The sequence below is a fragment of the Streptococcus mitis genome, assembly GCF_946188695.1.
GTDB classification, from domain to species: Bacteria; Bacillota; Bacilli; order Lactobacillales; family Streptococcaceae; genus Streptococcus; species Streptococcus mitis_DF.
Window position 1 is genome coordinate 115,343 of the sequence record NZ_CAMHWI010000001.1, and the last position, 192,722, is coordinate 308,064.

188 protein-coding genes, 6 pseudogenes, 3 riboswitches and 1 other annotated feature (1 of these 198 cut by a window edge) are annotated in these 192,722 nt (G+C 39.3%); of the genes and pseudogenes, 27 read left to right on the forward strand and 167 right to left on the reverse strand.

What is annotated here, in order from left to right; genetic code table 11:
• The 3 genes from N8L33_RS00490 to N8L33_RS00500 all read right to left on the reverse strand — a co-directional run.
• Nucleotides 1-863 carry the 5' portion of a tetratricopeptide repeat protein gene (locus tag N8L33_RS00490; RefSeq protein WP_180948743.1) on the reverse strand. 367 nt of this gene lie to the left of the window's left edge, so 863 of the gene's 1,230 nt are visible here — the first part of the coding sequence; its start codon is at nt 861-863; its stop codon lies beyond the left edge, outside the window.
• The gene (locus N8L33_RS00495; protein WP_261058007.1) at nt 853-2,019 is read right to left on the reverse strand and encodes an AI-2E family transporter; all 1,167 of its coding nucleotides are present in this window, start codon (nt 2,017-2,019) and stop codon (nt 853-855) included. The genes N8L33_RS00490 and N8L33_RS00495 overlap by 11 nt, the downstream gene beginning before the upstream one ends.
• A 117-nt stretch (nt 2,020-2,136) precedes the next feature.
• Nucleotides 2,137-4,119, reverse strand: a complete 1,983-nt coding sequence (locus N8L33_RS00500; protein WP_153192435.1) for a peptide ABC transporter substrate-binding protein — start codon at nt 4,117-4,119, stop codon at nt 2,137-2,139.
• 177 nt (nt 4,120-4,296) lie between these two features.
• Between N8L33_RS00500 and N8L33_RS00505 the strand changes: the two genes are divergently transcribed.
• Nucleotides 4,297-5,310: a lactonase family protein gene (locus N8L33_RS00505; protein WP_261058008.1), complete on the forward strand. Its 1,014-nt coding sequence runs from the start codon at nt 4,297-4,299 to the stop codon at nt 5,308-5,310.
• Between the two features lie 45 nt (nt 5,311-5,355).
• Here the strand turns inward: N8L33_RS00505 and N8L33_RS00510 are convergent, their stop codons facing one another.
• The 12 genes from N8L33_RS00510 to guaA all read right to left on the reverse strand — a co-directional run bounded on the left by N8L33_RS00510 (nt 5,356) and on the right by guaA (nt 16,302).
• Nucleotides 5,356-5,775: a F0F1 ATP synthase subunit epsilon gene (locus tag N8L33_RS00510; protein ID WP_261058009.1), complete on the reverse strand. Its 420-nt coding sequence runs from the start codon at nt 5,773-5,775 to the stop codon at nt 5,356-5,358.
• Between the two features lie 10 nt (nt 5,776-5,785).
• Nucleotides 5,786-7,192 (reverse strand): F0F1 ATP synthase subunit beta, encoded by a 1,407-nt coding sequence (gene atpD, locus N8L33_RS00515; protein WP_261058010.1) that lies wholly within the window; start codon nt 7,190-7,192, stop codon nt 5,786-5,788.
• Nucleotides 7,193-7,277: 85 nt separating this feature from the next.
• Nucleotides 7,278-8,156 (reverse strand): F0F1 ATP synthase subunit gamma, encoded by an 879-nt coding sequence (locus tag N8L33_RS00520; protein WP_261058011.1) that lies wholly within the window; start codon nt 8,154-8,156, stop codon nt 7,278-7,280.
• 15 nt (nt 8,157-8,171) lie between these two features.
• Nucleotides 8,172-9,677: a F0F1 ATP synthase subunit alpha gene (gene atpA / locus N8L33_RS00525; RefSeq protein WP_000996629.1), complete on the reverse strand. Its 1,506-nt coding sequence runs from the start codon at nt 9,675-9,677 to the stop codon at nt 8,172-8,174.
• Nucleotides 9,678-9,691: 14 nt separating this feature from the next.
• Nucleotides 9,692-10,228, reverse strand: coding sequence for a F0F1 ATP synthase subunit delta (locus N8L33_RS00530; RefSeq protein ID WP_261058012.1), 537 nt, complete (start codon nt 10,226-10,228; stop codon nt 9,692-9,694).
• Nucleotides 10,228-10,722 carry a F0F1 ATP synthase subunit B gene (atpF, locus tag N8L33_RS00535; RefSeq protein WP_000558549.1) on the reverse strand — a complete coding sequence of 165 codons (495 nt, stop codon included), beginning with the start codon at nt 10,720-10,722 and terminating at the stop codon, nt 10,228-10,230. The genes N8L33_RS00530 and atpF overlap by 1 nt, the downstream gene beginning before the upstream one ends.
• A 13-nt stretch (nt 10,723-10,735) precedes the next feature.
• A complete protein-coding gene (atpB, locus tag N8L33_RS00540) occupies nt 10,736-11,449 on the reverse strand; it encodes a F0F1 ATP synthase subunit A (RefSeq protein WP_000392863.1) in 714 nt (237 codons plus the stop codon).
• 32 nt (nt 11,450-11,481) lie between these two features.
• Nucleotides 11,482-11,682 carry a F0F1 ATP synthase subunit C gene (locus tag N8L33_RS00545; protein ID WP_001054559.1) on the reverse strand — a complete coding sequence of 67 codons (201 nt, stop codon included), beginning with the start codon at nt 11,680-11,682 and terminating at the stop codon, nt 11,482-11,484.
• Nucleotides 11,683-11,996: 314 nt separating this feature from the next.
• Nucleotides 11,997-13,283 carry a peptidase U32 family protein gene (locus tag N8L33_RS00550; RefSeq protein WP_000169065.1) on the reverse strand — a complete coding sequence of 429 codons (1,287 nt, stop codon included), beginning with the start codon at nt 13,281-13,283 and terminating at the stop codon, nt 11,997-11,999.
• Nucleotides 13,284-13,613: 330 nt separating this feature from the next.
• A complete protein-coding gene (locus N8L33_RS00555) occupies nt 13,614-13,853 on the reverse strand; it encodes a hypothetical protein (protein ID WP_261058013.1) in 240 nt (79 codons plus the stop codon).
• A 228-nt stretch (nt 13,854-14,081) separates the two neighbouring features.
• Nucleotides 14,082-14,549, reverse strand: coding sequence for a GNAT family N-acetyltransferase (locus tag N8L33_RS00560; protein ID WP_261058014.1), 468 nt, complete (start codon nt 14,547-14,549; stop codon nt 14,082-14,084).
• Between the two features lie 190 nt (nt 14,550-14,739).
• Nucleotides 14,740-16,302 carry a glutamine-hydrolyzing GMP synthase gene (guaA, locus tag N8L33_RS00565; protein WP_000065714.1) on the reverse strand — a complete coding sequence of 521 codons (1,563 nt, stop codon included), beginning with the start codon at nt 16,300-16,302 and terminating at the stop codon, nt 14,740-14,742.
• 141 nt (nt 16,303-16,443) lie between these two features.
• On the opposite strand from guaA, the gene N8L33_RS00570 reads away from it, so the two are divergent.
• The gene (locus N8L33_RS00570; RefSeq protein ID WP_000936191.1) at nt 16,444-17,142 is read left to right on the forward strand and encodes a GntR family transcriptional regulator; all 699 of its coding nucleotides are present in this window, start codon (nt 16,444-16,446) and stop codon (nt 17,140-17,142) included.
• 147 nt (nt 17,143-17,289) lie between these two features.
• On the opposite strand, the gene N8L33_RS00575 is transcribed toward N8L33_RS00570, so the two are convergent.
• The 7 genes and pseudogenes from N8L33_RS00575 to parE all read right to left on the reverse strand — a co-directional run bounded on the left by N8L33_RS00575 (nt 17,290) and on the right by parE (nt 28,131).
• Nucleotides 17,290-18,186 (reverse strand): DMT family transporter, encoded by an 897-nt coding sequence (locus N8L33_RS00575; RefSeq protein WP_000071659.1) that lies wholly within the window; start codon nt 18,184-18,186, stop codon nt 17,290-17,292.
• 8 nt (nt 18,187-18,194) lie between these two features.
• Nucleotides 18,195-19,130 (reverse strand): serine hydrolase domain-containing protein, encoded by a 936-nt coding sequence (locus N8L33_RS00580; RefSeq protein ID WP_261023833.1) that lies wholly within the window; start codon nt 19,128-19,130, stop codon nt 18,195-18,197.
• The gene (locus N8L33_RS00585; RefSeq protein ID WP_261058015.1) at nt 19,127-19,852 is read right to left on the reverse strand and encodes a CppA family protein; all 726 of its coding nucleotides are present in this window, start codon (nt 19,850-19,852) and stop codon (nt 19,127-19,129) included. Before N8L33_RS00585 ends, N8L33_RS00580 begins: the two co-directional genes overlap by 4 nt.
• Nucleotides 19,853-20,139: 287 nt before the next feature.
• Entirely contained in the window at nt 20,140-22,191 is a 2,052-nt protein-coding gene (locus tag N8L33_RS00590; protein WP_261023834.1) for a thiol-activated cytolysin family protein, read from the reverse strand.
• Between the two features lie 329 nt (nt 22,192-22,520).
• Nucleotides 22,521-25,001 (reverse strand): DNA topoisomerase IV subunit A, encoded by a 2,481-nt coding sequence (gene parC / locus N8L33_RS00595; RefSeq protein WP_261058016.1) that lies wholly within the window; start codon nt 24,999-25,001, stop codon nt 22,521-22,523.
• Nucleotides 25,002-25,341: 340 nt separating this feature from the next.
• Nucleotides 25,342-26,160, reverse strand: a pseudogene (locus N8L33_RS00600) (aminoglycoside 6-adenylyltransferase).
• A 27-nt stretch (nt 26,161-26,187) separates the two neighbouring features.
• On the reverse strand, nt 26,188-28,131 hold the full coding sequence (gene parE / locus N8L33_RS00605) for a DNA topoisomerase IV subunit B (protein WP_261058017.1): 1,944 nt from the start codon (nt 28,129-28,131) through the stop codon (nt 26,188-26,190).
• A gap of 135 nt (nt 28,132-28,266) precedes the next feature.
• Here parE and plsY point away from each other — a divergent pair, with 135 nt between their 5' ends.
• Nucleotides 28,267-28,908, forward strand: a complete 642-nt coding sequence (gene plsY, locus N8L33_RS00610) for a glycerol-3-phosphate 1-O-acyltransferase PlsY (RefSeq protein WP_261058018.1) — start codon at nt 28,267-28,269, stop codon at nt 28,906-28,908.
• Between the two features lie 38 nt (nt 28,909-28,946).
• On the opposite strand, the gene N8L33_RS00615 is transcribed toward plsY, so the two are convergent.
• From N8L33_RS00615 to N8L33_RS00655, 9 genes are all read right to left on the reverse strand, one after another.
• Nucleotides 28,947-29,903: an ABC transporter permease gene (locus tag N8L33_RS00615; RefSeq protein WP_261058019.1), complete on the reverse strand. Its 957-nt coding sequence runs from the start codon at nt 29,901-29,903 to the stop codon at nt 28,947-28,949.
• A gap of 2 nt (nt 29,904-29,905) precedes the next feature.
• Complete coding sequence (locus tag N8L33_RS00620; RefSeq protein ID WP_023942990.1) at nt 29,906-30,964, reverse strand: ABC transporter permease; 1,059 nt, start codon at nt 30,962-30,964, stop codon at nt 29,906-29,908.
• The gene (locus tag N8L33_RS00625) at nt 30,957-32,492 is read right to left on the reverse strand and encodes an ABC transporter ATP-binding protein (protein WP_261058020.1); all 1,536 of its coding nucleotides are present in this window, start codon (nt 32,490-32,492) and stop codon (nt 30,957-30,959) included. Before N8L33_RS00625 ends, N8L33_RS00620 begins: the two co-directional genes overlap by 8 nt.
• A 143-nt stretch (nt 32,493-32,635) precedes the next feature.
• A complete protein-coding gene (locus tag N8L33_RS00630) occupies nt 32,636-33,688 on the reverse strand; it encodes a BMP family lipoprotein (protein ID WP_033680108.1) in 1,053 nt (350 codons plus the stop codon).
• A 90-nt stretch (nt 33,689-33,778) separates the two neighbouring features.
• A complete protein-coding gene (locus N8L33_RS00635; RefSeq protein WP_000246089.1) occupies nt 33,779-34,168 on the reverse strand; it encodes a cytidine deaminase in 390 nt (129 codons plus the stop codon).
• A complete protein-coding gene (gene deoC, locus N8L33_RS00640; protein ID WP_261058021.1) occupies nt 34,155-34,817 on the reverse strand; it encodes a deoxyribose-phosphate aldolase in 663 nt (220 codons plus the stop codon). The genes N8L33_RS00635 and deoC overlap by 14 nt, the downstream gene beginning before the upstream one ends.
• Nucleotides 34,818-34,836: 19 nt before the next feature.
• A complete protein-coding gene (locus N8L33_RS00645) occupies nt 34,837-36,114 on the reverse strand; it encodes a pyrimidine-nucleoside phosphorylase (protein ID WP_261058022.1) in 1,278 nt (425 codons plus the stop codon).
• Nucleotides 36,111-36,701 carry a class I SAM-dependent methyltransferase gene (locus N8L33_RS00650; protein WP_314725973.1) on the reverse strand — a complete coding sequence of 197 codons (591 nt, stop codon included), beginning with the start codon at nt 36,699-36,701 and terminating at the stop codon, nt 36,111-36,113. The genes N8L33_RS00645 and N8L33_RS00650 overlap by 4 nt, the downstream gene beginning before the upstream one ends.
• 205 nt (nt 36,702-36,906) lie before the next feature.
• Complete coding sequence (locus tag N8L33_RS00655; RefSeq protein ID WP_023943001.1) at nt 36,907-37,311, reverse strand: hypothetical protein; 405 nt, start codon at nt 37,309-37,311, stop codon at nt 36,907-36,909.
• 200 nt (nt 37,312-37,511) lie between these two features.
• Here N8L33_RS00655 and coaA point away from each other — a divergent pair, with 200 nt between their 5' ends.
• From coaA to N8L33_RS00670, 3 genes are all read left to right on the forward strand, one after another.
• The gene (gene coaA, locus N8L33_RS00660) at nt 37,512-38,432 is read left to right on the forward strand and encodes a type I pantothenate kinase (protein WP_031227709.1); all 921 of its coding nucleotides are present in this window, start codon (nt 37,512-37,514) and stop codon (nt 38,430-38,432) included.
• 67 nt (nt 38,433-38,499) lie between these two features.
• Nucleotides 38,500-38,736 (forward strand): 30S ribosomal protein S20, encoded by a 237-nt coding sequence (gene rpsT, locus N8L33_RS00665; protein ID WP_001274000.1) that lies wholly within the window; start codon nt 38,500-38,502, stop codon nt 38,734-38,736.
• A 52-nt stretch (nt 38,737-38,788) separates the two neighbouring features.
• Nucleotides 38,789-39,301 carry a DNA topology modulation protein gene (locus N8L33_RS00670; RefSeq protein WP_261058023.1) on the forward strand — a complete coding sequence of 171 codons (513 nt, stop codon included), beginning with the start codon at nt 38,789-38,791 and terminating at the stop codon, nt 39,299-39,301.
• 91 nt (nt 39,302-39,392) lie between these two features.
• On the opposite strand, the gene deoD is transcribed toward N8L33_RS00670, so the two are convergent.
• From deoD to rpiA, 9 genes and pseudogenes are all read right to left on the reverse strand, one after another.
• Nucleotides 39,393-40,103 carry a purine-nucleoside phosphorylase gene (deoD, locus tag N8L33_RS00675; protein WP_000022091.1) on the reverse strand — a complete coding sequence of 237 codons (711 nt, stop codon included), beginning with the start codon at nt 40,101-40,103 and terminating at the stop codon, nt 39,393-39,395.
• A 547-nt stretch (nt 40,104-40,650) separates the two neighbouring features.
• On the reverse strand, nt 40,651-41,934 hold the full coding sequence (locus N8L33_RS00680; RefSeq protein ID WP_261058024.1) for a chloride channel protein: 1,284 nt from the start codon (nt 41,932-41,934) through the stop codon (nt 40,651-40,653).
• Nucleotides 41,928-42,173, reverse strand: a pseudogene (locus tag N8L33_RS00685) (phosphorylase family protein); the annotation flags it as partial. The gene N8L33_RS00680 and the pseudogene N8L33_RS00685, both read right to left, overlap by 7 nt.
• The gene (locus N8L33_RS00690) at nt 42,174-42,419 is read right to left on the reverse strand and encodes a hypothetical protein (protein ID WP_258318540.1); all 246 of its coding nucleotides are present in this window, start codon (nt 42,417-42,419) and stop codon (nt 42,174-42,176) included. It lies immediately after the preceding pseudogene.
• 81 nt (nt 42,420-42,500) lie between these two features.
• Nucleotides 42,501-45,233: a galactose-binding domain-containing protein gene (locus N8L33_RS10145; RefSeq protein WP_314725974.1), complete on the reverse strand. Its 2,733-nt coding sequence runs from the start codon at nt 45,231-45,233 to the stop codon at nt 42,501-42,503.
• Nucleotides 45,234-45,421: 188 nt separating this feature from the next.
• A complete protein-coding gene (locus tag N8L33_RS00705) occupies nt 45,422-46,231 on the reverse strand; it encodes a purine-nucleoside phosphorylase (protein ID WP_261058025.1) in 810 nt (269 codons plus the stop codon).
• A pseudogene (locus tag N8L33_RS00710) lies at nt 46,228-46,795 on the reverse strand (DUF1697 domain-containing protein). Before N8L33_RS00710 ends, N8L33_RS00705 begins: the two are co-directional and overlap by 4 nt.
• Nucleotide 46,796: 1 nt before the next feature.
• Complete coding sequence (locus N8L33_RS00715) at nt 46,797-48,008, reverse strand: phosphopentomutase (RefSeq protein WP_261058027.1); 1,212 nt, start codon at nt 48,006-48,008, stop codon at nt 46,797-46,799.
• Nucleotides 48,009-48,031: 23 nt separating this feature from the next.
• A complete protein-coding gene (rpiA, locus tag N8L33_RS00720; protein WP_261058028.1) occupies nt 48,032-48,715 on the reverse strand; it encodes a ribose-5-phosphate isomerase RpiA in 684 nt (227 codons plus the stop codon).
• A gap of 225 nt (nt 48,716-48,940) precedes the next feature.
• Between rpiA and N8L33_RS00725 the strand changes: the two genes are divergently transcribed.
• A complete protein-coding gene (locus N8L33_RS00725; RefSeq protein WP_001068559.1) occupies nt 48,941-49,126 on the forward strand; it encodes a hypothetical protein in 186 nt (61 codons plus the stop codon).
• 114 nt (nt 49,127-49,240) lie between these two features.
• Here the strand turns inward: N8L33_RS00725 and trxB are convergent, their stop codons facing one another.
• From trxB to N8L33_RS00760, 7 genes are all read right to left on the reverse strand, one after another.
• The gene (gene trxB / locus N8L33_RS00730; RefSeq protein ID WP_000272322.1) at nt 49,241-50,152 is read right to left on the reverse strand and encodes a thioredoxin-disulfide reductase; all 912 of its coding nucleotides are present in this window, start codon (nt 50,150-50,152) and stop codon (nt 49,241-49,243) included.
• Nucleotides 50,153-50,217: 65 nt separating this feature from the next.
• The gene (locus N8L33_RS00735) at nt 50,218-50,442 is read right to left on the reverse strand and encodes a DUF4059 family protein (RefSeq protein ID WP_000926599.1); all 225 of its coding nucleotides are present in this window, start codon (nt 50,440-50,442) and stop codon (nt 50,218-50,220) included.
• Nucleotides 50,443-50,519: 77 nt separating this feature from the next.
• Nucleotides 50,520-51,263, reverse strand: coding sequence for an amino acid ABC transporter ATP-binding protein (locus N8L33_RS00740; RefSeq protein WP_000590965.1), 744 nt, complete (start codon nt 51,261-51,263; stop codon nt 50,520-50,522).
• A complete protein-coding gene (locus N8L33_RS00745) occupies nt 51,263-52,063 on the reverse strand; it encodes an amino acid ABC transporter permease (protein ID WP_001103449.1) in 801 nt (266 codons plus the stop codon). Before N8L33_RS00745 ends, N8L33_RS00740 begins: the two co-directional genes overlap by 1 nt.
• A gap of 157 nt (nt 52,064-52,220) precedes the next feature.
• Nucleotides 52,221-52,577: an arsenate reductase family protein gene (locus tag N8L33_RS00750; RefSeq protein ID WP_000889092.1), complete on the reverse strand. Its 357-nt coding sequence runs from the start codon at nt 52,575-52,577 to the stop codon at nt 52,221-52,223.
• Nucleotides 52,578-52,582: 5 nt separating this feature from the next.
• The gene (locus N8L33_RS00755) at nt 52,583-53,101 is read right to left on the reverse strand and encodes a methylated-DNA--[protein]-cysteine S-methyltransferase (RefSeq protein ID WP_261058029.1); all 519 of its coding nucleotides are present in this window, start codon (nt 53,099-53,101) and stop codon (nt 52,583-52,585) included.
• Nucleotides 53,101-53,595: a GNAT family N-acetyltransferase gene (locus N8L33_RS00760; RefSeq protein ID WP_261058030.1), complete on the reverse strand. Its 495-nt coding sequence runs from the start codon at nt 53,593-53,595 to the stop codon at nt 53,101-53,103. The genes N8L33_RS00755 and N8L33_RS00760 overlap by 1 nt, the downstream gene beginning before the upstream one ends.
• 134 nt (nt 53,596-53,729) lie before the next feature.
• On the opposite strand from N8L33_RS00760, the gene N8L33_RS00765 reads away from it, so the two are divergent.
• Nucleotides 53,730-54,176 (forward strand): DUF1836 domain-containing protein, encoded by a 447-nt coding sequence (locus N8L33_RS00765; protein WP_261058031.1) that lies wholly within the window; start codon nt 53,730-53,732, stop codon nt 54,174-54,176.
• Complete coding sequence (gene trhA, locus N8L33_RS00770; RefSeq protein WP_033677463.1) at nt 54,173-54,820, forward strand: PAQR family membrane homeostasis protein TrhA; 648 nt, start codon at nt 54,173-54,175, stop codon at nt 54,818-54,820. The genes N8L33_RS00765 and trhA overlap by 4 nt, the downstream gene beginning before the upstream one ends.
• 431 nt (nt 54,821-55,251) lie before the next feature.
• On the opposite strand, the gene N8L33_RS00775 is transcribed toward trhA, so the two are convergent.
• The 7 genes from N8L33_RS00775 to N8L33_RS00805 all read right to left on the reverse strand — a co-directional run bounded on the left by N8L33_RS00775 (nt 55,252) and on the right by N8L33_RS00805 (nt 62,795).
• Nucleotides 55,252-56,178, reverse strand: coding sequence for an aldo/keto reductase (locus N8L33_RS00775; RefSeq protein WP_261058032.1), 927 nt, complete (start codon nt 56,176-56,178; stop codon nt 55,252-55,254).
• 74 nt (nt 56,179-56,252) lie between these two features.
• Nucleotides 56,253-57,068, reverse strand: coding sequence for a hypothetical protein (locus N8L33_RS00780; protein ID WP_261058033.1), 816 nt, complete (start codon nt 57,066-57,068; stop codon nt 56,253-56,255).
• A gap of 3 nt (nt 57,069-57,071) precedes the next feature.
• Nucleotides 57,072-57,392 carry a PadR family transcriptional regulator gene (locus N8L33_RS00785; RefSeq protein WP_000665422.1) on the reverse strand — a complete coding sequence of 107 codons (321 nt, stop codon included), beginning with the start codon at nt 57,390-57,392 and terminating at the stop codon, nt 57,072-57,074.
• 133 nt (nt 57,393-57,525) lie between these two features.
• Complete coding sequence (gene metG, locus N8L33_RS00790; protein ID WP_261058034.1) at nt 57,526-59,523, reverse strand: methionine--tRNA ligase; 1,998 nt, start codon at nt 59,521-59,523, stop codon at nt 57,526-57,528.
• A 123-nt stretch (nt 59,524-59,646) separates the two neighbouring features.
• Nucleotides 59,647-60,906, reverse strand: coding sequence for an ABC transporter permease (locus N8L33_RS00795; protein WP_261058035.1), 1,260 nt, complete (start codon nt 60,904-60,906; stop codon nt 59,647-59,649).
• 1 nt (nt 60,907) lies between these two features.
• A complete protein-coding gene (locus tag N8L33_RS00800) occupies nt 60,908-61,609 on the reverse strand; it encodes an ABC transporter ATP-binding protein (protein ID WP_261058036.1) in 702 nt (233 codons plus the stop codon).
• The gene (locus N8L33_RS00805; protein ID WP_261058102.1) at nt 61,593-62,795 is read right to left on the reverse strand and encodes an efflux RND transporter periplasmic adaptor subunit; all 1,203 of its coding nucleotides are present in this window, start codon (nt 62,793-62,795) and stop codon (nt 61,593-61,595) included. The genes N8L33_RS00800 and N8L33_RS00805 overlap by 17 nt, the downstream gene beginning before the upstream one ends.
• 290 nt (nt 62,796-63,085) lie before the next feature.
• Here N8L33_RS00805 and gor point away from each other — a divergent pair, with 290 nt between their 5' ends.
• On the forward strand, nt 63,086-64,432 hold the full coding sequence (gene gor, locus N8L33_RS00810; RefSeq protein ID WP_261058037.1) for a glutathione-disulfide reductase: 1,347 nt from the start codon (nt 63,086-63,088) through the stop codon (nt 64,430-64,432).
• 165 nt (nt 64,433-64,597) lie between these two features.
• Here the strand turns inward: gor and N8L33_RS00815 are convergent, their stop codons facing one another.
• From N8L33_RS00815 to N8L33_RS00830, 4 genes are all read right to left on the reverse strand, one after another.
• Complete coding sequence (locus N8L33_RS00815; protein ID WP_000721122.1) at nt 64,598-65,098, reverse strand: hypothetical protein; 501 nt, start codon at nt 65,096-65,098, stop codon at nt 64,598-64,600.
• A complete protein-coding gene (locus N8L33_RS00820) occupies nt 65,095-65,718 on the reverse strand; it encodes an ATP-binding cassette domain-containing protein (protein WP_000151033.1) in 624 nt (207 codons plus the stop codon). Before N8L33_RS00820 ends, N8L33_RS00815 begins: the two co-directional genes overlap by 4 nt.
• Nucleotides 65,715-67,697, reverse strand: coding sequence for an ABC transporter permease (locus N8L33_RS00825; protein WP_000768907.1), 1,983 nt, complete (start codon nt 67,695-67,697; stop codon nt 65,715-65,717). Before N8L33_RS00825 ends, N8L33_RS00820 begins: the two co-directional genes overlap by 4 nt.
• Nucleotides 67,698-67,763: 66 nt before the next feature.
• Nucleotides 67,764-68,102 carry a hypothetical protein gene (locus tag N8L33_RS00830; protein ID WP_261058038.1) on the reverse strand — a complete coding sequence of 113 codons (339 nt, stop codon included), beginning with the start codon at nt 68,100-68,102 and terminating at the stop codon, nt 67,764-67,766.
• Nucleotides 68,103-68,528: 426 nt separating this feature from the next.
• Here N8L33_RS00830 and N8L33_RS00835 point away from each other — a divergent pair, with 426 nt between their 5' ends.
• Nucleotides 68,529-69,065, forward strand: a complete 537-nt coding sequence (locus N8L33_RS00835; protein WP_060805621.1) for a biotin transporter BioY — start codon at nt 68,529-68,531, stop codon at nt 69,063-69,065.
• Between the two features lie 158 nt (nt 69,066-69,223).
• On the opposite strand, the gene N8L33_RS00840 is transcribed toward N8L33_RS00835, so the two are convergent.
• The gene (locus tag N8L33_RS00840; RefSeq protein WP_000807422.1) at nt 69,224-69,439 is read right to left on the reverse strand and encodes a YdbC family protein; all 216 of its coding nucleotides are present in this window, start codon (nt 69,437-69,439) and stop codon (nt 69,224-69,226) included.
• 98 nt (nt 69,440-69,537) lie between these two features.
• Here N8L33_RS00840 and N8L33_RS00845 point away from each other — a divergent pair, with 98 nt between their 5' ends.
• Entirely contained in the window at nt 69,538-69,858 is a 321-nt protein-coding gene (locus tag N8L33_RS00845; protein ID WP_143952271.1) for a hypothetical protein, read from the forward strand.
• A gap of 30 nt (nt 69,859-69,888) precedes the next feature.
• On the opposite strand, the gene N8L33_RS00850 is transcribed toward N8L33_RS00845, so the two are convergent.
• From N8L33_RS00850 to rpsP, 7 genes are all read right to left on the reverse strand, one after another.
• Nucleotides 69,889-70,227 carry an ATP cone domain-containing protein gene (locus N8L33_RS00850; protein WP_001196038.1) on the reverse strand — a complete coding sequence of 113 codons (339 nt, stop codon included), beginning with the start codon at nt 70,225-70,227 and terminating at the stop codon, nt 69,889-69,891.
• An 11-nt stretch (nt 70,228-70,238) separates the two neighbouring features.
• The gene (gene trmD, locus N8L33_RS00855; RefSeq protein WP_173251647.1) at nt 70,239-70,958 is read right to left on the reverse strand and encodes a tRNA (guanosine(37)-N1)-methyltransferase TrmD; all 720 of its coding nucleotides are present in this window, start codon (nt 70,956-70,958) and stop codon (nt 70,239-70,241) included.
• Nucleotides 70,948-71,466 (reverse strand): ribosome maturation factor RimM, encoded by a 519-nt coding sequence (rimM, locus tag N8L33_RS00860; RefSeq protein WP_001105892.1) that lies wholly within the window; start codon nt 71,464-71,466, stop codon nt 70,948-70,950. Before rimM ends, trmD begins: the two co-directional genes overlap by 11 nt.
• Nucleotides 71,467-71,496: 30 nt before the next feature.
• Complete coding sequence (locus N8L33_RS00865; protein ID WP_261058103.1) at nt 71,497-72,285, reverse strand: alpha/beta fold hydrolase; 789 nt, start codon at nt 72,283-72,285, stop codon at nt 71,497-71,499.
• A gap of 97 nt (nt 72,286-72,382) precedes the next feature.
• Entirely contained in the window at nt 72,383-72,715 is a 333-nt protein-coding gene (locus N8L33_RS00870; protein WP_024057004.1) for a MazG nucleotide pyrophosphohydrolase domain-containing protein, read from the reverse strand.
• A 43-nt stretch (nt 72,716-72,758) separates the two neighbouring features.
• Nucleotides 72,759-72,998: an RNA-binding protein KphA gene (kphA, locus tag N8L33_RS00875; protein ID WP_000379617.1), complete on the reverse strand. Its 240-nt coding sequence runs from the start codon at nt 72,996-72,998 to the stop codon at nt 72,759-72,761.
• A gap of 19 nt (nt 72,999-73,017) precedes the next feature.
• Nucleotides 73,018-73,290 carry a 30S ribosomal protein S16 gene (rpsP, locus tag N8L33_RS00880; protein ID WP_000268760.1) on the reverse strand — a complete coding sequence of 91 codons (273 nt, stop codon included), beginning with the start codon at nt 73,288-73,290 and terminating at the stop codon, nt 73,018-73,020.
• A 176-nt stretch (nt 73,291-73,466) separates the two neighbouring features.
• On the opposite strand from rpsP, the gene N8L33_RS00885 reads away from it, so the two are divergent.
• Nucleotides 73,467-73,673, forward strand: a complete 207-nt coding sequence (locus tag N8L33_RS00885) for a hypothetical protein (protein WP_261058039.1) — start codon at nt 73,467-73,469, stop codon at nt 73,671-73,673.
• A gap of 482 nt (nt 73,674-74,155) precedes the next feature.
• Here N8L33_RS00885 and N8L33_RS00890 read toward each other — a convergent pair whose 3' ends face one another.
• On the reverse strand, nt 74,156-74,767 hold the full coding sequence (locus N8L33_RS00890) for an RloB family protein (protein ID WP_261058040.1): 612 nt from the start codon (nt 74,765-74,767) through the stop codon (nt 74,156-74,158).
• Nucleotides 74,764-76,032 (reverse strand): AAA family ATPase, encoded by a 1,269-nt coding sequence (locus N8L33_RS00895; protein WP_261058041.1) that lies wholly within the window; start codon nt 76,030-76,032, stop codon nt 74,764-74,766. Before N8L33_RS00895 ends, N8L33_RS00890 begins: the two co-directional genes overlap by 4 nt.
• Nucleotides 76,033-76,409: 377 nt before the next feature.
• Between N8L33_RS00895 and N8L33_RS00900 the strand changes: the two genes are divergently transcribed.
• The 3 genes and pseudogenes from N8L33_RS00900 (at nt 76,410) to N8L33_RS00910 (ending at nt 78,828) form a co-directional block, all read left to right on the forward strand.
• A complete protein-coding gene (locus tag N8L33_RS00900; protein ID WP_261058042.1) occupies nt 76,410-76,709 on the forward strand; it encodes a hypothetical protein in 300 nt (99 codons plus the stop codon).
• Between the two features lie 316 nt (nt 76,710-77,025).
• A complete protein-coding gene (locus N8L33_RS00905) occupies nt 77,026-77,388 on the forward strand; it encodes a hypothetical protein (RefSeq protein WP_261058043.1) in 363 nt (120 codons plus the stop codon).
• A gap of 183 nt (nt 77,389-77,571) precedes the next feature.
• Nucleotides 77,572-78,828 (forward strand): annotated as a pseudogene (locus N8L33_RS00910) (ISL3 family transposase).
• Nucleotides 78,829-79,023: 195 nt separating this feature from the next.
• Here the strand turns inward: N8L33_RS00910 and N8L33_RS00915 are convergent.
• Both N8L33_RS00915 and N8L33_RS00920 read right to left on the reverse strand, forming a co-directional pair.
• The gene (locus tag N8L33_RS00915; protein ID WP_261058044.1) at nt 79,024-79,995 is read right to left on the reverse strand and encodes a hypothetical protein; all 972 of its coding nucleotides are present in this window, start codon (nt 79,993-79,995) and stop codon (nt 79,024-79,026) included.
• Nucleotides 79,996-80,080: 85 nt separating this feature from the next.
• Nucleotides 80,081-80,350, reverse strand: a pseudogene (locus N8L33_RS00920) (helix-turn-helix domain-containing protein); the annotation flags it as partial.
• Nucleotides 80,351-81,213: 863 nt separating this feature from the next.
• Here N8L33_RS00920 and N8L33_RS00925 point away from each other — a divergent pair.
• From N8L33_RS00925 to N8L33_RS00935, 3 genes are all read left to right on the forward strand, one after another.
• Nucleotides 81,214-81,510 (forward strand): cytoplasmic protein, encoded by a 297-nt coding sequence (locus N8L33_RS00925; RefSeq protein ID WP_261058045.1) that lies wholly within the window; start codon nt 81,214-81,216, stop codon nt 81,508-81,510.
• Nucleotides 81,511-81,592: 82 nt separating this feature from the next.
• Entirely contained in the window at nt 81,593-82,126 is a 534-nt protein-coding gene (locus tag N8L33_RS00930) for a hypothetical protein (RefSeq protein WP_261058046.1), read from the forward strand.
• A gap of 108 nt (nt 82,127-82,234) precedes the next feature.
• Nucleotides 82,235-83,038 (forward strand): peptidylprolyl isomerase, encoded by an 804-nt coding sequence (locus N8L33_RS00935; RefSeq protein ID WP_261058047.1) that lies wholly within the window; start codon nt 82,235-82,237, stop codon nt 83,036-83,038.
• A 55-nt stretch (nt 83,039-83,093) separates the two neighbouring features.
• Here N8L33_RS00935 and N8L33_RS00940 read toward each other — a convergent pair whose 3' ends face one another.
• The 7 genes from N8L33_RS00940 to N8L33_RS00970 form a co-directional block, all read right to left on the reverse strand.
• Nucleotides 83,094-84,635 carry an ABC-F family ATP-binding cassette domain-containing protein gene (locus N8L33_RS00940; RefSeq protein ID WP_261058048.1) on the reverse strand — a complete coding sequence of 514 codons (1,542 nt, stop codon included), beginning with the start codon at nt 84,633-84,635 and terminating at the stop codon, nt 83,094-83,096.
• A gap of 1 nt (nt 84,636) precedes the next feature.
• Nucleotides 84,637-85,119, reverse strand: a complete 483-nt coding sequence (locus N8L33_RS00945; RefSeq protein ID WP_261058049.1) for a VanZ family protein — start codon at nt 85,117-85,119, stop codon at nt 84,637-84,639.
• Nucleotides 85,119-86,204: a dual-specificity RNA methyltransferase RlmN gene (gene rlmN / locus N8L33_RS00950; protein WP_000804762.1), complete on the reverse strand. Its 1,086-nt coding sequence runs from the start codon at nt 86,202-86,204 to the stop codon at nt 85,119-85,121. The genes N8L33_RS00945 and rlmN overlap by 1 nt, the downstream gene beginning before the upstream one ends.
• A gap of 20 nt (nt 86,205-86,224) precedes the next feature.
• Entirely contained in the window at nt 86,225-86,755 is a 531-nt protein-coding gene (locus N8L33_RS00955; RefSeq protein WP_261058050.1) for a YutD family protein, read from the reverse strand.
• A gap of 156 nt (nt 86,756-86,911) precedes the next feature.
• Nucleotides 86,912-87,517, reverse strand: coding sequence for a superoxide dismutase SodA (gene sodA / locus N8L33_RS00960; RefSeq protein WP_112443483.1), 606 nt, complete (start codon nt 87,515-87,517; stop codon nt 86,912-86,914).
• A 414-nt stretch (nt 87,518-87,931) separates the two neighbouring features.
• Entirely contained in the window at nt 87,932-88,969 is a 1,038-nt protein-coding gene (gene holA, locus N8L33_RS00965; RefSeq protein WP_060805633.1) for a DNA polymerase III subunit delta, read from the reverse strand.
• Nucleotides 88,970-89,002: 33 nt separating this feature from the next.
• Nucleotides 89,003-89,938: a dihydroorotate oxidase gene (locus tag N8L33_RS00970; protein WP_060805634.1), complete on the reverse strand. Its 936-nt coding sequence runs from the start codon at nt 89,936-89,938 to the stop codon at nt 89,003-89,005.
• Nucleotides 89,939-90,167: 229 nt separating this feature from the next.
• On the opposite strand from N8L33_RS00970, the gene gdhA reads away from it, so the two are divergent.
• Nucleotides 90,168-91,514: an NADP-specific glutamate dehydrogenase gene (gene gdhA, locus N8L33_RS00975; protein ID WP_070842577.1), complete on the forward strand. Its 1,347-nt coding sequence runs from the start codon at nt 90,168-90,170 to the stop codon at nt 91,512-91,514.
• A gap of 94 nt (nt 91,515-91,608) precedes the next feature.
• Here gdhA and N8L33_RS00980 read toward each other — a convergent pair whose 3' ends face one another.
• The 29 genes from N8L33_RS00980 to N8L33_RS01120 all read right to left on the reverse strand — a co-directional run bounded on the left by N8L33_RS00980 (nt 91,609) and on the right by N8L33_RS01120 (nt 120,649).
• The gene (locus tag N8L33_RS00980) at nt 91,609-92,253 is read right to left on the reverse strand and encodes a TetR/AcrR family transcriptional regulator (protein WP_261058051.1); all 645 of its coding nucleotides are present in this window, start codon (nt 92,251-92,253) and stop codon (nt 91,609-91,611) included.
• A gap of 16 nt (nt 92,254-92,269) precedes the next feature.
• Nucleotides 92,270-93,274 (reverse strand): NADP-dependent oxidoreductase, encoded by a 1,005-nt coding sequence (locus tag N8L33_RS00985; RefSeq protein ID WP_261058052.1) that lies wholly within the window; start codon nt 93,272-93,274, stop codon nt 92,270-92,272.
• 279 nt (nt 93,275-93,553) lie between these two features.
• Nucleotides 93,554-93,922: a 50S ribosomal protein L7/L12 gene (gene rplL / locus N8L33_RS00990; protein ID WP_001196965.1), complete on the reverse strand. Its 369-nt coding sequence runs from the start codon at nt 93,920-93,922 to the stop codon at nt 93,554-93,556.
• 72 nt (nt 93,923-93,994) lie between these two features.
• A complete protein-coding gene (gene rplJ / locus N8L33_RS00995) occupies nt 93,995-94,495 on the reverse strand; it encodes a 50S ribosomal protein L10 (RefSeq protein WP_001287277.1) in 501 nt (166 codons plus the stop codon).
• Between the two features lie 38 nt (nt 94,496-94,533).
• Nucleotides 94,534-94,669 (reverse strand) — a sequence feature (ribosomal protein L10 leader region).
• A 75-nt stretch (nt 94,670-94,744) separates the two neighbouring features.
• Nucleotides 94,745-96,004 carry a TRZ/ATZ family protein gene (locus N8L33_RS01000; RefSeq protein ID WP_261058053.1) on the reverse strand — a complete coding sequence of 420 codons (1,260 nt, stop codon included), beginning with the start codon at nt 96,002-96,004 and terminating at the stop codon, nt 94,745-94,747.
• A gap of 250 nt (nt 96,005-96,254) precedes the next feature.
• Nucleotides 96,255-98,003 carry an ABC transporter ATP-binding protein gene (locus tag N8L33_RS01005; RefSeq protein WP_261058054.1) on the reverse strand — a complete coding sequence of 583 codons (1,749 nt, stop codon included), beginning with the start codon at nt 98,001-98,003 and terminating at the stop codon, nt 96,255-96,257.
• Between the two features lies 1 nt (nt 98,004).
• Nucleotides 98,005-99,729, reverse strand: a complete 1,725-nt coding sequence (locus N8L33_RS01010; protein WP_261058055.1) for an ABC transporter ATP-binding protein — start codon at nt 99,727-99,729, stop codon at nt 98,005-98,007.
• Between the two features lie 60 nt (nt 99,730-99,789).
• Nucleotides 99,790-100,728 (reverse strand): peptide-methionine (R)-S-oxide reductase MsrB, encoded by a 939-nt coding sequence (gene msrB / locus N8L33_RS01015; protein ID WP_261058056.1) that lies wholly within the window; start codon nt 100,726-100,728, stop codon nt 99,790-99,792.
• Nucleotides 100,729-100,826: 98 nt separating this feature from the next.
• The gene (thrB, locus tag N8L33_RS01020; RefSeq protein WP_261058057.1) at nt 100,827-101,696 is read right to left on the reverse strand and encodes a homoserine kinase; all 870 of its coding nucleotides are present in this window, start codon (nt 101,694-101,696) and stop codon (nt 100,827-100,829) included.
• Between the two features lies 1 nt (nt 101,697).
• Nucleotides 101,698-102,984 (reverse strand): homoserine dehydrogenase, encoded by a 1,287-nt coding sequence (locus N8L33_RS01025; RefSeq protein ID WP_261029838.1) that lies wholly within the window; start codon nt 102,982-102,984, stop codon nt 101,698-101,700.
• 151 nt (nt 102,985-103,135) lie between these two features.
• A complete protein-coding gene (gene mecA / locus N8L33_RS01030; RefSeq protein WP_261053894.1) occupies nt 103,136-103,873 on the reverse strand; it encodes an adaptor protein MecA in 738 nt (245 codons plus the stop codon).
• A 200-nt stretch (nt 103,874-104,073) separates the two neighbouring features.
• On the reverse strand, nt 104,074-105,108 hold the full coding sequence (tarQ, locus tag N8L33_RS01035) for a teichoic acid biosynthesis protein TarQ (protein WP_261058058.1): 1,035 nt from the start codon (nt 105,106-105,108) through the stop codon (nt 104,074-104,076).
• A complete protein-coding gene (locus tag N8L33_RS01040) occupies nt 105,101-106,570 on the reverse strand; it encodes an O-antigen polysaccharide polymerase Wzy family protein (RefSeq protein ID WP_060805606.1) in 1,470 nt (489 codons plus the stop codon). The genes tarQ and N8L33_RS01040 overlap by 8 nt, the downstream gene beginning before the upstream one ends.
• A 16-nt stretch (nt 106,571-106,586) precedes the next feature.
• Nucleotides 106,587-107,573: a glycosyltransferase family 2 protein gene (locus tag N8L33_RS01045; RefSeq protein ID WP_261058059.1), complete on the reverse strand. Its 987-nt coding sequence runs from the start codon at nt 107,571-107,573 to the stop codon at nt 106,587-106,589.
• A 1-nt stretch (nt 107,574) separates the two neighbouring features.
• Nucleotides 107,575-108,678 (reverse strand): glycosyltransferase, encoded by a 1,104-nt coding sequence (locus tag N8L33_RS01050; protein WP_261058060.1) that lies wholly within the window; start codon nt 108,676-108,678, stop codon nt 107,575-107,577.
• Nucleotides 108,668-109,513: a LicD family protein gene (locus N8L33_RS01055; protein ID WP_261058061.1), complete on the reverse strand. Its 846-nt coding sequence runs from the start codon at nt 109,511-109,513 to the stop codon at nt 108,668-108,670. The genes N8L33_RS01050 and N8L33_RS01055 overlap by 11 nt, the downstream gene beginning before the upstream one ends.
• 125 nt (nt 109,514-109,638) lie before the next feature.
• Nucleotides 109,639-110,934 (reverse strand): LCP family protein, encoded by a 1,296-nt coding sequence (locus tag N8L33_RS01060; RefSeq protein ID WP_261058062.1) that lies wholly within the window; start codon nt 110,932-110,934, stop codon nt 109,639-109,641.
• Nucleotides 110,931-111,779, reverse strand: a complete 849-nt coding sequence (gene pheA, locus N8L33_RS01065; RefSeq protein WP_261058063.1) for a prephenate dehydratase — start codon at nt 111,777-111,779, stop codon at nt 110,931-110,933. The genes N8L33_RS01060 and pheA overlap by 4 nt, the downstream gene beginning before the upstream one ends.
• The gene (locus tag N8L33_RS01070; protein ID WP_173262682.1) at nt 111,776-112,252 is read right to left on the reverse strand and encodes a shikimate kinase; all 477 of its coding nucleotides are present in this window, start codon (nt 112,250-112,252) and stop codon (nt 111,776-111,778) included. The genes pheA and N8L33_RS01070 overlap by 4 nt, the downstream gene beginning before the upstream one ends.
• Nucleotides 112,245-113,528, reverse strand: a complete 1,284-nt coding sequence (aroA, locus tag N8L33_RS01075; protein ID WP_261058064.1) for a 3-phosphoshikimate 1-carboxyvinyltransferase — start codon at nt 113,526-113,528, stop codon at nt 112,245-112,247. Before aroA ends, N8L33_RS01070 begins: the two co-directional genes overlap by 8 nt.
• Nucleotides 113,529-113,619: 91 nt before the next feature.
• Entirely contained in the window at nt 113,620-113,958 is a 339-nt protein-coding gene (locus N8L33_RS01080; protein ID WP_000065968.1) for a YlbF/YmcA family competence regulator, read from the reverse strand.
• A 53-nt stretch (nt 113,959-114,011) separates the two neighbouring features.
• Nucleotides 114,012-114,212, reverse strand: coding sequence for a hypothetical protein (locus N8L33_RS01085; protein WP_261058065.1), 201 nt, complete (start codon nt 114,210-114,212; stop codon nt 114,012-114,014).
• Nucleotides 114,213-114,432: 220 nt separating this feature from the next.
• On the reverse strand, nt 114,433-114,582 hold the full coding sequence (locus tag N8L33_RS01090) for a hypothetical protein (RefSeq protein WP_261058066.1): 150 nt from the start codon (nt 114,580-114,582) through the stop codon (nt 114,433-114,435).
• A 10-nt stretch (nt 114,583-114,592) separates the two neighbouring features.
• On the reverse strand, nt 114,593-115,696 hold the full coding sequence (locus N8L33_RS01095; protein WP_261058067.1) for a prephenate dehydrogenase: 1,104 nt from the start codon (nt 115,694-115,696) through the stop codon (nt 114,593-114,595).
• A gap of 9 nt (nt 115,697-115,705) precedes the next feature.
• On the reverse strand, nt 115,706-116,872 hold the full coding sequence (gene aroC, locus N8L33_RS01100; protein ID WP_261058068.1) for a chorismate synthase: 1,167 nt from the start codon (nt 116,870-116,872) through the stop codon (nt 115,706-115,708).
• 9 nt (nt 116,873-116,881) lie between these two features.
• Nucleotides 116,882-117,949, reverse strand: a complete 1,068-nt coding sequence (aroB, locus tag N8L33_RS01105; RefSeq protein ID WP_247952838.1) for a 3-dehydroquinate synthase — start codon at nt 117,947-117,949, stop codon at nt 116,882-116,884.
• 18 nt (nt 117,950-117,967) lie between these two features.
• Nucleotides 117,968-118,822 carry a shikimate dehydrogenase gene (locus N8L33_RS01110; RefSeq protein ID WP_261058069.1) on the reverse strand — a complete coding sequence of 285 codons (855 nt, stop codon included), beginning with the start codon at nt 118,820-118,822 and terminating at the stop codon, nt 117,968-117,970.
• Nucleotides 118,812-119,489, reverse strand: a complete 678-nt coding sequence (aroD, locus tag N8L33_RS01115) for a type I 3-dehydroquinate dehydratase (RefSeq protein WP_000767770.1) — start codon at nt 119,487-119,489, stop codon at nt 118,812-118,814. The genes N8L33_RS01110 and aroD overlap by 11 nt, the downstream gene beginning before the upstream one ends.
• Nucleotides 119,486-120,649 (reverse strand): class I SAM-dependent rRNA methyltransferase, encoded by a 1,164-nt coding sequence (locus N8L33_RS01120; protein WP_261058070.1) that lies wholly within the window; start codon nt 120,647-120,649, stop codon nt 119,486-119,488. Before N8L33_RS01120 ends, aroD begins: the two co-directional genes overlap by 4 nt.
• 149 nt (nt 120,650-120,798) lie before the next feature.
• Here N8L33_RS01120 and N8L33_RS01125 point away from each other — a divergent pair, with 149 nt between their 5' ends.
• Nucleotides 120,799-122,916 carry an LTA synthase family protein gene (locus tag N8L33_RS01125; RefSeq protein ID WP_261058104.1) on the forward strand — a complete coding sequence of 706 codons (2,118 nt, stop codon included), beginning with the start codon at nt 120,799-120,801 and terminating at the stop codon, nt 122,914-122,916.
• Between the two features lie 234 nt (nt 122,917-123,150).
• On the opposite strand, the gene N8L33_RS10150 is transcribed toward N8L33_RS01125, so the two are convergent.
• From N8L33_RS10150 to N8L33_RS01215, 19 genes and pseudogenes are all read right to left on the reverse strand, one after another.
• The gene (locus tag N8L33_RS10150; protein WP_314725975.1) at nt 123,151-123,369 is read right to left on the reverse strand and encodes a hypothetical protein; all 219 of its coding nucleotides are present in this window, start codon (nt 123,367-123,369) and stop codon (nt 123,151-123,153) included.
• 124 nt (nt 123,370-123,493) lie between these two features.
• Nucleotides 123,494-123,607: pseudogene (locus N8L33_RS01130) on the reverse strand (IS200/IS605 family transposase); the annotation flags it as partial.
• A gap of 186 nt (nt 123,608-123,793) precedes the next feature.
• Nucleotides 123,794-125,137 (reverse strand): DEAD/DEAH box helicase, encoded by a 1,344-nt coding sequence (locus N8L33_RS01135; protein WP_261058071.1) that lies wholly within the window; start codon nt 125,135-125,137, stop codon nt 123,794-123,796.
• A gap of 140 nt (nt 125,138-125,277) precedes the next feature.
• Complete coding sequence (locus N8L33_RS01140) at nt 125,278-126,093, reverse strand: endonuclease/exonuclease/phosphatase family protein (RefSeq protein WP_261058072.1); 816 nt, start codon at nt 126,091-126,093, stop codon at nt 125,278-125,280.
• Nucleotides 126,094-126,142: 49 nt separating this feature from the next.
• Complete coding sequence (locus N8L33_RS01145; RefSeq protein WP_261058073.1) at nt 126,143-128,323, reverse strand: PTS transporter subunit IIBC; 2,181 nt, start codon at nt 128,321-128,323, stop codon at nt 126,143-126,145.
• A 183-nt stretch (nt 128,324-128,506) separates the two neighbouring features.
• On the reverse strand, nt 128,507-129,433 hold the full coding sequence (gene ftsX, locus N8L33_RS01150; protein WP_000625550.1) for a permease-like cell division protein FtsX: 927 nt from the start codon (nt 129,431-129,433) through the stop codon (nt 128,507-128,509).
• The gene (ftsE, locus tag N8L33_RS01155; protein WP_000022265.1) at nt 129,426-130,118 is read right to left on the reverse strand and encodes a cell division ATP-binding protein FtsE; all 693 of its coding nucleotides are present in this window, start codon (nt 130,116-130,118) and stop codon (nt 129,426-129,428) included. The genes ftsX and ftsE overlap by 8 nt, the downstream gene beginning before the upstream one ends.
• 17 nt (nt 130,119-130,135) lie before the next feature.
• Nucleotides 130,136-131,231, reverse strand: a protein-coding gene (gene prfB, locus N8L33_RS01160) for a peptide chain release factor 2 (RefSeq protein ID WP_100069222.1) whose coding sequence is annotated in 2 segments (ribosomal slippage) — nt 130,136-131,158 and nt 131,160-131,231 — 1,095 coding nt in all. Because the reading frame shifts where the segments join, the coding sequence is not laid out codon by codon here.
• Between the two features lie 106 nt (nt 131,232-131,337).
• Complete coding sequence (locus tag N8L33_RS01165; protein WP_000268666.1) at nt 131,338-131,994, reverse strand: CBS domain-containing protein; 657 nt, start codon at nt 131,992-131,994, stop codon at nt 131,338-131,340.
• A 468-nt stretch (nt 131,995-132,462) separates the two neighbouring features.
• Complete coding sequence (locus N8L33_RS01170) at nt 132,463-133,173, reverse strand: ABC transporter ATP-binding protein (protein WP_000062200.1); 711 nt, start codon at nt 133,171-133,173, stop codon at nt 132,463-132,465.
• Nucleotides 133,173-133,937: an ABC transporter ATP-binding protein gene (locus N8L33_RS01175; protein WP_001185997.1), complete on the reverse strand. Its 765-nt coding sequence runs from the start codon at nt 133,935-133,937 to the stop codon at nt 133,173-133,175. Before N8L33_RS01175 ends, N8L33_RS01170 begins: the two co-directional genes overlap by 1 nt.
• Nucleotides 133,937-134,893, reverse strand: coding sequence for a branched-chain amino acid ABC transporter permease (locus tag N8L33_RS01180; RefSeq protein ID WP_261045910.1), 957 nt, complete (start codon nt 134,891-134,893; stop codon nt 133,937-133,939). The genes N8L33_RS01175 and N8L33_RS01180 overlap by 1 nt, the downstream gene beginning before the upstream one ends.
• 3 nt (nt 134,894-134,896) lie before the next feature.
• Nucleotides 134,897-135,766, reverse strand: coding sequence for a branched-chain amino acid ABC transporter permease (locus N8L33_RS01185; RefSeq protein WP_000941421.1), 870 nt, complete (start codon nt 135,764-135,766; stop codon nt 134,897-134,899).
• A gap of 115 nt (nt 135,767-135,881) precedes the next feature.
• On the reverse strand, nt 135,882-137,042 hold the full coding sequence (locus tag N8L33_RS01190) for an ABC transporter substrate-binding protein (protein WP_261058074.1): 1,161 nt from the start codon (nt 137,040-137,042) through the stop codon (nt 135,882-135,884).
• A 66-nt stretch (nt 137,043-137,108) separates the two neighbouring features.
• Nucleotides 137,109-137,396 carry a YlbG family protein gene (locus tag N8L33_RS01195; protein WP_049492230.1) on the reverse strand — a complete coding sequence of 96 codons (288 nt, stop codon included), beginning with the start codon at nt 137,394-137,396 and terminating at the stop codon, nt 137,109-137,111.
• 78 nt (nt 137,397-137,474) lie between these two features.
• On the reverse strand, nt 137,475-138,065 hold the full coding sequence (clpP, locus tag N8L33_RS01200) for an ATP-dependent Clp protease proteolytic subunit ClpP (protein ID WP_261058075.1): 591 nt from the start codon (nt 138,063-138,065) through the stop codon (nt 137,475-137,477).
• Between the two features lie 171 nt (nt 138,066-138,236).
• A complete protein-coding gene (upp, locus tag N8L33_RS01205; protein ID WP_064276977.1) occupies nt 138,237-138,866 on the reverse strand; it encodes a uracil phosphoribosyltransferase in 630 nt (209 codons plus the stop codon).
• Nucleotides 138,867-138,954: 88 nt separating this feature from the next.
• Nucleotides 138,955-139,422 (reverse strand): deoxycytidylate deaminase, encoded by a 468-nt coding sequence (locus tag N8L33_RS01210; RefSeq protein ID WP_261058076.1) that lies wholly within the window; start codon nt 139,420-139,422, stop codon nt 138,955-138,957.
• Nucleotides 139,423-139,440: 18 nt separating this feature from the next.
• A complete protein-coding gene (locus N8L33_RS01215) occupies nt 139,441-139,998 on the reverse strand; it encodes a TetR/AcrR family transcriptional regulator (RefSeq protein WP_261058077.1) in 558 nt (185 codons plus the stop codon).
• A 123-nt stretch (nt 139,999-140,121) separates the two neighbouring features.
• Here N8L33_RS01215 and N8L33_RS01220 point away from each other — a divergent pair, with 123 nt between their 5' ends.
• From N8L33_RS01220 to N8L33_RS01230, 3 genes are read left to right on the forward strand one after another with little or no spacing between them, the layout of a single operon-like run.
• Nucleotides 140,122-140,967 (forward strand): DegV family protein, encoded by an 846-nt coding sequence (locus tag N8L33_RS01220; RefSeq protein ID WP_261058078.1) that lies wholly within the window; start codon nt 140,122-140,124, stop codon nt 140,965-140,967.
• A 58-nt stretch (nt 140,968-141,025) separates the two neighbouring features.
• Nucleotides 141,026-142,198 (forward strand): aminoacetone oxidase, encoded by a 1,173-nt coding sequence (gene aao, locus N8L33_RS01225; protein WP_261058079.1) that lies wholly within the window; start codon nt 141,026-141,028, stop codon nt 142,196-142,198.
• 48 nt (nt 142,199-142,246) lie between these two features.
• Nucleotides 142,247-142,768 carry a DUF1697 domain-containing protein gene (locus N8L33_RS01230; RefSeq protein ID WP_261058080.1) on the forward strand — a complete coding sequence of 174 codons (522 nt, stop codon included), beginning with the start codon at nt 142,247-142,249 and terminating at the stop codon, nt 142,766-142,768.
• A gap of 40 nt (nt 142,769-142,808) precedes the next feature.
• On the opposite strand, the gene N8L33_RS01235 is transcribed toward N8L33_RS01230, so the two are convergent.
• Nucleotides 142,809-143,549, reverse strand: a complete 741-nt coding sequence (locus tag N8L33_RS01235; protein WP_261058081.1) for a MerR family transcriptional regulator — start codon at nt 143,547-143,549, stop codon at nt 142,809-142,811.
• A gap of 350 nt (nt 143,550-143,899) precedes the next feature.
• On the opposite strand from N8L33_RS01235, the gene N8L33_RS01240 reads away from it, so the two are divergent.
• Nucleotides 143,900-145,240 carry a sodium-dependent transporter gene (locus N8L33_RS01240; protein WP_023947248.1) on the forward strand — a complete coding sequence of 447 codons (1,341 nt, stop codon included), beginning with the start codon at nt 143,900-143,902 and terminating at the stop codon, nt 145,238-145,240.
• Nucleotides 145,241-145,279: 39 nt separating this feature from the next.
• On the opposite strand, the gene manA is transcribed toward N8L33_RS01240, so the two are convergent.
• The 3 genes from manA to N8L33_RS01255 all read right to left on the reverse strand — a co-directional run bounded on the left by manA (nt 145,280) and on the right by N8L33_RS01255 (nt 148,176).
• A complete protein-coding gene (manA, locus tag N8L33_RS01245) occupies nt 145,280-146,224 on the reverse strand; it encodes a mannose-6-phosphate isomerase, class I (RefSeq protein ID WP_020903485.1) in 945 nt (314 codons plus the stop codon).
• 120 nt (nt 146,225-146,344) lie between these two features.
• Nucleotides 146,345-147,784: a 6-phospho-beta-glucosidase gene (locus tag N8L33_RS01250; RefSeq protein WP_261058082.1), complete on the reverse strand. Its 1,440-nt coding sequence runs from the start codon at nt 147,782-147,784 to the stop codon at nt 146,345-146,347.
• Between the two features lie 131 nt (nt 147,785-147,915).
• Nucleotides 147,916-148,176 carry a SemiSWEET family transporter gene (locus N8L33_RS01255; RefSeq protein WP_001291473.1) on the reverse strand — a complete coding sequence of 87 codons (261 nt, stop codon included), beginning with the start codon at nt 148,174-148,176 and terminating at the stop codon, nt 147,916-147,918.
• Between the two features lie 326 nt (nt 148,177-148,502).
• Here N8L33_RS01255 and N8L33_RS01260 point away from each other — a divergent pair, with 326 nt between their 5' ends.
• Nucleotides 148,503-148,847 (forward strand): lipopolysaccharide assembly protein LapA domain-containing protein, encoded by a 345-nt coding sequence (locus tag N8L33_RS01260; RefSeq protein ID WP_000913393.1) that lies wholly within the window; start codon nt 148,503-148,505, stop codon nt 148,845-148,847.
• A 165-nt stretch (nt 148,848-149,012) separates the two neighbouring features.
• Here the strand turns inward: N8L33_RS01260 and N8L33_RS01265 are convergent, their stop codons facing one another.
• The 5 genes from N8L33_RS01265 to N8L33_RS01285 all read right to left on the reverse strand — a co-directional run bounded on the left by N8L33_RS01265 (nt 149,013) and on the right by N8L33_RS01285 (nt 154,547).
• A complete protein-coding gene (locus tag N8L33_RS01265; protein ID WP_001052638.1) occupies nt 149,013-149,360 on the reverse strand; it encodes a VOC family protein in 348 nt (115 codons plus the stop codon).
• A 58-nt stretch (nt 149,361-149,418) separates the two neighbouring features.
• A complete protein-coding gene (gene spxB, locus N8L33_RS01270) occupies nt 149,419-151,194 on the reverse strand; it encodes a pyruvate oxidase (protein ID WP_000191819.1) in 1,776 nt (591 codons plus the stop codon).
• 322 nt (nt 151,195-151,516) lie between these two features.
• Nucleotides 151,517-153,760, reverse strand: coding sequence for a heavy metal translocating P-type ATPase (locus N8L33_RS01275; RefSeq protein WP_261058083.1), 2,244 nt, complete (start codon nt 153,758-153,760; stop codon nt 151,517-151,519).
• 9 nt (nt 153,761-153,769) lie between these two features.
• Nucleotides 153,770-154,141: a cupredoxin domain-containing protein gene (locus tag N8L33_RS01280; protein WP_261058084.1), complete on the reverse strand. Its 372-nt coding sequence runs from the start codon at nt 154,139-154,141 to the stop codon at nt 153,770-153,772.
• 10 nt (nt 154,142-154,151) lie between these two features.
• On the reverse strand, nt 154,152-154,547 hold the full coding sequence (locus N8L33_RS01285; protein ID WP_261058085.1) for a CopY/TcrY family copper transport repressor: 396 nt from the start codon (nt 154,545-154,547) through the stop codon (nt 154,152-154,154).
• Nucleotides 154,548-154,730: 183 nt separating this feature from the next.
• Nucleotides 154,731-154,828: riboswitch (TPP riboswitch) on the forward strand.
• Between the two features lie 83 nt (nt 154,829-154,911).
• Between N8L33_RS01285 and thiD the strand changes: the two genes are divergently transcribed.
• Nucleotides 154,912-155,703 (forward strand): bifunctional hydroxymethylpyrimidine kinase/phosphomethylpyrimidine kinase, encoded by a 792-nt coding sequence (gene thiD / locus N8L33_RS01290; RefSeq protein WP_261058086.1) that lies wholly within the window; start codon nt 154,912-154,914, stop codon nt 155,701-155,703.
• A gap of 44 nt (nt 155,704-155,747) precedes the next feature.
• Here the strand turns inward: thiD and thiE are convergent, their stop codons facing one another.
• The 33 genes from thiE to N8L33_RS01455 form a co-directional block, all read right to left on the reverse strand.
• Nucleotides 155,748-156,380, reverse strand: coding sequence for a thiamine phosphate synthase (gene thiE, locus N8L33_RS01295; RefSeq protein ID WP_261058087.1), 633 nt, complete (start codon nt 156,378-156,380; stop codon nt 155,748-155,750).
• The gene (gene thiM, locus N8L33_RS01300; RefSeq protein ID WP_261058088.1) at nt 156,373-157,176 is read right to left on the reverse strand and encodes a hydroxyethylthiazole kinase; all 804 of its coding nucleotides are present in this window, start codon (nt 157,174-157,176) and stop codon (nt 156,373-156,375) included. The genes thiE and thiM overlap by 8 nt, the downstream gene beginning before the upstream one ends.
• Nucleotides 157,176-157,700 carry an energy coupling factor transporter S component ThiW gene (gene thiW / locus N8L33_RS01305; protein WP_261058089.1) on the reverse strand — a complete coding sequence of 175 codons (525 nt, stop codon included), beginning with the start codon at nt 157,698-157,700 and terminating at the stop codon, nt 157,176-157,178. Before thiW ends, thiM begins: the two co-directional genes overlap by 1 nt.
• A 4-nt stretch (nt 157,701-157,704) precedes the next feature.
• Nucleotides 157,705-158,397, reverse strand: a complete 693-nt coding sequence (tenA, locus tag N8L33_RS01310) for a thiaminase II (RefSeq protein WP_261058090.1) — start codon at nt 158,395-158,397, stop codon at nt 157,705-157,707.
• 10 nt (nt 158,398-158,407) lie between these two features.
• The gene (locus N8L33_RS01315; RefSeq protein WP_261058091.1) at nt 158,408-159,058 is read right to left on the reverse strand and encodes an energy-coupling factor transporter transmembrane component T; all 651 of its coding nucleotides are present in this window, start codon (nt 159,056-159,058) and stop codon (nt 158,408-158,410) included.
• Nucleotide 159,059: 1 nt separating this feature from the next.
• Nucleotides 159,060-160,445: an ATP-binding cassette domain-containing protein gene (locus N8L33_RS01320; RefSeq protein ID WP_261058092.1), complete on the reverse strand. Its 1,386-nt coding sequence runs from the start codon at nt 160,443-160,445 to the stop codon at nt 159,060-159,062.
• Entirely contained in the window at nt 160,446-161,006 is a 561-nt protein-coding gene (locus tag N8L33_RS01325) for an ECF transporter S component (protein ID WP_261058093.1), read from the reverse strand.
• Between the two features lie 148 nt (nt 161,007-161,154).
• A riboswitch (TPP riboswitch) is annotated at nt 161,155-161,243 on the reverse strand.
• 123 nt (nt 161,244-161,366) lie between these two features.
• On the reverse strand, nt 161,367-162,035 hold the full coding sequence (locus tag N8L33_RS01330; RefSeq protein ID WP_261058094.1) for a TenA family protein: 669 nt from the start codon (nt 162,033-162,035) through the stop codon (nt 161,367-161,369).
• A gap of 216 nt (nt 162,036-162,251) precedes the next feature.
• Nucleotides 162,252-162,340, reverse strand: a riboswitch (TPP riboswitch).
• 147 nt (nt 162,341-162,487) lie between these two features.
• Nucleotides 162,488-163,624 carry an L-lactate oxidase gene (gene lctO, locus N8L33_RS01335; protein WP_000120723.1) on the reverse strand — a complete coding sequence of 379 codons (1,137 nt, stop codon included), beginning with the start codon at nt 163,622-163,624 and terminating at the stop codon, nt 162,488-162,490.
• Between the two features lie 232 nt (nt 163,625-163,856).
• Complete coding sequence (gene pyrE, locus N8L33_RS01340) at nt 163,857-164,489, reverse strand: orotate phosphoribosyltransferase (protein ID WP_261058095.1); 633 nt, start codon at nt 164,487-164,489, stop codon at nt 163,857-163,859.
• A gap of 32 nt (nt 164,490-164,521) precedes the next feature.
• Nucleotides 164,522-165,223, reverse strand: coding sequence for an orotidine-5'-phosphate decarboxylase (gene pyrF / locus N8L33_RS01345; protein ID WP_261058096.1), 702 nt, complete (start codon nt 165,221-165,223; stop codon nt 164,522-164,524).
• Between the two features lie 528 nt (nt 165,224-165,751).
• Nucleotides 165,752-167,074 carry an ISLre2 family transposase gene (locus N8L33_RS01350; protein ID WP_075230630.1) on the reverse strand — a complete coding sequence of 441 codons (1,323 nt, stop codon included), beginning with the start codon at nt 167,072-167,074 and terminating at the stop codon, nt 165,752-165,754.
• 452 nt (nt 167,075-167,526) lie between these two features.
• Nucleotides 167,527-167,751, reverse strand: a complete 225-nt coding sequence (locus N8L33_RS01355; RefSeq protein ID WP_261044056.1) for a hypothetical protein — start codon at nt 167,749-167,751, stop codon at nt 167,527-167,529.
• A 52-nt stretch (nt 167,752-167,803) separates the two neighbouring features.
• A complete protein-coding gene (locus tag N8L33_RS01360) occupies nt 167,804-168,610 on the reverse strand; it encodes a ParA family protein (protein WP_261044054.1) in 807 nt (268 codons plus the stop codon).
• Nucleotides 168,611-168,699: 89 nt separating this feature from the next.
• Nucleotides 168,700-170,376, reverse strand: a complete 1,677-nt coding sequence (locus N8L33_RS01365) for a relaxase/mobilization nuclease domain-containing protein (protein ID WP_261044046.1) — start codon at nt 170,374-170,376, stop codon at nt 168,700-168,702.
• Nucleotides 170,367-170,735, reverse strand: a complete 369-nt coding sequence (locus N8L33_RS01370; RefSeq protein ID WP_261044045.1) for a plasmid mobilization protein — start codon at nt 170,733-170,735, stop codon at nt 170,367-170,369. The genes N8L33_RS01365 and N8L33_RS01370 overlap by 10 nt, the downstream gene beginning before the upstream one ends.
• 220 nt (nt 170,736-170,955) lie before the next feature.
• Nucleotides 170,956-171,264 carry a hypothetical protein gene (locus N8L33_RS01375; protein WP_261044034.1) on the reverse strand — a complete coding sequence of 103 codons (309 nt, stop codon included), beginning with the start codon at nt 171,262-171,264 and terminating at the stop codon, nt 170,956-170,958.
• A gap of 48 nt (nt 171,265-171,312) precedes the next feature.
• On the reverse strand, nt 171,313-175,914 hold the full coding sequence (locus tag N8L33_RS01380; RefSeq protein ID WP_261058097.1) for a PBECR4 domain-containing protein: 4,602 nt from the start codon (nt 175,912-175,914) through the stop codon (nt 171,313-171,315).
• An 11-nt stretch (nt 175,915-175,925) separates the two neighbouring features.
• The gene (locus N8L33_RS01385; protein ID WP_261044025.1) at nt 175,926-177,275 is read right to left on the reverse strand and encodes a hypothetical protein; all 1,350 of its coding nucleotides are present in this window, start codon (nt 177,273-177,275) and stop codon (nt 175,926-175,928) included.
• A gap of 28 nt (nt 177,276-177,303) precedes the next feature.
• Nucleotides 177,304-177,549 carry a hypothetical protein gene (locus N8L33_RS01390; RefSeq protein WP_033680414.1) on the reverse strand — a complete coding sequence of 82 codons (246 nt, stop codon included), beginning with the start codon at nt 177,547-177,549 and terminating at the stop codon, nt 177,304-177,306.
• 17 nt (nt 177,550-177,566) lie between these two features.
• Nucleotides 177,567-179,402, reverse strand: coding sequence for a VirD4-like conjugal transfer protein, CD1115 family (locus tag N8L33_RS01395; protein WP_261058098.1), 1,836 nt, complete (start codon nt 179,400-179,402; stop codon nt 177,567-177,569).
• On the reverse strand, nt 179,399-179,947 hold the full coding sequence (locus N8L33_RS01400; protein WP_050256937.1) for a DUF3801 domain-containing protein: 549 nt from the start codon (nt 179,945-179,947) through the stop codon (nt 179,399-179,401). The genes N8L33_RS01395 and N8L33_RS01400 overlap by 4 nt, the downstream gene beginning before the upstream one ends.
• Nucleotide 179,948: 1 nt before the next feature.
• Nucleotides 179,949-180,830 carry a hypothetical protein gene (locus tag N8L33_RS01405; protein WP_261044014.1) on the reverse strand — a complete coding sequence of 294 codons (882 nt, stop codon included), beginning with the start codon at nt 180,828-180,830 and terminating at the stop codon, nt 179,949-179,951.
• Nucleotides 180,823-181,062, reverse strand: coding sequence for a hypothetical protein (locus N8L33_RS01410; RefSeq protein WP_261044012.1), 240 nt, complete (start codon nt 181,060-181,062; stop codon nt 180,823-180,825). The genes N8L33_RS01405 and N8L33_RS01410 overlap by 8 nt, the downstream gene beginning before the upstream one ends.
• 10 nt (nt 181,063-181,072) lie before the next feature.
• Entirely contained in the window at nt 181,073-181,753 is a 681-nt protein-coding gene (locus N8L33_RS01415) for a hypothetical protein (RefSeq protein ID WP_261044010.1), read from the reverse strand.
• A gap of 12 nt (nt 181,754-181,765) precedes the next feature.
• Nucleotides 181,766-184,639, reverse strand: a complete 2,874-nt coding sequence (locus N8L33_RS01420) for a phage tail tip lysozyme (RefSeq protein WP_261044007.1) — start codon at nt 184,637-184,639, stop codon at nt 181,766-181,768.
• Between the two features lie 10 nt (nt 184,640-184,649).
• Nucleotides 184,650-187,013 (reverse strand): VirB4-like conjugal transfer ATPase, CD1110 family, encoded by a 2,364-nt coding sequence (locus tag N8L33_RS01425; protein ID WP_261058099.1) that lies wholly within the window; start codon nt 187,011-187,013, stop codon nt 184,650-184,652.
• Complete coding sequence (locus tag N8L33_RS01430) at nt 186,955-187,329, reverse strand: anion permease (RefSeq protein ID WP_050292208.1); 375 nt, start codon at nt 187,327-187,329, stop codon at nt 186,955-186,957. The genes N8L33_RS01425 and N8L33_RS01430 overlap by 59 nt, the downstream gene beginning before the upstream one ends.
• A gap of 56 nt (nt 187,330-187,385) precedes the next feature.
• Nucleotides 187,386-188,135, reverse strand: a complete 750-nt coding sequence (locus N8L33_RS01435; protein ID WP_261043989.1) for a conjugal transfer protein TrbL — start codon at nt 188,133-188,135, stop codon at nt 187,386-187,388.
• Between the two features lie 9 nt (nt 188,136-188,144).
• A complete protein-coding gene (locus tag N8L33_RS01440; protein ID WP_000402890.1) occupies nt 188,145-188,372 on the reverse strand; it encodes a hypothetical protein in 228 nt (75 codons plus the stop codon).
• Between the two features lie 82 nt (nt 188,373-188,454).
• Nucleotides 188,455-188,874 carry a hypothetical protein gene (locus N8L33_RS01445; RefSeq protein ID WP_261043987.1) on the reverse strand — a complete coding sequence of 140 codons (420 nt, stop codon included), beginning with the start codon at nt 188,872-188,874 and terminating at the stop codon, nt 188,455-188,457.
• Between the two features lie 87 nt (nt 188,875-188,961).
• Nucleotides 188,962-191,526 carry a G5 domain-containing protein gene (locus N8L33_RS01450; RefSeq protein ID WP_261043985.1) on the reverse strand — a complete coding sequence of 855 codons (2,565 nt, stop codon included), beginning with the start codon at nt 191,524-191,526 and terminating at the stop codon, nt 188,962-188,964.
• An 11-nt stretch (nt 191,527-191,537) separates the two neighbouring features.
• A partial coding sequence (locus N8L33_RS01455) for an SspB-related isopeptide-forming adhesin (protein WP_261058100.1) occupies nt 191,538-192,722 on the reverse strand: 1,185 nt, incomplete at its 5' end.

A 192,722-nucleotide genomic window follows, 5' to 3' on the forward strand; every position in this document is an offset into this window, starting at 1 on the left:
TCTGCTCCACTAGCATCATGCAATTCATAGGAAAATTGTGAAGCTACTAACAAGAGTCTTGTTTCAAACGGATTTTTCTCCAACCCTTGCTTAGCGATACGCAGGGCTTCTTGAACTTGATGTTCCTTATGTAAGGCCTGACTGTAACCATACTCATATCCTTCAAAATCAGGTGAAATGGTATCAAGTTGCTTAAAGTAGAGGACAGCTTTTTGGTATTCTTCTTGATCAAAGTAAAGACTGGCCAACTCAAAAGCTGTTAGGTCATCGTATTCTAACTCCAGAGCTTTTTCTAAAAACCCTGTAGCTGTTTCAAATTTCCCTAACTGGGCATAGGCAAAGCCAATCCGTTGATAGGTGGAAATGCCCGTTTGCTCATAAATCGAGCGATTATCTAACTGGGCATAGCCTTGAATGGCCTCTTGGTAATTTTCCAACTCACTATCTAATTCTGCCAAGCCCAATATCAAGAGAGGATCCTCTGAGTAAGTCAATGCTTCTAACAATTTCTCACGTGCCACATCTGTCAAACCTTCCATCTGGTAAAGGTCCGCTTTAAGTGCCAAAGCCGACACATACCAGTCACTGTCAGCTTGGATTTCCTCAAGATAAGCAAAGGCTTCTTCAATTTGACCATCCTCGCTAGCAATTGTTGCTAGATTTAGATTAACCTCTGGGAAATCCTCTACAATTTTCAGGTAAATTTCCTTGGCCTGAGGATAAAAACCAATTCCTTCAAGATAAGTCGCTAATTCATAAAGAAGCTCACTTGGATCATTCTCTAAAGCTTTGACGAAATAATGTTCTGCCTTAACTAAATCTTGCTCTTCCAAAGCCTGTAACATCTGTTGACTATTGTTCACTCTTGGCTTCCTCTCCCTCTAGTTCATATAGGCCACTGACTACCTTATACCATTCAAAAATCGCTGAAATGACAACTTTAGCAGAGGCATAAACCGGAATACCGAGCAAGACTCCCCATATGCCAAACATGGATCCTGAAGTTAACAAGACAAAGAGAACATTAATGGGATGGATGTTTAATTGACTTCCCAAAATCAATGGAGAGACAAAACGGCCTTCAATAGTTTGTTCTACGATAAAGACAATCACTACTTTCAAAAGCATGACTGGACCAGCAATCAAGCCCAATACTAAGGCAGGAAGCATGGCTAGGAAACTACCAAGATAAGGAACCAGATTTAAGATACCAGCAGTAACACCAAGCGTAACCGCATAGCGTAGAGCAATGATCTTGAAGAAGATGATAAACATTACTGCTACAATAATAGCCACTGTCACTTGCCCTCGAACATAGTTGGACAACTGCTGATTCACATCTGATAAAACTTGTCCAACAGGTTCTTTCAATTTCGTTGGCATGAATTGGGTCAAATAGTGACGCAGGCCTTTCCCATCACGTAAGAGATAAAAGAGCATGAAAGGAACGATAATCAAGGCAACAATCACTTGAGATGCACCGCTAATAAAGGCGCTTACCCAGTTGACCGCCTGAGAAGAAACCTTACTTGCCCAAACTGTAGCCTGACTAGAGAAGTTTGTCAAAACTTGCTCTAACTGAGGCCTGAAATCATCTGGCAAACGCTTGGTGACCAAATCATCAATAACCCGATCAGCATCTTCAAGGTAGATTGGTACATTTCTTGCAAATGTTAAGACCTGACGTTGCAGATTTGGAATCGCTACTGCCAAGCCCCAAATGATAAAGAGAGCGATGATGACAAAGACAATAGTGATAGCTATAACACGATTAATTTTGTGTTTCTCCATCCAATCAACAATGGGATTCAGTAAATAATATAGCAAACCAGATAGAATGACTGGTAACATCACAACTGCCAAAAAGTCCAAAACAGGTGAAAATAGAAAACTAATCTTACTTAAAATAAAAAGATTCAGTCCCAACAATAAGGTTACCAAAAATACCGTAATTGCCTTGTTATCCAAAAACCACTTGAAAAACCAAGACAGGCTAAAATGTTTCTCTTTTTGTTCCATAAATAATTCCTTTCTGTCGTCCTTTCATTATACCATTTTTAGACCAAAATAACTCTTTTTTAAAGTGCTTACATAGAGACAGCGACATAAAAAATCCCCTCAAAAGAGGAGATTTGATTAGTCTTGAATATGACGGTCTAAGTTCTTCTGATAATCTGCGTTTGATTTGGCTTTTTCATCAGCAAATTTCTTGCGGAACTCATCCATTTCTTTAGTAGTGACAATCTTATCTTGGATTTTCAGATACTTGTAGCTATTTTCACTAGTCTTGTCACCTACCCAGCCACCGGCACCACTGCCAGGAACCATTTTCGTCACTAGCATTTGAGCACCATCAGAGTATACTGGAATAACAAGTGCACTATCTGACAACCAAGCTTGGGCCTTAGCATATTTGGAATAACGTTTTTGAAGGTCTGTTTTCTCACTATTTGCATCATCAATCAGTTCTTTGTATTTATCCAATCCAACTGTTTTAATAACTGGATTGTCTGTTCCTGGTGCCACACCAAGAGCACTTAGGAGACTTGGACCTGAAGTTGGATCAAATACATCTAGATAAGTCGATGGATCTGCAAAGTCTGGAGTCCAACCACTGACTGCATTAATATCCCAGTCAGTATTTGCATTGGAAGTAGCTAGAGTAGTCATACTTCCCAATTCGTCATCAGAAACTTGTTGAATATCAACAACTACATTGTCAGAGCCTAAGGCTTCCTCAATGGATTGTTTATAAGACTGAACCTGACGAATAAAATCTGGATTTGATGAAGAAATTGGCAAATCTAAATGAATTGGGAACTGTACTCCATCAGCTTGAAGAGTTTTCTTAGCAGCTTCAAACTTAGTTTTAGCCTTGTCTACATTATGAAGTGAATCTTGGGCATCATCAAGACTGACATCTTTCCAGACATTATCCAATTTATCCAATTCTGTCTTAGTAACTTGACCAAATGTTTGATCTCCTACTTGTACAAATGTTGGAGGAGTGAAACTTGTCCGTAACTTACGAGGTCCTACTTCATCACCAAATACTTGAGAGATCCCTGCTTTACGATCTACCGCAAAAGCCAAGGCTTGACGGAAATCTTTGTTTAACAAGGCTTTCTTAGTAGAAGTTTTTTCTGTATCACTTGTTTTAGCAGTGTGATTGTAATTTACACGGTCGATATTGGTTGAGATATAAAAAACTCCTCCACGCTGTTGACCATACACAATATTATCCTTGTATTTTTCTTTTAGACGTTCATAGTTAGCAGAGTTTTTAAAGAGTGGTGCAGCTGGATAGTGTCCCTCATCAAAACCGCGTCCTAGAGAGTCTGCATCTTGACCATCAAAGAAGGATAACTTGATATCATCAATAAAGACATTTTGTTTATCCCAGTAGTTTTGATTTTTGGTCATTTCGATAGAAGACTTAGATGTAAGACCTTTGAGGAGATAAGGCCCATTGTATAGAATGCTCGTTACATTAGTTGGTTTACCAAAGTCATCTCCTTTAGAAGCTAAAAAGTCTTCATTTACTGGTGCAAGAACTCCCATTGTTGTTTTTGAATTCCAGAAAGATTCTGGATGGTTCAAAGTATAAACAACAGTATAATCGTCAGTTGCTTTTACCCCAACACTAGAAAAATCTGTTGTTTTCCCATTTACATAGTCATCCAATCCTTTGATAGAATCCTGTACGAGATAAAGAGCCTGTGATTTCTTATCTGCTGCGTGTTTCAGACCAGTCACAAAGTCTTGAGCCTTGACTTCACCATACTCTTCCCCCTCATTGGTATACCATTTGATACCCTGACGGATTTTATAGGTATAGGTCAAACCATCTTTGGAAACAGTCCAATCTTCTGCAACTGATGGAACAAGATTCCCATATTGGTCATTTTCAAGCAAACCGTCAATAACGTTACCTGTGACCTGTTTAGTGCTGACATTTCCAGAAACTGTATAATCCAAAGTAACAGGATCTGATGAAAATACATAAGCATAAGTAACTGGTTTAGTTGCTTCCTTATTCCCAGTACCAGATGAACACGCTGCTAGAACAGCTGCCGAGAGTATAGCAACTCCTGCTGCTAAGAAAACTCGTTTTTTCATAGTCAAACTCCTTTGATAATTTGTATAGGATTATTATATCACTTTTGTTAAGTAAATCAATGAAAACATTCTTAATATTATCATGAAAAGAATTAGGCAAAGCACTTGCAAAGCTTGATTTTTTCATACTACCATTTTTGTGATATAATAGTCTTATCTTTATATAGAGGTAAAGTTATGAAAGAAACTGTTTATTTTGGAACTTATACACGTCGTACTTCCCAAGGGATTTACAAAGCAGACTTTGATACAGAAACTGGTCAACTTGCAAATCTAGAACTTTTTGCTCCTGAACCAAGTCCAACCTATCTTGCTTTTGACCAGCACCAACATTTATACACCGTTGGTAGTCAAGACAATAAGGGGGGGATTGCAGCCTATCAAACTGATGGAACTTTATTAAATCATGTCGTTGAAGAAGGAGCTCCCCACTGTTATGTTGCTGTGGATGAAAAGCGTGATTTAGTCTATGCAGCCAACTACCATAAAGGACAGGTCCTTGTTTATAAACGTCAGGAAGACGGTAGTCTTCTACTTAGTGATGTGGATCAACACAGTGGCCAAGGTCCACATGAAAATCAAGCATCTCCTCATGTTCACTTTACAGACTTAACACCTGACCACTATCTAGTGACCTGTGATTTGGGTACTGACCAAGTCATCACCTATGACCTTGATCAAGAAGGAAAATTATCTAAGCTCTATACCTATCATAGCCAGCCAGGAGCAGGCTCACGCCATATTATTTTCCATAACCATTATAAAATCGCTTATCTCATTTGTGAACTCAATAGCACTATCGAGGTTCTAATCTACGATGGTGTTGGCGAATTTGAACGCATGCAAATCATTTCAACTCTACCAGACGGTTATGAAGGCTTTAATGGTACTGCTGCTATTCGTCTCTCTAAAGATGGTAAATACCTCTACGCTTCTAACCGTGGTCATGATTCTATCGCAGTATATACAATACTTGCGGACGGTAGCTTAGAGTTGTTAGAAATCGTTCCGACACATGGTAAGACTCCGCGGGATTTTGATTTGACACCAGATCAAGAATTCCTTATTGCTGTCCATCAAGACTCTGACAATGCAACCGTCTTTAAACGCAATCCTGAAACTGGTCGTCTAGCAGAACTTTCCAACGACTTCCATGTCCCAGAAGCAGTCTGCATCAGTTTTGCACCTTAAGAAAACATAAAAAATGAACTTGGAATTTTCAAGTTCATTTTTTTCTTATAGTCTATTTCCGACATTGATACGATTAATAGCACGTTGCAAAGCGATCTTAGCACGACGTTCTTGATCAATCAAGTTTTTTTCATGGGCTTCTTCGATTTCACGTTCTGCTCGAAGCTTGGCACGTTCTGCACGGCTAACATCGATATCACGAGCACGTTCTGCAGAATCCGCAACGATTGTAATGATATCATTGGCAATTTCAATAACGCCTCCGTTTACTGCAATCCAGTTCACGTGATCTTCATCATCAATACGTTTTACCTTTACTTCATCAACTGCTAAAACCGCAATCATATTTTCATGTCGTGGCAAGATCCCCATCTCACCATCCAGAGTTCGAACCGATACATAGCTGGCATGGTGATCATAGACGAGACCATCTGGTGTCACGATCTGGACAGTTAACTGAGCCATAGATCACCTCTTAAAATCCCATTTTTTCAGCTTTTGCAATCACATCTTCGATAGAACCTACACCACGGAAGGCATCTTCTGGCAAGTTGTCATGTTTACCATCAAGGATTTCCTTAAAGCCACGTACAGTTTCAGCAACTGGTACATAAGAACCTGGCTGACCAGTAAATTGTTCCGCAACGTTGAAGTTTTGTGACAAGAAGAACTGGATACGACGGGCACGAGCAACCAAGGTCTTTTCTTCATCAGAAAGCTCATCCATACCAAGGATAGCAATGATATCTTGCAACTCATGGTAACGTTGAAGGACACGTTTTACTTCAGCAGCAACTGCATAGTGCTCTTCTCCAACGATTTCAGGTGCCAAGGCACGTGAGCTTGAAGCAAGTGGGTCAACGGCTGGGTAGATACCCAATTGTACCAACTTACGTTCCAAGTTTGTAGTTGAATCCAAGTGGGCGAAGGCTGTTGCTGGCGCTGGGTCAGTATAGTCATCCGCTGGCACATAGATCGCTTGGATAGAGGTTACAGAACCTTTCTTAGTTGATGTGATACGCTCTTGCAATTGACCCATTTCCGTAGCAAGTGTTGGTTGGTAACCAACGGCTGATGGCATACGACCCAAAAGGGCAGATACTTCTGAACCAGCCTGAGTGAAACGGAAGATATTATCGATAAAGAGAAGCACGTCTTGGCCTTCTACATCACGGAAGTATTCAGCGATTGTCAAACCAGTAAGGGCAACACGCATACGTGCTCCTGGTGGCTCATTCATCTGACCAAATACCATGGCTGTTTTCTCGATAACGCCTGATTCTTTCATTTCCCAGTAAAGGTCATTCCCCTCACGAGTACGTTCCCCAACACCGGTAAATACTGAGATACCACCGTGTTCTTGGGCAATATTGTGAATCAATTCTTGAATCAAGACAGTTTTACCAACTCCGGCACCACCGAAAAGTCCAACCTTACCACCTTTAAGGTAAGGGGCAAGAAGGTCGATAACCTTAATCCCTGTTTCAAGGATTTCAGAAGAGGTAGACAACTCATCAAAAGTTGGAGCTTTTTTATGAATTGGCTGACGCTCTGCATCTTCTGCAAAAGGAGCTTCCAAGTCAATGGTATCTCCCAAAACATTGAAGACACGTCCCAAAGTTTCTTTACCTACTGGTACAGAGATTGGACGACCTGTGTCCAATACTTCCATTCCACGAGTCAAACCATCTGTTGATTCCATGGCGATAGTACGAACCATACCATCTCCCAACTCCAAGGCTACTTCAAGGACGATTTTTGTTTTTCTTTCGTCATTTTTGTAGACGACAAGTGCATTGTTAATCTCAGGAAGTTTTTCCCCTGCTGCAAACAAGACGTCTACAACGGGACCGATAACCTGAGCAATTTTACCTGAACTCATCTCCTTCTCCTATTCTATATAAGATACTGTCGGTTCCTAGTTTAACTAGGTCCTAAGTTCATTTTCATACGAGCTGGACTAGAGCCTATTCTAAGGCACTAGCTCCTGCTACGATTTCTGTAATTTCTTGTGTAATCGCCGCCTGTCTGGCACGGTTATACTGAATTGTCAAATCATTGATGACTTTCTTAGCATTATCTGTCGCTGTTTGCATAGCTGTCATACCTGCAGCATTTTCAGCTGTCTTGGCATCGATAATAGCCCCGTAAATCATACTTTCTGCAAATTGAGGCAACAACTGTTCCAAAATTTCTTCTCGGCTAGTTTCCAATTCAAAGGTCAAGCTGTAACTGTCATCCGCTTCTTTTGGATCCAAGTCAACAATCGGAAGCATTTGCTCCACACGCATTTGACTGGTTAGCGTATTGACATGGTGGTTATAGCAGACATAGAGTTCATCAAAAAGTTCATTTTGGTACATTTCAACAGTTTTTGAAATAATCTTACGAACTTCATCAAAGCTAGGTTGGTCTGCCAAGCCGCGTAGTTCATAAAGTGGTTGAATACCACGAGCTTTAAAGAAATCAGCTCCCATTCCACCGATACAGATCATTTCAAATCCTTTACCATCTGGATGGTATTCTTCTTTTAACTCCATAACAGCTTTCAAAATAGAAGAATTATAACCTCCAACCAAACCGCGGTCTGAAGTAATGACGATATAGCCTGTCTTCTTCACAGGACGGCTAATCAACATCGGATTGGTTGAACCACCAGCTCCATTACCATGAAGAATATCCGTCAAAAGTTTACGAACTTTCTGAGCGTAAACTTGGAAGTTGCGAGCAGCTTCTTCAGAGCGACCTAGCTTAGCAGCTGATACCATTTGCATGGCATTAGTGATTTGACTCGTATTTTTTGTTGAGGCGATTTTTGTTTTAATATCATTTAGAGATACTGCCATCTGACACCTCTATTCTTATTGGAAGCTGGTTTGATTGAGAAACTCTGTAATCGCAGCATCCAAGACTGCTTCTTCTGGCAAGTCTTTTGTATCACGAATGGTTTCCAAAATCTCTGGATGTTGAGCATCAAAGAAGGCATGGAACTCTTCCTCGAAACGAACAATATCATCTACTGGAACAGTATCCAAGAAACCATGTGTCAAAGCATAGAGAATGGTTACTTGTTTCTCAACAGGTAATGGTTTGTGAACTGGTTGTTTCAAAACTTCGACTGTACGACGTCCACGGTTCAACTTAGCCTGTGTTGCCGCATCCAAGTCAGAACCAAACTTAGTGAAGGCTTCCAACTCACGGTATGAAGCAAGGTCGATACGAAGTGTACCGGCAACCTTTTTCATGGCTTTAATTTGTGCAGAACCACCTACACGAGATACAGATGAACCCGCATCAATGGCTGGACGAATACCCGCATTGAAGAGACCATCGCCAAGGAAGATTTGTCCATCAGTGATAGAAATCACGTTGGTTGCGATATAGGCAGAGATATCTCCTGCTTGTGTCTCGATAAATGGCAGGGCTGTAATAGATCCACCACCAAGTTCATCAGAAACTTTAGCTGAGCGCTCAAGCAAACGGCTGTGAAGATAGAAAACATCCCCTGGGAAGGCTTCACGACCTGGAGGACGACGAAGCAAGAGTGACAGTTCACGATAAGCTACAGCTTGTTTTGATAAATCATCATAAACGATCAAAACATGTTTCCCTTGATACATAAATTCTTCTGCCATGGCAACCCCAGCATAAGGAGCTAGGAAGAGCAATGGAGATGGTTGTGAAGCAGAGGCTGTCACAACGATTGTGTAGTCCAAGGCACCGTACTGACGTAGTGTTTCTACTTGCGTACGAACTGTTGATTCTTTTTGTCCAATCGCTACGTAGATACAGATCATATCTTGACCTTTTTGGTTCAAGATTGTATCAATCGCAATGGTTGTTTTCCCTGTCTGACGGTCACCGATAATCAACTCACGTTGACCACGACCAATCGGTACAAGGGCGTCAATAGCTTTCAAACCAGTTTGCAATGGTTCTGATACAGACTTACGTTGCATAACACCAGGAGCTGGTGCTTCTACTGGACGAGTTTTATCAGTGTGGATTTCTCCAAGACCGTCAACCGGACGACCAAGCGGATCCACAACACGACCAATCAGACTTTCACCTACTGGGACTTCCATGATTTTACCTGTACGGCGGATTGTATCTCCTTCACGGATATCTGTAAAGTCACCTAGGATGATAATACCAACGTCTGTTGACTCCAAGTTTTGAGCCATACCATAAGAGCCGTTTTCAAAAATCAACAACTCTCCACTCATGGCATTTTCAAGGCCATGAGCACGCGCGATACCATCCCCGATATAGGTTACAACACCTGTTTCAGTCACATCAAAATTGGGTTTGAAATTTTCAATTTGTTGCTTAATTAAAGCGCTGATTTCTTGTGCGTTAATTGCCAAAAGAACACCACTTTCTATTTCAAATTTTCTTTAACAACTTTAAGTTGTTGTTTAATACTCACATCAATTGTCTTGTGATTGGCAAAAATGACAAAACCACCAATGAGACTTTCATCGATTTGTTCTTTTACACTCCTTACTTTCAGAGACATTTTTTTCTCAATCAAAGGGAGCAAGCGATTCTTTTGTTCATCTGTTAAAGGATGAGCTGAAGTAATCGTCACTTCAAATCGATTTGTTTCTTTTTCAAGTCGGTTCAAGCAATCTACAAGCACATCATAAAAAAGATTTGCTCTGTGATTGTATGCCAGAACCTGGATCAAGTTTTGCAATAAAGGTGACACAGAGTCTTGGAAGAAAGCAATCGTTTTTTCCTTGTCAGACTCGTCTACTGCCACTTTTTTTAAAAAAGAAGGTAAACCTGTTTCTTCAGCAACTTGCTTGATTTGAGTCAAGTCTGAAAAGATACGGTCTTCTTCTCCTTTTTCAAGTACCAATTGGACAAAAGGCATGCTGTATTTTTCAATTACCTTTACTGTTTTCTTGTCCATTAAGCTTCTCCTAGCTGATCGATATACTGATCAATGAGTTCTTTATGGGCATGACCATCAAGGTTTTGTGAGATGATTTTACCAGCCAAGCTGATTGTCAAATCTGCTACCTCACCCTTAACGCTTTGTAAAGCTTCAGCTTTGTTTTGAGCAATTTCTTGGTTTGCTTTTTCTTTTAAGCGTCCTGCTTCTAGTTTAGCATCTGCTAAAATACTAGCCTTACTTTTCTCAGCTGTTTCTTTCGCATTCTCAATGATTGTCTTAGCTTCTTTACGGCTACCAGCCAATTCATCTTCGCGTTTTTGAGCCAATACTTCTGCTTTTTGACGTGCTTCTTCAGCTCTGTCAATATCTGAAGCAATTTTTTCAGCTCTTTCTTCGAAAATGCCTGTAATATTAGACCATGCAAATTTTTTAATCAAGACTAGCAAAAGGATAAAAGAGCCAGCGATTAAAATAAAATTACCAATTAATTCACCTACTGTTACGTGCATCAGTTACTCCTTTCTACTCTTCATCATTAATTTTATTTCCTAGGTACATAGAGGATAATAGTGTAAAGACATAGGCCTGTACACAAGAAATGAACACGGAAAATGCAGTCCAAACTAAGTTTGTCCCAAATGCGATTGGATACCAAAAAATAGCCTGATGTGAAAGTAAGAGAAGCAAGCTTGTCATTACTTCACCTGCAAAGATATTCCCAAAAATCCGCAAAGCAAGAGAAAGGAAATTCGTGACTTCTTCAAGTAGATTCATCGGTGTCATAAATGCAGGAGTTACAAAACCTTTTAGGTATTGTTTAATCCCACGACGACGAATCCCCTCAATGTGCGCCATCACAATAATACAGAAAGACAAGACAAGGTCAAATGAAAGATTTGCAGTTGGCGATGTCCAAAGGTTTGTTCCATCTGTTGTTTGAAGTTTAGCCATCAAACCAAGATTATTGGCGATGACCATAAAAAGAAATAAGCATAAGTAAAAGAGTGAGTAATCTTTCATGTAGTGGGAACCAAGGTTAGGTTCTGTAAATCCAATTACAAAATCATAGAGATACTCTAGTACATTTTGTTTACCTTTGGGTTTCAATGTCATATTACGACTTGCCCAATAGATAAATGCAAAAATCAGAAACACAGACAGCAAAGTCAAGGCTGTCAAAGTTAAATCAAAGGTAACAGGACCAATATTGATGGTTGGATTGATACTTTCTTCCATCTAACATTCTCCCTTCTCCAATTTATATTTCGTTATTTAATAATAAATGAGAAGACAAGAGTTACGAAGAAAGTTCCTTCAATAAAGGCAACCCCTAAAAACATCAAGCTACGAAACTCAGCGATAATATCTGGTTGGCGAGCTACTGATTTCAACAAACCATTCATCAACATACCCTCACCAAGAGACACACCCATACAGGCAAGACATAGACCGAAAAATGTTAAATTCATGACGAATTCTCCTTTTAATTAAAATTTACTTACTTAGTTTAGTCCTAAAAATTGGATTTGTCAACTTTTTACTAACATTGAAAGCGTTTAATGAAAATTATTTACAATTTTACTATTTTTAAGCCTATTATATAGAAAACTTTGTAAAAAACTTGTAATAAATCCGACCATTATCTAGACATTTCTGAAAAATATTGAAAAAATCCGAGATGTAATCTCGGATGAAAATTAATATATTTTCTTTAACCTAATGCTCTTTAGTAAGTAGGATTAAAGGGAAAGCAACTAGAAAGCCTTCATCTCCTGCTTGTTTATTAAGCACGAACTGTGACGCTGGTTCCATCTTCCTTATAAAGATTGATGAGACCTTCTTTGAGAGCGCGAACCATGTCTCCTGCTTGAACAGGTTGTGGGACTTTGATTGTCAAGAGTTCCATCGGATTTGGTGCGCGGTCGATTTTATTGCCTTTGGCATCATGCAAATCTTCGATATAAGTTTCAAAGTGACGGAAACCTGGGCCGTAAAACTCAACTTGGTCTCCTTCATTAATCACGTTCCGTTGACGAATAGTCGCTGTTTGTGTCGCATCATCATAAGAAACCACTTCAGCGACAAACTTGTACTCAGGAATTTTACGACGAGCACCAAACAACTGCTCATTTTCAGATGGTGTACCGTAGTAGAAACCTGTTGCCAATTCACGTTGGGCAACCTTCCACATCTCATCAATCAAGTCCTGCTTGATAGCTTCAAACTTCTCTGGACTTTCTAGATAAGCATCAACAGCTGCCTTGTAGCAGTTAGTCACTGTTGAAACATAGTGAATCGACTTCATACGTCCTTCAATCTTCAGACTGTCCACACCATTTTCAATCATATCTGGGATATGGTCAATCATGGACATGTCAACGGCTGACATTGAAAATTCTTCTGGAATCTCTCCCTTAAGGCTCTTACGTTCTTTCCCGAATGGCATATCGTAAAGGTCGTACTTCCAACGGCAAGACTGAGAACATCCACCACGGTTGGCATCACGCATACTCATGTGGTTTGAAAGCGTACAACGACCAGAGTAAGAAATACACATAGCTCCATGGACAAAGGCTTCAATCTCAACATCTGTACGTTTGCGGATTTCAGCTAATTCTTCCATCGAAACCTCACGCGCCAAAACGACACGAGTCAAGCCCAGTTCTTTCCAGAACTCAAGCGTTTCATAGTTAGTGGCACTGGCTTGGGTAGAGAGGTGGATTTCAAGACCTGGTGCTTCTGTCGCTGCAATCATAATCAAGGCAGGATCAGACACGATAACTGCCGCGATTCCGATATCACGCAGTTTACGGAACCACTCACCAGCACCAGCTTCATTTCCTTCGTGCATAACCATGTTGGCAGCTACATAGACCTTGGCACCGTACTTAGCCGCAAACTGAACACCTTCTTCCATCTGTTCAAAGGTAAAGTTTCCAGCACGGCTACGAAGACCATAGGCCTGACCACCGATAAAGACAGCATCTGCTCCATACTGAACAGCTACCTTTAGCTTCTCTAAAGTCCCTGCAGGTGATAAAACCTCAGGACGTTTTAATGTTTTTGTCATGTTTTCTCCTATTTGCAATATAAAAGTTTGACGTTTTTCCTTCTCATTTTATAGTAAATAAGCCATAAAATCAAGCCTGGACAGATTGTTTTGACAATTCTAATCTTTTAGCAGTTGAAACAAGTAGTAAAAGGAGCCGATAAAGTAAAAACCAGTATCCAAAGATACTGGCTAATTAAACTAAATGGAATAAGCTAGTCCTTAAATGACTATTCCCACTCACTAAAAGTCAGATATTGACTATTTAGGATAGTTGATTTAATAGTGATTGATAATACAATCAATGAGTACTATTTGATAATATTTGAGTCTTTTGTTGTTAAATTGTTGTTAGTATTTTCCCTCTCTTACTAATTCTAGTAAGAGTTTTTTTTGTTCTTCAAAACTTATCCATCTATTTATCATTGTTTCAATAAGAGGCTGGATATCAAAGCCATATCTTCTTTTTGAAATATATATTAGTCTATTTAATATTACACTAATTTCTTCACATCTAACTTGTTGATGTTCAAGCTCTGTTAAAATATTATATATCTTAGGTTCGATTTTATTATAATAATCTTCAATCAAGCTAAACTATTAGTGTTTACCGTATTATTAGTTATAAATCATATAATTCCGAGATTACATTTGAAATACTAGTTAGCAACTCTTGCGAGTTTTCCCTATTTATTGCTCACAATATAAATTGAAAATAGGCATGAAAAAGACGATAGATTTTTTATTTCTATCGTCTTTAATACTTTACGTTCGACAAACTGGGAGTTGTCTTTCCGTTGTTGCCAAGAAAGCCTCAATTTATCTATATTTTTCCAATCTCAATAACCCTTCTTCGTCCGGAAGAGTAATCCCATTCTTATAATTATATCCCATCTTCAAATAAAAAGGTGTTGCAGTTATAGAAGCTGGAATTTCTACTCTTTTTGCCCGAAGGAAAAATTCATCTTTCTCAAGTGTTTCAATAATCATTCGCCCTACACCTTTTCCTTGATAATCCGGTAGTACAAAAATAGTGAAAAGACTACTTTCATCTTCTTTATCCCAATATGGTCCTATCGCCCCACACCCAACAATCTTTTCAGCATCACATACCACATAAAAATGCATCCAGTTTGCTCTTTCTAAAATATTTTGTGGTTGCAAAATCTTTACATTATTTTCTATATACTCTAATGAATAATCTTTGATATTAGTAGTTCTTAAAGTTGTTACAACTAATTCTGACACTTTTTCTGCATCTTTAGGTTCAAATTTTCTCACAAACATCTTATTTTTTCCTCCACACCTTCAAATTTATCATATTATACCATATTATACCATATATACCTATTTAAAAGTAGATTAAAGATAAGTATAGTTTATAGTGAAAATTATAGTTTTGTTGTTAAATTGTTGTTAAAATAAAGTAAAAAGCCTTAGAAAGATTGATTTCTAGGCTTTTTTTAACTCATTAACTCTATTCCCACTCAACGGTTGCAGGTGGTTTACTTGTAATATCGTAGACGATACGGTTAACGTGGTCCACTTCGTTTACGATACGTACTGAGATTTTTTGAAGAACTTCCCATGGAATTTTGGCAAAGTCAGCTGTCATACCATCGATCGAGGTGATAGCACGGATTGCAATTGTGTAGTCATACGTACGACCGTCACCCATAACACCAACTGAACGAACGCCTGTGTTCACTGTGAAGTATTGCCAGATATCACGGTCAAGTCCAGCTTTGGCAATTTCTTCACGGAGGATAGCATCTGATTCGCGAACTGTTTCAAGTTTTTCTTCAGTAATTTCTCCCATGACACGGATAGCAAGTCCTGGTCCTGGGAATGGTTGGCGCCATACGATGTGGTCTGGCATACCAAGCTCTGTACCTAGGGCACGAACTTCATCCTTGTAAAGAGTATTGAGTGGTTCGATCAATTCAAACTGCATGTCTTCTGGAAGACCACCCACGTTGTGGTGTGACTTGATAGTTTGAGCTGTATCCGTACCAGACTCGATAACGTCTGTGTATAAGGTACCTTGAGCAAGGAATTTCACATCTTTGAGCTTGCTTGCTTCGTCATCGAAGACATAGACAAACTCGTTACCGATGATTTTACGTTTTTGTTCTGGGTCAGAAACGCCAGCAAGTTTATCAAGGAAACGTTTAGCAGCGTCTGCTTTGACGATATTCAAACCAAACTTACCACCAAGCATGTCCATAACTTGGTCCGCTTCTCCTTTACGAAGAAGACCGTGATCCACGAAGATACAGATCAATTGATCGCCAATCGCTTTTTGGAGAAGAACTCCAACAACTGAAGAGTCAACACCACCTGATAGACCAAGAAGGACGCGTTTATCACCGACAGTCTCACGGATTTTTTGGATCTGCATGTCGATGAAGTTATCCATTGTCCAGTCGCCTTTAGCCTTACAGATGTTAAGGGCAAAGTTACGAAGGATATCATTCCCGTATACAGAATGACGAACTTCTGGGTGGAATTGGATACCGTAAATGTGTTTATCTGGGTTTTCAATGGCTGCGTATGGACAGTCAGCTGATGTACCTGTACGAACAAAGTCAGCAGGAATCTCGGTAACTGCATCGCCGTGGCTCATCAATACAGTTTGTTCATCAGGTGTTGATTCAAAAAGCGCTGATGGTGTGTGAGTTAGGGTTGATTGACCGTATTCACGATTTCCAGCATCACCTGCAGGAACAACTTTTCCTCCAAGTTTATGGGTCAACAACTGCATACCATAACAGATTCCCAAAATAGGAATTCCGAGTTCGAAGATTTCTGGGTCAATATCAAATGAACCATCTTCGTATACAGAGTTTGGACCACCTGAAAGGATGATTCCAACAGGGTTGATTTCACGAACTTCAGCAGCTGAAATTTTATGGCTTTTTAGTTCTGAAAACACACCAATCTCACGGATACGGCGTGAAATCAGCTGGTTGTACTGGCTACCATAGTCCAATACGATGATTTTTTCTACATCTTGCAAATCAGTTGAAATGTTGCTCATCTTTTTCCTTTCTCAAAAGAAATATCTTTTTTCAATATTCTATCACAAATAAGGGCGAATTACCAACTAAACAAGGCGAAGATTGACTTTTTCTAGTTTATTGAGGTACAATAGAGAAAAGATAGAAATGAAGTGAAAAATATGCTACCTGCTTATATGAAAATCCATGATCAGATTAAAAAGGATATTGACGAACATCGTTGGGCCATTGGGGAGAGACTTCCCAGTGAACGAGACTTAGCAGAGCAGTTTGCGGTCAGTCGCATGACCCTCCGCCAAGCCGTATCTCTATTAGTCGAAGAAGGTGTTTTAGAGCGTCGTGTAGGAAGCGGCACCTTTGTTTCCAGTACACGTGTACAAGAAAAGATGCGAGGGACAACTAGTTTTACTGAAATTGTTAAGTCTCAAGGTAAAGTTCCCTCTAGCCAGCTCATTTCCTACAGAAAAACCATTCCCAATGAGCAAGAAGTTGCCAAGTTAGGCATTTCTCCAACGGAAAATATTATCCGAATGGAACGGGTCCGTTATGCCGACCAAGTCCCTCTGGTTTATGAAGTTGCTTCTATTCCTGAAAAATTCATTAAGGACTTTAAAAAAGAAGAAATCACCAGTCATTTCTTCCAAACTTTGCAAAAACATGGCTACCGCATCGGTAAATCACAGCAGACCATCTATGCTCGCCTTGCTAAAGAAAAAATTGCCCACTATTTGGAAGTTGAAAAAGGACATGCTATTCTTGGTTTGACTCAGGTTTCCTACCTAGAAGATGGAACAGCATTTGAATACGTAAAAAGTCAGTATGTAGGCGAACGTTTTGAATTTTATCTTGAAAACAATTAATACTCTTCGAAAATCAAATTCAAACCGCGTCAACGTCGCCTTGCCGTACTCAAGTACAGCCTGCGGCTAGTTTCCTAGTTTGCTCTTTGATTTTCATTGAGTATAAAATACTATGCAAAAACTCTCTGTCACGGACAAAGAGTCTTTTTATTTTTCTAAGAGTAAATCTTTCAACGAAATCAAAGTTACAGCAAACAATATCATTGCCATACCAAGAAAATCAATGGGATAAAATTGTTCATTCATGATTAGAAAGGCAAAGAAAACCGCCGAAATTGGCTCGATCGAAGCCAACAAGCTTGACTTAACTGGTCCAATCAAACTGGCTCCCTTTAAGAAGGCTGTATAAGCAAAGACAGTCCCGATAAGGATAATGCCCGCAAACGCAAGGAGAAAATCAAGACTAGTCGGTATAGTGGTCTGTAGAACCCCTGTAAAAGGAAGGGCGACCAAACCTGCTATGACCATTCCCACACCTATGACCAAACTGCTCCCCCATTTCTTAATCAAGGATATGGGCAAAATGATATACAGAGCATAAGTCAAGGCAGAAAAGAGACCCCAAAATAGGCCAGAAGGTGTAATAGATAACTGGTCCAACTGACCATGGGTTGCAATAAGAAAGGTCCCTCCGATAGCTAATATGATAGAAACTATCTCTCCCAGTGTCGGTGCCACCTTATCTTTGATACAGCTATAAATCAAAATCCCAACAGGACAAACGTACTGAAGCACTGTTGCGGTACCTGCATTGGTTTCCTGAATTGCAGACAAATAGGCAAATTGATTGAGAAAAAGACCAATCAGAGCAAAAACGAGAAGAGACAACAAACTTTTTCTATCCTTTAAAAAGGTCAGCATTTTATCCTTTGCAGTAGCATAAGCCAAGAACATGAGAATCCCGCCAGCGATTAAAAGGCGTAAGTTGGTCAAGACCAACGCCGAAATTCCGTGTGCCATCAGATACTGGCCACTCGTTCCGGACAAGCCCCAAGCAATACCAGCCACAACTGTTAATAGAGTTCCTTTTAAACTATTTGACATGTCTCTCCTTACTCTTCTTTACGAATCAAGTCCATCACTTGGTTGCGGTCTAAAATCCATTGAGCACGCTCATCCTTTTCATAGGTACGATTCGATAGGAAAATAGCCACTTCTTGCTTCTGACGATTCCACATGATAAAGGTACCTGTATAGCCCGTATGGTCTAGCCAATCTCCTTCCAAATTCCATGCCAAAGAACGTTCCTTGTCATCCAAAGGAGAAAAATTTTGACTCAAATTTCTTGCAAAATCATCTGCTAAATAGTGTTCTAAAAAGATTTGTAAATCCTTTACAGTCGAAAATAAACCAGCACTACCTGCATGTCTGCCCAGGAGTCGAGCCTTGGGATCATGTACCATGCCAGCCTCTACACCTCTAACTGTTGGAACAGCAAGCTCAATAGGACCAAACTGAGTTTTCTTCATTCCCCAAGGTTTCCAGACTTGTTCTTGTAAAATCACATCCAAGTCTTGATTAAAGATTCTTTCCAAAATAAAGCCTAAAAGCAAAAAATGGACATCTGAATAAAGAAAGGCTGGCTGACTTCGTCTGTTGAGATGAAACATCGCTTCCTTTAATTCTGAGGCAGTTAAAAGATCACGATTGGGAATAAACGGATCAAGATTTGTAGCATGGGTTAAGAGCTGGCGAATAGTGATGTCTGGATAATCGCTCTCAGGTAAAAAATCGGTTACGGGTCTGTCAATATCTAATTGACCTTTTTCCCACAAAAAGGTAAAAACTGTCCCAACCCCAACAACCTTGCTGACACTAGCTAGGTCATAAACTAATCCTGCCTCAGTCTGCAAGCCATGCTCTGAGTCACTCAAGCCTAAATAGACCTCCGTCCATTGATTGTCCTTAAAATACGCAAAAGAGGCTCCGGGATAAATCCCTGCCTCGATTTGTTCTTCTATTTTTTTAATAATCTTGGTCCACTTCATACTTCTTCAAACCACAATTCAACATTATTTCTATCTTTACCAAGGAAGAATTTTTCAGACTTAGGAATAAAATATTCTGTAGACTCAAACTTCTGGCGAAGACTGGCTATGTCTAATTCATTGACCAAGAACTTAAGCATAGATAAGTCCCAAGTAACCGTATTGTCCACAGTCAAATCCTGCCCCTGAGCTGGGATAAAATCAAGTGATGCCCCCATTTCAGATGATTCCAAGAAACTTTCGATATCAGTTGGGAGATGTAATTCCATAGAAATCTCAAATTTACTCAAAGAAATTGATTCCAAATCTGTTTGAAATTCTGGCTTTTCTCCTACTTCTACTAGACTTGCTCTGTCATCTTCCGCATGAATCAAAATCAAATCATCTTCGGGTGAAAAAATCTCAAAAGCGTAGCCATTTTGACCTTTATATAATCGATGAATCGAATCTGTTTTAGATAAGAGTCCTTCGATTTCTAAGGGATTTTCCACCTTGACAATCAATCTAGCTAGTTTTTTTCTTCCCTCTACCTTACGAGTGCGCATACTTGGAGCTTCTTCTAAAACCAGCTTTTCTAAACCTGTTTGATCACCTAGTGACAGAAAGGCTGACTCTTCTAATAAGGCCTTCATGCCAAGGGTTCCTATATAAAATGTTTCATTTAATTTTCTATTATTAACTTTTAAAGTAGGAATAATCCGTACAATCTGATTTACATTCATAAACTCCTCCAACTCTTTTATTTTAAAGGATTTTAGAATTTTTTACAAGAAATTATGCTCAGATTTACCAATTTTCATCCCATTAAAAATTTTTCTTCAAAAGGCTGACCCAAAACTCCATTTTTAGGGAAACATACAAAAGTCAAAAAGTAGATAGGATAAACTGGAATGCTAATCAATGGATTGATAAGAAATAATTGACTGTCTTTGTTGATTTTTGATTACGGAGGAGTATTAGAAAGAAAAAGAACCAGCTCTTAGAACTGATTCCTTTTACAAGTGAAAAATTAGTTATTTTCAACTTTTTCATCGTATTTTGGTCTTAGTGTTGTACCTGAGTTAACAATGGTACGTTTTTGAACAAGAGGAAGGTCTGTGCGATTATAAACTGTACGCCATGGTTCCCAAACAAGACCTGTTTTTTCTTGAATCTTCACGCGAATATTGCGCACATTTCCTCTAAATTGAAGTTCAGTTTGGAAACCAGCTGTTCTGTTTTTACCATTATCTTCCCATTGACGTGAGCGAATGCTTTCAACTCCATCCTTATCATAAGTTACTTCATCCCAGTAAACATAGTAGCGAGCAATGTAAGCTCCCTTATGATGTAAATTGAGGTAACCATTTTTATATGAAGTCACTTTAGTTTCAATGTAGTCTGTATTGCTTTGAATTGTGGCTACTTGATTATCTTTCAAGAATGCAGTCTTATAAGAAATTGGAACAGCAGGGTTTTGCGTACTGAAAGTAGCTCCTTCTTGAATCAATTTCTTCAAATCTTCTACTGTACCTGTCACAACACGTGCAGCGCCATCAGCATTTCCACCTACGATGGAAACTGTTACAGTTGTATTCTTCAAAACACGTGCCCATTCAGATTCTGGTTTAATAGGCACACCTTTGATGACAGCATTGATTGCTGCTTTCAACTCTGTACTCTTGCTTGTTGTTTCAAACTTAACATACATTTGACGTCCGTATGAAACGCTGGATACATATACAGGAGGTGTTGTTGCATCAATTCCACGTGCTTTCAATTGATCAACCGTTATTCCTGAGGCAAATACATCTGATGGATTTTTTGGAGCATCAAAGTTAGCAGTAAAGTAAACTTGTTTAAAATCAACTACCTCAACTTGTTTTTCACCTTTGTGAACTGCATCAAAATCAATTTTTAAGTTAACTCCTACTTTTTCAAAGTCACTTCCGAATTTTGCTTTTAATTGATTCATGCTATAAGCAGAAGTTGATTCGTATTGCATGCGTGCTGGAGCAGGATTCTTACCAGCATATTTTTCATGCCAACGATTTAACAGGGTATTTACACCTTCCTGCATACCACTTGCAGTTGGATTAGCATCTACATAGCTATCTCCGCCTACCATTCCTGGTAAATCAACACTGATGCTACCTTTGCTACGATCTAAACTAATTTGTTGTGGTTTGTTTTCTAGAAGGTCTTGATTTGCTTTAAATAAAGCACCTAAGAAGATATCTCCGTTACCATTAATGGCAACATCTGCAGAACCATTAGAAAGGTTTTTCTTCACTTTTTCCACAACCACAAATTCATTTCCTTGTTGTTTTGTGCTTGTATTAGTGTAATTTTCTAACGCTTCTCCTTTTCTAGTCAAAATGTTTAATTTATCATAATTTAAACCAAATAAATAGTTATTTAGCTCTGCAGTATAATCTTTTTTATCTTTATTTTCTGTTTTAACTTTGTTTTCTGTTTTCTTATCTGCTACTACTTTTTCTTCTTTTACAGCACGATATACTTCAACTTCTGCCAAACTAAGAGGAGTTTTAGATTTATTTAATTCAATTTTTACATATCGTGCATTAACTCCTGAGAATTGAACATCAACTTTTGGTTGATTATTTAGGGTATCAACATGTTGACGAGTTACTTCCTTACCATCTTTATCTAACAAAATAACATCAAAATTAGATAAACGATCTCCTACATTACTGTCTCCACGATTGTAAATACGAACAGTTCCCACACCTTCTTCTTTTGCTAGATCAACTTTCCACCAAGCATGATCTTCAAAATTTGTATGAGTAACTGAGTGATGTCTGTAAACATTATCTAGATTACCGTCAACCGCTCTAGAAGCATCTGCATCATAATAAGTCGAACTCTGACTTGCAGACTTATGAGCAGCAATATTTTCACCAGCAACTTCAGCAACGCTTGGTTCTGTTGCTTTTACTACATTTGTTTGAAATACAAGGCCAGAACCTAGCAAAAATGTTGCAATGGCAACACCACATACTCCAACGCTACGTTTACGAATAGAATAACGAAATCCTTTATCTTGTTTATTTTGAGACATAAAAAACTCCTATATATGTTTGTACGAATTATTTCTTGAACGCGCTTTCTTGAAACAATAAGAGTATAACATAAAAATATTATAGATGCAATCGTTTTCTTAAAAAAATATTATTTTTTTATTAACCTAGATTGAATAACTGAACATATGTTAATATTTTTACATTCAAATAAAGAGTGGTCTATACCACTAAAAACAAGAAAACGACCAGGCTTAAGTCCCTATAAGTTGGGAATCAGCACTGTTCGTTTTTGTATATATAGTCAAATTCAATTCTTAAATATATAGCTCAACAAATTTCTCAATGCAAAGCTTTTCATTGTTTTTTATCATCTCTTAGATTCAAATTCTTTATAAGGTTCCTGAAGATAAGCATCAAAAACTTCTTCATCTGAAATCGTGTCAGAAATGAAGCTTCCGTTGCTGGTTCGTTCTGACAAATTCAAATCTTGTAATCGACTTTCATAGATCGTTCCTTTATTAGATTGGATAAGCAAAGTTTGATCGTTCCCGTCCACTTCCGTACTGAAGAGATCACCAACAAATCCTTGCTCTGCAACTGCTCCTGCCAAGAAGACACGGTGCGGTTTGTTTTTTAGCTCACGCAAGACTTGTAGTCCTCGTTTAGCACGGCTGGTTGCCGGAATTTCGTCAATAGAAACACGTTTCAAGCTTCCACGTTGGGTCAAGAGGTAGAAAGATGAGGTATTGCAAATAAAGGCAGATTGGAGGACGTCATCTTCTTTCAGATTCATAGCCTTGACACCTGCTGCCTTGGCACCAACAACAGGAACCTCCTCGATATTGAAACGCAGAGCATAACCGTTTCGACTAATCAAGAGAACATCATCCAGTTTAATCTGAGCTACTGCTACAATCTGGTCTGTCTCGTCTTTGAGTTTAGCATACTTGACTGATTTAGATTTATAGGTCCGCCATGGAGTGAATTCTTTACGTTCTACGCGTTTGATTTGACCAAGACGAGTTGCAGCAAAGTAAGTTGTCGCATCATCAAACTGATCTACTACTTCAACATAAAGGATTTCTTCGTTAGTTTCAAAGTTGGTAATGGTTTGGCTCAGATGCTCTCCGATATCCTTCCAGCGAATATCTGCCAACTCATGGATTGGTCGATAGATGACATTTCCAAGACTTGTGAACATCAAAAGATGCTGTGTTGTCTTGACAGCTTGTACAAAGATCAAACGGTCATCATCACGTTTGCCAATTTCTTCCAGCGTTGAAGCTGCAAAAGAACGTGGACTGGTACGCTTGATATAACCTGCCTTGGTCACGCTGACATAGGTATCTTCCTCAGCAATCAGACTAGCTGTATCAATCTCAATTGCTTTCGCAGTGTCTTCTAAAGCACTCAAACGTGGAGTCGCAAATTTCTTCTTGACCTCACGAAGCTCTTTCTTCATGAGATTGTACATGGTCCGTTCATCACCGATAATCGCCGCAAGCATGGCAATCTTTTCACGAAGTTCTGCTTCTTCTTCCTGCAAGACAACTACGTCTGTATTGGTCAAACGGTACAGTTGCAAGGTAACGATGGCCTCAGCCTGCTCTTCTGTAAAATCATAGCTGACCTTAAGGTTTTCCTTGGCGTCCGCCTTATTCTCAGAAGCACGGATAAGAGCAATGACTTCGTCCAAAATCGAAATCACGCGAATCAAACCTTCGACAATATGGAGACGTTTCTCAGCCTTTTCCTTGTCAAAGCGTGAACGCGCCAAAATCACTTCACGACGGTGGGCGATGTAGCTAGACAAGATTGGGACAATACCGACCTGACGAGGTGTGAAATTGTCAATCGCCACCATGTTAAAGTTGTAGTTGATTTGTAGGTCGGTGTATTTGAAGAGATAATTGAGAACAAGCTCCGTATTGGCATCTTTTTTGAGCTCAATAGCAATTCGAAGACCATCACGGTCCGACTCATCACGAACTTCAGCAATACCAGCCACCTTGTTATTGACACGAACATCATCGATTTTCTTGACCAGATTGGCCTTGTTGATTTCATAAGGAATCTCAGTGATAACGATTTGTTCCTTACCACCTTTTAGCTTTTCAATCTCAGTCTTGGAACGAACAACCACGCGCCCTTTTCCAGTTTCGTAGGCCTTCTTGATTTCATCACGACCTTGGATGATAGCCCCTGTAGGGAAGTCTGGCCCAGGTAAGAATTCCATGAGTTTGTCCACCTTGGCCGTTGGATGGTCAATCATGTAAACCGCCGCATCAATAACCTCAGCCAAATTATGGGGAGGAATGTCTGTAGCATAACCAGCCGAAATCCCAGTAGATCCATTTACCAAGAGATTTGGAAAGGCTGCTGGCAAGACAGTTGGTTCTTTCTCCGTATCATCAAAGTTCCAGGCAAAAGGAACTGTCTTTTTCTCGATATCTTGAAGGAGATAACCTGCAATCTCAGACAAACGTGCCTCAGTATAACGCATCGCCGCAGGTGGATCCCCGTCCATAGAACCGTTATTACCGTGCATTTCGACTAGAATCTCACGATTTTTCCAGTCCTGTGACATACGAACCATGGCATCATAGATAGAAATGTCACCGTGTGGGTGAAAATTCCCCATGATGTTACCGACAGACTTGGCCGACTTACGGTAACTCTTGTCAAAGGTATTGCCATCCTTATTCATCGAATAAAGAATACGGCGCTGAACCGGCTTCAAGCCATCACGAATATCTGGCAAGGCCCGGTCTTGAATAATGTACTTGGAATAGCGACCAAAGCGCTCTCCCATGATGTCCTCCAGGGACATATTTTGAATGTTACTCATATAGGATACAGAGCCCTTAAAATACAAAGTGAAAATAGAAAATTCTTGAAGTAAGCAAGCTCACCAGAGAATTTATCTTTTTCACCTAGCATTTAGGGCGTGTTCAACTCCTTTCAAAGAATGTAGAGTAGGTTTTTACAGAAAAGGTGTTCGGTTAAGATATAAAGGGACGATTTGGCTTGCCAAAAATGTCTGTAGAAAAATAGAAAATCGATGTAGGGCTCGATGAAGTCAAGACGATTTGACTTTTTCCGAAAAAATTAGTCCCGTGTTCAGATACTACAAATAACCAAACGACCCTTTCTGTAGTTTAATCTTTTAAATTAAGGTCTTTAGTTAGTTAGCGATTAAGAAGTCTCTCCTCAGCATACTCAATCATCTTCTCAGCCACTTCTTTATCGTAATCAAAGCCCAGCTTTTGAGCAAGTCTTTGAGCTTCTCTATGGAAAAGTTGCATCGTAGCCAATAAAGACTAAGTGATTTTATCTATACTTGAAAAATCAAGCAAATCTGAGAATTCCTTTTCTTTCTCAGTGGGTAAATAGTTAAAAAGATACTTATAATTCTTGCCTATGTCGACTACTCCCCTATTACTTGCAACCTGCCAAGCCAAAATTTTCAAGAATTCTTGTTGACAAATGCCGTAGAGATGGTCAGTCGCGTAGATGACTTGCTTACGACAGATTCCTTTGACCACGTAGGCTGACACCCACCAAAATTCATTGCAGACTTTTTCAAAATCCTTTTCAGTAGCTGGGCTTGTCCAGTAACGCTCTAGATTTTGAGAATAGGGTTCAAATAAATGTTCTGGATCTTCTAAAACAGTGAATCCTGCCTCACTATCCACCCACTCTTGGATATGCTCTTTGGGGCAAAGGGTCAAATCTATCCGATTGCCATCTTCAAAGAGCATGAGATAAAGGCGACGATTACCAAGACTAACTTCTTGCTCGATAATGAGTTTCCCAAACTGATTCAACCAAGAAAGGGCACTTGTCAGATTATCAAAATCATCCACAATATAGACCACATCATAGTCTTGAAATTCATCTTTTGGAGCTTTTGGACATGCTCGCGAACCAGACATGGCGACAGCTTTGACTTTCAAATTTTTAGCTGTCTTTATCAGAATATCGAGTATTTCTGTTTCAGTTCTCATGTTAATACCCATTCGTTAAAAACCGACTTAAAACACTGTCGCTTCTTCCAGCGTAAACTTGACATTATCCTCAATCCACTTACGGCGTGGTTCGACCTTGTCACCCATAAGGACATTGACACGGCGTTCGGCGCGTGCTAGGTCTTCGATGGTGACACGGATAAGGGTACGGGTTTCTGGATTCATGGTTGTTTCCCAGAGTTGATCCGCATTCATCTCACCAAGTCCCTTGTAGCGTTGAAGGGTCGCTCCTTTACCGAAGTTCTTGCGGAGTTCTTCTAGCTCTCCATCTGTCCATGCATAGGCCACTTCTTCTTTCTTGCCTTTGCCTTTGGACATCTTGTAAAGAGGCGGAAGGGCGATATAAACATGGCCTGCCTCAACTAGCGGACGCATGTAACGGTAGAAAAATGTCAAGAGCAAGGTCTGGATATGGGCACCGTCGGTATCCGCATCTGTCATGATAATGATCTTATCATAGTTGGCATCTTCAATAGAGAAGTCTGCTCCAACACCTGCACCGATGGTATAAATCATGGTGTTGATTTCCTCATTTTTGAGGATATCCGCCATCTTGGCCTTGGCTGTATTGATAACCTTACCACGAAGGGGCAAGATTGCCTGGAACTTGCGGTCACGGCCTTGTTTGGCAGAACCACCGGCAGAGTCCCCCTCGACTAGATAGAGTTCATTCTTAGCAGGATTCTTAGATTGGGCTGGGGTCAATTTCCCAGACAGCAAGCCCTTGTCTTTTTTATTTTTCTTACCATTTCGGCTCTCATCACGCGCCTTACGTGCCGCTTCACGAGCATCACGCGCCTTGATAGCCTTGCGGATGAGGTTAGAAGCCAATTCACCATTTTCCATAAGGAAGAAGGTCAACTTATCCGCCACAATTCCATCCACAACCGGACGGGCAAGAGGGCTTCCTAGCTTGTCCTTGGTCTGTCCTTCAAACTGGAGGTGTTCTTCTGGAACCAAGATAGAAAGAACAGCTGCTAGTCCCTCACGATAGTCTGAACCTTCTAGGTTCTTATCTTTTTCCTTGAGAAGACCTGTCTTACGCGCGTAGTCATTCATGACCTTGGTAATGGCAGACTTAAGTCCAGTCTCATGTGTTCCACCGTCCTTGGTACGAACGTTATTGACAAAGGATAGGATGTTATCTGAAAATCCATCATTGTATTGAAGAGCTACTTCTACTTGGAAGCCATTGTCTTCCCCTTCAAAGTAAAGAACCGGTGTCAAGGTCTCCTTGTCTTCGTTTAGATAAGAAACAAAGTCCTGAACCCCATTCTCATAGTGGAATTCAATCGCTTCATCTGTTCGTTTGTCCGTCAGAGACAAGGTCACATTTTTCAAGAGAAAGGCTGATTCATTAAGACGTTCTGAAATAGTATTGTACTTGAAGTCTGTAGTAGAGAAGATGGTCGCATCAGGCATAAAAGTAACCTTGGTACCTGTTTTAGACTTGGGCGCTGTACCGATTTTCTTCAAAGTCGTAACAGGTTTGCCACCATTTTCAAAACGTTGCTTGTAAACTGCACCATCACGAGTAATTTCAACTTCCAACCAACTTGATAGAGCGTTTACAACGGAAGATCCTACCCCGTGAAGACCTCCTGATGTCTTATAACCACCTTGACCGAATTTTCCTCCAGCGTGAAGAATTGTAAAGATAACCTCAACTGTTGGAATTCCCATAGCGTGCATCCCCGTCGGCATCCCACGACCATGGTCTTGCACAGTCAAACTGCCATCTTTATTGATAGTCACATCAATACGGTCACCAAATCCAGACAAGGCCTCATCGACAGCATTATCAACGATTTCCCAGACTAGGTGGTGGAGACCAGCACCATCGGTCGATCCGATATACATCCCTGGACGTTTTCGAACCGCATCCAACCCTTCTAGCACCTGAATGGCATCATCATTATAATTGTTAATATTGATTTCCTTTTTTGACACAAGGAACCTCCTATTCGTTCATCTTTACTATTTTACAGGTTTTCCAAGGATTTTGCAAAATTTTTCTTTCTCCGGTGTGACAATTTCAGTAAAGATTCTCTGCCTTTCTTTCTCAATTCATGATATAATAGGAGTATGATTACAATAGTTTTATTAATCCTAGCCTATCTGCTGGGTTCGATTCCGTCTGGTCTCTGGATTGGACAAGTATTCTTTCAAATCAATCTGCGCGAGCATGGTTCTGGTAATACAGGAACAACCAATACCTTCCGCATCTTAGGAAAAAAAGCGGGTATGGCAACCTTTGTGATTGACTTTTTCAAAGGGACTCTAGCAACCCTTCTTCCGATTATTTTTCATCTGCAAGGCGTTTCGCCTCTCATCTTTGGACTTTTGGCTGTCATTGGACATACCTTTCCTATCTTTGCAGGATTTAAGGGAGGTAAGGCTGTCGCAACCAGTGCTGGAGTGATTTTCGGATTTGCGCCTGTCTTCTGCCTCTACCTTGCGGTTGTTTTCTTTGGGACCCTCTATCTAGGCAGTATGATTTCACTTTCCAGTGTCACAGCATCTATCGCAGCTGTTATCGGGGTTCTACTCTTTCCACTTTTTGGTTTTATCCTAAGTAACTATGACCCTCTCTTCATCGCTATTATCCTAGCACTGGCTAGTTTGATTATCATTCGGCATAAGGATAATATCACACGTATCCAGAATAAGACTGAAAATCTTGTCCCTTGGGGACTGAACTTAACAAATCAAAATCCTAAAAAATAAAACGCCAGTTTGAACAGAACTGACGTTTTTTTGTATGCTTATTTTGATTTGATATAGTTGATACCATCTGCTTTTGGTGCAACTGCTTTTCCAAAGAAGGCTGCCAAGACCAGAATAGTCAAAACATAAGGTGCGATTTGAAGGTAAACCGCAGGTACTCCTTGTAGGAATGGCAATTGAGAGCCGATAACAGCCAAACTTTGTGAAAGTCCAAAGAAGAGACTAGATAGCATGGCTCCGATTGGATTCCATTTCCCGAAGATCATCGCAGCAAGGGCGATAAATCCAGGTCCAACAATAGTTGTCACTGAGAAGTTAACTGAGATGGATTGAGCATAAATCGCTCCGCCAATTCCACCTAAGAAACCTGAAATGATAACCCCTAAATATCTCATCATGTAGACATTGATTCCCAATGTGTCCGCTGCTTGAGGATGTTCACCGACAGAGCGGAGACGAAGACCAAAGCGGGTCTTGAAGAGGATAAACCAAGCAAAGAATGAGAAGGCAATCGCGATATAACCTAGCAGACTTGTTGATTTGAAGAAGATATCACCAATCACTGGGATATTTGCCAAGACTGGGAAATCAAAGCGTCCAAAAGTCTGACTTAGGTTGTCGGTTTGTCCTTTATTATAAAGCACTTTCACCAAGAAAACAGCCAAGGCAGGCGCCATCAAGTTCAATACCGTACCGCTGACAACATGGTCTGCACGGAAATGAACCGTCGCTGCTGCGTGGATGATAGAGAAGAGACCACCAACCAATCCTGCTACAAGCAAGGATAGCCATGGAGTTGCTGCCCCAAATTGTTCTGCAAATTCAAGGTTAAAGACAACTCCAGAAAAGGCACCCATAACCATAATTCCTTCAAGGCCGACGTTTACGACACCACCACGTTCAGAGAAAACACCACCGATACTTGTAAAGATGAGGGGTGCTGAGTAAATCAGCATAGAAGACACCAAGAGGGTGAGCAAGGTTGTAATAGACATCTTTACTTACCTCCTTTAACTTGTTTTTTCGGTTTGACAAAGCGTTCGATAAGGTAATGAACACTGACAAAGAAGATAATAGACGCTGTTACAATGCTGACAAGCTCAGACGGTACCTGCGCCGCATTCATACCAGGGGCTCCAACTTGGAGAACACCAAATAGGAAGGCTGCAAAGAGAATACCAATTGGTGAGTTGGCCGCAAGCAGACTAACCGCCATCCCGTTAAATCCGACAGCCAATGACGCCCCCTGAACATAGACGTTCTGGAAGGTTCCAAGTCCTTCAACAGCTCCACCAAGACCTGCCAAGGCACCTGAAATAATCATTGATAGGATAATCGTTCTTTTTGCAGAAATACCAGCATATTCTGAAGCATGTGGATTAAGACCAACCGCACGGATTTCAAAACCAAGAGTTGTTTTCTTGAGCATGAACCAAATAACTGCAACAGCAATGATGGCAAAGAAAATACCAATATTCATCCGCGAATTACCAGTCAACTCAGCTAACCAAGGTGTCTGATAGGTTGCATTAGCCCCAACACGAATCGTAGAATCTGTACTTTGCATAAAGTCTTTAGGGAAGGCATGGATAAAGGCATTTCCTACATACAAGACGATATAGTTCATCATGATGGTTACGATAACCTCTGACGTCCCTAGATAGGCTCTCAGAATACCCGGAATCGCTCCGACAATTCCACCAGCAATCAAGGCAATCACGATGGTTGCTAGAATCATCAAGGGACGCGGCATATCAGGATGCGATAAGGCAAACCAACCACTGAGAATCCAACCAGCCAAAGCCTGACCAGGAAGTCCGACGTTAAAGAAACCAGCTCGACTGGCAACGGCAAAACCAAGACCAATCAAGACCAGAGGACCCATAGCACGGAAGATTTCCCCAATCCCACGTAGACTACCAAAGGCTGTATAGAACAATTCTTCGTAGCCCCAAATAGCATCATAACCGAAGATCCACATGACAATGGCTCCAAGTAAAATTCCTAGGAAGACAGAAATCAAGGGAACCGAAATTTGTTGTAATTTTTTAGACATCACTCTTCTCCTTTCCCAAGTTTCCACCAGCCATCAAGACACCAAGTTCTTGTTTATTGGTTGTTTCTGGTGATACAATACCTTGAATCTTACCATCATGGATAACGGCAATCCGGTCTGAGACGTTTAAAATCTCATCCAATTCAAAGCTGACAACAAGGACAGCCTTCCCATTATCACGCTCTTCAATCAAGCGTTTGTGGATATATTCAATGGCACCGACATCCAAACCACGAGTTGGCTGGCTGACGATAAGGAGATCAGGATCACGATCAATTTCACGAGCAATTATTGCTTTTTGTTGATTTCCTCCTGAGAGTGCAGCTGCAGGCACAAATTCACTGGCAGCACGAACATCAAACTCTTCCATTAGCTTTTTAGCATAAGAAGTAATATTTGAATAGTTCAAAATTCCATTTTTACTATGTGGTTCTTTGTAGTAGGTTTGAAGGGCAATATTTTCAGAAATCATCATTTCCAAAATCAAACCATCACGGTGACGGTCTTCTGGAACGTGCCCAACACTCAACTCTGTAATCTGACGTGGGTGCAAGCCTACAATTGAATCTCCTTTTAGCTCAATGCTACCAGATTCAACCTTGCGAAGACCTGTAATTGCTTGAATCAGTTCAGACTGACCATTTCCATCAATCCCTGCAATACCAACAATCTCTCCCGCACGAACATCCAAGGATAGATTTTTGACAGCAGGGACACCACGGTTTTCATGGACCACCAAATCTTTGATTGACAAGACCACTTCTTTTGGTTGAGAGGCTTGTTTCTCTGTCTTAAAGGAAACAGAACGTCCTACCATCATTTCTGCCAAATCTGCATTGGTAGCTCCGGCAATTTCGACGGTTTCAATGGATTTCCCACGACGGATAACTGTAACGCGGTCAGAAACTGCGCGAATCTCGTCCAACTTGTGGGTGATCAAGATAATTGATTTTCCTTCTTTGACAAGATTTTTCATAATAGCCATTAACTCATCAATTTCTGATGGAGTCAAGACCGCCGTTGGTTCGTCAAAGATAAGGATATCAGCCCCCCGATAAAGGGTTTTTAAAATTTCTACACGTTGTTGGGCTCCAACTGATATATCTGCTACCTTGGCAGAAGGGTCAACAGCTAAGCCATAACGTTCAGAAAGAACCTTGATTTCTTTGCTAGCTCCAGCGATATCTAGCACACCATTTTTAGTCAATTCACTACCTAAAATGATGTTTTCAGCCACTGTGAAGGCTTCTACCAACATAAAGTGCTGGTGAACCATTCCGATTCCCAAGCTAGCTGCTTTAGATGGTGAGTCGAGGTTGACAACTTGACCGTTGACCACAATTTCACCACTGGTTGGTTCAAGAAGCCCTGCTAACATGTTCATGAGCGTGGACTTTCCAGCCCCATTTTCTCCTAAAAGTGCATGAATTTCACCTTTTCGTAGGTTCAGGTTGATTTTGTCGTTGGCAACAAATTCACCAAACACCTTGGTAATATCACGCATCTCAATGACATTTTCGTGTGCCATGTGCTCTTCCTTTCAGAGTCTTATTTTATTTCAATAAAACTTGCTAGTTTATTCAGTAGCAAGCTTTACTGAGACAAAATGACTTTGCCTCAACTCTTAAAAAAGCGGCCGAGGGCCGCTTCCTAAGAAATGACTTCCATCCATTATTTTTCAGGAACTTTTACGCTTCCATCAAGGATTTTAGCTTTAGCATCTTCAACAGCTTTTTTACCTTCTTCTGAAAGGTTTGTTACTGCCAAGTCAACCCCTTTATCTTTCAATGAGTAAACGATTACTTGACCGCCAGGGAATTCACCTTTTTCTGCCTTGTTAGAGATATCTTTTACAGTTGTACCAACTTGTTTCAAAGTAGATACAAGAACAAAGTTTGATTCTTTACCATCTTTAGAAGTGTATTTACCTTCTGCTTCTTGGTCACGGTCAACACCGATAACCCAAACTTTTTCATTTTCAGGACGGCTTTCGTTAAGTGATTTTGCTTCTGCAAAGACACCTGCACCTGTACCACCAGCTACTTGGTAAACAATATCTGCACCAGCTGCGTATTGTGCGGCTGCAATTGTTTTACCTTTAGCAGCATCACCAAATGAACCAGCGTAGTCAACTTGTACTTTGATAGATGGGTCTACTGACGCAACACCAGCCTTGAATCCTGCTTCAAAACGAGAGATAACTTCTGACTCCATACCACCTACAAAACCAACTTGTTTTGTTTTAGTTGTTTTAGCTGCGGCCACACCAGCGAGGTAACCTGACTCATTATCAGCAAATGTTACACTAGCAACATTCTTTTTATCTTTAATCACATCATCAATCAAAACATAGTTCAAATCAGTGTGCTCTTCTGCTGCATCTTTAACTGCATTGTGAAGGGCAAAACCAACACCGAAGATTAGGTTGTAGCTTCCAGCAGCTTGTTGCAAGTTGTTAGCATAGTCAGCTTCACTTGTTGATTGGAAGTAAGTGAAACCTTTATCTTTTGAAAGGTTGTGTTCTTTACCCCAAGCTTGCAAACCTTCCCAAGCTGATTGGTTGAATGATTTATCATCAACACCACCAGTATCAGTGACGATTGCTGCTTTTGTCTTCACATCAGAAGATGAAGCTGCGTTACGAGAAGAGCGGTTACCACATGCAGCAAGTCCAACTGCTGCCACTGCAACTAGACCAAGGCCTAGCCATTGTTTCTTGTTCATTACTGAACCTCCTAAATAAGATGTGCAACGATGTTGCAAGTATGGATTGATTGGTCACAAAGACCCTTGCCACTCAAAGAGCGACTCAGACTAATTTAAGTCTGTAAAAGAATATGGAAGTAATTCCCCGACCGTCATCTCGACCGTCGATTTATCTTTTGCGACTAAGGTCACTTTTAGATCTTGTTCAAAAAATTCGACCATTACTTGGCGACAAGCACCACATGGTGAAATCGGTTTTTCAGTTTGACCATAAACAATCAGCTCTGAAAATTCTCTTTGCCCTTCAGATACAGCCTTAAAAATAGCTGTTCTCTCACCGCAATTGGTCAAAGGATAGCTAGCATTTTCGATATTCACTCCCGTGTAAACACTTCCGTCTTTGGCTACTAAAACTGCTCCGATAGGAAAGTGAGAATAGGGGACATAGGCATGTTTGCTGGTTTCAATTGCCAGTTCAATCAACTCAGTAGTCGCCATCTGCCAATTCTCCTTTTAAAATGACTACCCCAGCTGACGTTCCGATACGGGTAGCACCAGCCTCCACAAAGGCAAGAGCATCTGCATAAGAACGAGCTCCACCGGCGGCCTTGACACCCATATCAGGTCCAACTGTTTCACGCATTAATTGAACATCTGCTATCGTAGCGCCACCAGTTGAAAAGCCAGTAGATGTTTTAACAAAGTCAGCTCCAGCTTTTTGGGCTAATTGGCAAGCCACAACTTTTTCTTGGTCGGTCAGAAGGCAAGCTTCAATAATGACTTTCACTAACTTGTCACCACTTGCTTCCACGACTGCGCGAATATCTGACTCAACCAAATCAAGATTACCTGATTTGAGAGCTCCAACATTGATCACCATATCAATCTCATCTGCACCATTTTGGATAGCTTCCTTGGTTTCAAAAGCTTTCACGACTGAAGTTGTTGCTCCCAAGGGGAAACCAACTACTGTGCAGACCTTGACATCAGATCCTTCAAGCCCTTTTTTAGCATGTTCAACCCAGGTCGGATTAACGCAAACACTGGCAAAATCATACTCCCTAGCCTCAGACAACAAACAATCAATTTGATTTTCTGTCGCATCTTGTTTTAAAAGCGTATGATCGATATATTTATTTAATTTCATATTCGGATTCTCCTGCGGTTTATGAGATAATTTCTATAATTTCTCGTAAACTTTGCACCCTATCATTTATTTTAACATATTTTTGAAAATCTGTAACTAGCTGAGGAGAAATTTTTCCATTTGTGTATACTTTTGCAACAATTTCTCCCTTTTGAACGGAATCTCCAACTTTCTTTTCAAAAACAATTCCTGTTTCATAGTCCAAGGCATCAGACTTAACTGCACGGCCTGCCCCCAGTCTCATAGCATAAAGCCCAAATTCCATTGCTGGAAGAGCTGAAATGACACCCGTTTCCTGAGCAGGGATTTCCACCACATGGGCTACATTTACAGGACGATAGAGGTCTTCCAAGTCTCCACCTTGGGCTTGGACCATTTCCTCAAACTTGGCCAGCGCCTTGCCATTCTCAAGATGTTGGCGAACTTCTTCAACTGTCTTGTTAACATTTGCCAGGCCAAGCATAATTTGAGCCAACTCACATATGAAGTGGGTAATATCCTGACGGCCTTGACCTTGTAAAATCTCCAATGCTTCAAGGATTTCCAGACGATTTCCAATCGCTCGTCCCAAAGGCTGACTCATATCCGTAATCACTGCTACCGTCTTCCGACCAACTGCCTTACCAAGTTCCACCATAGTTTGAGCCAACTCACGCGCCTCATCAACCGTCTTCATGAAGGCACCCTCACCGACAGTCACGTCTAGCAAAATAGCATCCGCCCCTGCAGCAATTTTCTTGCTCATCACCGAACTCGCAATCAAAGGAATCGTGTCGACAGTTGCTGTCACATCACGTAGGGCGTAGAGAAGCTTGTCAGCTTTAACCAGTTGGTCTGATTGCCCAATGACAGATACACCAATATCCTGCACTTGTGCAATGAAATTCTCTTGACTGCGTTCCACTTGATAGCCCTTAATGGACTCCAATTTATCAATCGTACCGCCCGTATGGCCGAGACCACGACCACTCATTTTGGCCACAGGCACACCGAAACTAGCAACAAGAGGAGCTAAAATCAAGGTTACCTTATCGCCGACACCACCAGTAGAATGCTTGTCAACCTTAACCCCATTAATAGCGGATAAATCAAACTCTTGCCCTGTCTGAACCATCTTCATAGTTATGTCAGAGATTTCTCGAGTCGTCATTCCTTTAAAATAAACAGCCATAGCAAAGGCAGACATCTGATAATCAGGAACAGTTCCTGACACATATCCTTCAACTAGCCACTCAATTTCACTCGACGTCAGTTCTTGACCATCTCGTTTTTTTTGGATTAAATCAACTGCTCTCATTCGTTCACACTTCTAAGGATATAGTATCCCTTATCTTTTTTGACGATTTCACAATTGCCAAACACCTCTTCCATCTTGGACTTAGCACTTGGGGCCCCTTGTTTTTTCTGGATAACGATTGTTAAATCCCCACCAGTTTCCAAAAAATCTTTACTTTTCTCAATGATTTCATGAACCACTTGCTTGCCCGCACGGATAGGAGGATTGGAAATGACATGGTCAAATGTGCCTTCAACTTGTTCATAGATGTTGGACTGGAAAATCGTCGCTTCTACTTTATTTCGTTCAGCATTTTGTCGCGCCAAATCCAAGGCACGATTATTGATATCGACCATGGTAGCCTGAACGCCATAAGCCTTAGCTAAAGACAAGCCCAAAGGTCCGTAACCACAGCCTACATCCAGGACAGTTTCTCCTTGGTTGACCTCTAGACACTTGAGCAAGAGTTGACTGCCAAAGTCAATCATTTTCTTGCTAAAAACACCCGCATCCGTCAAAAAGGTCATTTTTTCTCCCAACAAATCCACTCTCAACTCATGAATGTCATGAGCAACGTCAGGATTTTCTGCATAATACATTTTACTCATGAAACTATTTTACCATAATTTGCCTTAAATTGTAAATCGTTTACAAATTGATAAAAAAACGAAAAAGACTGAAGAAAGCTAGTAAGTAAAACATTTTCTTCAATCTCTTTCAACACTTATAAATAATAAGCCATTTAGAACTAGAAATATCATAATCAGGATAAAACAACAAATTTATCATCTATAATTAGGCTCATTTTTATGACTATTGCTTAACCTTCAAATACTTTATTATCAACAAAATTCCCAACAGGATGTTTAGATAAAAGCCCAACTGATAAGTTTGTGTCAAGATTTCCAAACTTGTCCAAAGGCGTATCAAATCTTCTAGCGACATGCGGAAGAAATAACCCTCTGTAGCAATCCACAAAATCAAAAATAGATAACTACCAGCAGCAAGCCATTTCGTCCACCGTTTTTTTAGGAAGAAAGCAATCAAGAGCGAACAGATAAAGACAGCTGTTACAATAGCATGTTCCATCAAAAAAGTAAAACCGTAATAGGTTTCCACAAAACGTCTACCATTATCCGCATTGGCTCCTTTTAAAAAAGGTAGTGCAAAACTTAAAATAAAACAGAGTTCCAATGTGTAACGTTTTAAGATTTTCATAGTACACCTCCTATAAGTTGTGAACTAAAAATTCCCCTTTATTAGCTTATAAATTAACAGAAACTATCTCCTACTTCATCTATAAATCGGTCAACCTCTATCTACCTCTATTATATAATATTGACTTACTACATTCAAGAAACCGCTTTATTTTTTTAGCTTTTTATGGTATGATAGATAAAATATCTAGGGGAAAACAAATGACCAACGAATTTTTACATTTTGAAAAAATCAGCCGCCAGACTTGGCAATCTTTACATCGAAAGACAACACCTCCTTTGACAGAAGAGGAATTAGAATCCATCAAGAGCTTTAATGACCAGATTAGTCTGCAAGATGTTACCGATGTCTATCTTCCCCTAGCCCATCTCATCCAGATTTACAAGCGTACCAAGGATGATTTGGCCTTTTCAAAAGGGATTTTCCTCCAACGTGAAAGCAAATCTCAACCTTTTATCATTGGGGTTTCTGGGAGTGTTGCCGTTGGAAAATCTACAACTAGTCGACTACTGCAAATCTTACTATCCCGTACGCTTACAGATGCTACAGTTGAGTTGGTAACAACTGATGGCTTCCTCTATCCCAACCAGACCTTGGTTGAGCAAGAGATTTTAAATCGCAAGGGATTTCCTGAAAGCTATGATATGGAAGCTCTTCTCAACTTCCTGGACCACATCAAAAATGGACAAGATGTAGATATTCCTGTCTATTCTCATGAAGTCTACGACATCGTACCTGAGGAAAAGCAAAGCGTCAAAGCCGCTGATTTTGTGATCGTTGAAGGAATCAATGTCTTTCAAAATCCACAAAACGAGCGTCTCTATATCACTGACTTCTTTGACTTTTCCATCTATGTTGATGCTGCAGTCGATGACATCGAGAGTTGGTATCTGGACCGTTTCTTGAAAATGCTGAGCCTAGCCCAAAACGATCCCGAAAGCTACTACTATCGTTTTACACAAATGCCGATTGGGGAAGTGGAATCCTTTGCCCATCAGGTCTGGACCAGTATCAATCTCACAAATCTACAAAATTATATTGAACCAACCAGAAATCGTGCAGAAGTGATTCTTCATAAAACAAAGAACCATGAAATCGATGAAATTTACTTAAAAAAATAATTTTCCCTTGTCAAAACGTAAGTTTTCAGATATAATGGTATAGTTAGTAAATATGGAGGTAAGAACATTGGCAAACATTAAATCAGCTATCAAACGCGCTGAATTGAACGTTAAACAAAACGAAAAGAACTCAGCTCAAAAATCAGCTATGCGTACTGCTATCAAAGCTTTCGAAGCAAACCCATCTGAAGAACTTTTCCGTGCTGCTAGCTCAGCTATCGATAAAGCAGAAACTAAAGGTTTGATTCACAAAAACAAAGCAAGCCGCGACAAAGCTCGTCTTTCAGCTAAACTTGCTAAATAAGAAACAGTCCATAGAGGCTGTTTTTTTGTCTCCAAATAGGAAAAGGTAGAAAATGAAAATCGCAATTATCGGATATTCTGGTGCTGGTAAGTCAACTCTAGCTGAAAAGTTGTCTCACTACTACTCCATACCAAAACTTCACATGGACACACTCCAATTTCAACCTGGTTGGCAAGACAGTGACCGTGATTGGATGTTAACCGAGATGAATAACTTTCTCACCAAGCATGAAGCCTGGGTCATCGATGGAAATTATTCTTGGTGCTATTACCAAGAAAGAATGCAGGAAGCTGACCAAATCATCTTTCTCAACTTTTCTCCATTGACCTGTCTCTTTCGAGCCTTTAAACGTTATCTTAAATACCGGGGAAAAGTCAGAGAAAGTATGGCAGCTGGTTGTCAAGAACAATTTAATTGGGAGTTTATCCGATGGATTCTCTGGGATGGACGAACAAAAAATGCTAAGGATAGATACCAATACTTAAACAATACTTACCCAGAAAAAATGCATATTCTCCATTCTCAAGCAGAAATTGATTATTTCTTGCAATCTCTTAAAAAATAAACAATAGAGTAACATTCATTAAGGTCAGTATGTAGTGAATGACTAAAAAAGGAAGATTTTCATTCAGAAAATCTTCCTTTTATGTTCCCTTTTATTCTGCAATCAAGGTTTCTAATCCAACCTTCATCATATCGGTGAAGGTATTTTGGCGTTCTTCTGCAGTTGTGTCTTCGTCTGGATTGACCAAGCTATCAGAGATGGTCATGATAGCAAGCGCGTCAACATGATGTTGGGCTGCCAGATAGTAGAGTGCCGCTGCTTCCATTTCCACAGCCTTGACTCCCCATTTACCAAGTTCGATGTTCTTTTCAAAGTAGTTTGAATAAAAGACATCAGAAGACAAAACGTTCCCAACGTGGGTGGTCATACCAAGTTCTTTGGCGATATGGTAGGCCTTGTCCAGCAAATCAAAGCTAGCGATTTGTGGGAAATCGTACTGTGGCCAGTCATTGCGGATGATGTTAGAGTTGGTTGCAGCTGCCTGCGCCAAAACTAATTCACGGACGTGAACATCTTCATTCAAAGAACCTGCAGTTCCCACACGGATCAATTTTTTTACACCATAGTCAACAATCAACTCACGCGCATAAATCGAAATGGATGGCATTCCCATCCCAGTTCCCATAACAGATACACGGTGACCCTTGTAAGTACCAGTGTAACCAAACATATTACGCACTTCGTTAAAACAAACAGCATCTTCAAGGAAATTCTCCGCAATAAACTTAGCACGAAGAGGATCCCCAGGAAGAAGAATTTTATCAGCAATTTCACCCTGCTGAGCAGCAATATGGATAGACATAATTTATGATACAAAGAGCGACAAGAAAACGACTGAAAATTAGGAATCTGACGAGAAATCCTGATTTCTCAGTCAGATTATCTATTTTCCAAGTTTTCCGCTCGTGTTCAAATCAGAACACACGCTCTACCTTTCTTTATTTTATATTGAGAAAGATACCAAACCCGTCAAAAAGCAAAGGGAAAATAGGAGTTGGGTGCAGTGAGCGATGCTCGCTAGACCAACTATCTTTTTCCCACTGTTTTTAGGGTGGGTTCAATTCCTTTCTTTCTTAATTTTGATGATATCGAGAAGATTAGACCGGATTCAATTCAAGCCCGAACTCCCCTTCTCTTCTGAGTTTTTAGAAAAGTTTTCCGCTCGTGTTCAAATCAAAACACACGCTCTACCTTTCTTTTTTTTATTTTATTTTTATAGCTAGGAAAAATCGGATTCAATCATGACTCCGATAAGCCTACTTCTTTTTTATTTCAAACAGTTATTGATAAATTGACAATAGTTTTTAATCTTTTAAGATAAATCTTTGATTAGAAGAAACGGTCGTTCTCTATCTTATTACTTTATTCTTTGACTTCTGACACAGTATGCTAGCCCAAGAAAAACGGTCTAATATTTTTGCAAATTCATAGGCTAAAACAGCTGTTACTAAGAGATACGGAAGAGAATCTATACCTAGCCCAGTGAAACCTATTACTAATCCAGTTGCAGACCAGGGAGCCCTCAAGGTCACAGACAAAAAGCAAACAGATCCCATAAGCAAAATGCTTGGCTGACTATCCCCACCTAGAATCATTCCAAAGAGAGCAGCTCCAGCCATCCCCAAGGCAAAAGATGGCGTAAGTGTACCACCATAGGCCCCTGCCCACAGAGTAATAAGAACGACCAGTGCTTTTAGGATAAACAAGAGGAATACTGTTTTGCCATCGCTACCATTCAATACTTCCTGAGCCATCATACGTCCATTTCCAAGTAGATGTGGAAAATAACTTGCCAACCCAGCAAGAAAAAGAAAAGCTGTAGGCAATGTGAGAAGTATTCGTTTATCTTTTATTCTGTTTGAAGACACTTCTTTACTCAAGCGACCAAAAAGCCAAGCTAGTGGGGTTAAGAAAAGAAGTAATAAGGGAATAATCCACGTTTCCTTTAATGACCATGTTATCGCTGGAATCTGGTAGAGAGCCTGATCTGAAATAACCAAGCCTGCTGTATAGGTTGACACATAGGTAGTCAAACCGACTAAGATAAATCGTTTAATAGATAGAGCAATTCCTAGAGTTTCAAAAACAAAGAAGACACTTGTTAATGGAACCTGATAGACAGCTGCTAAACCAGCACCAGCACCACAAGCAAGGAGAAAGACTTGATCCTTCTTAGAGAGAGAACATATTTTTCCAATTGGTCCTGCAAATAGAGTTCCAATCTCTCGTGGCGCAGCTTCTTTACCAATAGGTGCTCCCCCTCCAACTGCAATAATCTGCCAAATTGAATGAAATAGCTGTCTTAAAAAATGAAGCTTGTATTGTGAAGTCTCATCCTTCATCTGTGCTTTAATGGAAAAAATCTGTGATTTTTTTTGCAAGAAATACCAGACCAAAGATGAGCTGACACCCACGATTATTAAACTAAATCCTATCCGCGACGAGGAAACTCCATCAGTCAAAAATCCATTATGATGCTCTGACTGACCAAAAGCTAGCTCCTCCACCATCTCTAAAAGATAATGTAGAAAAATACCAGATAAACCTGAAACTATTCCTTGCAAAATGACTGCTAGGAATAATTTAAGATTATAAGGGATTTTCTGAAAAATACTCCTCAATTCTTTTAACATAGTAATAATTCAGCAAAAACGGTTTTAAGTAAGCCTTTAAAATCACCTTTAACACACTCAGTCACTTCTATAACCTCTCCGTGGTTAATCTCTTCTTTGAAACCAGTAGTATAGTTAGTAATACATAAACTTCCTAGAAGTTTCAAACCTAAGTAGGCTACAACAATAACTTCAGGAGCAGTTGACATTCCGACCACATCTGTTCCAAGCATCTTATAGGTACGAATTTCTACTCGTGTTCAAATCCAAACACGCGCTCTACCTTTCTGTTTATACTCTTCGAAAATCTCTTCAAACCACGTCAACGTCGCCTTGCCGTAGGTATGGTTACTGACTTCGTCAGTTCTATCCACTACCTCAAAACAGTGTTTTGAGCTGACTTCGTCAGTTATATCTACAACCTCAAAGCAGTGCTTTGAGCAGCCTGCGGCTAGTTTCCTAGTTTGCTCTTTGATTTTCATTGAGTATTCATTTTGTTCTTTCACAGAGAGCTACCTGAGTTCTATTCAAGCTCAGGTAGTACTTTCTTATAAACTAGACAAACTAACTGTCATTGTACCATCAGATTACAAGACATCATCATCACTCACCTTAGAATTCAATGTTGTTCCCCAGTGAGTAATTTTTCGATGCGGTTGAGCCAGGAGAGGTCTGTTATCATAGATTGTTTGCCATCTATTCCAGATAAGACCTGTTCTCTTTTCGATCTTAATTCGCAGATTTCTCATATTTTCTTTAATTGGAAGGTTGAGTACAAAACCTGCAGTCTGGTTACGTCCATTTCCTTCCCAAGAATGACTGCGAACAACTGAATGACCATTTTTATCTACTGTAACTTCTTCCCAAGTTATAGAATAGCGTGCAATGTAAGCTCCACTATGCTGAATAGTTAGGGTTTTATCTTTTACAGGAGTGTAATTTAACACTTGTACTGGCTTAGAAGTTGGTGGTGTCACAGCATTCTTAGCTATAAATCGAAACACTTCTACTTCAGCAAGACTGAGAGCTTGATTTTTCTGACGCAATTGAATGCGAACACGGCGGCCCAACTTGCCATCCAACTGAAGATCTAAACGATTTCCTTCTAAACGAGAAACATATTTTCTAGTAACTTCTGTCCCTTTTTCATCATATAAAATCACATCAAAATCTGCCAAACGTTTGGAAAGTTCGCCATCTCCACGATTATAAAGACGGACAAGTCCTACCTGTTCTGTACGACCTAAATCAACTTCCCACCAAGGCTGATTTTCAAATTTTGTATGCGTAATTGATTGCTGGCTGTAGTTACTATTAGTATTTCCATCTAGAGCACGACTAGCATCTCCTCCAAACTCGGTAGAGCTTTGCCGTGCTTGCTTTTTCCATGCGATATTCTCAGCACGCAAGACTTGAACTTCTACGAGACTGAGAGCATTGTAACCATCTAACTCAATGCGGACAAAACGAGCTTTTTTATAGTCAATTGCAATTTGTGCAGAGATATCTTTCAGAGATGCAATGCGCTTTCTTTCAATTTCTTTCCCAGAACTATCTAAAAGAATCACATTAAAATTAGTAAGCCTATCCTGAGCAGTATCTGTTAGATTATAGATGTTGATTTGACGAATCGTTTCTTCCTTATCTAAATCGACTTGCCACCAAGGTTTAGATTGAAACTCTGTATGCGTTACAGAATGATGAGCATAATTCCCATCAACTTTTCCATCTACAGCCCTTCTAGCGTCACCTCCAAAAGCTGTCGAACTTTGGGTAACCCGTTTCCCTAGAGCTATATTTTCAAGAGGTTCAGCGCTTGGTTGACTAGATGACAGAGGGACTTGTTGTTTCTTAAAGAAAGAAATTTTTTCCAGTTTTGGATCACGGTAACCCTGCTTATCCAATGTTGTCCGTTTTCCAATATTAAAGTTTGGAATATCATTCATGCGACTTTCAAAATAGCCACGCGAACGGTGTTTAACATTGGCGCTTCCTGTAGATGTCACCACATCACTATCATTTTGTAGCACAGATGTAACCACATTGTCATTATCCACTACATAATGTTTAATTTTTCCATTTACAGCAAGTTTCCGACTTTCTAATCCTACATCCCAGAAACCATTTTTGGCATTCCAGATTGTTCTTGAAGTAATAACCTTAGGTGCATTAAATGTTGTCACTTTTTTCAAAACATTATTATAAAAAGTAGGATATTTCTGATAGGCTTCAACCGCTGCTATTTGAGCTAGATAGCCTCCTAAAGAATGACCTGTCATATACAGATTGGTAATGCTGGAATCCTGCGCCAATTCTTTTACAACATTACGGATATCATCCGCTTGTGCAGGTTTATTTCCTCCTAGCAAGGTCAAGTCCGTTCTCAAATCTTTTGCATCATTCAGTCTTGTCCCTCGAATAGATAACATTTGAACCGTATGATCCTTTAGATAAGGAAGATCACTCTTAGTTTCGAATAGATAAGCATCCAAACCACTAGCTGTATGGTAAGATTTTTTCATCTTCCAAAACGGGGCTAACTCATTGTGCATCATCTTATATTCTTGACGATTCAAATAGAGACTCGGAAATGGATTCTTATGATCTAGGATTTTTTCGATATAGTCATCCTCACGATAGGATAACTCCATGAAGAGAAGAGCATCTCGATCTGTAACATACCATTGTTTCTTATTATCATCTTCCCCATCTGCTAATCCGTCTCCATCACTGTCTGCCAGTAATGGATGACTGTTATATCCTAAATAGTCCTTACCATCTTTATGATAAACATAAAGTTCATCCTTATTTTTGATACCATCCTGATCGTCATCACCTTCTAAATCAAGGACTTTTTCACCATAAAGAGAATTGTCAAGTAAATCATTTTCTGAGTGCAGTTCTCCTTTTGAGATTTTCAAAAGATCTTCTGCAGTCACAGGACGAGAAGTTGTAGCCTCATCCTTTACATTTTTCTCTTTATTCACGTCTTCAGGAACTAGAGCAGGCTCTGTTTTATGGGAGTCCAGCTTTTCTTCTTCCTTCTGATTTCTAAGGACTTCTTTTGTTTCTGGAGCTGGTTGGATAACTGCAGCTCTTTCCTCTATACGAGGTAGTTCCTGTTTTTTATCAGTATTTTCTAATTTTGTCGGACTATCCGTTGCATTTACGACTAGAGGAGCTTCGTTTTTCACAACTGGACTTCCTTCATTGGCAGAAATTCCTGTCGGTGCTAAAAAAGCAAAGCCAACTGCAACAGATACAACTCCGATACTTAATTTTTTTATGCCAAAACGCATCATTCGTTGACCGATTTTCATTCTTTTCTAACTTTCTTTTATTTTCCCCTATTTACCAATAATTGATAAATAAGCATGTGATAAATTTTTACTAAAGATATAGTAGTTGATTAGATTTTTGTTCATTTTTTAATCACAACAAACCCAATCTTCTCTACTGAAGACGATGAGAACTCCCCCTTTCTAGTCTAATACCATCACCAATTTTTTTACAATTCTGCAAGAATCGCTTTCAGCAAGCCTTTGAAGTCACCTTTAACACGTTCTGTTACTTCCACAACTTCTTCGTGGTTGAGTTCTTCTTGGAAACCAGCTGCAAAGTTAGTAATACATGAAATTCCTAGAACTTTCAAATCTGAGTGGGCTGCTACAATAACTTCAGGAACAGTGGACATACCAACGGCATCTGCTCCCAATGTCTTATAGGCACGAATTTCTGCTGGGGTTTCATAAGTCGGACCGGTTACACCGATATAGACACCTTCATCAAGCTTGATACCAAGTTTTTTAGCCACTTCATGGGCAGTTGCACGGTATTCTGGTGTGTAGGCTTTAGACATATCAGGGAAACGTGGACCAAAGTCATCCAAGTTTTCACCCATCAATGGATTTTGACCCGTAAAGTTGATATGGTCTGAGATAGCCATCAAAGTACCAGGCCCATATCCAATACCACCAGCAGCATTGGTTACAATAACACCTTCACATCCAAGAACTTTCATGACACGTACTGGGAAAGTCACGACTTCCAGAGGATTTCCTTCGTAGAAATGGAAGCGACCTTGAAGAGCCAAAACCTTGCGACCTGCAAGTTCCCCATATACTAATTTACCAGCGTGACCAACTACTGTCGAACGACCCCAGTTTGGAATATCTGCATAGTCTACTACAACAGGATTTTCGATTTCTTCTGCAAGTTCTCCCAGACCTGATCCAAGGATTAAACCAAACTCAGGCGCTTGGATACCCTTGTCTTTCAGAAAAGCAGCTGTTTCTTGGATCTTATCTAAAAATGTCATTGTGTATCTCCTTTATTTTTATTATTTTTTTAGCATTTGACCGATTTTGTCAAAGGTTTTTGCATTGCGAATGGTGATTTGGCGGTAGAAAGGCATCTTGAGCAAGTACTTATGGTAGGCAGTTGCATAGTAGGATTCCTCAGAGAATTTCCCCCAGAAAATCCCAAGTCTTCCAAAATGAACGACTTCATCTTCCAGTTCCAAACCGTTCACTTTCTCGATCACTTGATCCACATCCAAGCTCTCAGTGTAGAAGAGCACATCTTTTCGTGCCAAATCTTTGGTCCACCAATCTGGCAGATTCTTCAGCTCTTCTTCATAATCTTCCTGACTCAGCAAAGAAAAGCTCTGAATAAATGGATAATGGACTGTAAAGAAAGCCTCTAACTTTTCAACCAATTGGGCTTTGGGGTCTGTAGAAGTAAAGAAAATATTGCCACTGTTGATGTAGGTCTCAACCTTTTCCAGTCCCAACTCTGTCAGTTCTTGACGAAGTTGCGCCATGACCACCTTATTTTTCCCACCTACATTAATGCCCCTTACCAGTAAAGCATAGCGTGTCATCTTATACCAATTTATCTAAGAAACTTTCACCAATCATGGCAGTTTCAACACCAAAATTATCCGCAACTGTCGCTGAGATATCTGCAAAATGTCCTACTGGAATGACACCATTTCCTTTAAAGGAAGGACTGTAAGCCAAAAGTGGGATATATTCGCGAGTGTGGTCTGTTCCTGCGTAAGTTGGGTCGTTCCCGTGGTCCGCAGTAATCAAGAGAAGGTCGTTCTCTCGCATGGCTGCGATAATTTCAGATAAGCGTTCATCAAACTCATGCAAACAATCACGGTAACCGTGAGCATTACGACGGTGGCCGTAAAGGGCATCAAAGTCAACCAAGTTTGTGAATGAGAATCCTTTTTCAAACTCAGCAAGGCCCATTGTCTTCAATAGTGTATCAATTCCATGGCTGTTTGACTTGTTGTGGCCCATGTCATGGTTGATACCCGCACCGTTAAAGATATCGTTGATTTTACCAACAGCATAAGTATCGATACCAGCTTCATTCAATTTATCCAAAACAGTCGGTGCAAATGGAGATACGGCCAAGTCACGACGGTTTGCTGTACGAGTGAAGTTACCTGGTTCACCTACATAAGGGCGAGCAATGATACGACCTAGAAGGGCAGGACGCTCAAGTGTAATTGAACGAGCGTATTCACAGATACGGTACAATTCGTCCAAAGGAATAATGTCTTCGTGGGCAGCAATTTGCAAAACAGGATCAGCTGAAGTATAGATAATCAACTCTCCAGTTTCCATCTGACGAGGTCCGAAATCATCGATAACAGCTGTACCTGAGTAAGGTTTGTTTGCTTCACGAATGACCTTGCGTCCTGAGAATTCTTCGATTTTTGTCAAGATTTCTTCTGGGAATCCGTTCCAAAAAGTATCGAAAGGCTCAGTAATATTGAGTCCCATGATTTCCCAGTGTCCAGTCATAGTATCCTTACCAAGAGATACTTCTTCTAATTTTGTTGCATATCCTGTTGGATTGCTTTCAGCTGGAACAGTCTTAAGAGGAGTTTCTCGAGGAATATTTCCTAGACCGATTTTAGCCATGTTTGGCACATTCAAACCAACTGATTTGGAAATGTGTCCCAGTGTGTCAGAAGCTCCATCTGGAACCCCTGCATTGACAAAGTTATTAGCATCTGGTGCAGCACCGATTCCTACAGAATCTAGTACCACCAAGTGAATACGATTAAATTTTGACATAGTGTATCTCCTTATTATTTTGATTATTTTGCTTTTGTTGAAGTTAAAATCTGAACTCCATCTCGTCCAGCAACGATGACCTTATCCACCATTTGGTTGAATAAGCCGTGCTCCACGACACCAACGACATGGTCCAATTCTTGTCCGAAGGCAATTGGATCTTCGATGACATCCAAGGCAAGGTCAATGATAAAGTTCTGCATATCGGTCACAAAACGTTGGCTATCTTTTTCACGGAAACTTGGTTTGTAGCCAGCTCGTTCAAAACGACGAAAGACCTGTTCTGCGCCATACTGAACCACTTCTACTGGCAATTTAAAAGCACCCAATTTCTCGACTAGCTTGCTTTCATCCACTACCCAAATATATTCTTTTGAGGGTGTTGCTACAACCTTTTCCATCAGAAGGGCACCACCACCGCCTTTGATTCCGTTAAACTGGCTATCCACTTCATCCGCTCCATCAACCGTCACATCGACAACATCTACTTGGTCAATAGACTTGAGCGGGATATTAAGCCCTTCAGCCTGTTTACTAGTCACACTAGAAGTCGTTACAGCTGTAATCTGCAACCCCTCTTCCTTGATACGACGACCAATTTCTTCTACGAAATAATAGGCAGTAGACCCCGTTCCAAGTCCGACTACCATGCCATCCTTGACATACTCAGCAGCCTTGATACCTGCCATTTTCTTCAGATTTTCCACTCAAACACCTCCATTAAAGAGCTATTTCTATTATACCATGTATCCGTTTTTATTTCATGGATACACTAGAAAAACCCGAACATTTTTATGTCCACCTTGTTTTGGTAGTTAGAATCTTAGTTATGAGAACTTGTAGATAAAAACAGGTCCTAGCCAAAAGCAGCAACTGTTGATTTTTTATCATAAAGATGGTTAAATAATTAAGTACATAAAAGGAGAAATAGGATGAACCCATTAGATTTGTTTAACCAAGTAAAAGAATTAATCGAAACAAAAGATTTCGAAGCTGCTAAAACATTCGTTGCAGAAAATCAAGAACAACTTGGAGAATACTTCTCTCAAGCTCAGCAGTTGATTTCTGGTTCAGAAGGTCTAGATGGCCTCGTTAGCAAGATTAAAGGATTTTTCTAAAAATATAAGAGGCTGGCAAAACTCAATTTCAGTAGAAAATGAAATTCATTTTTCCCCACAATAAAACGCATAGTGTCAAATTTTTTGTAAATCTGATACTATGCGTTTTTATAATTAACTATGTTCTGTGATAAATTTATAGGCTTCTTGACCAGCGATAGCTCCATCTCCAACTGCTGTTGTTACTTGGCGAAGGTCTTTCAAGCGAACATCTCCAACCGCAAAGATACCATCAACTGCAGTTTTCATGTGGTTATCTGTCACAACCCAGCCTGCTTGGTCTTGAATATTCAATTCTTTAACAAAATCGCTAACAGGGTCCAAACCAACATAGATAAAGACGCCACCGAAGGCTTGTTCTGTCACTTGACCTGTTTTCACATTTTCAAATACGACAGATTCTACTCTGTTTTCACCCTTGATTTCCTTGACTACAGAATCCCAGATAAAGCTGACTTTCTCATTCGCAAAGGCGCGATCTTGTAAAACCTTTTGGGCACGAAGTTGGTCACGGCGGTGAACAATGGTAACAGTCTTAGCAAAGCGAGTCAAGAAGAGGGCTTCTTCAACAGCTGAATCTCCGCCACCAACTACCAACAAATCTTGGTCACGGAAGAAAGCACCATCACACACGGCACAGTATGAAACACCACGACTATTCAGTTCTTCTTCTCCAGGTACTCCCAAAGGACGGTGTTTAGAACCAGTCGCTACGATAACGGTACGAGTTTCATATGTTTGGCCATCAGTAATCACTTTCTTAAAATCACCATGATCTTGGACATTTTCAACATAACCATAAATGTGCTCAACACCAAGATTTTCAAGCGGTTCAAACATCTTTTCTGCCAATTCTGGCCCACTAATATTAGCGTATCCTGGGTAATTTTCGATATCAGAGGTATTATTCATCTGACCACCTGGCAGACCACCTTCAATCAAAGCTACTTTCAGATTGCTTCGAGCAGCATACAAGGCTGCAGTCATACCTGCAGGTCCAGCACCGATAATAATAGTATCGTACATATAGATTCCTTCTTTCTTGTTGTAACTATCTTTATTCTAACTCTTTTTTGTCAATCAAGCAAGGATTATGCCTTGAAAACAAGAATTAAACTCATAACCGCAAAGGATAATACTGGAACAACCAAGACTCCAATCATAATCATATCATAGAGATGGGCTTGGCGAGCCTTGGCTGTCTTATCAACTCCCGACATGGCTCTTAGTCCAATCCAAATCCCTAAAAAAATCAGGACGAGGATGGTGGTCAAGATCAAACTCTCGAAATATAAAGAAAATAGTTGCAGTAGCATGATTTCTCTCATTTCTATCTTTTTTAAAGAGTAAACTCAGCTAGTCCAGCTAACTGAGTTTTTCTTTATCTATTATATCAAATATAAGTCCGTTTGTAACTAGCGAAGAATTCTTTTGTCCGCTCTTCTTTAGGATGGTGGATAATCTCATCCGGTGTTCCAGACTCGATGATTTTCCCCTTATCTAAGAAGAGAATCTTATCAGCCACTTGGGCTACAAAGGACATGTCATGACTGACCAAAATCATGGTTTGACCTGACTTAGCAGCATCTGCAATAGACTTTTCTACTTCACCGACCAATTCTGGGTCAAGGGCTGAAGTTGGTTCGTCTAAGAGCAAGACATCTGGTTTCATAGCAAGCGCACGCGCTAAGGCAACCCGTTGCTTTTGTCCACCTGATAAATGGCGAGGGTAATGGTTTTCACGGTCAGAAAGCCCAACCTTAGCCAACTCTTCCTTGGCAATCTTAGTCGCTTCTTGGTCAGATAATTTCTTGACAACAACCAAGCCTTCTTTTACATTATCAAGTGCTGTTCGGCGTTCAAACAAATTAAACTGTTGGAAAACCATAGACAACTTACGGCGTAGAGCAAGGATTTCTTCTTGAGTGATTTTAGAAAAATCAACTGAAAAATCATCAATCTGAATAGAGCCACTGTCAGGTGTTTCAAGATAATTGAGACTGCGAAGGAAGGTTGATTTTCCAGCTCCTGAAGAACCAATCAAGGCTACAACTTCCCCTTTTTGAATATCCAAGTCCAGATGATCCAAGACAGTCTGTCCTGAAAAGGATTTACTTAAATTCGAAATCTTAATCATTAACGAAGGTCTCCTTTCACATCTGTTTGCACTGTATCAGGTGCAGAAATAGCCATCTTTCTCTCGATGAAACGACCGAGGCTTTCAATTCCAATATTGACTACCCAATAAACAAGGGCAACGGAAATAAAGCGTTCAAAATAGCGGTAATCAGCTCCACCTAAAATCTGAGCTTGGGCAAAGACTTCCACAACACCAGCACTAAAGGCTAGGGACGTACCCTTGGTCAAGCCGATGAGGGAATTGATCAATGTTGGAGTCGCCACAACTGCCGCATTTGGAATAATCACTCGTCGATAAACTTGTGCTCGGGTCATACCCAGACTGCGTGCCGCCTCAATCTCACCAGGGTTGACTGAGAGAATGGCTGCACGAATGGTTTCACTAGCATAAGCTGCCTCATTAAAAGCAAAGGCGACAATCGCAAAAGCTGCAGCTGGAATAGCATTGATATTGAGACCAGTCCCCCATTGCTGATTGAGGGCTTTCAAAGCCAAAGGAATTCCGTAATAGGTTAACATGAGTTGCACCAAAATCGGTGTCCCTTTTAAGAAACTAACAAAGAAGGCCTGCAAGGGATATAAAATCTTGACACGATTGATTTTCACAATGGCAAAAAGAAGTGCCAAAACCAAGCCAAAAAGAGCACCACCAATTGTCAACATAATCGTTGTTGGAAGTTGTTGGACAATTCTCGGGATTCCATCAAAGACCGAACGCAAGCTAAACAGCTTGCCATCCGGAATCAATTGCATCAAGTTTTGGTACCAATCTGATGCTAAAATCGTTGTAACATTCATAAAAACATCCTCTCCTGATAATGATTCATTCTACCATACTTCTGCCGTCAATGAAATTATTTGCTACGGTCAGGTATAGACTTTGTCTACCTACTAGTTTATCATACTTTGAAACAGGGAGGTTATATATTTTATCTATCAAAGAGATAGATAAAAACTATTTCAATCCCAATTCTTCATAAGGTTTTCGATAACCGATTTGCTTAACAGTTCCATTTTCTACTAAAATAGGCCGTTTTAACAACATACCGTCACTTGCTAGTAACTCAGCCGCTTCTTGGTTTGACAGGCTTCCTACCTTATCTTTCAGCCCTAATTCACGGTATTTGATTCCACTGGTGTTAAAAAATTGCTTCAACTCGAAACCTGAGGTTTCTAGCCAGTTTAAAATAACTTCTTGGCTAGGTGTTTCTTCGACGATATGAACGGCTTTATAGTCCACACCGAGTTGGTTTAATTCTTGTTTTGCTTTTTTACAAGTTGAACATTTTGGATATTCGATAAATTCTAACATGTCTTTCACTTTCTATTGTTTCTATCTTTAAAATCTGCGCCTTCATGCTCCAAGAGGCAGGCTTTCTTTTCCACTCCTGCAGCATAACCTGTCAGACGCTTGCCTGCTCCCAGCACACGGTGACAAGGTACTAGGATAGACCAAGGATTGCGCCCCACTGCTCCACCAATTGCTTGAGCAGAAGGCACTTGCAGATCTTGGGCTATTTGTCCATAGGTCACTGTCTGACCATAAGGAATTCCCTGTAAATAGGACCAAACTCTCTTTTCAAAATCCGTCCCGATTGGAGCCAAGGGCAAGTCGGATAAATCCCGAGACTTGCCTTTAAAGTAAGCATCTAAGCAAGCAATAACTGGGTCTAAAATGGGATGACTAACAACTGCTTCTATCGTTTCATCTCCTAGTCCCCTCTCAAAATGCTTCTGCTCCTGAATCCAAATTCCATATAAATAATGGTCATCAGCTACCAGTGATAGAATACCAATTGGCGAAGAGTAGAGCATTTTTGCATACTTCTTTTGCATTATTTCTTCAATTTTTGATAGGCCAAGCGTTCGCCATCAACTGGAACCTTACCAACCTGTTTAAAACCGAGTTTTTCAAAAATATGTTGCATGGCCTTGTTTGCAACATGCGTATCTGAACGAAAATCAAGATAGTCAAAACCTTCAATTAAGCCCTCTAAGAAGGTTTGAGCAACTCCTTGTCCCTGCACATCTGCTGCCACAGCGATACGGTGAAAGACTAGGTACTCTGACTCTCCAGCTTGCCATTTTCCTTCATAAATGGCTTCATAGGCTGCCTCTGGACTCTTGGTCACAGCAGCATAGGCTAGCAGTTCTCCTTCTTCCAAGGCAACATAAGCTTGACCTGAGATAATATCATCGATAATAATGTCTGTATTTGGATAGCCATTCTGCCACTGGTCACTACCGGCATCTGCTAAACATTTTTTAGCATCCTCCATCACTTGCATGATGGCATCTACTTCATTTGGAAAAGCTAAACGAATCTCCATCTTTTCTCCTCATTTCTGACTAGTTTCTCCCATCATAGCATAATTTAAGCCTTTTCACAAGCAGTTAAAACTTGACTTTCTGTTTTTGTTATTTTATAATCTAGTTATTGAAACTAGATAAAAAGGAGTTGAAAATGAAAACCAGCTTTTCCTACCCAAAATGGGCAGAAATTCCAAATATTGACCTCTATCTGGATCAGGTTTTGCTTTATGTCAATCAGGTCTGCGCTCCTGTCTCTCCAGATAAAGACAAGGGCCTAACAGCATCCATGGTCAATAACTATGTCAAACATGGCTACCTGACAAAGCCTGACAAGAAAAAATACCAACGCCAACAGATTGCCCGTTTGATTGCTATCACAACCCTCAAATCTGTCTTTTCTATTCAAGAAATCGCTCAGACACTGAATACTCTCCAAAGTCAAGCAAGTTCAGACCAACTCTACGATGCTTTTGTGGACTACATGAACCAAGGAATGGACCCAGCTAACCCTATTATCCAAAGTAGCTGTCAAACCGTTAAACTCTATCATCAAACTCTAGACTTAATCGATCATAGTGAAGAGGAGGCAATCCAATGAACACTAGTCTTAAACTCAGCAAACAACTCAGTTTTGGAGAGGAGATTGCTAATAGCGTGACCCATGCCGTAGGTGCAGTCATCATGCTCATCTTACTCCCCATTTCATCCACCTATAGTTATGAGACACACGGATTTTTATCCTCTATTGGAGTTTCCATTTTCGTTATTAGTCTCTTTCTCATGTTCCTCTCATCCACCATTTACCACTCTATGGCCTATGGTTCGACCCACAAATACGTCTTGAGAATCATCGACCATTCTATGATTTACGTTGCCATTGCCGGCTCATACACGCCCGTTGTCTTGACCTTGATGAATAACTGGTTTGGCTATCTAATTATTGCCATTCAATGGGGAACGACCATCTTTGGTATTCTCTATAAAATCTTTGCTAAAAAGGTCAATGAGAAATTCAGCCTTGCTCTTTACCTGATTATGGGCTGGTTGGTTCTGGCTATCATTCCTGCCATTATCAGTCAAACAACGCCAATTTTCTGGAGTCTCATGGTAACTGGCGGACTTTGTTATACAGTTGGGGCTGGATTTTACGCCAAGAAAAAACCTTATTTCCACATGATTTGGCATCTCTTTATCCTGGCTGCGTCCGCACTCCAATACATCGCCATTGTTTATTTCATGTAAAAATAGTTTAGGACAAAAAATCCTATCCTATTTTTTATTCTCTATGATGTTTTATACCCAATCAAAATCCAAAAATCACTCCAGTCCATTTTATAGTACCTACTAGCGTGCCGTCAATTATGGGATACTGCTTCCCTGATAGTATGTAAATCAGAATAGTTATACTCTTCGAAAATCTCTTCAAACCACGTCAGCGTCGCATTACCGTATATATGTGACTGACTTCGTCAGTCTTATCTACAGCCTCAAAACAGTATTTTGAGCAGCTTGCGGCTAGCTTCCTAGTTTGCTTTTCGATTTTCATTGAGTATTAAATCATAATCATTCGTTAATGAACCGTACCTAACGAATCAAGACAGACAAATGGTCACATAACAAAAAAACGTTTTGCAACGTTTTTTTGACTGTGATTTCTTTAAATGCATTTTCTCCTAAGGCAAATCATTCCCTGCTGCAAGATAAATTTCATACCATTCTTTTCTTGTTAAGCTAAAGTTTGCCGCTTGGCTAACTTCTCTCAAGTGCTTAGGATTTGTTGTACCTACGACTGCCTGCATTTTTGCTGGATAACGCAATATCCAAGAAATCGCAATAGTTGAAGAGGTTACTCCATATTTAATAGCTAAACGATCAAGTACTTGATTTAAAGCTTGAAATTTCTCATTTCCAACAAAATTCCCTTTAAAATATCCGAACTGTAAGACAGACCATGCTTGAATGACCACATCGTGTAATTTGCAATATTCAAAAATGCTGCCATCTCGAATAGCTGCTTGACTATCTTCCATATTAACATGAAAACCTGATTCGAATCCTGGAGTAAAAGCCGCACTCAATTGTAGCTGATTAACAGCTAACGGCTGCTTGACATCTTTTTTAAGCAACTCCATCATCATAGGATTTTGATTAGAAACTCCAAAATCTCGAACCTTACCTTGTTTATAAAGGAGATCAAAGGCTTCTGCTACTTGGTCAGATTCCATCAAAGCATCTGGTCGATGAAGAAGCAAGCTATCTAGATGATCAATCTTCAATCTTTGCAAAATTCCGTCAACTGATTTTATAATATAGTCCTTAGAAAAATCAAAATAGGTAAATTCTTCTATGCGAATGCCACATTTGGACTGAATCCACATCTTTTCTCTTAAATCTGGACGATTTTTTAGGACAAGACCTAACAGTTCTTCACAACGACCACGACCATAAATATCAGCCAAGTCAAAAGCATTGATTCCAACAGACAGTGCTGTTTCTACAAGCTCTTCAACTTCTCTAACAGACTTATCTTTTATTCTCATCATTCCGAGAACAATTTCTGATAATTCTTTGTCATCTTGACCAAGAGTTATGTATCTCATCAAATTTTTCTCCTTTAATTTCTAACATTCTTCCCTTCATTATAACAAAAAACCGCTTTGCAACGGCTTTTTAGCTATATTTCACTCCATTTTATCTTCTTAAACCCACGGAACAAGAGAAAAATGCCAATAAAAAGAACAGCTAAAGGAATGAATTTTGTAAGGAAAACATTTGAAATTCCCATCCACGCATAATAACGGAGCAGAGACCCTACAACAAGATGGGCAACAATCATACTGACAAAGGGACGAAAGACCGCTTCTTTCCAATTCCAAATACTGATGACCAGCGAAATCGTAAAGATAGTTAAAATATCCCAGGGAGCAGGAAGATAAAATGCTCCTTCTTGTACAAAACTTCCTATTCCTACATATCCCAGAACAACTAGCAGAACAAGAATCCCAACGACAATATAGGTGCCAATTTTCATTTTAGGAGAATCTTGGACTAAGACCCAACGTAAGATTGTGGCCACAAGAGCAAATCCAATCAGAAAAAGAAGAAGTTGCCCTAAAAAAGTAAGCAAATTGACTGTTAAGAGAGGACCTTTAGAAAAATCACCCAGTAGATGATAGTAACGTAATATCGCTAGGACAAAAATTGGCGTCAAAAGGGACTCCTTGATAGAACTGCGTGGTGCTTCCTTGAGCATCTCTTTCATTATTTTTTTAGGATTCTTACCTAAATAATCCTCTGCACTCATGCCATCTCGTTCTGCTTCTGAAAAATCTAACATCATCAAATAAATCTGCTCTCTGAGATAGTCCTCATCATAGAGAAATCCAGCAAGATTAAAACTATCCCACAGTTCCTCAAAATACTGCTGATTCTCCTCAGAAAACTCATGTAGCAAAGCGCTTGTTTCTTCATAATACTTCATTTTCTTCATGGTTTACCCTCCATTCTTAATTCCTTCTACTTTTTGACTCAAATCGTCCCATTGTTGCCAAAAGACCGAGACACGCTCTTCTCCTTCTTTAGTTAATGAAAAATACTTTCGATCTGGACCATCTGGCGACGGGCGCATATCGCCTCTTATCCATTGATTTTTTTCTAACTTTTGCAACAAAGGATAAATAGTTCCTGGAACGATAGTGTCAAATCCAGCCTCCCGCAAAGTTTGAACCAACTCATAACCATATCGCTCTTTTTGACCAATCATATCCAAGACACAACCTTCAAGAACACCTTTTAATAGTTGAGTTTCCTTCATCCCTTCCCCCTTCTATCTATTTTGTAATACCTACTAGTAGATTCATCAATAATATACCACTTTCACACTAGTTTGTAAAGCATAATAGTTGGAATAAAAAAACAGAACTAGCATGAACTAGTCCTGTCTATTTTTACCCAATCACACTTCCGTTTGGTACAGCTGGATCAACTGTAAGAAGGGTTAATTTTCCATCATGTTCAGCTGAGAGAATCATCCCTTGGCTGACATATTTTTTCATCATCTTGCGTGGTTTGAGGTTGGCAACAATTTGGACTTTCTTGCCGATCAATTCTTGTTCGTTTGGATAGTATTTTGCAATTCCTGAGAGGATTTGACGGTCTTCTCCATCACCAGCATCTAGACGGAATTGGAGCAGCTTATCAGAACCTTCTACTTTGGAAACTTCTTTGACTTCTGCGACACGAATTTCAACCTTGTCAAAGTCCTCAAACTTGATTTCTTCTTTGTTAAGTTTGAGTTCTACTTCGTCTGGATTCCATTCTTTTGCAACTGCTGGTTTGTTGCCTTCCATTTGTTCCTTGATATAGGCAATCTCTTCTTCCATGTCCAGACGTGGGAAGATTGGTGTTCCTTTGGCAACTACTGTTACACCCTCAGGGAAATTAGCCAAACTCAAGTTCTCAAGGCTCGCTACTTCTTCCAATCCAAGTTGTGCCAATACAGCGCGACTAGTTTCCATCATAAATGGTTCAATCAAGTGAGCTACGACACGAAGACTGGCTGCCAAGTGGCTCATAACACTTGCCAATTGGTCACGATGAGCTTCATCCTTAGCCAATACCCATGGAGCTGTCTCGTCGATGTATTTGTTTGTACGTGAAATAAGAGTCCATACTGCTTCAAGTGCACGTGGGTAGTCAACTGCTTCCATGTGTGTATGGTAATCAGCGATTGATTCAGCAGCTACTTGAGCAAGAGCGTTGTCAAATTCTGTCACACCCTCTACATAGGCAGGGATTTGTCCATCAAAGTACTTGTTAATCATAGAGACCGTACGGTTAAGGAGGTTCCCAAGGTCATTTGCCAATTCATAGTTGATACGGCCGACATAGTCTTCAGGAGTGAAGGTTCCATCCGAACCAACTGGAAGGCTACGCATGAGGTAGTAGCGAAGTGGATCCAGTCCGTAGCGCTCTACCAACATTTCAGGGTAAACGACATTTCCTTTAGACTTAGACATTTTTCCGTCTTTCATGACAAACCAACCGTGGGCAATCAAACGATCTGGCAATTTGATATCCAACATCATAAGAAGGATTGGCCAATAGATTGAGTGGAAACGAAGTATGTCTTTTCCTACCATATGGAAGACTGTTCCATTCCAGAACTTGTCAAAGTTACCATGTTCATCTTGACCGTAGCCAAGAGCTGTCGCATAGTTAAGAAGGGCATCAATCCAAACATAGACAACGTGTTTTGGATTAGATGGTACTGGAACACCCCATGTAAAGGTTGTACGAGAAACTGCCAAATCCTCTAAACCTGGCTCGATGAAGTTGCGAAGCATTTCATTAAGGCGACCATCTGGCGTGATGAATTCAGGATGGGCTTTGAAAAATTCGACCAAACGATCTTGGTATTTGCTGAGGCGGAGGAAGTATGATTCTTCAGATACCCATTCCACTTCGTGACCTGATGGAGCGATACCTCCAGTCACATTTCCAGCCTCGTCACGGAAAACTTCTGCCAGCTGGCTTTCTGTAAAGAATTCCTCATCTGAGACTGAATACCAGCCAGAATATTCGCCCAAGTAGATATCATCTTGAGCCAGCAAGCGCTCAAAGACTTGAGCCACTACTTTTTCATGGTAATCATCAGTTGTACGGATAAATTTATCGTATGAGATATCTAGTAATTGCCAGAGTTCTTTGACGCCAACCGCCATTCCATCAACATAAGCTTGTGGTGTAATTCCAGCTTCTTCTGCTTTTTGCTGAATTTTCTGACCATGCTCATCAAGACCTGTCAAATAAAAGACATCGTAGCCCATGAGACGTTTGTAACGAGCTAGGACATCACAAGCGATAGTTGTGTAGGCAGAACCGATATGAAGTTTACCAGATGGATAGTAAATCGGAGTTGTAATATAAAAATTCTTTTCAGACATAATTTTTCCTTTCCAGGCAAATGAAACCTGTTTTTCTAACACTTCATTATATCACATTTTTAATGAATTTAGATAGGGAAATCCATACAAAAACAAGATAGACAAGTGTCCATCTTGTTGATCTTATTCATAACGAAGGGCTTCGATTGGATCAAGTTTCGATGCCTTATTGGCTGGCAAGACCCCAAAAATCATACCAACACTAGCCGAAACTGCAAGACTAAATAGGGCAACTGGGATTGATACTCCCACTTCTATACCCGCAATCAAACCTTGCAATAGTATACCAGCTATAGCGGTCAAGCCTGTCGCAATTGTCAAACCAATGACTCCGCCTAGCAAGGTCAAAATCATGGATTCAATCAAAAATTGGATTAAAATATTAGCACGTGTCGCACCCAAAGCCTTACGGAGACCAATCTCACGGGTACGCTCTGTAACAGAAACCAGCATGATGTTCATAACACCAGTTCCTCCAACAAAAAGTGAAATTCCTGCAATGGCACTAATAATCGTAGTTATAAAACCGAACATTTGTTGTACTTCTTGGAAGGCTGCAGTCGCATCTGACACCTGATACTCCCCTTGCTGAAGACCAGCAATCTCGGTCAATTTTCTAGCTAATTCTGGTCCCACTGTTGGTGTCAAACTGGTATCATTGACACGGAAGACAATATCAGAAATTTCATCCATATTGAAGTTATTGGCAAGAGAGATATTAGTCGTAATTGGAAGTCCACCAATACCAAAAGTCTTAGCAGTCTTGGCCTCATCGCTGGTATAGACACCAATGACACGATAGCTAAAGCCACCAACATCTATAACCTGGTTGACAGCTTCTTGAGCAGATCCAAACAGACTATTAGCAAGTTCTTGGTCTAGCAAAATGACACTGGCCACATCTTTATAATCCTGAGCTATGAGACTTCGTCCTGCAACAATTTCATTTTCAACTGCCTTCATGTAGGTAATATTCCCACCTGTCAAGCTAGCGCGCTCCACTTTTTTATCTTTATAAGACAAGGTGGTATTGGTCGAGTTGGTTACATAGTAACTGTCCACACCCTTAAGTTTTGCTGCCTCTTTAACCCAGGATTCTTGCGGTTTTGGCGGTTCAACATGAACTTCCTCTTCTTTTCCAGAAACCGTAAAAGCTGATTGTTTCTGAGTAAAAGACCCATCTTTACTTTTTTTAGAAGAGAAAAAGACACTAATATTCTTCTGAGATTTGGTCATATCTTTGTTGAGTTGACGAGATAGGGAATCACCTAGAGCCATAATCACAACAACTGATGAAACACCGATAATAATCCCAATCATGGTAAGCAAAGAACGCATCTTGTGAGCCATGATAGATGAAAAGGCAAATTTCAGATTCTGCATCTTAGTTTTCCTCCTTTTCTAACCGAGCACTATCAGATGAAATAACTCCATCGCGAATGACAATCTGACGTTTGGCATAAGCAGCTATTTCAGGCTCATGCGTTACCATGATAATGGTTTTTCCTTCTTTGTTCAAGTCAACCAATAGTTGCATAATTTGATTCCCTGTTTTGGTATCCAAGGCTCCTGTCGGTTCGTCTGCTAGGATAATAGAAGGATTGTTTACCAAGGCACGCGCAATAGCCACACGTTGCTTTTGACCACCAGATAATTCTGAAGGTAAATGGTGACTACGCTCAGTCAATTCAACCTTGTCTAAATACTCCTCAGCTAACTTGCGCCGTTTTGAAGCCGAAACTCCTGCGTAAATCAAGGGCAATTCTACATTTTGCAGAGCATTGAGTTTAGATAGAAGAAAGAACTGCTGAAAGACAAAACCGATTTGTTGGTTGCGGACCTTGGCTAGTTGTTTTTCACCCAGTCCAGCTACTTCTTGACCTTCAAGATAATATTCTCCACTGCTTGGTGTATCCAACATCCCAATCGTATTCATGAGAGTAGACTTACCAGAACCAGATGGTCCCATGATGGCAACAAACTCACCCTCATTCACTTCTAGGTTGATGTTTTTGAGAACCTGCAGTTCTTGGTCACCGTTACGGTAGCTTCTGCAGATATTTTTTAGACTAATTAGTTGCTTCATCAGCCTTCACCTCTTTTCCTTCCTCTAGAGAAGACGTTGGGTTACTGATGACCTTGACTCCATTTGTCAGACCTGAAGTGATTTCTTGGTTATCTGCATCAGCATTGCCCAAACCAACTTCCACTTTCTTGGCCTTTTTCTGCTCGTCAAGCACCCAGACATAGTTCTTATCATTTTCAGTCACAACACTTGTTAGAGGAACCAAAATGGCTTTACTCTTATTCTTGACCTCAACGCTTACTGAAAATCCTTGTTTCAAATCACCGATTTCACTTGTAACATCAATAGTATATGGATATTTAGAACCAGAATTACCACCTGCTGTGGCAGTAGCTGCACTTGCTGCTTCACCATTGTTTTTAGGGTAGTCAGAAATGTAGCTAATCTTACCAGTCCAGCTCTTATCTTGGTAAACTTTAGAAGTAAAGGTTACTTCTTGTCCTACAGAGAGGTTGGCAAGGTTGTATTCAGATAGTTCCCCCTTAACTTGCAAGTTTTCATTGCTAACGACATGAACTACCACCTGGCTAGCTCCAGTTGGAGATTTAGAAACATTACGGTTGACTTCGACCACAGTTCCCTCTAAGGTACTGAGAACCGTCATTGCATCCAACTGACTTTGAGCCTTGCTTAATTGCGCTGCTGCATCTGCACGAGCATCACGAGCATCACCTAATTGTGCATCAATAGATGACACTGAATTTCCTGAGACTGGAGCTGGAGTTTGGGCTGCAGCTCCTTCGCCTCCTGCTGGTACTGGTAACTGGGGAGCTGAAGCGGCTTCATTTCGCGCTTGGTTGAGTTCGTTGATATGACGATCTGCCTTAGCTACTGCTCGACTCGCTGAATCATAGGCTGCCTGGGCTTCTGAACTACTGTACTTGACTAAAGCCTGACCTTCGCTGACTTTATCACCCACAGAAACAAGGATTTCATCTAAATCACCCTTACTAGCATCAAAATAAACATATTGTTCATTTTTTGCTGTTACTGTCCCTGATAATAAAACAGAGGATGCCACGCTTCCTTCCTTAGCAACAACAAGATGAGTAGCCTCATCTTTTACAGCAGTCTGAGAAGGTTGTCTAAAGAGCAAAATGCCCCCAGCACCCAATACAACTACACTTGCAGCACCAATTGCTGCATACAATTGCCACTTTTTAGCTTTACCATTCTTTTTCATAATGAAACTCCTTTTTGATTTAAAGTTCTTAACAATATTATACAAAAATTATCAATTTGAAACAATAACATTTCAGAACGAAATAATGACATTTCAGGATTTAATTATTGTTCGGATTTTATTTTTTTGTCATTGTACTAGTTATATAATACACTTTATTTTTCCTTTTTGCAAGCCTTTTCTTTAAATTTTTTTGAACGTAGCAGATTTTTGCAATCAGATAAAAAAAAAGATAGAATATGACTATCAAAAAATGACACTCTACTATTTAAAAGAGTATAAAGGAGTTTTAAATGAGAGAATATGATATCATTGCTATCGGTGGAGGTAGTGGAGGAATTGCTACCATGAACCGTGCTGGTGAACACGGAGCTAAAGCGGCCGTTATTGAGGAAAAGAAACTAGGTGGAACCTGCGTCAACGTCGGCTGTGTTCCTAAAAAAATCATGTGGTACGGAGCGCAAATTGCTGAGACTTTCCATCAATTTGGAGAAGACTACGGCTTTAAGACTACTGATCTTAACTTTGACTTTGCAACCCTACGTCGCAACCGTGAAGCCTATATCGATCGCGCTCGTTCTTCTTATGATGGCAGTTTTAAACGCAACGGAGTAGACTTGATTGAAGGTCATGCTGAATTTGTAGATTCTCATACTGTCAGCGTAAATGGTGAGCTGATTCGTGCTAAACATATCGTGATTGCTACTGGTGCCCATCCAAGTATTCCAAATATTCCTGGTGCTGAGCTAGGTGGCTCTTCTGATGATGTATTTGCTTGGGAAGAATTGCCAGAGTCAGTTGCTATTCTAGGCGCGGGTTATATCGCTGTGGAATTGACTGGCGTACTCCACACCTTTGGTGTCAAGACAGATCTCTTTGTTCGTCGTGATCGTCCTTTACGTGGTTTTGATTCTTACATCGTTGAAGGTCTGGTCAAGGAAATGGAAAGAACAAACTTGCCACTTCATACTCACAAAGTCCCTGCCAAGTTAGAAAAAACTGCTGAGGGCATTACCATTCATTTCGAAGATGGTACTAGTCACACAGCTAGCCAAGTTATCTGGGCTACAGGCCGCCGTCCAAACGTTGATAGCTTGCAACTTGAAAAAGCTGGAGTGACTCTGAATGAACGTGGCTTTATCCAAGTGGATGAATACCAAAATACTGTTGTTGAAGGAATTTACGCTCTAGGTGATGTAACAGGCGAAAAAGAACTAACTCCAGTTGCTATCAAGGCTGGACGTACTTTATCTGAACGTCTCTTTAACGGCAAAACAACTGCAAAAATGGACTACTCAACTATTCCAACTGTTGTCTTTTCACACCCTGCTATCGGAACTGTTGGTTTGACAGAAGAACAAGCTATTAAAGAATACGGTCAAGACCAAATCAAGGTTTATAAATCAAGCTTTACGTCTATGTACTCTGCTTGCACTTGCAACCGTCAAGAAACACGTTTCAAATTGATCACAGCTGGTTCAGAAGAAAAAGTTGTCGGACTTCATGGAATTGGCTACGGTGTTGATGAAATGATTCAAGGATTTGCTGTTGCTATCAAAATGGGAGCAACCAAAGCAGACTTTGATGCAACTGTGGCGATTCACCCAACTGCATCTGAAGAATTTGTAACTATGCGTTAATCGAAATAAAAGAAGCAGAGCAAAAAACACTTCTAAATATCAAAAATCGAGTATTGCCGTAGTTGGAGATACTCGTTTTCTTATGTTTTATTTTATAGTATGTTGAAATAAGATATGCAAAAATCAATTAACAAACCATAACAAAATATAAGGATTATAACACAATCATTTATTCTTTTCTTTAAAAGATTCATATATTTTTTTATATAACTCTTTCATATCTTTTTTCTGAGAATTCAACTCTTCACTACCGTAGTCAAAATTTGCTACTACAAATCCCTCGTCAGCATTAGAAAAAGTAAAAAATTCTATTCCAATGAGTTTATTATGCTTAGAGTCCTCAATAGTGTCTCCTAAATTATTATTAAATTGCTTCACTTCTTCTTCACGAACTCCGAACCCCGCAGCAGCTCCATTTGCAATGATGTTTGAAAATACTTCTTCTGAAGACGCTACTTCTTTCACAGTTATGATATATGTAGCTTCTTCCGTTTCTACTTGTTTCACTTTATTCCATTTTTCTGTATCACTAGAAGAAAGCGTATAGACTATTAACTCCAGTGTTGGTTTATTGGTATTTTCTTTTGTGATCATTTGTTTTCCAAAGAAGAAAATGGCAAGCATTCCAGCTACAAAGATCAAAGCAATATAAATTATCTTTTTCATACATTATCCCCTATATCTTTCATATCAATGATCACATCAACTTCGTTATAGACAGCTGGATCATGCGTCGCTATAATGACATATTTATCTTCATCTCTTTCATTCAATAATAAACGAATAATTTCTTTTCCAATCTCACCATCTAAAGCTCCTGTAGGCTCATCTGCTAAGATAATTTTACGTGGTTTCATTAACATTCTGGCAATAGCTACACGTTGAGCCTGCCCTCCAGACAATTCATATATTTTTTGATGTAAATAGTCACTTGACAGTCCTACTTTTTCAAGTACATCAGTTATTGTTTTTTTGTCTTTAGTGATAAGTTTCAAATTATCATATACTGTTTTGTTATCTATTAAAGAATAATTCTGAAATACATATCCAACAGTATTTTTAAAAAAAGTTCTTTCTTTTATCTTCCAAATATCTTGTTTATCAACTAAAACATTCCCACTGTCAATTTTTTCTAATCTTCCTATAATATTAAGAAGGGTACTTTTACCAGAGCCAGAACCTCCAATCAATGCATAACTTTTTCCAGATTCAAATTTTAAATTTAAGTCTGTAAAGATCTTTTTTGAGCCGAAACTTTTTGAAACGTTCAAAAGGTCAATTGTCATGTTTCATCTCCTTTTAAAATTTTAGTGTAGCTTTCAGATAATTTTCTAAAACTCATGATTATTGATAACATCAAAACGAGCAGAGAAGCGAGACCAATATATAGCAACTCTATTTGACCTGTCATAAGAAATGTAAATAGGATAACTATTGTAATAGTCATCATAAAATACTTTAGACTTGAAATTGCTATATATGTTTTTGACAGACCCAAAATAATTTTTTTCACATATTCATTCTGTTTTAGGGCAATATAAAGTTGGACATATTGATAAATGAGTATAAAGACAATACTGTAAATTATCTTCTGCAAAATTTGTGAAAGTAGAATTTGGTGCTCTAAGGACTGGATCTTTAATTTCACAATTTGGTAAACATCTACTGGATTCATTGAAACATTCAACTGGGTAGCCATTTCATTTATTTTATTTACCGCCTCAGGACTAAAAAGAGACTTAGTTGTTATATTACTAGCCAAAGAAAACTTGTTGTTTTCAATCATTTTGTCCGTATCTAACACAACAACAATGTTATCTGTGCTATCTGCTACACTTGCCATTGGTAAAAGCTCTTTCATTTTATGATTATCATCAGCATCTTCATTGAAATAAAAAATTTTATCACCATCAGGAATTATTTGTACTGCAATTTCTTCTTTTGTATAGTTTGTTCCAATAAATTGTTCTGCTACAACTGTATTCTCAATAGATTTCTGATTTTCTTTCCATTTCTCAGGAATATAAATGGTTGCTATCTTATTATCTAAAAGATGATAGTTTGTTCCATTCACTTTATTTTGTAGGTTAGCACCTGTTTGATTGATATAAATCAACTCTTTATTTATTTCTGGATTCGTTATTCCGTCATTTTCTAATTGTTTAGAAAAATTTTCCATAACATGTGAAGTTTTCATGAAATCTGGAACATATGCTGAGGATCGATCTATATATAAATAATCTAAGTTTTTTAAGGAAGCAGCTATCTGTAGATACTGACCATCCGAATCATTAACTTCTCCATTTTTAGTAGAGTTACTTTCAATTCCAAGGAACTCAATCCTTCTCCAGTCTTTTACTGTGTCCCATGGTACTAAATTCTGTATCTGAATGTTAATACTGGATTGACTACTCTTTGTTTCTTGTAAAAAAACTCCTGAGATAAGGATAATAATCGAAATAATGGCAAGCCATACGACAAAAATAAGTTTATTTTTTGCCTTGTTTTTAATAATTTCAATAGGCTTTTCAACCTGAATCGTCAACCAAAATAAAACAAAGGTGATGAGATCAATGATTTGAAATAGTATAAAATTCGTTAAAATCAGAGAGAAAAATAACTTAGAACTATAGGTGAAGAAACCATTTCCCAAAAAAGAACTGTAAGAAATCATCAATAAAGCCATCATAATCAGTTCAAAAATAAGAGAAATACCATAATCTCTTCTTAGATCGTATACAGGCAATCCCAAAGAACGTCGTATCACTCCTTCTTTAATCTGCTTCGTTCTAACAACAAATAACACAACTAATAAAGTTAAGTAAATTGAACCCATTAACAGTATTCTTAAAGTTCCAGTAAATTGTAAGATTCCTCCTATATACCAAGGATAAGCCATATATACTGTTTGCAACCCCGTCATCGTAAGTGGTTTCAAACTATCTATATCCATTTTCCCAAGGGTGTAATACATCCCTATTATTGGTGTTGACTTTAATTGTTCATTATTTACATCATCAAAATTTACATACCTCAACTGACCCGAACTCTGAACGATGGGCTTGTAAATGGTAACCTTTTCCGATTTTGATAAATCACGAACCATTTCGTATATTTCGTTATTTGAAAGATTGCTTTTTCCTTGAATAGAAAAAGCACCATCAATTGGTAAAGGTATGGGCATTTCTGTATCGCTAATAGTGACCCAACCAATTGCAGCAATCAAACAGAAGAAGAATCCAATGATACATAATTTTAATTTCATAAGCAATTACCATATTACAAGAGACCCTATTTTATAATTGGGTCTCTTGTTTTCATAAATTATTTTTTAAAATCTATAATAATCCCAATATGCATTTAATCGAACATCGCTCCAAGATTTTGTAGCACTTGAATATGCCCATCCATAATCTTTTTTATCCTGAGCTTTAACTGTTCCCCAAAAATTCGTTACTGAAGATTTTGAACCAATATTATCTGGAGAACTAACAAAGTAATTCGAATAACCATAGCTATCATTTACACCATATTCCCATACATCAATAATGGGACTTGGAGCAGGGTGTGCTGTTACTGCGCTGACAACACTAGCTGTAGCAGCAAATCCAAGACTGAAAAAACTTGCAACTAGAAAAACAGATACTTTCTTATTAATTCTTTGTTTCATTTTACTTCTCCTTGAATTAAAATATTTGATGAAGACTAAGTAATAGTCCCCTTTTTAGTCCCTCCATATTACTTTAATATGAATTGATAATATTTATGTTTTTAATCACCGTTATGGTATCTAGAGTAGTTAAAATATCTCATAACTACCCCTCCTTTTAAAATTGAACACATCTATATGCATTCGCTTATATTTATTAATATAAAACTTATTTTTTAGTTCGTCAAGTATTTATAGTATATTTTTTTTTGATAAAATGGGATTATCTATAAAGGCGATTTTCGAATCAACAAAATAATTATCCAACTTAACCAATAAGAAAAATCGGCCGTTACAGTTTTTGTTACCTTTTATATAAAAATAGGTTGACAATAATTCTTCTATGAGTATAATAGTTACTATACATCAGAAAAGAGGTTAACTATTTTGAAAAAAGCTCACGTTTATGCTATCCCTGCTATTGGGGCTGCTCTCATTGCTGTTTTGGCACAAATCAGTCTTCCAATTGGACCTGTTCCCTTCACTCTGCAAAACTTTGCAATCGGCTTGATTGCTACTGTCTTTAGACCGAGGGAGGCTGTACTTTCTGTTGGACTCTATCTTCTTCTAGGTGCTATCGGTCTTCCTGTCTTTGCAGGAGGTGGAGCTGGATTTCATGCTTTGATTGGCCCTACTGCAGGCTATCTTTGGTTTTATCTCGTTTACTCTGGACTTACTTCCTCTCTAACCAACAGCAAGAGTGGTGTTGTCAAGATTTTCCTTGCAAACCTCTTGGGTGATGCCCTTGTCTTTGTCGGCGGGATTCTCAGCTTGCATTTTCTAGCTGGAATGGCATTTGAAAAAGCTCTTGTTGTGGGGGTCATTCCCTTTATCATTCCAGACCTTGGTAAACTTCTAGCTATTAGTTTGATTAGCCGTCCCTTACTTCAACGCCTTAAAAATCAGGCTTACTTCGCTAACTAAAAAAGGATATCGAGTTGCCATGACTCAATATCCTTTTCTTTCATTTTAAAAACTTATACTCAATGAAAATCAAAGATCAAACTAGGAAACTAGCCGCAGGCTATACTTGAGTACGGCAAAGCGAAGCTGACGCGGTTTGAAGAGATTTTCGAAGAGTATTAGTTTCCTTTAAAAGCATCCACCATTGTTTGAAATTCTTCATTGGAGAGAGTAATCCCTTTGCCCATTTTAGTATGATCTGGGCTCCAAGCACGAATATCAAACTTTGCAGGAGCACCATTAAAGCTCACACGGTTGATTTCCTTGGTCCAACCTTTTTCGTTTTCAGAAAGAGTCAATAAGTGCTCTTCGATTTCAAATGTAAATTCTGCCATTTTCTTCTCCTTTTTTTGCTTTCATTTGATTATTCGTAAAATCTTGTAGATTTTAGGAAAATTTTATATAATATTGATATAAAAGAAGGGAGGCCACTATGAGACATAAATTCCAGCAAGTTCTAGATAAAATACATGACTTTTTAAATGGACATGACCAATCAGACCAGACTGAAAGCAACTCCCTTACAGCCACTATTGAAGAGGCTATCCAGAAACAAACCGCTGTTCACCTTATCTTGTCTGAGACAAGTTTTACAGGTGACATCATCAAATACGATCAGCAGCGCCAGCAAATTATCGTGAAAAATTTTGCCAAAAATGTGACCCGTATTATCCGCATAAGCGATATTCAGCGCCTGCGATTTGTCCCTTCAACTGTCCAAACAGCCCAAAAAAATAGATTTAAGAAAGAGTGAGATGTAGTTGCTTCATCCCACTCTTTTTTCTTAGCGAATTTGTTCAAAATGTAAATGAACTGCGATATGATCTCCGTAACCACTTCTTTCCAAATCACGTTGTAGACGATAGGAAATATAGTGTTCTGCAATGGTAATGTATCCTGCACCCAGTAGACGATGCTCAACCAAAGACTGAATCATGCTGATAGTAGCACGTTCCACCTTGGCTTCTTCCAAATCCAAAACCACTTTCTTAGTGACTTGTGCAAGGTTTTGACGCAAATCATCTGTCAATACATAGACAGTCTGGGCTGCTTTTAAGATAGCTTGGTAAATCTTATCTGGATTAAATTCAGCAATTTCTCCATCACGTTTGATTACTTGCATAGGTATCTCCTTTATTCTTTGTTTTCTTTGATTTCTGCCAGCATTTTTTCTTCTTCTACTGTCAGTTGATAATGTTCAAGCAAATCCGGTCTGCGTTCATAGGTTTTCTTCAAACTCTCATACAATCGCCACTGACGAATCTTTTCATGGTGTCCACTCATCAGTACATCTGGCACGACCATCCCTCGATAATCATAAGGGCGTGTGTACTGAGGGTATTCGAGAAGGCCTGAAGAAAAACTATCATCTTGGTGGCTAGACTCCTTGCCAATCACTTCTGGAATCAGGCGAACCGTCGCATCAATCATGGTCATGGCTGCCAATTCTCCACCAGTCAGGACATAGTCCCCCAGGGAAATCTCATCTGTCACCAAGGTCTTAATGCGCTCATCATAACCCTCGTAGTGCCCACAGATAAAGATTAGCTCTTCCTCTTGAGACAAATCCTCGGCATAAGCTTGATCAAACTGCTTTCCAGCAGGATCGAGGAGAATGACGCGCGGATTTTTCTTTTCAATAGCATCAAAGGCATCGAAAATGGGTTGGGCTCGGAGCAACATCCCCTGACCGCCTCCGTAGGGCTCATCGTCGACATGGCGTGCCTTTTCAGCATTTTCTCGAAAATTATGATACTGGATATCCAAGAGCCCTTTTTCACGTGCCTTTCCAACAATTGAGTGCTCTAGCGGAGAAAACATCTCTGGAAAAAGGGTTAAAATATCAATCTTCATCGTCTAACCCTTCTAAGATTTCCACATCGACGCGGTTATTTGGAATATCAACATTGAGAACCACTGGGGGGATATAAGGCAATAACAAATCACGCTTGCCTTTTCGCTTGACCACCCAGACATCGTTAGCACCTGGTTGCAGGATTTCTTTGATGGTTCCAATCAGGTTATCACCCTCATAGACTTCCAAACCGATAATCTCGTGATAATAAAATTCACCATCGTCTAGGTCATTCAAATCTTCCTCAGCAACCTTGAGACTGTATCCCTTGTACTTTTCAATGGCATTGATATGATACATATCTTTGAATTTAATAATGTCAAAGTTCTTCTGTTTACGGTGGCTAGCGATGGTCACTGTTTGAACAAACTGATCTTTTTCATCAAACAAAGCCAACTCAGCCCCTTTTTTAAACCGTTCTTCTGCAAAATCTGTCACAGACAAGACTCGCATCTCACCCTGTAACCCTTGCGTATTGACGATTTTCCCAACATTAAAGTAGTTCATTTTGTCTCCTGTAGTCTCCTTCTTTCCATCTTATTCGGACAATTCTCGAATAATAGTCGCAATTTTTTCGGATTCAGACCACTGTAAATAATGGTGATTCCCTCCTAAAATGAGTTTAGTATTGGAAGTCCAATATTCTGATTCTCTGTACTCTTTTTCTCTATAAGGCTGACAAAAAATAAATACAGGGACATGAGATTCTATCGAGACATTCTCAAAATCTTCCTCAGTAATCTCTCCAGATATCTGAAATCCTGTATATTGACTTTCCAACTCTGAACCTTTTTCTTGCATTATTTTCCAGATTTCTTTATTAGTTTCATGGCTAAATGTCTCTTGAGTTAAGTTCTTAAAATAAAGTTCAGGACCACACTCCTCAATCAGCCTCATCTGCTTTTCCATTTCTGGATAAGGATTTTCTGAAAAATCAGCAAACATGACTTTTTTAGTTGTCGGTTCAATTGCTAGTAAAGCCTGACACTTAATTGGTTTGTTGAGCAATTTACAAGCTAAAATTCCACTCAAACTATGTACACAAAGTATATATTCAGAAATCGCCAATTCTTCAAGTACTTCATAAACTGCATCTGCAAGATTATCCAGATTTTTTCCAGCTTGGTCATTCATCGGACTCCTACCTGTGTTCGGAAAATCAATAGTCAAATAACCAATTGTAGGAGGAAGTTTTTCAAGTATAAGTGAAAAATTTTCATAACTTGGTAGCAAACCTGCGCCACTTAAACAAACTAGCATTTTCTTTTGCTTTTGATAAGTAACAGAGAGACTACCAATTTCTGTAGATACTTCAATCCTCTTCATAAAGAAATCCACTCGTTCTATATAATGAATTATTAAAAATCCTTATCCTTTATTTTAACACGTTCCAGTGATTTTCACAAGTTGGAGAAAAAGTATGTCAACTCTCGAATTCCTTCAAAAATCCTTCCAAATCACGTTCATGCTGGTACTTAATGGCTGCAGTTTTGTCTTTCTCAAAAATGGTTTTAGTTAGGTCAATATGGTTGATGGCTGCAATCGCGACGGTGTAGTGAATAATATCAGCCAGTTCTTTAGCAAGTTCCTCGTTCGAATCTTGAACTCCCTCTTTTCGACCAGAGCGACCATTCAAAACTTCGGCTACTTCACCGACTTCCTCCACAAGCTTGATAAAAAGACCTTCCTCAGTCCGAGACTGCTGGTAATGTTCGAGTAAGTAATCTTGTAATTGTCTAAACGTTAAATCCTTCATATCCTACTCCTCGCAAAAAAGCGAGACATTCGTCCCGCCCTTCTTATTTTTCGTCAATAACGATTCGTACTTTTTTGTCTTCAGTTGGGACAGAGTAGACAATCGTTCTTATCGCAGAAATTGTGCGACCCTTACGACCGATTACACGACCCACATCGCTTTGATCAAGATCCAAATGATATTCCAAAAATTCTGGTGTATCTTCAATCTTGATAGTTAAGGCATCTGGTTGTGAAATCAAGGGTTTCACAATCGCAATAATGAGATTTTCAATCGTATCCATCTGTCAACCTACTTTAAACTTATTTTGAGAATTTAGAATCGTGGAATTTCTTCAATACGCCTTCTTTTGAAAGGATGTTACGTACTGTATCTGAAGGTTGTGCTCCATCAGCCAACCATGCAAGAACGCGGTCTTCTTTCAAAGTTACTTGGTTTTCAGCAACAAGTGGGTTGTAAGTTCCAACTGTTTCGATGAAACGTCCGTCACGTGGTGAACGTGAATCTGCTACGTTGATACGGTAGAAAGGTTTTTTCTTAGAACCCATACGAGTCAAACGGATTTTAACTGCCATTTTTAAAGTCTCTTTTCTTATTTTTTATTTCGGTGAAATAGCTAAGCTATTTATCACATGTTCTATTATAGCAGATTTCTGACAGGTGTCAAGAAAAAAACTTGACAGACTATAAATTTTTTAAACCATTTAGAAATTTGTTAGAATAGGAAATAAAAGTTTGAAAGAGGCTATCCGTGAATACTATTTTAGAAACATTTTATAAAGACCACCAAGTCAAACCCTTCATCTCTCCTGAACGTGATTTGGATGCTTGGCTCCTAAATCCCAAGCCCGTTCCCAAAAGAAACATGGAACTATTAACAGATAACTTACTAGCAGGTGATATTACCCTCCTCTGGAGAATCCAGTTTGGCACTTTTACCACCGAAACCTGGTTTTAAAAACTCCCATTTGAATATGATTCAAAATTCGCTTAAAATCATAAACAAACACCCAATGGTATGAACCATGAAGTATTGTAAAAGCTGTATTATAGCTAGTTCTTAACCTTTAGAGAACTGGCTAGCTTTACGAGCTTTCTTAAGACCTGGTTTGGAAAGTAAGGGTTCCAGTTGGACTAAAAACAGCGTATTATCAAGGCTTTTCAGAACGATATCTACTAATTAATTTCAAAAAATTTGAATCAATAGCTTCTAAATAGGGGGAATAGTTTAGTTCTGTAAGTATTAAAATAATACATTTACAAAGCTTACTCTATCAGATTTTCCCCGTTTTAGAAAAATAGATAGAGATTAAAACAACATTTAGATTTTCTAGAAATTCTTTATCAAACACCCATGACAATGAGACTGATGAATTAAATCAATATACCTTATAAATTTTATACAGAAAAGTGTTGCCTTTTCAGAGAAGACAGCGATAACTAGTACATATCTCTATTATAAATACATTGTATCACCTTTCCTATGTTTGTATACGGTTCACAGTTGATGGTTATTTGACTTAACTCTTTCATTGTAGCAGTATTTTCCATGGCTGTAGATACACAATCTTCTATTTTCTTTAATAAATCTATGTCATTCTTATGTTTTTTTGAATACTGCTTGCAATTCAGATGATGTTCTAGTCTTTGATATAATCTATCTTTTGTATGAGATTCGTTGAGTTTTTCAAAATGAGCCAGCAACCACACCTCAAAACAACTATTCGAAAATCCAATATGAATGCCTTTAGATTTTGCTTCACTCAAAACGGTCTGCATTTCAGCGTTATCTATATCATCTTTATCAAAGATAATATAAACCCCTCCAAGATTCCTCTTTTCCGTATTAGTCAGAGTATTTATTTTTCCTAAAGCGTGGGTTAAAAGATTCATTCCTTGTTTGTGTGCATGATTAACGGATACTTTTACAGTCACTGTTGCATTATATTTTTTATTTAGAATTGAGAAATAATTTTTTTCAGTCTCTCCTTCAGTGAAAATATAAATAGTTTTTTTGAGTGCTCTCCCTTTAGATTGTCTTCCTCTACTCATTTAATCTCCTTAAATAATTTATTCATCCCTTCGACATCAATATCTGGTAGAGCTCCGAATTGCCCATTAAGGTATCGCTTAGCAAAAGAAATATCACTTCGTGAAACACCTTTTAATTCATTAAAGTCAAAAAGAGAATACACATCTGTTTTACCCATAAAATCTTTTTCCATCAAATAAATTTGATCTACTCTCAAATTTGAGTCTAATAAATTTAAATTATGTGTGGTAAAAATAAATTGATTTTTGTTTGACTCAGAATTAATTATATTTAACAATGCTTTAGTAAGTGATAAGTGAAATGAATCATCAAATTCATCCATAATTATTACTCGGTCTTTATATAAGCTATCTAATAATGTTAAAGCAACTGCCATCATTTTTTTAGTACCAGAAGATTCCATTTCGTATGGAATCTTTTCTTCACCAACAACTTTTCCATTTTCATCATATTTTTTATAAATTGAATATATTTCAATAGTGGTAAATTGTTTTGCTAATCGACTTTCATCTAAATTTGCGGCAAAAATTATTTTTCTTAATTCATCAGGAACTGATTCTAATTTTTCAATAACTTCAATGTCTATAATATTAAAATCGGCCAAATTTAATAGTTTAAGGAATATATTTTTTTTAGCAGAATCTTCTTGAATTGACTTAAATATTCGTTTTTTTGTAGTTTCAAAAACTAAATTTGAATGGAACCATTGGAATACACTAACACATTCTGCATCATTTTTATCTTGACCTTCAAATAATAATAATTTATTCTTTCTAACAGATTTTCGTATTTCTTTTAAGTTATCTGGAAGTATCTCAGGATTGTCTGGAGAATTAGTTCGTTTAAAATATACTTTTTCTTCATAGTTTTGCGAGACAATAGAAAGTTCCTCTAGAGTCACTTCTTCCCTATTATAACAAATATGATAGCGGTATGGTTTTTTATCCTTAATTAACCGAATTGTAAATTCAGTATCTTCATATTTATTTTGTTCATTTAAACGGAATGGCATATAAGGTAAAGCATCTTCAATATCATCCGTAGGTTCTATAATCATTTTGGCGAGTACTCTCAACGCTGTAATTAAATTACTCTTCCCAGACCCATTAGCACCAAAAATATTTACATTTTTTAATAAAGAAAAATCTTGATTTTCTAATACATGAGATTTAGCATGTTTTTTTAAGTACCTCCCCTTTTCTAAAGATAAAATTGAGCTATTTTGGAAAGATAAAAAATTTGTAACTTCGAAATCAACTAACATAATCTACCTCCTTTATCATATTGATTATACCGTAGTTTTAAAATTTTAACAACGATTTTTCGTTGTAAATCCAAAAAAACTTTGTAATTTCATCTATAATCATCAAAACAACTCTATTTTTCTCTATTTTGATTTATATTTCACAAAAATAATGATTTTAGATCCAACTAAAAAAGTTAAAAAAAGCGAAAATTAATTAAAACTTGCACTTCTCACAATTGACAAATATTAATAGCTATCATTCCGAAAGTTATACATTTTAAGATGGAGTATTTACTGTTGATATTAGTGGAACAAAACATGATTACTATTTAAAAGTATAGTAAGGCTTACGAGGAAGCATTAAGAAATATGGATAAATATAGAAAGGAATTACTATGGAAAACTTAGATGAACAATTAGAAAATTTGTATGGCTTTATTAAGAATCTTGAAATATTAATTCAAAAAAATGTTTTCGATAACAAGAAGTGTGAAGAAATTAGTGTATTTGGAAAGGAAGTTTTGAATCTTTATAAATCAAGAGAATTCAATATTAACTCCAATGATCTTCTTTCTCTTAACTCTTTTGTTGAATTGTTTATGACAGCAAATGAGTCTTCAAAAGGTTATCTAGTATCACAAGTAGAGAGATTTTATACAGAAGTCATAGAGCCAACAAAAGAAGAATTATATTAGATAACAATTAATAGGCAATTAGGATTAATCACCTGTTCACTGAATAGGTGCATTTTTTATTTAAATCTATGATTTCTTTACCATTTAGTTATATTCTCTTACATTATAGGATTAAATATCTATTCAAAGTTATTTTTTTGTTATTATTGATTCATGAAAAATTTAAGAGAAAAAATATTAAAAATGCAATCTGACATATTAAACGACATTGTAATAATATCAAAATTTCCCTCAGATAAAATTAATAAACTCCCTAAATACTAACTGTCTTACACTTGTAACATTACTTTGATATAATAGAAATGAAGATAAGCAAATGAAAAGATTTATCACATTACTTTTAGTGTCTCTATCTACAATTCTATTAATTGCCTATTCTAACCAATCAAGCAATTCTTTAGATGGCGAATACTACTGGATAAACGAGAGTAGAAATGAAGTTGCCTTTACCATTTCAGGTAACAAAGGAAACATCAATAAAGGGGAGGCTGATGCCTTTACAATTGATAAAGATAGTTCAACAATCGAACTGACTGGTTCTAACATCATAAACCGAAAAGAGAATTATACCTTCAAGAATGGCGTATTTGCCGTAGATATTTCGGGAACGAAGCAGGACTATTACAAAAAGGATAGTGAAGCATATAAAGAAGCAGTGAAGAAATACGGCAACAAGTAAAACTCTCAAACTATTCGTTGTTCTTTATACAATAAAAACGTTGATTTAAGCGTTTTTTGGGCTCTATAATATTTGTAGTGGGTAAATCCCCTATAGATATTATGGATCCTATTTTGTTGTAGAAAAAAAGTCCCATATGACCTATAATGAAAAGCGACAAAACAACTCATTAGAAAGAATCATATGGAACAATTACATTTTATCACAAAACCGCTCGATATCAAAGACCCTAATGTCCAAATTATGGATGTTGTTAATAGAGATACCCACAAGGAAATCATCGCTAAACTGGACTACGACGCTCCATATTGTCCTAATTGCGGAAGTCAAATGAAGAAATATGACTTTCAAAAACTGTCGAAAATCCCTTACCTCTAAACGACTGGTATGCCTACTAGAATCCTCCTTAGAAAGCGTCGTTTCAAGTGCTATCATTGCTCGAAAATGATGGTCGCTGAGACTTCTATCGTCAAGAAGAATCATCAAATTCCTCGTATTATCAACCAAAAGATTGCGCAAAAGTTGATTGAAAAGACTTCTATGACCGATATTGCCCATCAGCTTTCCATTTCAACTTCAACTGTCATTCGAAAACTCAATGACTTCCGTTTTAAGCATGATTTTTCTCATCTTCCTGAGATTATGTCTTGGGACGAGTATGCCTTTACAAAGGGAAAAATGAGTTTCATTGCACAAGACTTTGATAATCTCAACATTATCACCGTTCTTGAAAGTAGAACACAAGCTATCATCCGAAATCACTTTCTTCGATACGATAGAGCTGTCCGTTGTCAGGTGAAAATTATTACTATGGATATGTTTAGCCCTTACTATGACTTAGCTAAACAGCTTTTTCCATGTGCTAAAATCGTTCTAGATCGATTTCACATTGTACAACATCTTAACCGTGCTATGAGTCGTGTCCGTGTCCAAATTATGAACCAATTCGATAGAAAATCCCATGAATACAAGGCTATCAAGCGTTACTGGAAGCTCATTCAACAGGATAGTCGTAAACTGAGTGATAAGCGATTTTATCGCCCTACTTTTCGTATGCACTTAACAAATAAAGAGATTCTAGACAAGCTTTTGAGCTATTCAGAAGACTTGAGACACCACTATCAGCTCTATCAGCTCTTACTTTTTCACTTTCAGAATAAGGAGCCAGACAAATTTTTCGGACTCATTGAGGACAATCTTAAGAAGGTTCATCCTCTTTTTCAGACTGTCTTTAAAACCTTCCTCAAGGATAAAGAGAAGATTGTCAACGCCCTTCAACTACACTATTCTAACGCCAAATTAGAAGCGACCAATAATCTCATTAAACTCATCAAACGAAATGCCTTTGGTTTCCGGAACTTTGAAAATTTCAAAAAACGGATTTTTATCGCTCTAAATATCAAAAAAGAAAGGACGAAATGTGTCCTTTCTCGATCTTAGCTTTTCTTCAACCCACTACAGTTGACAAAAAGCCCTTTATCTATTAATCTGATGGAAGACTCTAAATCATCTGGTCCATCGTCAAGTTCAACCCACCCATTCTTTTGTAGTTCTTCATAAAAGCTAGTTTTCAACACACTCTCGCTAAAAATTGTTACTTGTTTCTTTGATTTATTACCAAATATCTTTGTAAAATTAAATAACATTGTTTCTATCACTCTCATCTATATATTTTAGAATAGCTTCAATATCATTTTTATTAAATCCATCAACAGATTTATTTCTCTTTAAAAGTTCAACAATATTTTTAAACTTATTTCTAATGTCTTCATCTGATATGTCGTTATAAAAAGTTCCTATTTTAGATAATTCAACAACTTGATTTTGAAAAATTATTTTCGGCATACTTTGAATTCTTCTTAATTGCAATAAAGAACTAATTAGATAATAGCCCGATCTAATTACATAATATATATCATGTTCGAATTTATCATGTTCTCTCTTACACTTTTGATACTCTGCTTTTTCAACACTAATTTTATTCTCAAAACATCGAACTAAAAATTCTCTGTCAAATAATTGATTCCTGGTAATATTTTTTAACCATTTAAAATAGCCTGAATTCCCCTTTATAAGTTTACCTTCTTTAATAATACTATTTTCATATGGCATACCTGATGAAGCAGCAAACATAAAGGAAAGATAGTCTCTAAAAACTATATCTACATCCTCACTATTCTTCTCATCCGCCTGTGGTAAAGTTCCTTTATTATGCATGGCTCGCTTGTCATCTTTTGGAAATCCAAGCATTAAAACAATAAAATCAAAATCACTAGGTAACGTCGCATTAGATTTCACTGACGAGCCATATTGAATCAATATGTAATCTTTATAATCTGGAAAGTGGTCATTTAAAGTATCTTCTATTCTCAGTGTTCGTACAATGTTATCCCCATAGTCCCTATCTTTTACATCAAATTCAAGTAACATTTCATTTAATGTTTTAGGTTTTTGGGGTTTTAAAAAAATTGAAAATATATTTACTATAGAACTCCAAAAAATTTTAATTAAACCTATTATTACTGCTGCAGCAATTCCTATAATAACTTTTTGATAAAGTTCATTCTGTAAAACTTGATTAAGGTAACTCTGTAAAGACTGATACATATTTAAAATCTTTCTAATTTTTTTCTTTAAAAGACATCTTCCGTTCTTCCATAAACTCAATCAATTCCTTTTTAAAAATTTCTTATTCTTCTTCGGTCAATCCCTTTGAGTTCATACGGAAAAGCAATTCAATATTGTCTAAGTCATTTGATTTTTCTTCTGAATTTCCAACTAAGTAATCCACAGTCACATTCAGAATCTGTGCGATTTTAACTAGATTTTCTTGTGTTGTTTTTTTAACACCTCGTTCCCATGAAGCATAGGCAGGTTGTGAAATACCTAATTTTTCAGCTACAGCAACTTGAGTTAAATGTGCTTGTTTTCTTAGATTTTTTAGACGTTCCGAAAATTCCATTATGTTCCTCTTAAAATTTTTAAAGAATTTTTCAAAAATCCATTGATAATTATAACTATTAGTTATACACTGTAAATATAGCTGATAGTTATAATAGTCATAAAAAAAATAATGCTTAACTTTCAGCATCACGATCTTTGAAAATTTAATAAAAAGTGCGTCTGACAACCAGAGAGCTGATCGCCAAAACTACACTAATCTTCGTACCTTCATTGTAATTGTTTTGGAAAGAAAAGTCAAGTCTCTTTATTGTTGAAGTGAAGATATAAAACATATAAAACATTTTTGTGGGCTTCCATGCATTTCGGACTTTCGCACTTTTCCGAATAGTAAAGTGAACTGGCTTCGCCAAAGGGCGTAAGAGAACCCAATGAGTATGATAATGACTACCTACTGAGGTTGGCTGGGAAAGCAATGGTAATTGATGCAAAGCACCTTGCTAAACGTTGCCACCGTGAAGGAGGAATCCTTCAACCAAATAACTTTTCTTTACTACTGTCTATCTACCTTAACAGACTCACTCTCAAGCTACTAAGTCCATTTTCTTAGTACCTTTTTTACTTTATAATAAAAGAGAAAACTATGACTAACTTTTTTCGCACTACAATGTAAACGACTTTACGATAATTACACTTTTACTTATAGAATATTCAGTTCAGCTGATAAGCTAACCGCACAGCTATACACTCAAGCTTTGAATGATTTAGATTCTTTAGCAAAGAAATCACTCATCACAGGATTTACTCATGCTGAAGTGGAATTCTATACTATAATGTTTAAACGAAAACTCTCTTCGCACTACTACTCAAGAGTGAAGCAACTATCTTAACTCTTTTTATTTTACACTCAGAAAGGAAACACTTATGATCCCAGAAGCACTTGTTATGCTACCAGAATTTATCGGCCCAGCTTACTATGAAAAACTAGGAAATGCACCACGTTATATCTTTGGTAAAGAAGGAAAGTATCAAAGACATATTCTAAATAGTGAAACTCATGGTGCCTTCCACGTTATTACACCTGCTTCTACCACTGTCTTTCCAGAAGATGCTCTAGTTGAAGCAGTTAATCCTATTTTCTTATCGGATACTTCGCTGAATGGAAATTCTGTTGCGCCTGCACTAAACGTTTTTGCTGAGAAGCTAGTGCTCAAGAAATAACAAAATAAATGAAAAAATAAAATTTTTAAACCATTTAGAAATTTGTTAGAAGTAGGAAATAAATGTTTGAAAGAGGCTATCAGTGAATACTATTTTAGAAACATTTTATAAAGACCACCAAGTCAAACCCTTCATATCACCTGAACGAGATTTGGATACTTGGCTTCTAAATCCCAAGCCTGTTCCCAAACGAAACATGGAACTATTAACAGATGATTTACTAGCAGGAGATATCATTTTACTATGGAGAATCCAGTTTGGTACTTTTACCACCGAAACCTGGTTTCCTAAATACTTTGAGTATACTTATGGCATTGATGCCCCAAAACATCTAAAAACTCTGGTAGAAAAAGGTTATACTGTCATTGAAACTGCTTTTGATTCACTTGACCATCTGAATGCTACAATGAAAAAGAATATTTTGAAAAGCAAGGGAATTGCAGGACTATCTAAGATGAAGGCTGCCGATCTGGACCAAGCCCTTCATGACAACTTTTCAGAAGAAGAATTAGCAAGTCAATTTTCAATTCGTGGCTACAAATTGACTCCAAAGGGGGAACAGATACTGGAACAGTACCAGGAAATTATCGACCGTCATCCAAAGAAAAATCTCTAATCAAGCGACTTTGGGGTTGATTTTCTCTAAAACTGTCTTGTCACTAATATTTGAAATCCCCTTCTTTTTAGGGTACAATGGTAGAAATGAATTTTTGAGAGGAACAGAATGAAAAAACTAGCAACCCTTCTTTTACTATCCACTGTAGCCCTATCTGGATGTAGCAGCATCCAACGTAGTCTGCGTGGCGATGACTATGTGGATTCCAGTCTTGCTGCTGAAGAAAGTTCTAAAGTAGCTGCCCAATCTGCCAAGGAGTTAAACGATGCTTTAACAAACGAAAACGCCTATTTCCCACAACTATCTAAAGAAGTTGCTGAAGACGAGGCTGAAGTTATTCTCCACACAAGTCAAGGAGATATCCGTATCAAACTCTTCCCTAAATTCGCTCCTCTAGCGGTTGAAAACTTCCTCACTCATGCCAAAGAAGGCTACTATAACGGCATTACCTTCCACCGTGTCATCGATGGCTTCATGGTTCAAACTGGAGATCCAAAAGGGGACGGTACAGGTGGTCAGTCTATCTGGCATGATAAGGATAAGACAAAAGACAAGGGAACTGGTTTCAAGAACGAAATCACTCCTTATCTTTATAACATCCGTGGTGCTCTTGCGATGGCAAATACTGGGCAACCAAATACCAATGGTAGTCAATTCTTCATCAACCAAAACTCCACAGATACCTCTGCTAAACTCCCTACAAGCAAGTATCCAAAGAAAATCATCGAAGCCTACAAAGAAGGTGGAAATCCTAGTCTAGATGGTAAACACCCAGTCTTTGGCCAAGTGATTGACGGTATGGATGTTGTAGATAAGATTGCTAAAGCCGAAAAAGATGAAAAAGACAAGCCAACGACTGCTATTACTATCGATAGCATCGAAGTGGTGAAAGACTACGATTTTAAATCTTAAAAACCTAAAAAATACAGTATCCGCATTCGGTACTGTATTTCTTTTATACTGATTTTTAAGTTAGATTGTTAAAATCCCAGATTTGGTCCATCCAGCCTTCATAAAAATCTGGTTCGTGGCAGACCATAAGAATAGACCCCTTGTATTCTTTAAGAGCACGTTTAAGTTCGTCCTTGGCATCCACATCCAAGTGGTTGGTTGGCTCGTCAAGTACTAACACATTGTTTTCACGATTCATCAAGAGACAGAAACGAACCTTAGCTTGTTCCCCACCTGACAAGACCTGAATCTGACTTTCGATATGCTTGGTTGTCAAACCACAACGGGCAAGGGCTGCACGAACTTCCGCTTGGTTAAGGGCAGGAAAGGCATTCCAGACAGCCTCTAGTGGTGTTTGACGATTGCCCCCTTCTACTTCTTGCTCAAAATAACCAACTTCTAGGTAATCACCGCGTTCAACTTCCCCAGCAATTGGCGGAATAATGCCCAAGAGAGACTTCAAGAGAGTTGTTTTCCCGATACCATTGGCACCAATAATGGCAACCTTTTGATTGCGTTCAAAGGCAAGATTTAAAGGCTTGGTCAGAGGACGGTCATAACCGATTTGCAAATCCTTGGCTTGGAAGATAAAGCGTCCTGGTGTACGAGCTGATTTGAAATCAAAGGATGGCTTTGGTTTCTCACTTTGGAGTTCGATAATATCCATCTTATCCAATTTCTTCTGACGGGACATGGCCATGTTTCGTGTTGCAACACGCGCTTTGTTCCGAGCGACAAAGTCCTTAAGATCCGCAATCTCTTTCTGCTGACGTTCGTAGGCAGCCTCCAGCTGAGATTTCTTCATCGCATAAACTTCTTGGAACTGGTAGTAGTCACCAGAGTATCGTGTCAACTGTTGATTTTCCACATGGTAGACAATATTAATCACATCGTTCAGGAATGGGATATCATGTGAAATAAGGACAAATGCATTTTCATAGTTTTGGAGATAGCGCTTAAGCCAATCAATATGCTCAGCATCCAAGTAGTTGGTCGGCTCGTCCAGAAGCAAGATATCGGGCTTTTCAAGGAGGAGTTTAGCCAAAAGAACCTTGGTTCTTTGTCCACCTGATAAAGAGGTTACATCCGTATCCATACCAAAATCCATAACACCAAGGGCACGCGCCACTTCGTCAATCTTAGCATCCAAAGTGTAAAAATCACGACTCTCCAGACGGTCTTGGAGTTCGCCAACTTCTTCCATAAGAGCATCAACATCCGCTCCGTCTTCAGCCATTTCCATATAAAGGTCATTGATACGAGCTTCAGCTTTGAAAAGCTCATCAAAGGCTGTACGGAGAACATCACGAACAGATTGCCCTTCAGCAAGGACAGAGTGTTGGTCTAAGTAGCCTGCCGTCACATATTTGGACCACTCAACCTTTCCTTCGTCTGGTAACATTTTACCAGTCACAATGCTCATAAAGGTTGATTTCCCTTCACCATTGGCACCGACCAGACCGATATGTTCTCCCTTGAGGAGACGGAAGGACACATCTTCAAAAATTGCACGGTCACCAAAACCGTGACTCAGGTTTTTAACTTCTAAAATACTCATTTTAATTCCTTATCTTGTTTTTATGTAATTGTTTATAGAGTAGCCAAGCCAGATAGCCACCCAAGGTATTGGTCCACAAATCATCAATCTCAAAGACTCGATTAAAATCAAAGAAAAAATCTAAGACCAACTGCGTACACTCGATTCCAAGACTAACTAAAAAACTGAAAAGAAGGACCCTTTTTGTTTTTCTTAAACTTGGAAAGAGATAGATAAGTTGGAAGACCAGAGGAAAAAGCAAGAAGACATTGAGGATATTTTGTAAAAAAATCCAATATAATTGTCCCATATCACTCACTTCGCCCAGTTTCCAGAAAGAATTGAAAGGAGTCAAAAGAAAAACCAGGCGTCCAAGATGCTGAATACCTGGAGTTTCCACTCCCACAGGAGAATGTTCTTGAGGAGTAAAACAAAAGTAGACGATACAAATGCTATAGAAAATGACTCCCCAGACCAAAATATGATTATGAGTTTTCTTTATCATTAAGGATTGACTGCTGCGACTGCTTTCTGGCGGTCACGTTTCATTGTATTAGAGCGCAATTGTCCACAAGCTGCATCAATATCTGTACCATGTTCTTGACGAACAACACAGTTGACCCCTTTTTTCTTAAGTGTATCATAGAAGGCCATGACGCGCTCCTTAGGACTACGACTATATTGGTCATGCTCACTGACTGGGTTATAAGGAATCAAATTGACATAAGACAATTTCTTGATATTCTTGAGCAATTCAGCCAACTCAAGAGCCTGTTCTACACCATCATTGACTTCATTGAGCATGATATACTCAAAGGTTACACGGCGATTAGTTGTTTCAATGTAGTACTCAATAGCTGCAAAGAGTTTTTCAATCGGAAAGGCGCGGTTAATCTTCATGATGCTTGAGCGCAATTCATTGTTAGGTGCGTGAAGGGAAACGGCAAGATTGACCTGAACTCCTTCATTAGCAAAATCACGAATTTTATGGGCCAAACCTGAGGTTGAAACCGTGATATGACGAGCACCAATGGCCATTCCCTTGTCATCATTGATGGTACGAACGAAATTCAAGACATTGTTGTAGTTATCAAAGGGCTCACCGATTCCCATGACAACGATATGGCTGACACGCTCGTCCTGACCACGTTCGTCGAAGTATTTCTGAACCAGCATGATCTGCGCTACGATTTCCCCATTATTGAGGTCGCGTTGTTTCTTGATCAAACCAGAGGCACAGAAGGTACAACCGATATTACAGCCGACCTGAGTCGTCACACAGACTGACAAACCATAGTGTTGACGCATGAGTACAGTCTCGATCAACATACCATCAGGCAACTCAAAGAGATATTTGACAGTACCATCAGCAGACTCTTGCACAATACGTTGTTTTAAGGGATTGACTACAAATTGATCATTGAGCTTAGCAATCAAATCCTTGGAAAGGTTGGTCATTTCTTCAAATGATTGCACACGTTTACGATAGAGCCATTCCCAAATTTGATCTGCACGGAATTTCTTTTCTCCCTGCTCCAATACCCATTCCTGCATGGTTTGACGTGTTAAACTATAAATTGACGGTTTCATTTCTTCTCCTTATTCTCTACTCACTTCTGACGAATGACAAAATGACGTTGCCCCTTGTCCTCTTTCTGAGAATGCTGGTCTTTCTGACGACGTCTATTTTTCTTATCTGCATTCGGTTTTCGTTTGGTTTGAGCCTGTTTCTTCCCTTTTCTAGAAGGCGTTTCTTCTTCCTTCTTACGCATTTTCTTGTCAAATGATGCTCGCTTAGGGGCTTCATTTTCTAGGACAAAATAGGCACAACCATAACTACAATACTCTAAAAGATAGTCTTGTAAACGACTGATTTTTTCAAGATTTTCCTCTGTTCGGTCATCCTTGTAAAAACCTCGTAGGCGAAGCTGTTCATTACTCCAGTCCCCCACGATATAATCAAACTTAGTCAAGACTTCTGAAAAACGCTGATTAAAAGCCGTCACATCAAAGGCATCCTTGATATTTTCAACCAAGGAAAAAGCTATCCCTTCCGTTTCGACCTTGTCCCCATGTAAATGGAACTCAGGACCAGGAAACTTGTTATAGTTGTATAATTCAGGTGCAATTTCTTTTCGCATAGATATCCTTTTTCCACGATTACTTAATACTTTATTCTACCATAATTTCTAGCAGTTAGCACGTTTCTCATAAAAATGAAAAAAGTCTGACGATTTCGTCAGACCAAAATCATATAACCTAAAAAAGAGAAGAACAATTCTTCCCTCCATATACCATTATTTAGCAGCTGCGTACAACTCATCTACTTTGTTCCAGTTGATGACTGAGAAGAAAGCTTTGATGTAGTCAGGACGCACGTTACGGTATTTCACATAGTAAGCATGTTCCCAAACGTCCAAGCCCAAGATTGGTTTTTTACCTTCTGAGATTGGTGTGTCTTGGTTTGCTGTTGAAGTCACTTCAAGTTTACCTTCTTTATTGACAACCAACCATGCCCATCCAGAACCGAAACGAGTTGTTGCTACTGCAGTGAAGGCTGCTTGGAATTCTTCAAATGAACCAAATGTTGCATCGATTGCTGCTGCAAGTTCTGCTGATGGAGCTGTTTTTTCAGGAGTCATCAATTCCCAGAAAAGAGCGTGGTTCAAGTGTCCACCACCATTGTTGATAAGTGCTTGACGGATATCAGCTGGGATAGATTCTACATCAGCAAGCAAGGCTTCAAGGTCTTCACCGATTTCAGGGTGTTTTTCAAGAGCTGCATTAGCATTGTTGACATAAGTTTGATGGTGTTTGTCATGGTGCAAGTGCATTGTTTCCGCATCGATGTATGGTTCCAAAGCGTCGTATGCATATGGAAGATCTGGTAAGATAATAGCCATCTGTAATACCTCTTTTTCTTTCTATATGAAAATGATAACGTAAACATTCACTTTTTTCAAGTTTTTTGCTTATAGATAAGGAAATCACTGAAATACTTTCTAATAATACTCTTCTAAAATCTCTTCAAACCGCGTCAACGTCGCCTTGCCGTAGGTATGTTACTGACTTCGTCAGTCTTATCTACAACCTCAAAACAGTGTTTTGAGCTGACTTCGTCAGTCTTATCTACAACCTCAAATCAGTGTTTTGAGCTGACTTCGTCAGTTTCATCCGCAACCTCAAAGCAGTGCTTTGAGCAACCTGCGGCTAGTTTCCTAGTTTGCTCTTTGATTTTCATTGAGTATAAAATAAGCAAATCAGCAAGAAACCCACGACAAGATAATCCTGACGCGGGTTGTAGTTTCAAAAAAATGTCAATTGACCTGACTAGCAATCTGTAAGAGTGCCTTTTCAAAAAGGAAACCTTTTTCATAAAGACCTGTCTTAATCTGATAGTCTGTCTCAATCAAATAGGAAATAGCTTGCTTCAAAAAGCTCAATGAAAGTCCTCTTGAATCCCTCAACGCAAACTTGATTTGATAGGGATTGGGATTGCGTCCGAGAAAGCTACCTAAACTACTTGCAATCTGCGATTCTGTTTGCCCAGACTCCGCCAAAATTTTCACCTGAGTAAAAGTCCGAAATTGTCCTAACATGACTGCAATCAACTTGATTTCATCTTCACCTTGCAAGGTCAAGTCTCTAACCAAATCGCGCGCCTGATCCATCTTTTTAGTCAGAATAAACTGAGTTAAATCAAAAATATTGTCCTGTAAGGTCTTGGGAATAGCGTTAACAATATCCTCTTCCTCGATAACAGAGTCTTCCTTATAGGACTGTAAAAAGAGGAGATTTTTCTGGATTTCACTAAATTGGAAACCAGACTTGATAAGTAGATTTTCAAAGGATTGCCCCACAAACTGCAGACCTTGTTTCTGGCTCCACTTTTGGAAATACTGGCGCAATTCTTGTTCTTTGGCTTCTACTGCGTCAAAAACCTTGGCATCACGCTTAAGTAATTTAACCAACCGCCTTTTGCTATCCAGCTTTCCTTCAGCAAAGATTAACAACTTGGTTGTTGGTGAAGGGTTATCAAGGTATTCCTCAAACGACTTGAGTTCATCATCTGTTAAAAAGCGCTTTTTAGCAGTCGTGATATCGACAAAATAATCCAATATCACGATTTTCTCATCCGCAAAGAAAGGAAGGCTGACTAACTCCAGTTCCACATCCTTGTAAACTACTTCTTTCATGTCAAAGTAGGCAAAGTTGAGGTCAGCAGAATCGTAGCCAATCTGTTTCAATACTTGACTCTTCATAACTTCAAACTGCCCCTGGTCTGTCCCTGTAAATAGGCTCAAGCTAGGTAAATTTGATAAAGTCAACTTCTGGCTTTCTTCAATGGCTAGCATCTTCTCTCCTTTCTTCTGATTTTTAGATTTAATTTAGTCAATATAGCGCAATTTCCCACGGAAATCTTCTAGGCTCTCGTACCCTTTTTCCGACATGATTTCTTTTAGTTCATTGGTAATGCGGTCAAAAGCACCAATTCCTTCTTTGTGAAGGGTGGTTCCCACCTGCACCATACTTGCTCCACAGAGGATATGTTCAAAGGCATCTCGACCAGTCAACACGCCACCTGTTCCGATAATTTGTATTTGAGGATTTAAGCGTTGGTAGAAAGCATGAACATTGGCTAGAGCAGTCGGTTTGATGTACTCTCCCCCAATCCCACCGAAACCATTTTTAGGACGAATAACGACAGACTCATCTTCTATATATAGGCCGTTTCCGATAGAGTTGACGCAGTTGACAAACTTAAGAGGATACTTATTGAAAATAGCTGCCGCTTGGTCAAAGTGAACAATGTCAAAATATGGTGGCAATTTAATTCCAAGAGGTTTGGTGAAGTAGGCAAATACTTCTGTCAAAATCCGGTCTGTTGTCTCAAAATCATAGGCAATCTGAGGTTTACCTGGAACATTTGGACAGGAGAGGTTTAGCTCAATCAGACCACGAAACTCACTCTCTTGGACTTTTTTCAAGATAGTATGGGTTTCCTCTGGAGACATACCGACTAGAGATAAGAAGAAAGTTCGATTTGGCTCTTTTTCTTGCAAATCCAAAAGATAATCCAAATAATAGTCTAAGCCCTTATTCGGCAAGCCCATAGAGTTGATAGAACCAAGTGGAACATCTTGATAGCGTGGCTCAGGATTTCCCTGACGAAATTCCAGGGTTGCTGTCTTAGTGACAAAGGTTCCTGCCGCTGAGTTTTTAACTCCTTCTAACTCCTCTATCGTCATACAAGCCACACCTGCTGCATTCATCAAACAATTGTCAAACTCAAAACCAGCAATTTGTGTTTTCGTTGATACCATGATTCTGATCCTCCAGATTCCTTTTATTGCTAATATTATACCACATTTTCAGATTTTCTCTTTAAGAAAGGCATTTATAAGAAAAACGTTCGTTTTTTATCTACTTTCAAAAAATCCCAAAAACTAAATTGAAAGAATTTTTAGAAAATTTTTGTTTTTTCTCTTTACAGTTAAAAAAAATTCTGCTATAATGACACTCATAATTAAATTAGAATTTAAGGAGAACGATATGACATCTGCTAAAGAATATATCCAAAGCGTGTTTGAAACTGTAAAAGCTCGTAACGGGCACGAGGCTGAATTCCTCCAAGCTGTTGAAGAATTTTTCAACACTTTAGAACCTGTATTTGAAAAACACCCTGAGTATATCGAAGAAAATATCTTGGCACGTATTACTGAGCCAGAGCGCGTGATTTCTTTCCGTGTTCCTTGGGTTGACCGTGATGGAAACATTCAAGTAAACCGTGGTTACCGTGTTCAATTCAACTCAGCTGTTGGACCATACAAAGGTGGACTTCGTTTCCACCCAACTGTTAACCAAGGGATTTTGAAATTCCTCGGATTTGAACAAATCTTTAAAAACGTCTTGACTGGACTTCCTATCGGTGGAGGTAAAGGTGGATCAGACTTCGATCCTAAAGGTAAAACAGATGCTGAAGTGATGCGTTTCTGCCAAAGCTTCATGACTGAATTGCAAAAACACATCGGACCATCACTTGACGTACCTGCTGGTGATATCGGTGTTGGTGGACGTGAGATTGGTTACCTTTACGGTCAATACAAACGCCTTAACCAATTTGATGCTGGTGTCTTGACTGGTAAACCTCTTGGATTTGGTGGTAGCTTGATTCGTCCAGAAGCAACTGGTTATGGTTTGGTTTACTACACTGAAGAAATGCTTAAAGCTAACGGTAATAGCTTTGCTGGTAAGAAAGTCGTTATTTCAGGTTCTGGTAACGTAGCTCAATACGCTCTTCAAAAAGCGACTGAACTTGGTGCAACTGTTATCTCTGTATCTGACTCAAATGGTTATGTCATCGATGAAAATGGTATCGACTTCGATCTTTTGGTTGATGTTAAAGAAAAACGTCGTGCTCGTTTGACTGAGTATGCTGCTGAAAAAGCAACTGCAACATATCACGAAGGTTCTGTATGGACTTACGCTGGAAACTATGATATCGCTCTTCCATGTGCGACTCAAAACGAAATCAACGGTGAAGCAGCTAAACGTTTGGTTGCTCAAGGAGTTATCTGTGTATCTGAAGGTGCCAACATGCCAAGCGACCTTGATGCCATCAAAGTTTACAAAGAAAATGGTATCTTCTACGGACCTGCAAAAGCTGCCAACGCTGGTGGTGTAGCCGTTTCAGCCCTTGAAATGAGCCAAAATAGCCTTCGCCTCTCATGGACTCGTGAAGAAGTTGATGGACGTCTCAAAGACATCATGACAAACATCTTCAACACTGCTAAAACAACTTCAGAAACATATGGTCTTGATAAAGACTACCTTGCAGGAGCAAACATTGCTGCCTTTGAAAATGTAGCAAACGCTATGATTGCACAAGGTATTGTTTAAGACTCATTTGCTTAATCCTCAATCGCTACGATTGGGGATTTTTATGTTGAATCCAAAAAAACTCACCATTAACAGTGAGTTTTAACATCAGAATTTATTTTACTTTCATTAGGGCAGATGACAAACATTCAACAATCTCATCAACTGCTTCATCTATGTTTATAGTTCCTTCATCATTCAACATCATGGGAATAAGATAAGAAAAACTCAATGCTAAGATGTAACGAACAATTCTTTCATTTGACCAATTTAGAATAAGTCCTTTTTCTTTAAATTGATTTAAAACAGGGCTAATTGGTTCTATTATAGATTGAACAATAATATTTCCTAACTGGATAGAAAGATTTTTATCAATAAAAGAACGCCCCAAGAGAATTTTAACATGCATTTGGTTCTCCTGAATGAAAAAGAGCCTATCTCGAACAATACTTTTTAAAAAGAAGGGAAAAGTTTCTTGATCTACTGTGAATTTTTTTTCTGAGAAATCCGCAATTACTTCTGGAATAACCTGTTCTAGAAAAGTAGATAAAATGGTTTCTAAAATACCTTCCTTTGTTTTAAAGTAACTAAAAACAGTTCCTTCTGACACTCCAGCGCGTTCGGCAATAAGGCTGGACGTTGTATTCTCAAATCCCATTTCTGAGAATAATTTTAAGCTTGATAATAATACTCGACGTTGTTTCAAGCTCAAGTTGCTAACTTCTAACGTCTGAGCATACTTTTGTTCTAAACTTTCCATCGCTAACACCTCTCTTCTACTCTCTTACTTTTACGACTTTTTTGCCTCGACTGTGTCCCATTTTCAGACTACGATAGGCTTCTCTAACTGACTTTAGAGAAAAGTCATACACTTGATCAATTTTCAGCTGAACCTTCCCGTCTGAGACCATTTCAGCTAAAGTGCTAAAATCATCATATGTGGAATGTCTCGGACCAGTAAACTGAGCACCTTTTATCATAACATAGGGCGAAGGTACTAATGTCCCAATAGCTGTCCCCTTCAAGCCTAAACTAAAAGCCAATCTAACATAATCAGATCCATAACAATCCAAAAATTTTGTAATAGGCGTTGGACTAGCTGATAGAAGAGCCTTCTTGATATTCTCTTCGTAACTTACTGGTATGGCACCTAAAGACTTCAGATACTCTGCATTTTTCTTACTTGCTATTCCAATCACTGTCGCCCCCTTAGCCACTGCATACTGTACTGCAATACTTCCAATACCTCCTGCTGCAGCTGAAATAATAACAGTATCCCTTGAATTTAAACCGATTCTTCTAAAAGCCCCACCCACAGTTAGAGCAGCTACTCCCATAGTAGTTGCGTGAGTCATGTCGATCATCTCTGGTTTCAATACAATTTCCGATTCATTGACACAAATTTCTGTTGCTAAAGCTCCCCTCTTAGTTCCCAAACCAGGATCGCTAATCATTGTTCCAAACACCTTATCTCCTACTGAAAATCTAGTTACTTCATTTCCAACTTCTGTAATAACTCCAGAAAAATCTCTCCCCACACCTCTTGGAAATAAAGATGATTTAGATTCAAACCAACGACTTGGTTTCCTTAATTTCGTTATAAAAGATAGAAATCGAAGGGGTTTCGCTCCCTCAAAAGTTTTATAATCAATAGGATTTAAACCAACAGCATGAACTTCTACTCTCACCTGATTTACATCCAAGGCTGTAGAGTCGATCTTCAGCAAATCCAAGACCTCTTCGTTACCGAAACGACTGTACTCTATTGCTTCAACAACCATTTTCTTTACTCCTTAATTTCACAAAAATTGAGTGAACACTCATTTTTATAAATTATACTCTTAATTTGTAAGAAAATCAATATTATCGTTTGATAACGATTTATGACATGATACAAATATCCATCATTTCGATTTACCAATATGATTCTTTCAATCTAACTCTCCTCACTTTTAAAGATTCCTTTCCCTTTTTTGCCCCCTGGCACATAAAAATAAAAACCGCTAGTCCTAAGAATAGCGGTTTAATCATGTTTTTAAGCTACTAATGTAGTCGCTCTATTATTTAAGAGTAACTGAAGCTCCAGCTTCTTCCAATTTAGCTTTGATTTCTTCAGCTTCTGCAGTTGCAACGCCTTCTTTAACAAGTGCTGGTGCACCGTCAACAAGTTCTTTAGCTTCTTTAAGTCCAAGACCTGTGATTTCACGTACAACTTTGATAACGCCAACTTTTTTGTCGCCTGCAGATGTCAATTCAACGTCGAATGAATCTTTAGCAGCACCAGCGTCAGCAGCACCAGCTGCAGCAACAGCTACAGGAGCAGCTGCAGTTACACCAAATTCTTCTTCGATAGCTTTTACAAGGTCGTTCAATTCAAGGATTGAAGCTTCTTTAATTTCAGCAATAATGTTTTCAATGTTCAATGCCATTGTTATTTCCTCCAAATATGTTTTAAATTTATAATAGATTTTCGTAGCTAGGCTACGCTGCGTAGCTTAAGATTAAGCTGCGTCTTCTTTGTTGTCTGCAACCGCTTTGACTGCAAGAGCAACGTTGCGCACTGGCGCTTGAAGTACAGAAAGGAGCATAGAAAGAAGTCCTTCGCGGTTTGGAAGAGTTGCAAGAGCAAGAATCTCTTCTTTAGATGCGACAGCGCCTTCGATTGCACCACCTTTGATTTCAAGTGCTTCAGCGTTTTTAGAAAAGTCGTTCAAGATTTTCGCTGGTGCGATAACATCTTCGTTAGAAAATGCTACTGCAGATGGTCCAACAAATACAGATGCAAGATCTTCAAGACCAGCTTTTTCAGCTGCACGACGCAAGATTGAGTTTTTAATCACTTTATACTCAACTTCGCTTCCACGAAGCTCACGACGAAGAACTGTATCTTGCTCAACTGTCAAACCACGAGCGTCTACAACGACGATAGATGCAGCAGCTTTCATTTTCTCAGCTACTACGTCAACTAGTTCCGCTTTTTTAGCAATAATTGCTTCACTCATTAGTGTGTTCACCTCCGTTATTATTTTGCTTGGGGAATTTTTCCAAAAGAAAAACGCGCCCAAACCTAGACACGAAAGTACAATACGCTTCTTTTTACATGATACGTTTTGTCCTCGGTAGGATCCTTATGAGTCGAGCTCCCCTACTGTCTTAGGCAGTTTTTTCAAACCGTATATAAGTATAGCATAGTTAAAAAAAGAATGCAAGATTTTTGCAAACTTTTTTAAAATTTTTTCGTGATTTTTCTTCTAAAGTTCTACTGTCAGGACTTGACCTTGCTTAACTACTGGTTCTCCAGCAATATAGACATCATCTACATCACTGGATTTAACAGCATAGACGAGATGAGAAAGCATATTTTCCTGAGGTTGGAGATGAATTTTCCCTTGTGGTTGAATAACGAGAAAATCTGCCTGTTTACCAACTTCCAAACTTCCTATCTGATGTTCCATCCCTAGGACCTTAGCCCCTTCGATTGTTAGTGCCTTAAGGGCTGTTTCGATCGGAAATTGGCTGGCATCCCCACTCTTCATTTTCTGTAGGAGAGTGGCGATCCGCCCTTCCTCAAACATATCTAGATTGTTATTGGAAGCAACCGAGTCAGTCGCAATTCCGACTGCCACTCCTGCTTTTTGCAGTTGAATGATAGGAGCAATCCCTGATGCCAATTTGAGATTACTGATAGGATTGTGGGCGATAGCCACGTGAGAAGTTGCTAAGCGTTCAATTTCCCTCTCGTTTAGTTCGCCCCCGTGAGCAAAGACAGATGGATGATCTAAGTAACCCAGTTCTTCTAGAAAAGCAAGGGGACGTTTGCCGTAGCGTTTCAGGATAATTCCTGACTCCTCCTTGGTCTCCGCAACATGAATATGGATAGGAATATTCAACTCTTTTGCCATATCTAAGCTTTCTGCCAGCAAGTCTCTACTACAGCTGTAGGGAGAATGTGGGGCTACCATCACCTTGAAATTTGGATTTTTATATCCAATAATTCCCTCAATAATTGTTCGAGTTCTGTTTATCGTCTCAGCAGTTGTCTCTTCCTCTGAAGAAAAAAGAGTCGGTGAGAAATAACAACGCATCTTGGAAGTTTTCACTGCCTGATAAATCTGCTCAATCTCCACTCCATTGGGATTATACATATCGTTGAAGGTTGTTGTTCCTGACTGGAGCATTTCTGTCAGCGCTTCTTTGACCGCCTTGGTAGTCATGTCTGGAGTAAACTCAGCTTCTGCAGGCCAAATATAGTCATTGAGCCATTCATGGAGATTGCTATCATCTCGAATCCCTCGCAAGCCTGTCATAGCAGAATGGGTGTGACAATTGACCAAACCAGGCATAATCCAGGCTCCCTGATAGTCTATAATCTGCTCAGCTTTCTCTAAAATCTCTGACTTCTCTTGACCAACATAGACGATTTGAGAATCCTTAACAGCTAAGATTCCATTCAGATAAACATGGAAGTCTTGATCACAAGTCACGATATTTACATGCTGATAGACTTTCATTCTAGGCTCCTTTTCTAAAAGACAATTTATACTCAAATTCAAACCACGTCAGCTTCACCTTGCCGTAGGTATATGTTACTGAGTCTTATCTACAACCTCAAAGCAGTGCTTTGAGCAACCTGCGGCTAACTTCCTAGTTTGCTCTTTAATTTTCATTGAGTATTACAGTGAACAATTTTTCTAGCTATTGTAACAAAAAAGTCACCCGAAGGCAACTTTTTTCGTCCATAAAATTTCAAAATAGAAAGGATTATTCAGAGATAAAAGCGGCAGCTTTTTGCATTTGGTAATACTTGCCTTTTCTAGCCATGAGTTCCTGATGGTTCCCATACTCAACAATGTCGCCATCCACCAAGACAAGAATCAAATCTGCATCCTGAATGGTTGACAAACGGTGGGCAATGATAAAACTTGTGCGCCCCGTCATGAGTTTAGCGAAGGCATCCTGTACTAGCACTTCTGTCCGTGTATCAATGGAGGAAGTCGCCTCGTCTAAGATAAGAATCTTTGGAATAGCTAGAAAGACTCGTGCGATGGTCAAGAGCTGGGCTTGACCAACAGAGAGAGATTCTCCTGCATTTTCCAACTTGGTATCGTATCCCTGTGGCAACTGTTGGATGAAAAAGTCTGCATTGGCTGCCTTTGCAGCAGTAATCACTTGCTCCCGACTGGCATCAGGATTCCCAAAGGCAATATTGTCATGAATGGTCCCTTGCTTGAGCCAGGTCTCTTGGAGCACCATGCCAAACTGCTGTCTCAATGATGCTCGGGTATAATCATAAATAGATTGCCCATCTAACAAGATATCTCCTGAATTAATAGGGTAAAAACGCATGAGGAGATTGATAAGAGTTGATTTCCCAGCACCTGTCGGACCAACGATGGCTACCTTGCTACCAGCTGGAATATCAATAGATAAATCCTTAATCAAAATCTTTTCAGGATGGTAGCCAAAAGAAACCTGTTTAAAGGAAATGGCCCCCTTCACCTGGTAACTGTTCAAGACTTCCTTGCCTGTTTCAGCCACCTCAGGACTTTCTAAGACAGCATAGACACGCTCTGCACAAGCTAAAGCACTTTGCAACTCGGCTAGAACTGAAGAAATATCGTTAAAAGGTTTGGTGTATTGCTGAACATAGTTCAAAAAAGTCACTAAACGTCCGATGGTCAAGGTGGACCCCATCATGATACGATAAGCTCCTACTCCAGCAAGAAGAGCGTAAATGAGCGCGTTGACAAAGCGGGTCGAAGGATTAACCGTTGAAGAATAAAAGATGGCTGACTGAGAATAGCCTGCGTAATTGTTATTAGCCTCATGGAGCCTTTGGATAAACTCTGTTTGAGCATTAAAAGACTGTATAATAGTCTGCTGGCTAAGCGATTCTTCAATCAACTGAGTCTGAATGCCCCTCGTCTCTGTTTGCTTCTGGAATAGATGATAAGAGCGTTTGGCAATAAAGCGTGAAATTACCATGGACAGTGGTGTCAACAGCAAGACCAAGAGGGTCATGAGGAGGTGAATTTGAAGCATGGCTAGGATACTAACCAAAATCATTAAGACACCAATGAAAAATTGGTTAAAAATCATGGTCAAGCCGGCTGCCAACTGTTCTATGTCTGTGGTCACACGACTGACCATCTCTCCACTGCCCTGCCGATCCACAAAAGCAATCGGTAAACGATGGAGCTTATGGATGATTCGCTCTCTCAAGTCTCTGGTATAAGAGAAGATTAGGCGATTATAAAGAAGAGGATTTGCCCATTGTACCAGTGTATTTCCTATGACCACCAAGATCATCTGGAGGAAAATCTGCCAAAAAACTGGTGAAGAACCAGCCACTAGGACTTGGTCGATGACCTGCCCAATCAGAATAGGTAGGTAAATCGATAAGCCAACTTGGGCAATAGTTCCTAGAAAGACTAGGAAAAGGAGGAAAGGATGACTGGCTAAATCTATGGCTAAACGTTTGAGCGTCTGGTTTGCAGTTTGTCGTCTCATATTAGTCCTCCTTTCCATGTTGGGATGCATTGATTTCACGATAAACTTGACTAGTTTGCATCAATTCCTCGTGCTTGCCAATAGCTAGGAGCTCACCTTTTTCCAAGAGGAGAATCTGGTCAGCCATCTGAAGTGTCGAAGTCCGTTGAGAAATCAAGATTAAGCTCGTATTTGGCAGATTTTCTCGAATAGCTTTCAAGAGCTTGGACTCGGTGATGGTGTCGAGGGCCGAGGTCGCATCATCTAGGATAAGGAACGGAGCTCGGCGCAAGACTGCACGTGCGATAGACAGCCTTTGTTTTTGCCCACCTGAGAAATTTCGACCTCCTGCCTCAACAGTGGCATCCAAGAGACCTTCCTTTTCACTGACAAAATCCTTAGCTTGCGCAATCTCCAAGGCCTGCCAGAGCTCTTGATCAGTCACTTCGTGATTTAAACCTAGAGTCAAGTTGGAACGAATGATTCCCTTAAAGAGTTCGACCTTTTGGGGCACATAGGAAATCCAAGACCGCCACTGCTCAAGATTAAGAGGACTACGTCCATTTCTATAAAGGTCAATGCTCCCCTGGTCTGCTGGATAAAGACCAAGTAATACTTGTACCAAGCTTGATTTACCAGAACCCGTCCCCCCAATGATACCAAGGATTTGCCCTTGCTTCATATCAAAAGAAATGTCTCTCAAAGAAGGCTGAGCCGCATCTGGATAGGTAAAGGTCAATTCTTGGACTTGTAAAACCTCCTCGCTGGTAGCTTGCTTTTGTTCTAACTCTGAATGGATATCTTCTGGCTCTTCATCAAAGACTTCCTCGATTCGCTTGGCTGAAATATAGGACTGGTTGAGGGAATTTATCAGCATGGCGAGCTTGACCAATTCCACTAAAATCTGCAAGAGGTAGTTGATAAGGGCAATTAGGGCACCTTGACTGAGTAAACCTCCTTGAATAGAAATATAACCCTGCCAGATGATGACGAGAAGAGTTCCATTAACAATCAGATAGGTCAGAGGTGTTAACAAACTAGACCAGAAACCTGTTTTTTCTTGCAATCTGGCATAGACTTGGTTAAGGGTTTGAAAAATCTGTAACTCTCGTTTTTCTTGTCCAAAAGCACGAATAACCCGCATGCCTTGTAATTGCTGGCGCGTTTCCTGAACCAGCTGGTCCGTTTTCTTTCTGAGACTACTGTAGAGAGGATTGACCAGTCGAGAGAGGCCTACAATGACGATTGTCAAAATCACAACCATGACTAAGAACCAGAAAGTCAGCTCAGACGAGATGCGATAGGCCATAAAAATGGCTCCAAAAACGATAATAGGTGCTCGCAAAAAAAGGCGTAGGAATTGATTGATACCAGTCTGAATCTGATAGGTGTCCGAAGTCAAGCGAGTCACCAAGCTAGAAGTTGTCAGACGATCTCTGCTGTTCTTGGGTAAGGAAAGAATATGACGATAAAGGTCGTCTGTCAGTTCTTTGGCAAAACCAACCGCTGCCTTGGCTGAGTAAAACTGGGCTACCAAGGCCACTAAAACGCCAATCACTGCAAAGATAAGGAGCAGGCCAATCTGCATCCAGAGGTGTCCTTGATCTCTCTGGGGCAAGGATTGGTCAACAATCCCTGCGATCACCATGGGAACAAGAAGCTCAAACACAGCTTCAAGTAACTTGAACAGGGGTGCCAAAATTGATTCTTTGATGTAGGGTTTAAAGTATGATAATAAGTGTTTCATAAATCCCTTCTATGCGTATTCTGGAAATGAAGAAAGTGGGGATCTCCCACCCTCTGAATTTTATTTGTTTAAGTATGGCAATAGATAGCCATATCCTGCTTCGTCCATCTCATCCTTGGCTACAAAGCGTAAGGAAGCAGAATTGATACAGTAACGAAGGCCACCTAACTCCCGAGGTCCATCTGTGAAAACATGACCCAAGTGAGCATTGCCTGACCGAGAACGAACTTCGATTCGCTCCATTCCATGACTCAGGTCCTTGTAGTAGTGAATCAACTCTTTGGAAATCGGACGGCTAAAACTTGGCCAACCACATCCTGATGCAAACTTATCCTTGGCAAAAAAGAGTGGCTCCCCCGTCGTAATGTCTACATAAACGCCCTCTTCAAAAGTTTGGTCATAGGCATTGGTAAACGGCGCCTCTGTAGCAGCTTCTTGGGTAACACGATAAGACTCTTCAGTTAAGCTTTTCTTCAACACTTCTTGACTAGGCTTTTCATAGTTAGCTGCGTCAATCAAAGGCTTCTCAGCATCGGTCACATCGATATGACAGTAACCGGAAGGATTTTTCTTGAGATAGTCTTGGTGGTAGTCTTCAGCCAAAATATAGTGGCGCAGTTCCTCCACTTCTACTGCAATCTTTCGCCCAAGCAGGCGCTCCTGCTCCTGCACCACTGTGTAGATAGTTGACAAGTCTGCTTCATCCTGATAATAAATCCCAGTTCGATATTGGCGACCACGGTCATTCCCCTGCTGGTTAATAGACAATGGATCAATGACACGGAAATAATAAAGTAAAATCTCTCTGAGTAATACTGTCTTCTCATCATAAATCACTTGAACCGTCTCTGCATGGTCTGTTTCCTTGATTAGTTGATAATTGGTCGTTTCAACTTGCCCATTAGCGTAGCCAACACTGGTCGCTAATACGCCTGAAATTCGTGAAAAATACTCCTCTAGGCCCCAAAAACAACCACCTGCTAGATAAATTTCTGCCATCTTCGTTTCTCCTTTATCAAGTTTTTAACTAAACTTCTTTTCAAAAAAAGGATAGGAAGCCCTCTGGTCGAGAGTTTCCCCATCCTATCTTCTATTCTTTATTTTGCTTCAACACGGACACCTTGGGTATCAACTTTCAAGTCATGCAGTTTTCCTTTGAAGGGTTGCTTTTCCAATTCTGCCTTAATCCTTGGCATCTTGTCATGAGAAGCCAAAACCATAACTGTCGGCCCAGCACCAGAGAGGTAGGTTGCATAGGCACCATTTTCTTTGGCTACTTGCTTAATGGTTGCAAATTCTCTCACCAAGTCCTGACGATAGCGCTCATGAAAGAGGTCTCCCTCGATTGCTTGCCCAGCTGTTACCATATCTCCTGCCAATAAGGCTGCGACAGCTACATTGGCGATAGAACTAGCAGCGACAGCTTCCTTGTAAGATAATTTCTTAGGCAAGACACCACGGCTATCTCGAGTGCGTAATTCATAATTGGGAATATAAGCCAAAAAATCACACTCGGGGAAGTCTGCCACAATCACTGAGACTTTCCCTTCAACGGAACTTGCAATAACGAGATTTCCATAGATGGCTGGAGCCACATTATCAGGATGTCCTTCAATCTTGGTCGCCAACTGCAACTTTTCATGGTCTGACAAGTTGAGCTTGCCTAGTTGGTTGGCTAGTTCAATCCCAGCAACAATAACCGAGCTAGAAGAACCCAGACCACGCGCCAAGGGAACATCACTAGTCATTTTCAAACGTCTTGGTTGTAAATCTGGTACAATTTGCAAAGCGATTTTGAGCAAGAGATTACGCTCGTCATGGGGAATCCATTTGCCAATCTGGTGTTCAATCAGCCACTCATCTCGTTCTTCGCATACCTCAATTTGAAGATACTTGGTTACAGCTACACCGACCGAGTCAAAACCTGGCCCGATATTGGCACTGGTTGCAGGTACAATAATCTTCATCTTATTCTCCTAGCACCTTGAAGGTATTTAAGAGGTCGAACTCTGAAACCTTCTTCAATTCAGCTGAGACATTTTCAAGCTGGGCTTTATTAATCTTGTGTGTGATGATCACAACACGCGCCTTGTCACCATCTTTTCCATCTTGGAGAATTTGCTTGAAGGAAATATCTTGGGCATTAAAGATTTCAGCCAATTTCAAGACCTGACCTTTTGAGTCTGGCGCCAAGATTGAGAAGTAGTAATTTGCTTTGACATCTTCTGGATTTGCCAAGACCAAGTCACGGCTGTATTCGTTGAAGTCTTTACCGATGGTTCCATCATTCAGGCGACGAACGATACGGACAATATCTGCTACAACACTTGTTGCAGTTGGTTTTTGACCAGCACCTGGTCCGTAGTACATAGACTCGCCGATACCGATAGATTCTACAAAAACAGCATTCATTACGCCATTCACACTGGCAAGTGGGTGCGCTTTAGGTAGGAAGGTTGGAGTTACTTCTGCAGCAATACCTGAAGGAGTTTCTTCGATTGAACCAACCAATTTCACTACATAACCCAAGTCTTGGGCTACAGCTACGTCTTCTGGTGTGATATTGCGGATTCCCTTGTGGGCCACGTCGTCAAAAGCGACCTTCATGCCAAAGGCAAATTGACTCAAAATAACCATCTTGTAGGCTGCATCAATCCCATCCACGTCATTTGTCGGATCACTTTCTGCAAAACCAAGTCTTTGCGCTTCTGCAAGAGCATCGTCGTAAGACCATCCTTCTTCCACCATCTTGGTCATCATGAAGTTGGACGTTCCATTGACTACACCAAGCACGCGCGTGATTTTATCAGAAGCCAAGGAATTTGCTAAAGTACGAAGAATTGGAATACCACCAGCTACTGCTGCTTCGTAGTAAAGTGCTACCTTATTAGCTTGAGCGATTTCTAACAATTCTGCACCATGGACAGCCAAAAGGTCCTTATTGGCAGTCACAACATGCTTTCCAGCTTCCAAGGCACGAGTGATAAAGGTTTTAGCAGGTTCGATACGTCCCATCAATTCCACTACGATGGTAATATCTTGGTCTGATAAAATATCATCCACATTGGTTACAAAGTTAAAGTCATTCCCTGCTGCAAGCAAGCGATTCTTTTCATCTTCATCCTTGACCAATACCTTGGCAACTTCAATCTCTGAATGTGCTGATTGATTGATTTTTTCTCCATTTTCCTTTAGGAGGAAAGGCACACCACTTGCAACGGTACCAAATCCTAGTAAAGCAATTTTAACTGTCATGTTTGTCTCCTCGAAATTTTCTAATATAGCCATTATAACAGAATTTTGTGAAAATTCCTATTATAGTAAATCACTATTTCATTCTAGAAAAGAAAAAACGAATCTGATGATTCGCTCTTCTTAAAATCTAGAAATAGCTTTCCAGAAATGATTATCCAATCTTTTGCAGATTAATCACCGCATCGTGATTCATCAAGACTTGACCATACTCTTGCAAGACTGAACGACTGATGTCACTATCATCCGCAAACTCGCGCATACGGGCCAAAAGCCAAGCTGGATATGGACTTGGATGATTTTCAATATCCACTAAAATGGTCAAATAATAGCGCTCATTCATCTTGTAGAGTTCAGAAGTTTCCATTTCAAAAGTCACTGTCTGGGCAAAAGCTACCAAGTCAGCCAACTTTGCAAAAGAAAGGATGTAATAGATGTAAGGCTCTTTCTTGCTTTCAACTTCTTGTTCAACCTGCTCTTGCTCTTCTTCCTTGGCTTCGACTTGCTCTAAAGATTGAATCGCTTCGATATCATCCTTGGTTTTATCTGCGATGCTTTTTTCCAGGGTTTTGATAAATTCATCTGGCGACATTTGAGCCAATTCTTCCATATCTGGTAAATCCGATAAGTCTTCAAAATCTAGATTTTGGTCAATCTTTGACTTGGTTACAAAGACATCTACCTTATCAGGTTTTGGAGTCACACGGAAGCTCAACATACCTGTATCTAGAAAGCTATCAGGCATCTCTAACTCATCCAAGATAGCATAAAAGAACTCTTCTGTTTTTTCTTGAGGAACGAGAAAGTCAGCAATCTCCATTCCTCGATCCATCAAATCCTCTAAAGACATCGTGATTTTCAAAGTTGTATCACTAATTTGTTTCATTTTCATTGCTAGTAACCTCATACTTTCAGTTCTATCTATTATACTAGATTTTTACGATTTTATCAAAAGAAGGCTCCTCTGTCGGGATAGATTTTCCATAGGGTAACTTCTGTAGAAGACTCCAAAAGAAAATTTCTGCAGACAAATAGAAAAAGCCTTCAAAATCGGCTCTTAGCCAACTTTGAAGACATGATACATCAGAATCCTTATAATTTAAAGGTTGCTACACCGAGGATTGAGCGATTTAAGTTTCGAAGAATTTGAAGACTTTGCTCAAACTTCTTATAACGAGTCACTCCGTACTCTTCAACAAGAAGGACTGTATCTCTTTCCAAAAGCGATGGCACATCTTGTAAATCGACAAAATGCATTCCTTTTAAAGACTCTTGATTTTGTTTCAATTTATCTAGGATAGCTTTGTTTGAGCTAACGATGGTCAATTCCTGTCCAGCATTTTTGTATGACAAGACATCTGCTAGGTTGGCAATTGTTGTAATCTCTGTTACAAAATCAATTTGATACTGAGAAAAATCACCTGCTCTATTGATTGTTGGATTAAAGAGATAAACCAATACATTTCCCATCACAACCAAAATCACACATATTACTCCAATAACAGTTAAACGGAGAATCAAATTCTTCACATTTAATCCAAGCGCTGTCTCACCATTTGCATTCAATTCTTTAGAGTTGATGGTTTCCAATTTTTCAATTTTTACATTTGCATAAGTGTGTTTAAATTTCTCAATCAATCCATCAAATTTTTTCTCCAACAAATCATTGACATCTTTACTTGGTGTCAAAATTTTCACACCAACCCCTGCATCGTCAATCATATAGTAGACGGTCAATTTTTTCCACCAATAGTCATTCGTTGAATTTTTCAAGGTTGTTTCTGTCGTATCCAATTCACTGGCCATTTTTTTCAACTCACTGGGCTCTACATCATTGAAAAGATAAGCTCCATTCAAATTCCCATCAATCAATTTCCCATAAAAATCACTATAACCACCAATTTGATGATTCAAAATCGTTTTGGCTGAGTCTTCTGGAGGAGTGATTTTATAGCTAAGATAAGTTGAATAACTTGTTGTATCTTTGACAGTATTTTTATTCCTAACTGCTTTAATTGTAAATGGTACAGCAATAAGAGCAAATAAAGCGATGAGAGCTAAAATATTTGCTTTTCGTTTTTTGTAAAGATTTGCAAACAAATCAGCTACTGAATAATGTTCAAACATGATTTTTTTCTCCTTTGTTTAGTAGATACTGGTTTTCTTTTGTAAGCATTTTTGCTACGAATATAATCACAAGAACAATTCCCCAGAATTGCATTGTAAATAGATTGAAGAAACTTTCTGAAAAGCTACTTCTAGGCATAAAGAATAGATTATTCAAGATGAGTAAGGACAAGGCAAATAGGATTGTTCTAGAGCGATAGGCTACTTGCAGCATGGCTATGAATAACATACCGAGTAAGAGACTAAGTAGAAAGACTCCTATCATACCATAGTCTGTATACAACTCCATGATATAACTACTTCCGATACCATGTCCTTTCAAATATTCCTTGTTCAAAACAAGATAGGATAGATTGTGAGCATAACTATTACTATCAATAGCCAATTCCACACTATTGGTGGTATGCTCAAAGGCTTTTCCTCCGAAAATAGCCCCCAAACTTCCCCTTGCAAAATAATCAAGAACAGGACCAAAAGTAAAATTACGGAAATCTCGGTAAGGTAAGCTACTGTTAAATAGAAAACCTCGAGCCAAGACACCAAAACTAGTCCCTTGTTTATAGATAAAGTCAAGTAAGATATCCCAGAAACCTGTATGGGAAACTTGAACATTATCCCGTACATAATTGAGCACTCCCATCGCTAACATGAGAATAGGAGAACCTACAAAAATCGCTAACTTTTCTTTAAACCCAATCCATTTTCCTTTTTCAGTTTGCTCTCGCATAAAGTAATAAACAAAAGCAAATAAAATACTTAAAATAAAGGGATTTCGTGTCCCGATTGCCAAATGAATAGTATTAGCTGCAATAAAGGAGACAAGAACTGCTGTTGCCTGCCATTTCTTTGGCTTGGTTGCCAAATACATACACATTGCGTAGACCGTAAAGGTTGATAAGATATAGGTAAAATAAGGAAGTTTACTTTCAAAATTTGCATAGTAGGCATAGTAGGAAGTCTGCAAGCGATACAGGAGTCGTTCAAATAATCTAATGAAATAGAAAGGATAGGTTAGAAGAAAAACTCCTAGTGATACAAAGCGTAACCGCTTGATATAAACCTCTTTTAGAGAATTTCCTATATTTGGTACTTTTATTTTCTTCCTAGCTATGAAGTAACGAGCCAGGACACCTCCGATGGTCAAGCCCAGAATCGAAACCATGACAACTATAAAGGCAAAACGATAGGCTATGGGATGATAGGTATCCAAAGCGCCATCTCTAAAATAATCAATGGTCGGCCTTGATACCAGAAAGACAAAAATAGTTAAAAAGAAAATAAAATGGATTAAGTAATACTTGATATCATTCCAACAAGCAATTAAGCTACTAACCAGTAAGAACAATAAAGTAGAAAGCAAGCTAACATTGTTATTATTAAACAGATACACAATTCCACTTACTAGCGTCAAGGCATAGCTGACTATGGTCAAACTAAATAATAATCGTTTTCCATCAATCACTTGCTCACCCCCCGTTCTAATGTAATTTTTTAGATTTTTCAATATTTTTCAGTAATAAGAATCGGTATAAGGAAATGTTTATGAATAGAGCAAAAGCACTAATTCTTCTCCCCTTACGGAAAATTGGATTTCTAGCAATAGCAAAGGCATGGCCTTCTAAAAAGCGATGAATCTGAGAATAGGCTTCAAATTGTTTATACCGATCATCTAGTAACATCTTATCCAGAATAAAAAAGTAGGCATAGGCCAATCTGAAAAAAGCAACCTCTTTCAAGTCAGGATAGTTTTTCACAACTTCATTGTAAAACCTTTGGTAAATATCAATATAGGCTAAATCCTTCTCTGCATAAGGTTTAGTCGTAATACTATCTCCTCTATGGAAATAGTAATAATAGGGTTTGGTATTAACAACGTACCTCTTGGCCAACTTGATTAAATCAAAATGGTAATAGGCATCTTCGTAAATCAACCCCTTTGGAAAGGATAGGGCAGTTGCAATCTCTCTCTTGATTAGCTTATTGCAAATCGTTCCAGGTATTTTTTCACCTATGAGGTATTCCTTTAGAAATGTTTGAGAATCACAGACAAAATAGTCATCCTGATTGGCTGACTGTGGGCTTTCATCATTAGCATAGACATTCATGACACCACAGCTCGAAACATCCGCATCTTCTTGAATTAATTGCTCATATAAGCTCTGAATCATTTCTGGATGGATATAATCATCTGAATCAATAAAAATCAGATAATCCCCGTGAGCCTGCTTCATTCCATCGTTTCGTGCTTGCGACAAACCTTCATTCTTTTTATGAAGCACTGACACCCTATCATCTTGTTCAGCGATTGAATCACACAAGCGACCACTTTCATCCGTTGCTCCATCATCAACAAGAATGATTTCCAGATTCTGATAGGTCTGCTTCTGAATGGAAGCTATCGATTTTTCTAGGTACTGCGCCACATTATAGACTGGCACAATGACACTAATTAATGCAGTTTCCATGCTACTCCTCTAATAGTTTTTCTACTTGTTCGATTTGTTTGGCAATTGTGAATTGTTGAATGAATTGACTAGCCTCATTGACATCGAAGTTTGAAGCAGAGGTCATGTAGTCAGTAATTGCCTGAGCTGCCTCTTGATTGCTCTCAATGATTTGTCCAAATTGTCCGTCTTGGGATAATTCCTCAGCCCCTCCAACATCCGTAGAGACAAAAGGAAGTCCTAAACTCAAGGCCTCCACATACACTCCAGGAAAACCTTCTTGTTTAGACATAGACAAAAGAACTTTCATCTGAGATAAATACTGATAAGGATTTTTTTGATAACCAAGGAAATGTACATAGTCTTCAAGCTCATATTCTTTGACGCGTTTTTTCAGTTCCTCTTCCATATCCCCAGCCCCGATAAAATAGAGATGATAGTTTTTTCCCTCTTGATGTAATAATCGTATCACTTCCACCACACGGTCAGAACCCTTATTTTCCTCAATTCGTCCGATAGTACAGATACTTTGAGGCGCAATCTCGATATCGATCTTCTCTTGAGATTTTTCTAGAATACTCTGAAAATCATATCCATTGTAGACCGTCTGTAATTTCGAAGCATAATCTGGATAGACTTCCTTGATAGAATGACTGGTCTTTTTTGAAATTCCTACAATGGTATCCGCAGCATCCAACTGGCGTCTATGTGATTCTCTTTTTGAACTATCCTTAAGAAATTCTTCGATACTTCCATGAATCCAAGAGATCTTCTTGACTTCTCTTCTTTTAGAGAACAAAAGTGGAGGATTCATAATGGTAAAGGAAACTTCAACATCATAGTCATCTTTCACCAGTAAGCGACGTGTCAATCTTGGAAAATAAATTCTCATTCTCCACAAAAAAGCTCGTAACCATCTAGCTTGGCGGTAATCTTGAAGGGATTTTAAAATGCCTACATGCTTGGGAACAGATTCGTATCCCTTGTCAAAGTGCTCCATTTCAAGAATATCAATATCATACTTTTCTGGATCCAGATTTGAAACAATGGTAGATAGAATCTTCTCTGCTCCACCCCCGAGAGAAAAAGACCACATAAAAAATAAGATTTTTTTCTTAGCCACCATATTCTCCCTTGTATTCTGTATAAGACTTATCCATATCAGCGATGACAGCATCATGATGCGGTACCTGCTTATCTGCTGGTGGAGGTGTCATATAATCACCAAAAGCAGTGCTGAGATAGGCATCGTAGCCAACTGGGATGGGCATCTCTGTTCCTTCAAATGGCAAGAAGAGATGATCTTCAAAGGATGCGATTGGGTACTTGTTTCTCATGTAGCCAGGACCGGAGCATAACTCCGTGATTCCATCGCTCTCAGCTAGACTGTACTTGGTCATTTCTTTTTCAGCTTTTTTCCAAATGCGATAACGGAGAGATTTTGGAGTCAAACCGAGTAAAATGCGGCTTCCCCACTTCATAAGTGCGCCATGTTTTTCTGGAATAGTTTGCGCACAAAAAAGAGAATAAATCAAGGCCCAACGAACTTGTTTTTTCCGCTCAGCTGGATTTTTAGGATAATAATCCAAAGGCAAGACATCTAAGGCTAGACCATGTGGCAATTCTAAATCCTGCTGATAAGGTTTGATACAGGTCGTTTCCTTGTCACGAATGGTAATAAAAAGATTGCGGTCGACAAAATCCTTGTTACTCTTCGACAAGAAATAACGCTCATCTGCATAACGAGGCCATAATTCTGCTAATTTCTCATAATCTTTACGAGGCATAAAAAAGTCTAGATCGTCATCCCAAGGAATAAAACCCTTGTTTCGAAGGGCACCAATAGCACCTCCTCCACAGAGATAACAAAGTAAATCATGTTCCTTGCAAAAGGCAACAAAATATTCAGCCATCTCCAGACTACGGGCCTGAATTGCTTTTAAATCAGTCATATTGTTCATTATTCTTTCTATCGTATCGTTCCATTATACCACAAATAGGGGGTGAAAATCTATTGCAGACTGTAAAAAATCAAAGCCTGACTGCTATCCAAATAGCCTTCAAACTTTGATTCTTCTGTCTTATCTTATCTCAAACCCATCTGAGACAATTTATTCTGATATTTGTTTTGATCGACCAGCAAGCCCAAACCTCCATAAACATCATAGGCATCTACCCAGTCACCCAGTTCTGGAATCGTCAATTTTTCAATACCATTTTGAACTCCGTCTAGGAAAGACAAGCCATTTGTTAACAGGAAGGTATAAGGAACATTCGTTGAGGTCATTGCGAATACCTTGCCAAGTGCCTCTGAGCCTGTAAAGAGCTTGGTTGGATCTTTGATTTGCTGAAGAACTGCTGTCAGTACTTGTTGCTGTCTTTTGGTACGACCGTAATCCGCCTCATCATCATCACGGAAACGAGCATAATTGAGCAGGGTCGAGCCATTCATCTGCTGTTTTCCGACTTTGATGGTTTGGGTTGGAGACTCAGTCTCAGTAGCGTGTAAATCATCTCCGACTGTAGCTTCTGTTAGTGGACGCCCATTCAATGTTGAAAATTGAGCATCAATTGTCACCCCATCAGGGAAAAGTGTGTCAATCGCTGTAGCAAAGGCCTGAAAATCGACCAAGGCATAGTACTTAATGTCCAAATCAAAATTATCTTTCAAAACTTGACGAACCATTTCTGCCCCTTTTTGCCCCTCTTGTTCTCCTAACTCATAGGCTACGTTTAACTTGTTATCCGTCTGTTTTCTACCGTTAATGACTTGGCTGTAACCGTCTATATAAACCAAATTGTCACGCATGAAGCTGACCAGCTTAATTTTCTTATCTGAGCCGCCAACATTTAATACCATAATAGAGTCCGTCCGCGTCTCAGAACTATTTTGACCGATTCGCCCATCTGTACCCATGATCAAAATATTAACACCATCTCTGGTATCCTGACCATTAAAAACTTCAACTTGAGCTGCCCTGGCATTGGCAATTTTATCTGGATTAGCATTGGTATAACCTTTTAAGAACATAAAAATCATACCCAATGCTAGACAAGCTAAGATAGCCAGTAATCCTGCAAAAATGCGCCCCCAACGTAGCTTCCGCTTTTTAGTTTTTTTCTTTGGAAGAGAATTGATTTTCTGGTATCTCTCAGAACGACTACGGCTATTATAAGAAGGAATCGAAGTGTTAGCACTTGACTTTCTATAATCCTCGGTCAATTCCTGACTTTCTGAGGGAGCGTCACTACTTGCCCTATTTAATTTGTCTTGCAAGTAAGCAAACTCTTTTTTTTCTCGCTCATTGAGGTAATGAATATTCTTAAAAAGATAGTCATAACGCAACTGCTCGTGATGACTTAAAGGATTTTCTTTACTCATCTTCTCTCCTTTCCATGGTCTGATATTGGATAAATAGGATAGGCACCCAGAACTTTATACTGGATTCCAATCGCTTCTAATTCTTTTTGGGCAAAGTGAACCAAGTACTTATCAGCATAGTCCACATCGATAATGAAAAAGTATTCTCCCAGTGCTGTCTTGAGTGGCCGACTTTCAATTTTTGTCAAGTCAATTCCTCGCCAAGCAAAGGTCGAAAGAGCCTTGTAGAGTGCACCTGGAAGGTTGTCAGGTAAGGTCAAGGCCAAACTCATTTTTTCAGTTTGTGCTTGCAAGGGAATAGCTGCACCTTCAGCTCCCAGAACCCAGAAACGTGTGAAATTGGCTTCCATTTCCTGAATATCCTCAGCAATCAGTTCCAAGCCATATTCTTCGGCAGAACTTCTAGGTGCAATGGCCGCAAAGGGCTGGTCTGGATGTTCAGAAATAAAACGGGCCGCATAAGCTGTACTAGCTGTTACCTCGATTTGGGCCTCTGGATATTGTTCATCGATGAATTTCTTTCCTTGAGCCAAGGCCTGTGGATGTGAAAAAATCTTTTCAATCTTAGTATGTCCTGGAACCACCATCAACTGCTGATGAATAGGCTGAACGATTTCTGCAACTGCTTGAATGCGAGCCTGATGAAAAAGGTAGTCCAAGGTTTCATGAACACTACCCTCGATAGAATTTTCAACTGGCACCACAGAATAGTCCACCAAGCCTTGCTCATAGGCCTTGATGACATCTGTAATATTGGCAAAGGCCTGCAATTCCTCATGAGGAAAAGCTGTCTGCACAACATGGTGTGAAAATGATCCCTTGGGACCTAGATAAGCAATTTTCATCTCAGTTCCTCTATAATTTCCTCTGGACTTAGCTTGGTCACATCCAAAACCCGACTGGCTACCTCCTCATACCAGGCCTGTCTTTCTTGGAAAATAGCTGCTAGTTCTTCCTTGCTATTATTTAGAAAAAGCGGACGCTGATTGTCCTTATCAGCTGCGATACGGTGGTAGAGGGTTTCAAAATCAGCTTTCAGGTAGATGTTATCTGTATTAGTCTTGAGTAAGTCACGATTTCTCTGAGAAATAACCACTCCTCCTCCAGTTGACACGACTTGGTCTGTTTGTAGTAAATCAGCTAGGACTTCTGATTCTACCTGACGAAAGGCTCCTTCTCCCTTTTCCGAGAAAAATTCCGTAATGGACATGCCTAAGCGCTTCTCTATCAGAGCATCCATATCGAGATAATCTGGGTCCAAGCCTCTTGCAATAGTCGATTTGCCAGCCCCCATAAAGCCTAATAACACCTTAGCCATGAATCAAGCTCTCCAAATCATCAAAGAAGCTAGGATAGCTGGTATTGATGGCTTCAGCACGATCAAGATCCACCTCTCCATCTGCAACCAAGAGGGCCGCAATAGCCGTCATCATGCCGATACGATGGTCTCCAAAAGTATTGACTCTAGCACCGTGAAGGGCGGATTTTCCTTTGATAATCATTCCATCTGCTGTAGGGGTGATATCCGCACCCATGCTATTTAAAGCGTCTGCCACAACCTGAATACGGTCTGTTTCCTTGACCTTTAGCTCCTCAGCATCCTTGATAACTGTTACACCTTGGGCTTGAGTCGCAAGCAGGGCAATAATGGGCAATTCATCAATCAAACGTGGAATCAAAGCGCCACCAATCTCTGTTCCTTTCAAGTCAGAAGACTCAACAGTCAAAGTAGCAGATTTAGCGACTGGATCGATTTCAGTTATTTCCAATTTTCCACCCATGGCACGAATGACATCGATAATACCGGTGCGCGTTTCGTTGATCCCCACATTCTGCAGCACTACATGAGAATTTGGAACAATCAAACCTGCGACTAACCAAAAGGCTGCACTGGAAATATCTCCTGGCACGACAACCTTTTGTCCAGTCAGTTTTTGTGGTCCTTGGACTGTGATTTTCTTACCATCCACACTTAAATGGCCACCAAATTGTTGCAACATATCTTCAGTATGATTACGGGTGCACTCTTTCTCGATAATAACAGACTCCCCCTGAGCCTGCAAGGCCGCAAACATCAAGGCTGACTTGACTTGGGCAGAGGCAATTGGCAACTCATATTGAATAGGTCTTAGGTTTTTCGTTCCTTTTAAATGAAGGGGAGGCAAGTCTCGCTCAGTTTGCCCTGAAATGTTAACACCCATTTTTTTCAATGGAAGGGTCACACGATCCATAGGGCGTTTGGAAAGACTATCATCTCCAAACATTTCTACTTCGAAGTCGGCCCCAGCAAGGACACCTGAAATCAGACGAATCGAGGTGCCAGAATTTCCCATATCAAGGGCATTTTGCGGCGCTTTTAAGCCGTCCATACCGACACCTTGAATGGTAATAACCCCATCTTTGTCCTCAATTTCAACACCAAGGTCACGAAAAACCTGCATGGTCGAAAGAACGTCTTCACCTCGCAGAATATCATAAACCTTGGTCTCACCCTCAGCCAAACTTCCAAAGATAATGGAACGGTGGCTGATAGACTTGTCACCTGGAACGCGGATACTGCCATGTAAGTGGCGAATGTTTGTTTTTAGTTTCATACTGGACCTCATACTTGCAATACTTTTACTTATTTTATCATAAAAAGCCAGAAATTCCTCAAAAATTCCTGACTTTAGGGTTGTTATTTTCTTATTTTAGCAATTCTGAAACTGGTTCAAAAACAATTTTTTCAATGTCAGAAAGGTAAATTGCCAATTGTTGTTGCTTGGTAAAGAATTCTGATAAGAGGCTATTTCCCTGAATCTGCTTGCCAAAGCCTTCCATTTTCGATTGGAAGGAAGCATCTGGCATTTGCCCTGTCTGTGCTAGTTTTTGAATTTCCTCTTGGAAGGCAACATATTCTGTAAAGATTTTACTTGCCTCAGCATCTGCTGCAATCGCATCTTTAGCTGCTTTGACAGCCTTGTATTCTGGCAATTCGCGTAGACCGCGACTGAGTTCGTTTGCACTATCGTAAATATTTGACATGATTTTCTCCTTATTTATTTCTTTTAAAATTAATAGTCACTCTGTGGTCTTTATTATTGTGCAATCACTTTTATATGACCTCTTGAATGTCCATTGCTTAATTCCTTATCTGGTATATACTCTATCTTCAAAGTTCCTAAATTAGAACCTGTTTTTATTTCATTTGGCATAAGATTATCAAAATAGTTATTTATCTCATCATCAGATAAGGATGATGAGATCGATTTAACAATATCATGAAATACTTCTTTCATTCCTGCAACACCAGATTCACTATTTTCATTTGTCTGATTTATTGTTACATTGATTTTATCAGTATCATTTGCATGTGTAATATCCGTAGCTTAATGCGAAATATTTTATTTTTATATTTCCTTTTTTGATATTTTCTCATGGACTATTAGAATTTTGATTATAGCTATTGATAAACCCATTAATAATTCTATCGTCTACATACTTTGAATTGGTTTTCTCTTAACTTATTTCCTTGTTGGATCGTTCATTTTTTGTCTCAACACTTTCTTCTGAAGTAGTTTTCACATCTTTTTTAACAGCGTAAGCTCTAAGTAAGATAAAAGAAATAAAGATAATACCAAATATGAATCTAGGCTCTATTTTAGGCATATTTTTCTCCTTATTTGACAACGACTGTGTAGTCGGTATTTTCTGTTATGAGGTGCTCGGCTCGTTCCAAGTCTTGAGCATTTTTAAATGAAATTTGTAGGATTCCGTGAATATCCTCACGATTTTCCTCATTGATGTGAATATTAACCAAGGAAGTTCCACGTAGCAATTCCAAAATCCTCAGGATGACATCTTCTTCATCGGGAACATCGACATAAAGGTCATAAGAGCTATCCACACCGCCACGCTTATGGATTTCCATGGCCTGACGTTGCTCACGCGCTTGATTGAAAAAATTCCAGATTTGCTCCTCATCCCCCTTGCTGATAGCTTGACCAACCTCATCCAACCGTTCCTTGAAATCCTCAATGCGGTCTAGAATAGTCTCACGATTGGACAAGAGAATGGAGGTCCACATACCTGGTTCGCTTTCCGCAATTCGGGTCATATCTCGAAAACCACCGGCCGCAAAGCGCCTTGCCATCTCATGTTCTTGAGCATAGACCGCGGTCTGCTCCATGAGACTAGAAGCCAGAATATGAGGAAAATGGCTAATCTGAGAAGTGACTCGATCGTGCTCCTTGGCATCAATCTCGATAAAACGGGCATGAAGACCTGAAAGCAAGTCCCTCATTTCCTCAAGCGTGTCCTGACCTGTCAGACTCGAAGGGGTAAAGATATAATAGGCATTTTCAAAAAGATTGACATCCGCAGAAGCAGCCCCTGTCTTGTGACTACCAGCCATGGGATGAGCCCCAACAAAGCGAACAGACTTGCCAGCCAAATAGTTCTCCGCCGCATCCACAATGGCTGACTTGGTCGAACCAGCATCTGAAATAATGACACCTTCTTTCAAGCCCAAGTTGGCCAACTCCTTAATAAAGGAAATGGTTTGCTTTATTGGCAAGCTGAGAATGATGATATCTGCCAAAGGAGCAAAACTAGCAAAATCATCTGTTGCACGGTCAATCATGCCTTCTTTCAAGGCGATATCTCTCGAAGCTTGACTGCGATTATAACCTAAAATTTCATAATCTGGATGATCACGTTTGATACCAAGTGCCATAGAGGCACCAATCAAACCAAGACCCGCGATATAGATTGTTTTTGCCATAGGAACTCCTTAATAGTTCTTTGTATAGTCTCGGTGCTTGGCAACTGCTTCTTTTAATTCCTCAAGATTATCTGATGAGAATTTTTCAAGGATTTCTTGTGCCAGAACCGTTGCTACAACAGCTTCCATGACCACTCCTGCAGCTGGAAGAGCGGTCGGATCACTTCTTTCCACAGTTGCCTTGTAAGGCTCATGGGTTTCGATATCCACACTCATAAGTGGTTTATAAAGAGTAGGAATAGGTTTCATGACTCCACGAACAACGATGGGTTGCCCATTGGTCATACCACCTTCAAAGCCCCCTAGATTGTTGGTACGGCGAGTATAGCCGTCTTCTTTAGACCAGAGGATTTCGTCCATAACTTGGCTGCCTTTGCGGTAACCAGCTTCAAATCCGAGACCAAATTCCACTCCTTTAAAGGCATTGATAGAGACAACTGCTTGGGCCAATCGCGCATCCAATTTTCTGTCCCATTGGACATAGGAACCAAGGCCGACTGGAACCCCTCCGACGACTGTCTCCACAACTCCACCGATGGTATCACCGTCACGTTTGATTTGGTCAATATAGTCCTTGATTTCCTGTTCTCGTTCTTGGTTGACAATAGAAACTTCAGACTGGGCAGCTCGTTGCTTGATTTCAGCGACTGTCAGATTTTCAGGTACATCGATTTCCTTGCCACCAAAGACCACGACATGGTTGGCAATTTCCATATCCAGCTCAGCCAAGAGGCGTTTGGCTACTGCGCCAACTGCCACCCGCATGGTGGTTTCACGAGCTGATGAACGCTCCAAGGAATTACGCAAATCGTCAAAACGGTACTTGATACCCCCAACCAAGTCGGCATGACCTGGACGAGGATGGGTGATTTTTCGTTTGCTTTTAAGGCGGTCTTCAATGTCCTCCGGAGACATGATATCCAGCCATTTTTGATGGTCCTTATTGATGACATCCATAGTAATAGGAGCCCCTGTCGTCTTCCCGTGACGAACGCCTGAAGTAAAGACAACCTGGTCACTCTCAATCTTCATACGGCCACCACGACCGTAGCCACCCTGACGACGTTTAAGGTCCTCATTGATACTCTCTGCTGTCAAAGGAAGTCCAGCTGGAATTCCTTCAATGATAGCCGTCAGACGGGGACCGTGTGATTCTCCTGCAGTTAAATATCTCATACACTCTCCTTATTTTACCAAGTAGTCTTTCATCTCTTCCAGAGAAACTGGGTGGATGGTTGCAGAACCAAGCTCTGGCACCAAGACCAATTTCAAGGTATTGCCACGCGCCTTCTTATCATGAGTCAAAGCCTGATAAAGCTTGTCAACATCCCAGTTTTCATAATCAACAGGCAAGCCAAATTTCTGACACATTTCTGTGATGGACTGGGTAATGCCAGCTGGCATGAGGCCTTTTTCCTCAGCAACCTTGGAAATCTGTACCATACCCATGGCCACAGCCTCACCATGCATAACCTTGCCATAACCGGCAGTTGCTTCAATGGCATGGCCAATAGTATGGCCAAAATTGAGGTAAAGGCGAACACCATTGTCCAACTCATCCTCAACCACCATCTTGCGCTTGACCTGACAAGAATGTTCAATCAAGGTCTCTGCATGTTCCAGAATGCTCTCAACAGAACCATCCAGCTCCGTCAAAAGAGTCCATAGTTCTGGATCCTCAATCAAGCCATACTTGATAACTTCACCCATCCCTTCAATCAACTCTCTTTTTCCAAGTGTTTCAAGGACAAGCGGATCAATCAAAACCCCGTCTGGCTGGGCAAAGGTACCCACCATATTTTTAGCAAATGGAGTATTGACGCCCGTCTTTCCACCGATTGAAGAATCCACCTGGGCAGTCAAACTAGTCGGAATCTGAACAAAGTGAATGCCCCGCATATAGGTAGAGGCTACAAAACCAGCCAAGTCCCCAACGACACCGCCACCAAGAGCCACGATTCCATCGCTACGAGTCAGACCTTGCTTGACTAAAAATTCATAGACTTTCTGGACAGTGGTTAAATTCTTTCTTTCTTCCCCTTCTAAAAAGTCAAAAACTGCTACCTGAAAACCAGCATCTTCTAGGCTGAGCTTGACCTTCTCTGCATAAAGAGAAGCTACATGGTTGTCTGTCACAATGACTACCTTTTGTGGTTGCCAGAGTTCTCGCAACCATTGACCAGCCTGAGCCAGACAACCTTTTTCAATCTGAATATCATAAGGATGATGAGGAATATCGATTCTGATTTTCATAGGAGAATCTCCTTTTCTTTATTGGTATTTTTCTGTTAAAGACTGCCAAATTTCTTCTGTCGGCATTTCCTTGCCTGTCCACAGTTGAAAAGCTTCTGCAGCTTGATAGAGCAACATTCCCAGACCATTGACGGCTGAATTACCCTGACTTCTGGCCCATTTCAAAAATGGTGTTTCAAAGGGTTGGTAAATGATATCTGCCACCAAGATGGTTTCTGGCAAATTGATGCTTTCAGGAACTGGGGATGATTGACCATCCATGCCCACACTAGTGGCATTGACCAGTAAATCCGATTCGGCAATCCTTTCTTGCAGTTCAGAAACATCTTCTAAAGCATACAAGTCCGCTTTAAAGCCTGTTTGCTCCTGTAACTTGTCTAGATAAGGTCTTGTTTTTTCCATGGAAACTGAACGAACAAAGACCGAAATCTGACTGACGCCGTCCAAAATAGCTTGCGCCAAAATGGACTTAGCCGCACCACCTGCACCCAGCAGGGTCATCTTCTTACCTGTAATTGTAAAAGAAGGCAAGCTCTTAAAAAATCCCTTGCCATCTGTATTATATCCAATTAAATTACCATTATCATTGACAACCGTATTGACCGCACCAATCAAGCGCGCTTCGTCGCTCAATTCATCCAAATAAGGAATCACTTGCTCCTTATAGGGCATGGACAGGTTGATACCAAACATCTGGTAGCGACGAATATTAGCCACTGTTTCTGCCAAGTCACTCGCTTCAATCTCCCAAGCTACATAAGCACCATTGGTAGCTGTCGCCTCAAAGGCCCTATTGTGGATAAAGGGCGAAATAGAATGCTTAATAGGATTGGCAACAACGGCAGCTAAACGTGTATAGCCATCAAGCTTCATCCAAAATCTCCCTGATTTTTTTCATGCTAGCTAGAGAAATCTGGCCAGGAGCACTAGCTTCATCCAGACTGGCAAAAGACCAACTCGAACCCGTCACATCCGCAGTGATACGAGAGACCTTGCCCACCTTACCCATAGAAATGGTCACATATTCCTGTTCAGGATTGAGGGTTTTAAAGCCTCGTGTATAGTTCATCAAGTCTAGCACATCCTGCTCCGTATGAGCCATCACCGCAACCTTGACAAGTTTTGGATTTAGGCTCGTCAACTCTGACAAGATTTCCATCATATTTTCAGGTGTTTCTTGGAAATTGTGGTAACTCAAAACGAGATTTGGGAAGTCCAACATTTCCTCAAAAACATCCTTGTAGCTATAGTACTCAAAATCAATATAGTCTGGTTGATAGAGTTGCGCCACTTCCTTGATTAGATGGATATATTCTTCTGGAGAAAGGTCGATTTCTCCCCCTTCAGAGCGAGTTCGCAGGGTGAAAACCAACTCACGACCTGCAAATTTTTCAAAAATAGCTGGAGCTACCTGCAAAATCGCTTCTTTAGGCAGATAGTCGGCACGCCATTCAATAATATCAGCATCTTGATACCTTGTGGCATCCAGAGCCTGAGCCTCCTCTAAACTTCTTGGCATTACTGAAACGATTAATTTCATTTACTAACCTTCATACTAATCACCTTGAGGTAATTACTACTTTCATCTTTTTTATTATAGGCGAAATCTGCTGGAAGACCGTATTTGTTTAAAATCTGGTAACTTCTTCCTGCAAAGCCTTTATCAATCTGTTCTGTAAATTTCTGGCGAGATACATTGGCAGCATTGGTACTGGCAATAATAATACCGCCCGGATTTAAAATCTCAAGGCTCTGGGAAATCAACTTATGATAATCCTTGGCCACAGAGAACGTTTGTTTTTTGTTCCGAGCAAAGCTAGGCGGATCTAGGACAATCACATCATAGGTCAAGTCTTTTCGTTTGGCATACTTGAAATACTCAAAAACATCCATGACTATAAAACGATGCTCGTCTGTACTGATTCCATTTGCATGAAAATGCGCTTGAGACAATTCTCGTGAACGTTTGGCTAGGTCGACCGAAGTAGTCTGGCTTGCTCCTCCCATGGCCGCAGCTACTGAAAATGCTGCTGTGTAAGAAAACATATTGAGCAAGGATTTGCCCATAGCCAAACCATCAACTAGACTACCACGAACCTCGTGCTGGTCTAGGAAAATTCCTGTCATCAAGCCATCATTCATAAATACTTGATACAGAACCCCATTTTCCAGAACAGTGAAAAAGTCAGGTGCTTCTTGACCATAAACATGAGCAGATTCATAGTCTAGACCCTTAAAGCGGATTTTCTCATAGGCCCCTAAGACCTCAGGAAAAACCTGTCTAAAGGCTTCTGAGATGGTCTGACGAATCTGATAAACATAAGAGTTATACCAAGAAAAGACAGCATAGTCGCCATAAAGGTCCACTGTCAGACCGCCAAAGCCATCTCCCTCTTGGTTGAAGAGACGAAAGGCAGTTGTCAAATCATCTTGATAGTAGGCGCTTCTCTTTTCTTTAGCTTGTCTAAACAGCGTTTCAAAGAAAGCTTGATTGAAAGCCACCTTGTCCTTACTAACAAACCAGCCCAAGCCCTTGTTTTGCTGAGAAAGGTAGGCAGTACCAAGAAAGGTTCCTTCCTGACTCTGCACTTCTACTTCCTGATCCTTAAGATTGACATTCTCAAGATCACTGGCTTCTAGTAAAACCAGCCCCTTAGCGAGCTTCTTTTCAACCCTTTTGCTAACTCTTATTCTATTCATAACTACCATTATATCAAACTTTTAGCCAATTCTCAAAAAAGAAACTACCCTTGCTTTTTTACTCTTCTTTTAAAAAATGGTATACTAATACTAATAAAAAATTAGGAAGTAAATGTGTGAGAATTAATTTTAACAAAATCCAAAAAGCCATGGGTACCAGACTGGGTTTTGTCCTAACCCTTTTAATCCTCTATTGGCTCAAAACCTTATTAGCCTATACCGTTGACTTTAATTTAGATATTCAAGTAGGTAAGTTGCAGGGAAATTACCTTGCCTTTATCGCCTTTTTCAACCCCTTTCCTCTAGGACTACTCCTGCTGGCTCTAGCCCTCTATGCTCGCTCAACCAAGATCTTTTATGGTCTGAGTATAGCTATTTATAGCCTTTTATTCATTTGGCTCTATTCCAATGTCTTTTACTATCGAGAATTTAGTGACTTTATCACGGCTAATACCATGAAGGTGGTCAGCAAGGTGTCTGTCGGCACTGCGGAACTAGAGTTACTGCGTCCTTGGGATTTCATCTATTTTATGGATTTCCCATTGCTGGCTTTCCTTTTCTATAAAAAATTCATCCAGCTGGATAGGAGACCTTTCAAATTCCGCTCCAGTGTTGCTATCACTGCTCTCTCAGCCCTGCTCTTTTCAGCTAATCTTTTCTTGGCTGAAATTGAGCGTCCCGATCTCCTATCACGAGGATTTTCTAATTATTATGTTGTTCGTGCCCTTAGTTTGCCAGCATTTTTAGGCTATAGTGCCAACCAATCCTATAGCGCCAACAAAGAACGTGCTAAGGCCTCTGAGACCGACCTTCAACCTATTACAGATTATATTCAAGAACATTCGGCTAAGCCTAATCCAGACTATTTCGGCTTAGCCAAAGGGAAAAATGTGATTTATCTCCACTTGGAGAGTTTCCAACAGTTCCTGCTTGACTATAAACTCAACATAGATGGAACTGAGCATGAAGTCACTCCCTTCCTCAACTCCCTCTACCATTCGCAATCAACCCTAGCCTTTTCGAATATCTTTAACCAAGTCAAGGCTGGTAAGACCTCAGATGCGGAAACCATGCTGGAGACTGGTTTGTTTGGACTTGACCAAGGTTCCTTTATGGTCAATTACGGTGGTACCAATACCCAGCAGGCTGCTCCTTTTATCCTATCAAAAAACGGCTATCAATCGAGTGCCGTCTTTCACGGCAATATCGGGACGTTCTGGAACCGAAATACGACCTACAAACAATGGGGCTACCAATACTTCTTTGATGCTTCCTACTTCACCAAGCAAGACAGTAGCAATTCTTTCCAATATGGTTTAAATGATAAAATCATGATGAAAGATTCTATCCAATATCTGGAGCATATACAGCAGCCTTTTTATGCCAAGTATATCACGGTGTCCAATCACTATCCCTATGCTAGCAATCTGACAGGCGATGAGCTTGGTTTCCCCTTGGCCAAGACCAAAGATGAAACAATCAACGGCTACTTCCAAACAGCTAACTATCTGGATAGTGCTATCAAGGCCTTCTTTGACTATCTCAAAGAAAGTGGCCTCTATGAAAAATCCATCATCGTCATCTACGGAGACCATTATGGCATTTCCAATTCCCGCAATCCTGACCTGGCACCTTTAATTGGCAAGACTTCTGAGAACTGGTCGAATTACGACAATGCCATGTTGCAACGAGTGCCTTTTATGGTAGTCATGCCTGGCTATGAAAAGGGGCAAATCATCAATACCTACGGTGGACAAATCGATATCTTACCGACTCTCGAACACCTCCTTGGTATTGAGTCCAATTCCTTCCTTCAAGTCGGCCAAGACCTCCTATCACCAGACCATCAAGAAATCGTTGCCTTTCGGACTGCTAATTCCTTCGTCACACCCAAATATACCAGCTACGACGGACGAACCTACTATACTGAGAGCGGTCTTGAAATCAGCAATCTTGATGAACAAGCTCAGACTGAACTAGAAATCGTTCGGCAGGCAGCCAGCCAACAGCTAAAAATCAGCGACCAGATTCAAACTGGCGATTTGATCCGTTTCTACCAAGCAGATCATCTTGGAAAAGTTGATACAGAAAGTATTTCTTATCTCAATTCTTTACCAATTCTTCAAAAGATTGAGCAGGAAAAAGGTAGTCAATCAACCAGTCTCTTTAGCCAACGACAAGGTAAGACCAGTACTGACCTGTTCAAAGCTCCAAGTTACCAAGAACTCCATCCAGAGTCTGCAGAAACTGAATCAAAATCACAATAAAAATGCTCTTCCGTCTTGGAGGAGCATTTCTTTTTATCAATGAAAATCAAAGAGCAAACTAAGAAAATAGCCTCAGTTTAACTTTGAGATTGTAGGTAGAGAGGTTGTATCAGCAATATATGTCTGTCAAGTTTAGTGACGTAGATAGTAGAATAAAGATGAGAAGGCATAGAGAGAAGATAAATCACCTTAAGCAGGTATCTGGAAAATTTGATTTTATAGAGAAGCCTTTTGTTACAAACTCAATATACTATCAATAAATAATATTATAGAAGCAACAATAATTATAATTTCACCTGTCTGCATAATCCTATTTCGAAATCTAAATATATGTTCTATCAAAAATACTTGGATCACACACATTATAGGAATTAACGTTTTTGAAATTGAAAAATATCCAAATAAATAAACTATAAACAACAATAATAGAACTATATTATATTTCTTATTCAAAACGTTCCTCCCTATATATTTTTGATTACCAATCTTAATATCTTATAACTACATTATAACAAACTAGGAAAGCCTTGTTAACAAATATTGCCATTCTTTTAAATTTTTTGTGATTCGAATGTGATAAGCTACTTAAATATTGATTATAGATGATTTTTCGTTTATACTTAGTGGTGAACACAAAGTGATACTTACAATGCCGCTTTGTGTGCGATAAACTATGAGCCTTTTGTGCCATATTTTTCTCCTTTCGCTTTACAATTGGCTTGAACACCTTTATTGTATCGCGTTTGGAGTTTTTTTGGTATAACCTTCGACGCACACCCGCATAGCGGGTGTTTTTTTGTCTCGCACCTAACGGAGCGAGACGGACTGAAAGTCACATAATTAAAAAAGTTGGAGCTCAGTACTCCAACAATTACTATTAAAATGTTTGGCGTTTTGCTTTACGCTCTGCACGACCGCGAGCACGATTTTCGGTACGCTTGGTCTTACGGCGTTTTTCATCAACCGCCCATTGAATTTTCTTCTTATAGCCCGGTTTGACTTTTTTCTTTTTCTTTTTAACCAAACCAATCATTTCGATATCGAGCTTATCTTGTTTTTTCTCACGGTTAGCACGACGATCACGGTCATAAGTATCTTGAAATTCCCCGTCTTTGACCATCTTAGGAGTAAACTTGATTCCCAATTTCTCCAACTCACGGATATCCGAGTCATCACTTGGCTGGTAAAGGGTAATAGCTGTACCTGGTAGGCCGTTTCGTCCAGTTCGACCAACACGGTGCACAAAGAAAGATAAGTCTTGCGGAATGGCATCATTGATGACATGACTGACACCTTCAATGTCAATCCCACGCGCTGCCAAGTCTGTTGCGACAATGTACTCAAAATCCAGATTTTTCACCTGATTCATGATTCGCTTACGTTCACGAGGAGCAATATCTCCATGAATCTTCGCTACCTTCAATCCTTGAGCAGTCAGATATGAATGCAATTCATCAGCACGCGTTTTAGTGTTAACAAAAATCATTGCCAAATAAGGCTGCATCAACTGAGTCAACTGATAAATTTGAGAATTCTTGTCACGTCCCTTAGTAGAAATCAACCAATTATCAATGGTATCAGAAATGATCGGTTTGGTCTTGATTTTCTCCATGACAGGATTTGATAAATATTTTTTCAAGAATGGTTGCAACTTTTGTGGAATAGTCGCTGAGAAGACCATGAATTGCAGGTCTTTTGGAAGGCTGCCAGCAATCTTATCAACAGTTTCCAAGAATCCCATATCCAAGGTCATGTCTGCCTCATCGACAACAAAGGTCTTGGCCTTGTGAATAGCCAAATCACCAGATTTAACCAAGTCGTAGATACGGCCTGGTGTTCCAATAACAATATGAGGCTGGTTACTTGCCAATTTCTCAATCTGGCGAGCCTTATCTGTCCCCCCCACATAATTAACCACACGAACTTCCACTTCCGAGTGGGCTGCAATCTGACGAGCTGCTTGGTAAATTTGAGTAGCTAATTCACGGCTCGGTGCAGTAATCACTGCTTGTACACTATCGCTAGCTTCATCTAATTGCTGGAAAATTGGTAACAAGAAAGTATGTGTCTTACCTGAACCTGTTTTTGATTCTCCAACCAAATCTCGGCCTGCCAAGACAATGGGAATCAACTTATCTTGTACCTCTGTTGGAGTTGTAAATTTCAACTCCTCCAAGGCTTCTCTAATATAGTTTTTAAATTGAAATTTCGTAAATGACATAATATCCTCGATTCTATCTATCTTATCAATTATACCACATTTTATTCCATTTCAGTAGTCTCACTCATATAGCTTACTTTAAGTAGCTTTTCTAGTCAGAAAAAGGCTGGAATTTCATGATTCCAACCTCTTTTCAATCTTTATTTCCAGTTTAACATAGCATTCAAGCCATAGTGATCACTCACTTGTGGACTCTTGTCACCATCAAATACGACATGTAAATTTTCCACTGCTAACTCTTCGGTAGTAAAGACATAATCGATTCGAAGGGGCTCAGTGTTACCTTTCCAGCCATCAATTTCTGGTGGAACGGTATAGCTACCGCTTTTCTCTTGAGCAACTTCAAAAGCATCTTGTAAGCCTAATGGACTAGCTAAAATAGCTTGGTAGCCTTCCTGACCGGCTGGATTGTTGAAATCTCCAGCTAACAAAAGTGGTTTGTTCAGTTCTTTCAAGACAGCTTCAAATCGTGCCCATTCTTCTTGGAACCCTTTATCCCACCAAGAAAGATGGACACTTGCAACTGCAAGCTCCTTACCATCGACTACAGTTTCAGCCAAGGCAACGCGACGAGTATGATAGTCTGTTGGATCATCCACATCTGAAACCAAAATTTCTCTAGCTTCAATAGGTGTTTTAGACAAGATAGCTACACCTTCATGGTAGCGGTCATAACCGATATGGTTATAGGCCCAAGTCCAGTAATAAACTTTCCCTTGATCAGACAACTTTTCAACCAAGAGTCTAACATAGTGGTCTTGATGAATAGGCTCAGCTGCTGGCAAAGCTTGATAAAAGTCATTAACCTCCACCTCTGGCGAAGTGATTTCCTGATTGATTTCTTGGAAACAAATCAAATCATAGTCCTTTTCCAGAATATCCTGAAGCAAAATCTGGAATTTTTCCTCAGCTTCTTTTTCCATCCAACTGTGAGTATTGAGTGTTAAAAATTTCATTCTTTTCTCCCAAAATAAGAGGTTGGAATACAGCTTCCAACCTCATATATTACAATTCTACTTTAGCAACTGCTGTTTTAGCTGCAAGAGAACCTGTTTTTTCTAATTTAACTGATTTAATTGCATCACCATTTGTGAAGACAACTACTGTTGAAGTTTCACGTCCTGCTGCACGGATAGCATCCAAGTCAGCTGTGACAAGGAGATCTCCTGCTGCAACTTTTTGTCCTTCAGCAACATGAACTGTAAATGGTTTACCTTCAAGACTTACTGTGTCCAAACCAATGTGAACTAATACTTCAAGACCTGCTGCAGTCACAATACCAAGAGCATGTTTTGTTGGGAAGATGCTTGATACAGTACCTGAAACTGGAGATACAATGTTTCCATTTGCTGGTTCTACTGCAAATCCATCACCCATCATTTTTTGAGCAAATACTGGATCTTTTACTTGTTCCAAAGCAACAACTTGACCGTCTGCTACTGAGTAAACTTCCTCAGTAAGACCTTTGAAGTGAACAGCGTTTTGTTGCGCTTCTGTCATTTGGCTTGGAAGAGTTTCAGGAATGATTTCACCTGAATCAAGGATATCTTGGATATCAGATTTCAATACGTCAGCTTTTGGTCCGTAGATAGCTTGAACCCCTTGTCCTTTCATGACAAGACCCATAGCTCCTTCTGCTTTCCATTGCTCTGCATTTCCTACTTTATCTGCATCTTTAACAGTTACACGAAGACGAGTCATACATGCGTCAACATCAACGATGTTTGCACGTCCACCAAGAAGGTTAATAATGTTTACAGCTTGAGAACCAGCTGCAACTTTCACTTCACTGCTAGCTTCTTCTGAACCTTCAGCAGTTTCGTAGTTTCCGTTACGCCCTGGAGTTGCGTAGTTGAATTTTTGAATCATGAAGTTTGCAATAAAGTACATGATTACGGCAAAGAGAACAGTTACCCAAACGAAGTTAACGATATCCATACCGATACCAGCACTAATTGCAATAGGTGTACGAGTCAAGAACTCGATTGAACCGAATGAGTGCATACGTAGGTTTACAACGTCAGCCATAGCGAAGGCAGCACCTTGAACAAGTGAGTAAACAAGATACATAGGTGTTGCGATGAACATGAACATGTATTCGATTGGTTCAGTAACCCCTGTCAAGAATGTTGCAAGAGCTGTCGCAATCATCATACCTTTGTATTTGTGTTTTTTGTCAGCATCAACATTACGGTAGATAGCCACAATCACACCCATCAAGATACCGAATGAACCGATCATTTGTCCAACTTTGAAACGAGCTGGATGTACTGTATCTAACAAGTGTTGGTATTGAGTTGCATCAGTACCTTTAAGGTTTACAAGGTCTGTTACCCATGCAAGCCATAGTGGGTCTTGACCAAATACTTGAGTGCCTTTAGCTGCACCAGTTAAGACTTCATAAGTACCACCAAGAGCTGTGTAGTTCATTGGGATAGTCAACATGTGGTGAAGACCAAATGGCAAGAGCAAACGTTCCAATGTACCATACAAGAATGGTGCAAGGATTGGAGCAGTTTCTTGTGAGTTGGCAATCCAGATACCAAAGCTATTGATACCTGTTTGAACTACTGGCCAGAAAGCAGCAAGTACAATTGCAGCAATTACTGAACGAAGAATAACTACAAACGGTACAAAACGTTTTCCGTTAAAGAATGAAAGTGCATCAGGAAGCTTACGGAAGTTGTAGTATTTGTTGTAAGCAGTTGCCCCAATAAAACCAGAAATAATCCCTACGAATACACCCATGTTCAAGGCTGGAGCTTCAAGAACACTGATAAAGTAATCAGCAACTTTGATTGAACCACCAAAGAGTGTAGTTACCATAGCATCTGGATTTTTCAACATATCGCCTGATACACCAAAGATTGTACCAGTGATACGGTTAATCAAGATGAAGGCAAGACCTGCCGCAAACGCACCACCAGCGCGTTCCTTAGCCCAGCTTCCTCCAATAGCGAGGGCGAACAAGATATGAAGGTTAACGATAACTCCCCAACCGATTTGCTCTAGTACACCACCAGTAATAACGAGTGGTGCAAAGGTTGGGTTAATCATCACGATAGACTTACCGATTGAAATCATCAAACCAGCAGCCGGCATAACCGCGATAACCACCATCAAAGCCTTACCGAATTTTTGCCAAAATTCGAAAGACAAGACATTTTTGAATGTATCTTTCATCATTCAAATCTCCTTTATTTTTATTTAGGCAAACGTTTTACGAAAACGTTTGCACCTTTTATGATTTAATTATACCACTTTAATTTTTTTTGTAAAGGCTTTTACAAAAAAAATTACACTTTTTTCTAAAATTTTTGTAGCAAAAAAGGAGATCATTTAATCTCCTCATAAAAGTAACTAGTTTACCTAAATCTTCAAGAATCGGCGCATAGAAATTCCTGATCCCAGTGAACCGATGAAAATCCCAATCACAAATAATAGGGCAATCATCAGAGGAGTAAATACCTCCGGTGCAATCATAGAAAGATTTTGACCTACCAATGACTTATTGACAGATTGGTAAACCATTCGATAAACAATAAAGACCAACACTGATGGTGCAGTTGCTCCAAGCAAACCAATGAAGGCACCTTCAAGTAAGAAAGGTCCACGGATATAACTGTTCTTAGCACCAACCAAGCGCATGATTTGAATTTCGCGACTGCGAGAAATAATGGTGATACGAATGGTATTTGAAATCAAGAAAACTGCAATGAAAATCAAAAGTCCTGCAATAACTAATCCCCAAACACGAATAAATGATGCTAGTTGGAATAGGCGTTCTGTATTGGCACCACCATCCTGAACCTCAGACACACCTTCAATTTTTTTAGCATCCTCGGCTACAGTTTTTACATCACTTGGCGTATTTGTATCAACGATATAGGCATCATAGAGGGGGTTGGCATCTCCTTCAAAAATTTTCCAGTTGTCCCCCATTGTCTCGGTTAATTTTTCATATTGTTCTTCTTTACTTGAAAAGGTAACACTTTTAACAGTAGACATCCCCTTCAAGGCATTGTATACCTTGTGGTAGTCATTATTTGTAACAGTTTGACCTTCTTTTTCAATAGTCTCACTATTATCAGCTACATCCTTACGAATATAAACCATCACTCGAACATTATTTTCAATATCTGTAGCTAGTTTCGCTGTATTGAAAATAACAGAAGCAAATATGGCAACCAAGGTCAAAGTAATCATGACTGAGCTGACAGCAGCCACTGTCATCCAACCATTTCGTTTCAAACTTTTTAGTGATTCAAATAAATGACGAAAAAATCTACTAATCATCGTATCCATACTCTCCTTTTGATTCGTCACGAACGACACGGCCATTTTCAATGGCAATGACACGGTGGCGCAAGGTATTTACAATCTGGCTATTATGAGTCGCCATTAAAATAGTTGTCCCTTGTAGGTTAATCCGTTCCAAGAGATTCATAATTTCCCATGAATTATCAGGGTCCAAGTTTCCTGTTGGTTCATCGGCTATCAATACTTTTGGATTGTTTACAATAGCACGCGCAATCGCAATCCGCTGTTGCTCTCCACCTGAGAGTTCATTTGGGAAAGAACGAACCTTATGCTTCAATCCAACCAAGTCCAAAACTTCCATCACACGTTTTTTGATATTACGGCGATTTTCCCCGATTACTTCCATAGCGTAAGCAATATTTTCATAGACCGTTTTCTTTGGCAAGAGTTTATAGTCTTGGAAGACAACCCCAACACTACGACGTAGAAGCGGGACATCTTTCTTTTTAATCTTAACCAGATTAAAACCAGCAACTGATAGGCTTCCTTTATCGATTTTTACTTCACGATATAGAGAACGAATAAAGGTTGACTTCCCTGCTCCTGAAGGTCCTACGATGTAAGCAAATTCCCCTGGTTGAACACTGACCGAAACACCGCGTAGAGCAGTCGTTCCGTTGTCGTATTTTTTGACAACATCTCTCATTTCAATGATTGACATGTGACTTCCTTTCTATCTTAGCTAATTCGCCACTTGAGATAGGCATCGATAAAACCATCTAGGTCCCCATCCATGACCTTATCTACCTGCGCAACTTCAAAGCTAGTTCGATGATCTTTTACCATAGTATAAGGCGTAAAAACATATGAACGGATTTGGCTTCCCCATGTGATTTCCTTTTTCTCACCTTTAAGGGAATCAACTTCCGCAGCTTTCTTTTCTTGCTCCATTTGATAGAGCTTAGCCTGCAACATCTTCATGGCACGATCTCTATTTCCATACTGGGTACGATCGACCGTTGATTGGACAACAATTCCAGTTGGAATGTGGGTCAAACGCACACCTGTTGAAACCTTATTGACGTTTTGTCCACCGGCACCACCTGAACGGAAAGTATCCATCTTGATATCATCTTCCCGGATTTCCACTTCAATGGTATCATCCAACTCTGGCATCACTTCTACGGATGTGAAAGAGGTATGGCGACGTTTAGCAGAGTCAAATGGCGAAATTCGCACCAAACGGTGCACACCCATTTCTGACTTGAGAAGGCCATAGGCATTAGGACCTTCAAATGATAAGGTTACTGACTTGATACCAGCTTCATCTCCTGCTTGGTAATCCAATACTTCCACTTTAAAGCCTTTAGCATTACCATAACGAGTGTACATACGAAGTAACATATCTCCCCAGTCCTGAGCCTCTGTACCACCAGAACCTGGATGGATTTCCAAGATGGCATTATTATGGTCATAAGGTTCCGATAAGAGAAGGGTCATCTCGTAACTGGTCATCATCTTATCAAGTTCTGATAACTGTTCAACCAGTTCCTCATGCACTGACTCGTCTTCTGCTAAAAAGTCCAATAAAATTTCGACTTCATCCTGTAACTCTTCCATTTTATGGAAGGTATTGTAGGTATTTTTTAATTCATTTAATTCTTGCGACGTTTTTTGGGCCGCGATATTATCGTTCCAAAAATCAGGTTCTGTCATCTTGTTTTCCAAGATGGCAATCTCTTCCTCTAGACCTTCTAGGTCAAAGAGACCCCCTGAAAGAAGCTAATTTTTCACGATTTGCGTCAATTTTTTGACGAATTACTGAAATGTCCATAAATACTCCTTTTTTACATCATTTCATTATAGCATATTTTATCATTTCTTTCCATCTTTTGCTCTAATCCCTTTTCATGAAAAAAGAAGCCTTTCGGCTTCCCTTCTTACAAGACTTTTGCTGAAGTACGAGTGATTTCTTCTACTTGAATATTCTCTGATTCAAATTTTTCTTTCAAGGCTGGTAAATCAATCGAGCCATCGATTTGAACTTCTATAATCACCTTACCATCCTTACGAGGGATATTTACTGTATGGGAGATATTCAAGTTTTCTTCTACAATCAAAGAAACAATTTTACCAAGAACGCCAACTTCATCTTCTGTAACGAAGCGCACACGAATTCCTTCTTCACCATAACCAGCAATTTCAAGAAAGGCTTGGAAAACGTCACGATCCGTAATAACTCCGTAGACTTGATGGTTATCTACAACAGGAAGAATACCAATCTTGTTTTTCAACATTAAATAAGTTGCATCCTCAAGACTGGCATAGCCTGAAACAGTGACAACATCGCGAATCATGACATCTTTTACTTTTGTCTTATTTAGAAGATAATTCATCTCATAGATAGAAAGGCTTGTTGCTTTTGATGGACTAGCTTGGGCAATGGTGCCCTCAGTCACCAAACCAACTAATTGATCATTTTCGATAACAGGCAAGCGGTGTAATCCTTGCTCTCTCATCAAATCTGCTGCATGAGATACTGTTGTATCTGGACTAATATACACTACCTTGCGGGTCATAAAATCTTTAACTGCCATGAGACTTCTCCTTTTCTATTCTTATCCCTATTATACAATCTTTTTGTAAATCTATCAAACGCTTACATTTCTTTTTCAAAATTCAGAAAAGTATGAATAAGCTAGCAAAAAGAGCTCTGAATTCGAGCTCTGTGAATGAAGGATAGACAGCTTCATTCTGTTTTGTTTCAATGATTAGAAGCTAACCTTCCAGTGCAGATGAGAATTGCTTCGCAATCTCCATCTGCCGACTAAAAAAGGCCCCCGGACTATTAATGGTGATTACTTCATAATCCTCATCCACCGACTAAAACAATCCACTGGATTCTGATGATTGCTTCGCAATCTTCATCTGCCGACTAAAAAGGGCCCCCGGACTATAATGATGATTACTTCGTAATCCTCATCTACCGACTAAAACAATCCACTGGATTCTGATGATTGCTTCGCAATCTCTATCTGCAACCTAAACTAGTCTCCCAGACTAGTTTAGCCACCCAGATATGCTTTTCTGACTTCTTCTGATGAGGCGAGTTCTTTTCCTGTTCCTGATAGGACGATTTTCCCTGTTTCCAGTACATAGCCTCGGTCAGAGATTGCGAGTGCCTTATTGGCATTTTGTTCAATCAAGAGGACGGTTGTTCCTTGCTTCTGGATATCTTGAATGATATCAAAAATCTCTTGGATAAAGATTGGGGCAAGTCCCATTGATGGTTCATCTAAGAGAAGAAGTTTTGGTGTTGACATAAGAGCGCGTCCCATGGCAAGCATTTGTTGTTCCCCTCCTGAAAGAGTGGCTGCATCTTGGTTCTTGCGCTCTTCAAGACGTGGGAAACGTGAAAAAACTTTCTTCAAGTTAGCTTGATTTTCTTCACGATTTTTCTTCAAGAAAGCTCCCATTTCTAGATTTTCCATAACTGTCAAGCCAGGGAAGACGTGGCGTCCTTCTGGTACTTGTGAAAGACCACCTGCCACGATTTTCTGAGCTGGCATTTTTTGGATTTCTTGACCTAAAAATTCAATCTTTCCTGAACTTGGTCGAACTAGACCTGACAAGGTACGGAGAATAGTTGTCTTACCTGCACCATTGGCACCGATAAGGGATACAACTTCTCCTTCATTAACTTCAAAGCTTACATCACGGACTGCTTGGATCATGCCGTAATGCACAGAAAGATTATCAACTTTTAACATAGACATTAGGCTTCACCTCCTAGATAAGCTTCGATAACGCGTTTATTGGTCTTAATTTCGTCTGGAGTTCCCTGAGCAATCAAACGACCGTATTCAAGTACATAGATACGTTCTGTTACTTCCATGACCAGATTCATATCGTGTTCAATCAGCATGATCGTAATCTTAAATTCATCTTTGATACGACGAATTAACTCAGTCAATTCAGCAGTTTCCTGTGGGTTCATACCTGCGGCTGGTTCATCCAAAAAGAGAATTTTAGGTTCCGTAGCAAGGGCACGAACAATTTCCAAACGACGTTGTTGTCCGTAGGCAAGATTTTTAGCGAGAGTTTCTGCATCACCATCTAAATCAAAGATTTTCAGCAATTCCAAAGCCTTAGCCTTTAATTCTTTTTCACTCTTGTAAAAAGCTGGTAGGCGTAAGAAACTAGCAAAAACATGTTGTTTGTGATGGTTGCCAAAGGCAATCAAAACATTGTCCAAAACTGTTAAATCTTTAAAGAGACGGATATTTTGGAAAGTACGTCCAAGTCCCAAAGAAGCAATCTTATAAGGTGACTTCCCATTTAAAAGGTGACCATCAAGGGTAACAGTTCCCTCACTTGGTTCATAAACACCGGTCAAGAGGTTGAAAAGGGTGGTTTTCCCAGCTCCGTTTGGACCGATTAGTCCAACCAATTCCCCCTCGTTCAATTCAAGAGTCACATCTCCAACAGCTGTTAGACCGCCAAAATGTTTGGTTAACTGTTTTACTTCAAGTAATGCCATTAGTTTTGTTCCTCCTTTTTAGATTTTTTAAAGAAACGTGATAGGCTCAATTCCCATGTTCCAAGGAGTCCACCTGGTCTGAAAATCATTACCAATACCAAGGCCAAAGCGTAGATAATCATACGCACGCTGGCAACATCTTGGAGAAGCATATTCAAAATTCCAAGGACAATAGCTGAAACGATGGCACCTGTAATGGAACCAAGTCCACCAAATACAACAATAATCAGAACATTGATTGAGTTAATGAAGGTGTAATCTTTCGGTACAACAGAGCCGATAAATCCTGCCTGAAGTGACCCAGCAATACTTGCAGTAATAGCACCAAAGACAAAAGCGATAATTTTAATTTTAGTCGTATTAACCCCAACTGACTCAGCAGCGATTTCATCCTCACGAACGGATAGGGTTGATCGACCAATCGGGCTACGCAAGAAGTTCAAGGTTGCAATGGTTGTAATTACGACAAAGAAGTAAACCATTGGCCAAGTTGTAAAGTTTGGAATTCCCAAGATACCTGCCGCACCATTTGTAAGGCTTCCACCATTAATGATAAAGATACGGATAATTTCAGAAACACCTAGAGTCGCTACCGCAAGATAGTCGCCCTTCAAACGCAAGGTTGGAATTCCGACAAGTAAGGCAACTGCTCCTGAAAGCAAAGCTCCTACAAGCATAGCTCCAAAGAAGGAACCATAGGTTGGTGATTTAGAACCAATAATTGCTGCTGCATAGGCACCAATCGCCATGAAACCAGCATGACCAAGTGAAAATTGTCCTGAAAAACCAACGATTAAGTTGAGACCAACAGCCAGAATAATATTAATTCCAATTTGTTGTAAAATCTGTACATAGAATAGGTTGAGTACTCCGACTGAAACCAGTACACTAATCAAGCCATAGCCAGCTAACAAAAGGAGTAACCATAGAATATTAACTTTTAAATTTTCTTTCATCGTTTACACCTTCTCTTTCACATTTTTACCAAGGATACCAGCTGGGCGGACAATCAAGATTAACAATAAGATTCCATAAACAATGGCATCACGGAAGTCGGACATCCCAAAGGCTGTCGCAAAGGTTTCCAATAGACCAATGACAAAGCCACCAAGAGCCGCACCAGGAATGATTCCGATACCACCAAGTACCGCGGCAACGAAAGACTTAAGACCTGGAGTAACTCCCATCAAAGGCTCAAGAGAGTTATAATAGAGGGCAATCAGAACACCAGCCGCACCCGCAAGAGCTGAACCCAAAGCGAAGGTAAAGCTGATAGTACGGTTGACGTTGATCCCCATCAATTGCGCTGCATCGCTATCTACAGATACTGCACGCATGGCTTTCCCCATCTTGGTCTTTTGAACAATAACTTGTAACAAAATCATCAAAATCAAGGAAATTGCCAAGATCATTAACTGAACGTTTGTTAAGCTAATTGGTCCCAAATCATAGCGAACTGTTTGAATTGCTTGAGGGAAGGCACGAGTATTAGCACCAACCAGATAGACCATCCCATACTCTAATAGGAAGGAAACCCCAATAGCTGTAATCAAAACAGCAATACGAGTAGAGTGACGCAAAGGTCGGTAAGCAAGGAACTCAATCACAACACCAAGAATAGCTGTCGCTAGCATAGCTACAATAAGAGCTACAAAGAAATTCATTTGGAAAGAATTAATCAAGAAATAACCGATAAAGGCTCCCATCATATAAATATCACCGTGGGCGAAGTTGATGAGCTTGATAATTCCGTAAACCATGGTATATCCTAGGGCTAACAGCGCATAAACACTACCTAGAATCAAACCATTTACTAGTTGTTGGAGCATAAGATTCACTCTTTCTATTTATAATTTCGAGGGTTTTCCCTCATTTTTTGATAGGTTCTTAAACATCGAAACAGGGAGTGAGTCCGAGGCTCATTCCCTATTTCAACATTTTCTATTATGGTTTTACAACTTCTGCTGCTTCAACCTTACCATTGTTCATGGTCATCATGTAAGCAGTTTTGACTGTGTTGTGGTCTGCATCGAAGCTTGTTTGACCAGTTACACCTTCAAAATCTTTTGTTTTAGCAAGGTTATCCTTGATTTCGCCAGAGTTTTTAGCACCTTTTGCTGCGTTTGCTACAAGGTGAACTGAGTCATAAGCCAAGGCTGCAAATGTTGAAGGCTCTTCGTTGTACTTAGCACGGTAAGCATCAAGGAAGGCTTTTGCTTTAGCCGAAACTTCTACAGTAGTTGAGAAGCCTGAGATAAAGTAGATGTTTGATGCTTTTTCAGCAGTTGCTTGTTGTACAAACTCTTCACCGTTGAATCCATCACCACCAACGATTGGTTTGTCAATTCCCATACCACGCGCTTGGTTTACAATTTTACCAGCTTCAGTGTAGTAACCAGGGACGATGATAGCATCAAAATCTTTCCCTTTCATTTTTGTAAGGGCTGCTTGGAAGTCTGTGTCACCTGCTACGAAAGTTTCATCAGCAACGATTTCACCCTTGTAAGCTTCACGGAAGGCTTTGGCAATACCTTTAGCATAGTCACTGGCATTGTCAGTGTAAAGAACAACTTTCTTAGCTTGCAATTTATCAGTAACATAGTTTGAGATAATTTTTCCTTGGAAGCTATCTTGGAAAGTTCCGATAAAGAGGTAATCTTGACCTTTAGTCAATCCATCTTGAGTCGCACTTGGTGAGATCAATGGAACACCTGCTTTTGTAGCGTTCGCTACCGCAGCTGCAGTTGCACCAGATGTCGCAGGTCCTACGATTGCTGATACTTTAGATTGAGTTACAAGGTTAGTTGTTACTGAAGCCGCCTCAGCTGTTTCAGACTTGTTATCTTTATCGACTACTTCGATTTGTTTTCCATCGATACCACCTGCTGCATTGATTTCATCAACAGCAAGTTGAGCACCTTTTTGTTCAGATGTTCCGTAAGCTGCTACGGCACCAGTTTCTTCGAAGTTAAATCCGATTTTGATTGTCTTTTCATCTACTGAGTTACCAGCAGCGTTTGACGCTCCAGACTTCACTTCTCCACAGGCTGCAAGAAGTGCTACACTTGCAAGAGCCACAAACGATAGGGCAAATTTTTTCTTCATCTTTTTTGTCTCCTTATTTCTTAAATAAATAGCATGTTAAGAATATACCGAATTATCAGAAAATTGTCAACACTTTTCTTGAACTTTTTCGATGATAACGTTTTCCTCTCGATAAAGATTGCCCACAAAAGGTGTTTCCAGCTCTTGGATATGACAAACTCTCACTTTTTTTATAAATTTTTCCTTGCTCAAGTGTCCGACCAATTGCTCCACTTCTTGAGTTGGAACATAGAGTTGTAAGTAACGATGTTTCTTGGAATGATAGGTAATATCTCCATAATCCTGCAATTTTTTGGCATCACGATTATAGTAAAGATAGATAATCAAGCCGGATCGATTGACTTTTTCAAACATGATAAATCCTCTTTCTAAGAAATTTCTCCTTATTATACCAAAAAAAGCAAACCCAGTCGAGTTTGCCTTCTTTCATCATTAGTTCAATGAATTGTTGGCCATGATTTCATCAATAAAGCCATATTCAAGTGTTTCTTGAGCACTCATCCAGTTATCGCGTTCTGCATCTGCATGAACTTTTTCGATTGACTGACCTGAATTTTCAGCCAAGATTTTTTCCAAGGTGTTACGAGTTTTAAGCAAGTGTTCTGCAGCGATAGCCATATCGGTTTGCTGAGTACCACCACCTGTACCACCCATTGGTTGGTGGATCATGTATTCCGCATTTGGAAGCATGAAACGTTTGCCTTTTGCTCCACTTGATGCAATCACAGTCCCCATAGATGCAGCCATTCCCATAACGATGGTTTGGACATCTGCCTTGATAAAGTTCATGGTATCAACGATTGCCAAACCAGCTGAAACAGAACCACCAGGTGTGTTTACATAAAGGTAAATATCTTTTGTACTATCTTGGGCATCCAAGAAAAGCAACTGAGCAATAACTGAGTTGGCCATGTTGTCTTCAACTGGGCCTATCAGCATGATGATGCGGTCTTTGAGAAGACGTGAGTAAATATCGTAGGAACGTTCTCCACGGCTTGTTTGTTCAATAACTACAGGAATCATTCATTTCTCCTTTTGAGTTTTATTTTTGTTGGTCAAATGACTGAAGATAAGACTATTATAATATCTTGGTCAAAAAAGGTCAAATTTTTGCTCTGCTTTCATTAGACAGAAACAAAAATTCAACCTCCTTCCACGACTGGAAATTCCTTTCCAAGTCAATCCTTTTTAATTCTATTTCGTACCGAACAAGCGGTCTCCAGCATCTCCAAGACCTGGAACGATATAACCGTGTTCATTCAAACGATCATCCAAGGCTGCTGTAAAGATTTCTACATCTGGATGAGCTTCTTGAAGGGCTTTTACACCTTCTGGAGCAGATACAAGGCAGACAAATTTGATATTTGATGCGCCACGTTTTTTAAGAGAATCAACAGCTAAGATTGCTGAGCCACCTGTTGCCAACATTGGGTCTACGACAAAAATTTGACGTTGGTCAATATCTTCAGGCAATTTCACTAGGTACTCGACTGGTTGAAGCGTTTCTTCATCACGGTACATACCGATGTGCCCAACTTTAGCAGCTGGAACCAAGCTCAAGAGTCCATCGACCATCCCGATACCCGCACGCAAGATTGGAACGATGGCCAATTTCTTACCTGCCAATTGTTTTTGAACTGTTTTTGTGATTGGTGTTTCGATTTCCACATCTTCTAGTGGAAGATCACGAAGTACTTCATACCCCATCAACATTGCAATCTCATCTACTAGCTCACGAAAAGCTTTTGTAGAAGTATCTGTACGACGCAAGATTGACAATTTGTGTTGAATCAGTGGATGATTAATAACTTCAATTTTTCCCATTTTTGGAATTCCTTCTTTCAATTTATTCTTCTTATTATACCAAAAAACGGTTTAAAAATCTTTCTAAACCATTTATTTTTGATAATTTTTACATTAAATCTGCCTGTTTAAGAGCTTCCTGTACTATCTCAAGTGGTAGATGGGTCAATTCTGTCCCTTTTTCTTGATAAAGGTATTGGGCATAGTCATCCATTCGGTACTGGTTGATATAAACCACGCGCTTACAGCCGACCTGGAGCAATTGTTTAGTACAGTTCAGACAAGGAAAATGCGTCACATAGGCCGTAAAACCTTTAGGAACACCACGTTCTGCACCTTGGAGAATGGCATTAACCTCAGCGTGAAGGGTACGAACACAGTGGCCTTCAATGACCAGACATTCATGGTCAATACAATGCTCAGTCCCTGACACCGAACCATTGTAACCAGTGGAAATCACCTTATTATCCTTTACCAGAATTGCGCCCACTTTGGCACGTTTACAAGTGGAACGATTGGCAATTAGTAGGGCTTGGGCTGCAAAATACTCATCCCAGGCCAGTCTTTTTTCAGTCATATCTCTTCTCCTTTTTCTCTATTTTTTAAAAAATGGTAACCGTAAGTCTGCAATCTTTTCAGCTGGTACCTTCATGCCATCCTTGATCCATTTTAAGAGGACAGAGACGATAGCAGAACTCCAGAAGGAATGAAGATAAGAGCTGACACCTTTTGATTTTCCATGGTATTTTTCTAGAAATTCCTGCATAGCTTGGACAAAGATTTTTTCCAGATGGTAATCCAAGGCCAATTGAATCACTCTTGCTTCCTTTCTGACCTCCCGGAAAAGGTGAACCCAGACCAGATAAAGGTCTGTCTTTAAATCGTAATGATGCAGCTGTTCCATAATATTGTGGACAGTTCGTTTAAAGACACTTTCTAAAATCTCCTCTTTGGAATCATAATTGCGATAAAAGGCCGCGCGCGAAACGCCTGCACGCTTAACCAATTCAGAAATACTAATCTTGGTCAGGTCCTTTTTTTCCAAGAGTTGCAAGAGAGCTGTTTCAATGGCTTCTCTGGTTAATAAATTGGATTCTTGGTTTGATTTTCTGAGATTTTCAAGAGACTTTTCAGAGATTCTACGTTCAGACATAACATTTTCTTTCTACTTGTCACAACAGACGGATGAGGCTTTTGTTTCAAGGGTTTTCATGATATAATTGTAAAAAAAGACAGAACCTTTGTCAATGTATAACTGACAAAGATGGAGAATTCTATGACTTGGAAGATTATTGCTGACTCTGGTTGTGATTACCGTCAGCTGGAGACACCAGCTATTGACACAACCTTTGTAAGTGTCCCCTTAACCATTCAAGTAGCTGATCAGGTCTTTGTTGATGATGCCAGTCTTGACATTGACCAAATGATGGAAACCATGTATGCAACCGCAGAAGCTTCAAAATCAGCTTGTCCAAGCCCAGATGATTATTTGCGAGCATTTGAAGGTGCCAAAAACATTTTCCTAGTAACCATTACTGATACTCTTTCTGGCAGCCACAATAGTGCTCAACTAGCTAAGAATATTTATCTGGAAGAACATCCTGATACTAAAATTCATGTAATTGATAGTTTGTCTGCTGGTGGGGAAGTTGACTTGCTCGTAGAAAAATTGAATGACTTGATTGACCAGGGCTTGTCTTTTGAAGAAGTGGTTGAAGCTATCACTGCCTATCAAGAAAAAACCAAGTTACTTTTTGTCCTAGCCAAAGTCGATAACTTGGTGAAGAACGGCCGTTTGAGCAAGCTTATCGGTACAGTCGTTGGTCTTCTCAACATCCGTATGGTTGGAGAAGCTAGTGAAACAGGAACTCTCGAATTACTACAAAAAGCACGAGGAGCAAAGAAATCGATTCAGGCAGCCTATGAAGAGTTAGTAAAAGCTGGATATGCTGGTGGACGTATTATCATGGCCCAACGCAATAACGAAAAATGTTGCCAACAACTCTCAGAGCGAATTCGAGAAACCTTCCCACATGCCGATATTAAAATTCTCCCAACATCTGGTCTCTGCAGTTTCTATGCAGAAGATGGTGGTTTACTGATGGGATATGAAATTGACTAATTGCATTCTTGACAAGAGGTGACCATCATCTCTTGTTTTTTTGTGGTACAATAGAGCTATGAAATATTTTGATACTATTGTCATCGGTGGAGGACCTGCTGGTATGATGGCTACGATTTCCAGTAGCTTTTATGGACAGAAAACCCTCCTCATCGAAAAAAATCGGAAACTTGGGAAAAAATTGGCTGGGACTGGTGGAGGACGTTGCAATGTGACCAACAATGGTAGCTTGGACGACCTGCTAGCTGGCATCCCTGGAAATGGGCGCTTTCTCTACAGTGTCTTCTCCCAATTTGATAACCATGATATCATTAACTTTTTTACGGAAAATGGGGTTAAACTTAAAGTCGAGGACCACGGACGCGTCTTTCCTTCTAGTGACAAGTCTCGGACCATTATCGAAGCCTTGGAAAAGAAAATCACTGAGCTAGGTGGTCAAGTTGCTACTCAAACCGAGATTGTTTCGGTTAAGAAGGTGGATGACCAATTTGTTCTTAAATCAACTGACCAAATCTTCACTTGTGATAAACTGATTGTCACAACTGGCGGAAAATCCTATCCTTCCACAGGCTCGACTGGTTTCGGTCACGAAATTGCCCGTCATTTTAAACACACCATTACCGAGCTTGAAGCCGCTGAAAGTCCTTTGTTGACAGATTTTCCACACAAGGCCTTGCAGGGGATTTCACTAGACGATGTGACCTTAAGCTATGGCAAGCATGTCATCACGCATGATCTGCTCTTTACCCACTTTGGTTTGTCTGGCCCTGCTGCCCTACGTATGTCTAGCTTTGTCAAGGGTGGGGAAGTTCTCTCATTGGATGTTTTGCCTCAACTTTCTGAGAAGGACTTGGCTGCATTCCTAGAAGAAAACCGGGAAAAATCCTTGAAAAATGCCTTGAAAACTTTGCTTCCAGAACGCTTGGCAGAATTTTTTGTGCAAGGCTATCCTGAAAAAGTCAAACAACTGACTGAAAAGGAACGCGAACAACTTCTCCAGTCTATCAAGGAACTCAAAATCCCTGTTACTGGAAAAATGTCCCTGGCCAAGTCCTTCGTCACAAAAGGGGGCGTCAGTCTCAAGGAAATCAATCCCAAAACTCTGGAAAGTAAGCTGGTGCCTGGGCTCCACTTTGCTGGCGAGGTACTAGATATCAATGCCCACACGGGTGGCTTTAACATCACTTCTGCTCTCTGTACCGGCTGGGTGGCGGGATCAAACCCAATCTAAATCTAAATTATTCAATGGCTAAATCAACCCCAAAAGAAAGGAACTACTTTGGAACATATTATCTTGTTAAGGGGAGTGACTCCTAATGGAAAAAATGCTATCCCTAAAATGTCTTATCTAGTAGATATCTTGACAGAAGCTGGTTTTCAACAAGTTCGAACCTATATTCAAAGTGGAAATATTATTCTTGAAAGTAACTTAGCTCTCGAAGAAATACGAGAACAGGTTCATACTCTAATAAAGGAAAAGATTGGAGCCGATCTCAAAATAATCATTAAGAATAAGGATATTTTTAAAAACATTGTCCAAGAAAATCCGTTTGGAGAACACTATCTTTATGACCGTGTACACGTGATTTTTTATCAAGAACCTATTCAAAGTCTTCCTTTAGAAAAATTAAAAATTGATTACGGTGAAGAAGAAATTTGTATCGGTAACCACTGTCTCTACCTCTATCTCCCTAGAACTGCTAAACAAAAGAAACTCCATACCAACTATCTTGAAAAGCTTTTTAATGTAGATTTGACCATGCGAAAACTAAATGTGGTAGAAAAATTATTAAGCAAGTAGTATTTAAATTAGAAAAAATCGGAAGATCACTCCTCCGATTTTATTTTGTCTGAGCTTGGACATAGTGGGCAATGACATCTGATGTATATTGGGCTGTTCCAGTTCCAAATTTGTCAATGTTTTCCTTAAACTCTGGATTATAGACATAGCCTTTTCCAATATGACCGAATACCTCAATAGAGCAGTCAAATCCATAAGTACGAATAGCTTGCAATAGTTTGGCTGCTTCTTCTTGGTTTTCGGTTGCTGTTACAGACAGACCAGCTTGAAGGTTTTGTGCCAAGGCTTGAAAAACTTGGTTGAAGGCGTCTGTGGCCTCGTCTTCGTGACCTTTTTGGCGCTCCAGCGCTTGGTCCATGACTTCTTGTCCATATTTTTCTACCGCTTCTTGGTGGTATTTTTGACTGTCTTGATAGCTAAATCCAGTGAATTTTTCCTCAATCGTCATTTTTCTTTCTCCTTTTTGTTCTTGAATAGTTTTTTGCAAGGTGGAAATCAAGGTATCCAGATGTTCCCTTTCTCGAGTTAGATAGTCCAACTGCCTGGTTAAATGGGGCAATAAATTTGTCCTTTCTTCCTTTAATAGCTCTGCTATTTTTTCTAAAGAAAAACCTAGATATTTGTAATACAGAATGACCTGAAGTCGCTCCAAATCCTCTTGACTGTAGGTTCGATAGCCGTTTTCCGACTTTAAAGGAACCAAAAGTCCTATCTTATCGTAGTGGTGCAGCGTCTTGACCGAGACGCCCGAAAGCTGGGCAGCTTCTTTTATATGGTACATGATTTCCTCCTTATACTCAATGAAAATCAAAGAGCAAACTAGGAAGCTAGCCGCAGGCTGCTCAAAACACCGTTTTGAGGTTGCAGATGGAAGCTGACGTGATTTGAATTTGATTTTCGAAGAGTATTACATTGATAGTATAACCCCTCCCCCTAGGTCAGAGTCAAGCGTTTTTGCGAAATTTTTTACTTTATCATAACATGAAAATGGTTTTCTTGACAGACCTTAGAAAACATGATAGGATAGTCAAGTCTATCAATCAAAAGAAAGGCTCATTTTGAGTACTGATGAGGCTATTTGCCAAGGGCAGTAGCTTTTTCTTTTGTAATACTAATTTTAGGAGTTTAACTATGTCTGAAAAATCGCAATGGGGTTCTAAACTGGGCTTTATCCTAGCATCTGCTGGTTCAGCCATCGGACTTGGTGCCGTTTGGAAATTCCCCTACATGACTGCTGCTAATGGTGGAGGAGGCTTTTTACTTGTCTTTCTCATTTCCACTATTTTAATTGGTTTCCCCCTTTTGCTGGCTGAATTTGCTCTCGGCCGAAGTGCTGGTGTCTCAGCAATCAAAACCTTTGGAAAACTCGGCAAGAATAGCAAGTACAACTTTATCGGTTGGATTGGTGCCTTCGCCCTCTTTATCCTCTTATCTTTCTACAGTGTTATTGGAGGATGGATTTTAGTCTATCTAGGCATTGAGTTTGGAAAATTGTTCCAACTTAGCGGAACTGGTGATTATGCTCAATTATTTACTTCAATCATTTCAAATCCAGCCATTGCCCTAGGAGCTCAAGCGGCCTTTATCTTATTGAATATCTTTATTGTATCACGTGGGGTTCAAAAAGGGATTGAAAGAGCATCGAAAGTCATGATGCCCCTGCTCTTTATCATCTTTGTCGTCATCATCGGTCGTTCTCTCAGTTTGCCAAATGCCATGGAAGGGGTTCTTTACTTCCTCAAACCAGACTTTTCAAAACTGACCAGTGCTGGTCTCCTCTATGCTCTGGGACAATCTTTCTTTGCCCTTTCACTAGGGGTTACAGCCATGCTGACATATGCTTCTTATTTGGATCAGAAAACCAATCTAGTCCAGTCAGGAATTTCTATTGTAGCAATGAACATCTCGGTGTCCATCATGGCAGGTCTAGCCATTTTCCCTGCTATGTCAGCCTTCAATATCCAATCTGAAGGGGGACCGAGCTTGCTCTTTATCGTCTTGCCTCAACTCTTTGACAAGATGCCTTTTGGAACCATTTTCTACATCCTTTTCCTCTTGCTCTTCCTCTTTGCGACGGTCACTTCTTCTGTCGTCATGCTGGAAATCAATGTGGGAAATATCACCAATCAGAATAACAGCAAACGTGCCAAATGGAGTGCCATTTTAGGAATTTTGACCTTTGTCTTTGGAATTCCTTCAGCCCTATCTTACGGTGTCATGGCAGATGTTCACATCTTTGGGAAGACCTTCTTTGACGCTATGGACTTCTTGGTTTCCAATCTCCTTATGCCATTTGGAGCTCTCTGCCTTTCACTTTTTACAGGCTATATCTTTAAAAAGGTTCTTGCAATGGAGGAACTCCATCTCGATGAAATAGCATGGAAACAGGGACTGTTCCAAGTCTGGCTATTCCTTCTTCGTTTCATCATTCCAATCATCATCATCGTGGTCTTTATCGCCCAATTTATGTAATCAAAAGGACTTGAGTAATGAACTCAGGCCCTTTCTTTTTTATGGATGGCTAACAATCAATTCCAAATCTTGTCCTTCCAAGGTCCAAGCTTCAACATCACTTGGTAGGATAAAGTGGCTACCTTTTTGGATTGGATAGTTTTTTCCGTCAACAGTCAGTTGACCTTGACCAGCTAAGACACTAAACAAGCTGTAGTCAGCTGTCTTTTCGAAGTCAACTTTTCCAGTAATTTCCCACTTGTAAACTGCAAAGAAATCATTGGATACAAGGAGAGTGGAACGCAAATCATCTGCTTTAACAGTTACAGGACGGCTATTTGCAGGCTCACCAATGTTCAAGACATCGATGGATTTTTCAAGGTGAAGTTCACGCAAGTTACCATTATCATCCTTACGGTCAAAGTCATAGACACGGTAGGTTGTGTCACTAGACTGTTGGGTTTCAAGGATTAAAATACCTGCACCAATAGCATGCATGGTGCCACTTGGCACATAGAAGAAATCTCCAGCTTTAACTGGTACTTTTGTCAACAAAGCATCCCAATTCTTGTCCTCGATTTGCTGGCGGAGTTCTTCTTTTGACTTGGCATTGTGACCATAGATAATCTCTGAACCTTCATCCGCAGCGATGATGTACCAGCATTCTGTTTTTCCAAGTTCGCCTTCATGCTCGAGTCCGTAAGCATCGTCTGGATGAACTTGAACACTGAGCCAGTCGTTAGCATCCAGAATCTTAGTCAACAGTGGAAATACAGGTTCTGGACGATTGCCAAACAATTCACGGTGTTCTGCATACAAAGTAGCAAGATCTGTTCCCTCGTAGCAACCATTGGCAACTTTAGAGACACCATTTGGATGGGCTGAGATGGCCCAATATTCTCCGATTTTTTCACTTGGGATGTCGTATCCAAACTCATCACGTAGCTTGGTACCACCCCAGATTTTTTCTTGCATAACTGATTGTAAAAATAATGGTTCTGACATGTCGATCTCCTGTCTGATTTTTCTCCCCTCATTATAGCAAAAAAAGAGTTCCAGTTGAACTCTTTTTCACATATTATAAAGTAGGGAGAAGATTTTATAAAAATAGTGAACAAATGTGCTCTACTCAATGCTTGCACCATTGCTGGCAATGACATCCTTGTACCAGTAGAAGGATTTCTTCTTGCTACGTTTGAGGCTTCCATGACCAGCATTATCTCGATCTACATAGATAAAGCCATAGCGCTTGTTCATTTCGCCTGTTCCAGCTGAAACCAGATCGATACAGCCCCAAGTCGTATAACCAAGCAAGTCAACGCCATCTTGGTAAATGGCATCTCGCATGGCCTTGATATGAGCCTCTAAGTAAGCAATCCGATAGTCATCTGCTACATGACCATTCTCATCCGGTGTATCCATAGCACCTAGACCGTTTTCCACGATGAACATTGGCTTTTGGTAACGATCCCAGATGGCATTGAGGGTGATACGAAGACCAAGCGGGTCAATCTGCCACCCCCATTCTGAGGATTCTAGATAGGGATTTTTGAGAGAGGCAAAAACATTTCCAGCTGTTAATTCTTTAACTTCTGGATCACCTGACGCTACTCGACTTGCATAGTAAGAGAAGGAAACAAAGTCAACAGTATTGTTCTTCAACAAAATCAAATCTTCTGCCGTCATTTGAATCTCAATCCCCTCACGTTCCCACTGCTTCTTGGCATAGTTTGGGTATTCCCCACGCGCTTGAACGTCAATGAAGAAGTAACTCTTGCGATCTTCCTTCATGGCTGCCCAGTAGTCTCTCGGATGGGCTGTGTTAGGATAGTATTGCCCTGCTGCCAACATACATCCGACCTTGTTTTCTGGGTCAATTTCGTGGGCAATTTTCGTCGCAAGGGCTGAAGCCACCAACTCATGGTGGGCCGCTTGGTATTTGACCTGTTCTTGATTTTCTCCTTCTTCAAAACAGATCCCAGCTCCCATAAAGGGGGCATGGAGAATCATGTTGATTTCGTTGAAGGTAAGCCAGTATTTGACCAACCCCTTATAGCGGGTAAAGAGTGTGCGACAAAGTTTTTCATAGAAGTCTAACATCCGACGATTGCGCCATCCACCGTATTTTTCAATCAAGTGCATAGGACAGTCGAAATGAGTAATGGTTACCAGAGGTTGGATCCCATACTTGTGGCACTCCTTAAATAAATCCTCATAAAAGGCTAGACCAGCTTCATTTGGCTCGGTTTCGTCGCCTTTAGGAAAAATCCGAGTCCAAGCAATGGATAGACGATAAGTCTTAAAATCCATCTCTGCAAAAAGAGCGATATCTTCCTTGTAATGATGGTACATATCAATGGCTTCTTTGGCTGGGTAAAAATAACCCTCCTCAAACGAAAACATCTTTTTCTGACCTGTGATAATGGCTTCACGGTCTGGACCGATGGGGACGACATCCACGTTGGCCAATCCACGACCGTCTAAATTATAAGCACCTTCACATTGATTAGCAGCCGTAGCACCGCCCCAGAGGAAACCATCTGGAAATTGTAGTCTTTCTGTCATCACTTTACCTCACTTGATTTATTACTTCTATTATACTAAAAAGAAAATAAAATGTTTGAAACTATCTGGGTAATGATGGGGCTGAGCTTGCTTATATATACGAAAAAAAAAGACTGAAATCAGTCTTCTTTTTAAATCAATGCCGTAATAGCCGTTACTAGACCAAAAACGATACCCGGTGCATTGGCAGCTGCAAGTGGAATATCTCTTTCCTTTTTGAAAAGACCATAGTAAACCCAGAGACTACAGTTGATGGCAGCAACCAAGGGCTGGATGAAATTTCCTTTTTGACCAGCCAGATTGTTCATGATTTGTGGGAAGTAAGACACATACATCATAACAGACATAAAGGTCGCTACCCAACCTAAAATTTTCATTTGTTTTTCAGACATTTTCAAAACCTCTTTCATTTTTACTGAATCTTATTTTAAAATATTCTTTCAAAACAATCAAGTCTTTAAAACTTTTGTTATAAAGATATAAACTATCACAATCTTGTTATAAGAAAGAGGGAACAGAAAAAAGACCGAATTGCTCCGTTCTGTTTACTCAATCAAATATTAGAAAATGAATACTCCTTTTCAATGAATCGATTGATTGATGGTAAATAAGCCGTTAGAAATTATTGACAGTATCGAAATTTTCTAGTAAAATGAATTTTGTTAATACCTAAATGGTGTGTAGTTTTCTATCAACATAGTCAGGAGAAAAGGAACTTATGCTAAAAAAATTTAATGAATTGTCACTGAAAGATAAGGCTTATCTAATTGGCGGTTTGAGCTTATTAGTCATTGTGATCTCATTTGGTCTACTCAATCGTCAAACAGTAACTGTCAGTCTTGTCTTTACACAACTATCTGCTCCCTTGATTTTGGTGATTTTTACTTGTCTAGTAATCGGGATCATTGCTGGTAGTGCTATTGGTATTAGCTATCACCATAACAAGACTCAAGATCTGAGAAGCCGCATTGCTGAAGCAGAAGCGACTATCAATATAAAAGACAGGGAGCTTGTCCAGTACGAGGAACAGGTGCAACAATTAAAACAGGAAGCCAAACAATAAGTGTAGAAATCATAACCACCCGTGAAAACGGGTGGTTTTTTGTCTCGCACCTAACGGAGCGAGACGGACTGAAAGTCGCATAAATACAAAAAAGATCGAATTGCTCCGATCTTTTTAAGTTTCACTCCAAGAATGTTTAGATAAAAAATTTGATAATAGAATTACCTACTTCATACGATAAAAATCAATCACTAGACCAGCAGGCCCTTTAACTAATAAGGACTCTGTTCCCCAATCGGTTACAGTTGGTCCGTTTAAAACCTGGATACCAAGTTCTTTCAACCGTTGGTAATTCTGGTCTACATCCTCAACCTCGATATGAAGAATGATTCCTGACTGAAAATCTTCCAAAGGAATCAAATGATTTTGGGACAACATCAGACAGTGACTGCCAATCGTAAACTGAGCAAAACTGTCATCAACATAATCGGGCTTTTTATCCAAAATACGCTCCAAGTCAGCACAGACTTGGGGAACATCTGAAACGATAATATCTAATTGATTTAAATTCATTTACTATCCTCCATAAAAAGACCGGATTGCTCCGATCTTTTTAAGTTCCACGAAGGAATTATTTAATTGCGCGTGATTGCAATCCTTCTTCTTCCAAGAAGAGGCGGAATGGTACGAGTTCTTCTGCTTCGTATTTTTCCTTGAAGTCTTTGATTGCTTCTTCTGAGTGAAGTTTTGGATCCAATTCAAGTACTTCTACTGGAAGTGGACGGTGTGGAGTGATGCGAGCATCGATCACAACAGTTTTACCTTCTTTGTTGAGTTTAACAGCTTCTGCAACAACTGCATCGATGTCTTCGATACGGTCAACTGTAAATCCTACAGCACCTTGAGCTTCAGCGATTTTCGCATAGTCAGCATTAGGGAAGTCACAACCAAACAAGTGTTTGTTTGTGTCTTCGTATTTGTCCTTGATGAAGGCATATTTACCATTTGAGAAGACAACGTTGATAACTGGAAGGTCGTATTGAACGTTTGTGATAACGTCTGGGTAGCACATGTTGAATGCACCGTCACCCATGATGTTCCATACTTGGCGATCTGGATTGTCTTTCTTAGCAGCGATACCACCAGGAAGGGCAATACCCATTGTCGCAAAGAGTGGAGATGTACGCCACATGTTCTTAGGTGTCATGTGAAGGTGACGAGTAGATGTTTGAGTAGTGTCACCTACGTCGATTGAGTAGATAGCGTCTTGATCAGCATGTTTGTTGATTGCATTGTAAACTTGATACAATTGCAATTCACCCTCAGTTTTACCTTCGATTTTGTTCATGTAATCACGCCAGTTTTGGTTGTTCTTAACGTTTGCACGCCACCATGGAGTAGATTCAACTGGGTTCACTTTGTCAAGGATAGCTTTAGCTGCTTGACCTGCATCACCAAGGATTGAAGCGTCTAGGGCATGACGTTTACCAAGTTTGTAAGGGTCGATATCCACTTGGATGAATTTTTCAGTATTCTTGAATGCTTGGTAAACTTCAGCAAATGGGAAGTTTGAACCAAGGAAAAGAACTGTGTCTGCTTCAAAGACCACTTCGTTGGCTGGTTTCCAACCAACACGGTAAGCAGAACCTGTCAAACCTTCATAGTTCCATTCGAAAGCTTCAAAGTTTTTACCAGTTGTGATGATTGGTGCTTTGATTTTACGTGACAATTCAGTAATCACTTCACCAGCTTTCACACCACCGTAACCAGCATAGATAACTGGACGTTCAGCATTGTTCAAGATTTCAACAGCTTTGTCGATTTCAACTTCGTTCAAAGCAGGAGCGATAAATGAACGCTCGTATGAACCTGATCCATAGTATGAGTTTTCGTCAATTTCTTGGAAACCGAAGTTTACTGGGATTTCAACAACAGCTGGACCTTTTTTAGAAACTGCAGCACGGCAAGCTTCGTCAATTACTTTTGGCAATTGCTCAGCGTAAGCTACACGTTTGTTATATACAGCGATACCATTGTACATTGGGTTTTGGTTCAATTCTTGGAAAGCATCCATGTTGAGTTCGTTAACTGGACGTGATCCAAGGATTGCTAGGAATGGAGTGTTATCCATGGCTGCATCGTAAACACCGTTAATCAAGTGAGTCGCACCTGGACCACCTGAACCAACTGCAACCCCGATTGAGCCGCCGAATTTAGCTTGCATAACCGCTGCAAGAGCACCTGTTTCTTCGTGGCGAACCTGCAAGAAACGGATATCTTTGTCTTCAGCCAAAGCATCCATCAATGAGCTGAGTGTTCCTGAAGGGATACCGTAGATTGTGTCTACGCCCCATGTTTTCAATACGTTAAGCATTGCTGCAGATGCAGTAATTTTCCCTTGAGTCATAATGATAACTCTCCTTCAAATATTTTTAAATCTACTAAAAAAGGTTTCATATAGTTTTTGAAAACGTTTCAGTAAATTTTTACATTACTAATTTATCACATTTATTTTTAGTTTACTAAGAATCTGCTCAGAAGTTTTTATTCTCTATTACAGTACAGTTTGAAAACGTTTTTAGCTTCTGTTTTATAATACTCAATGAAAATCAAAGAGCAAACTAGGAAGCTAGCCACAGGTTGCTCAAAGCACAGCTTTGAGGTTGCAGATAAAGCTGACGTGATTTGAAGAGATTTTCAAAGAGTATAAAAAGCGAGCAAGCCCGCTTTTAATCTATTTTACTAAAGTTTAAGAGAAGGGAACTGGTCAGAACGGATACAGAACTAAAGGCCATAGCTAGACCTGCCAGTTCTGGATTGAGGGCCAGTCCAACACCTGAAAAGACTCCTGCTGCAATCGGAATTCCGGCGACATTGTAGATAAAGGCCCAGAAAAGATTGAGCAGAATTCGATTAAAGGTTTTCTTACTCATATCAAAAGCACGAACCACTCCTAGGAGGTTATTAGTTGTCAACACCAAATCTGCTGACTCGATGGCAATATCTGTTCCAGCTCCCATAGCAATCCCCACATCTGCTACACTGAGGGCAGGAGCATCATTGATACCATCACCAACAAAGGCTACTTTTCCAGTCGCTTGTAGTTTATGGATTTCATGGGCTTTTTCTTCTGGTAAGACACCTGCAATGACCTCTTCGATTCCGATCTGATCGGCAATAGCACGCGCCACACCTGCATTGTCTCCTGTCAGCATGACTGTTTTAAGACCTCGTTTTTTCAACTGACTGATGGCAAGCTTAGCATTTTCCTTAGGAATATCTTGCAAAGCAAGCAAGCCTTTGATTTCATTGTCCACAGCCAAGAAAACAACTGTCTTAGCTTCTTTTTCCAGTTCTTCTAGTTTTTCTTGATAAGTGCTAGAAATGTTCATGTCATCCAGCATTTTAGCATTTCCAAGCAAAACTTGTTTTCCATTGATTTGCCCTGAGACACCTTTTCCGTGCAAGGCTTGGAAATTTTCAACAGTTTGAAGCTCAAGTTCAGCTTCACTCGCTCGTTTCACAACGGCTTCAGCCAGTGGGTGTTGAGAAGCTTCTTCCAAGGAAGCTGCCAATCCAAGCACTTCTACTTCGTCGCCGATGATATCTGTAACCATAGGTTTCCCTTCAGTCAAAGTCCCGGTCTTATCAAAGACGATAGTTTGAACTTTCTGGATTTCCTGTAGAACCGTTCCATTTTTGAGGAGAACCCCCATCTTGGCACTACGACCTGTCCCTACCATAAGGGCTGTCGGTGTTGCAAGTCCCAAGGCACAAGGGCAGGCGATAATCAAAACCGCCACTCCATAGAGCAGAGAGGACACAAAGCTGGCACCAAGCACGACCACACTATCCCTGAGCAAGACAAACCAGACCCAAAAGGTCACGATTCCTAAAATGACAACAGCGGGTACAAAAATCCCTGAAATCTTATCTGTCAAATCCTGAATCGGTGCACGACTGGTTTGAGCTTTCTTCACAAAATCGACAATCTGAGCCAAAACAGTCTCTGAACCAACTTTTTCTGCTCTAAAAACAAGTGTTCCACTATTATTGATGGTTGAGCCAATGACGGTATCTCCAACTGTCTTGTCCACAGGCAGACTCTCACCTGTCACCATAGACTCATCAATACTAGAGATACCTTCTACTACGACACCATCAACCGCAATCTTTTCACCGGGACGCACTCGAATCAGATCACCTACCTTGACTTGCTCCAAAGGAACTTGAACATAGTTATCCTCACGCAAGACTTCTGCAGTTTTAGCCTGCAAGTCAAGTAATTTCTCCACGGCTTGGGAAGTATTTTTCCGCATTTTCTCCTCAAAAACAGCTCCCATAAGAACAAAGAAGAAGATAAATGCAGCACTTTCAAAGTAAACGGGGAGACCAGCGAAGAGGGCAACTAAGCTATAGAAATAGGCCACTAGGGTTCCCAGAGCAACCAAGGTATCCATGTTGGCATTGTGCTTTTTAAAACTAGCCCAAGCACTTTGGATATAAGGACCACCTGCTACTAGCATAATCGGTGTTGTGGCTAAAAAGGTGCCCCAACGCATGACTTGGTGACTAATTCCTCCTGTCGACATCCCAATCATGAGGATCACAAGAGGCACAGTAAAGATACTGGTAATCCAAAAACGCTGTAAAAGTGATAGAGATTTTCGAGTCTTCTCAACAACTGTATAACTTCCTTTTTGCATCTTCATACCACAAGAAAATTCATGTTGACCTAATTCTTGAGGTGTAAAACGAATGACTTTCTCCTCATCTACACCAATTGGTTCCAAGATACCTTCTTCTTCAAAAAGAATTTCCTTGTAACAGTTTGAAGGAGTTGCTCGATGAAAGGTGATCTCAGCTGGAATCCCTTTTTGAAGCTGTATATGAGCTGGATGGTAGCCTTTGTCTGCCGTGATACGGATTTTTTGAACACCATTTTCAACACTTGCTTTTACAATTTCAGTCATATCATTCTCCTATTCTACAATCATCTTGCCGTGCATCATATTCATGCCACAAGAGAAACCATACTCTCCAGCCTGCTCAGGCGTGATTTCCACTATATACTCTTCCCCCATAGGCAGGTCCGCATGTACACCAAAATCTGGAAAAACAATTTGATCCAGACAGGGTGAAGGATCCTTACGGTCAAAGACAATGCGGGCTGGCACTGATTTCTTGAGGATAATCAACTCAGGCGTATAGCCCCCCATGACCTCCACTCGAATCTCTTGATAGCCTTTTTTTTGCTGGGCCTTTTGTTCAGATTTTTCAGGCTTTTTGAAAAACCAAAACAAGATAAACACGATAAGGGCAATACAAATAATGGTTACAATAATATTCAACATGACGTCTCCTTTACATACAATTACATTTTACTTCTGATACAGCGTTTGATTTCTTCTCAGAAATCACAGCTTCCAAGTCTTTCAAGTCAGCCTGAGTAAAATCACATTCAGTAATCAAATCAGCCAACAAGTTCTTAATCCTACGAGAACAAACCTTGTCCTTTATATCTTGGACAAGTAAATCCCGACTTTGGTCCAAAGTTAAAAGGGCTGAATAGACAAAGAACTTGCCTTCTTTTTTCCTCGTCAGACACTCTTTCTCAACCAGACGAGCCAAAAGAGTTTGAATGGTTGACTTGGACCAGTCGAACCGCTCCGCCAGAACCCTGATCAAATCCGTACTGGTCTGCTCTCCTTGCATCCAAATAATTTTCATGACCTGCCATTCTGCATCTGAAATCTGCATCAGTACACCTCCAAAATCTACATTTGTCGATTACAATTATTAGTATACTCGGAAAATCTACATTTGTCAACTATGAAATTAATCTTTTCTTTGAAAAATTGAATTTTAATCATTTGAAAAACTATTTGCAGTCAATTTTCACTATATAAACTATAAAAATATGCTATACTAAAGAAAAAAGAAAACAACCACTAGGGGTGCGTAAAGCTGAGATTAACAACTGTTAGACCCTTTGACTCAATCTAGGTAATGCTAGCTGATGGAAGTGGAAATGATAATGGGGACTTGCAGTCTTCTATTACCTTTCTAAAACAGACCAGCTTGTTCTTAAGAATACAAACTTCAGTTGGTTGGGAGGTTTTAGATGACTTATTTACCCGTTGCTTTGACCATTGCAGGGACTGACCCTAGTGGTGGTGCTGGCATTATGGCAGATTTAAAGTCGTTCCAAGCTAGAGATGTCTACGGAATGGCCGTTGTAACCAGTCTTGTCGCTCAAAATACCAGAGGTGTTCAATTAATCGAGCACGTTTCTCCTCAAATGTTAAAAGCCCAATTGGATAGTGTCTTTTCAGATATCAAGCCTCAGGCTGTAAAAACAGGGATGTTGGCTACTACTGAAATTATGGAAATCATCCAGCCCTATCTTAAAAAGCTGGATTGTCCATACGTCCTTGACCCTGTTATGGTCGCTACGAGCGGAGACACCCTGATTGATACCAGTGCCAGAAGCTACCTAAAAACAAACCTGCTTCCCCTTGCAACCATCATCACACCCAATCTTCCTGAGGCGGAAGAGATTGTTGGTTTTTCAATCCATGATCCTGAAGACATGCAGCGTGCCGGACGCCTGATTTTAAAAGAATTTGGTCCTCAGTCTGTTGTTATTAAAGGCGGGCATCTCGAAGGCGGTGCCAAGGATTTCCTCTTTACAAAGGATGAGCAATTTGTCTGGGAAAGCCCACGAATTCAAACCTGTCATACACATGGTACTGGATGTACCTTTGCTGCAGTGATTACTGCTGAACTAGCCAAGGGGAAAACCCTCTATCAAGCAGTCGATAAAGCCAAGGCCTTTATCACGAAAGCCATCCAAGACGCCCCTCAACTCGGTCATGGTTCTGGCCCAGTCAACCATACAAGCTTTAAAGATTAAAAAACTCTCTAGTTCCCACTTTAAGGGAATTAGAGAGTTTTTGATTAGGAAATAATGTCATCCAACTTTGTCAAAAAGGCTTGCGTTTTTGCCTCTATATCTTCTGCTTGCATTAGATCACGCACTACAGCTACACCAGCTATACCAGTATCAATAAGCTGATCAATATTCTCTGATGTCAAGCCGCCAATAGCAACTACTGGAATGGCGACCCTTTGGCAAATTGTTTTCAAGGTTGAAATCAGGGTGATGGGTGCATTTTCCTTGGTCGTAGTCGGGAAAATGGCTCCTGTCCCCAAGTAATTCGCCCCTCCTTCTTCTGCCTCAAGGGCTCTTTTAACCGTTTTAGCTGTAACACCGAGGATTTTTTCAGGGCCCAAGACTTGTCGGGCAACCGAAACTGGTAATTCATCATCTCCGATATGCAGACCAGCAGCATCAACCGCAAGACAAACATCCAAACGATCATCGATAATCAAGGGAACCTGATAGGCATCGGTTATTTTCTTGACTTGTTTTGCCAAGTGATAGTATTGATTGGTAGTGAGATTTTTTTCTCGTAGTTGGATGATGGTAACGCCTGAACGGCAAGCCGCCTCAACCTTTTCAAGAAAACTTTCCAAGGAATCTTGGTAGCGATTGGTTACCAGATATAGTCTAAGTGCTTTTCTATTCATAAATATCTCCTTTGATAGCTTCTAGCCAGTTTTCATCTCTTTTGAGGAGCGAAAGCTGATTGAGTACTTGGTAACGAAAATCTTCCAATCCCATTCCTTGTACAAGTATTCTCTCAGCGGAGATATTAAGATAAGAGACCGCTAGACACGAAGCTACAAAGCCAGTCTTTCCTTGGCTGAGAAAAACGGCTGTCAAGGCTCCAACCAAATCTCCCGTTCCTGTTATCCAGTCTAATTCTGCACAGCCATTTTCCAGTACAGCGACCTGATTCTTCGAAACGATGAGATCCTTGGGACCAGTGACTAATAATGACATGCCAGGATAGGTCTGACACCAGTCTTTCAAGACTTGAAGTAAGTCCTCAGTTTCTTGATCTTTAGCACTCGCATCGACCCCAACACCGTGGTGTTTTAAGCCAACAAGACTTCGGATTTCCGACATATTTCCTTTAAGGACTGTGGGTTTATAGTCTAAAAGATCCCTGACTAGTCCCTTACGAATGGGCGACGCTGATACACCAACCGCATCTACTACCATCGGGAGACAAGCTTGGTTTGCATAAGAAGCTGCCATACGAATTGCTTTTTCCTTCTCAGCAGACAAATGCCCCAAATTGATGAAGAGAGCCTGGCTTTGTTTGGTAAAATCAAGAACCTCACGGGGATCATCTGCCATGACAGGTTTGCATCCCAGCGCCAAAATTCCATTGGCCAACATCTCACAAGAAATCTCATTGGTAATGCAGTGAATCAAGGAACTGGTTGCTAGAGGAAAGGGATTTGTAAATGCCTGCATCAGTCTATCCTTTCAGAAAAGAAATATCCCTGAACTTTTTTAAAGAATTCCTGCTTGATTAAAAATCGAAAGGCAATAAAGGAAATCGCTGTACCAATCAAGGTTGCTCCGAAAAATCGAGGAGTATAGATAAACCAGCTAAGCTTTGCAGCTGATCCTGTAAAGAGTACCATAACAGGATAGGAAACAATTGAACCAATAATACCTGTTCCCACAATTTCTCCCAAGGCAGAAAAGTGAAATTTTCGACCATACTTATAAAAGAGACCTGCTAGAAGGGCTCCAAAAGTCGCTCCTGTGAGAGCCAAAGGCGGAATCCCTTGAGTCGTCATACGGATAAAGGCTGTCACTGTAGCCATAACCAAAGCATAAACAGGTCCCATCATGATTCCTGCTAGAATATTGACTACACTGGACATCGGTGCCATTCCCTCAATCCGAAAGATAGGCGTAAGGACTACATCAAGGGCAATCATCATGGATAAAATGGTTAATTTGTGAACTTGTAATTGGTGCTTTCTCATGTTTCTATTCTTCTCCTGTTTCTAAAGACTGTAAATCGCTCTTCCATGTCTGATGTTGGTAGGCCATTTCCCAAAACTTGGCTTCCATGTGAACACTGATGTGGAAGGCATCTAGCATTTTTTTCTTGTCTGTCTCGTCACTTTCTCGATAGAGTTGATTGACCAGCTCAGACTCTTCTTTTATTTGCTGTTCAAGTTCATCCGTAATATAAGTTTCAATCCATTGTTGGTAGAGAGGATTTGGTGATGGTTTAAGATTAAGTGATTTGCCTATATCATGGTATAACCAAGGACAAGGCAGCAAGCTTGCAAAGGCAATTCCCAAGTTTGACTCTACAAATTGTCGATAAATATGAGAAATGTAATGATAGCAGGTTGGAGCGATTGGATATTGCTCCATTTCCTGGTCGCTGATTCCTAATTCCTTGAAAAATTGTTGGCGGATAAATAACTCACCTTCCACTAGACTCTGAGCATTTTGTTTCAATAGTCTTTTCATCTCTTGGTTTGAAGTCTTATCAGCCAAGAGGTGATAGGCTTCTGAGAAGGCCTTCAAATAGTAGGCATCCTGAATCAAGTAATAGCGAAAGATGGACGGATCTAAATCTCCCTCTTGCAACTGTAAAACAAAGGGGTGATGAAAGGAAGCCTGCCAAGCTTCCTTGGATAATTCCATCGCAATATCTGTAAATTCCATAATAACTCCTTTATAAAAATAGACTGGTTTGAAGTAATAAAAAGAACAGCAGGTAGATGAGTATTGTCCTTTGAGGAATATAAAAAGTCCGATAGCGATTCTCCACCTGTGCATATTCGTCATATCCATGCGCCGATAGAGCTCTCAAGTAAAGATGGCGCCATCTAAAGACCGTCATCAAAACCTTACTGTAAATCAGGGGCGACCAAAAATGTAGTTCTTGACCGCGTAATAAGCAAGCTTCCTTGAGAGACTTGATTTCTTGCTGAATGAGGGGGAAGGAATTGAATACCACAATCAAGGCATAGGCCCAAGAGCGTGATAACCCCTTTTGGGCCAAGTACAAGAGAAGCTCTTTTAGGGAAATAGAGGAAACAAAGACAAGGCCGATACAAACTGTCACAAAGGCCCTCGTTCCAAGCATGACTGCCTGCGAAGCATCCCCATGTAACTGAACTGCCCAATAGTTGGCCAAAGATGGCAAAATGGCAAGCAGAATCATCCAAGCCAATACTTTAAATCGACGGTAATAGAGCATAAAGAGAATACAAAATGCGACTACCGAAAGATTAAGAGCAATCGAAGGAATGAAAGATGTTTCCAAGGATAAAATCAGCAAGAATAGACTGATAATCGGTGTCTGGGTTGCTACTTTTACCATACTATCTCACCTCCCCTTGAGCATTGTTACTCTGAGATGTGAGTGGCTTGGCAATTGTCACTTCTTTCACATGACTGAGCCCCTGACTAGTCATCTCAATCCAATAATCAACCACAGAGATCAAAGGATCTAAACGATGGCTAATGATCAGAAAACTTCTTCCTTGATTTCTCTCCTCCAGAATCCACTGACAAAAATAATAGCAAGCTCTGTCATCCAAACCTGCAAAAGGTTCGTCTAGCAAGATCACAGAAGCCTTGCTGGTCAAAATGGTCAAGAGCTGAAGAATCTTTTGCTGACCACCACTTAATTGATAAGGACTCTTATCGAGTGCCTGCTCCAGATCAAAATATCGTAAAGCTTGGAAAATTCGTTGATTTCTTTCAGAATCAGGTCCATCTAATTGAAGCTCTTCCCTCAGACTGACTCGGATAAACTGCTTCTCAGCTTCTTGAACAACACCCGTCAGATCACGGTACAAACTCTTTTTCTTTTTAAGAACCGATCCCTTCCAACTAATGCGCCCTTTATACTTTTGAAATTGAAGAATGGAGCGAAAGAGGGTTGATTTCCCAACACCATTGTCACCCAAAATACAGGAAATTCCTTGGTAGAATGTAAAATCCGCAATCAAAAAGAGGGGACGCTTATCCAGCTCACAAGTCATTCGGTCCATATGGAATAGTTCTGGGCTAGAAGTAACTACCTTTGAAGCAACCTGTGTCATCTCAGAGGAAGGGATTTGAAACACTTCTCTTAGTTGTCCGTCTCTTAGCTCCACCATATGGTCGATATAGGCTTCATAGTCAGATAAATCATGGTCGCACAAAATAACTGTCTTCCCATTAGAGGCCAACTCTTTTAGAATCTCCAATATCTCTAACCTGCTCTTGCGGTCAATGGAAGCGAAGGGCTCATCCAAGAGATAGACCCTAGGATTCATAGCAAAGAGAACAGCCAAAGCAGCCTTTTGCTTTTCCCCACCTGATAGGTGATGGATGGGACGGTGCAAGATCTTCTCACAGCGACATTGTCGAACCACATCTGCTATTTTTGAATCAATTTCCTTAACGGGATGCCCGATATTCTCTAGGGTAAAAATCAGCTCCTCAAACAAGCTCTCCATGGTAAATTGATGATTGGGATTTTGAAAGAGAATACCGACCGTCTGGATACGTTCAACAATTGAAAGCTGACTAACCTCACTCCCATCTATTAGTACTTGACCGCTATAGGGAAGAGAACTGACTTGAGCAATGATTTGAAAGAGGCTGGATTTTCCTGAACCACTGCTCCCAACTAACAAGGTAAATGCCTGCGCATGAAAAGTAAAGTCAATCGGCTCAGAGAAGATTGGGGACTGAATCGCTCGTAGTTCCAGCCCCATCTATGCCTTCCCTCCAGCTGCAAACTGATGATAAAGTTTGACAATGGCACGAACCAAGATAGTACAGAAGAAAAAGACAGAAATAAAGCGCACTACAAGCAAGGAAAGGACAAAAGGAAGGGAGAAGGCGTAGTAACCTAACTTAATGTATTCATAGACAAAGCTAACAAGCGTAATCCCAATACTATTGGCAGTTAGAGAGAGCCAACTTTCATAACGATTCTTGGTTACAATAAAACCAAGTTCACTTCCCAAACCTTGAACCAAGCCAGACAAAAGGGCGCCTAGACCGAATTGGCTACCATAAAGAACTTCAGCAAGTGCAGCGAGCACTTCTCCAATCGTCGCACTTCCGACTCTTGGAACAAAGATAGCAGCAATGGGCGCAGCCATACACCAGAGACCAAAGAGGATTTCATTAGCAAAGGCCTGCAAACCAATAGGGGCTAAAATCAGAGTGAGGATATCAAACAGATAGCCTGAGCCCACAAAAACGCCACCAAAAAAGATAGACAAGAAAGCAAGTAAGATAACATCTTTTAAACGCCATTTTTTAAACATAAAAACTCCTTTTAAGACAATAGGGCCTTTAAGAGAGACCTGCCATCATACTCTGCATCTAGTCTATCTAGTAAAAAATAAAAAACTCTAATCACACACAAGAATTAGAGTTTTGCTTACAAAATTAGATGGTTTTTTCTTTCTCAAGAAAAAACGATTCACATTTCCCTTCGACAGTACTAACTGTAGCAGGTTCAATGGGTATCATCTCAGCCTAAAGCACCCCAAATGTCTTTATTATTTAATTACTGGGCTAGTATAACAGAAATTGAAAGCCCTAGCAAGATATTTGACTAGAAATTATATTTATATAGTTTGTGTGTTAATTCTTTTAATCTACATAAAAGAATTGAATTTATCCTATAATTCATAACCAATATCAAAAAATGCTAATTCCAAAGCAACTGCTTGATTCCAGCGTTCCTGAAGTTCTGATAAATCTTCTCGATTTTTCCCGATACGATTAAGTTCATCAACCAGAAATTGAACCCACTCTGCAAAGAAAGGACCTCTGTGGAGATTGATCCATTCCGAATGAATATAGGCTTCAGGTAGTGCCAAATCTTTAGAACCCCAGTCTAAATAGAGGCCTTCTGCAATGACCAGCATGACCAAAAGATGAGCATAGTCTGATGAATCCACTGCCGAATACATAAGATCCTGAAATGCCTTTGTTACAGGGTGCAGGTCCACTTCTAGATAGTCATGCTCTGCTACATTTAACTCTTTGAAAGCCTTTTGGAAATAACCGTCTTCATCTGCTTCAAGAAAGCCTAGTTGCTTGGCAAAACGAAGCTTGGATTCAAGCTGGTCTGCGTGTGCTACACAGGAACCCAGCATGGATAAGAAGGCATCAAAGAAGTGATAATCTTGAATTAGGTATTCTTTTAAGACCTTATTCTCAATTGTCCCCGCAAAAAGTTCCTGAACAAAACGATGATTGATTGCAGCATGCCAATCCTTCTGGCTGCTTTTTAATAATTCTCCAACAGTCAAACCTGGCTCAAATGCATAGTCTTGTGTTTCCATATTTACTTTTCCTCTCTTTACTTGTTCGTAATCAACAAAACACCAAGAAAATCCTAGTTTTACTTGACCTTTTTAAAGAAAATCAAGGGAGTTCAAGAAGAGCTACCTAAATGCTTTGTATCACCTTCATCCAGCTTATATAAACAAAAAAACTCCAATTACAGATAGGAATTAGAGTTTAGCTTACAAGATTAGATCGTTCATTTCGCCATACGAAAAAAACGTTTCACATTTCCCTTCGCCAGTCTTAACTGTATCAGGTTCAATGGGTATCATCTCAGCCTAAAGCACCCCAAATGTCTTTATTATTTAATTACTGGACCAGTATAGCAAAAAATGAAAACCCTAGCAAGATATTTGACCGAAAAATATCTTTATATAGTTTTTGATAGCGATTTATTCTTCCAATACACGAAGAAAAACCTCCACATTCAGTGGAGGCAATCATTTTATCAATACAATTTTAAGTCACGTGGGTCAACTGGGAAGGTTGGATTGTAAGGGTTATGACGGAGTTTGAAGTGTTTAACATCTTCAATAGTCTGAGTTCCAGACAATTGCATAACTGTCTTTAATTCTGCATTCAAGTGTTCAAAGACTTGACGTACACCGACACTACCGCCGAGGGCCAAGCCATAGATAACAGGGCGACCAATAGCTACCAAGTCTGCTCCTGAAGCCAAGGCTTTAAAGACGTGTTGACCACGACGAATACCTGAGTCAAAGACGATTGGCACACGTTTGTCAACTGCTTCTGCTACTTCTTGAAGTGAGTCGAAGGCAGCTGGTCCACCGTCAATTTGGCGGCCACCGTGGTTAGTTACCCAGATACCAGAAGCTCCTGCAGCAAGCGAACGTTCAACGTCCTCACGGCATTGTGGCCCCTTGACATACACAGGAAGTCCTGAGTATTCAGCGATAAATTCTACATCACGTGGAGACAAGCGTTGTTTAGCTGATTTGTAAACAAAATCCATTGATTTTCCAGCACCTTCTGGCAGGTATTCTTCAACAATCGGCATGCCAACTGGGAAGACAAAACCATTACGCTTATCAACCTCACGATTACCCCCTACAGTAGCATCTGCAGTCAAGACAATCGCCTTATAACCTTCAGCCTTCACACGGTCCATGATGTGACGGTTAATGCCGTCATCCTTACTAAAGTAAAATTGGAACCAATGAGGTGTCCCTTGAAGGGCTTCCGTAATTTCTGGAAGGTCTACAGTAGAGTAAGAGCTGGTTGTATAAAGAGACCCAAACTCATGCACACCACGCGCAGTAGCTACTTCACCTTGTTCATTTGCCAATTTATGAGCCGCAACAGGCGCCATAATGATTGGTGAAGACAATTTTTCACCTGCAAATTCAATCTCTGTACTTGGATTTTCTACATTGCAAAGTGTATGCGGAACGATAAGCTTGTGGTTAAAGGCACGGATATTCTCACGTAAAGTGAAAGTATCTTCCGCTCCACTAGCGATATAGCCAAAGGCTGCTTTCGGAATAACTTGCTGCGCCATGGGCTCCAAATCATAGGTATTGATGAAATCTACATGACCTTCTGCATTGCTTGTTTTGTATGACATAAAATGCCCTCCTTAATAAGTAAGCGTTTACTTTGTATATTACAAAAATATCTTAACTCTTTTTTCAAAACTTTTCAAATATTTTGTTTGGAAATTTCATACTTTATAGCATTTTACAGATATAATTAAAAATGATAAACTTTCTTAAGTTATAGAAATTCAAATACTCTTTTCATTTTCTACTATAAAAAAGAAATCAGGTAATCCTAGTGACTACCTGATTTTCTATGTTTTAAGCATTTTGCCAATTTTCTTGGTCTTCTTTAAAGCGTTTTAGAAGGTCGAGTCCTTCTGGCGTGATGTAACCTTCTTCTTGGGCTAGATGGATAAGCTCGCTATAGTTTGAAAGTGTCACCAATTTCACACCAGCATCCGCAAAGTTCTTATCTGCTTTTGGCAATTGGTAGCTGAAAATCGCTACTACTCCAAGCACATCTGCTCCTTCGCGTTTAGCGGCTGCTACGGCCTCGAGAACAGAACCACCAGTTGAAATGAGGTCTTCAACCACTACCATTTTTTGACCTTGCGCTACGCGACCTTCGATTTGATTACCAGCACCGTGGTCTTTTGGTTTGCTACGGATGTAGGCAAATGGCAGATTCATCTTGTCAGCAATGATGGCTCCGTGAGGAATCCCTGCTGTCGCAGTTCCTGCAATCACCTCAACCTCAGGAAAGGCTTCTTTGATAGCATTCACAAAACCATTTTCAATGAGGGTACGAGTTTCTGGATAGGCTAGTGTCACACGATTATCAGTATAAATGGGTGACTTGATACCAGATGCCCAAGTAAAAGGCTCCTCTGGTTTGAGGTAAACTGCTTGAATTTTCAAGAGGTGGCTAGCGATATCTTTAGCAAGTGTCATGGTATTCTCCTTTTATTTTTCTAATATATTCTTTAATTCCAGTTCTGTGTCCATTCATCTTTGATAGCATGATAAGCTACAACAGGATCCTCAGCTTGGGTAATGGGACGTCCCACTACGATATAGTCACTACCGATTTGATAGGCATCTGCTGGCGTCATCACACGTTTTTGATCTCCAACAGCAGCTCCCTGAGGGCGAATGCCCGGTGTCAGACAGATAAAATCTGGATTGGTAGCCTGCTTGATGAGTTGAACTTCCTGTGCCGAGCAAACGACACCATCCAAGCCCGCTTCAGCTGTCTTCTTGGCATAGTGGATCACAGACTCTTGCAGGCTTGTTTGGATATTTTGGAACTCCTGCATCTGGGCTTCTGACGTTGATGTAAGCTGCGTTACAGCGATCAATTTGGCTTGACTTCCAAGACCTTCACGCGCCGCCTTCATCATCTCTACACCACCAGCTGCATGAACATTGGTCATATCCACACCAAGCTGAGACAAGACCTTCATAGCTGATTTGACTGTATTGGGAATGTCATGCAACTTGAGATCCAAAAAGACACTGTGCCCCAGGCCTTTCAAGTAAGACACAATCTCAGGCCCCGTTGCGTAATAAAGCTCCATCCCTACCTTTAGATAAAGGCTTTCTTCCTCTGGAAAAAGAGCTAAGAATTCCTTGACCGCCTCAAAACTAGGAAAATCAAGAGCAATGACTGGACGATGTTCTCGCATAGGTTTCTCCTTTTACCTTTGCTAGTGAGAGAGTCTGGGCAACAGAAGCCACGAAAAAAGGAACCTGCCAACAGCAAGGTTCCACGAAAAATGGGTAGTCTCCACCCTTTCACCGTCTAACCTTAGCTGCCTCTCTGGACTGCTTTAAAGGTTTTTTACTATTCTATTATTTCTACTAGCACTTGTCAAGTAAAAACATGGTTACGTATGTGTCGTGATTTTTGAGAAATCCTAAATTTCCATATAAATACATGCAGATACACGAAAGGGCTAAACATTTTTGTATGCTCAGCCCTTGACAATGATTTTTTCTTATGCTATCATTTTAGTTGACTGAGTAATACAAGTGAGGTTTGTGTTACTCTGCGGAGTTGGAGGCTCATTTCCAACTCCTTTTTTCGTTGTTTTTATATCTCTATTATACCAAAATCAGGATAAATGTCAATTATTCCACGCCAAAAAAGCCCAAATCTCACTAGAAATTTTTGCTTATTTATATTTGTGTTTTCGTTAAAATTAGCACTTAAATTATTTCATCTTAAATATCTTTTCTATATTTTTATGTAAACGGGGAAGTTTGTAGTCTTTAGAGTCATTTTTAGGTCGAACACTATCCGCACTGATATGATCCAATGAAGTATACTTATCATAGTCCCTCTTCCATTCTCCAAAAAATAAATCTCTTAATTTTCCTTCACGTTCTAACAATATCATATTCGCTACGGCTATCCCACCTTCACTTGTCCAATACATCCCTCTATGTTTCATTCTATACGTTATTTTTCTATGCTGGCTCTCCATAATCCCAATACCTGACTTTGGAAGTCCTCTCATCTCCGCTGGTTTCGTATACTGAAAATTTCTAATTAATCTACTCGAATAATATTCAAATTTTTCTTGTCCTTCTTCACTACTAACCAAAGATTCTATAGTATCTAGTGAACGCCTTAATAATTTCTTATCATGCTCTCTAATAGCTTGAAATAAGTCTTCTCTCAACTCTCTCGGATAAGACTTTGTAAATTCTTTGATTTCTTTGTTCAAGTGATATTCGTCCCAAAAATGTTCATGCCTCTTAACATTAAATGATTTAGCAATTTCAGTAAATACATGTGGAGTATAACCCTTGCCACAGTCAGAATTGGTAACTAGTACAGTCTCATTTGTAATTTCATATTCATTTTCCAATAAATCTAACAATTCTCTACGAGCTAAGCGATTATCCAATCGGATAAGCTCTTTTTTATTTTCTAGCTCAAAACGATTTGGGCCAATCTGTTTAGAACCTGTATGGACTACAAAATGTGATAAATCCATATTCTTTTTTTCAGAATCATCTTCAGATGTTTTCACATATACACCATCTCCTTCTATGTAGATGATATCTGCTTTAATTTTTTCAATCTTCTTCTCTTCTTTAAAAAATCGATAATCATCCTTTTCTTCTAGTAATTGATTGGCTAATTTAACAACCTTATTGACGGTATCTTTAGTGACAGTTACATTATAAACCATCTCAATTGTCTCTCCTACCTGACGATAGGGTAGTTTTGTAGCTAGAACCGCAGCTTGATACAATAGTTCCTGTGAATGACGTACATTCTTTTCTAAGCCTAACATTTCATCAACTGGTATTCTACATTCACCATTCTTATACCAACGTTTTCTAGAAAAGGTCACTTCTCCAAATGTAAAAGCTACTGTACGTTCAGATTGATTTTTACAGCGATATCCTTTAGATCTCATACTAGAGCTTATCGACTCATCATACTGTGCAATATGCTGTAAAAAATTTTGTTTTGTCTTTTCTTGTTCCTGACTACTAAATCTCAATTCATCAAATTGTTTCATACAATTTTTCATTTCCCTTTCAATTCTTATGAAAATTGTATGATTTTTAAAACAAGTCATCAAATTTATTTTTGTTCCAAGAATAAAATAGGCTCTTTCTTTAAATTAAAATTAACGCCCTATTTATTATTGAAAAATACTAAAGTGATTTAATTGGGTATCAGAAATTCAACTGTTTCTATTTCAATATAAAAATAAAAGCCTGATATAAGAACCAGGCTCAGTACGGTTATCAAGATTATTATCTCGCAACCAATAGAAGGTATTTTACAACAAAAAATAACAGACTTTATAATTATATTTATATTTATGTTTATATCTGTAAATATAATTACAATCACTTTGTGATATCATAAATACCACCATGTACTTTCCCTTCTCTCTGCTAAGAGTCTCGTGATTAAATCCATAATTTCTCCTCGTAGCAATCAGATATAGTTATATCTGTTTTTTTATTGTAAACTTTCTAGCCACCTATCAAGATAATCTGATGCAGACTTTGCTCCGGCTGCTTTAGCAATCTCATCTAATTTTTTCCGATTGCTTGGTTTCAAAGTAAACTGGAATTGCTTTTTGCGTTCAAAACTTTCAAAGTTGGCTACATCTGAAATCCGCTCAGGTTGATGGGTTGCTTCAATAATCTGTGAAATCTCTTTTTCTTTTGGTGTGAATGCCATAACAATCTCCTTCTAATTATATTTATAATTGTATTTGTGTTTATAAATATAATTATATTGTATCATAAATTTTTGAAAAAGTCTGCCCCAGCTCAATGAAAAACTTTTTGTGTTTTTGATAAAGCTCAGGATTCTTCTCCATATCTGCAATAGAAATTTTATCAATCGTGGAATGATTGAATAACTCTTTTGCTGGTACAATTCCTAGAAGGTTATCTGTTCCCTTTTCTTTAGCTTCAAGTCCTAGGGCTTCCAGTAACTCTCTTGATGACCCATAGTTTGGTCGGATCATATTTGCTAAGAAATATAACTCAGCAGTAATGTATGATTCTCTTGTACGATAGTCAATTACATCCTTTCTGAATGCTTCTAACCGAGTTGATAAATTGAATTTGGCATTATAACCAAACTCTGAAGGAGTCAAGGGACTAATAATAGCATGACTGACCGCAACAGCATTTTTAGTAGCTGTCGCAAAGTCTGGTCTACAATCAATCAAGATATAGTCAAACTGATCCAACTTTTTCTTTTCGTAGTTATCCTCTAGCCAAAGATAAAGTAACATATTTTTCTTATCGCTGTTCTCCAGATCTCGTTCCACCGTATCAAGTTGAACTGAACCTGGAATGAGACTAACATTTTCCTTGACTTGCTTAATATCCACATCGCCTCCTTTAAAAGCATTGGCAATTGTATTCTTGCTCTCATAGATATTGTAACACTGAGTCAAATTACACTGATGGTCTAAGTCTATAAAGAGAACCTTATGACCTTTCTTAGCCAACCATTCCCCATAATTAAAAGTTAAAGTCGTTTTCCCAACACCGCCTTTGATAGCGGCAAATGTGATAATCTTCATTCTATTCTCCTTCTCTTTTTCTATACTTCTATTATACCATTATAATTATATTTGTCAACATGTTTATAATTATATTTATAATTATTTTTTTACAATGAAGTTTCTCTATCCTTACGCTGCTCCACATTTTTCTCAATGTCTTGATGTAGCTTATAATCTTTTGTAATTGATTCTACTCGTTGATACAAAGCCTGGCGCTCAAAGGTAGCCTCCTTAACAAGTTTATCAATCTCAGCTTTGCGAGTGCTAGGATCTACTCTCAAGCCTTTCAAAATATCAATAGCTAGTTTCACTTCCTGAGGATCGCTTGATTCCAATGCAAGAAACGTAGACTGAATTTTATTAAGCTCACCCAAGCGTTGATCTAATTTATCAAGCAAGTTATCTACTTCTTCCAGTTCCTCTTCAAAACGATTTAACAATTCATCAAATTGCTGTCCTTCTGTCACTCCATGAGCAGATAGATAATTATATTCACGAACAAGCTGATCCAAACTGGAGATTTTCGGATTTTTACGGACAATCATTTCTCCGTTATCATACGACAACTGAGAAGCGACTGTTTCTCCCTTCATATACCGATTCTTATCAGCGTGTTCAGGATTAATAAAATAGTAGAAATCATTTTTTCTGATAAAAATTTCATAAGATCCATCTTCTGATTTTTCAATTTGATGAGCTGGAATAAGAATGGTTCCCTTATTTCTAATCCCAAATTCCATTTCAAGATAGATTCCATTTTTTGTTTCTTCCATCACCTGCCATTCTTCAACTGTGATTCTCATTTCAAAATCATCTTCTCGTTCTGCCACCATCTTTTCATATTCAGATTTTATTTCATCAACAGATAAGGTCACCTCGTTAGCAACCACTCTCTCAGAAATTTTCTCTAAAGAATAATTTCCTTTTTTTGACAAAGTGCGATCCCTAACATTTCTGGTTTGATCCTGGTCAGTTAAACGATATTTTATTTCCTTCCCTGAAGTATCAACTATTAGATTTAAAGCTCGTGCCTTGATCTTAAAATCCTCTAAAGAAGTTGAGTGTTTCAAAAGAAAATCTATGCGTGATTTAATTTCATAACGAAATGAATTTTTCTTTCGGTAAGCATGATACGTTTTTCGATTAGTCCATAATCTCTCTTTGAGAATTTTAGCTCCAGCTAGGTCAGCGTACTTATTGGAAATATTAAATAGACTTCTAGCAGTATTTTTCTGCCAACGAAATTTGTTTAAGGTAACAGAGTTAGTTGAATTGAAAATAATGTGATTATGAATGTGTCCCTTATCCATGTGAGTCGCTATGACAAATTCATGTTGTCCACCAGTTAATTCTAAAATCGTTTTTCGACCAATCTCATGAATTTCTTGTGGAGTCAAATCATCTTCAGGAGAAAATGATTGGATGATGTGATGAGCCAACACTCGATTCGGATTTTGAATATCAGATAGTTCTTTTGTCCCTGTTCGTTGAGCCGCATTCTTTTTGGTCAATAGAAATTCTTCTGTTGCTGTACTCGCGTCTGTAATTCCATAAGTAGATACCAGTTGCTTGACTACTCGGCCATCTTTAACCACTGCTGGAAATTCAAGCTGTTCATCTTGTTCTAAGAAACTCGTTTTAGATGGATTCTCGATATAGCGTAAAGCATTATTTAAACTTTTCGTATCAGTCAGCTCGACCGTCTTTGCTTCGTCCTCAATATATTTTGTAGATCGTCCTAAAGAAGCTACTCCCTTTATCTGAAGAACTTTTGTTACAACCATCTGTCCTGTCCCTTTGTTTGATTTTCTTGTTTTTGGATAAACTGGCTGATTGTGTCTTTCAGATGTTTCTGCAATTCAAGAATCTGACTCAATTCATTGAGGCTAACTTGATCATCTTCGTTTACCTTTTTTGCGACCTGATTTATATTGACCCCTATTCGATTTATTTCCTTACGCAGTTCTCTCAATTCTTCAAAATTTAAAATTTTGACCTCGCCCATAATCAATAGGATTCGGGCAAAGGTATTAAAATTTGGCATTCCAGATTCTGCAACTTTAGTTGAAATAAACCGATTTTCTTCCTCAGTTAGTCTGATTAATTTTTGAACTGATCTTTTACGTTTTTCTCCATTTTCCAAAACATTACACCTCTATTCTGCTATTTTCTCTTGAGGGCCTCAGACCCCTTTTCTTCTGGCAAGATTAGCACTTGGATATCCAAATGCTGTTTTTAAAAAGGTCAAAGATAGTCAGGGTACCATCCCTGACTATTCTTGACTTTTTAAATCTTTGGGGAAATCCCCAATCCCCTAATCCCTGCAAGCAGGAATGTTATCCTATCACGAGGGAAAAGTTTAACTAAACTTTTAAGTCTTCTAGTAGAAACTCCATTGTATCAACTATCTCCATTTTAAGAATCTCGTCTTTTAGTTTTTCAAATCGTTCATCACTCATCCCTTCAATTTCTTTAAGTGCAATGGGATACATTTCTACTTCTTCTAGCTCATAGTTTGTTTTGATTCGCATATCTCTACGAAGAATATAGAGGCATTCTTTACGTGAAATGTGCTGATTGACTTCATTCACTTTTGGCGAATCTGTAGCCTCATCCTCAAAAAATATCTCCATTAAAAGATTAAAAGTTTCTTGTTTTAGATGTTTAATCATCTTCCGTTTCTCCTTTTTTGTTTTTCTTCCTACGAACTAATGCCTCCATTATTGAGGGCTGCTCAGGGACTTTTTTTCTTCCACCTGCTTTACAGCTTCCGCCTTTTGATTCCCCAACTGCTCAGATTTTTCTTTTGCCTGTTGGAGTTTATCAGCAAACTTATCTTTCGTAACAGTTTTATTTTTCACTAATTCTAACTTAGCATCCATCCGATCAATCAAACTTTTTGCTTCCTTCTGAACAACCTGCAGTTGTTCTACCATATCTTCAAAACCATTTTTATCTTTTGCCCAAATAGCCAAATATCCAAAACTGTAGCTACTCGTATCAAAACCAAAATGATTAGCTACGACATAAGCGACACTTTCAGCTTGTAATTCTTGCTTACGATATTGGTCGTCCCCATATTGGGCATTGCTTCCTCTATGTAAATCTGCATGAGCCATTTCATGAAAAATGGTTTTTAGAATCTGTTCTTGACCCTTTAATCCTTTTGAAATAACAATTCGATTTTCATCTGGAGAGTAATAACCATTTGTGCTCTCTCTGTTAATTTCTTCAAAACTAATCGAAACCTGATTATCCATTGAAACAGCTTTGGCTGCTCGGTACAAATCTTCATAATCTTTAACATCTCCAGTCAATTCATTAATTGCTTTTGGCAATTCTTTTCCTTCTGTTTGAGATACATCAAAGACATTCCCTAACTTGAATCGAGTAACTGTGACTTCCTTCTCTTCCATTTCATTCTCAGATGGAGAAAAACTCAACTCATTTTGATTAGCAGAAATCTTAGTTTTCACTTGATACGGAACCCAAATCTTCAGAGCTTTTGAGCCCTTTTTAACTGTCCTGTCAAAATCCGCTTTCCATTTATTAAAACTTGCAACACGAGAAACATTAGGATTTTGCATCTTCAGCAAATGAATATTGTTGAGTGAGTAGTTGTGAAACTTACTCATCGTTTCCAAGAACGATTTAAACTGTTCTGAATCTAAATAGTTCTTCATTCCCTCTTTCAAGTGTTCAGCTAAAGCTTTTGTATCTTTATTTGCGACTAACTGGGAAATGGTTTGTTCTGAACTGTTAGCAGCAATTGCATCGGTTATAATAGCTCCAGTTTCCGCTTCAACATCTGTCCTTCTTTCTCTATCTTCCTGTTTTTTATGAAGGTTAGAAGCATCGTTGTATGGATCTGTTCCTTGCAACATCTCATCAGAATTGGAAATACCATCACCATCCAAATCACGATCCCTCTCATCTTTTCGGTTATACTGATAAATTTTTTCGTATGGATTATCTGGTGTATTTTGCGAATCTTTGACTTGTAATTTTTCAAGTTCTTCTCGAACATTGGCAATAGTTTGTTCAACTTTTTCTGATAAATCATTCACTTCTTTTTGCCATTTTTCTACAAGAACTACTTGTTCCATTGGAGAATCCTTAACTCCCAACTTCTCAAACCAAGCAGATAGATTTTCGACCTCAACACTATCCATTCCATCAAAAGAAATAAATCCTAGACGACTATCATGACTACTATCTGTAAATCCAATTGGACTATTTTCCAAATCTCCAAACGGGAGTTGGGATAGAAGTTGATCTGCATAAAGAGCATCTTCCAAAGCGTAACTGAACTGAGAAATATCTAACTCACTCGCCAATCTCTCCAGATGATACTGATTGAATAATGCCCCATCTATCTTCATCAACTCTGGATGCTCTCGCATTTCTCGTGTACCAAGTCTTTCTTTGTGAGCGATTGGGTTAATCTCATCCCCAATATCGTAACGAATGCCATCCTGAATCAGTTCACCATCAGGGCTGTACAAGGCAAATTGAACCTTTGTAAAAGGGGTATAGGAAGCACCTTCTACCTGGTTCATTCGATTACTTACACTCGCATGATGTTTATCGTAATAGATATTATTCTGCTTATATAGCTCTTTCGCAAAAGACTGATAATCAACCAACTCTGCTTCACTAAAAGGTAAAATTGGCCCACCATCATGCTTTTCTGCCCATTGAAGGCGGACATTGTAGGTATTTTTGTCAATCTCATTTGGTTGAATTGCCTCAAACAAGCCATTTTCCATAATCGATTGCAATTCTTTGCCATCATTCTTGATGTAGTCCTCGTTTATCGATAGCTGTTCGATTCGACCGTCGCGGTCACGAAAAACACCAAGAATTATCTTTTCTTTTCCTTCTAGCTCATATGATAATGTTTCTTTTACTTTCATCAAAGAAGCAGGAACTCCAATCCCATCAATATCTCTTAGTGCAAGCAACAAATCCTTATCCTCAGACATAATTGCTTGAGATAAATCAATACGATTGAATTTTTCAATTTGAGATAAATCATCAAAATAGAAAGAACCTGCATCAATAATTGCTTCAAAGTCAGGTAACACTTGTAGTTTTTCAAATGCGGCTCCCCTATTAGCAATCATAATATTATCAAATTCCCCTCTTCCCTCCACAAAATCAAGTAGTGTTTGTTCTGGGGTTTGGTCATCTTTTATTGGAGCAATTCCTGTAAGGTGCATGAAATTCTCTTTATAAAAAGAAACAGATACTACTTTAATATCTTCTTCATCTTTAAAAAAATAGTACACCTTACTATCTGCTAGCGTATCTAAATACCAATTAGCTGTCTGTTGCAATTGAGGTGCATAACGATTCAACTTTCGTAATTCATTTGCTTTAATTGGGTGATAATTCGGTTTATAAATTGACTTATCCGCATCCAATATAGTAAAATGAAGTAAAGATTGAGACTGAGTTTGGTTCGGTGACGAGCCATCCAAAGGTTGCGATTGTTTCGCTTCAGGTAGAGGTGCTGCCTTCTGATAAATCTCAGAAAAATCCCCGAATTCGTTCTCAGTCTTCTTTATTTGCTCTTGAAGCTTCTCAAGAGCTTTTTCTATGCTCTGATTTTCTTCCAGCGCTCTACTAGAATCTCCAATAGGATCGGAAGGCTTTTCATAGATTACCGTTTTATCTCCATCAATGACCATCTGTTTTTTAGGTTCTACTGAGAAGCTAATATTATGCCAGTTTTGCCTCAGCCATTCTGCATCTTCGGAGGATAAATTACTAGTGTCTATGTTCAATTCAGAACTCTGATCGTCTTGCTTTTTTTGTTTGGACAGTAACTTGTTTACTACCTCTTTTTCCTCCTTCGTATTAGGGAGATATTGAGATGATTGTTCAAATTTTCCTTCTTCTGTCAGTTCGAAAGCAACTCGACGTAACCCTTTTACAAAGTAGATATTGGGATGTTCAGCCCATTGTTTGACCTCTCCAGAATCAATTATATCCTGTGTTTCTGGTTGAATAACGAATCCGTCATCTTTTTTAGAACTACTTGGTACATCCTCTGCTTCATACTTAGTCCCATTATCGTACGATTCTGACATAGTATTTTCTCTCCCTCTCTCTTGATGAATGATTGTTTGATATTTTTGACGGACTTCCTCCTTTGTCAGCTGGACATCTGACACAAAGGCTTTTACATCCTGTGTAGTTAGCTCTTGCGCTTTTGCAAGAGCTAGTTCCTTCTCAAAAAAGCCCTGGTAATGCCAGGACTTTTCATCTGCTATGTAAACGTGCGCAAGTTCCTTAGGAGCTTCATTCTCCCTCTTCAGGAAATCATTCCAATCTTCCTTCTCCTGGTCTCTATGAAGGATAGGTGGAATCGCAATCTGTACTGGAATCCCCTTTTCCTGCAGACTAGTTATAAATTTATGGCCAGCCATATCATTATCTACAGCCAAGGTAATCATATCCTGATGCTGACCGTCTTTAAAATAGTTTGTTGTTCTGACTACTAATTCTAGAGCTTTCCCTGTATTCTGATTGATTTGATAGGATTTATCATTTATCTCTGCGTACAATTCCATGAACCGTCTACTAATAATCCCATCTTTTACTCCATCCATAGCTACTAAGCGAACATCCTGAAGCCTATCCTTATGAAGCTCATAATAGCTCATTAGATCGATTGGAGCTTCCGCAAAGATCAAACGTTTTGGTGTTCCGATATCAATTGAAAATCCTAGTTGTCCGTCTGAATTTCTCATAATTTGTTTTAGGCGTCCACGTTCAGGATAGTGCTCCCGATTCTCTACTATTCCCTGAAGACTCGCTCCAGCTAAAAAGCCTGTGTTGTCCTTATACTTAAAGACAATCACAGGCTCAAAATAGTCTCCTTTTTTTCGAATTGCTTCCGCTATACTCCCTTGGCTAATAAAGAAGTTAATCGTATCATCTGAAAGGCCTCTCTGTGCCTTCAAATAGCTTCTAGAGGCGCTGAAATCCTGACGCTCATATCTTTCCAAGTGATAGCTAAAAGGTTCTTTTGTGGCCGTCTGAGCTTCTACATCGACTGCCTTAAATTCTCCAGTTTCTAAAAAATGCATCGCTTCCTTGTAAGAAACACCTCGTATGGTTTGAACTAACTGAATGACATCTCCAAATTCAGTTCTTGAGTTCCAATAAAATTCATTTTTCTTTGTATCTATTACAAACGAATCATGTTCTACCCAGTTATAGCTATGGCTCCCTGTACGCTTTAACTCCATACCTAGTTGTTCTGCAACAGAAATAATAGATAATCTTTTGGCTTCTTCTTTGCTTAACACCATTTGTTATCCCCCTAAAATGAAAATTCTGGATCTTCTTTTTCTGCTACTATATCTTGTGTCTGTTCTCTCTCAAGTTCTTCTGCTTCTACAAAGCGTTTTAAATCAGGAATATGAAGCTGAGCTTGTTTTAGCTTATCATGAACTAACAAGTTCTCATCTATATGATAGACCGCTTCCTGATGGCCATTAAATCCTTTATCTAAATCAATATCATCAAAGCGGATAACAGCCAACTCTGTCAAACTTCCCTTATACCAAGCTCCAATCTCACTTTCAAGATAGAATCGAACGGATTCTCTATCTTCCGTCTTTGTATCCCGTAAATAAGCTAGTTCCCAGCTTTCTCCTTGAGAATAACCAACGACCTCTTGAATGATTAACTCCTGATTATTAGTGTCTAAAATCTGGTTAATATCTCCTAAACGTGGTACTAGAATTTCCTGAGCTAATGAAACGGCTTCTGTACGATAGTTGAAAAACTCATATTGTTCCCTATCATCTACATAGTTCCTAACAAAGTCTGAATAATGAGGGAAATGTTCCTGAAAACTAGGTGAAATCATTCCATAGATATAGGCTTGTTTTACTGTTTCAAACTGGGCTATTTGATAATATGAGCGGTCAAGCTTGCCCTCTTGATTCAATAGTTCCTTGATATTTTCTGGAAGTTGAATCGGTTCTGAATCTGGCCAAGTTTTCTTAGAATAGTTTATTACTTCTTCGTAAAGAATGGTATCGATCTCTGGATTCTCCATTTCAAGCAAAGTATCTACAATTTGAGCTGATTCTGAAAGATTGGAACGATAATCAGTAATCAAGCCATCTTTACTAACCTCCCACTCCTCAACCTGAGCATTTTCTGGAGTTCGTAGTAACAACACCTCCTCAGCTTCCGGATCAACTCCAATGACCTGATCGCCATTGGGTAGCTGATCCATCTCCAATTCTTTAATCTTAGCATCTAATTGATGATTAACCTGAAGCAAGTCTTGTTTCAAGTGAAATAATTCTTCTGCGTTGGCTTGTAATTCCTCAAAATACTCTCTGGAGATTTTCACTGGTTGAACCAATAAATCTTTGTCTCGTTGCTCTCGAGGGTATGAAAACAAGTAGGGAGCGACTTCTTTGAAGTCCTGGTAGTTCATCCATTTTATAGATTCTGTAACAATCATATTTTGGACATCAACGACATCTGTATGAGGAGTAATCCAACCAGCTAAAGCCAACTCTTTTACTGCTTCAGATAGGGGGTATGAAGGGATATGTTCTAAAATCCCCTCAAAATAACCAATTCCTCGTGCAGTTTCTTCCTCAACTTCACGCTTCATTCGTTTAAATTGTTTTTGTGGTAATGTATTCATTCTATTTCATTTCCTTTCTTTCTACTATCTAGTTCTTAGTTTCTATATAGCCAAGTTCGTCTGTAGAAAAACCAACAATCTTATAGAATCCTATGGCTCCAAAAGTTTCTAATAAATGAGTTTCCGCTACCCTTTTAGCTGTATTAAAATCACGAAAAAAACCTGCATGAGCTAAATTTTCATGCCAGGTTATTTTTTCGCCTTCCTGATGCAGCCACACATACTGATCCCAATTTATAGCAATTAAAACGCAATAAGAGTCATAAAATTCCATTAGATTTCCTTTCTTTCCTAACTGACTTTAAGAGGAACTTCCTCAACTTCCTTAATCCCAATATGAATAACATTTTCTTCCCCAACCTGGTCTTTCCACTCATCAATATCACTCAGATAGCGCTTGTATCGATACCAATTATCATCATTTGGGCCATTGCTTAGGAGATTGGCTCTTGGATGCGTATCCAGGTTAAATTTTTGATCTCGAAAGACATTTTGTTTGGATAGGAAGAGTAGGGCTTCTGTTGTTCCAATCGTAGCCACCTCATGCGGTGTCAACAGTTCTCGACCAATTTTGGAGTTTTGCTTAGAGCTGCTGGCATTTCTTCCCCTGCTCTCGCTATAGTTCTGATCATTCAAAGTCTGCTTACCAGATCTCTCAGATAAAGCTTTCAAAGTATCTGGATCATTTGTTCCCAGATAAAGAATAGCCCCACAGTTATTGATAATCGTTTTCGTGTTCTCTTTACCGTATAATACTTCAATCTGACTTTGAGATTGAACCATCATTTTAATAGAGATTTCTCGAGACCGAATAACAGATATAATAGGGGGCAGATTAGGAATCTTGCCAATCTGTCCAAACTCATCCGCCTCTATCTGAACATGCAGTAAATCCTTTTTAGACTTTGTTGGATGCTCACCTAACAGGATTACATCTGCAGTCTTTATCAAGACATCAAAAATGGTACTAAAAAGAAGGGCTGACAAAAACTGATATGCTGGATCTACTTCTGGAATATGAATAAAAACTGCTGTTTTCTCAATGTTCCATTTTTCAATCTCCAGCGTATCCTTTTCAATAATCTTTCTTAGTTGCTCATGATCAAATACTGAGAAAGTTGTCGCAAAAATGGCATAAACAGAAACTCGTGTCTGACCATCAAAGTTTTTATTGAATAAATCCCACTGCCTGCAGGCATAATTCCCTGGTCTCCTTCTCTCCAGATCTTCAAACATCAATTCAACCGGACTCTCCGCTTCTGGATGATTCCTTCTCAATTCTCGAATCATATCTGTGACCTGCCCTAAATTAGGTAGATAGTGATCGAGCTGACCATCAAAATAAAGATAGCCAATTAGAGAACGCATGAGGAGTTTATTAGCTGCTGGCCAGAAAGGATCACTTTCATGACCATTTCTATTCAGAGATTCCGTGATTGCTTCAGCTACCCGGTCTATATCCATTTCATTATGAACATATCTAAAAACGTTGAAGCCATCTGAATTCAAGAAAGTAATCAGATCGAAAATCTTCATCTTATATCCTTTTTCTACCAGTGATTTTCCTGCTTCATGAATCAAAATCCCTTTGGTATCCGTTGTCACAAAGCTAGTGTTCCCTTGTAATAAATTCGGCTTTACAAAACTTCGTGTCTTCCAGTCACCCGTACCTCCATATACCAAGACATTTTTATTGATTTGATTTTCAAACCTCAAGCGGTTATTAAATAGTCCCATCTGACTGTTCTGGGTAAAAATCATATTCTTTTCAGGTTCTTCGTCTCGGAATCTCATCAACTCTTCTCTTGTCGCAAAACGAGCTGATCCATGTTCTTCTCCATAACGGTAAGTCCCTGTATCCGATACTCTCAAATACAGCAGAAAAGCAATCAAAAATCCGCCCATACCAATTAATAAAGAAGCTGGAGTAAATTGAAAATCGAACCAAGACTTATCGTTCAGATGATCGCTCATCCAGTTAAGCTTTCCAAATCCAAATACATCTGTTACTGAATCAGTATCTGGTGCCAACAGCCATAGTTTAAAGAACCAATGAAAGAGGTAGAATAGACCAATTCCTAACAACAAATACGGTCTAAGTCTCCGTTTCTTCTTTTCTGTAATCACTTCATTTTTCCTCCAATCTGTGGTTCGATATTTTCTGGAAGAACAAACTCCTTCGTATGAATGTTTACCTGGAGGGAAGAAATTTTCTCTTGTTCCACTGCTTTGAAATGTTGCAATTTCTCCTCAAAAGAAGTCGTTTTCCCATTTTTAAGATTTCGCTCATTGAATCCTTTAGGATCTCTTGTGATGCCTTCTAGGACATCCTTAAAGGCCTGTTCGACAACTCCTTTATCTTTTGCATTGAAAGCAAGAGTTGTCTTACCATCAGGGTGTGTATAAAAAGAAAAGCCAATCCCGTATTGGCCAAGTTCTTTTCGAACTGCCTCGAGATTGACTTCATTATGTAGTAATTGCTGGACTTCTTTCGTATCTGCCGTTGCCATGAATTTATTCCAGTCTGTCTCACCAGTAAAGAGGACATTTTCCCCTCTGGCCTGATACATTTCAACTGCCTTAGAGCTCACCAGGAAGAGTCCTTTTAAGATGATTTCTCCTGTCACAAGAGTTGCCCGTCCTAATTGGGCTACCACTTGTTCTTGTTCCATTTTAGCTCACCTCTTCAATTTTATAATAAAGATCCTTCAGTTGACTAGCTTGTTTCTCTTTGGCAAGAATCTGTTGTCGCAACTCATTGATTTTGTTTTGGCACTCATTAATTTCCTCGTTTGCTTCCTTAATAAACTCTTCATTAGACTGAATTTTATGTTTAATAGATTGCTTATAAGTAACCGTCTGAGCCTCAAAGCTATCAATAACCTCTGAAGGTAAATTTACTGAAGTCACATGAGAAAGGGAGAAGGAAGGCTCAACATTACCCTTATCTTCTTTAACAGAAAGAGGTATTTTCTCTTCCTGCGTTGATTTTTCAACAATAGAAACTACTTCTTGTGTAGGCATATCTTGTGAAGCTTCTACTAGTTCTTCCTCTTTTTTATCCAACCTACTGAAGTCTTCTGTAGTCCATTCACTGGAAGAATGGGCATTTTTATCTTCCAAAGGTACTTCCTCTCCAACCTCATCTTGAGGCTTCTGAGAAACTAGCTCAGCAATTATTTGACGAGCCATATTCGCCTCTCTCTTTACCGTTAGTTCTTCTAGTTCAGGTTCTGGTTGAGATTGGGATTCTCGTTCGGCTAGTAAGGAGGTATTTTCTTTATGTTTTTCTAAAAAATGAAGCAAACCTCTCTTTTTCTTCCCAACACTCGTACCAAAATTTTCCAGCAACTGATCAATGATTCCAATAAAAGGTATGTCAAGACTTTCTTCTTGTAAGATTTCACCTTCAGAATTAAGAGAATAAAGCCGATAGGTTCCGGTTATTCTATTACTCTTCATTCTCTCGTTGATGATTTCTAACTTTGAAAACAAATCATCTCGGTGCTCAAATGTTTCCTCTTGATTAGTCAATTGATTAATAATTTTATACATGATTCACTCCTTGGTTACTTGATTGTGCTGGAAGAATGAGTTCCTTCATTTCCTGATAGGATAAGCCACTCTCTTCTGATATAGCGACGAAAAGTTGTGCTTCAAAATCTTTTTCTTGTGCTATGTAATTCTTGATTTTTTCATCTGCTTCTTCTTTTTGTCGTTGCGCTTTTTCCTTATCTTTCCTAACTTTTTCAAGCTTACCTTCAAGTTGTTCTATTTTTTTACTCATTCCGTTCTCCTTATTGATTACTACTAGTTGCGGTTGTTGGTTCAGAAGATGTAGGTGTTGCCGTTGATGTAGAGGAAACTGGAGTCGAGCTTGAACTGCTAGTATCTGTATAAGTTCCTATACTTTGTCCTCTCGCTTCAGTCAATACGATGGGCTCTATTTTATTGATCAATAGTTTCCCTGCTTTTTCTACGTAGGTCAACCGAATTGTCGCCTTAGTGCTACCAGTGAGCCCCTTAGAAGCCCTATTGTCTTTCTCTGTTAAGGTGGTACTAGTATATTGAACCTGAGCTAAAGCAATTTTATGTTGTTTATCAATGTATATAGATCCTGATTCAAAAGCTTGGTCAACCACATACCCCTTATAGGTCTGATTAACTGGTTTCTGTTCTTCTTGAATAGTTTCCTGATACATGGAATCTGTCATAAAAGGCTTATAGCGTGGTCTATTCTCTTCTAAATCCTTCTTCGTATAGTAAGCAATCAAAAAATCTTCAACCTGTTGCTCAGAAAGAGAAAGTTGTTCCTGCTGTTTCTCTTCTTTATCTTGCTTCACCTCTTCCTGTCTTTGACTAGTCTGTCTCAAATTCTGTTGTACTTGAGCAATAGAATAACCCAATACAATACATAAAACGGCAATGAATCCCATAAAGAGTCCCTTTACCATTTTGATTAACTTTTGATTATACATTCTTTTCCTTTCTTATTTAGGGGTAACAAAATAGATACCTGATTGTGGTTTCAAGGTACGCCAACTTGATACATATAAACCACCAAAATTCATTTCTGAAACTAAGAAGCTACCATCGCTATTAACGTACTCACAAAAAGCAACGTGACCATAGATTGGCGATGCTCCAGCTACACCATTCATGAATACAGCTGCAGAACCTGGTTTAGGAGTCGTTGAAATGTCATATCCTTGCGCTTGGCCACTATCAACCCACTGATTGGCATTTCCTAGATAGGGATAAATGCCAACTCCAATTTGAGCAAAGCGATTATAAACATACCAGGTACAATTCCCTAATTCATAAGCGTTACCTGAATAGCCTTGTCCTTCTAAAAGTGCTTTATCCGTAGGAAGTCCATAAGGTAGCTTATCTTTATATTCTGCTGGAACTTGCTTGCTAGAAACACCTGTTGAACCTCCTCCTTTATTTTTTAAGAAATTTAGCCATTGACGAGCTGCATTTTGTCGTTCTAGAAGCTTATTACCTGGTACTCCCAACCAAGCGTTCAAGAAGTCCTCCGTAAGAGCTTCTACGGATCCAGTAGATGTTACAATTCTTCTGAATGCTGCACGTCTAGTTGGATCATCTTCCTCCAGAAGAAATTTTGTTTGGACTTCCGCAGACCAAATATCTCCATTCACAGATTTTGCAAAATTCCACAACGCAAGAGCACGAGGGCCAGTAAATTGACCAATCCCAATTCCTATATAGTGCAAACCGTTGACTAGATAACCTCTTTCATTTAGAGGCAAGGTAGGGTACATAGCTTGAAAGGCTCCCCAATTACCAACTAGATTTTCTGCAGTTGGTTCTTTAGCAACTTTATCAAACTGATTATTGGTTAGAAAGTCTGTTTCATAGCGTTTAAAGGTGATGGAACTCTCAATATCAAATCCTCCCAAAACGGCTGCGATTCCTTCATCTGTTGCTTCTGGTATATTTTTTTTGATTGCATCCGCAAAAGCTCTTGCACGTCTTCCTTTATCTCCAGATGTTTCAATATTACTGACAACAGACGTTGCTTGGGTATATTCTACACGCTGGAAGTAAAAACCGACATTGACATAAGTCCAGCTCTTCTTGATATTCCCATCTTTATCTTTCTTATTTGCACGATCATGTTCTAGCTTTTGATAATAAACAGTTTGATTTCCTTCAGGTGCTACCTTTCCAATAATATCTCCAGCTTTGACGTGATCACCTGTTTTATAGCGAATCGTATCTACGTTCTTATACAGAAACTTTGAATCCTGATCACTAATTTCTATGTCACTCCCCTTAACTTCAACTTTCCCATCTAAAACAGCTAACAGAGACTGACCTCCTGAAGCCTGCAAAACAGATCCATTAAAAACTTCCGTCTTCGTTTTATATCCAAAACGCTCAATAATCTGAAGTGGTGCTTGCGATTCAGGTTGGTCTTCTGTATAAAATGGATTATCTAGTTCTTGAAGCAACATATATTTTCCACTATCTCTAGCAATTTCTAAGAGTTGTTTATACTCCTCTAACTCGTCCTTATCAAGCTTATAGAGATTATTTTTGGTATAAAGCTCTTCCATCGTTTTAAGATTGTCTTTATCCCCATTTAAATTCTTCCATAAGGTATCTAAGTAAAGTTTCCCACGATTCTGTTGTGAAAAATATTTATTCCCGTCTATACGAAGCTTATCTGAAATATCATCATACTTATAATTCAAGTACAAAAGCGGATCATCAATTTTTGTCCAATAATCTACCTTGTCATTCGATTTTTCACGATCCAATTTTGAAAGATACAACCAGGTATCATTCATATCAAATTCATCTTGACGGGTAATTCCTGAACTACCGATACCAAGTATAGCCAGAAACAAAAGCAAACCGAAAGCAATCAAATAAGCCTTTAGGCTAAATGGATTTTTGATAATAGCTTGAAGCGGTTTAGAACCTACACGGTAGAACTTCCTCGCTTTCTTAGCAACTTTCCCTGTTTTAGAAGTAGCTAAGTGTTTTTTATAGGCCTGAATACGACGAGAGAGTTTTCCTTCCCAAGAAAATTCTCTTGGAGTTCGATTGAAACCTCTTCCTTTAGCCTTATTATAGGCTCTATTTCCAAGGCTATAGCTCGATTTAACCATTCCTTGGCCAAGTTTACCGCTATACTTCCCAATCGTTTTGATCCGTTTCCCTTGAATCTGAATATCCTGATACCGATATTTAGCTCGTGCTATATCTGACAGTGTATCATCCTGATGAGCAACAGAGCTAGCCTGTTGATTAGCAACTCGTTCTACAGATTGTTTTGCCACACGAAGAAACTTCTTCTTGCGTGAACCACCATTAGCCTCTTGAGCGACTTTAAAAGTTCTTTTAGAAGTTTTTTTCTCCAGTTTCGCCTTATCTAATTCCTGCTTAAGGAATGTCTGCTTTTTATTGTTCCTATCTAATTCCTGCTTAAGGAAGACCTGCTTTTTATTGTTCCTATCTAATTTCTGCTTAAGGAAGATCTGCTTTTTATTGTTCCTATCTAATCCCTGCTTAAGGAAGACCTGCTTTTTAATTTCCTCTGGACGAAGTGCCTTTCCTTCTTTTCCAAGATTTCTTCCTTGTTTCTGGATATTCTTGTACTCTTTTTGGATTCTCTTATACTCTTTTTGTATTTTCTTGAGCTTGTTCTTAGAAGCTCGAAATTGGCTTCGACTCTTCTTTACCAACTGACGTTTAGAGTTGGTCTGAGATTGTAACTTCGTAAGTTGTTTTGCGCTATCTTGTTGAACCGTTCGGTAATTCTTACGAACTTTTTCTAGCTTTCGATCTAACCTATGACCGATTGTTTTTGGTCTGCCTTTCTCCTGATCCATAGTGAGACTCCTAAGCGTCTGTTGCGACTAAGTTATACAACTTAGTATTCTTTGGTATTGGATTTTCAAATGGCACCACAACTGGCCCAGCTACGATTAAGCCAGTACCTTTAGCTTTTGGCCGTGCTAAGTAGCGAATCTGTTTATCAGTCAGATTGACAATCTCTTTTAGGATAGCCAAATCTTGGGGTTTTTGTTTGAGTAAAATCATAAACTCACTATTTGAGAGCAATTTCCGACCTTCTTCAACAGCAGCTAGCGTTTCTACGTTCTGGGTGATTCCTGTTGGAATCGCACCATATTTCCGAATCCGTGAATACAACGTAGTAAAGAAGTCTGCTTGAGCCTTATTTTTAAATAGAATCTGCATTTCATCAAAGTAAACCCATGTAGTACATTTCCCTTGATTCTCTACAATTTGATTCCAGATATAATCCTGAATAACCATTAAAGCAAACGGCTTCAACTTATGAGACAACTTCTTCAGATTAAAGATAACAAAGCGATGATTGAGATCCACGTTGGTATTGTGAGCAAAAATATCCTGAGAACCAGTTGTATAGGTCTCTACCGCTAAAGCTAAGTCTTGTGCTTCGGGTTCAGGTTGTTCTTTTAAGACCTGGTGCCACTCTTTTAAAGTTGGAGTATAATGATCTGTTAAATAACGCTCATAAGTCATTCCTGTTACGCGGTCAATAATCCCAATCTGGGCATCTGTTACCTCAGATAGAATCGATTCAAACAATCCCATCAACAAGTTTGCTTTATCCCCTATTGGATCGTCATCCTCATCATCCAAACGATCCAGATCTGGTAGATCCAAAAGATTGATATGTGTTTTAGAACCAATCGAAATATCCACCATCTGAGCACCGAAAGCACGGCCAATATCAGAATATTCATCTTCGGGATCCACGATGATAACTCGGTCTTCTGGATATTTCAGTAAAGTTGGAATAACTTCTCCACCCTTTATTGTTGTAGATTTACCAGAACCAGAGGAGCCAAGTACAACACCTGAACCCGTGTTCAAATCACGCTTTCGATCTAGTGTAATGATATTGTTTGATAACTGATTTTGACCATAGTAGCGAGCGAGTGAGCTTTCAGACTTCAAGTCCACGTTGGTAAAAGGAACTTGCGTAGCAATATTAGCTGTCGTCATCTTTCTCATAAAATTCTTCTTCACATTCAAGAAGCACTCCCCGATAGGTAGAATCGTATTCAAAGCCTCTTCTTGATAATAATAAAGATCTTCAAACTCTACCCCTAATTTACGTCCAGCACGCTTAATCTTCTGTTCGTTACGTTGTAGTTCCTCTTGGCTCTCTGCCTTAAAATACACTGCAATCAAACCAGAAAAGATTTTCTGATCATACTCAGTAATCTCGTCTCGCCACTTCTTGGTAGCTTCTGAGATTTCTTGGTCACGACCAGCCACAACCGCATCATCAAAGATACCAGATTGAGCGGCCTTACGTTTAGAACGAAGTTTCCCAATTTCAGCATTTGTTTCTGCATCGTCAATTTTCTCTAAGATTTCAACATTCTCATAAGGTTCTGCATGGATAGTAATAGCTAGTTCAAATCCTAGTGTTGTTAAATCCCGAATAAGACGATCAGACATCCAGTTTGGATAGCGGTGCGCATAAAGTACCTTGACCCAACTATCATCTATAATCATGCGTTTTTCTTGAAATTCAATCCTGTTTGGCGCAATAAATGATTTAGTGGCTAAACCTGTCAAAGCAATTTCTTTATAATCAAAATTGACATACGGGTTAGCTCGTAGTAACTCAGAAAAGACTTTTAAACGATCCAAACCATTCATATCCCTGAAAGTAATATCAGATTCCTGAAATTGAGTTCCTAGGGAAACTCCAATATCTTGTAGGATCAACTGAGCCTGTTTTCGGTCATCCGCATTCGTTGAAATGGTCACATACTTATGTACCTCGAAGTTGTTAGCATGTGTGGTAAATCGCTCCTTAATCATCTCATTTAGCTCCTCACGATAGTCGTCAAAACCATCATTTGTTTCTTCAAACAAGATATTCTGCAAGGAGTTATCCGATACTCGACGGTTAATGACTAGGAGCTGGTAGTTACTACCCTCATCCAGTGAATTAAGAGCATCCATCGTTGTATCGATGATACTCTCTTTTTCATCTTGTTGAGCTGTAGAGTAAGAAGCATCTCCCAACATAAAGCTACGAGAATACTTCTCACGAGCAATGTGCATTAATCCATCTTCATGTAGATGTGTGTAATTGATCGTATTTTGCGTCGTAGGTTTCATCTGACGACGCAAACGATCAATTTTTTTCTTTTCTGCTTTTTCTAGTTTTTCTCTTTTGCTTTTGAATAAACTCATCTTTCGTATACATTCCTACCTTTCCAAATTCTGTCTCATAAGTTCTTTGTTGGATTCGGAAAAAGAAATTGATTTTTTCTTTAATCCGCATTCGCTTAGTCATTCCCGTACCATACATTCCTCCAGGAACTACAAATAGAGCATCCCAAAGATAGATGTACCAATCAGGTAGACCAAAGAAGTAAATAGCAATTGTCCCTGAGACAGCTATTATCAAACACACGTATAGAACAAGCATTCTAGTAGTTAGACCAAATAGAATTGGCTTGTCCTCGTTTTCAAATTCTCTTAAAAATTCTGATCCAATTTTTTTCAATTAGTTTCCTTTCATAAAAAATAACATCTATCAATTCTAATTTCTCTAGACATGGATTATACTCCTAAAAGCTGCTTGGCTTTTCGACTAGATCCAACCATTACAAAGATATAGATTACTCCTTTGGCAATTGACGCAAAGGCTGTTCCCCAAGTACCATTGTCTGCAGTCGTAACCTTGAGAAGATCTGTTGCCACAATCGAATCGTATACAACAGAAACAATAATTAGGATGACACCAATAAGGGCCGAGGCTGCAAAGTATTTCAAGAAGTTAATCGTAACAGATCGCAACGAATCCATCATAAAGAACGCTACTAATAATGGAGCTAGGGCTTTAAGCATATACAAATCTAAGTAACGTAAGAAAACAATAATCCCTAAAATAATGTTAGCTACTCCACTTACAGCTTTCCCTACTAAAGTAATGATAGTTTTTTCAAATATTCCTTTTCCACCAGAAATATTAGAATCAATGGTTGCTTTAACAGTAGGTGTTACATGAGCAATTACCTTTACAATAATATTAAGTAATTCCAGAATAGCATCACAAATCTGAGATGAGGCAGAAATCATGATGAAAGCAAATAAGTACTTCATCAAGGCCTCTAACCAGATCTTTTGGGTTAGCGAACCTCCTCTGGACTTGACCATTTGTGACCACGATGCCATTTCAAACCAGAAAAAAAGACCTAAAAGGATATACCCAATAGGTCTAACGGCATCAGCCATTATGTTTACAGCTTGGTTTGTCGCAGAGCTGTAACTAGAAAGAGAGCTTGTCAGCTCTCTAATATCTAAATTCATAGGCTACTCCTAAAATTTTAGCTGAGACAGTGATGCAACGACTGCGGCCGCAATCCCTGCAGAAGCAACAGCTAAAAATGCACCATTAATCATAGAATCAGACCCATCATCTTGCCTTTGCTTATCTTTATTCTTTCTTCCTTGAATATAATCGACTGCACCATTCCAGATCCAGATAAGACCTGTGATTGTTCCAACTACACCTAGACCAGTAATAATTTTTGTAATAATTTCCATTTTGTTTTACCTCTTTTAATTTCTTTTTTCTTTAATAAAAGGCACTGCAGAGATTTCTACAGTGCCAAACACAATACTATTTTTATAATTCATCAAATTCTTCACGATAAATCGTCCGAACAGTAGCTACTAGAATACTGAGACCAATAATAACTGGAACTTCAAAATTCGGATATGGGAAAAATAACCCTCCTCCTTTTGGTGCATCAACCACTTGACCAGCATTAATAAGTGAATCATGGGACATTCCTAAAATATGCGGTGTATACCATCCAAAAATACTATCAATTATGTTTTCGCTTGGAAAATTGAATAGATGGTGAATAATTGCCATTCCGCCAATCAATACGATTGTTATACATATTTTAGCTATAACCCACAGAATAAACATACCAATAGTAGATTTCACAACATTAATACACCAAAGAATGATATAAAAGGGAGCTGTAAAAATCCTAATAAAAGCTAGCCATAACCAGGAAAAATCACTCCCTAATTTCATAACTCTACTCCTCCACAATCTACCGTAATTATAGCATAAATCAACAACCTTAACAATATTTTTATATTGTTTTTACATTATATTTTACTACTTTTTATTTAATTTCCTATAGATTATTACAGAGATTCCTAATACTATTCCAATGATTCCTGTCAAAGTCAAGAAATTGGATAAACTAGTTCCCGTATTAGGTAATACTTTTTCAGCTTGGGTTCCTACTTCGATAATTTCATTTACAGGATCTACTTTTTCAAGACTCGGTTTGTTTTCTTTTACCTCTCCTGTATCTGGGTCAAGATAATAAGTTGTCGTAATTGTTTCTCTACCTTTAACACCAGCTTGAATAATTTTTTCTTCACCTTTCTTTAAATCTTTATTTTCTCGTTTTTCAGTTTTAAATTCTGTTTCCCTAATTTCAACTTTTGGCTTAGTCCCTACTGAAATAACTTCGTCTACAGATTCAGTTTTTTCAATCTTTGGTTCATTTGCGGTTACTTCTCCTGTTTCAGAATTAAAACGATAGGTAATCTTGGTTGTTTCATGACCTTTGCTACCTTTTGTAACAACTGTCTTCTTACCTGCCTCTGACTCTTTGTCTTCAACATATTTTGTTTTATAATCCAAATCTTTAGTTGTGACAACAGGCTTTGTTCCCACAGAAATAACTTCGTCTATCGGTTCAGTTTTTTCAACCTTTGGTTCATTTGCGGTTACTTCTCCTGTTTCAGAATTAAAACTATAGGTAATCGTGGTTGTTTCATGACCTTTGCTACCTTTTGTAACAACTGTCTTTTTACCTGCTTCTGACTCTTTATCCTCAACATATGTTGTTTTGTAATCTAGTTCCTTAGTCGCAACAGCTGATTTGCTTCCTCTAGCCACTACTTTATCAACAGCTTCTTTGAGGACTTCCTCTTTTATAGATGGTTCATCTTTCGTTCGAACTCCTTTTTGAGTTACATAGGTTTTAGTAGTTCTTTTAATTCCTAGAACACCTTCGGTTACAATTTTTTCCTGCCCAAACTCTAACTCAGGATCTTCTGTATAAACAGTCTTAAAAGCTATATCAGACTCTGCAACATCTACATCTTGCCCCTTTGTACCTTTTGCGATTACTTTATCAACGGCTTTTTTAAGGATTTTCTCTGTGACAGTTGGATCCCCTACACGTTTGCCTGATTGAGTAACATAAGTCTTTGTTATTTCTGTTTGACCTACAGCACCTTCAGTTAGAACTTTGGTCTGTCCAATTTCTAACTCAGGATCCTCTGTATAAGTTGTGTTAAAAGGGATGTCTTCTGTTTTCACCTCAACGTCTGATCCTTTAGTTCCTCTAAGAACAATGCGATCAACTTTAGGTTTTGTAATAGTAGTTGAAATAACCTTACCATCTTTTAGAGAAACCAATTGTGAACCTTCACTACCAGCTTGCTTTTCTTTCTCTTGACCAGCAGCCAGCGATGGATCCTCTTCATATTTGGTTTCAAAAGCAATTTTTTCAGGTCTGAGAGTATTGATTTTTTCATCGACTTTTTTACCATCTACTGTTACAGAACCGCGAATACTACGTTCCACAGACGGTGTACCAGTAAAGGTATAATTAACAGTATAGGAACCATTATCCAAATCACCTGACCAAGAAACGGTATTATTGGTGATAGTTAGAGGAGTTTTTTGACCATTAGGAGAAACTAGTTCTGCTGATGTTAATGTCAAATCTGCTTCAGGACTAATAGAGACGGTTCCTTTTTGTTTAATAGTTTTATTAACAACTACTAGCGCTGTTGACTCAAATAATTTAGCAATATCTTCTTGACGATTAGGTGTGTCTAACTTAGTGAAGACTTTGATATTCGGATGTCCAGCTTTAACAAGTTGTTCATAAGAGTTTGTATTTTTACCATCTTTACTATCAATAACCGTCATAAAAGTTTTAGCATTCGACTTTGCCCAATCTGCAAAACTAGTATCAATATTTTCATGAGTATAATATGAAGACCAATCATCTGTAAACTGTAAAACTGAAACTTGTTTATTTTTGTTCGTTTGAGCTTTATACACATCCTCAAAACCTGTTCCTATTGGAAAATTCTTTGAAACAGAATATTTCTTTGATTCTAGCAACGGTGAAACATATGAACTAATTAAAGAGCTTGACAATGACATACTATGTACTTCTTCGTTCGAATTTAACTCTTTTAATAAATCGATAGCTTCCTTCTTTGTCAATAAACGTGTTATATCAGAACCTTCTCTATCACCAATTTTATATGAATCCTCAGTATTTGTACCATTAAAAGCCAACATGACATGGTCTTCATCCGTCAACTTATTCTCAATAACGTAAATCATGTCATTAATTTGTTGTTTACGACCACCAGCAACACCATTAGCTCTTTCAAATTCAGAATCAGACAAAGACCCTGATAAATCAATAATTTGAATCAAGTCCATCGGATCATGATAAGTTACTTGTGATTTACTAGTTGTTGTTGTACCCGAAAACTTTAAACTGTTACTATATCCATCCCCTTTCTCCTGTGCATAAACCTTTGTGGTTTCTACAAACGGTGTAACAACTTCAACTAAATTCGCAAATCCTAGAACTGTTAATCCTAAGATTACGATACAACGCTTTTTCCATTTTTTCATAAATTTTTAACCTATTCTTTTTTCTTTCGCATAGATAAAGCTAAAGCGATTGTTCCCATAGCCATTCCAAGAAGAGCTAAATTGTTGGAACTACTCATACCAGTATTAGGCAATTCCGCTTTTGAAACTTCTTCTTTTGGTTCCTCGGATTTCGGTTCTTCTTTCTTTGGTTGTTCTGGTTTTACCTCTTCTGGAGTATGAGTCACAACTGTATTAGATACAACTTCCACACCATTAACCGTATGACGATATGTATTTTCTACTGTTCCTGCTTGAATACGTGTCATTTGTAGATATACTTCTGCTTGAAACTCTGATGTCTCTAAAATTGACTTCAAGAACGTATCATCAAAGCTAATATCTACTTTACCTTTAGCCTTGTCTACTACTTGACTTGTGAACTTCGTTAATTCATCACCAGCTTTGAATTTTTGGCCATCACTTGTTTCAAAATCTACAGCTGCAAACACTTGATAAACACTCTGATAATCATCATGTGTTTCATCGTAATCATCGCTAAATTTATACTCAAACAACTGTTCTGAGCGATCTTTTGGAATCAAGGAACCAACTAGTTTATAATTAAATATTTGATTCATCTTGACCTCTTTTCCATCTAAACTTTCCTTGCTTAAATGGTCGATCACTACATCTTTCTTCGGTTCAATCTTTGGAACATTATTGACTACAGTTTCAGTTACATAGGCCATCCCAAAATCAATTTGGTAGGCTGTATTCTCATACTTACCACCTGTTTGACCCAATTCTTTCTTAACAGTCATTGGGTTGGTAATGGTCAGAACTTCTCCAGTTTGCACGTAGGTCTTGTAGAACTCCTCTGGATTCTCTGCCTCGAATACTTGAATCGCTCCTTTCGGAGTGAAATTGCTGGACTTCAAGGCTTCTTGTACACCTGATGGTGCCTTATCTAGACTCTCATAAAGAGCCATTTTCAAACCTTTAACTACTTGCCCTTTAGAATCCGTCACTTGTACACCGTCTTGATTGATGGTAACAGCTTCTTCTGGGTAATCATCAACGATATAGAACCCTTTACCAATACGGTCTTTATCTGCTTCAATGCCCTTGTATTGGCTATAATCTGCCGTTACCTTGTAGTAGTTGACAGAACCTGCCAAGACCTGTTTCCCATCGATGTTAACACCTGCTTTATTCAGATTCTTCTTGGTAGGTTT

Bases quoted from the DNA above. Each gene is read 5' to 3' on its own strand.
- aroD (WP_000767770.1), bottom strand. From the start codon at position 119,489: ATGAAATTAATCGTTTCAGTAATGCCAAGAAGTTTAGAGGAGGCTCAG.
- gor (WP_261058037.1), top strand. From the start codon at position 63,086: ATGAGAGAATATGATATCATTGCTATCGGTGGAGGTAGTGGAGGAATT.
- N8L33_RS00520 (WP_261058011.1), bottom strand. From the start codon at position 8,156: ATGGCAGTATCTCTAAATGATATTAAAACAAAAATCGCCTCAACAAAA.
- lctO (WP_000120723.1), bottom strand. From the start codon at position 163,624: ATGTCATACAAAACAAGCAATGCAGAAGGTCATGTAGATTTCATCAAT.
- N8L33_RS00590 (WP_261023834.1), bottom strand. From the start codon at position 22,191: ATGTCTCAAAATAAACAAGATAAAGGATTTCGTTATTCTATTCGTAAA.
- N8L33_RS01275 (WP_261058083.1), bottom strand. From the start codon at position 153,760: ATGACTGAAATTGTAAAAGCAAGTGTTGAAAATGGTGTTCAAAAAATC.
- trhA (WP_033677463.1), top strand. From the start codon at position 54,173: ATGAACACTAGTCTTAAACTCAGCAAACAACTCAGTTTTGGAGAGGAG.
- N8L33_RS00500 (WP_153192435.1), bottom strand. From the start codon at position 4,119: ATGAAAAAACGAGTTTTCTTAGCAGCAGGAGTTGCTATACTCTCGGCA.
- N8L33_RS01220 (WP_261058078.1), top strand. From the start codon at position 140,122: ATGACTTGGAAGATTATTGCTGACTCTGGTTGTGATTACCGTCAGCTG.
- N8L33_RS01380 (WP_261058097.1), bottom strand. From the start codon at position 175,914: ATGGTGTTAAGCAAAGAAGAAGCCAAAAGATTATCTATTATTTCTGTT.
- N8L33_RS01405 (WP_261044014.1), bottom strand. From the start codon at position 180,830: ATGTATAAAATTATTAATCAATTGACTAATCAAGAGGAAACATTTGAG.
- N8L33_RS00845 (WP_143952271.1), top strand. From the start codon at position 69,538: ATGAGACATAAATTCCAGCAAGTTCTAGATAAAATACATGACTTTTTA.
- pyrE (WP_261058095.1), bottom strand. From the start codon at position 164,489: ATGACACTTGCTAAAGATATCGCTAGCCACCTCTTGAAAATTCAAGCA.
- N8L33_RS00740 (WP_000590965.1), bottom strand. From the start codon at position 51,263: ATGATTAAGATTTCGAATTTAAGTAAATCCTTTTCAGGACAGACTGTC.
- N8L33_RS01445 (WP_261043987.1), bottom strand. From the start codon at position 188,874: ATGAAATTAGGGAGTGATTTTTCCTGGTTATGGCTAGCTTTTATTAGG.
- N8L33_RS00545 (WP_001054559.1), bottom strand. From the start codon at position 11,682: ATGAATTTAACATTTTTCGGTCTATGTCTTGCCTGTATGGGTGTGTCT.
- trmD (WP_173251647.1), bottom strand. From the start codon at position 70,958: ATGAAGATTGATATTTTAACCCTTTTTCCAGAGATGTTTTCTCCGCTA.
- N8L33_RS01025 (WP_261029838.1), bottom strand. From the start codon at position 102,984: ATGACAGTTAAAATTGCTTTACTAGGATTTGGTACCGTTGCAAGTGGT.
- N8L33_RS00820 (WP_000151033.1), bottom strand. From the start codon at position 65,718: ATGACAATTGACCTTTTGAACGTTTCAAAAAGTTTCGGCTCAAAAAAG.
- gdhA (WP_070842577.1), top strand. From the start codon at position 90,168: ATGACATCTGCTAAAGAATATATCCAAAGCGTGTTTGAAACTGTAAAA.
- aroC (WP_261058068.1), bottom strand. From the start codon at position 116,872: ATGAGATATTTAACTGCAGGAGAATCACACGGTCCCCGTCTGACGGCT.
- N8L33_RS00785 (WP_000665422.1), bottom strand. From the start codon at position 57,392: ATGAAGGAAACTCAACTATTAAAAGGTGTTCTTGAAGGTTGTGTCTTG.
- N8L33_RS01070 (WP_173262682.1), bottom strand. From the start codon at position 112,252: ATGGCTAAGGTGTTATTAGGCTTTATGGGGGCTGGCAAATCGACTATT.
- N8L33_RS01085 (WP_261058065.1), bottom strand. From the start codon at position 114,212: ATGAAAGAAGTATTTCATGATATTGTTAAATCGATCTCATCATCCTTA.
- rplL (WP_001196965.1), bottom strand. From the start codon at position 93,922: ATGGCATTGAACATTGAAAACATTATTGCTGAAATTAAAGAAGCTTCA.
- trxB (WP_000272322.1), bottom strand. From the start codon at position 50,152: ATGTACGATACTATTATTATCGGTGCTGGACCTGCAGGTATGACTGCA.
- N8L33_RS01135 (WP_261058071.1), bottom strand. From the start codon at position 125,137: ATGTCATTTACGAAATTTCAATTTAAAAACTATATTAGAGAAGCCTTG.
- N8L33_RS01080 (WP_000065968.1), bottom strand. From the start codon at position 113,958: ATGTCAAATATTTACGATAGTGCAAACGAACTCAGTCGCGGTCTACGC.
- N8L33_RS01285 (WP_261058085.1), bottom strand. From the start codon at position 154,547: ATGCAGATTTCAGATGCAGAATGGCAGGTCATGAAAATTATTTGGATG.
- N8L33_RS00585 (WP_261058015.1), bottom strand. From the start codon at position 19,852: ATGAATGTAAATCAGATTGTACGGATTATTCCTACTTTAAAAGTTAAT.
- N8L33_RS00550 (WP_000169065.1), bottom strand. From the start codon at position 13,283: ATGACAAAAACATTAAAACGTCCTGAGGTTTTATCACCTGCAGGGACT.
- N8L33_RS00655 (WP_023943001.1), bottom strand. From the start codon at position 37,311: ATGAAAATCTTAAAACGTTACACATTGGAACTCTGTTTTATTTTAAGT.
- N8L33_RS01385 (WP_261044025.1), bottom strand. From the start codon at position 177,275: ATGAATACATTACCACAAAAACAATTTAAACGAATGAAGCGTGAAGTT.
- mecA (WP_261053894.1), bottom strand. From the start codon at position 103,873: ATGAAAATGAAACAAATTAGTGATACAACTTTGAAAATCACGATGTCT.
- N8L33_RS01400 (WP_050256937.1), bottom strand. From the start codon at position 179,947: ATGGAACAAGAACAAGTGGTAGCCCAATTAGGACGGGCAACTCTTGTG.
- N8L33_RS01140 (WP_261058072.1), bottom strand. From the start codon at position 126,093: ATGAAATTTTTAACACTCAATACTCACAGTTGGATGGAAAAAGAAGCT.
- thrB (WP_261058057.1), bottom strand. From the start codon at position 101,696: ATGAAGATTATTGTACCTGCAACCAGTGCCAATATCGGGCCAGGTTTT.
- N8L33_RS01450 (WP_261043985.1), bottom strand. From the start codon at position 191,526: ATGAAAAAATGGAAAAAGCGTTGTATCGTAATCTTAGGATTAACAGTT.
- N8L33_RS00865 (WP_261058103.1), bottom strand. From the start codon at position 72,285: ATGAAGAGGATTGAAGTATCTACAGAAATTGGTAGTCTCTCTGTTACT.
- N8L33_RS00705 (WP_261058025.1), bottom strand. From the start codon at position 46,231: ATGACATTTTTAGATAAGATCCAAGAAACAGCTGCTTTTCTGAAAGAC.
- N8L33_RS00795 (WP_261058035.1), bottom strand. From the start codon at position 60,906: ATGCAGAATCTGAAATTTGCCTTTTCATCTATCATGGCTCACAAGATG.
- N8L33_RS01410 (WP_261044012.1), bottom strand. From the start codon at position 181,062: ATGAGTAAAAAAATAGAACAACTTGAAGGTAAGCTTGAAAAAGTTAGG.
- N8L33_RS00890 (WP_261058040.1), bottom strand. From the start codon at position 74,767: ATGAGTAGAGGAAGACAATCTAAAGGGAGAGCACTCAAAAAAACTATT.
- tenA (WP_261058090.1), bottom strand. From the start codon at position 158,397: ATGGAATTTACAGATATTGCGATGGAATTATCCAAGGAAGCTTGGCAG.
- N8L33_RS00780 (WP_261058033.1), bottom strand. From the start codon at position 57,068: ATGAAGAAAATGAAGTATTATGAAGAAACAAGCGCTTTGCTACATGAG.
- N8L33_RS01000 (WP_261058053.1), bottom strand. From the start codon at position 96,004: ATGAAAGTCTATCAGCATGTAAATATCGTGACTTGTGATCAAGACTTC.
- metG (WP_261058034.1), bottom strand. From the start codon at position 59,523: ATGTCTGAAAAGAATTTTTATATTACAACTCCGATTTACTATCCATCT.
- N8L33_RS00505 (WP_261058008.1), top strand. From the start codon at position 4,297: ATGAAAGAAACTGTTTATTTTGGAACTTATACACGTCGTACTTCCCAA.
- N8L33_RS00760 (WP_261058030.1), bottom strand. From the start codon at position 53,595: ATGGAGATTCGTTTAGCTTTTCCAAATGAAGTAGATGCCATCATGCAA.
- N8L33_RS01165 (WP_000268666.1), bottom strand. From the start codon at position 131,994: ATGGCAGTTAAAGATTTTATGACCCGCAAGGTAGTGTATATTAGTCCA.
- atpF (WP_000558549.1), bottom strand. From the start codon at position 10,722: ATGCACGTAACAGTAGGTGAATTAATTGGTAATTTTATTTTAATCGCT.
- N8L33_RS00900 (WP_261058042.1), top strand. From the start codon at position 76,410: ATGGAAAACTTAGATGAACAATTAGAAAATTTGTATGGCTTTATTAAG.
- msrB (WP_261058056.1), bottom strand. From the start codon at position 100,728: ATGGCAGAAATTTATCTAGCAGGTGGTTGTTTTTGGGGCCTAGAGGAG.
- N8L33_RS01195 (WP_049492230.1), bottom strand. From the start codon at position 137,396: ATGTTTGAAAAAGTCAATCGATCCGGCTTGATTATCTATCTTTACTAT.
- N8L33_RS01425 (WP_261058099.1), bottom strand. From the start codon at position 187,013: ATGAGTTTATTCAAAAGCAAAAGAGAAAAACTAGAAAAAGCAGAAAAG.
- deoD (WP_000022091.1), bottom strand. From the start codon at position 40,103: ATGTCTATCCATATTGCTGCTCAGCAGGGTGAAATTGCTGATAAAATT.
- plsY (WP_261058018.1), top strand. From the start codon at position 28,267: ATGATTACAATAGTTTTATTAATCCTAGCCTATCTGCTGGGTTCGATT.
- holA (WP_060805633.1), bottom strand. From the start codon at position 88,969: ATGCTAGCCATTGAAGAAAGCCAGAAGTTGACTTTATCAAATTTACCT.
- N8L33_RS01005 (WP_261058054.1), bottom strand. From the start codon at position 98,003: ATGAGACGACAAACTGCAAACCAGACGCTCAAACGTTTAGCCATAGAT.
- N8L33_RS00530 (WP_261058012.1), bottom strand. From the start codon at position 10,228: ATGGACAAGAAAACAGTAAAGGTAATTGAAAAATACAGCATGCCTTTT.
- N8L33_RS01045 (WP_261058059.1), bottom strand. From the start codon at position 107,573: ATGGAAACTGCATTAATTAGTGTCATTGTGCCAGTCTATAATGTGGCG.
- N8L33_RS01360 (WP_261044054.1), bottom strand. From the start codon at position 168,610: ATGAAGATTATCACATTTGCCGCTATCAAAGGCGGTGTTGGGAAAACG.
- N8L33_RS00755 (WP_261058029.1), bottom strand. From the start codon at position 53,101: ATGCAAAAGAAGTATGCAAAAATGCTCTACTCTTCGCCAATTGGTATT.
- N8L33_RS01265 (WP_001052638.1), bottom strand. From the start codon at position 149,360: ATGAATTTAAATCAATTAGATATTATCGTTTCAGATGTTCCCCAAGTC.
- N8L33_RS01390 (WP_033680414.1), bottom strand. From the start codon at position 177,549: ATGGAATTTTATGACTCTTATTGCGTTTTAATTGCTATAAATTGGGAT.
- N8L33_RS01365 (WP_261044046.1), bottom strand. From the start codon at position 170,376: ATGGTTGTAACAAAAGTTCTTCAGATAAAGGGAGTAGCTTCTTTAGGA.
- upp (WP_064276977.1), bottom strand. From the start codon at position 138,866: ATGGGAAAAATTGAAGTTATTAATCATCCACTGATTCAACACAAATTG.
- N8L33_RS00895 (WP_261058041.1), bottom strand. From the start codon at position 76,032: ATGTTAGTTGATTTCGAAGTTACAAATTTTTTATCTTTCCAAAATAGC.
- N8L33_RS01095 (WP_261058067.1), bottom strand. From the start codon at position 115,696: ATGGCAAAAACAATCTATATCGCGGGTCTTGGTTTGATTGGTGCCTCT.
- N8L33_RS01435 (WP_261043989.1), bottom strand. From the start codon at position 188,135: ATGAATTTAGATATTAGAGAGCTGACAAGCTCTCTTTCTAGTTACAGC.
- N8L33_RS00940 (WP_261058048.1), bottom strand. From the start codon at position 84,635: ATGAGTATTTTAGAAGTTAAAAACCTGAGTCACGGTTTTGGTGACCGT.
- ftsX (WP_000625550.1), bottom strand. From the start codon at position 129,433: ATGATTAGTAGATTTTTTCGTCATTTATTTGAATCACTAAAAAGTTTG.
- N8L33_RS00575 (WP_000071659.1), bottom strand. From the start codon at position 18,186: ATGTCAAATAGTTTAAAAGGAACTCTATTAACAGTTGTGGCTGGTATT.
- rpsP (WP_000268760.1), bottom strand. From the start codon at position 73,290: ATGGCAGTTAAAATCCGTTTGACTCGTATGGGTTCTAAGAAAAAACCT.
- N8L33_RS00620 (WP_023942990.1), bottom strand. From the start codon at position 30,964: ATGTCTAAAAAATTACAACAAATTTCGGTTCCCTTGATTTCTGTCTTC.
- N8L33_RS00955 (WP_261058050.1), bottom strand. From the start codon at position 86,755: ATGCGAAAAGAAATTGCACCTGAATTATACAACTATAACAAGTTTCCT.
- N8L33_RS01350 (WP_075230630.1), bottom strand. From the start codon at position 167,074: ATGAAACAATTTGATGAATTGAGATTTAGTAGTCAGGAACAAGAAAAG.
- N8L33_RS00915 (WP_261058044.1), bottom strand. From the start codon at position 79,995: ATGTATCAGTCTTTACAGAGTTACCTTAATCAAGTTTTACAGAATGAA.
- N8L33_RS01125 (WP_261058104.1), top strand. From the start codon at position 120,799: ATGGGTACCAGACTGGGTTTTGTCCTAACCCTTTTAATCCTCTATTGG.
- aroA (WP_261058064.1), bottom strand. From the start codon at position 113,528: ATGAAACTAAAAACAAACATTCGCCACTTACATGGCAGTATCCGCGTT.
- thiD (WP_261058086.1), top strand. From the start codon at position 154,912: ATGACTTATTTACCCGTTGCTTTGACCATTGCAGGGACTGACCCTAGT.
- N8L33_RS00945 (WP_261058049.1), bottom strand. From the start codon at position 85,119: ATGATAAAGAAAACTCATAATCATATTTTGGTCTGGGGAGTCATTTTC.
- N8L33_RS00745 (WP_001103449.1), bottom strand. From the start codon at position 52,063: ATGAATGTTACAACGATTTTAGCATCAGATTGGTACCAAAACTTGATG.
- N8L33_RS00625 (WP_261058020.1), bottom strand. From the start codon at position 32,492: ATGGCACACGAAAATGTCATTGAGATGCGTGATATTACCAAGGTGTTT.
- N8L33_RS00560 (WP_261058014.1), bottom strand. From the start codon at position 14,549: ATGTTTGTGAGAAAATTTGAACCTAAAGATGCAGAAAAAGTGTCAGAA.
- thiE (WP_261058087.1), bottom strand. From the start codon at position 156,380: ATGAATAGAAAAGCACTTAGACTATATCTGGTAACCAATCGCTACCAA.
- N8L33_RS01185 (WP_000941421.1), bottom strand. From the start codon at position 135,766: ATGCTCCAACAACTAGTAAATGGTTTGATTCTAGGTAGTGTTTATGCG.
- N8L33_RS00765 (WP_261058031.1), top strand. From the start codon at position 53,730: ATGAAAACCAGCTTTTCCTACCCAAAATGGGCAGAAATTCCAAATATT.
- N8L33_RS01320 (WP_261058092.1), bottom strand. From the start codon at position 160,445: ATGGGGCTGGAACTACGAGCGATTCAGTCCCCAATCTTCTCTGAGCCG.
- N8L33_RS01050 (WP_261058060.1), bottom strand. From the start codon at position 108,678: ATGGTGGCTAAGAAAAAAATCTTATTTTTTATGTGGTCTTTTTCTCTC.
- N8L33_RS00735 (WP_000926599.1), bottom strand. From the start codon at position 50,442: ATGCTACTGCAACTATTTTCTTTATATTTCGAGAGTTTGATCTTGACC.
- thiM (WP_261058088.1), bottom strand. From the start codon at position 157,176: ATGCAGGCATTTACAAATCCCTTTCCTCTAGCAACCAGTTCCTTGATT.
- N8L33_RS00800 (WP_261058036.1), bottom strand. From the start codon at position 61,609: ATGAAGCAACTAATTAGTCTAAAAAATATCTGCAGAAGCTACCGTAAC.
- N8L33_RS00815 (WP_000721122.1), bottom strand. From the start codon at position 65,098: ATGAAAAAGATAATTTATATTGCTTTGATCTTTGTAGCTGGAATGCTT.
- N8L33_RS01215 (WP_261058077.1), bottom strand. From the start codon at position 139,998: ATGTCTGAACGTAGAATCTCTGAAAAGTCTCTTGAAAATCTCAGAAAA.
- N8L33_RS00630 (WP_033680108.1), bottom strand. From the start codon at position 33,688: ATGAACAAGAAACAATGGCTAGGCCTTGGTCTAGTTGCAGTGGCAGCA.
- N8L33_RS01190 (WP_261058074.1), bottom strand. From the start codon at position 137,042: ATGAAGAAAAAATTTGCCCTATCGTTTGTGGCTCTTGCAAGTGTAGCA.
- guaA (WP_000065714.1), bottom strand. From the start codon at position 16,302: ATGAGCAACATTTCAACTGATTTGCAAGATGTAGAAAAAATCATCGTA.
- N8L33_RS01240 (WP_023947248.1), top strand. From the start codon at position 143,900: ATGTCTGAAAAATCGCAATGGGGTTCTAAACTGGGCTTTATCCTAGCA.
- N8L33_RS00905 (WP_261058043.1), top strand. From the start codon at position 77,026: ATGAAAAGATTTATCACATTACTTTTAGTGTCTCTATCTACAATTCTA.
- N8L33_RS00680 (WP_261058024.1), bottom strand. From the start codon at position 41,934: ATGTTAAAAGAATTGAGGAGTATTTTTCAGAAAATCCCTTATAATCTT.
- N8L33_RS01330 (WP_261058094.1), bottom strand. From the start codon at position 162,035: ATGGAAACACAAGACTATGCATTTGAGCCAGGTTTGACTGTTGGAGAA.
- rplJ (WP_001287277.1), bottom strand. From the start codon at position 94,495: ATGAGTGAAGCAATTATTGCTAAAAAAGCGGAACTAGTTGACGTAGTA.
- N8L33_RS00825 (WP_000768907.1), bottom strand. From the start codon at position 67,697: ATGAAATTAAAATTATGTATCATTGGATTCTTCTTCTGTTTGATTGCT.
- N8L33_RS00830 (WP_261058038.1), bottom strand. From the start codon at position 68,102: ATGAAACAAAGAATTAATAAGAAAGTATCTGTTTTTCTAGTTGCAAGT.
- N8L33_RS01255 (WP_001291473.1), bottom strand. From the start codon at position 148,176: ATGTCTGAAAAACAAATGAAAATTTTAGGTTGGGTAGCGACCTTTATG.
- kphA (WP_000379617.1), bottom strand. From the start codon at position 72,998: ATGGATACGATTGAAAATCTCATTATTGCGATTGTGAAACCCTTGATT.
- N8L33_RS01280 (WP_261058084.1), bottom strand. From the start codon at position 154,141: ATGTTGAATATTATTGTAACCATTATTTGTATTGCCCTTATCGTGTTT.
- N8L33_RS01260 (WP_000913393.1), top strand. From the start codon at position 148,503: ATGCTAAAAAAATTTAATGAATTGTCACTGAAAGATAAGGCTTATCTA.
- N8L33_RS01420 (WP_261044007.1), bottom strand. From the start codon at position 184,639: ATGGATCAGGAGAAAGGCAGACCAAAAACAATCGGTCATAGGTTAGAT.
- N8L33_RS10145 (WP_314725974.1), bottom strand. From the start codon at position 45,233: ATGAAAATCGGTCAACGAATGATGCGTTTTGGCATAAAAAAATTAAGT.
- N8L33_RS01055 (WP_261058061.1), bottom strand. From the start codon at position 109,513: ATGAACAATATGACTGATTTAAAAGCAATTCAGGCCCGTAGTCTGGAG.
- N8L33_RS01415 (WP_261044010.1), bottom strand. From the start codon at position 181,753: ATGTATAATCAAAAGTTAATCAAAATGGTAAAGGGACTCTTTATGGGA.
- N8L33_RS00615 (WP_261058019.1), bottom strand. From the start codon at position 29,903: ATGTCTATTACAACCTTGCTCACCCTCTTGGTGTCTTCTATGCTGATT.
- N8L33_RS00645 (WP_261058022.1), bottom strand. From the start codon at position 36,114: ATGAGAGCAGTTGATTTAATCCAAAAAAAACGAGATGGTCAAGAACTG.
- manA (WP_020903485.1), bottom strand. From the start codon at position 146,224: ATGTCAGAACCATTATTTTTACAATCAGTTATGCAAGAAAAAATCTGG.
- thiW (WP_261058089.1), bottom strand. From the start codon at position 157,700: ATGAGAAAGCACCAATTACAAGTTCACAAATTAACCATTTTATCCATG.
- aao (WP_261058079.1), top strand. From the start codon at position 141,026: ATGAAATATTTTGATACTATTGTCATCGGTGGAGGACCTGCTGGTATG.
- aroB (WP_247952838.1), bottom strand. From the start codon at position 117,949: ATGAAAATCAGAATCGATATTCCTCATCATCCTTATGATATTCAGATT.
- N8L33_RS00935 (WP_261058047.1), top strand. From the start codon at position 82,235: ATGAAAAAACTAGCAACCCTTCTTTTACTATCCACTGTAGCCCTATCT.
- N8L33_RS00580 (WP_261023833.1), bottom strand. From the start codon at position 19,130: ATGAAGTGGACCAAGATTATTAAAAAAATAGAAGAACAAATCGAGGCA.
- N8L33_RS01110 (WP_261058069.1), bottom strand. From the start codon at position 118,822: ATGAAGCTTGATGGCTATACACGTTTAGCTGCCGTTGTTGCCAATCCT.
- atpD (WP_261058010.1), bottom strand. From the start codon at position 7,192: ATGAGTTCAGGTAAAATTGCTCAGGTTATCGGTCCCGTTGTAGACGTC.
- deoC (WP_261058021.1), bottom strand. From the start codon at position 34,817: ATGAAATTAAATAAATATATCGATCATACGCTTTTAAAACAAGATGCG.
- N8L33_RS00670 (WP_261058023.1), top strand. From the start codon at position 38,789: ATGAAAATCGCAATTATCGGATATTCTGGTGCTGGTAAGTCAACTCTA.
- pheA (WP_261058063.1), bottom strand. From the start codon at position 111,779: ATGAAAATTGCTTATCTAGGTCCCAAGGGATCATTTTCACACCATGTT.
- N8L33_RS01315 (WP_261058091.1), bottom strand. From the start codon at position 159,058: ATGGTAAAAGTAGCAACCCAGACACCGATTATCAGTCTATTCTTGCTG.
- N8L33_RS00985 (WP_261058052.1), bottom strand. From the start codon at position 93,274: ATGGTTGTTGAAGCAATAGAGTACAGTCGTTTCGGTAACGAAGAGGTC.
- N8L33_RS00870 (WP_024057004.1), bottom strand. From the start codon at position 72,715: ATGAAGGATTTAACGTTTAGACAATTACAAGATTACTTACTCGAACAT.
- N8L33_RS01355 (WP_261044056.1), bottom strand. From the start codon at position 167,751: ATGGCATTCACACCAAAAGAAAAAGAGATTTCACAGATTATTGAAGCA.
- rlmN (WP_000804762.1), bottom strand. From the start codon at position 86,204: ATGAAACCGTCAATTTATAGTTTAACACGTCAAACCATGCAGGAATGG.
- N8L33_RS01235 (WP_261058081.1), bottom strand. From the start codon at position 143,549: ATGTACCATATAAAAGAAGCTGCCCAGCTTTCGGGCGTCTCGGTCAAG.
- N8L33_RS00495 (WP_261058007.1), bottom strand. From the start codon at position 2,019: ATGGAACAAAAAGAGAAACATTTTAGCCTGTCTTGGTTTTTCAAGTGG.
- ftsE (WP_000022265.1), bottom strand. From the start codon at position 130,118: ATGTCAATCATTGAAATGAGAGATGTTGTCAAAAAATACGACAACGGA.
- rimM (WP_001105892.1), bottom strand. From the start codon at position 71,466: ATGAACTACTTTAATGTTGGGAAAATCGTCAATACGCAAGGGTTACAG.
- N8L33_RS00635 (WP_000246089.1), bottom strand. From the start codon at position 34,168: ATGGCGACTACTGAGTTGATTGAACTGGCAATTGAAACCAGCAAACAT.
- N8L33_RS01375 (WP_261044034.1), bottom strand. From the start codon at position 171,264: ATGATTAAACATCTAAAACAAGAAACTTTTAATCTTTTAATGGAGATA.
- N8L33_RS00970 (WP_060805634.1), bottom strand. From the start codon at position 89,938: ATGGTATCAACGAAAACACAAATTGCTGGTTTTGAGTTTGACAATTGT.
- N8L33_RS00840 (WP_000807422.1), bottom strand. From the start codon at position 69,439: ATGGCAGAATTTACATTTGAAATCGAAGAGCACTTATTGACTCTTTCT.
- N8L33_RS01325 (WP_261058093.1), bottom strand. From the start codon at position 161,006: ATGTTTAAAAAATGGCGTTTAAAAGATGTTATCTTACTTGCTTTCTTG.
- N8L33_RS00725 (WP_001068559.1), top strand. From the start codon at position 48,941: ATGAACCCATTAGATTTGTTTAACCAAGTAAAAGAATTAATCGAAACA.
- parC (WP_261058016.1), bottom strand. From the start codon at position 25,001: ATGAGTAACATTCAAAATATGTCCCTGGAGGACATCATGGGAGAGCGC.
- N8L33_RS01180 (WP_261045910.1), bottom strand. From the start codon at position 134,893: ATGAAAGAAAATTTAAAAGTTAATATTCTATGGTTACTCCTTTTGTTA.
- N8L33_RS00510 (WP_261058009.1), bottom strand. From the start codon at position 5,775: ATGGCTCAGTTAACTGTCCAGATCGTGACACCAGATGGTCTCGTCTAT.
- N8L33_RS01090 (WP_261058066.1), bottom strand. From the start codon at position 114,582: ATGCCTAAAATAGAGCCTAGATTCATATTTGGTATTATCTTTATTTCT.
- sodA (WP_112443483.1), bottom strand. From the start codon at position 87,517: ATGGCTATTATCTTACCAGATCTTCCATATGCATACGACGCTTTGGAA.
- N8L33_RS01175 (WP_001185997.1), bottom strand. From the start codon at position 133,937: ATGGCATTACTTGAAGTAAAACAGTTAACCAAACATTTTGGCGGTCTA.
- N8L33_RS01010 (WP_261058055.1), bottom strand. From the start codon at position 99,729: ATGAAACACTTATTATCATACTTTAAACCCTACATCAAAGAATCAATT.
- clpP (WP_261058075.1), bottom strand. From the start codon at position 138,065: ATGATTCCTGTAGTTATTGAACAAACAAGCCGTGGAGAACGTTCCTAC.
- N8L33_RS00715 (WP_261058027.1), bottom strand. From the start codon at position 48,008: ATGTCAAAATTTAATCGTATTCACTTGGTGGTACTAGATTCTGTAGGA.
- N8L33_RS01440 (WP_000402890.1), bottom strand. From the start codon at position 188,372: ATGGAAATTATTACAAAAATTATTACTGGTCTAGGTGTAGTTGGAACA.
- N8L33_RS00925 (WP_261058045.1), top strand. From the start codon at position 81,214: ATGATCCCAGAAGCACTTGTTATGCTACCAGAATTTATCGGCCCAGCT.
- pyrF (WP_261058096.1), bottom strand. From the start codon at position 165,223: ATGCGAGAACATCGTCCAGTCATTGCTCTTGATTTTCCTAGTTTTGAG.
- N8L33_RS00750 (WP_000889092.1), bottom strand. From the start codon at position 52,577: ATGTTAGAATTTATCGAATATCCAAAATGTTCAACTTGTAAAAAAGCA.
- N8L33_RS01170 (WP_000062200.1), bottom strand. From the start codon at position 133,173: ATGTCTATGTTAAAAGTTGATAATCTTTCTGTGCATTACGGCATGATC.
- N8L33_RS00980 (WP_261058051.1), bottom strand. From the start codon at position 92,253: ATGGAAAGTTTAGAACAAAAGTATGCTCAGACGTTAGAAGTTAGCAAC.
- N8L33_RS00850 (WP_001196038.1), bottom strand. From the start codon at position 70,227: ATGCAAGTAATCAAACGTGATGGAGAAATTGCTGAATTTAATCCAGAT.
- spxB (WP_000191819.1), bottom strand. From the start codon at position 151,194: ATGACTCAAGGGAAAATTACTGCATCTGCAGCAATGCTTAACGTATTG.
- N8L33_RS01120 (WP_261058070.1), bottom strand. From the start codon at position 120,649: ATGAATAGAATAAGAGTTAGCAAAAGGGTTGAAAAGAAGCTCGCTAAG.
- atpB (WP_000392863.1), bottom strand. From the start codon at position 11,449: ATGGAAGAAAGTATCAATCCAACCATCAATATTGGTCCTGTTACCTTT.
- N8L33_RS01145 (WP_261058073.1), bottom strand. From the start codon at position 128,323: ATGATGAAAGATACATTCAAAAATGTCTTGTCTTTCGAATTTTGGCAA.
- N8L33_RS01060 (WP_261058062.1), bottom strand. From the start codon at position 110,934: ATGAGTAAAGAAAATCCTTTAAGTCATCACGAGCAGTTGCGTTATGAC.
- N8L33_RS00570 (WP_000936191.1), top strand. From the start codon at position 16,444: ATGCTACCTGCTTATATGAAAATCCATGATCAGATTAAAAAGGATATT.
- coaA (WP_031227709.1), top strand. From the start codon at position 37,512: ATGACCAACGAATTTTTACATTTTGAAAAAATCAGCCGCCAGACTTGG.
- N8L33_RS01210 (WP_261058076.1), bottom strand. From the start codon at position 139,422: ATGACTGAAAAAAGACTGGCCTGGGATGAGTATTTTGCAGCCCAAGCC.
- N8L33_RS01250 (WP_261058082.1), bottom strand. From the start codon at position 147,784: ATGACAGAAAGACTACAATTTCCAGATGGTTTCCTCTGGGGCGGTGCT.
- tarQ (WP_261058058.1), bottom strand. From the start codon at position 105,108: ATGTTTGAACATTATTCAGTAGCTGATTTGTTTGCAAATCTTTACAAA.
- N8L33_RS00775 (WP_261058032.1), bottom strand. From the start codon at position 56,178: ATGAGATACATAACTCTTGGTCAAGATGACAAAGAATTATCAGAAATT.
- N8L33_RS00650 (WP_314725973.1), bottom strand. From the start codon at position 36,701: ATGAGTAAAATGTATTATGCAGAAAATCCTGACGTTGCTCATGACATT.